Consider the following 230686-nt stretch of genomic DNA (forward strand, 5'->3'; position numbering starts at 1 on the left):
CAACAGGACAGCGCGGATAAGGCCGCTGATCACGGGTCAACGTGCAGTGGCAGACCGATTGCGGCGGGCTTCAGATGCAAAGCCACACCAGACTGAATATGAGCACCTTGTGGGCAGTCACTTCAGTAACGGCGGCGTAAGCGCAGTCGAAAAAACATTCTAGGGTTTCCACTCATATATCCTGGACACATAAAACTCTAGGTGCTTGCAGTCCTATAGCCATGGGCCCTGCATTCTGCAAAGCTTTGCGTTATGTATTTGCTTGCAAGCAAATGTTCGCTTCGACGCCTGGCGCAGCCATGCTTCACAATGTGGGCTTGTTCCCCTCACTACCTATACGCATTACATGAAACGCACCTGGTTGCTGTTTTCGCAGGTCGTCACCGTACTGGTGGCTATCTATTTTGTAGTGGCTACCCTACAGCCCACTTGGCTTCAGCGCGGAAATATCCGTAGCAGTGCCGGTGTTTCGCTGCTGCAGGCTCCATCCACTCCAGCGGGTGAAGTCGCTCCCGGCAGCTTTGCGCCTGCCGCGCGCAAAGCCTCGCCCGCCGTGGTCAGCATCAACACCAGCAAGGCGGTTCGCCACCCGCGCGCCAACGACCCCTGGTTCCAGTTCTTCTTTGGCGATCAGGGTCCGCAAGAGCAATCTGGTTTGGGTAGTGGCGTCATCATCAGTCAAGATGGCTACATCCTCACCAACAACCATGTGGTGGAAGGCGCCGACGATATCGAGGTCACGCTGACCGATAGCCGTCAGGCCAAGGCCAAGATCATTGGAACAGACCCCGAGACCGATCTGGCCATTCTCAAGATCGAGCTCGACAAGCTGCCCGTCATCGTACTGGGCAACTCCGATCAGGTCGCTGTGGGCGACCGCGTGCTGGCCATCGGCAACCCCTTCGGCGTGGGCCAGACAGTGACCAGCGGCATCATCAGCGCTCTGGGCCGCAGCCAGCTGGGCATCAATACCTTCGAGAACTTCATCCAGACCGACGCTGCCATCAACCCCGGCAACTCCGGCGGTGCGCTGGTGGATGCCAACGGCAATCTGCTGGGCATCAACACGGCCATCTACTCGCGCTCTGGCGGCAGCATGGGCATCGGGTTCGCGATTCCCGTCTCCACAGCCAAGATGGTGCTGGACGGCATCGTCAAGGACGGCAAGGTCACGCGCGGCTGGATCGGCGTGGAGCCCAACGAACTCTCACCCGAGCTGGCCGAGACCTTTGGCGTCAAGGCCGATGCCGGCGTCATCATCACCGGCGTGCTGCAGGCCGGCCCCGCCGCCCAGGCCGGCATGCGCCCCGGCGACGTGATCGTCAAGGTGGGCGAGACCGCGACCCGCAATGTCTCCGAGCTGCTGACGGCCGTGGCCTCGCTCAAGCCCGGCGAAGCCGCCAAGTTCGATGTGCGCCGCGGCGACAGCGAAGTCATGCTGGACATCACTCCGGGAGCCCGCCCAGCAGCCAGCACCTTGCAGCAGCAGAGTCGTCCCCGTCGTTGACGGGTACTGCCACCAAGCCCACCAGCCAGCGCCGGTCGCTGGCTTTTTTGATGGTGCGGCCTGTTGCAGGCTGCAGCGGGCCATCACATACCATCAAAAAATACGGCTCTAACGCTTGCAGGTAAAGCTCTGACAGCTATCAAAACAAAAGCCCTTGAATCGCTTCAAGGGCTTTGCAGGAGGTCGGGAACGAAGATCAGTGGCCGTCAGTGGATTTTTCCACCTCCGTGCCCGTGCCTTCCTCGGCATCGGGCGCACGCGATACCCGGCTGAACCAGCCGGCCCCCAGAATGCCGATCTCGTAGAGCAGGCACATGGGCAAGGCCAGGGCCAGCTGGGAAATCACATCGGGCGGCGTGATGACGGCCGCAATCACAAAGGCCAGCACCACGAAATAGCCGCGGAAGGCCTTGAGCTTTTCAATCTCCACCAGGCCAAAGCGCACCAGCAGCATCACCACAATGGGCACCTGGAAAGCCGCCGCAAAAGCGATGTAAAGCGACAGAATCGCTTCCACATACGAGGCGATGTCGGGTGTTGCCGCCACGCTGGCCGGCGTGAAATGCTGGATGAACTTGAACATATTGCCCAGCACAAAGAATTGTACGAAGGCAATGCCGGCATAGGCCAGCAAGCTGCCGAACAGGATCAGCGGCAGGGCGAACTTCTTCTCGTGGCTGTACAGGCCCGGTGCCACAAAGGCCCAGATCTGGTACATGATCCAGGGCAGCGCCAGCAGCACGGCCACCATCATCAGCACCTTGAGCGGCACAAAGAAGGGCGAGAAAACGCCCACCGCAATCAGCTTGGCGCCGGGCGGCATGTGCTCTTTGATGGGCAGGGCGATGAAGTCAATCAGGCCATCGGGGCCCGGCCAGAACATCAGCAGCCCGACGCCGATCAAAACGCCATACAGGCTGTAGAGCAGGCGGTCACGCAGCTCCATCAGGTGCTGGACAAACGGCTGCTCCGTGCCGGCGAGTTCGTCTTCTTTAGAGGGTTCGGACATGGTGCAAAACCGCGTCGGAGCCCGATCGGCTCCACACGCTTGAGAAACAACAACGCCCGCGGATCACGGGCAAAGAGCGACATGCGGGCAGCAGAGCCGACCCCCTTGGGCCGGCCATGGCCGACCTTGCGGCCGGCAGGCTGCTGAGCTGCATGTTCAATGGAACTTCTTGGGGCGAAAGCGCGCCACGCGTGCCGCACCCGACTGGACCTTGCTGCGTACCCCGGCACGGGCCTTGTACCACTGGGGCACGGCACCGCGCTTGACGCGCCAGTTCTTGCGCGGATGGCGATAGCTGGGCACCACGCTGCTGTGCGTATCCAGACCGGTGTAGCCACCTTCTGCGTCATAGGACCCGAAGGACGAAGCCGAAGTCATGTTCGAGTCGTCGCGCAGGTCCTTGGTCGCATCGCTCCAGTCCTTTTCAAGATCGGAGGCCTGATTGCGCATGCTGGACTCCACGTCCCGCGCGGCAGTCTCGACCGTGTCCTTCATCTTGCGCAGCTCATCGAGCTCCATGGAGCGGTTGACCTCGGCCTTGACGTCGGACACATAGCGCTGTGCCCTGCCAAGCAAGGTGCCCACCATGCGGGCCACGCGCGGCAGTTTCTCGGGACCGATGACCACCAGGGCCACGGCACCGATCAGCGCCATTTTGGACAGGCCAATATCAAACATCTAAATGTCAGTCCTGCCGCGATCAGCTCTTTTGCTTGGCTTCCACGTCGATGGTGGCCTTTTCGGCAGCCTGCTGGTTGGCCACTTGGCCGGTCGCAGCGTTGGCGTCGGCGTCAGTCGCGCCGTCCTTCATGCCGTCCTTGAAGCCCTTGACGGCGCCGCCCAGGTCGGAGCCGATGTTCTTGAGCTTCTTGGTGCCGAACACCAGAACCACGATGAGCAGCACGATCGCCCAGTGCCAGATAGAAAACGAGCCCATGAGAATCTCCTAGAAATTGCAAACCATTTTAGACGGGGCTTGTGACAGATACGAATCAATCACCCAAAAAGCCTGCAGCGCACAGCTCTATCGCCGCGTGCAGGCTCGCTGCGCCGCCGGATCAGCCCTTGAGCCAGGGGCGCGGGCCGCCCATGACGTGCAGGTGCAGATGGTGCACTTCCTGCCCGCCTTCGCTGCCGGTGTTGACCACGATGCGGAAACCGCCATCGGGATAAGGGTTGCAGCCCTGCTCCATCGCCAGCTTGGGAGCCAGCGCCATCATGCGACCCAGCAGGGGCACATCCTCGGCGCCGACCTGGGCCATGGAGGGGATGTGCTTCTTGGGAATCACCAGGAAGTGCACGGGCGCACCCGGGTGAATGTCATGGAAGGCGAACAGTTCCTCGTCTTCATAGACCTTGCGCGAAGGAATCTCCCCTTTGGCGATGCGGCAGAAAATGCAATGGGGGTCGTAATCGTGGTCGTGCATGGTCTCTTGTATCTCGACAGTTCAGTATTCCAGGCGCCCTGCCTTGCCCATGGCCCATGAAGCAGACAATGGCGTCATCCCCTGAAGGGGAAGGCGCAAAGCGCCTCAGGGGACTATCCTATATTCTCGTTGAATCGCAGCGTCTGTTTGACGCCAAGGTGCTCGCGATTGAGCTGCAGCCATTGCTGGCCGCGCACCCGGCCCAGCTCAAACAGCTTGTGCACCATGCCCATGTCTGCGCGCACCTTGCTCGAGGCGCCAAAAGGCTTGAGCACGGAGCCCCCGTCGATGCGGTGCATCAGCACATGCTTGTAGCGCTCGGGGTCCAGGCGCTTTTGCTCCAGCAGCTTGACCACGAACTCGATGGCCCTCAACTCGGCCAGCAAGCTGGCGTTGAAGGTGATTTCGTTCATGCGATCCATGATCTCGCGGGCCGTGTCGGGAGAGACATCGGACTCCTTGGGATTGATCTGCACCAGCAGGATATCTCTGCTCCTGGTCTCGTAGATCAGCGGATACAGGGCCGGATTGCCCGAGAACCCGCCGTCCCAGTAGCACTCCCCGTCAATCTCCACCGCCTTGAACAGCTGCGGCAGGCAGGCCGATGCCATGATGGCGTCTGCCGTCACCTGCTCGCCTTTGAAGATCTTGCCGGCACCCGTGCGCACATTGGTGGCGCAGATGAAGAGCTTGGGCACCACGCTGGGGTGCTCGGGATGCGCAAGCGTCTCGAAGTCCACCACCCGGGTGAGCAGCTGTCGCAGCGGGTTGATATTGAGCGGATTGGTCTGATAGGGCGACAGAAACTGGTTGAGCACGCCCATGAACTGCTTGCTGCCCGGCAACGGTGCGGCCCAGAACATCTTGCCCACGCTGCCCATGGTGCCCACGCCCTCCCACAGCTCGCGCAGAGACTGGCGCGCCAGCTGCCGTCCCAGGTAACGGGCATCGTCCACTTTCTTTTCCTGCGCGGCCGCCTGCGCGAAACCATGGGCCAGCGCCACGGCATTCATGGCACCGGCGCTGGTGCCACTGATGCCTTCGAAGATCAGTCCGTCATCGTCCAGCAATGCATCCAGCACGCCCCAGGTCAGCGCACCATGCGATCCCCCGCCCTGCAGGGCAAGGTTGAGGGTGTGGGAAGTCTCTGTAGCCATGGCACGATCCTGTGAGGGTTGATGAACCAAGCAAGGGGCTTGGGACTCACGCAAACAAAGAATGCACAGCGGGCATATCCATGGACAAAACACCATGCCCGATCCGAATCTGCGCAAGTCGTGGAGCTTATCCAGCACAGCGAGCATTGCACAGGCCCTGCACTCGTGTCAGCCTGCCACCCCGAATCTGTTGCAGCGCAGCACAACCGCTTGCAAAAACAAAAAAAGCCCCGGCCGTAAAGCGGGGGCTTAGGTGTCTGGCAAGTGCGGTTCAGGGCTGGATCGCGCGATTCTTGTTCATGGCGATCATGCCGCTGACGATGCGGTAGAGGAACCAGATGGAGATCAACACCCAGGCGGGGTTGAAGATCAAGAGGCCCAGCAGGAAGAACGGGAAAGTCACCGCATAGAGAACGATGGCCCAGAGCACGCTGCGCAACCGCCAGGAAAAATGGCTCTCCTGCCAGGTGCCGCGCGCATCATCGCGCTTGACCAGATCGATGACGACTGCAATCAGCAACAGCAGCACACTGACCTGCGCGCCCGGTAGCACGGCGGCCACGGCCACGACCAGGTGCAGCAGATAGCTGACCCAGCCCCAGGCCTTCAGGCCCTCGACCTCGGTAGAGCTGCTGCTATTTACATCGATAATGTCGCGATCGTCATTCATGCGCTTCCTCCTTATTGCTTGGCCGCCCCTTCCTGAGCAGCGCGTTCCTGGGCCTTGCGCAGGGCTTTTTCCTCCAGACCGCTGGTGCCCTCGCGGCGCTCCAGCTCGGCCACCACCTCTGCGGGTGTCAGTCCGTAGTGCGACAGCGCAATCATGGAGTGAAACCACAGATCTGCCACTTCATAGAGGATCTTGCCCTTGTCCGCGCCATGATCGACATCCTTGGCGGCCATGACGACTTCGGTGGCCTCTTCGCCGATCTTCTTCAGAAAGGCGTCAGGCCCCTTGTGCAGCAGGCGCGCGACATAGCTTTTTTCAGGGTCGCCACCATTGGCGACCTTGCGGCTTTCGATCACGGCGGCCAGACGGGCCAGTGCGCCCTCGACCGACGCGGTGTTTTGTTCAGACATGACTTTATTTGTAGATGGAAGCAGGATCTTTCAAGACCGGATCGACAGCAAGCCACTGTCCGTCCTTGAAAACGCTGTAAAAGCAGGAGTGGCGGCCGGTATGGCAGGCAATACCGGGATCATGCCCCTCTTGCGTGATCTTGAGCAAAACCACGTCGTTGTCGCAGTCGATGCGCATCTCGTGCACGGTCTGCACATGGCCGGACTCCTCGCCCTTGAACCACAGCTTGTTGCGCGAGCGGCTGAAGTAGACGGCACGCCCCAGCTCGGCGGTCTTTTCCAGTGCCTCGCGGTTCATCCAGGCAAACATGACCACGTCGCCGCTGCTTTGCTCCTGCGCAATCACGGGCACCAGACCCTGCGCATCCCATTTGACTTGATCGAGCCAGCTCATTGCAGACCTTTGCTTTGTATAGCTGCCAGCGCAGGCCGGCAGCCAACATCAACCATAAAACATATGGAAAGCCGCTTGTAGCCTGCGCAAGCCGCTCTCAAAACAACTTTAGAGACGCACGGGAATGCCGCGCGCGCGCATGCATTCCTTGGCCTGCTGCACGGTGTACTCGCCATAGTGGAAGATGCTGGCAGCCAGCACGGCATCGGCGCCGCCAATGGTCACGCCATCGGCCAGATCTTCGAGATTGCCGACACCGCCCGAGGCGATCACGGGCACGGCCACGGCATCGGCCACGGCACGCGTGAGCTTCAGATCGAAGCCGCTCTTGGTGCCATCCTTGTCCATGCTGGTCAGCAGGATCTCGCCGGCACCGCGCCTGGCCATCTCTTCGGCCCAGCGCACCACATCCAGCCCCACATTCTTGCGGCCGCCGTGGCTGTACACATCCCAGCCCGGCCCCATGGGCGTGCCGCCGGGGCCGATGCGCTGCTCGTCCTCGGGAGTTCGGCGCTTGGCGTCGATGGCCACCACGATGCATTGCGCGCCGTACTTGTCGCTGCAGGCATTGATGGTGTCCGGGTTGGCAATGGCGGCGGAGTTGAAGCTGGTCTTGTCGGCTCCGGCATTGAGCAGGCGGCGAACATCTTCCACGCTGCGCACGCCACCGCCCACGGTCAGCGGAATAAAGACCTGCGAAGCCACGGCCTCGATGATGGGCAGAATCAGGTCACGGCCATCGCTGGTGGCCGTGATGTCCAAAAAAGTCAGCTCGTCTGCACCCTGGGCGTTGTAGCGTGCGGCAATTTCCACCGGATCGCCCGCATCGCGCAGCTCCAGAAAATTGACGCCCTTGACCACGCGGCCGCCGGTCACGTCAAGGCAGGGAATGATGCGTTTGGCAAGCATGGACCAGTCTCGGAATATCTAGGAACAAGGAGGCCAAAGATACCACGGCCTCGCCGCTGCCTAGGGCATCTGCCAACGGCGCCCCCCTGCCGCTGCCATGGCATTGCCAGCTGGCTTGGGCGGCACGCCGCCCGGCCACAGCCATCGCATCGCGAGTCAAACCTGCTCGATTTGAAACGATTCAACTCAGCAGCAGCCCCAATCCATAAAGCGGCACAAAATCTCTGTGCTCCCAATTGAATAACAGTAAACACAGAGCCGGCCTCACGATTTATTGTTTTCAGCCGCAATCTCTTTCCTGCATCGATATTCCGGCTGCGATTAACTGGCGCAGATAGGACCATCGCCCACTCCTGACCAGGCATGCCACAAGCGATCCGAAAACAAAGGCACCGATATTCTCAATGAGAAGCCTTCACGCCTGCGAGAAGCCGCACTGCCGAGAGCGGCATATGACTGCGTGACAAGCAAAGCTATTGCGGGCTGGGCTTCGGCAAGCCGCCTGACGCTAGGGTTGACGGCAATGCAAAGCAGTCTCGACCGGCAAGCGAAATACCTTAAATATTGTGTATAAAACCCCAATTCAGCATCCAGATATTCATGGCGTAAAAAGATGTTTCTTTTTACGCTGCATTCTTGTTCGGATTGTTTTTGCTAGTGAAACTATGAAAAAAATAAATCAATAGTTTTTAATATTTCGACAGTGTTGTCCCCATAAATAATTGACCGGACCCGGAAACCCATCCCGTTCGATGAATGTATTCAGGCACAGGTGATCATCATGGATATGAGACGCCAATATTTCGGTACCGACGGAATCCGCGGGCGGGCTGGGTATTTCCCCATCACGCCGGACTTCGCTCTGCATCTCGCCCATGTCGTCGGACGAATGCTTCATCGCAACGAAGAGCGCCCGACGGTGCTGATTGGCAAGGACACGCGTATCTCGGGTCACATGCTCGAAAGCGCCTTGGTGTCGGGCTTCAATTCGTCTGGAGTGGATGTGGTGCTGCTTGGGACGCTGCCAACACCGGGAGTGGCCTATCTCACGCGGGCCTTGCGTGCCAGTCTGGGAGTGGTCATCAGCGCCAGCCACAACACCTTCGAGGACAACGGCATCAAATTCTTCAGTGCCAAAGGCACCAAACTGCCCTATGTCTGGGAGGTAGCAGTCGAGCAAATGCTGCTGGATGAGCCGCATTGGGTCCCGGCAATCGCACTCGGAAAAACCCAGCTCCTGGATGACGCCGCCGGCCGCTATATAGAGTTTTGCAAGAGCACTTGCGACCATGCGTTCACCTTGCGAGGGCTGAAGATCGTGGTCGATGCCGGCCATGGTGCGGCCTATCAGATAGCGCCCATGGTCTTGCATGAACTCGGTGCCGAAGTGGTGGCCATAGGCTGCGCTCCCGATGGCATGAACATCAACCAGGGGGCCGGAGCCGCACATCCCGAGCTCCTGGCCACGACTGTTTCCGGTTGCGGTGCGGATTTCGGCATCGCCCTGGATGGCGATGCGGATCGCCTGCTGGTCGTCGATGCCGCCGGCCGGCTCTATAACGGGGACGAGTTGCTGTACCTGATCGTCGCCGACCGCCTGGAGCATGACGAGAGCATTGCGGGCGCCGTCGGCACGCTGATGACGAATATGGCGGTGGAGCGGGCATTCGGGGTGCTGGATGTGGACTTCATGCGCACCAAGGTCGGCGACCGATACGTGCTTGAGGAGCTCAGCCGCAGGGGCTGGACCTTCGGCGGCGAGGGGTCGGGCCATCTGCTGATACTGGACCGGCACAGCACGGGCGACGGTCTGGTGAATGCGCTGCAGATATTGCAGGCCTGCGTGCGCACCGGCCGCACGCTATCGCAATGGCTGCTGCCGGTGCAGCTCTACCCTCAGGCATTGCTCAATGTGCACTGGTCGCCAGACCGGGATTGGCGCAGCAATGCCTTGCTGGCACGAGTGCAGGCACAGGTCGAGGCCGAGCTGGGCTCTACCGGGCGTGTGCTGGTGCGTCACAGCGGCACGGAGCCGCTGCTGCATGTGATGGTGGAGGCGCAGGATGGCGATCAGGCCAGCCGCTGTGCCGAGCGACTGGTCACGGCTGCCAGAGACGGTTAGCCCGCCGATGCGGCTGCGCCGCTCATGCAGCAGATAAAGCCGGCACCAATGGCGACCAGCACGAGGAGCTGGCTGACATACCCGAAGCAGAGCGTGAAAGATGATTTTGAGCAGGTACGAATGAAGAACGTCTGATACCAATTGACTCAAAGGGAGAACGCAATGAATCAGGACTCCGAGGCTCTTCACGCCAAGCCAGACATCGCGCAGTTGCTCATCGTGTCCGGGACCAGGCCCGAAATCATCAAGCTGGCCCCTGTCTATCACGCCCTACAGCAGACGCACTGGGCTCGCCCCATCTGGCTTCATACCGGCCAGCATGGCGACATGGCCGCGCAAATGCTGGATTGCTTTCATATCCAGCCCGATCATGTGCTGCAAAGGCAAGGAAGTTCACTGCTGGAATTCGCCACGGGCTGCCGGGTTCAGCTGGAGTCCGTGCTGACGGATACGAGCTGTGAGGCAGTGATCGTTCAAGGCGACACAGAGAGCGCGTTTCAGGGTGCATTGGCCGGCTTCTATCTCAAGGTACCTGTCGTCCATGTCGAAGCCGGCCTGCGCACCTACAACCTGCACCGACCTTTTCCGGAGGAAGGCCTGCGGCAAGGGCGCATCGCCAGCCTGCATCTGGCCCCCACCCCGAGGGCCCAGCAGGCGCTGGAGCGCGAAAACGTGGCCAAGGAAAAGATCGAGCTCACCGGCAACACCGTCGTCGATGCCCAGCTCTGGGCCAGCCAGCATCACCACATCCACCGCCGCATGCAGGGCCGAGGCCATATTCTAGTGACCATGCACAGGCGAGAGAACTGGGGCCCCGATGTGGACCATGTGTGCGAAGCGATTGCCGAGATCGCGCGCGAGTTTCCCCAGATGCCGGTGCTGTTCCCGGTTCACCTCAATCCGGTGGTCAAGGAGCCGGTACACCGGCTGCTGGGCGGACTTCCCAATGTCAAGCTGACGGAGCCTCTGGATTACCTGGCCATGCAGCAGGCCCTGGCCGATGCCTGGCTGGTGCTGACCGATTCCGGCGGACTGCAGGAAGAGGCGCCAACCTTCAAGGTACCGGTGCTGGTCTTGCGCGACGAGACCGAGCGTCCCGAGGTGCTGGAAGCCGGCTGCGCCGCTTTGGTCGGAGCCGACAGAAGCAGGATCGTTCAGTCCGTGCGCCACCTGATGCATGACGATGCTGCCTACCGGAGCATGCAGGCCAGCAGCAACCCCTTTGGTGACGGGACTGCAGCACAGCGCACCGAGAAAAGACTGCACCAGATGCTGAGGCCTGATCACGCAGGCCTGGCACAGAAAGCCGCTGAAAGGACGCGCCATGTCCTGGCTTGACCTGTTCACCGGATACCTCTATGTGCTCAAGAGCATCGCCATCGTCATTGCGGTGGTGATCTTCATCAGCGGACTGGACGATCTGTTCATCGACCTCTTTTACTGGGGGCGGCGCACCTGGCGTGCACTGACCGTGTATTCGCGCCACGAGCAGATGAATCACAAGGCCTTGCTCGGTGTGGACGAGAAGCCGCTGGCCATCATGGTGCCCGCATGGCAGGAGCATGGCGTGATCGGCAAGATGGCGCAGCTGGCGGCAACCACGCTGGACTATGAGAACTACCACATCTTCATCGGCACCTACCCCAACGACCCCCAGACCCACGCCGATGTGGAGCAGGTAAGAGCCCATTTCCCGAATGTGCACAGCGTGGTCTGCGCACGCCCCGGGCCGACCAGCAAGGCCGACTGTCTCAACAATGTGCTCGATGCCATCTTCCAGTTCGAGCAGCGCTCGGGCATAGAGTTTGCAGGCTTCATCCTGCATGACTCGGAAGACGTGCTGTCCAGGTTGGAGCTGAGACTGTTCAACTTTCTCGTGGATCGCAAGGATCTGATCCAGCTGCCGGTCTACCCCCTGGAGCGGCCGCTGCGCGAATTCACCGGCGGGCATTATCTGGACGAGTTTGCCGAGCTGCATGCCAAGGACATCGTGGTGCGCGAGGCCCTGGTGGGTCAGGTGCCCAGCGCCGGGGTCGGCACCTGCTTCAGCCGCCGCGCCATCACGGCGCTGCTGGAGATGGGCGATGGCGTAGCCTTCGATACCCAGAGCCTGACCGAGGACTACGACATCGGTTTCCGGCTCAAGCAGCTGGGCATGCGCGAGATCTTCGTGCGCTTTCCCGTGCATGACGCGGACCAGCCTACCGATCCCGACCAGCCACGCCGACACGGGCGCAGCGCGCGTGAAGCCAGCGTCATCTGCGTGCGGGAGTTCTTCCCCGATACGCTGAATGCGGCGGTGCGACAGAAGTCCCGCTGGATCACGGGCATCGTGATCCAGGGTTTCAAGACCCTGCGCTGGACCCAAAGCGGTGTGCTGAACTATTTTCTCTGGCGCGACCGCAAGGGTGCTCTCACCAATTTCGCCAGCTTTCTGGCCATGCTGCTGGCGATGCAGCTGATTGCCATCTGGCTCTACCAGCGCCTGGTACCGGACAGCTACCGGTTTCTCTCCATCTTCCAGGGCGACTGGTGGCTGTATGCGCTGCTGGCAGCGAACTTCGTGCTGATGCTCAACCGCATTGCCCAGCGCATGTTCTTCGTCACCAGCTACTACGGCATCGTCCAGGGATTGATGTCGCTTCCGCGCCTACTATGGGGCAATTTGGTGAACTTTCTGGCCAACTGGCGGGCCATCGCCCAGGCGCTGCAGGCCAAGGATATCCGGCGCATGGCCTGGGCCAAGACCGATCATGACTTCCCCATGCTGGGAGAGGGACCCAGACTGCGCCAGCCCCTGGGACAGATACTGATCGCACAAGGTGCCCTGACAGAGAGCCAGCTGCAGGAAGCGCTGCTGCGCCCCACTCCCGGCTTGCGCCTGGGCAGTGCGCTGGTGCACAAGGACCTGATCAGCACCGCACAGCTGGCCGCTGCAGTTGCCCAGCAGGCTGGCGTTTCATGGGAATTTCTGGGAGAGCGTCTGATCTCCGACGAGATCGCGGCACTGCTGCCGGCACATCTGGCACTGCATTACAGCGTGGTGCCGCTGCGCGAGGAGGGAAAAACACTGATCCTGGCCAGCGAGTCGGTCATAGACCCGGTCTCGCATGCAGCCCTGGAGCGCAAGCTGGAGAGGCCCGTGCGCTACCTCATTGCCCCCAAGGGAGAGGTCACGGTCGAGCTGCGGCGTCTGTATGCAAGACAGCATGGGGAGCCGGCTCGCGAACTGCTGGCCTGGGCCGTGGAGCGCAAACGCGTATCCGCCGAACAGGCGAAAGAGCTGTGGAAATTCTATGTGTCGCGGCAGCTGATGCTGGGCGAAGTGCTTCAGGCCCTGGGCCGCATCGACACAGCCGTGCTGAATGCCTTGCTGCTAAGACATGAGCAAAGCGATGACAGCCTGGGCCTGTTCCTGGTGAACCAGGGGGCGTTGACGCAGGCTACGCTGGATGAAGCACTGCGACTGCAGCAACAGCTGCAGGTCACCATGGCGCAACTTTTGCGCCGCCTTGATGCCGCCCCGATCGTGTCCGTTGCTTAGGTGCCAATATATGAAGCTTTCTCGTCCTATTCTGGTTCTTTCCCTGGCATGCGCCACCCCATACGATGGTCTGGCGCAGACGGTGGATCTAGGTCCGGATATCACTCCCAGACAGCGCTTTCAGGTCTATCCACGGATCGACAAGGCGTATGAGGCCATGGCGCGCGGCGATGGCCAGCGCGCCATCGCCGAGCTGCAGCAGGCTCAGCGTCTGGCACCGGACAACACCGAGATCGCCCTGCAATTGGCGGCAGCCCATCGCCGCTTTGGCCAACCCGCACAGGCCGAAGCTGTGCTGAAGGCTCAGCTTCAGCGCCACCCTGGCGATGCGCGTCTGGCCCAGGCTCTGCGCGATATGCATCAGGGAGCCGTTCCGGCCAGACAGCCCGAGTCTCAAGCCCTGCCCGCTCCTGCGGCCAAGGAGCCACCGAAGACGCCAGGCACAGCCGCGCCTTCAGCAGCGACAGCACCAGAGCCGACAAAGGCAGCCACCTCGACAGCGGACACCACGCCTCGCCCGCGCAAGAGCCCGGCAACACAGTCCATGCCTGCGGGTTACGCCAAGGCCAGCCAGGCCTATGCCGCCACCGAGCGGCGCGACTTCGCCACGGCCTTGCCTCTGGCAAGGCAGGCCGTAGCTGCGGCCCCCGGGCGTCTGGACTATCAGCGCCTGCTGGTCTACCTGCTCGTCGAGAACGGGCGCTTCGACGAGGCCGAAGCCCGGGCAACAAGGCTGGACAAGGTCAAGCAGCTGCAGTCGGACTCCGATTGGCAGATGCTGCGCACATCCATACGTCAGCGCCGAGCTCTGCGGCCCTTCGAGCAGGCCTTGCAGGCACGCGAGCAAGGCGACATGGTCAAGGCCCTCAGGTATGCAGAGACCAGCGTCCGAATAGCGCCGGATGCACTGGCTCCCCGGCTTCAGTGGCTGGGCTTGCTGCTTCAGGATGGACAGGCGGCCCAGGCGCAGCGTGTGGCAGAGCAAGGGCTGGCGCTGCAGCATGATCCTGCACTGCAGGTACTGCAGGGCGTGGCCCTGCATGTCCAAGGTCGCGGCATGTCCTCCGAACAGGCTTTCGACGCAGCGCTTGCCGCCCCCCACCTGTCGCGGTCGGAGCGGCAGAACTACGGCGTGATAGCCCTGGATGCAGCGCTGGCAGCCGGCCAGACAGAACGAGCCCAGCGGCTTGTGCAGGCGCTGGAGACGGACAGCAATGCCGACATCAGCAGCCGCCGAGAGCAGCTCAAAACCCTGCGCTCCTCAACCATGTCACGCAGCTACGAGCTGCCACTGCCCCTGGTCAACTGCTTCAGCGCCGGCGATGTGCCCGGCTGCGAAATCTGGCCCGGGCAGGAAGCGCCAGACCCGGCATACAAAGTCGCCCATGAGGCCTATCAAGCCTACAGCGATGGGCAATATGCTTTGGCGGCAGAAAAGGCCGGGGCGGCCGTGCAGCTCAACCCCGGACATCTACCCTACCGTCAGCTTCGCCTTCAGGCATTGCTGGCTGCAGGCCAAAAGACGCAGGCGCTTGAGGAGGTCGATCAAACACTGCAGCTACAGCCCGATGCAGCCGAAGTGCTGGCCTTGCGCAGTCGTCTGCGCCACGAGCAGGGCATAACCGAGGCCGCCAACGCCGACGCACGGACGGCATTGCAAATGGGCGGCCTGTCCCTGTCCAGCGAGGTGGATCTGCTGCTTCAGCTGGGGCGGCGAGACGAGGCTGCTGCACGCTTTGCCCAGGCTGTCTCGGAGCCTGAGCTGCAGCAAAGCGCCGACCCCAATCTGGCCTATCTGGCCATTCGCGTGGGGGACGATCGCAGTGCCTTGTCCATCTTCAACCGCGCACGGGACCAGAGCCGTCTGCCGGACACGGCGCTGCGCGATGGCGCCTACGCTGCCAGCAGGCTGGCCGAGAACGATCAGTCCATCGACTACTTCAAGCAGGCCATTGCCGCTGCGCATGAAGGCCGGCTCGCCATGACGTCGCAGCAGCAATATGAGACACGACGTGAAGTTGCCGACCGGGACCGCTCCTGGGGCATCAACACCTTGCTGGGCTATCGAGGCATTTCCCTGGGCGCGGCGGGCGCCCAGCCCGGCCTCTATGGCGACGTGGCCCAGCTCGTCAGCGAGGTGTACTGGCGCCCGCAGAAGTTCGGCGACGGCCGCTTCTGGGAGCTGTACGGCGGCGCTGCTCAAACGGTCTACAGCCGCCACGATGTGCCCACGGGCGGAGAGACCACCCAGGGTGCCGTCGGTATTCGTGCCAAGCCGCTGAGCGATCACAACCTCATACTCGCGGCCGAACGGCGCGTGCGCATCGGCTCGCTGTCCAGCAACGACTGGTTGCTGCGCATGGGATATTCGGGCGGCATGGGTACCGACCTGCGCGTGGATGTGCCCAGCTGGAACACGTTCAATATGTATGCCGAAGTAGGTCGCTTCATTCATCGCAAGCAGAACTACGCGACTTTCGAAGCCCAAGCAGGGCGCAGTTTCCGAATGGGGGGGGAGCGACTCAAGACTGGTGCTGTTTCCGCATGCAGTCCTGGGCGCTGATTACAACTCTGAACGCACAGCCTCGGGCAAGCAAAGCTCGGTGGGCGCTGGCGTTGGTGTGAGCATGCGTTTCTGGTTCCGCGAGGACCGTGACCATGCACCTCGCTCCTACCTCGACCTCTCCCTGCAGTATCGCGCCCGGCTTGCCGGGGACGAAAGAGGGAAAGGCGTGTTTCTACGTGCCGCCTTGGTATTTTGAGATGGCACGCCTCTAAGGCCCGACCCATCGCCATTTCTAGAGTTTGTGGAGATGGTGTTGTTTGCACTTTTTCTTTCTGCCCTCCAGAAAGGAGGCTCTCATGCACTCCCATGATCAAAGGCAGGCTACGCGCGCGCTGCTCGCGCTGGCACTGCTGACCTGGGCCAACTGGACCCTGGCCTCGAACGTCATGCCGCCGCCATTGCCGCCTGGGGCCTCCCAGATCCGCATGGACGCAGGCGCAGCCCCCGAAGAGCGCAAGCGCAACGAACGTGCGCATCACCACAAAGGACATTTCAAGAAGGATTTCACACGGGATGACACGCTGGATGAGCCGCCTATCAAACCCGGCAACCCCTCCCCCGGCAATCCGCCGAAAGGCAAGCCCAATCCGGGCAATCCATCCCGTGGCCAGCAGCAATAGACCTCACCGTGTACTGATCTCAGGAGAGTCTCATGAAAACCCTAGGACGCCTTCTTGGGGCATGGCTGCTAGCCATGCTCTTTGCGAGCCCTGGCGCTTTTGCGCAAACAGGTCCGCGCACACTGATCCTTTATGACGCGCCGCCCAATACGGCCTACACCAAGCTCGGCATGAGCTATGCCATCATGCTGCGCAATCTGCTCGGACATTTCGACAGCAAGGTCGATATGGTCGCGGTGCAGAACTACACGGCAGGCCAGCTCAGCGGCTACGACGCCACGTTCTATCTAGGCTCGTATTACGACAACCCGGTTCCTGCCGCCTTCATGACCGATGCCGCCAGCTCTGCCAAGACCATAGTCTGGTTCAAGTACAACATCTGGCAGTTTGCCTGGGATCCGGCCTACGGCTTCCAGTCCCGCTATGGCTTCAACCTGACAGCGCTTCGCGGACTCAATGCCGCACCAACCTCAAGCAACACCACACCGGGGTTCTTCGACACCATCACCTACAAAAACCTGCCCTTTGTCAAATACTATGCATACGACAGCAGCACTGGCGCCGTGAATGCGGATCCCGATGTGGGGCTGACGGCCATCACCGACACCACCAAGGCCCAGAACCTGGTTTCCATGTCCAATCCCAAGACCGGCGAGCAGGCGCCCTATGTAGTGAGGTCGGGCAACTTCTGGTATGTCGCGGATCTGCCGTTCAGCTATATCGGGCCACGCGATCGCTATCTCGTGCTGGCAGACATGCTGCATGACATGCTGGGGGTGAACCATGCCGAAAGCCACAAGGCCATGGTCCGCCTTGAAGATGTGAGCGCCTTGGTCAGTGTGACGGCAATGAAATCACTGACGGACTACCTCTACCAGCAACGGATCCCGTTTTCGATTGCGACCATTCCGTACTACAAAGATCCTCTTGGCGTGTACAACTCGGGAGTGCCGATGCAGGTGCCAATGTCACTGGCGACCAATCTGAAGAGAGCTCTCAACTATGCACTGGTGCGCGGCGGCGAAATCGTGATGCATGGCTACACGCACCAGTACAGCAATGTGCGCAACCGCTATACGGCAGTGAGTGGCGATGACTACGAGTTCTGGGACATTGTCAACAACAAGCCCGTGCCGGAAGACTCGACCACCTGGGCGTTGGGACGCTATCGAGCCGGTCTGCTGGAGTTGTCTCTCAATGGATATCGCGCTACAGCATGGGAAACCCCACACTACCAGGGCTCGGCGCTGGCATCCAAGGCCAGTACGCAGGTCTTCCCCAAGACTTATCAACGCGTGGTGTACTACACCGCAGACAAGCCCAATTTCACTGCATCGGTGGAGAAGGATTTTGCCGTGGGCCAGATCTTCCCCTACCCCATCCAGACCGACTACTACGGGCAGAAAGTGCTGCCGGAAAGCCTGGGGAACATCGAATACGACATCCACCTGATCGATCCGACCTCCTCCTTCAACTACACATGGCAGGACATTCTCACCAATGCCCAGTATGTGAAGACGGTGCGTGACGGCTATGCCTCGTTCTTCTTCCACCCGTTCTGGCTGGAGCCGCAGGTTGGAACCCCTGGCCTGGCGGACTTCAAGAGCCTTGTCAGCGGCATCTCCAATCTGGGCTTCACCTGGACGGTTCCGAGTCAGCTGCCATGAAAGAAAAGCGCTTTCTCCGAAAGGAGAAAGCGGCTCGATCCATAGATATGACGATGGAACAATGCACCAGACGCGAGGCGCTGGGCCTGGCCTGGGCGCTGAGCTGCAGCCTGCCCGAGGCACAGGCCAAGCCCAGCCTGCGTCTGCCCGGCATGGTCTGGCAGCCCAGTGCCGACACTCTACGGCCCCATGGATCATGGCAGCGTCTGGGCATCCGCCGCCTGCTGGTGCAATGGACGGCTGTGGACAATCTGAGCCTGGTGCCCGGCACTTACCTGCCCTCCATGAGCCGCAACCTCCCGGACTGGGAGCGCATCGCGGCCGAGCCCTGGGCGCAGGAGCTGATTCTCGGCCTGGCCGGCATGCATGACGAGGCCAAGGCCCGCGCCGGTCTCGCGGATCTGGCCATGCAGTCCTATGCCTTGAAAGCGGCTATCACGGCACTGCCACTGCGGGTTGCCGGCTGGTACTTCCCGGTCGAAGTCGATCCGACCTGGGCTGCGCCCAGTCTTCTCACCGAGGTTCTCAACAAACTGCCACGTCCGCTGTGGATCAGCGCCTATGACAATGCCAATATGGGTCCCCAGGCGCTGGTTGACTGGATCATGCGCTGGATACCCGAAGATGTGGGCGTGTTTTTCCAGGATGGAGTCGGCGTACACGCGCGCACTCCCAGCGTGGCACGCGAATACCTGCAGATGCTGACCGCCCATCTGGGCCAGGCGCGTGTTCGCGTGATTGCCGAGGCCTTCCGGCCTGCGCCGGGCGGCGGATTTCGCAGCGCCATGGCAGAAGAATTCCTGCCACAGTTGGCGGCCTACCAAGGCTGGACGGTCTTTGCCTTCGACGGCCCGCATTATCTGAACCCGCCTCTGGTCGATGCATTGGCGGATGCCCTGGGCACCAAATCCCGATGAGTCGCCGTCCGCCCTGCCTCTACAGCTGCGGCCCATGGAGCCGTCAACAGGGCTGGGCAGGCTGAAGGCCAACAGGTCTGCGCACAAGGACAGGCCCAGGCTCGGGGTGACATCACCCCGCCCCGTTCAAAGCCTCAAAAGCATTCGAAGGTTTGCGCCGCCTTCCAGCGCTGGTCGGGTCCAAGAGCCACAGGTGCATCAATGGCCGCAGCCTCCACGCACAGCATCTGCTGCCAGCTGTCGGCCTCCATGTCCTTGAGTGTGGCGCACAGAGCAGGGCCTGGATTCCAGACCACGGTTTCGCTCCAGGACGCATCCTGGGCAAGCTGCAGCCAGGGCCGGCCCGAGCTTTGCAGTTGCAGGGCTGCAGCCGCACGTGGATAGACGCGATCGGTCTCCGCACCGAAGCTGACGCAGCCTTGCTGCGTGACATGGGTATCCGGTTGAGCCGCAGCAGCATCCCAATAGCTCAAACCTTCGAGACCGTGCAAGCTGGCCTGCTCGACCTGCGCAACGCGAAGATAGCCGTGCAAGGCCGCGGTAAAAGACAGGTCCTGCCGGCCGCGGTTATGCACGGCCAGTTCCACACGCAACACGCCGGGCCTGAGCTCAATCGTGAGCACTGCCTCAAAGACATGCGGCCAGACGGCGCGCGATGCTTCGCTGTCCGTCAGGCGCAAGGAGATCTGCGCACCATCCTCGCCCGATGGCCTCGCAGCATCGGCCTGCCAGTGGCTGAGGCGCGCAAAGCCATGCTTGACCAAGGGTCCACGCTGATTGAACTGGGGAAAGCAGACCGGAATGCCGCCGCGAATGGCGCTCTGGCCGTCATGGGCTGCCCTGGGACTGAGGAACAGGCGTTCCTGCCCCAGGCCGACCCAGGACAGTACCTGGGCGCCCTGCAGGCAGATCAGCACCGAATCCCCCTGACCCAGCTTCAAGGCAATGGCAGGAAGCCCTTTCCAGTCAACGGCCTGGGCCTGAAAGGTCAAATCACTCACCCGTGAGCTCGTCCGCACGCTCCTGGCCGGCGGCGAAGTCCAGATCGCCGGTATAGATGGCGCGGCCGCAGATAACGCCTTCCACGCCTTCATCCTGCACCTTGCACAGCGCTTCGATGTCGGCCATGCCGGCCAGACCGCCCGAGGCGATGACCGGAATCTTCAGCGACTGGGCCAGCTTGACGGTGGCGTCGATGTTGATGCCGCTGAGCATGCCGTCACGACCGATGTCGGTGTAGATGATGGATTCCACGCCCCAGTCCTCGAAGCGTTTGGCGGTTTCGATCACATCCTGGCCGGTGAGCTTGCTCCAGCCGTCGATCGCCACCTTGCCGTCCTTGGCGTCCAGGCCCACGATGATGTGTCCGGGAAAGGCGCTGCAGGCATCCTGCAGGAAACCGGGGTTCTTCACGGCAGCGGTGCCGATGATCAGGTACTCGATGCCCAGATCGATGTAGCGCTCGATGGTGTCCAGATCACGGATGCCGCCGCCCAGCTGCACGGGAATCTCGCCATCGACCTCCTTGAGGATGCTCTTGATGGCCGACAGGTTCTTGGGCTGGCCCGCAAAGGCGCCGTTCAGGTCCACCAGGTGCAGGCGACGGGCGCCCGCATCCAGCCATTTGGCGGCCATGGCTGCGGGGTCTTCACCGAAAGTGGTGGACTGGTCCATATCACCCTGAATCAGGCGAACGCAGTGGCCGTCCTTGAGGTCGATAGCGGGGATGAGCAACATGATGGTGATCTGCTAGCAAGTTTGGCCGTCAGAAATGGCCGGTTGAAGAAACTCGGGTTGACAGTGAACAAGCCCTGCGATGCAGCGCGCACTGGATTGGGATGGGCTGCGAGGCGCAAACCACAGCCGGGCTGATCGCCCGGCGAGGATTTGCAACGCTGCAGACCGCCCAAGCCAGGGATGCGATGCGCGCAAAGACTTGTTCAATGTTGACCCTAGGGCTTCCAGCCCAGGAAGTTGCGGAACAGCGCCAGCCCCTGATCCGAGCTTTTCTCGGGGTGGAACTGGGTAGCGAAAATATTATCGCGTGCGACGGCACATGCAAAGAGGCCGCCGTAGTCGGTCTCGGCCGCGCAATGCGCGCTTTGTTGCACCAGCGCATAAAAGCTGTGCACAAAGTAGTAGAAGCTGCCGTCGGGAATTCCGGCCCACAGCGCATGGGGCTTGCCGCCCTGCTGCGTCTGCTGCACCTGGTTCCAGCCCATCTGCGGCACCTTGAAACGGCTGCCGTCGGCTTGCGTCCTGCCTTCGAGATCGAACTTGCGCACATTGCCGGGGATCAGCCCCAGGCCCGGCACATCGCCTTCGTCGCTGTGGTCGAGCAGCATCTGCATGCCCACGCAGACACCGAACAGAGGCTTGTTGACAGCCGCATCGAGCACGGCCTGCTGCAAGCCCGATTCGCGCAGCTCGCGCATGCAGTCAGGCATGGCCCCCTGACCGGGCAGGACCACGCGGTTGGCGGCATGGACCACATCGGGATCGGCCGTGACGACCACGTCCCAGCCGGTATCGGCTGCGGCCGTGCGCACCGCCTGCGAGACCGAACGCAGATTGCCCATGCCGTAATCGACCACGGCCACGGTGTTGTTCTTCAAACTCATAGCAGCTACCGCTTATGGAGATTGGTTTTTAAAGACAAACAGCTTTTAAATGCAGTGTAAACAGGCGCAAGTCGCTCCTGATTACAGAGCACCCTTGGTCGAGGGAATCACGCCCGCCATGCGCTCATCATGCTCCAGTGCAAAGCGCATGGCGCGCGCAAAGGCCTTGAAGATGGTTTCGCACTGGTGGTGGGCGTTGAAGCCCTTCAGGTTGTCGATGTGCAGGGTCACGCCGGCGTGGTTGACAAAGCCCTGGAAGAATTCGAAGACCAGCTGCGTGTCGAGCTGGCCGATGCTGCCGGCCGTGAACTTCACATCCATGTGCAGACCGGGACGGCCCGAGAAGTCGATGACGACGCGGCTCAGGGCTTCGTCCAGCGGCACATAGGCATGACCGTAGCGGCGAATGCCTTTCTTGTCGCCGATGGCCTTGGCGAAGGCCTGGCCCAAGGTGATGCCGATGTCTTCGACCGTGTGGTGGCCGTCGATGTGCAGATCGCCCGCGCATTCGATGTCCATGTCGATCAGGCCGTGGCGCGCGATCTGGTCCAGCATGTGGTCGAGAAAGCCGATACCGGAGTTCAGGCTGGCCTTGCCCGTGCCGTCGAGGTTGACGCGCACGGCGACGCGGGTCTCGGCCGTGTTGCGCTGCACTTCGGCAATGCGCGGCAGGTTCTGGGCGATGGAGGGGACGATATTGCTCATAGGCTTTCTTTCAGTGCCGCCAGCATCTGGGCGTTTTCTTCGCGGGTACCCACGGTCAGGCGCAGGCAGTTGTGCAGCAAGGGGTGCATGGCCGATACGTTCTTGACCAGCACGCCGCGCTGCTTCATCTCGATCTGGGCCTTGCCGGCGTCGCGCACGCGCAGCAGCACCATATTGGCTTCGGAGGGCCAGACTTTTTGCACGCCGTCCAGCAGGGCCAGGGCATCGATCAGCGGCTGGCGTTCGGCGCGGATGGCGGCGGCCTGTTCGGCATACAGGGACTCGTGCTGCAGCGCAAAAATCGCCGTCTCGCAGTTGAGCACGCTGATGTTGTAGGGCGGGCGCACCTTGTCGATCTCGTTGACGATGGCCGAAGGACCGATCAGATAGCCCAGGCGCGCACCGGCCAGACCGAACTTGGACAGCGTGCGCATCAGCAGCACATGGGCATTGCGCGCAGGATCGGCCTTCATTCGGGTGATCCAGCTGCGGCTGGCGAAGGGCTGGTAGGCCTCATCCATCACGACCAGACCGCCAACCTCGGCCACGGCGTCGATCACGGCCTGAACCTTGTCCTCGGCCCACAGCGTGGCGGTGGGATTGTTGGGATAGGCGATATAGGTGATGGCAGGCTGGTGCTCGGCAATGGCGGCCTGCATGGCCGGCACATCGAGGTCGAAATCGCTCGTCAGATTCACGCCCACGAAATCCAGGCCCTGCAGCTTGGCAGACAGCGGATACATCACAAAGCCCGGCATGGGCGCCAGCATCTTGGCGCGGGCATTGTTGCAAGGCTGGGCCGTGGCCAGCGCCAGCAGGGTGATGATCTCGTCCGAGCCATTGCCCAGCAGCGCCGATGTGCCGGCCGGAGCACCGGCGTAGTCGGCCAGCATCTGCTTGAGCACTTCCTGGCGCTCGCCGGGGTAGCGGTTGATTTCCAGGCCGCCCAGATGCTCGCCCAACTTTTTCTGCAGCTCGGGCGGCAGACGGTAGGGATTCTCCATCGTGTCCATCTTGAGCAGGCCTTGCGCGGGCTGCACATGGTAGCCCTGCATGGCGCGTACATCGGCGCGAATGCGTTGCAGGGCTTTGGTCTGGATGTCTTGAGCAGTCATGGGTTCACTCCTTCACACAAGGCTTGCGTTGGCCAATGCAGTCGATACCGATCGCTGCAATTCTGGCGCTCAAGCCTCAAGATTCTGCGTGGCAGCTTGCTCCAGCGGGTGCACCACGGTTACGCCGCCAAACTCCGCCCCATGGGGCAGATGCAGGCTCAGCATCTGGTTGCAGCCGCTGTGCTGGGCGCAGGCCACGGCCAGGCAGTCGCCAAAGTCCAGCGCATGGCGGGCCTGTACGGCCCAGGCCGTCTCCAGCGTGGCGGCATCGGTCTTCCAGGGCGTCCAGGTCTGGTAGCGGCGGATGGCTGCGCGGGCATCGCCCTGAGGCAGGGGCAGGACTGCGGTGGTGGCCTGGTCATAGAACTCCACCAGCGCCTGATTGCTGGTGCGGCCGCTACGGCTGCGCCACAGCAGATCCAGCCATTCCAGCGTGGCCGCATACAGCGCACCGCCAGCCGCATCTTCCGCAGCAATCAGCACCGAGGTATCGACAAATACGGGGTTCACCTGGCCACCTCGGTTTCGGCATTGCTGTGCGCTGCAGCCCTCTTGCTGCTGGCACTGCGCGCCAGGGATTTGGCAGACTGGCCGGCAGCTTGCCAGGTGCGCTCATCCGTGCGCCAGGCCAGATAGGCACGCTCGTAGGCATCCTCGCGCTGCATCAGCTCGGCCATGAAGTCACCCAGCATGCGCGAGACGCTGCTGCCGCGCCTGGCCGCTTCAATGCGCGCCCAGTCAAGCACGCTGTCTTCGACGGTGATGGTGACGTTCTTCATGCTCTGCATAGTACACGAATTTCGTGCAACACGAAATTCGTGTCAAATTTCAAATTGCCAGAATGGCCTGCAGGAATCCATACTGCGGAGCAAAAAACAGTTCGCCAGAAACTTGCCCCTCTGCAAGCGCAGACCCACCAACCGGGAGGAGAAATCATGAGCCAGCCATCCAAGACTGCATGGACCAGACGCCAGATGCTCGATCGCACCATCCGCGCCGGAGCCGGCCTGGGCATCGCGGCCGGCTCCGGGCTGGCTCTGGCGGGCTGCGGCGGAGACGATGCACCAGCAAAAGGCCTGAGCGCCGCGGAGGCTGCCCGGCGGCTGCCCGAGCTGGCCGCGACGCTGCGCCGCGTCAGCGGTGTTCCGGGCATGGCCTGGGCCGTGGTCCAGGGCGCGCAAACGCTTGCCGCCCAAGGCCTGGGGCTTTGCGAGACCGGCGGCAGTGCGACCGTGAATGCCGACACCGTGTTCCAGCTGGCCTCGGTCTCCAAATCCCTGGCTGCCACCGTGGTGGCGCACCAGGTCGGCCTGGGACGGGTCTCCTGGGACAGCCGCATGAAGGACTTGCTGCCCTGGTTTGCGCTGCGCAATCCGGGCAGCAGCGCGGTGCTGACCGTGGGCGATCTGTTTGCCCACCGCAGCGGCCTGCCCGACCATGCGGGCGACAAGCTCGAGGAGCTGGGCAACGGCCAGCAGGTGGTGCTGGAGCGGCTGCGCCTGCTGCCCGTCAAGCCGCTGCGCAGCGAATACGCCTACACCAATGCCGGGTTGACCGCCGCCGCCGTGGGCGTCGCAGGCGCTGCCAATACCGACTGGGCGAGTCTGTCACGCCAGACCCTGTATGCGCCTCTGGGCATGACGCGAACCACATCGGTCTATGCCGAATTCATGCAGCAGGCCAACCGTGCCAGCCCCCATGTACGCGCCGATGACGGCAGCTGGCAGCGCGGCACGCCGCGCAATGCCGACCCCCAGTCCCCGGCCGGCGGCGCCAGCTCCAGCGTCAACGACATGGCGCGCTGGCTGTCTCTGCTGCTGGCGCAGGGGCGCTGGCAGGGACAGCAGCTGGTCGCCCCTGCAGCCCTGCAAGCCGCCTGGCAGGCCCAGGCGCCGGGAGGACACTACGGCTTCGGCTTCAATGTCGCAGCAACCGATGGCGGGCTGAAGTTCCTCAGCCATTCGGGCGCCTTCATGCTGGGCGCGGCCACCTGCTTCATGCTCATTCCCTCGCTGGACGCTGCCGTCATCGTGCTCACCAACGGCATTCCCATCGGCGTTCCCGAAACCCTGTGCCGCCAGTTCGTGGACCTGATGGAAACCGGCCGCCTCACGCAGGACTGGTGGTCGCTGTACAGAGAAAAGATCGCTCCGCTGATGGCGCCCACGGGATCCCTGCTGGGCCAGCAGCCCCCGTCTGCGCCCCAGCCTCCGGGCGCGCTGCAGCGCTATGCGGGAAGCTATGACAACGCCTACCATGGCCCGGTGCAGGTCAGCCTCGTCGACAACCGACTGCAGCTGAGCATAGGCCCGCAAGCCCAGACCTATGTGCTGCAGCACTGGAGCGGCAGCCAGTTCTGCTTCATTCCTGGCAACGAAAGCGCGGCTCCGCACAGCATTTCGCTGGCGGTCTTCGAGGCAGGTGACGCAGCGCCGGCCCAAAGCCTCTGGCTGGAGTTCTATGACGACGACGGACTGGGCCAGTTCAGCAGGCGAATCTGACAGGCGCTGCGGCCGCAGGCGGCAGCGCCACAGCCCTCAGCGCCGGTACTGCGGCGGCGGGGCATATCTGCCGTCGGCGGGAAAAGCCGCAGGCTCGGCCGCGCCGCGGCGCTCTGGCGCAGGCTGGGCGGCATCGCGCCCCTGCAGCCGGACTTCGAACAGTGCCGCCCCGATCACGCCCACGTTGCGCGCGTCGCCAGCCGGGGTATTGCCGGCATAGGCGCGCTCCTTGCCTGCAAAACGAAAGGCCGCCACTTCACGCTGACTCTTGCGAAAACCCTCGATGCGCAGGGTCTCGCCGGGACGCAGCAGATAGCCGGCGCTGTGCACGCTGCCGGCCTGGCCGGTGAGCACATCCAGGCCGTCCACCGTGGCAACGACCTCATAGTGACGCTGGCTGCGGTTGCTGTAGACCAGCTCGTAACGCTCGCCCTGACGGCCGGCCAGCTGATAGTCCCGAGCTCCGCGCATGGTGTAGATGGGCAGCGGCCGGCCTTGCCCGTCCTGCACCACCCACTCCACATCGCCGTCGGCCAGCTGCACGCTGAGCTGCTGATCGATGCTGCGCCCCAGGGCGCGGCGGATGCTGGCCTCATCGGAGTAGCGCAGCTGTGCAACGGTGCGCGGGCGCTCGGGGTCCAGGCGCGCAGCTTCCACGGTCCGAGTGACCGACTCTCGCCCTTCCCCCCATTGCGTGCCCAGTGTGGACTCGACCCTGGGCGTGCGCGGCGCTGCCGATCCGCCCTCAGCGACCTGCAAGGCATCCTGCGCCGAAGGCGGTGCACCGCAGGCGGCCAGCCCCGCGACCAGCAGCAGTCCGCCCAGCAGCCGCCAGCCGCGTTGCGGCCAGGAACTCATGACCTGATTCATCTTCACGCTCCCTTGTTGTGATTGGCTATGGAATGCTGCGCTGCCACGCAGCCCGCCGAGTGTCACCGCAAACCCGCGCTTTCCTGCACCATGAAACATCTGGAGATCAATTGCCCCGAGACGGAGGGCATGTGGACCTGCCCGAAAATGAAAAAAGCCGTGGACGGGCCACGGCTGATGGGCAAGCACCGGCGGATTTACTTCAGGCGCATTTCGGCAGCCCTGGCATGGCCCTGCAGGCCTTCGCCATAGGCCAGCACGGCTGCGGTCTTGCCCAGAATCTGGGCACCGGCCTCGCTGACTTCGATGATGGAGCTGCGCTTCTGGAAGTCGTACACCCCCAGCGGCGAGGAAAAGCGCGCCGTGCCACTGGTCGGCAGCACGTGATTCGGGCCGGCGCAGTAGTCGCCCAGGCTCTCGGAGGTATAGGCGCCCAGGAAGATGGCACCGGCGTGCCTGAGCAAAGGCTCCCAGCGGTGCGGGTCGCGGCTGGAGACTTCCAGGTGCTCGGGCGCGATGCGATTGCTGATCGCGCAAGCCTCTTCCATGTCCTTGGTCAGAATCAGTGCACCGCGGTCGCTCAGGCTCTTGGCGATGATGGCCTTGCGCGGCATCTCGGGCAGCAGGCGGTCGATCGCGGCCTGGACGGCATCGATATAGGCTGCATCGGGACACAGCAGGATGGACTGGGCCAGCTCGTCGTGTTCGGCCTGGCTGAACAGATCCATGGCCACCCAGTCGGGCGGGGTCGTTCCGTCGGCCAGCACCAGGATTTCAGAAGGACCGGCAATCATGTCGATGCCCACGATGCCGAACACACGCTTCTTGGCGCTGGCCACATAGGCATTGCCGGGGCCGGTGATCTTGTCCACCTTGGGCACGGTGGCCGTTCCGTAGGCCAGGGCAGCCACGGCCTGGGCGCCACCGATGGTGAAGGCGCGGTGCACGCCCGCCACATAGGCAGCAGCCAGCACCAGCGGGTTCTTCTGACCCTGGGGCGTGGGCACGACCATGATGATGTCCTGCACACCGGCCACATGGGCGGGAATGGCGTTCATCAGCACGCTGGACGGATAGGCGGCCTTGCCGCCCGGCACGTAGATGCCCACGCGGTCCAGCGGCGTGACCTTCTGGCCCAGCAGCGTGCCGTCTTCGTCGCGGTAGCTCCAGCTCTCGCCATTGGCCTTTTTCTGCGCCTCGTGATAGCTGCGCACACGGCGTGCCGCCGACTCCAGCGCTTCGCGCTCGGCGGCTGGCAGGCTGTCGAAGGCGTCTTTCAGCTCCTGCTTGGTCAGCTCCAGCGCCGCCATGGACTCGGCCTGCAGGCCGTCAAAGCGTGCCGTGTATTCAAGCACGGCGGCGTCGCCGCGCTGCTGTACATCGGCCAGGATGTCGGCCACCCGCTGCTCGATGGCTGCATCCGTGTCCGCCGACCAATGCAGACGCTGCGCAAAATCATGCTCGAACTGGGCATCAGCGGTTGATAGACGGGCGGGGGCAGCTACGAATTCCATAGTATTTACCAGTAGGGAAAATCAGTTGTTCTTGGCGGCAACAGCCTGCGCAAACGCATCGATGATGTGGCGCAACGGAGCCTGCTTGAGCTTGAGCGAAGCCTGGTTGACGACCAGACGCGAGCTGATGTCCATGATGGGCTCGACCTCGACCAGATCGTTGGCCTTGAGCGTGTTGCCGGTGGACACCAGATCGACGATGGCATCGGCCATGCCGGTCAGCGGCGCCAGCTCCATGGAGCCGTAGAGCTTGACCATGTCCACGTGCACGCCCTTCTTGGCAAAGAAGTTGCGGGCAATCTCGGGGTACTTGGTGGCAATGCGCAGACGCGCGCCCTGCTTGACGGCCAGCTGATAGTCGAAGCCGTTGCGCACGGCCACGCTGACGCGGCACTTGGCAATCTGCAGGTCCAGCGGCTGGTACAGGCCCTGGCCGCCATGCTCGATCAGCGAGTCCAGGCCCGAGACGCCCAGGTCCGCGCCGCCATATTGCACGTACACGGGCACGTCCGAAGCACGCACCAGCACCACGCGCACATCGGGACGGTTGGTGTCGAAAATCAGCTTGCGCGACTTTTCCACATCCTCGGTCACCGCTATGCCCGCAGCGGCCAGCAGGGGCACGGTTTCTTCAAAAATGCGGCCCTTGGACAGGGCTATGGTCACAGGCGTTGCGGTGCTCATGCGGAAATTCTCTCGATATCGGCGCCCAGGGCGCGCAGCTTGTCTTCCATGCGGTCGTAGCCACGATCCAGGTGGTAGATGCGATCGACGATGGTCTCGCCCTCGGCCACCAGACCGGCAATCACCAGGCTGGCCGAAGCCCGCAAGTCGGTCGCCATCACGGTGGCTCCGGACAGGCGCTTGCCGCCTTCGATGGTCGCCACGCGGCCGTCGGTGGTGATGCGCGCGCCCAGGCGAACCATCTCGTTGACATGCATGAAGCGGTTCTCGAAGATGGTCTCGGTCACCATGCTGGTGCCTTCGGCCACCAGGTTCAGCGCCATGAACTGGGCCTGCATATCGGTGGGAAAGCCCGGATATTCGGTGGTGCGAAAGCCCTGGGCCTTGAGCTTGCCCGAGGAGGCCACCTTCAGGCCGCCATCCACGCAGTCAACGCTCACGCCCGCATCCTTGAGCTTGTCGATCACGGCGCCCAGATGGTCGGCACGCGCGTGGTGCAGCAAGGCTTCACCGCTGGTGGCCGCCACGGCGCAGAGGAAGGTGCCGGCCTCGATACGGTCGGCCACCACCTGATGCTCGCAGCCATGCAGCTTGTCCACGCCCTGAATCACGATGTGGCTGGTGCCGTGACCCGTGATCCTGGCCCCCATCTTGATCAGCATCTCGGCCAGATCGGTGATTTCGGGTTCCATGGCGGCGTTTTCCAGCACCGTCTCGCCTTCGGCCAGCGCCGCGGCCATCAGGAAGTTCTCGGTGCCGGTCACGGTCACCATGTCGGTGGTGATGCGTGCGCCCTTCAGACGCTTCCAGCCTTCGGGCAGGCTGGCATGCATATAGCCGTTTTCCACGGTGATGATGGCACCCATGGCCTGCAGGCCCTTGATGTGCTGATCCACGGGGCGCGAGCCGATCGCGCAGCCGCCGGGCAGCGACACCTTGGCGTGGCCGAAGCGGGCCAGCAGCGGACCCAGGGCCAGCACCGAGGCGCGCATGGTCTTGACCAGCTCGTAAGGCGCTTCGGGCACCAGGCTGTCGGGAGCCACAAAGCTCATGCCGCCGCGTTCGCCATGGGTTTCGGTCTGCACACCCATATTGGCCAGCAGCTTGCGCATGGTGGCCACATCGTGCAGACGTGGCACATTGTGCAGATGCACGGGCTCGGCCGTGAGCAGTGCGGCACACATTTCAGGCAGAGCGGCGTTTTTGGCACCGGAAATGATTACTTCGCCCTTGAGGGGACGACCACCGTGGATCTTGAGTTTGTCCATGGCTTCAAGCCTTGAATGTTTATATGTAAAAAATGCACTCAGCGCTTATGTAGCAAGTGCTGACAGCTATCAATCTTGCGTCTCGACCCGCATCAAGCCTGGGCAGCAGCCCATTCTGCCGGGGTGTAGGTCTTCATGGACAGGGCATGGACTTCATCGGTGGCCATGCGGTTGCCCAGCGTGGCATATACGAGGCGCTGGCGGCCCAGCAGACGCTGGCCTTCAAACTGTGCAGACACAATGGTGGCAAACCAATGTCGGCCATCGCCTTCCAGCGCAATATGCTCGCAGGGCAGGCCGGCGGCGATCAGGTCTTTGAGTTGGTCTGCAGTCATGGGGAACCTTTAAGCACAAAAGCTGGCGAAACCGGTCATTGTCTCGCAAGCAGCCCTGCGTCAATTCTAAAAATCAGTTACGAATCTTGTAGCCGATACGCAGCAGGTGCACGGCCAGCGCGCTCACGGCCAGCCAGGCAGCGCCCACGATGGCGAAGCTGAGCCATGGCGAGACATCGCTCTGGCCGAAGAAGCCGTAGCGGAAGCCGTCGATCATGTAGAAGAACGGGTTGACATGGCTGACCGCCTGCCAGAAGCCGGGCAGCGAGTGCACGGAATAGAACACGCCGGACAGAAAGGTCAGAGGCATGATCAAAAAGTTCTGGAAGGCCGCCATCTGGTCGAACTTCTCGGCCCAGAGGCCGGCGATCAGGCCCAGCGTGCCCATCAGGGCGCAGCCCAGAAAGCCGAACACCAGAATCCACAGCGGCGCGGCAAAGTCGGGCACGGCAAAGAACAAGGTAACCACAAACACGCCCAGGCCCACCAGCAGGCCGCGCAGAATCGCCGCGCCCACATAGGCGCTGAACCAGGCCCAGTGCGACAGCGGCGTGAGCAGCACGAACACCAGCGAGCCCATGATCTTGCTCTGCACCAGGCTGGACGAGCTGTTGGCAAACGCGTTTTGCAACATGCTCATCATCACCAGGCCAGGAATCAGAAACGCGGTGTAGGGGATGCGGTCGTAGACCATGACCCGGCCTTCGAGCACATGGCCGAAAACCAGCAGATACAGCACGGCCGTGAGCACCGGTGCGGCCACGGTCTGAAAGCTCACCTTCCAGAAGCGCAGCACTTCCTTCTTGAGCAGGGTCTGCCAGCCGTTCATTGGACACCTCCTGCAGGAGCCTGTGTCCTGGAGCCTTCATTCATGATGTGGATGAACACATCCTCCAGATCCGCGCGGCGGATTTCCACATCCTCGGGGGTCACACCCGCCTCGCGCAAAGCGGCCAGCAGTTGCTCCACATCGACTGCATGGGCTGCGGGAATCTGCACGATTCGACCGGTGACACGCGCTCTGTCGGCCACGGCCTTGGGCAGGGCGCTATCGGTCTTGAACTGCAACACATTGCTGGAAGCCGACTTGAGCAGCTCGCTCATGGGCGAGAGCTTGATGATCTCGCCACGCTTGAGCATGGCCACGCGGCTGCAAAGGGCCTCGGCCTCTTCGAGATAGTGAGTGGTCAGCAGCACCGTATGGCCCTGCTTGTTGAGTTTGGCAATGAAATGCCACAGCGTCTGGCGCAGCTCCACGTCGACGCCGGCCGTGGGCTCGTCCAGCACGATGATGGGCGGCTTGTGCACCAGGGCCTGAGCCACCAGCACGCGGCGCTTCATGCCGCCCGAGAGCTGGCGCATATTGTTGTGGGCCTTGTCCGTCAGGCCCAGGCTGTCGAGCAGCTCGTCGATCCAGTCGTCGTTGTTCTTGACGCCGAAATATCCGGACTGGAACTTCAAGGCCTCGCGCACATTGAAGAAGGGGTCGAACACCAGCTCCTGCGGCACGATGCCCAGCTTGCGGCGTGCATCGGCGTAGTTCGCCTGTACATCGCTGCCCTGCACCAGCACGCGCCCGCCCGTGGCTTGAGCCAGTCCGGCGAGGATGCTGATCATCGTGGTCTTGCCGGCGCCGTTGGGGCCGAGCAGACCGAAGAATTCACCTTCCTCGATATCCAGGCTCACCGATTTGAGGGCCTGAAAATCCCCCTTGGGGGTGCGGTAGGTCTTGGAGACGGATTGGAATGAGACTGCGGACATGGAGCCCATGATTCTAGGGCTTGCCCACAGCCTCTGCCTTGGCGGGGCTTAGCCGGACACAGTGATTCGTCAGCCTAGCCCTGCTGAGCGGTGGCGGCCGCATCGGGCACGGGAGCGGGCATCAGCAAGCCGTCCACGCCATACAGCGCGGCCATGGACTGCAGCCCCTTGGGCAGACCTTCGACAATGAGCTGCTTGCCCACCTCCTGGGCTGCGCGCCGGCAGGCCAGCAGCACGGCCAGAGCCGCCGAGTCAAAAACCTTGACGGCGCTGGCATCCAGCACCACCTGGGCATCCGCATGGCCCGTGACCAGCGGACGCAGACGCAGCAGACAGTCGCGCCCCTGACGATAGGTCAGCTCCTTGGGCAGTTGCAGAGGGTTGCTAGCTGAGCGGGCCATGACGTCTGAAGCGCTTTGCTTACTTGGTCGCCGTGGCCGGCATGGAGCTGCGCGAGGCCAGGGTCTTGATCAGGCCGTCAATGCCGTTGGCATTGATTTCCTGCGCAAACTGGTTGCGATAGGTTTCCACCAGCCACACACCGAGCACATTGAAGTTGTAGAGCTTCCAGCCCGTGGCCTGCTTTTCCAGACGGAAATCCAGTTGCACGGGGTCGCCACGGCCGTTGACCTGGGTACGCACCAGCACGTCGGTGTCGCCGGCTGCCATGCGCACAGGCTTGACGGTGATGGTCTGATCGCCGACCTGGGACAGGGCTCCCGCATAGGTGCGAATCAACAGGGCCTTGAACTCATCCTGCAGCTTCTGGCGCTGCTCGGGCGTGGCCTGACGCCAGGCCGGACCGACAGCAGCCGATGTCATGCGGCGAAAGTCCACATAGGGCATGACCTTCTCGTTGACCAGTGCATTGATCTTGCTGGAATCGCCGTTGCGCAGCGAGGCATCCTTCTTGATGGTCTCCAGCACATCGGCAGAGACGCGCTTGACCAGTGCATCGGGCGCTTCCTCAGCAGCCTGGGCTGCAGGCAGACCCAGATTCAGAGCGAGCACGGCACTTGCTGCCATGCCCCACATGCGACGAGTAATCTTCATTGCGTTTTTTCTCCTAGGCCCGCAAGTGTCACCGCACTCGCGCAGCCTGTGCATCATGTTTGTAACCAAGCTCTACCGGCTCACTGGCCTTCGGGGGGCAGCTTGCCGGCGTTGTCGTCATCATAGTTTTCGAGGCGACCATCGCCGCCGGACGCCGCGCCGCCAATGCGTGAGCGCAGATAGACATCACGCACCAGGCTGTATTTGTCGAGCGCAACAGAGTCCAGCACATCGCCGGCCTTGAGCAGATTGGCACGGTTGTTGACCATGCGCAGACCGAACAGGCTGTTGCGCCAGCGCACATCATCCATGGTGTTGGCAGGATAGCCGAAGGCATCGACCACCAGGCCGGCCGAATCCCGCACCGTGGAAGGACCCCAGAAAGGCAGCACCAGATACGGCCCCGTGGGCATGCCCCAGCGACCCAGAGTCTGGCCAAAGTCCTGCTTCTGGCGCTCGATGCCGGCCTCGCTGGCGATGTCGAACAGACCGCCTATGCCCAGCACCGTGTTCACGCTGAAGCGCACCATGGAGTTGTAGGCACCCTGGCCCTGACCCTGCAGCACATTGTTGACGAAGGACCAAGCATCGCCGAGGTTGTCGAAGAAGTTGGTCACGCCCTGGCGCGCCACGCGCGGCGTCACGTTCTGATAGGCCGTGGCCACGGGCTTGAAGATCGCCTCGTCCACGCCTTCGTTGAAGGAATAGATGCTGCGGTTCATGGACTCCAGCGGGTCGGCTGGGTTGGCAGGGCCTGTGGTTGTGGCGCAGCCGGACAGCAATGCGGCCACGGAAACGCTGGCTGCCAGCGCAACGCGCCTGAGCGCCTGGTTCTCGTCTGACGTCAATTTCGTCTGTGGGCTTGTTGTAGTCATCATTCTTTCGCTCCCCCGTTGGCTGCGGCACCACCGGAATCACCACCCTGCTCCGCCTTGCTGTAGAGAAACTGACCGATCAGATTCTCGAGCACCACGGCAGACTGGGTGGCCGTCACACGGTCGCCTGCCTTGAGGTTCTCTTCGCTGGCGCCCGCTTCAATACCAATGTACTGATCACCCAGCAGGCCGCTTGTCAGAATTTTCAGCGAGCTGTCCTTGGGGAAGGCGTAACGGGTTTCCATGCTCATGGCCACGTCGGCCTGGAAGGTCTGGTCGTTGAAGGCAATGGATTCGATACGGCCCACGACCACGCCGGCGCTCTTGACCGCCGCCTTGGGCTTGAGTCCGCCGATATTGTCAAAACGCGCCGTGATCGCATAGGTCTTCTGGAAATTCAGACTCAGCAGATTGGCCGACTGCAAGGCCAGGAACACCAGGGCCAGAGCACCGATCAGCACAAACAGGCCGACCCAGACATCACTTTTCTTTTGCTGCATGATTTTTTACCTCTATCTGCTGAGCAGCCTCAAATGCTGAACATGGTTGCGGTGAGCAGGAAGTCCAGGCCCAGAACCGCTAGCGAAGCCACGACCACGGTGCGGGTGGTGGCACGGGAAACTCCTTCAGGCGTGGGCTTGGCCGCATAGCCTTCGAGCAGGGCCACAAAGGTCACGGCCAGGCCGAAGACAAAGCTCTTGAGCACGCCATTGCCCAGATCGCTCCACCAGTCCACGCCCTGCTGCATCTGGCCCCAGAAAGCACCGCTGTCGACGCCGATCATCACCACGCCCACCAGCCAGCCGCCCAGCACACCCACGGCGCTGAAGACTGCAGCCAGCAAAGGCATGGTGATCAGCCCGGCCCAGAAGCGCGGCGCCAGAATGCGTTTGACGGGGTCCACCGCCATCATCTCCATTGCAGACAGCTGTTCACCGGCCTTCATCAGGCCGATTTCGGCCGTCAGGGCCGTGCCGGCACGACCCGCGAACAGCAGGGCCGTGACCACAGGCCCCAGCTCGCGCAGCAGGCTCAGGGCCACCATCATGCCCAGCGCCTCGGCCGAGCCATAGCGCTGCAGGATGTAATAGCCCTGCAGACCCAGCACAAAGCCCACGAACAGACCTGAGACGCCGATGATGGCCAGCGAATAATTGCCCAGAAAGTGAATCTGGTCGCCGATCAGGCGCGGGCGCCTGAGCGCCGGCCCCATCAAACCCAGCAGGCGCCACAGCAGGCGTGCGCCAATCCCCATGTTGACCAGCTGGCAGCGCACTGCCAGGCCAATGCGTGCGAGAAAGTTCATGCACGCCTCCTGCTGCCAAAGTCCTCGTCGGCGCTGACGCCCGGATAGTGAAACGGCACAGGCCCCGTGGGTCTGGCATGGATGAATTGCTGCACCAGCGGGTCGGTGCTGGCGCGCACCTCTTCGGGTGTGCCCTGGGCGGCAACGCTGCCGGCTCCCAGAATCACCACATGGTCGGCCACGCGGAAAGTTTCTTCCAGATCGTGGGAGACCAGAATCGAGGTCAGGCCCATGGCATCGTTGAGCTGGCGGATCAGCTGTGCCGAGGTACCCAGCGAAATAGGGTCCAGGCCCGCAAAAGGCTCGTCGTACATGATGAGCTCGGGGTCCAGCGCAATCGCGCGGGCCAGTGCCACGCGGCGAGCCATCCCGCCCGAGACCTGGGAAGGCATCAGATCGCGCGCGCCGCGCAGGCCCACGGCATGCAGCTTCATGAGCACGATGTCGCGAATCAGCTCTTCGGGCAGATCGGTGTGCTCGCGCAGCGGAAAGGCCACATTGTCGAACACGCTCATGTCGGTGAACAGCGCACCGAACTGAAACAGCATGCCCATGCGGCGACGCGCGGCGTAGAGCTGCTGCGCATCCATGGTGGTCACGTCCTGGCCGTCAAACAGCACCTGGCCCTGCTGGGCGTGGTTCTGCCCGCCGATCAGACGCAGCACCGTGGTCTTGCCACCGCCCGATGCGCCCATCAGCGCCGTGACCTTGCCGCGCGGCACTTGCAGGGACAGATCGCGCAGGATGACGCGGTCACCATAGCCAAAGGTGACATTGCGCAGTTCCACAAAGGGTGCGTTGGGTGACATGCGTGAATAGCCGCTCAAGAGAAAGCAAACTGGTATTGTGCCGACAAGCTCGGCAAAAAGCTCGGGTTAGCCCCAAGTAAACATACATTCGCGAATGTTTCTTGAAGGTCTGGCTTGAATTGCAGAGCATTCACTCCTTTTTCAGGAGCATTAAGTGCTTTCTGCTTATGCGCAAACTGCTGTTTTTGCGATATGAAACCGCATCAGCAGCTGCGACTTATTTACAACATATTCTGCAGAAACGCCTTGGTACGCTCGTGCTGAGGTGCCACAAAGAATGCTTCGGACGGGCCTTGCTCGACGATGTAGCCACCGTCCATGAAGATGACGCGGTTGGCCACCTCTCGCGCAAAACCCATCTCGTGGGTCACGACCAGCATGGTCATGTGCTCCTCGGCCAGTTCGCGCATGGTGCGCAGCACCTCGCCGGTCAGCTCGGGATCCAGCGCCGAGGTGGGCTCGTCGAACAACAGAATGTCCGGCTCCATGGCCAGCGCACGGGCAATCGCCACGCGCTGCTTCTGACCGCCGGAGAGATGGTTGGGGTAGGCATCGCGCTTGGCCGCCAGACCCACCTTGGCAAGCAGAGCCTCGGCCTTGGGAATGATGTCTTCGCGCTTCATGCCCTTGACGATGACGGGCGCCTCGATGATGTTTTCCAGCACCGTGAGATGGGGAAACAGATTGAAGGACTGAAACACCATGCCCATCTTGCGGCCGATCTTGCGGATTTCGGCATCGCTCACATACTGAGCCCTGGCCTCGCCCTCGGAGCGCGCCAACACCTCGCCTTCGATGCTGATGGTGCCGCGGTCAATCGTCTCCAGGTGGTTGAGGCAGCGCAAAAAGGTGCTCTTGCCCGAGCCGGACGGGCCGATCACGGCCACCACCTCGCCGCGCAGCAGCTCCAGAGAGACGCCGCGCAGCACTTCGTTGCTGCCAAAGGCCTTGTGGATGCCCTGGGCGGAAATCATCACATCAGGCGTCGTACTTGGCATATTTTTTCTCAAGATATTGGAAGCCCCAGGTCAGCACCAGGGTCATGATGAGATAGAAGGCCGCAGCTACGATGAAGGGCGTGAAGCTGAAGTCGCGCTGCACCACGCCGCGCGCCACGCGCAGCAGATCGTTGAGTGCCAGCACATAGATCAGCGAGGTGTCCTTGACCAGGGTGATGGTCTCGTTGCTGACGGGCGGCAGGATGCGGGCCCACATCTGGGGCAGCACGATGCGGCGCATGGTCTGGGCATAGGTCATGCCCAGCACCTTGGCGCCCTCGTACTGGCCGCGGTCCACGGACTTGATGCCGGCGCGGAAGATCTCCGCAAAGTAGGCCGCATAGTTCAGCGCAAACGCCACCACGGCGGCAGGAAAGTCGGGCAGGCGCACACCGATGTAGGGCACAAAGGGCAGCGCGAAGTACACGAACAGCAGCTGCAGCATCAGCGGCGTGCCACGCATCAGCCAGATATAGGCGCCCACGGCGCTGCTCAGCGGCTTGATGCTGGAGATGCGCATCAGCGCCAGCGCCAGACCCATGGGAATGGACAGCGCCAGCGTGATGAAAAACAGCTTGAGTGTGACAAGGGCACCAGCCGACATGGGCCCCAGGAGCGAGATTACATAGTCCATCAAATGGCCTTCAGTGTGGCGCTGCAGCTATCGAAAGCCCGCCACAGGCACGGGCGTGCGCAGGAGGAAGTGTTTGCACGCATTGTCGTCGCAAAAAAAACCGGCAATGCCAGGCATTGCCGGTGCAGTACGTCAAAAAGGGATTAGTGCTTGATGACGTCGGCGCCGAACCACTTCTGGGCGATTTCAGCAGCCTTGCCGTCCTTCTTCATTTCGGTCAGCACATCGTTGACCTTGTTGCGAGTGGCTTCGTCGTCCTTGCGGAAACCCACACCGTAGTCTTCGGTGCCGAAGTCCTCGGCCAGCACCACGTAGTTGTCGGGCTTCTTGTTGACGTAGTAGCGACCCACCACTTCATCCACCACCACCACGTCCAGACGGCCGGCTTCCAGGTCCATCATGGCAGCGATGTTGTCACCGAAAAGCTTGGTTTCCTTGAACTTGTCCGACAGTTCCTTGTCCTTGGTCAGGGCGGTCACGGCGCTGGAGCCTTCCTGGGCGCCCACGATCTTGCCGACCATGTCAGCCTTGCCCTTGATGGGAGAGCCGGCCTTCACGATGATGATCTGCTTGTTCACCATATAGGGGTCGGAGAACAGGATCTTTTCCTTGCGCTCTTCCAGAATGGTCAGGCCGTTCCACAGAGCGTCCACGCGCTTGCCCAGCAGCTCGGCTTCCTTGGCGTTCCAGTCGATGGGCTTGAACTCCACTTCGATATTCGCGCGCTTGGCGACTTCACGGGCCATGTCGATGTCGAAACCGACCAGCTCGTTCTTTTCGTCACGGAAACCCATGGGCGGGAAGTTGTCGTCCAGGCCCACCACCAGCTTGGCGGCGGCTGCTGCGGGAGCGGGCGCAGGAGCTGCAGCGGTGTTGCTTGCGGGCTCGTTCTTGCCACAGGCAGCCAAAATTGCAGTCAGGGCCACCGAGGCCAGCAGGGTACGTTTTTTCATGGCGTCAAAATTTGAAGTGGAAAAAGCGGAGGCAGGGGCTTTGTCTCCCGTCCGGGGCCACCGCAGCCGCCCCGAAGCCGGGCTGCCGCCAGCGCCGAATCCGCTATTGTCGCGCAGACGGGACAGAACGTCACTCGCCGGTCGCAAAACCATCACGACTTAGGCAAAACAGGTTCAGGCAAGACGGCTTCCTCAGGGGGCAGACCGTTGTTGCATTCTTGTTTGCACAAGTCCACACCATGTGCAAGCTTGCCAAACTCCAAACCATGTCACCACCGTCACCAGACACCAGCCAGCTCCCGCCTGCCTTGCAGCAGGCCTATCGCGATGCGCTCTACCGGGTCGATGCAGCCCAGGGCGCTGTCGCACAGACGCTACGCGTGGGCGAGCGCAATGACTGGCTCGGGCAACAACTGGGACGGCAGCTCGTCCAGGCCGCCTGCTATCTCACTGCCTGCAATCCCTTGGGACAGATCCTGGAACCTGCGGAGAACGCCCGCCGCATGCGCGCCCTGCGCCAGGAGCTGGACAGCGAGGGCTGGCAGTACCTGGGCGGCTCGGGCCAGGACCCGCTCGGCCATTGGCCTGCGGAGGACAGCGTGATGATCTGGGGCATGGATGCCGACACGGCCATGCAATGGGGCCGGCACTGGCAGCAGAATGCCGTGCTGTGGAGCGATGCCGACGCCCGCCCTCGGCTTCTGTGGCTACGCTGACTTTTTCTAATAGCAACATACGCTTTACAGCAATCAAAAACCCACTGAAATCTCTCTGAATTCCATTTAAGGAAAGCGCTTAAAGCTATCAAAAAAAAAAAGGCATTCCGGGGAATGCCTTTTGTTTGATGACCCGCCGTGAATGATCAGCGAGGCAGTTCGCTGGCGCCCATCAGGAACTCGTCCACGGCACGTGCGGCCTGGCGGCCTTCACGAATGGCCCACACGACCAGCGACTGGCCACGGCGGATGTCGCCGGCAGCGAACACCTTGGACACGCTGGTGGCATAGCCGCCGATGAAATCGGTGCTGGCCTTGGCGTTGCCGCGCGCATCCTTGTCAACGCCAAAGGCTTCGAGCACGGTGGCGACGGGGTTCACAAAGCCCATGGCCAGCAGCACCAGATCCGCAGGCCAGACCTTTTCCGTGCCGGGCACTTCGCTCAGCTTGCCATCCTTGAACTCGACCTGCACGGTGGTCAGGCTCTTGACCTTGCCCTTTTCGCCGCCGAATTCCTTGGTGGAGATGGCGAACTCGCGCACCACGCCTTCGTCGTGGCTGGACGAGGTACGCAGCTTGATCGGCCAGTAAGGCCAGACCAGGGGCTTGTTCTCCTGCTCGGGCGGCATGGGCATGACCTCGAACTGGGTCACGCTCTTGGCGCCGTGGCGGTTGGAGGTGCCCACGCAGTCGGAGCCGGTGTCGCCACCGCCGATGACGATGACATGCTTGCCGTCGGCACGGATCTGGCCCTTGAGCTTGTCGCCCGCGTTGACCTTGTTCTGCTGGGGCAGGAACTCCATCGCGAAGTGCACGCCTTCCAGATCTCGGCCGGGCACGGGCAGATCACGCGACTGCTCGGAGCCGCCAGTCAGCAGCACGGCATCGAACTCGGCGTTGAGCTGCTCGGGGCTGATGGTTTCCTTGGCCCAGTTGGTGACCTTGGAGTCCTTGCCCAAGCCGTCCTTGCCGGCAATCAGCACGCCGGTGCGGATCTTCAGGCCTTCGGCCACCATCTGCTCGACACGGCGATCGATCAGGCCCTTGTCCAGCTTGAAGTCGGGGATGCCGTAGCGCAGCAGGCCGCCCACGCGGTCGTTCTTCTCGAACAGGGTCACGTCGTGGCCGGCGCGCACCAGTTGCTGGGCTGCCGCCATGCCTGCAGGGCCGGCACCGACCACGGCCACCTTCTTGCCGGTCTTGTGCTTGGGCAGCAGGGGCTTGACCCAGCCTTCGCTCCAGGCACGGTCGATGATGGAGTGTTCGATGGACTTGATGCCGATGGCGTCGCCATTGATATTGGCCACGCAGGCAGCTTCGCAGGGTGCGGGGCAGATGCGGCCCGTGAACTCGGGGAAGTTGTTGGTGCTGTGCAGCGTGGTGATGGCGTTCTTCCAGTCACCCTGGTACACGAGGTCGTTGAAGTCCGGAATGATGTTGTTGACCGGGCAGCCGTTGTTGCAGAACGGCGTGCCGCAGTCCATGCAGCGTGCAGCCTGCACCTTGGCCTGATCGGTGGTCAGGCCGATGACGAATTCCTTGTAGTGCTTGAGACGTTCCGCAACGGGGGCATAGCCCTCTTCGATGCGTTCGTATTCCATGAAGCCGGTGGTCTTTCCCATGATCTTTAATCCTTGAAATCTGTGTTCGCTTGCAGTGCGGTGGCCGCCTGGCCGCCACCGCTTGGAGCCGTGTTTACTTGGCGGCTACTGCTTCTTTCTGAGGAGCTGCTGGCGCTTTCGCAGCTTGCTTTTCCTTCTGTTTGCGTTCAAAGATCTCGCCGAGTGCACGCTGGTACTCGGTCGGGAACACCTTGACAAACTTGGCACGCGCTGCGGCCCAGTTGTCCAGCAGATCACGGGCACGCTTGGAACCCGTCCAGCGGCTGTGAGCCTCCACCATATTGCGCAGTTGCTGATCGTCGCTCTGGCCGCGGTGCCAGATGCCGGGATCGACACGCGAGACAAACTCGTCGTGCGGCAGCACCTTCTCCAGCTTCACCGAAGCGGTGTTGCAACGCTCGGCAAACTTGCCGTCCTCGTCGTAGACATAGGCTACGCCGCCGCTCATGCCGGCCGCGAAGTTGCGGCCGGTCTTGCCCAGCACGACCACGGTACCGCCGGTCATGTATTCGCAGCCGTGGTCACCCACGCCTTCGACCACGGCCGTGGCGCCGGACAGACGCACGGCAAAGCGCTCGCCGGCCACGCCGCTGAAGAAGGCCTCACCGCTGGTGGCGCCGAACATCACGGTGTTGCCCACGATGGTGTTGGTGGTGGTGGAGCCACGGAACTCATGGCTGGGATGCACCACCACACGGCCGCCGGACAGGCCCTTGCCGGTGTAGTCGTTGGCTTCGCCGCTGAGGTTCAGCGTGATGCCGTTGCACAGGAAGGCACCGAAGGACTGGCCGCCCGTACCTTCGAAGTGGATGCGGATGGTGTCGTCTGGCAGGCCTTCGGCGTGATGCTTGGTCACCGCGCCAGAGAGCATGGCACCGACGGAGCGGTTGACGTTGCGCGCCACTTCCATGATGCGCACCTTCTCGCCGTTGTCGATGGCGGGCTTGCAGCGCTCGATGAGCTTGACGTCCAGCGCCTTGTCCAGCAGGTGATCCTGGCTTTCCACGTGATAGCGGGCCACGTCGGCAGGCACTTCGGGCTGGGCGAACAGACGGCTGAAGTCCAGGCCCTGAGCCTTCCAGTGCGCTATGCCCTTGCGGGTGTCGAGCAGGTCGGAACGGCCGATCAGGTCGTCGAACTTGGCGATACCCAGCTGGGCCATGATCTGGCGCACTTCTTCGGCGATGAAGAAGAAATAGTTCACCACATGCTCGGGTTTGCCGGTGAACTTGGCACGCAGCACGGGATCTTGCGTGGCCACGCCCACGGGGCAGGTGTTGAGGTGGCACTTGCGCATCATGATGCAGCCTTCCACCACCAGCGGAGCCGTGGCGAAGCCGAACTCGTCGGCACCCAGCAGAGCACCGATGACCACGTCGCGGCCGGTCTTCATCTGGCCGTCGGCCTGCACACGCACACGGCCGCGCAGACGGTTCAGCACCAGGGTCTGCTGGGTCTCGGCCAGGCCGATTTCCCAGGGGCCGCCCGCATGCTTGATGGAGGACCAGGGCGAGGCGCCGGTGCCGCCGTCGTGCCCTGCGATCACCAGGTGATCGCTCTTGCACTTGGTCACGCCTGCGGCAATCGTGCCCACACCGACTTCGGACACCAGCTTGGTGCTGATGCTGGCGTGCGGAGCCACGTTCTTCAGATCGTGGATCAGCTGCGCCAGGTCTTCGATCGAGTAGATGTCATGGTGTGGAGGAGGCGAGATCAGGCCCACACCGGGCACCGAGTGACGCAGTGCGCCGATGTAGTCGGAGACCTTGCCGCCGGGCAGCTGACCGCCTTCACCGGGCTTGGCGCCCTGAGCCATCTTGATCTGGATCTGGTCCGAAGAGGCCAGATATTCGGCAGTCACGCCGAAACGACCGGACGCGACCTGCTTGATCTTGGAGCGCAGCGAGTCGCCGGCCTGCAGTTCGATATCGGACTCGACCTTGTCCTTGCCGATGATGGAGGCCAGGGTTTCGCCCTTGCTGATGGGGATGCCCTTGAGCTCGTTGCGATAGCGCTTGGGATCTTCGCCGCCCTCGCCGGTGTTGCTCTTGCCGCCGATGCGGTTCATGGCCACGGCCAGCGTGGCATGGGCTTCGGTGGAGATGGAGCCCAGGGACATGGCACCCGTGGCAAAGCGCTTCACGATTTCCTTGGCCGACTCGACCTGGTCCACGGGAATCGCCTTGGCGGGATCGAACTTGAACTCGAACAGGCCGCGCAGCGTCATGTGGCGCTTGGTCTGGTCGTTGATCAGCTGGGCGTATTCCTTGTAGGTGCTGAAGTTGTTGGCACGTGTGGAGTGCTGCAGCTTGGCGATCACGTCAGGCGTCCACATATGCTCTTCGCCACGGGCGCGCCAGGCGTACTCGCCGCCGGCATCCAGCATGGTTTCGAGCACGGGGTCGTCGCTGAAGGCAGCTTCGTGGTTGCGGATGGTTTCCTCGGCGATCTCGAAGACGCCGATGCCTTCCACACGGCTGGCCGTGCCCGTGAAGTACTTGTCCACGGTCTCGCTGTTCAGGCCCACGGCTTCGAACAGCTGGGCGCCGCAGTAGGACATATAGGTGGACACGCCCATCTTGGACATGATCTTGGACAGGCCCTTGCCGATGGCCTTCACATAGTGATAGATGGCCTTGTCGGCAGTGATGGGCGCAGCTTCGCGGCTGAAGATGTCGACCAGGGTCTCCATCGCCAGATAGGGATGCACGGCTTCCGCACCGTAGCCGGCCAGCACGGCGAAGTGGTGCACTTCGCGGGCCGTGCCGGTTTCCACCACTAGACCGGCGGTGGTGCGCAGGCCTTCACGCACCAGATGCTGGTGGATGGCGGACAGAGCCAGCAGCGCAGGGATGGCCACTTGCGTGGCGCTCATGTTGCGGTCGCTGATGATCAGGATGTTGGCACCGCCCTTGATCTCGTCCACGGCGTGGGCGCACAGCGAGGCCAGCTTGGCTTCCACACCCTGCTTGCCCCAGGACAGCGGGTAGGTGATGTCGATCGTCGAGCTCTTGAACTTGCCGTTGGTGCGCTTCTCGATATCACGCAGCCTGGCCATGCCTTCGAAGTCGAGCACGGGCTGCTGCAGCTCCAGGCGCATGGGCGGGTTGACCTGGTTGATGTCCAGCAGGTTGGGCTTGGGGCCCACGAACGACACCAGCGACATCACGATCGCTTCGCGGATCGGGTCGATGGGGGGGGTTCGTCACCTGGGCGAACATCTGACGGAAGTAGTTGTACAGCGGCTTGTTCTTGTCGGACAGCACGGCCAGCGGGCTGTCGTTGCCCATGGAGCCAATGCCTTCCTCGCCCTTTTCGGCCATCGGGGTCAGCAGGAACTTGATGTCTTCCTGCGTGAAGCCGAAGGCTTGCTGGCGGTCCAGCAGGGACAGCTCGGTCTTGGCTGCGGGTGCCTTGAAGTCGGCGGGGATTTCCACCTCGTCGAGCTTGATGCGCAGGTTCTCGATCCACTGCTTGTAGGGCTTGGTGTTGACGACGTTGGCCTTGAGTTCTTCGTCTTCGATCATGCGACCCTGCTCCAGGTCGATCAGCAGCATCTTGCCGGGCTGCAGGCGCCACTTGCGCACGATCTTGCTATCGGGCACGGGCAGCACGCCGGCTTCGGAAGCCAGGATCACCATATCGTCGTCGGTGATGCAGTAGCGCGAGGGGCGCAGACCGTTACGGTCCAGCGTGGCGCCGATCTGGCGACCATCGGTAAACACGATGGAGGCGGGGCCGTCCCAGGGCTCGATCATCGCAGCGTGGTATTCATAGAAGGCGCGGCGACGCTCGTCCATGGCTTCGTGCTGCTCCCAGGGCTCGGGAATCATCATCATCACGGCCTGGCTGATGGGGTAGCCGGCCATGGTCAGCAGTTCCAGGCAGTTGTCGAAGGTGGCAGTGTCGGACTGGCCGGCAAAGCTGATGGGATAGAGCTTTTGCAGGTCTTCGCCCAGCACGGGAGAGGCCATCACGCCTTCGCGCGCCAGCATCCAGTTGTAGTTGCCGCGCACGGTGTTGATTTCACCGTTGTGGGCCACATAGCGGTAGGGGTGAGCCAGAGGCCACTCGGGGAAGGTGTTGGTGGAGAAACGCTGGTGCACCAGGCCGATGGCCGAGACGCAGCGCTCGTCGGCCAGATCACGGTAGTACACGCCCACCTGATCGGCCAGCAGCAGGCCCTTGTAGACCACGGTGCGGCTGCTCATGCTGGGAACGTAGTATTCCTTGCTGTGCTTGAGGCCCAGGTTCTGGATGGCGGCCGAGGCCGTCTTGCGGATCACGTACAGCTTGCGCTCCAGCGCGTCCTGCACGATGACGTCGGCGCCACGGCCGATGAAGACCTGGCGCAGGATGGGCTCCTTTTCCTGCACGGTGGGCGACATGGGCATGTCGCGGTTCACCGGCACATCGCGCCAGCCCAGCAGCACCTGGCCTTCGGCCTTGATGGCGCGCTCCATCTCCTGCTGGCAAGCCAGGCGCGAGGCATGTTCCTTGGGCAGGAAGATCATGCCCACGCCATATTCGCCGGCGGGGGGCAGTGCCACGCCCTGCTTGGCCATTTCTTCGCGGTAGAGCTGATCGGGGATCTGGATCAGGATACCGGCGCCGTCCCCCATCAGAGGGTCCGCACCCACTGCACCGCGATGGTCGATGTTCTCGAGGATCTTCAGTGCCCCCAGCACGATGTCATGGCGCTTCTGGCCCTTGATATGGGCCACAAAGCCCAGACCGCAGGCATCGTGTTCGTTGCTCTTGGAGTACAGACCGTGGTCCTGGAGATACTTGATCTCGGCAGCAGTCGTCATGGGGAATCCTCTTATATCAATCGCGGGGAACGCAAGATTACGACAGGACATGAAGTTATGCAATAAGTTTTAATTAGGGTCAGATTCCAATTAATTCCCAACTTTTTTTATTTGCATTTAATTAGGGACATATAAAAATAGAGTGAAGCAATCCAATAAAAACAAGGGGTTGGAAGAACCGCCTAGTCTTCGTGCACCGAAGCTGTGCGTGCTGCAGGCCTGCCGGCCTTCTGCCGCTTCACGCGTCGCTCGGTTTTCTGTTGCAAATTTTCAATGAAATCGGGCTCGCCCAAAGCCCAGCCACGCAGTGCGGCATGGCTGATCTGCGCCTGGGTATCGGCATCCAGACCCGCCTCCACGGCCCTGACATAAGCGGCATCTCTGGCAAACGGCGTGTTGCCCAGGGCCCAGAAAAGCGCATGCGGGCTGATGAGCGCATCGCTTTGCAGGCCTGCGTTGTGCGCATAGCTGGACCAGGGCCAGTCCACCGCGCGCTGCACCAGCCCGTCGCGCACGGGGTTGAGATCCATGGAGACCATGGTGGCCATCAGCCATTGCTCGGCCTGCAGCACGGTGCAGCGATAGCGCCCCTCCCACAGCGTACCGGTGCGTCCGTGGCGGTTGTTGAAGTAGCGCACATAGCTGCGCCCCACGGCCTGCATGAACTGGGGCACGCCCTGCTCCGTTCTGGGCGTCAGCAGCAGATGGAAGTGATTGGGCATGAGCACATAGGCATGCACATCGACCTCGAAGCGCCGCGCCATCTCGCGCATCAGATCCAGCATGACCAGGCGATCCTGCGCGTCCACAAAGATCTCGCCGCTGTTGTTGCCACGCTGGATGATGTGGTGCGGCATGTTTGCCAGCGTGAGACGGGGAAGACGGGCCATGGAGCGGACTTGAGCAGGGGCGACAGAGAAGGCGTTTCGGTCATTATGAAGCGTCACGCCAGGGCCGACGCGTCCTCAGGCGCCAGACATCACAGATGCATGCGACCCGAAGCACTCAGCAACTGACTGATGTGGCGCGTAGCGGCCAGCAACTGCGGCAGCAACCGCTCGCGCATCATCTGCTCGCTGGTGCGGTTGGCCTGACCACTGATGTTGAGCGCCGCCACGGTCTGGCCGCGCGCGTTGCGTATGGGGGCGGCAATCGAGATCAGGCCCTCCTCCAGCTCCTGGTTGAGCAGGGCCCAGCCCTGCTCGCGCACGCGGGCGATCTCGGCATACAGTTCATCGTCGCCGGTCAGCGTGTGGCGCGTGAAGGCGCGCTGCTCGCGCCGGGCCATCAGCGCCCGCAGCTCATCGGGGGGCAGAGCCGCCAGCAGCACCCGGCCCATGGATGTCCAGAAGGCAGGCAGTCGCGAGCCCACGCCCAGATTGGTACTCATGATCTTGTGCGTGTGCACGCGCAGAACATAGACCACGTCCAGGCCCTCGAGCACCGCGGCCGAGCATGACTCCTTGACCTCGTCCACCAGCGCCTCCATCGCAGGCTCGGCCAGATTCCACAGCGGCGTGGAGCTCAGATAGGCAAAGCCCAGATCCAGGATGCGCGGCGTGAGTGCGTAGTACTTGCCATCGCTGCGCACATAGCCCAGCGTCTGCAGCGTCAGCAGGATGCGCCTTGCACCGGCACGCGTCAGACCCGTGGCGGCAGCCACCTCGCTGAGCGTCTGCTCGGGCGCCCTGGCGCTGAACGAACGTATGACTTCCAGCCCCCTGGCAAAGGACTGCACATAGCTGTCACCGGGCTTGAGCGAGACCGCTTCGCCCTCGACCTGGGTTTTCCCTGATGTGGTTTTTACAGTCTCCATTTTCATCATCCTTTTCTACAATTCTTTTAGCGAACAAATGTTCTATATACGAACATTTTAGCGCCAATGGCGCAGATCTTTGTGTAGAAAAATTGGAGACACCCATGATCAACAAGATCGCCGACTCGGTCGCTCAGGCCCTGTCCGGCATTCAAGACGGCTCCACCGTGCTCATCGGCGGCTTCGGCACCTCGGGCATCCCCGGCGAGCTGATCGACGGCCTGATCGCCCAGGGTGCACGCGAGCTCACCGTGGTCAACAACAATGCCGGCAATGGCGACACCGGCCTGGCCGCCCTGCTCAAGACCGGCCAGGTGCGCAAGATCATCTGCAGCTTCCCGCGCCAGGTGGACAGCTGGGTCTTCGACGAGCTGTACCGCAGCGGCAAGATCGAGCTCGAACTGGTGGCCCAGGGCAATCTAGCCGAGCGCATGCGCGCTGCCGCCGCAGGCATAGGCGCTTTCTTCTGCCCCACGGCCTACGGCACCGAACTCGCAAAAGGCAAGGAAACGCGCGAGATCAACGGCAAGCACTATGTGCTGGAGTACCCCATCCATGGCGATGTGGCCTTGATCAAGGCAGAAAAAGGCGACCGCTGGGGCAATCTGACCTACCGCATGTCGGCGCGCAACTTCGGCCCCGTGATGGCTTCGGCCGCCAGGTTCACCGTGGCCACCGTGCATGAGATCGTGGAACTCGGCCAGCTTGACCCCGAAACCGTGGTCACCCCGGGCATTTATGTGAGCCAGGTGGTGAAGATCGAGCGCGTGGCCACCCAGGCCGGCGGCTTCAAGAAGGCGGCCTGAGCCCGCCAAGGTCCAGCAAGGAGATACAAGCGTGAGCTATCAAAAACGAAGCAAGGACGAACTGGCCCTGCGCGTGGCCCAGGACATTCATGACGGTGCCTATGTGAATCTGGGCATAGGCCAGCCCACCCTGGTGGCCAACCACATCCCCGCAGGACGCGAGATCGTGCTGCAAAGCGAGAACGGCATTCTGGGCATGGGCCCGGCACCGGCGGCCGGCTCCGAAGATTACGACCTGACCAATGCCGGCAAGCAGCCCGTGACCCTGCTGCCCGGCGGCAGCTATTTCCACCACGCCGACAGCTTCGCCATGATGCGCGGCGGTCACCTGGACATCTGCGTACTCGGAGCCTTCCAGGTTTCGGCCACGGGCGATCTGGCCAACTGGAGCACAGGCGAGCCCGGCGCCATCCCCGCCGTGGGCGGAGCCATGGACCTGGCCATTGGCGCCAAGCAGACCTGGGTGATGATGGATCTGCTCACCAAAAAGGGCGAGAGCAAGGTCGTGGTCCAGTGCAGCTACCCGCTGACCGGCCTGGGCTGTGTCAAACGCATCTATACCGATCTGTGCACCCTGGCATGCACCCCCGAGGGGCTGCGCCTGATCGACAAGGTCGAAGGCCTGGAGCACGCCGAACTCGAACGCATCGTGGGCCTGCCCATCGCGGCCTGAACGGCCCTCAGGCCAATCCGGCCTAGACCCCAAGCTCAATTTTTATAACGGAGACATGTCATGAGCAACCAGAACCAAGCCTTTATCTGCGACGCCATCCGCACCCCCTTCGGTCGCTACGGCGGCGCGCTGTCCAGCGTGCGCACCGATGATCTGGGCGCCCTGCCCATCAAGGCGCTGATGCAGCGCAACCCCAATGTGGACTGGACTGCCGTGGCCGATGTGCTCTATGGCTGTGCCAACCAGGCCGGCGAGGACAACCGCAACGTGGCGCGCATGTCGGCGCTGCTGGCCGGCCTGCCCATCGATGTGCCCGGCGCCACCATCAACCGCCTGTGCGGCTCGGGTCTGGACGCTGTCGGCACGGCCGCGCGTGCAATCAAGTCCGGCGAAGCCCGCCTGATGATCGCCGGCGGCGTGGAGAGCATGAGCCGCGCCCCCTTCGTCATGCCCAAGGCCGAGTCCGCCTTCAGCCGCAACAATGCCGTCTACGACACCACCATTGGCTGGCGCTTTGTCAACAAGCTGATGAAAGCACAGTACGGCGTGGACTCCATGCCCGAGACCGCCGAAAACGTGGCCGACGATTTCGGAATCGAACGCGAAGCCCAGGACCGCATGGCCCTGGCCAGCCAGGAAAAGGCCGCGGCTGCGATTGCTGCCGGCCATCTGGCGCGCGAGATCGTGCCCGTCTCCATCGCCCAGAAAAAGGGCGATCCCATCGTCGTGAGCCAGGATGAGCACCCCCGCGCCACCACCATCGAGGCCTTGGCCAGGCTCAAGGGCGTGGTACGCCCTGACGGCACGGTCACGGCCGGCAACGCCAGCGGCGTCAACGACGGTGCCTGCGCCCTGCTGCTGGCCAACGAGGAAGCCGCCAAGCAATACGGCCTGGTGCCGCGCGCCCGTGTGGTCGGCATGGCCGTGGCCGGCGTCGCGCCGCGCATCATGGGCTTCGGCCCCGCTCCCGCCGTGCGCAAGGTGCTGGCCCAGACAGGACTGACTCTTGAGCAGATGGATGTCATCGAGCTCAACGAAGCCTTTGCCGCACAAGGCCTGGCCGTGCTGCGCGACCTGGGCATTGCCGACGACGACCGCCGCGTCAACCAGTGGGGCGGCGCCATCGCCCTGGGCCATCCCCTGGGCGCATCGGGCGCCCGCCTGGCCACCACGGCCGTGAACCAGCTGCATGCCTTCGGCGGCCGCTATGCGCTGTGCACCATGTGCATCGGCGTGGGCCAGGGCATCGCCGTGGTGCTCGAACGCGTCTGATCCCGACTGCAGCAGGGACCGGCCAAGTCCGGCCTGCTGCCGCCCCCTGCCTCTTACACCCAAACAACGACCGCTGGCGTGCACCTTCTCTCGCAGGTGTGCCACCGCGGCAGCCCGCGCCCCGGCCACTGGCCGGCGGTGTCTTGCCTTTTTCCGGAGACCTCAATGTCCAATTCCCTTTCCCTGTCTCGCCGCCGCAGCCTGCAGACCCTGGCAGCAACCGCCCTGTTCGCTCTGGGCGCTGCTCCCGCCATGGCCCAGGCGTCCTATCCCAGCAAGCCCATCACCATGATCGTGCCCTTCTCGGCCGGCGGCACGACCGACATCCTGGCGCGTGTGGTGGGCCAGGCCCTGAGCACCGAACTGGGCCAGAGCATCATCATCGACAACCGCCCCGGCGCGGGCGGCAATATCGGCGGCCAGGCCGCGGCCCGCGCAGCCGGTGACGGCTACACCCTGTTCATGGGAACGGTGGGCACGCACGCCATCAACGAAGCCCTGTACAAAAAGATGCCCTTCGACCCGGTCAAGGACTTCGCTCCGCTGACCCGCGTCGCCAATGTGCCCAATCTGCTGGTGGCCCACCCCAGCCAGCCCTTCAAGACGGTCAAGGAAATGATGGCCTACGCCAAGGCCAATCCCGGCAAGCTGAATTTCGGCTCCTCGGGCTCGGGCAGCTCCATCCACCTGTCTGGCGAGCTGTTCAAGTCCATGACCCATCTGGACATGGTGCATGTGCCCTACAAGGGCAGCGCGCCGGCCATCACCGATCTGCTGGGCAACCAGATCGCCATCATGTTCGACAACATGCCCTCGGCCATCCAGCATGTGCGCTCGGGCAAGCTGCGCCCCATCGCCGTGACCACGGCCAAGCGCTCGCCCGAACTGCCCGATGTGCCCACCGTGGCCGAAGCCGGCGTGCCCGGCTATGAAGCCACTTCCTGGTTCGGTCTCTTCGTACCTGTCAAGACACCGGCCGACATCCAGCAAAAGCTGCATGCCGCCATTGCCAAGGTGCTCAAGGATCCCGCCGTGATCAAGAAGATCAACGACCAGGGCGGCGAAGTCGTGATCGACACCCAGGAAGGCTTTGCCAAGTTCATCGACGCCGAAGCCAAGAAGTGGGGCAAGGTCGTCAAGGACTCCGGCGCCAGCGTCTGATCCCACCCAGGTACCGGCCTGTCCCGACCCCAGCACTGCCGGCGCATGCCGGTGGCTGCTGTTGCCCTCCCGGGCCCGCGCCTGTCGCAACCGCCCCGTTTTCCGTTTGAAAGTTATTGCCATGTCTTCCCAGAGCGCCTCCCTTACTGACCGCCCTCGCGTGTTGATCACCGGTGGCGGAGCCGGCATCGGCGCTGCCGCTGCCGAGCGCTGCCGCGCCGACGGCTACGAGCCCATCATCATCGACCGCGTGGTCGATCACGTTCCCGGCGGCATACAGGCCGACCTCAGCGACGCCGAGGACACGGCCCGCGCCCTGCGTCAGGCTCTGGAAACCGGCCCCATCACGCGCCTGATCAACAACGTCGGCGTGGTCGTACCCAACGACGCCGCCTCGCAGACCCTGGCCGAGTTCGACCTGGCCGTCTCGCTGAACCTGCGCTGCGCCTTCCAGTGCATGCAGGCCCTGCTGCCCGGCATGAAGCAAGCGGGGTTCGGGCGCATCGTCAACATGTCCTCGCGCGCCGCGCTGGGCAAGGACTTGCGCACAGCCTACGCGGCCACCAAGGCCGGTCTGATCGGCATGACCCGCGTCTGGGCGCTGGAGCTGGGCCAATGGGGCATCACGGCCAACGCCATAGGCCCCGGCCCGATACGCACCGAGCTGTTCGACAAGGCCAATCCGCCCGACGCCCCGCGCACGCAGAAGATCATTGCTTCCGTACCCGTCAAGCGGGTGGGAACTCCCGAGGATGTGGCCCATGCCGTGTCTTACATGCTCGACGAGCGCAGCGGCTTTGTGACCGGACAGGTGCTCTATGTCTGCGGCGGCATGACCGTGGGCGTCGCCTCCGTGTAAGCGGCTCGATACGAGCTGCTGCCTGGGCAAGCCAAGTCCCCGAGCCGCAGATGCATCACCCTCGTCCGGCGCGCACCCTGCAAGCTTGCGGGATCTGGATGCTTTTTAATTTTGATAGCTTAAAGCGCCTTCTCCATAATGATTTCAATGTGTTTTATGCTTGAAACCATTTATGGAAAGGCGACCGAAGCTCTCAATAAGAGAGCCCTTCTGCTTGGCATCTCGACGCGCACAGGCCGCGCCTTTGCTGGCCTTCAGGTATAGCGCTTGGCGCGCAGATTGTTCTTCATCTGCTCCAGCGCCGGCTGAAGTGCCGGCCCGATGCGCAAAGCCACACAGGTCGCCAGCACGTCGATGATGAGCAGGTGCAGCAGCCGCGAGACCATGGGACTGTAGCGGTCGTAGCCTTCGGGGTGATCGGCAGCCAGATGCACCTGGCAAGCGGAGGCAAGAGGCGAGCCGCTGGCCGTGATGGCGATGGTGGTGGCCCCATTCTTGCGGGCGATATCTGCGGCGTCCATCAGATCTCGCGTGCGCCCGGAGTTCGAGATGATGACCACGCAGTCGCCCGGACCCAGCAAGGTCGCGCTCATGACCTGCATATGGCCATCGCTGGTGGCCAGACTGGTCACACCGAGGCGGAAAAACTTGTGCTGGGCATCCAGCGCCACGATGCCCGAGTTCCCGGCGCCGTAAAACTCGATGCGCTTGCCGGTCTGCCAGGTCGCGGCAATCGCCTGTGCAGCCTGCTCTATGGCCGCCGTGCTGGCCGCATTGCGGTACTGTAGAAAAGCGGCAACCGCGTTGTCCACCACCTTGACCATGACATCGCTGGTCTTGTCATCGCTGTCCACACTGCGATGGATGAAGGGCACGCCTTCGCTGACGCTGCCCGCGAGCTTGAGCTTGAAGTCCGCCAGGCCGTCATAGCCCATGCTGCGGCAAAAGCGCACCACCGTGGGTTTGCTGACATGTGCCCGCACTGCCAGCTCTCGCACCGGCAGATGCGCGAAGGCCCGCGGATCGGCCAGTACCAGGCGTGCAACACGCTGCTCTGCAGGCGCCAGGGACGGAAGGGAGGCAGTAATCCGATCAAGCATATTGGCGCAGATGAGGTGGAGGCAATGAATGAGTGCAGAAAAAAGCGAGCATAAGACCGAAGCGCCTCATGCCTCGCAAAATGGCAGCAAAACTTGAATATTTCCGCAAATAAATAGGCGAGCGCGCATATTCAGCAGGGTTTGCCTTGATGCATCCTCAAACGGAGTATCTGCAAGCTCATTCTCAATCAGGGATTCACGCTCTACACTTGCTGGTTAGTTTGAAACACAGCAAAGGATGGACATGAATCAGTTGGAGGCGCTCAAGCAATTCACGACCGTGGTCGCGGACACCGGTGATTTTCATCAACTGGCGCAGTTTCAACCGCAAGATGCCACCACCAATCCATCCCTGATTCTCAAAGCGGTTCAAAAGACCGAATATGCACCGCTGATGCGCGCCACCGTGGCGCAATTCAAAGACCGGGGGCTGGACGAAATCATGGACCGGACGCTGGTGCGCTTCGGCTGCGAGATTCTGAACACCATACCCGGTCGTGTTTCCACCGAAGTCGATGCCCGCCTGTCTTTCGATACCGTGGCCACGGTCACGCGCGCCGAGCGACTGGTCGAGCTGTATCAGGCTGCAGGCATCCACACCGAGCGTGTGCTCATCAAGATCGCCGCCACCTGGGAAGGGATTGAAGCGGCCCGCATTCTCGAGCAGCGCGGCATTCACACCAATCTGACGCTGCTGTTCTCCTTCTGCCAGGCCGTTGCCTGCGGCCAGGCCAAGGTCCAACTGATCTCGCCCTTTGTGGGCCGCATCTACGACTGGTACAAAAAGCAGGCCGGCGCGCAGTGGGATGAAGCCACCATGGCCGGCGCCAATGATCCGGGCGTGCGCTCCGTACAGAAGATCTACGACTATTACAAGCACTTCGATGTTTCCACCGAGGTCATGGGTGCAAGCTTTCGTAATACCGGCCAGATTCTGGCTCTGGCGGGCTGCGATCTGCTTACCATTGCACCTGAGCTGCTGGCCCAGCTCCGCGCACAGCAGGACGACGCCATGCCTTTGACTCGCGCCCTGGACCCGGACAAGGCCAGAGCCCAGCCGCAGGAACGCGTTCTGTATGACCAGGCCTCGTTTCGCTTTGCGCTGAACGAAGATGCCATGGCCACCGAAAAGCTGGCCGAGGGCATTCGCGCTTTCACCGCGGACACCCTGAAGCTGGAAGCATTGATGCAGCAAGCGGCTGCAGATTGACGGAAATTTCCTTTGACGCCTCTTTGTCACGAACTGCCTGCCTGGCAGGCTTTGCAAACCCATTACCGGTCGCAGATCCAGCATCTGGATTTGCGCCAGGCTTTTGCACAAGACCCGCAACGTCTTGACGCCCTGAGCATGCAGGCGCCGCATGTCTTCGCCGATCTGTCGAAGAACCTCTGGACTGGCGAGACCGAGGCCTTGCTGAGGCAGCTTGCAACCGAGAGCCAGCTCTCGAGCAAGCGAGACGCCATGCTGGCCGGCGCAGCCATCAATACCAGCGAGCAGCGCAGCGCGATGCACTGGCTGCTGCGCACTCCTGCAGACGGCGGGCAGCTCGCCCAGTCACCCGTGCTTCGGTCCTGGCCCCAGGACATGCATTCGGCGCTGCGTGAGGTTCACGACACACTGGATCGAATGCTCGCCCTGGCCGATCAGATCAGGGGCAGCCAACAGATCACCGATATCGTCAATATCGGCATCGGCGGCTCGCACCTGGGTCCGGAAGTCGTGGTCAATGCCCTTGAGGACTGGATAGACCAGGACAAGAACTTTCACTTTGTCTCCAATGTGGACGGCCACGAGCTGGGACATGTGCTGCGCCGGGTCAAACCGGAAAGCACGCTGTTTCTAATTGCCTCGAAATCCTTCACCACGGCCGAGACCATGCTGAATGCTCGCTCGGCCAGGCAGTGGTTTCTCGATCATGGCGGCAGCGAAGATCCGCAGGCCCCATGCTCGATCGACCGACACTTCGTGGCCCTCACCACCAATACACAGGCGGCTGCAGAGTTCGGCATACAGCGCACGCTGGGTTTCTGGGATTGGGTAGGCGGACGCTTTTCGCTGTGGTCCGCCATCGGCTTGCCTATCGCCATCGCCATAGGCTCGGCGCAATTCAGGGCGCTACTGGGCGGCGCGCACGCGATGGACGCCCACTTTTTCACAGCCCCTCTGGAGAGCAATCTCCCGGTGCGCCTGGGACTACTGGACATCTGGTATCGCAATTTCTGCCAGTTTTCCAGCCGCTGCATTGCACCTTACAGCCATGGACTGCGCCGCCTGACGGCCTATCTGCAGCAACTGGAGATGGAGAGCAATGGCAAAAGCATCAACAAGAATGGCGTTCGGCTCACAGCTCCCACGGCACCGGTGATCTGGGGCGAGCCCGGCACCAATGGGCAGCATGCTTTTTTCCAGATGCTGCACCAGGGGCAGGATCTCATACCGGTCGAATTCATTGCCCTGCGCGACGGGGGCAAATACCTGGGCGAGCACCATCAAAGCCTGGTAGTCAACGCGATTGCCCAGGCCCAGGCGCTGATGGTGGGGCGCTGCGGCGAAGGTCTGGAAAAAGACTGCCCCGGCAATCGCCCCAGCAGTTTCTTGATGCTTGAAAGACTGGATCCAGCCTCTCTGGGCGCCTTGATTGCGCTGTATGAACATCGCATTTTTGTCTCTGGCGCCATCTGGGACATCAACAGCTTCGACCAGTGGGGTGTGGAACTGGGCAAGAAGCTGGCAAAGCAGCTTCATGCCCGCCAGAACCACAATGACTGGGAAGGAGTGGACGCGTCAACGCAGGAGCTGATGAAGCGCCTGATGGAGAGTCACTGAGCATCACAAGCAGCGGGCCCGGCAGAGCTCATGCTTCAAGCCTGCTCAGTCCGCGCTGGTTTGCTGCAAATGGGGATAGCGCACGCCAGCCAGGCCTTCCAGTCCAAACTCGGCGAGCAGCTGACGCAGGCGTTGCGCCGCACTGCGCTTTTTCTGTCCCGTATAACGGGCCACAATCAATTCGTTTTTCATGCTGTGCTCCCAGCCCACCAGCTCGGTGACTGTGACCTGGTAGCCGCAAGCCTCCAGATACAGACAGCGCAGCACATTGGTAATCTGACTGCCCATCTCGCGAGTGTGGATCGGGTGACGCCACAACTCGGCCAGCGGAGTACGCGCCAGGCTCATGGCCTTGGTCTGGCGCAGACATGCAGCTACCTCGGCCTGGCAGCAAGGCACCAGCACCATGGCCTTGGCCTGCTTTTCCAGCCCGAAGGCGATCGCATCATCAGTCGCCGTATCGCAGGCGTGCAAGGCCGTGACCACGTCAAACTGCGAAGGCATGAAGTCTGCTCGCGTGGACTCGGCCACCGACATATTGAGAAACTCCATGCGCTCGAAGCCAAGTTCAGCCGCCAGCTTCTGAGATGCCTCGACCAAAGGCGCACGCGTCTCGATACCGAAAATCCGGCCCTGAGCCAAGGCCTTGAAATACAGGTCGTAAAGAATGAACCCCAGATAGGACTTGCCCGCACCATGGTCAGCCAATGTCACGGCATGCCCATCCTTGGACAGCTCGGCAAGCAAAGGTTCGATGAACTGATAGAGGTGATAGACCTGCTTGAGCTTGCGGCGCGAATCCTGATTGAGCTTTCCCTCGCGCGTGAGGATATGCAGGGCCTTGAGCAACTCAAGGCTCTGGCCGGGCTTGAGCCCCAGTTGCTCGGCGATATCAAGTGCCCCTGCTTTGGCGGGCTTTTGCAGGCTCTGCTTTTTATCGGTCTTGCCCATCACTTCTCTGCCTTCGTCTGACCATGGCCGGTCACGGGGCAGCGAGCCCCGACATCCAGGTCCAGCCAGCCTTCGATGCCGATCTTTTCCAGCGTTTCCATATTGCGCTCGTATATCGTTTCGGCTTCCGGAAACACCTCCACAGCCTTGTCGATACTGTCTTCGCGCAGCAAGTGCAATATGGGATAGGGAGCACGATTGGTGCAGTTGGTAACGTCGTCCACATCCGTGCCCTCAAACTGAAATTGAGGATGGAACGAGGCCACCTGCAAGATGCCGCCCAGATCCAGCTCCTCGATCATGGCATCCGCCACTTCAAGAAAGTCATTGAAGTCCAGAAAATCCTGCAGGGCATGGGGCAGTATCAGCAGTGTGGTGTCGCGTTTTTCTGCGTTGGCTTCGGCCAGGGCCTCAAGCTCGCGATGCAGAGCCTCGGCAACAGCCTCCGCATCGGTCGCATCGCTGACGGCGTAGTGGATCTGAGCCTTGACATGCACGCCTTTGGCGAAAGGGCATAGGTTGAGACCTATCACGGCCTTTTCCAGCCAGCGCACGGTATCCGCAATCACAAGCTCCGGCGGGAAAGCCTGATCGGCGATGGTTGAAGTTTCGGTCATGACAGGGCCCTCCAAAATGCAAACGGGGGCCATCGCCCCCAAAGAATGCGCACTGGGCGGGAAATATTCCGGCTCTAGATACACAGAACCGCTATTTTAGCGATCCGGCCTGTGCCATGCTCGCCACTGGCAGCAAGACCGTTGAGGAGCTTCCTTCAGGCCTCGCCCAGCAGCCTGAGCCCGGTGATGCGCTCATGCTCTCGCGCCGCATAACGATCCGTCATACCCGCAATAAAGTCTGCCACCACTCGCGCACGTTCATGCAGGGTAGTGACGATATGGGCACGCTGAACAAAGCGCGGCTTCATGCGTTCAGGCTCCACCATATAAGCAGCAAACAGCTCTTTCACAACTTGCTGGGCACTGTTCATGGTCTGCATGACTTGAGGATGCCGATAGAGCTGCCTGAACAAGAACTGCTTTAGCACCAGAGACTGCGCTTTCATCTCTTCGCTGAAACCGATCAGCGTCCGGCCGTGCTGACGAACCTCCTGCACCGAGCGCACAGCCGCCTGCTCAATACCGGCCTGTGAGTGATGGATGACGTCATAGACCTGGTCACTGAGCATGCGGCGAATGCTCTCATAGAGCAGCTTGCGCTGAGCATCCGGCAGAGCCAGATCGGGCCAATCCGCCAATGTCGAGGCGTAATAGCGGGCAAACAACGGCACGGCTTCACGCAGCTGGGCCATGGTGATCAAACCCGATCGAACGCCGTCGTCCACATCGTGGGCGTTATAGGCAATCGCATCCGCCAGATTGCATAGCTGCGCCTCCAGAGAAGGCTGAGTGCCATCCAGAAAACGCTGAGCCACGCCGCCGGGCTCACGTGCATTCAGCAATTGCGCATTGTTGGGCGAGCAATGCTTGAGAATTCCCTCGCGCGTTTCAAAAGTCAGGTTCAGACCGTCAAAGGCAGGATAACGCTCCTCCAACCTGTCCACTACACGCAGACTTTGCAGATTGTGCTCAAAACCGCCATGGGGCTTCATGCACTCATTGAGCGCGTCTTGCCCCGCATGTCCAAAAGGTGTGTGCCCCAGATCATGCGCCAGACAGATGGCTTCAACCAGGTCTTCATCCAGCCGCAAAGAACGCGCGATGGAGCGCCCCAGTTGTGCCACTTCCAGAGAATGCGTGAGCCGGGTTCGGAACAGATCGCCCTCATGGTTCACAAAGACCTGGGTCTTGTAAACCAGTCGCCTGAAGGCCGAGGAGTGAACAATGCGATCCCGATCGCGCTGAAAGTCGCTGCGCGTGGGAGCCGGGGGCTCAGCAAAGCGACGCCCGCGGCTTTGCTGGGGATGGCAGGCATAGGAAGCCAGAGCGGTCATGCAAATCGCCTCAACAACTCGATGCAATGACTCTAACAGCTATGGTCTCGCTTCCCCCAGGGTCTGCTCACATAGCGCCATCCATCAAGCGCAGCAACTCTCGATCACTTCACGCACCAGAGCGTCGGGTGCCGACCTCATCACCGCCTTGCCGGGACCATCGATCAGCACAAAGCGGATTTCACCGGCTTCGGATTTCTTGTCGACCCGCATCAGCTCCAGATAGCGACCAGCATTGTCCTGGACATCGATGACCGCTGCGCGCACCGGCAAGCCTGCTCGCTCAATCAGCTTGCGCAGACGCGAGACAAAGCTCGCCTCCACCAGGCCAAGACGTTGGGACAGCTCCGCCGCCATCACCATGCCTGCCGCCACACCTTCACCGTGCAGCCAGTTGCCGTAGCCCATGCCGGCCTCGATCGCATGACCGAAGGTATGACCAAAATTGAGAATCGCGCGCAGACCTGCTTCCTTCTCGTCCTGCCCCACGACCCAGGCCTTGATCTCCACACTTCGCTTGACGGCATGGACAAGCATGTCGCGATCGCGGCGCAGCAGGCCATCCATGTTCTGCTCAAGCCAGTCGAAGAACTGCATATCGGCAATAGGGCCGTATTTGATGATTTCCCCCAGACCTGCGCTCAACTCGCGCTCGGGCAGGGTATCCAGCGTAGCAAGATCGCAGAGCACCAGCTGCGGCTGGTAGAAGGCCCCAATCATGTTCTTGCCCAGCGGGTGGTTGATGGCAGTCTTGCCCCCCACCGAAGAATCGACCTGGGACAGCAGCGTGGTCGGCACCTGCACAAAAGGCACGCCACGCATATAGCTGGCGGCAGCAAAGCCCGTCATATCCCCCACAACACCGCCACCCAGTGCAAACAGCACCGTCTTGCGGTCACAACCATGCTGCAGCAGGGCATCAAAAATCAGGTTCAGAGTCTGCCAGTCTTTATGCGCTTCGCCATCGGGCAACACCACCTCGTGAACCTGAGCGTATTGGCCGCTCAAGGCCTGCTTGAGCGTAGACAGATAAAGCGGGGCCACGACATCATTCGTCACGACCAGAGCCGCCGCCGCCTTGGGCAATGCCTGCCAAGTGGAGCTCTGGGCCAGCAAGCCCTCTGCAATCACGATGGGATAGCTGCGCTCTCCCAGATCAATATGCACCGTTTCCACGTTCAACCTCTCTCAAAATACATAGCAGGAACCACACGCAGTGTATTGACCAACAAGCTTTTCAGCGCAATCCGGAATGCTGACCGAGTTCAATCTGCATGGCCACTCGCTGAGCCACCTGCGTGGCGGACAGGCCGCTGCCCGCCACCACAAAATCTGCAACCTCCTTGTAGAGCGGATCTCTGATGGCATGCAAATCCAGCAAGCGCTGCAAAGGATTGTCCACTTGCAGCAAGGGACGCTGAGTATCCCGCTGCAGGCGCTTGGCAATCTCATGCGGTGATGCACTCAGATAGACCACCTGTGCATGCTCGGCCAGCTCTTGCCGGTTTTCAGCCTTCAGCACGGCACCGCCACCTGTGGCAACCACCGTTTTCTCAGGTCGCGCCAGCAGCGCTGCCAGCACCTCTTGCTCTACATCCCTGAATCTGGACTCGCCTTCCTTGGCAAAAAAATCGCGAATCATGCAGCCGATATGCTCTTCGATGGCCACATCCACATCCACAAAAGGCATAGACCAACGCTTGGCCAAATAGCGTCCGATGGTGGATTTGCCGGAGCCTGGCAAACCCACAAGGGCAATATGAAATTTCTTTAGAACAGTCATCGCGTTACCGTCATCCGCCAATCTGGCCAGCCCATGATTCTCGCAGCCCGCAGATATTACAAATGAAAAGGCCCGCATCAACTCGTGCGGGCCCTATGTAAAAACTGATAACAGTTATTTGCTGGTGCTGCGCGCCTGGCTCAGCATCTTGGGAGTGATGAAAACCAGCATTTCACGCTTGCTCGAAGCCTTGGTGTTGCTACGGAACAAATGCCCCAACACAGGCAGATCTCCGAACAGCGGTACCTTGTTGAGCTGGTTGGTTTCCTCCAGTTCAAAGATACCGCCAATCACGACCGTGCCGCCATTCTCGACCAGCACCTGGGTCTTGACATGTTTGGTATCAATGGCGACGCCCTGAGTCGTGGTCTCACCGCGACTGTCCTTGTTCACATCCAGATCCAGAATGATGTCGCCTTCAGGGGTAATTTGCGGAGTCACTTCCAGCTTCAGCACGGCCTTCTTGAACGAGATGGTCGTGGCGCCATTCGGCGCAGTCACGGAGTATGGGTATTCCGTGCCTTGCTCGATCAATGCCTTGTTCTGGTCTGCCGTCACCAGACGGGGGTTGGAGATGATCTTGCCGTCGCCTTCTGCTTCCAAAGCGGACAGCTCCAGGGACAGGAAACGTGTCATCGAGCTATTGAAGACAGAGAATGCGACCTGACCCACAGTGTTGATTCCCGAAACACTGGCGGGCAAATTGACAAAATTGCCACTGGGGAACTTGGAGCTTGATCCCGAGCTGCTATCAGGCAGGAACTGAGACGATGTCATGGAGGCATTGCTGCCAACAGCCCCTCCGCCAAACTTCACACCCAGCGAACGGCCAAAGGTATCGCGTGCCTCCACAATGCGGGCCTCGATCATGACCTGGCGCACCGGCACATCCAGCGTTGCCAGCAAAGCCTTCATTTCTTCCAGCTTGGTCGGCGTATCCGTCACAAACAGCTGATTGGTGCGTGGCTCGGAAATGGCGGAGCCTCTCGACGACAGAAAGCGCGTGCTGGACCCTGTACCGCCTGCACCGCCGCCGCCTGTCGAAGTCGTGATCTGCTGCAGAATGTCCGCCGCCTTCGCATAGTTGAGCTGGAAGCCTTGCGTGCGCAAAGGCTCCAGCTTCTGGATTTCCATGGCCGCTTCGTAGTCACGCTTGGTCCGCGCGTCAATCTCGTCCTTGGGAGCGATCCAGAGCACGGAGCCGGACTTGCGCATGCCCAGCCCCTTGGCATCCATGATGATCTGAAGAGCCTGGTCCCATGGCACATCCTTCAGACGCAGAGTCAAGGCACCTGTCACCGTATCCGAGGTGACGATATTGAAGTTGGTGAAGTCCGCGATGACCTGCAGCAAAGAGCGCACTTCAATATTCTGGAAATTGAGCGACAGCTTTTCGCCGCTGTAGCCCGGGCCTTGCGTCAACTTGCTGGTGTCGACCTTTTTCTGACGCACTTCCACCACGAACTGATTGTCGCTCTGGTATGCGCTGTGCTCCCAATCACCCACAGGGTCAATGCGCATCCGAACACGATCGCCTTGCTGAGTGGTCGATATCGTTTGCACAGGCGTACCGAAATCTCCCACATCGAGCTTCTTGCGCAAATTTTCAGGCAGAGCTGTACGCAGGAAGTCCACCGTCAGGCCCTTGCCCTCCTGCCGCAGATCCACCCCCACCTGGCTGCTGCCAAGGCTGACTACAACCCGGCCGGAGCCATCGCTACCACGGCGAAAGTCGATACCGCGAATCGGAGCGGCATCAGAGGCTGCCGTCTTGTTCTCGAACACCGGTGCCATGACAGGAGTCGCAGCTGCAGCGGTTGTCGCGGCACCTGCGGGATCAAGCAAGATCAGCAAAGATTTGCCCTGGCGCTGCAAGCGATAGGTCGTAGCCGTCTTCAGATTCAATACCAGGCGTGAGCGACCCGATGCTTCCACCAGATTTGCCGAGCGCAGATTGCCCTGATTGAATTCAAGCAACGACTTGCCCGAGCCATTGCTCACACCCGGAAAATCCAGAGCGATACGCGCCGGAGACTGAACCACGAATCCGGTCGGGTCTGCAGCCAGCGGTTCGGACAGCTCGACACGGACGACCTCGGAGCCTGACTGCAAAGCGCCTGTAACAGCCTCAATACGGGCTTGCGCCCAAGCTGCCGAAGAAAGCAAAAGGCCGCTCAGGGTCAGACCCCAACGGGCCTTCGCCATAGTGCTGCGATTAATACCCATCATTTGCCGACCTCCTGCAACTCCAAAGTGCTTGTTCTTTCAATCCAGTCACCACCGCCATCCTGGACAATTTCTCTTAGCTGGATGGAGTTTTCCGTAATCTTGGTGATCTTTCCGTAGTTCTGCCCCAGATAGTTGCCGACACGTACCTGATAGAGCAGGCCGCCGACTTTGACCAAGGCCGTGGGCACGTTCTTTTTGTCGAGACTGCCCACCATGGTCATGGTGTCCAGCGGCTCGGCCTCCAGCGGCTCCTTGCGGCGACTCAGCTCTGGCGTGAGCAACGCCGTGCTGATGTTGGATTGCGCAGACTCCTTGCGCAGCACCTGGATCAGCTTGAGCGGATTAAAGGGATCCATGCCATCAGCCCCTGTATAGGCCTGGGGCTTGAAAGGCTTGGGCTCCTCCAGAGGAGTCACGCGAGGCTTGGCATTGGCACGCTCCTGGGCCATCCACTCACGCAGTTGCTCCTCCTCGGAGGAGGTGCAGCCCGCCAGCAAAGCACTGCTCATCAGGACCAGCCAGACAGGGCTCAAGAATGCTCTGCTCATTTCTTCCCCTTGGCCGCGTCACGCTGCGCCTTGACTTCGTCCGCATCCAGATATCGGAAGGTCCGTGCCGTGGCATCCATGGACAGCACATCCGTGTCCTTGCCGCCCGGGGCGATGGACAGATTGTTCAAGGTCACGATACGGGACAGGAAAGCGATATCCGAGGCAAAAGCACCGATGTCGTGATAGCGTCCCGTCACCTTCAGGGTGATTGGCAGCTCGGCGTAGTACTCCTTGGTCACCATGGCGCCAGGGCGGAATACTTCAAACTGCAGACTACGCCCCAAGCCGGCCTGGTTGATATCGGAAAGCAGAGCAGCCATCTCCGCCTTGCTGGGCAGTTGCTTTTCCAGCTGCGTCACATACTGCTGCACCTGCTCGCGCTGCTTCTTCAAGCCCTCCAGGCTCACCGCCTTGACCATTTTCTTGGAGTAGTCTTCGCGCAGAGTCACCTCGGTCGCACGCTCGGCGTCGAGCTCTGCCTCGTAATCCTTCAGAACGACGAACCACAGCAAGGCAGCGACAGCGACTGCAACGGCCACATACAGCAGTGCCTTGGGCAAGGCTGGCCAGACCGAGGGGTCATTGGGGTCCAGATTCCGGAATTGGCGCTGAATCCTCTCTTGCAGCGCAGCGAAATCGATGTCCAGAGATTTCTTCTTTTTTGCCATTACTGCGCCTTCACAGAAGAGCTTGCAGCAAGCAGATTTTTCTCCGCATCGCTGGCCCTGGTCAGATTGAAGCGCAATGTGAATGCAGCTGCACGGCGCTTATCCTTGGCAGTCACATCAACAGTCTTGGCCACAATTTCCATCAGCTCCGGCTTGGAGAACCAGGGCGAGCCATCCGTAAGATTGCGCAGCATCTCGGAAATACGTTCATTCGACTGTGCAGTTCCCTGCATGGTCACCGACAAGCCTTCTTGCTTGATGCTGCTGATGTAGACACCGTCCGGCAGTTGCTTGACTAGCTCATTGAGCATGTACACCGGCAGGTTGCGGTCGGACTGTAGATCCTCCACCGCCTTCTGCCGTGCACGCAGAGCGGTGATTTCGGCCTCGAGCCCCTCGATTTCCTTGATCTGTGTTTCCAGGACCTTGATTTCGGAGCGCAGCAGATTGTTCTTGTTCTGCTGGCCCTCGATCATCATCTGGAAGTACCAGTAAATCAGTGCTGCGATCAGCAGTCCACCCAGTGCGCCCAGCACCATATTGACCTGAAACGCCTCTTTACGGCGTTTCTTGGCCGCCTCGCGGTGCGGTAAAAGGTTAATCAGTATCACTCTTGAAACCTCCGCATGGCCAAACCGCAAGAGGTCAGATAGGACGGCGCTTCACGCGCCATCTTCTTCAGACGCACGCCGCTGCCAATTTCCATGCCTTCAAAGGGATTGGCAAGACTGCAGGCACATCCCGTCTGCTGGCTGACGGCATCCACCAGCCCCGGCAAGGACGACGATCCACCTGCCAGCAAAACATGATCGACGCGGTTATAGGGAGTACTCGTGAAAAAGAACTGCAACGCTCGCGCCACTTCCTGGGTCAGGCTTTGCACAAAGGGCTTGAGCACACCAGCCGCGTAGTCGTCCGGCAATTCGCCGCTGCGCTTCTTGGCCTCCGCCTCTTCCGGAGAAAAACCGTACTGGCGTGCAATCAACTGGGTAAGCTGTGCGCCGCCAAAGGCCTGATCACGCTCATACAGCACCTCGTCATTGCGAAGCACCTGCATGCTGGTGGTCATTGCTCCCACCTCGAACAGCGCCACAACGGCGTCACGCCCGGCATTGGGCAAACGCGACACCAGACGCGTTGCCGCCATTCGGGCAGCGTAGGGCTCGATATCGATCACCATGGGCTTGAGACCGGCTGCCTCGGCCAGGCCCTGGCGGTCCTGCACTTTTTCCTTGCGCGATGCAGCGATCAGCACATCCACATCGCCAGGCGACACCAGCGACGGACCTATGACACAGAAATCCAGGCTCACCTCATCGAGCGAGAACGGAATGTATTGATTGGCTTCGGACTCGACCTGAACTTCCATTTCCAGCTCGGTCAAGCCGGCTGGCAAGGTGATCTTCTTGGTAATCACCGCAGCGGCAGGCAGTGCCATGGCCACTTGCTTTGTACGCGTTCCGCTTTTCTTGACCAGGCGGCGCACAGCCTCCGCCACCTCATCAAATTTCTCAATATTGCCGTCGGTGATCCAGCCTTTTTCAAGAGGCTCAATCGCACAACGCTCCAGTTGCCACTCGCCGGATTTGCTTTTGGCCAGCTCGACCAGCTTCACGCTGGAGGAGCTGACATCAATGCCAAGCAAAGGTGCAGGCTGACGGCTGAATAAAGAACTCAGAGCAATCAACATGCCCCCCCAGGTTTGTAAGAATGGAAACAAAAGCCAGCAATACCCCGGAATCCTAGCAGCAAGCTATAGCAGCACATGCTTTGCTGCAGCGCTTTTCACCGTATTTCGTGGTCAAAAAAAAGACAAACTTGTGTAACGTCAAACCGCAAGAACCTCAGCCCTTGCGCATACTGGTGCTTACCCTGTGATTTAGGATTCAATCAAAGCGCGGCACCCACCCGGCCGCCACGATGCTTTTCCGGGCGGCATTTCTATAATGCCCTACCCCTTGCCAATACTGCGAAATGCCGCCATCAGAACATTCTGCTCACCAGGCACCTGCGCCTGGGTCTCAAACTCCCAAAAAACGCATGCACTGGCTGCCGCGTTCCATTTTCTGGCTGATCGGACTTGCCGTCGCCGCCGCCCTGGCCGTGTTGCTGGCCGTGGCCGTGGCGCTGGCCATGGCTTACCCCAATCTTCCAGACGTCTCCGAACTTGCAGACTACCGCCCCAAGCTACCGCTGCGGGTCTACTCCAGCGAAGGCGCTCTGCTGGGCGAATTTGGGGAGGAGCGTCGCACCCTGACGCCCATCAACGAGATCCCCAAGGTCATGACGGATGCCGTGCTGGCCATCGAAGACACCCGCTTCTTCGAGCATGGCGGCGTGGACTACAAGGGCATGCTGCGTGCTGCGCTGGCCAACCTGGGCAAGGTCAAGAGCCAGGGCGCCTCGACCATCACCATGCAGGTCGCACGCAATGTCTACCTCTCTTCCGAGAAGACCTATACCCGCAAGATCTACGAAATCCTGCTGACCTTCAAGCTTGAGCACTTGCTCACCAAGGAACAGATCCTCGAGATCTACATGAACCAGATTTTCCTTGGCAACCGTGCCTATGGCTTTGCAGCAGCCTGTGAAGCCTATTTCGGTCATCCGCTCAAGGACATCACGGTGGCCGAAGCCGCCATGCTGGCAGGCCTGCCCAAGGCTCCATCGGCCTACAACCCGATCAGCAACCCCAAGCGCGCCCGCATCCGCCAGCTCTACATCATCGAGCGCATGGAGGAAAACGGTTTCATCACTGCAGATCAGGCCAAGCAGGCCCGCGAAGAGCCGCTCAAGCTGCGTACTGCCGCCAGTTCGACCCGTGTACATGCAGAGTACGTGGCTGAAATGGCCCGTCAACTGATCTTTGCCCAATACGGCAGCGACGCCTATACCCGCGGCCTGAACGTCTACACCACCCTCAATGCCGGTGAACAAGAGGCTGCCTACAAGGCTTTGCGCGAAGGCATCATGAACTACGAACGCCGCCAGAAGTACCGCGGCCCCGAGAAGTTCATCACTCTGCCAGCCAACGCTCAGGAGCTGGAAGACGCCATCGACGATGCCCTGGCCAACCATCCCGACAACGGCGATGTGGTTGCGGCCGTGGTGCTGGAAGCCTCGCCGCGCAAGATTGTCGCGGCCCGTGCGGACGGTACCCATTTCGAGATCACGGGCGACAACCTCAAGCCCGCCGAATCCGGCCTCAGCCCCAAGGCACCGCCCAATATCAAGATCCGCCCCGGTGCCGTGATCCGCGCCATCAAGAACGCCAAGGGTGCCTGGGAAATCACCCAGCTACCCGAAGTCGAGGGTGCTTTTGTGGCCATGTCCACGCAAACCGGCGCCATCCGCGCGCTGATCGGTGGTTTCGACTTCGAAAAGAACAAGTTCAACCACGTGACCCAGGCCTGGCGCCAGCCCGGCTCCAGCTTCAAGCCCTTCATCTACTCGGCGGCGCTGGAGCACGGTTTCTCGCCCTCCACCATGATCAACGACGCACCGATCTTCTTCAGTGCAGCAACCACCGGTGGTCAGCCCTGGGAGCCCAAGAACTACGACGGCCGCTACGACGGCCCCATGACCATGCGTACGGGCTTGAACAAGTCCAAGAACATGATCTCCATCCGGTTGCTGCAGGCCATCGGTCCCAAGACTGGACAGGAATGGGCGACGCGCTTTGGCTTTGACGCCGCCAAGCAGCCCGCTTACCTGACCATGGCTTTGGGCGCCGGTTCCGTCACGCCGCTGCAGATGGCGGGAGCCTATTCGGTGTTTGCCAACGGCGGCCACCGCATCAACCCCTGGCTGATTGCCCGCGTGACAGACCACAAGGGTCGCATCCTCTCCGAGTTCACGCCGCCAGCGGTGAAGGAGCTGCCCCAGGCCATCCCCGAGCGCAATGCCTTCCTCACCGGTACCCTGCTCAATGATGTGGCACGCGTGGGCACGGCTGCACGTGCCCAGGCCACACTCAAGCGCCCCGACCTGTATGGCAAGACCGGCACCACCAATGACTCGGTGGACGCCTGGTTTGCCGGCTACCAGCCCAGCATTGCCGCAGTCTCCTGGATTGGCTACGACACTCCGCGCAACCTGGGTTCGCGCGAAACCGGTGGCGGCCTGAGCCTGCCCATCTGGATCAATTTCATGCAGCACGCACTCAAGGGTGTGCCGGTGGCCGAAGTGCAGACCCCGCCCGGCGTGGTCAATATGGGCGGCGACTGGTATTACGAAGAAAACGCCCGCAACGGCGGCGTCTCCAGCCTCGGTATGGAAGGCGCCTCCGATCCTGGCAACGCAGGCCCGGGTGCCACCCAGCCGCCTGCCGCAGAGGAGCGCAGCCGCATTCTGGACCTGTTCAGAAACTAAGCCCTCGCAAAGCAAAAAGCCTGCCTCTCGTCGAGGCAGGCTTTTTTTATTCCAGCGCCCTGAAGACTCAGGCCAGGGCCTTGAACTCCAGAGCCATGCCCGACTGCTCGCTTGCATATTGCGTCAGATTGGCAAAGAACTCGCCAGCACCCTTGGTGTCCAGCCAGACTTTCTTGTCCTCGTCAAAGCGATAGTGAAAGCCACCTGCCTTGGCCGCCAGCCAGATTTCATGCAGGGGTTTTTGCTGGTTGATGACAATCTGGCTGCGATTGGCAAACACCAAAGTCACCATGCCGCCCACACGCTGGGCATCAAGGTCGGCATCGGTTTCGTCATTGATGCGATCACAGCATTGCTCCACAGCCAGCAGAAGTTGGTCGGCGCGATCCAGATATTCAAGGTCAGTCATTACAATTTGCCCATGTTGAAAGCCAACCAAATTTTAGTCAGGAGCATTGCCCTTGCGGCTTGTGCGGCGTCCCTGGCAGCACTTTCCGCCTGCGGGCAAAAAGGCCCGCTCTATCTGCCTACAGATCCTGCGGCGCAGGGTCGCGCCACGCTGCCCGAAACGCTTGGCATTTCCCCCAAGCCTTCCAGCGCAGCAACACCCGCAACGAAAGCCACGCCGATAGAGGCTGACGAGATTCCCCAGATCGATGCCAAGCCCTGAGGCTTGATGCACATCAACATGGCGCCCGGACTTACTCTCTAGAGTGATGGCATCTTGTCCTTTGACAAACTGCCATGTCCATTGAGCTCTATCGCGACAAAAACCACGTCTGTCTGATGTTCACCGACCTCATCGAAGAGGACGGTCAGGCCATTCAGGCCAATCAGTTCCTGATCGTGGACAACGGCACGGGCGCCATCATTGATCCCGGTGGCAACCTGGCTTTCAACGAGCTGTTCATGGGCATGTCGCGGCATTTCCCGCCGCAAAAGCTCGCCTATCTGATTGCCTCGCATGCCGACCCGGACATCATCGCCTCGCTGGATCGCTGGATGAGCAGCACGCGCGCACAACTGGTCATCTCGCGCATCTGGGAGCGCTTTGCACCGCACTTCACCAAGGTGGGCAAGACGGAAAACCGCGTCATCGGCGTACCTGACTCGGGCGGACGCCTGCCTCTGGGCCATAGCGAGCTAGTGCTGCTGCCCGCGCATTTTCTCCATGCCGAGGGGAACTTTCACTTCTACGACCCCATCAGCAAGATTCTGTTCACGGGCGACCTCGGCGTTTCTCTGACCACCGGCGCAGAAGCGCAGAAGCCCGTCACCGACCTCGCTCCTCATATCTCGCGCATGGAAGGCTTTCACCGCCGCTACATGGTCTCCAACAAGATTCTGAGGCTATGGGTGCAGATGGCACGGCAGTTGCCCATAGACATGATCGTGCCCCAGCATGGCGCGCCCATCATGGGCAAACAGGCGATTGGCGACCTGCTCAACTGGCTCGAAGGCCTGCAATGCGGAATCGACCTGTTCGACCAGCGCGCTTACCAGCTGCCTTCAGCCGAGATCGACCCGATCTCGCGTCAGGTACGTCCGCCGCTGCGCGCCGTGGCCGGTTGATTGCTTCTGAGTGCACGCAGCACTCGCCAGCCAAGCAAGCTACCGAGAATGGCCGCATAGACGGCCACCTCGGCAAAATTGTTCTTTCCGGCGCGCATCCAGAAAAAATGCAGCAAAGCCAGAGGCACCGCCACATAGACGGCACGGTGCAGCCATTGCCAGCGCTTGCCGCCCAAAGCCCTGAGCATGAACTTTGGCGAAGTGACGGCCAGCACCAGCAGCAGCAGCCAGGTGCTGAAACCTACCAAGATGAACGGGCGCTTGGGAATATCGGCCACGATATCGCCCCAGTCCAGCCCCATGTCGAACCAGGCATAGCAAAGCAGGTGCAGACAGGCGTAGAAGAACACGTACAGGCCCAGCATGCGCCGGTAACGCACCAGCAGATTCCAGCCGCTGATCTGGCGCAGCGGCGTCACTGCCAGCACGATGCAGAGAAAACGCAGAGTCCAGTCGCCCGTGCTGCGCAGCAGGGCTTCGGCCGGATTGGCCCCCAGCCCGTCGGTGAACGCCGCATAGAACAGCCATGCGCAAGGCAGCAGGCATAGCGTGAAGACCAGTGGCTTGGCCCAGGGCCTGAGCAACCAGGCCTGCATCAGTAGAACTTCTTCAGGTCCATGCCCGCATACAGCGACGCCACCTGATCGCCATAGCCATTGAACAGCAAGGTCTTGCGGCGCTTGGCGAACAGCCCGCCCTCGCCGATGCGCCGCTCGGTGGCCTGGCTCCAGCGCGGATGATCAACCTCGGGATTCACATTCGAATAAAAGCCGTACTCGTTGCGTGCCGCCTTGTTCCAGGCGGTGCCTGGCTCCTTGTCGGTCAGACGGATCGCCACCAGCGACTTGGCGCTCTTGAAACCATATTTCCAGGGCACGACCAGACGCAGCGGCGCACCATTCTGGTTGGGCAGTACCTCGCCATACATGCCGAAGGCCAGCAGCGTCAGCGGGTGCATGGCCTCATCCAGCCGCAAGCCTTCGGTATAGGGCCAGTCCAGCACGCCGCTTCTGAGTCCGGGCATCTGGGCCTTGTCGGCCAGGGTGACGAATTCCACATACCTGGCGCCGGAGAGCGGCTGCACTTTCTTCAGCAACTCGGACAGCGAGTAGCCGACCCAGGGGATGACCATGGACCAGCCCTCCACGCAGCGCAGGCGGTAGATGCGCTCCTCCATGGGCGCGAGCTTGAGCAGGCTTTCGATATCCAGGGTCTGCGGCTTGTGCACCAGACCTTCTATGCGCACCGTCCAGGGCCGGGTCTTGAGCGTGTGCGCATTGCGTGCAGGCTCGTCCTTGTCCAGACCGAACTCGTAGTAGTTGTTGTAGCCCGTGGCGTCCTTGTAGGCCGTGGCGGCTTCCACCGTCATGGCCCCGGCAAGCTTGCTGGGCTGGCCCTTGAGAGGCGGCAGGCTGCCGCGTTCGGTCGCCGCCCATGCATCACGGCCGGCCCAGCCGGCCAAGGTGGCGCCCGCCGCCCCCATGGCCAGGGTCTGCAGAAAATCCCGGCGCTGCAGGTATTGGGTCTGAGGCGTGATCTCGCTGGCCAGTGGATGCTCGAAGCCTTGGTTACGGTGACGTATCAGCATAGGAGTGCTCCCAAACGACAATCAAGAGTAGTGCGATTTGGAAGCCCTCTGCGTCAGCAAAGTTCCCCCGAAGTGCGCAATAAAAAAGGAGCTGCTTGCGCTTGACGATCAATGGTTTCAGATTGTTTTCAACCTGAAATCCTTATTCAATCAGCGCAAGCAGCTCCTGTTTTTTGGAGTGCTTGTTACGCGGCCTACAGTTCGCCGTAGCTGTGCAGGCCCGACAGGAACATGTTCACGCCCAGGAAGGCAAAGGTGGTGACGGCCAGACCCGCCAGCGCCCACCAGGCGGACACCGTGCCGCGCAGGCCCTTCATCAGGCGCATGTGCAGCCAGGCTGCATAGTTGAGCCAGACGATCAGCGCCCAGGTTTCCTTGGGGTCCCAGCTCCAGTAACCGCCCCAGGCCTCGGCCGCCCACAGAGCGCCGAGCACGGTGGCGATGGTGAAAAAGGCAAAGCCCACGGCGATGGCCTTGTACATCACGTCATCCAGAATCTCGAACGAAGGCAGGCGGGCCGCAATGCGCTTGCGCGAGAGCAGGATGCCGGCCACGATCAGGGCCGAGATGCCGAAGTACACCATCCAGTAGCTGCCGCCGTTCTCGGTCGCGCCCTTGCGAAAGACGATGGGCTCGAAGCACAGCACCACGCCCAGCAGCCACAGCGGCGCAAGCTTGTACCACTTGGTCTCGGTGGCCTGCTGCTTGATCAGATAGGCAAACGCCACCATGGCCGACAGCGCGAACGTGCCGTAGCCTATGAAGTTGGCGGGCACATGCAGCTTCATCCACCAGCTCTTGAGAGCCGGCACCAGAGGCTGAATCTCATGGGCCTGGCGCACCAGCGTGTACCAGAGCAGAAAGCCCACGGCCGCGCTGACCACCAGCATCACAAAGCCGCCCAGGGCACGCGTGTCGTAATGCTGCTCGTAGTACAGATAGAAAATGGCCGTCATCCAGCAGAACATGACGAACACTTCGTAGAGATTGCTGACGGGGATATGGCCGATGTCCGGACCCAGCAGATAGCTCTCGTACCAGCGTACCATGGTGCCAATCAGCGCCATGGCCACGGCCAGCCACGCCAGGCGAGAGCCCAGCAGCGACATCACCGAGCGCTCGCCCTTGGCAAACACGCCTATCCAGTAGAAGACCGTGCTGATGAAGAACACCATGCTCATCCACAGGATGGCGGACTGGCTGGAGAGGAAGTACTTCAGGCCGAAGACGGTCTCCGACCGTGCCAGTTCGCCGCCATCTCCTCCCTGGTACAGACCGATGGCCATCAGCGAGAAGCCGGCCACGGTCAGCATCAGCACCGCCAGCGGGCGCCAGAACCAGCCCATCCAGATCATGGCCGGGATGGTCGCCAGCAAAATGCCCTTCTCATACACATCCATATAGGCGGCGTAGCGCTGCAGCGCATAGCCCAGGCCCACGGCCACCACGACCGCGAACAACCAGTCAAACCAGTTGCGGCGGGCGAAATAGCCTTCATTCAGAGTCAATGTCGTGGTTGCGGTGTTCATACAGAACCTCCGGGAGTCTTCTTTTGTAAGGGCTTGGCCCCGATCAGCTTGTCAGCCAGCATGACGAATTCGCGGTCGCCATCCATGGTCTTGCGGTTGGTGGACAAGGCCATGTTCGCATGGCTGCCACCATTCGCAGGGGTCAGCCAGATCCAGATGCGGCGGTCACGCACGTACAGCATGGCAAAAACGCCGAGGATCAGGAAGAGGCAACCCAGGTAAACAATGTTTTTACCGGGAGCTCGCGCCACCTGGAACACGCTGGCCTGAACCTGCTTGAAGTCCTGCAGCATGAAGACCACGGGCGCTGGGTAGAACTGCGCGTCGCTGAGCGAGAACACCGATTGCGTCATGAAGGCCTGGGTCTTCTCGTCGTTCTCGAAAGGCTTGAGCCCCGCCTGCTGGCGCACCTGCTGGGCCAGCTCGAACAGCACGCCGTTGAGAATCCGCACCAGCACCTCGCCGGCGCGCTCGCGCTCGGCCTCGGGCACATTGCTGTCCATGAAGTCCGATATCGCCTGCAAACCACCCAGCTGGCGGCCGTCAGGACCCTTGAGCTTGGCGTCCTGGCCGGCAAACAGCTCCAGCGCCTTGAGCGCGGACTGCGTCAGCGGCTCGGCCAGCTCGGGCTTGGAGACATCGACCGCACGCTGCACATAGGCGCGCGCCGCCTTCTCGGCCTGGGCCTTGTTCTGCATGGCCTGGCGCAGCTGCATGAAGGTGTTCATCGTGCCTTCAGGATCGGCAGGCACGCGCAGATAGCGCATCTGGTCGGCCTGATTCTCACGCACGCCAAGCAGGAAGACGGGCTGGCCCTCGCCCGTGTCCACGGGCAGCATATAGTTCTGGAACTCGCGCGCCTGACCCGAGGCATCGCGCAGCTTGTAGCCCACGCTGGGGCCGATATTGCGCAAATCCTTTTTGTCCGTGGTCTTGTGGGCAGCGCCCAGACGCTCGTCGATGGCCAGCTTCAGGTCGACCTTGCGCACATCGGTGCCGGCCTTGTCCTGGCCGCCGAAGTTCTCCACATTGATGGTGCGCAGCGCCGTGTACTCCAGAGTCACCTTGTCCTGCTGGCCATCGGCCAGCTTGCGCACGAACTCGGTGGAGTTGCCGATCACGCCCTCCACGTCGAAGGGCTGGGAGACGCCGTCCATGGGCACGGCATGCAGCTTGACGCTGGAGCCGCCGTCATCGAAGCTGCTCTGGTAGATCTCTATGCCCTTGTAGCTGGCCGGATGGTTCACTTCCACGCGCTTTTCCAGCTTCTCGCCGGTGGCGCGGTCATGAATCACTATATCGCTGGCAAACAGCTTGGGCATGCCGGTGGAGTAGTACTCCACGATGAATTTCTTGAGTTCCACCGAAAATGGCAGATCTTGCAGCAAGATGCCATCCGATTGATTCAGGATCGCAGTACCGGACTGCGTGCCTTCGGACACCATGAGGTTACCGCGAAAGGTCGGATTCTTGATCGACAGACGATGCTCGGGCGCCACGTCCGAGATCATGCCGCCGCCGGTATAAGGCGTTTTGCCGCCCAGCAGCATCTGGGCCCGCACGATGAGATCGCCGTCAAACAGCCCGCCAATGCAGATCAGCACGATCGCGCAATGCGCGGCGATATAGCCCAGCTTGTTGGCCGCACCGGCCTTGGCTGCCAGCATCCAGCCGGTACCGGGCCCGGCCGCCGTGTCGCGCTGCTGCATCTTGACCTTCCAGCCGCCAGACACCAGTTGCTGGCCGATGCGCTTGGCCGCCTCTTCGGTGCTGCCAGCCACATCCGCCTCGGCGCGATGATGGAAAGCCTTGAGGCTTTGCTCGCGGAGATTCTCCTTGTAGTTGCGGATGTCGGCCAGATATTTGGGAGCATGGCGGCTCACGCACAGCGAGGTGCTGATGACCAGGAAGGCCAGAATCAGCAGAAACCACCAGGCGCTGTAGACCGCATTGAGCTTCAGCGCCAGAAACAGCTGCGCCCAGAAGGGACCGAACTGGTTGACATAGTTGACCAGCGGTTCATGTTGCTTGAGCACCGTGCCGATGACCGATGCGATGCAGATCACCGTGAGCAGTGAAATCGCAAAGCGCATGGAGGCCAGCAACTCCAGAGTCGCGCGCACTGCCTGTGAGCGAGAGGAGTCACGATCGCGAAGTGGAAGGTCTGACATGAGGATGAGATAGAGCCGAACGCAAAAAGGCGGGCCATCTGCTGAACTAGCCGATGGGCCCGCCTGACTTGGGGGGTGCCAGATGCCTGAAAGTTCCCGGAGTCACCCGCGCATCTGGTGAAAAGGATTTTTAACGCAAGCCAGCTATATAGTCTGCCACGGCCTTGATTTCGCGATCATTAAGCTTGGCAGCAACCTGGGCCATGGGAATGCTATTGCTGCGCTTGCCGTCGCGGAAGTCCGTCAACGACTTCACGGTGTATTCCGCATGCTGACCCGACAGACGCGGGTACTGGGCCGGAATGCCGGAGCCGTTGGGGCTGTGGCAGCTCGCGCAGGCGGCAATCTGGCGATCCTGAATGCCGCCGCGATAAATGCGTTCACCCAGGGCGATGGAGTCCTTGTCCTTGGAGAAGCCGTTCTTGGGTGCCTGGGTATGCAGCCAGGCCGCAATGTTCTGCATGTCGCCATCGCTGAGCGTGGCGGCGAAGCCCTTCATCACCGGGTCATTGCGCTTGCCATCCTTGAACTCGCGCAGCTGCTTGACCAGATACTCGGGGTGCTGGCCTGCCAGCTTGGGCTGCAGGGGAATGGTGGAATTGCCGTCTGCGGCGTGACAGGCGGCGCAAACCGCCCCATAACTGGCTTGCCCTTTGGCAGCATCCGCCTTCACAGGTGTTTCTCCCGCCGAAAATGCGGGGAAGGCAGGTGCTGCGAAAATGGCAGCAGTCAGCAAAGAGGCAAGCAACTTCATATCAAGGGGCTGGGTCTATTGTTGAGAGCGCGAATCCGTCAAATTCTACAATGGGCCTCCCTGAAATAGTTACCGTCATGACCCATGCTTCCCCGGATACCACTGCCGGAAAAACACTTTCTTTGATCGACAGCAAGCTTGCGATGGGCTGGATGCACACCGCGCGCTTTTTCACGACTGCGGCCCAGCTCAACCAGCTGCCCAAAGTCGACGTTCCCGAGATTGCCTTCGTCGGTCGCTCCAACGCCGGCAAGTCCACCGCCATCAATACGCTGACCCAGCAAAAGCAGCTGGCTTTCGCTTCCAAGAAGCCTGGCCGCACCCAGCACATCAACCTGTTTGCGCTGGGCAAGCAGGGCGTGACCGATGCCGTGCTAGCCGACCTGCCCGGCTACGGCTACGCTGCCGTCTCGCGCACCGACAAGGAGCGCTGGCAGCGCGTCATGCTCAACTATCTGATGAGCCGCGAAAGCCTCTCTGCAGTGGTGCTGCTGTGCGACCCGCGCCTGGGCCTGACCGAACTCGACGAAGCCCTGCTGGATGCCATCCGTCCGCGCGTGGAGCAAGGTCTGAAGTTCCTCATCGTGCTGACCAAGGCCGACAAGCTGACCCGCGCCGAGCAGGCCAAGATCCTGTCCATCACCAAGCTCAATGCGGGCGGTGGCGAGGTGCGCCTGTTCTCCGCCCTCAAAAAGCAGGGCGTGGACGATGTGGCCCAGCTGCTGTGGCACTGGTGCCACCCCGAGGGGTTGCCCCAGGTGGCTCCCGTCACCCAAGCGACGCCCGCAGACGAGACACCTGCGCAAAATCAGCCATAGGCGCTTATCTTGCAAGCGCCAGAAGCTACAAAAAGGAGAGCTTCATGGTCATGACTTGCACGCATACCCTGTCCACAGGGGTTGAATTGGAATGCCGCACCAGCGGCGAGCCGGGTCAGCCCCTGTTGCTGTTTCTGCACGGTTTCCCCGAAGGCGCTTTCATCTGGGATGGGCTGCTTGAGCAATTCGGCAGCCGCTACCGCTGCGTGGCGCCCAATCTGCGCGGCTATGGCCGCTCCAGCCAGCCCACGTCCATCAGCGACTACCGTGCCAAATACCTGGTGGAGGATCTTGCCGCCTTGATTGCGCTGGAAAGCCCTGCCAAGCGCGCTGCCTGCGTGATTGCCCATGATTGGGGCGGTGCCGTGGCCTGGGGCCTGGCCAACCGCTATCCCCAGCAGCTTGAGCGGCTGCTCATACTCAACTCCCCGCATCCCGGCAGCTTCTTGCGGGAGCTGCAGTCCAATCCCGTGCAGCAGTCCGCCAGCCAGTACATGCATTTTCTGCGCCGGCCTGATGCCCCCGAGCTGCTGGCCGAAAACGGCTGGCAGCGCATGCTCGGATTCTTTCAGAACCCCGACGGCAGCATGCCCGCATGGCTGACGCCCGAGCGTCAGCAGCAATACCGCGAGCATTGGGATCTGGGCGTGCACGGCGCCTGCATGTTCTACGCGGCCAGCCCGCTGGTACCGCCCCGACCCGGCGGCAGCGCCGATGAGCTGCAGGACATTCGCGAGCTCAGCCTACCCGATGAAATGCTGCACATCCCTGTGCCGGTGCGCATTCTCTGGGGCAATAGCGACCTGGCACTGCAGCCCGCCTTGTTGCATGGGCTGGAGCAATGGGTGCCGCAGCTTGCGATAGAGCATCTGCAAGGCTGCAGTCACTGGGTGGTCCACGAGAGGCCGGAGGCCGTGCAGCGCGCTCTGGCGGAGTTTCTTTCAGCGCCAGCTCGCTCCTGAAAAGGAAGCCTCTGGCGCCCATGCCATCAGGCATGGAAACGATTTGGCGCCTATTTCCCGGAGTACAGCGATGGCTCGCCATCGGGGCGCGTCTTGAAGCGCTTGTGCACCCAGTAATACTGCGGAACCATGGTCATGATGGCGGCCTGCAGCTCGCGGTTCATGCGGGCGGTGTCGGCCACATGGTCGTCGGTCGGGAAGTTCTCCCAGGCCGGCGTCAGCTCGGCCACATAGCCTTCAGGCGTCATGCGGTTGTAGAGCGCCACCACCTTGGCCTTGCCCAGACGCGCAAAGCGCGAAAGCGAGGGAATCGTGGCCGTGTTTTCCACCGCAAAAAAGGGCACGAACACCGAATCGTTCTTGCCATAGTCCATATCGGGCAGCAGATACAGCAGCCCGCCCTTGCGCAGGCACTGGATGATGGGCTTGACGCCATCGGCACGATTGAGCATCTTCACATTGCCGAAGCGCTGACGGCCATTCATGAACCAGGCATCCAGGTCCGGATCGGGATTCGTGGCAAAGATGGAGGTGAACTCGCGCTCGGTATTGAGCGGCAGGGCCAGGCCACCGGCATCCATGCTGTAGAAATGCGGCGCGAAGACGATGGTAGGTGTATCGCCTTCCAGCTCATGCGTGGCTCCGACCAGCTTGACACGGCTGCGCACCAGTTCCTCCGATCCGAACCACAGCCAGCTTCTGTCGAGAAAAGTCTGGCAAAAGACCTCAAAAGACTCTTTCGCCCAGGCTTTGCGCTGCGCCTCAGGCACCTCGGGAAAGCACAGCTCGAAATTGCGCAGCGCGATGCGCCGGCGCTGGCCCGCCACCACAAACAGCACACGCCCCACAAACTTGCCCAGGCCACGCAGCACGGGCAGCGGCAGCTTGGCCAGCACATGCATGCAGCCGATAGCGATCTTGCTGGCGCTCATGCCTTCTCCCCCGAGAGTTGCTTGTCTTCACGCGGCTGCTTGTAGCGGCCATAGCCCCACAGGTATTGCTGCGGAGACTGGCGGATGGTGGTTTCCATGGCGTGATTGATCAGCGCCACGGTGGCTTCCAGCGATTGAGATTCGGGCACAGGCAATTCCTCTAGATACAGCGTGTAGCCCCGCCCCCAGGACTTGCGCTCGCACCGCGCCACGATGACCGTGGCCCCGGTTTGCAGCACCAGGCGTGCCGCCAATGTCATCGTATACGCATCACGGCCGAAAAAAGGCGACCAGATGCCCAGACCATTGGGCGGCACCTGATCGGGCAGCAGCCCCACGGCCGCACCCTGGCGCAGCGCCTTGATCATCTGACGCACACCCGCGAGAGTGGTGGGAACGGCCTGAACGCCAGGACGATTACGCGCGGTTTCCAGAATTTCGGCCAGCCAGCCCTGGCGTGCGGGGCGGTAGAGCACGGTGATTGCGCCATGCCGATCCGACCAGCGCCGCGCCGCGGCCTGCACGGACATCTCGAAGCAGCCCAGATGTGGCGTGAGAAACACAATGCCCTTGCCACGCGCATAGGCCTGCTCGGCCACGGCTCCATTGACGATATCGCAATCCGGCAACTGGCCCAGCCAGATGCGCGGCATCTCGAACACCATGCGACCCGCATGTCCCACCGCAGCCCTGACCTGCGCAAATGCATAGCCAGCCTGCGCCGCATTGGCTGCAAATCGGCGCCGATAGGTGGGAGATAGCGCCCAGGTCACCCACCCCATGGCCGCACCAAGGCCATGCAATAGCCATAAAGGCAGTGCAGCAAACAGTCGAAACAGGGAAGGCATTAGAATAGCGGGGTCGCTGAGTTAAAGAGCAACTTGCAGGGCGACGTAAAAACAAAACTGCTAAAGCGTTCGCCAGACTTCGAAGCTCGGGCAACGCAATTGCCCAAGCTACAAGGAGTTATATCAATGGCGAACAGCGATTTTCTGTTTACCTCGGAATCGGTTTCTGAAGGCCACCCCGACAAGGTCGCCGACCAGATCTCTGACGCGATTCTGGACGCTATTTTCACCCAAGACCCGCACAGCCGCGTGGCTGCCGAGACACTGACCAACACCGGTCTGGTGGTATTGGCCGGTGAAATCACCACTGGTGCGAATGTGGACTACATCCAGGTTGCACGCGACACCATCAAGCGCATCGGCTACGACAACACCGAATACGGCATCGACTACAAGGGTTGCTCGGTACTCGTCGCCTACGACAAGCAAAGCCAGGACATCGCCCAGGGCGTGGACAAGGCCAGCGATGACGAGCTGAACACCGGCGCTGGCGACCAGGGCCTGATGTTCGGCTATGCCTGCGACGAAACGCCCGAGCTGATGCCCGCGCCCATCTATTACGCACACCGCCTGATGGAACGCCAGGCCCAGTTGCGCAAGGATGGACGTCTGCCTTTCCTGCGCCCCGACGCCAAGAGCCAGGTGACCCTGCGCTATGTGGACGGCAAGCCCCACAGCATCGACACCGTGGTGCTGTCCACCCAGCACAGCCCCGATCAGTCGGAAACGGCAACCAAGATGAAGGCTTCGTTCACCGAAGCCATCATCGAAGAGATCATCAAGCCCGTGCTGCCCTCCGAGTGGCTGCAAGAGACCAAGTACCTGATCAACCCCACCGGTCGCTTCGTCGTGGGCGGCCCTCAGGGTGACTGCGGCCTGACCGGCCGCAAGATCATCGTGGACACCTACGGCGGTGCCTGCCCTCATGGCGGCGGCGCCTTCTCCGGCAAGGATCCAACCAAGGTGGACCGCTCGGCCGCCTACGCCGCCCGCTATGTGGCCAAGAACGTGGTGGCCGCCGGTCTGGCGCGCCAGTGCCAGGTGCAGGTCGCTTACGCCATCGGCGTGGCCCGCCCCATGAACATCACCGTGTACACCGAAGGCACGGGCGTGATTCCCGATGCGGAAATCGCCAAGCTGGTGGCGGCGCATTTCGACCTGCGTCCCAAGGGCATCATCCAGATGCTGGATCTGCTGCGCCCCATCTACAGCAAGACTGCAGCTTACGGTCACTTCGGCCGCGAAGAGCCCGAGTTCACCTGGGAACGCACCGACAAGGCGGCTTTGCTGCGCGCCGCTGCCGGTCTGAAGTGATTCGGACACCCGCAAAAACGGGCCTGAGGATATGAGGGCATGAGCCCTCAAGCCTCGTCAATAAGCCATCGCGAACCATCGCGGTGGCTTTTTTGTTGTCGGATCAAGCCGACAAGGATTTTCCCCAAATGAGCACCATGGGTCCGCGCCTGGCGACTTAGTCTCAAGGCATCGCTTCAGACAAAGGAGTTCCGATGCTCAAGTGGGCCATTATTTTTGCCATCATCTCCCTGGTGGCCGGTGTTTTCGGCTTCACCGGCGTAGCCGCAGGCGCAGCCGGCATAGCCAAGATCCTGTTCTTTATTTTCATTGCCGTTGCCGTGATCTTTGTGGTTCTGGCGCTGCTGGGCATAGGGGCTGTCAGCTAGCAGCCCTCCGCTGCACACTCGCCCAAATGCCTGCCTTGTGCAGGCATTTTTCATGCAGGCTGGCCTCAAAGCCCCCGGGCAGTCAGCGCCAGCGTCTGGCTGAAGCCGGGCTTGGCGCGGTAAAGCTGGGCGGGCCGGTGCGCCCCGCCACCTTGCATAGCCCCAGGCACTGCCTCCAGCCAGTCCATCTCATCCATCTTGCGCCTGAAGCTGACCTTGTTCAGCGGCTCACCCAGAATGTTTTCATAGACCTGCTGCAGCTGTGGCAGCGTGAAGGTTTCGCCGCACAGGTGAACGGGCAAGGAGGAATACAGGCTTTTGCTGCGAACGCGCTCCAAGGCAGCGTCCAGGATGGCACGGTGATCGAACGGCAGCTGCGGCAGAGCCGAGAGCGGCACCACGCTGAGGTCGGCGCGATCGGGCGGCAGGTTCTGCACAGGCAGCAGCGCGCAATAGGCGATTGCCACCGACCAGCCGCGCGGATCGCGCGCCGGGCCACTGAAAGTAGCCAGCTGCTCAAGATAAGCACCCTCTATGCCCACCTTGGTTCTGAGTACGCGCGCCGCACTGGCTTTGGCATCCGCATCCTCATCGGTATGAATAAAGCCGCCGGGCAAGGCCCACACCCCGGCAAAAGGCGCAGCCTGACGACGCAGCAGCACGGCATGCAGCTGCTGCTCCACCAGGGTCAGCAGCACCACATCCACACTGACCTGCACCGCTTCCCTGCGCTCATCGCTTTGATTCATTTTTTTACCAACTTAGTTTTTCTTGCCTGATTATTTCACAGCAATCTAAAAATACTTAGTTGCAAAAATATTTTAAGTGTTTTAGACTGCAGACATTGCATCTAGCATGAAAGCTGAACACCATGAGTCATCCACAAGCCCAGCTGCTCATCATTGACCCGCAAAACGACTTCTGCGACCTGCCTGCCGACTGGTGCCCCCACTCACCAGACACTCATCAGCTGATAGCACCCAGCCTTGCGGTGGCGGGCGCTCATGCCGATATGCAGCGCCTGAGCAGCTGGATGGCAGCCCAGGGAGACAAGCTGGGCCAGATCACCATCACTCTGGACTCGCACCAGGCTTATGACATTGCCCATCCCGCCTTCTGGCAGCAGCGCGATGGCCGTGCCGTCCTGCCATTCACCCCGATCACGGCAGCGCAGGTCCGTGCCGGCGACTATGCACCGCGCAACGCTGCCGAACGGGAACGCACGCTGCAATACCTGGATCAGCTGGAGGCCCAAGGCAGCTACACCCTGATGGTCTGGCCGCTGCACTGCGAGATCGGCAGCTGGGGCCATGGCGTGCATCCCAGCGTGCTCGCGGCCTGCCGCCAGTGGCAGGAGCTGCAGCACCGTGCCACCCGCAATGTCTTCAAGGGCATGAACCCCTGGACCGAGCACTACAGCGCCATTCGTGCCGAGGTTCCCGACCCGCAGGATGATGAGACCGGCTTGAACACCGCCTTTCTGACCCAGTTGCGCCAGAGCAGCACCCTGGTGATCGCTGGCGAGGCCAGCAGCCACTGCGTGCGCGCCACCACCGAGCACATCGTGGAGCACTGGGGCAGCAACGACTACTCGCGCATCGTGCTGCTGACGGACTGCATGAGCCCGGTCGCCGGATTCGAGGCAGCGCACCAGGACTTCCTGCAGCGCATGCGCGCAACCGGTGTACGCTGCGAAACCAGTGCCAGCTTTGGCTTATGAGACAAATCGGCCTCTAGCTCTCATGGATAAAGCACTAGCAGCTCATATTTTTGAAAAGAAGAACGGCATGAAGCCCATCATCACCAGCCTGCTGGACACCGACCTCTACAAATTCACGATGTGGCAGGCCATGCTGCACCGCCACCCCCAGACCGAGGCCGAGTACGAATTTGTCTGCCGCACGCCCACGGCCTTCCCGCTGGCCGAGCTGCTGCCCGAGGTGGAACGCGAGCTGGACGCCCTGTGCAGCCTGCGCTTTGACCAGGGCGAGCTGGACTATCTGGCCGGCCTGCGTTTCATGAAGAGCGACTTCATCGACTTTCTGCGCATCTTCCAGTTCCAGCGCGCCTTCATCCGCGCCTGGGCCGAAGGCGACCGGCTCCATATCGTGGCCAAGGGCCCGCAAGTCCATGTGATGGGCTTCGAGATCTATGTGCTGGCCATCGTCAACGAGCTGTACTTCCGCCGCTTCGATGCCGATGCCGCCCTTGTCGAAGGCCGCAAGCGCCTGCAGGTCAAGCTGGCCCAGCTCAAGCATCTGGCTGTCGAGGCCAGGCTGCGCAACCCCTTCGAGCTGTTCGACTTCGGCGTGCGCCGCCGCTTCTCGGGAGCCTGGCAACGCGAGGTGGTGCAGGCTTTTGCCCAGGAGACCGCGCAGTGGTTCAAGGGCACGTCCAACGTGCTGCTGGCTCGTGATCTGAACCTGGTGCCCATTGGCACCATGGCCCATGAGTATCTGCAGACCTATCAGGCCCTGGGCGTGCGCCTGCGCGACTTCCAGGTGGCCGCCCTCGAGGACTGGGTGCAGGAATACCGCGGCGACCTCGGTATCGCCCTGACCGATACCGTGGGCATGGACGCCTTTCTGGCCGACTTCGACATGTACTTTGCCAAGCTCTTCGACGGCCTGCGCCATGACTCCGGCGATCCCTTCGAGTGGGGCGAGAAGGCCATTGCCCACTATGAAAAGCTGCGCATTGCGCCGCAGAGCAAGCGCCTGGTGTTCTCGGACGGACTCGATCTGGACACGGCACTGGCGCTCTACCACCGCTTTGCCGATCGCATCCAGTGCGGCTTCGGCATAGGCACGCGATTGACCAATGACATGGGGCTGACCACGATCAATATCGTGATGAAGCTCACCCATGCCAACGGCCAGCCCGTGGCCAAGATTTCGGACTCGCCCGGCAAGACGCTGTGCAACGACGAGACCTATCTGGCCTACCTGCGCCAGGTCTTCAACATCCCTGAGCCTGCCAAGGCAGCCTGAATCTTCGGAGGCAATCATGCTGAAAGTCACCATCGCCCAGCTCAACTACATGGTGGGCGACATCAGCGGCAACATCCGCCGCATGAGAGAAGCCGCGACCAGGGCGGCGGCCGAACAGGCCGATCTGGTGGTGTTTTCCGAGCTGTCGCTGTGCGGCTACTACCCCGGCGACCTGCTGGACGAGCCCAGCTTTCTGCAAAGACTCGATGCAGGTCTGCAGGAGCTGCTGCAGGCCACACGCCAGTTTCCCGATCTGCACTGGGTCGTGGGCGCACCCACACGCCACAATGGCCCCGGCAAACCGCTGCACAACAGCCTGCTGGTGCTCAAGAACGGACAGATCCGCCTGCAGTACGACAAGCAACTGCTGCCCACCTACAACATCTTTGACGAGCGCCGCCACTTCGAGCCCGGGGCCGACACGGCCAAGGTGCTGCGCGTGGGCAACTGCCAGGTGGGCTTTCTGGTCTGCGAGGACGGCTGGAACGACCAGGGCGCCGACTACGCCACCAACCCCTTTGTACGCATGGGCGATGCGGCCCCCGACCTGGTCATCAGCATCAACGCCAGCCCCAGCCACCTGGGCAAGCGCGAGCAGCGCCATGAGGTCTTCACCCAGGCAGCGGCGCGCCACAAGCTGGCCATCCTCTACATCAACCAGATCGGCGGCCAGGACCAGATCGTGTTCGACGGCGCATCGTTTGCCGTCGAGCCCGAGGCGGGGCTGGTTTTTGAAGCCAGGCGCTTCGAAGAAGATGTCTGCACGCTGGAGCTGAATGCGCAGGGCCGGTTTCAGGCCTGTGACGGCACTGCCTTGCCTGCCGTGCCGACGCAAGGCCTGCCCACCATGGAGTTCTACCGCCAGCAGATCGTGCTGGGCCTGCGCGACTATGCGCGCCGCTGCGGCTTCAAGCAGGTGGTGGTGGGCAGCTCGGGCGGCATCGATTCGGCATTGACGCTGGCCCTGGCCGTCGACGCCCTGGGAGCGGACAACGTGGTTGGCATCACCATGCCGTCCAGCTACTCCTCGGCGGGCTCGGTCGACGACTCCGTGCTGCTGTGCCGCAATCTGGGCATCAGACTCTACGAGCATCCGATCAAGGAGCTGGTCACCACCTATGCACGCCAGTTCGAGGCCAGCTTTGGCGAACCGCTCAAGGGTCTGGCGCTGGAGAATCTGCAGGCCCGCGCACGCGGCACCACGCTGATGGAGTTCTCCAATGCCTTCGGTCATCTGCTGCTGACCACGGGCAACAAGTCCGAAGTCTCTGTGGGCTATTGCACCCTCTATGGCGACACCAACGGCGGTCTGGGTCTGCTCGGCGATCTGTACAAGACCGAGGTCTTCGAGCTGTCACGCCATATCAACCGCCATGCGGGCCGCGAGCTGATCCCGCAGGCCATCATCGACAAGCCGCCCTCGGCCGAACTGGCTCCCGGCCAGAAGGACGAGGACAGCCTGCCGCCCTATGCCGTGCTCGACGAGATTCTCAAATGGCATATCGAGGGCCAGCATCTGTCGAACAAGGAATATGCGCATGCAGCAGCCTTTGTGGCCAAGCTGCGCACCCAGGCCGGCGGGCCCGAGACCATTGCCCGCGTGCAGAAGCTGGTGTTCCGCAGCGAATACAAGCGCCGCCAGGCTCCGCCCATGCTCAGAGTACGCCCACGGGCCTTTGGCACGGGCCGGCAGATGCCGATTGCGGCACACTACGAATAGCAATGCCCGGCATCTGCTTGAGACAAGCTGGCAAAGCCTTGCAGCACCTTGGGTGTCGCCGAGCGCCTGGCAGCCTGTCTCGAATGCCGACTTTGGCCGTGCCGGGCCTGGTTAAACGTTTAAAAATGTGAGCTACTCTCGCTTACCCAGTAAGCGTTTAGCGCGTTTTCACCAATATTTGCCCTTGCGGGCGCCGATTTCTGTACGGGTTTCGCTCTCATGCCTCAAGCCAGTCCCAACACCTCCAGCAAGCGTGTCATCGCCGCAGCACCCGAGATCCTGCCCACCTCCGTGCCTCTGCATACCGCCGTGCTGATCGGCCGCTTTCAGCCACTGCACAACGGCCATATGGCCTTGCTGCATGCCGCACTGGAGCGGGCTCGCCAGGTCGTGGTGGTACTGGGCAGCGCCTGGCAGGCACCCAATCCCAAAAACCCGTTCAGCTGGCAGGAGCGCGCGCAGATGTTGCGCAATGCGCTATCGAAAGAGGATGCCGAGCGCGTGCGCTGCGTTCCCGTGCGCGACTACTACAACGAGCCGCTGTGGGTGCATGCCGTGCGCGAAGCCGTGCAGGCCCATGTACCCGAGGGCGCGAGCGTGGCCCTGGTCGGGCATTTCAAGGACTCCAGCAGCAGCTATCTGGCCCGCTTTCCGGGCTGGGAGCTGATCAGCCTGCCGCGCCTGGGCCAGTTTGACGCCACGCCGCTGCGCGAAATCCTCTTTGGCGAAGGCGGCGCCTCGCCCGAGACCATGGATGCTGCTCTGGCCAGGCTTTCCTCCCAGATGCCCGAGAGCACGCTGGACTTTCTGCGCCGCTGGGCCCAGACACCGCTGTATCTGCGCCTGCAAAAAGAATGGCATATGCTGCAGGACTACAAGCGGGCCTGGGCCAAGGCGCCTTATGCACCGGTGTTCGTCACCGTGGATGCGCTGCTGCGCTGCCGTGCCAAGGGCCAGGACCAGGTGCTGCTGATCCAGCGCGGCCATGCGCCGGGCCAGGGCCTCTGGGCGCTGCCCGGCGGCTTTCTGGAGCAACGTGACAGCCTCTGGCAATCCTGCATGCGCGAGCTGCGTGAAGAGACTTGCTCCTCCATCAGCGAGGCCGATCTGCTGGCGGCCCTGCAGGCCGTGCAGGTCTTCGATCACCCGGACCGCAGCCTGCGCGGGCGTACCATCACCCATGTGCACTATCTGGATCTGGGCGTGCAGCCCAGCCTGCCCCCGGTACAGGGCGCGGACGACGCCGCCCTGGCCCGCTGGGTGCCGATTGCCGATCTGCCTCGCATGGAGGCCGAGTTCTTCGAGGACCATTTCCAGATCCTGTGCCAGTTCCTGCCCGTGACTCTGGCTCAGAGCGAGCCCGAGCTCGAGGTCGCCTGATAGAAAACCATAGCTGAAAGCGATTGACCATCAAGCGCTTGAGCTACTTTTCCCCGTTATTCCATGAGCCAGCTCCATATCCGCCCCGCCACCGAGCAAGACATCGACCTGATCCTGCACTTCGTACGTGAACTCGCCATCTATGAAAAGGCCGAGCATGAGGTCAAGGCCACGCCCGACCATGTGCGTCGCACGCTGTTCTGCGCCAACCCTTCTGTCTTTGGACTGATCTGCGAGATCGAGGGCAAGGCCGTGGGCTTTGCCGTGTATTTCTTCAACTATTCCACCTGGCAGGGCCAGCATGGCCTGTATCTGGAAGATCTGTACATCACTCCCGACGCCCGCGGCCACGGCGCCGGCAAGGCCCTGCTCCAGCATCTGGCCCGGATCGCCATGGAGAAGGACTGCGGCCGCTTTGAATGGAGTTGCCTGGACTGGAACACGCCCTCCATCAAGTTCTATGACAGCCTGGGCGCTCTGCCACAGACCGAGTGGATCCGCTATCGCATGACGGGCTCGGCCCTGCAGGCCATGGCCACGGGTGACAAACAGGCTTGAGCCCCAGACCGGATCATCCAGAGTGATGTGTGCAGCCCTTCGAAGTGATGTGCGCCCCTTTGCAGATTGAGTGTACGCAACATCAACAATGCGGCGCGTTCGCGCTTGCGCCAAAATGAATGGTTTTGCAAAACAATAACAAAGGCGGCAATCAGTGCTGACCTTTCACACTATCTCTGGAATCCAGAATGCCAAGCTATCAAGAACTCATCGCTCAGAAAAATGCGCTGGACAAGCGCATCGAAGAAGCGCGCAGCACCGAAGCCAAGGAAGCCCTGGCCACCGTCAAGCAACTGATCGCCACCTTCGGCTTTACCTCTCAGCAGGTTTTCCCCTGGAAGCCTGAAGAAAAGAAAAAGGTCGAAGCCAGGTACTACGACCCCGAAAGTGGTGCGACCTGGACCGGCCGCGGCAAGCCCCCGAAGTGGATCGAAGGCAAGGATCGCGGCCAGTACGAGATCAAGACCACGCCTACCGTGGACTTCAGCGCGCCGCGCGACGAAAAAAACCCGTTCCCGGTTCAGTAAGCGCCCCTGCCCGTTCAGCCCCCAGCAGCCTGCTCCGCCGGCAGCGGTGCCTTGAGCATGCGCACCAGGGCCGTCACGTTCAGGCATTGGATGAGCAGATCTCCGTCATTGGCACGGATCAAGCGGTCCACAAGCTGATCTGCCGCACCCGCCATTGCAGGAGCCAGTCGCAACTGCCCGCTCTCGAAGCGCACCACGCCTTCGAGATCACTGACCAGCACGCCCAGCTTGAGCCCCTGGAGCTCCAGCACGATCACCTGGCTTTGCGCCGTCCTGATGACAGGTTTGCCAAAGAGCAGGGCTCCCAGATCGAAGACCCATACATAGCCGGCCACGACTCCCTGGCTGCGCCGCGCCAGCGTGCCTACGCAATGCGGCAAGCGACCGGCAGAAACAGGAGCGATGGCCGAGGCACTCTGGGCCTCGAGCACGCAGGCAGCATCCACGGCGAGCACGCTGCGCCCCACAAAAAAGGTCGCCATCTCCATGCCGGCTGCACTGCCCTGGCTGGCCGCCGCCAGGCTTTGCACCCTGGTGTTGCGGCGAGAGACGGCCGCCAGCGCATCGTCCTGCACGGCACCAAACGCCTGCACGGACAAGGCCAGTACCTCTTCGCGATAGCCATCGCTGCGCTTGAACTCCCGGTAACCGCTGCCCGCCGTGATCGCCACCACACAATACCGGCCCTGATACACCATGGCACGGGCCATGCTCTGTCCAGGTGCCAGGGCCAGCATCTGTGGCGGCAGATCCAGCTGCATGCCCGGCTGCAGCTGCACATCCGAGGAGGACATGACCAGGCCCGAGCGGTTCAGGTAAGCCACCTGTCTGCTGGTTGCGCCTCCTGCCTGCACGCCGGTCACGCCTTCCAGCATGGCCTTGAATTCACGCTGTGCATGGAACACCAGGCCAATCCCGCCCAGCACCACGCCATCGGCATTGCGTATGGCCGCGTGATAGACATAGGTCGCGCCGTCATCCTCGTGCTGCACACAGGGGCGCCATGGCGAGACGTGATAGGCCTGGGTCCCGCCCAGCGCCAGAACCTGGTGCAGGCTGTCCATCTCTATATAAGTGCCCAGCAGCCCACGGACCGCGGCATCCGGGCGGCCTCGCTGGCTGACGGCCACGACCCTGCCGCGAACGTCATAGACCATGATTTGCTGGTAGACCGTATACAGGTCGTGAATGGCGGTGAGCAGCGCACAGGCCTCGCTCACCTGATCCGGGGCCGTCTCGCCCAGGGCCTGGTCCTCGAGCAATTCGGACAGCTGCGGCGTCAAGGCCCACCAGCGGCAGTCGTTGGCACGCTCGTAGAGATTGCGATCGAGCAGATCCACCAGCAGACTGGTCAACAGGCTGTTGTCTCTCAGTGCGGTATTGAGCACCGTGCCGTAGAGCGCATCGATGGACTGGGAGAAGACCTCGTTGGTCCTTGCCCCGGTCTCGCCAATCTGCTCCAGCACGGCCTGCAGCCGCGTGTTGTCCATCTGCTTGCCTGCCGTCATGACGCGGCCGTTCCAGACCACACGACGTATGGTGTCCGCTGCGCTGCGTATGGCGTGCAGGGGTGGGCAGAAGCGATGTGCATGTGCCAGCAGGCCCTGGGCCACCGCGGCATCCAGCCCATCCAGACCCGCTTGCGATTGAAGACCGAAGGCCAGCTCCAGCGGCGTCATGATCTGCGCCCGCCAGCCCTGGGGGCCCATATAGCCTTGATAGCCTACCGAGGCCGCCGATTGCACCAGATAGGTGCGTCCGCCATGTACATACAGCGAATCCGCACCATCACGGTGAGGCCGCACGTTCGCACCCACGCCAATCCAGTGCGGATCGCTGCTGGCCAGCACCAGTCCCCGATCATCGAGCAACAGGGCGATGCTGGTCTGCGCCTCTGGTGCGCCACTGCCGTCGACCTGGTCGCGACCGCTCCAGATGCCTTGCATCTCGCCATCAAAGTCAAAACACAGGCACAGCACGCCAATAGGCTGGCGGTTGCCGGCGTGCAGCATGCGATGCGCATAGATCAACGCGCTGCCGTGCCCCGGCAGCAGGTCGGTGGCGCCGAAACTCTGCACAAAGCCCTGGCTTTGCAGAGCGCGGGCAATCAATGCATCCCGGCATGACTGATCTGCGGCCTGACTCCTCTCGCGCGCACTCGCTCGCACCTGGCCTTCGGCATCCAGCAGCAGAATGTCCGCGTAGACCGTGTACTTGCTGCGGTAGGCACGCAGACGCTGGGTGATGGCCGCCTCGTCGCCATCCGCTGCGGCCATGAACTGGCACAGCATGGCGTCGGTCGCCAGAAACCCCACGTCGGCCGTGCGCTCGTAGAGATTACGCACCAGGGTATCGATCAGATGCTGTGCCTGACTGGCCAGCCCCGCCGTCACCCCCGTCACAGCCTGCATCACCATGGACTGCACCAGGTCCTGCTCCAGGCGCTCGAAGCCGCCGCGCGTGGCGGCCATCATGGGCAGCAAGGCCTGCGCCTCCTGTGGGCAGTTCATCTTGGCGGAGGACTCTATGAGCCGCCACATCAGATTCAGCTCCCTGAGCGAACTCTCGCAGCGCCCGACCTGGCGCATATGGGGAATGAAGACATCTGTCTGCAACAGATCCTGGGCGCGCTGCGCCGGGGCAGTCATGGTTTCTAGAGGCATGTTTTGGCAGAGCAAAAGCCAGGCCTATTTGTAAAAACACGTTACACATGACTAAGAACAAACCCTGTTTTCTCGCAGATTTGTCCTGCGACCGACGGGGGAGAGGTCTTGAAAGCTCAGGAATTTGCCTTATTATTAGCACTCGATGGGGTTGAGTGCTAACAGCTTGACCCTAGATATTCCGAATGTCGGCCAGGATGGCTGGCAAGTCTTGTTTCAACTTTGTTGATGTATTTAGGAGTTGGTATGAACCTGCGTCCCCTGCACGATCGCGTGATCGTCAAGCGCCTCGAAAACGAAACCAAGACAGCCTCGGGCATCGTGCTCCCTGATGCTGCCACCGAGAAGCCTGACCAGGGCGAAGTGCTGGCTGTGGGTCCCGGCAAGCGCAATGACAAGGGCGAGCTGATCGCTCTGAACGTGAAGGTCGGCGACCGCGTTCTGTTCGGCAAGTACTCTGGCCAAACCGTGAAGATCCACGGCGACGAGCTGCTGGTCATGAAGGAAGACGACCTGTTCGCAGTCGTCGAGAAGTAATCCTTCCCGAACACATTCTCCTCTTCATGGCTGTCGGCGACTGATTGACAAGCGCTGGCAGCCCAATTGAACCTCATTCTTTAGGAGCCAAAAATGGCAGCAAAAGACGTAGTTTTCGGCGGTGAAGCACGTGCACGCATGGTTGAAGGCGTGAACATCCTGGCTAACGCAGTCAAGGTTACCCTGGGCCCCAAGGGTCGCAACGTGGTTCTGGAGCGCTCCTTCGGCGCCCCCACCGTGACCAAGGACGGCGTGTCCGTGGCCAAGGAAATCGAACTCAAGGACAAGCTGCAGAACATGGGCGCCCAGCTCGTGAAGGAAGTGGCCTCCAAGACCAACGACATCGCTGGTGACGGCACGACCACCGCTACCGTGCTGGCCCAAGCCATCGTGCGCGAAGGCTCCAAGTACGTGGCCGCCGGCCTGAACCCCATGGACCTGAAGCGCGGCATCGACAAGGCTGTCGCCGCCCTGGTGGAAGAGCTGAAGAAGCAATCCAAGGCCACCACCACTTCCAAGGAAATCGCTCAAGTGGGCACGATCTCCGCCAACTCCGACTCCGACGTGGGCGAAATCATCGCTCAAGCCATGGACAAGGTCGGCAAGGAAGGCGTGATCACCGTTGAAGAAGGCAAGAGCCTGGCCAACGAACTGGATGTCGTCGAAGGCATGCAATTCGACCGCGGCTACCTGTCGCCCTACTTCATCAACAACCCCGAAAAGCAAGCCGCGATTCTGGACAACCCCTTCGTGCTGCTGTTCGACAAGAAGATCAGCAACATCCGCGACCTGCTGCCCACGCTGGAAGCTGTGGCCAAGGCCGGCCGTCCCCTGCTGATCATTGCCGAAGACGTCGAAGGCGAAGCCCTGGCGACTCTGGTGGTGAACACCATCCGCGGCATCCTGAAGGTTGTGGCTGTGAAGGCTCCCGGCTTCGGCGACCGTCGCAAGGCCATGCTGGAAGACATCGCCATCCTGACTGGCGGCAAGGTCATCGCTGAAGAAGTGGGCCTGTCGCTGGACAAGGTGACTCTGGAAGATCTGGGCCAGGCTGCTCGCGTCGAAATCGGCAAGGAAAACACCACCATCATCGACGGTGCTGGCGCTGCTGACGAAATCGAAGCCCGCGTGAAGCAAATCCGCATCCAGATCGAAGAAGCCACTTCCGACTACGACCGTGAAAAGCTGCAAGAGCGCGTGGCCAAGCTGGCCGGCGGTGTTGCCGTGATCAAGGTTGGCGCTGCCACCGAAGTCGAAATGAAGGAAAAGAAGGCCCGCGTGGAAGACGCCCTGCACGCTACCCGCGCTGCTGTGGAAGAAGGCATCGTGGCCGGCGGTGGCGTGGCCCTGCTGCGCGCCAAGCAAGCCGTTGGCGCCCTGGCTACCGGCAATGCCGAACAGGACGCCGGCATCAAGCTGGTTCTGAAGGCCATTGAAGCACCTCTGCGCGAAATCGTGGCCAACGCCGGTGGCGAGCCCTCGGTGGTTGTGAACGCCGTGCTGAACGGTTCCGGCAACTACGGCTTCAACGCTGCCAACGACACCTACGGCGACATGCTGGAAATGGGTATCCTGGATCCCACCAAGGTGACTCGCACTGCTCTGCAGAACGCCGCTTCCGTGGCTTCCCTGCTGCTGACCACCGAGTGCATGATCGCCGAAGCCCCCAAGGCTGACGCAGCTCCTGCCATGCCCGACATGGGCGGCATGGGCGGCATGGGCGGCATGGGCATGTAATTGCTCTGCTGCTGACCGGGTGGTTTGCTCCACCTGGTTTGCCCACAACAAAAAGGCCGCATTTGCGGCCTTTTTCTTTTGCGCCGAGCTTCACGAGCTGCTCCGAGCATAAAAAAGCCAGCCGATATCGGGCTGGCTTTTTTATGCAGAGATTCGCCTTAGAAACGATGACGCAGACCGATGGTGATACCGGTACGCTTTTTCGCACCATTGGAGTCGAGCATCACGCCCGCACCGCCCTTGGTCTTGGTGTGATCCACCGCGAAATAGGCGTCCGTGCGCTTGGAGAAGGCATAGTCAGCCACGGCAACGATAAAGTCGGCCTTGCCATTGAAGGCGCCAGTCGCCGATCCCGATTGCTTGGCATGGTAGTAATGCAGACCTGCATTGAGCTGCGGCGTGACCTGGTAGCCAAAGCCAACCTTGAACATCTCACGCTTGTTAGCAAAATTTCCGGGCGCATTACCCGCGATAAAGCCACCATTGGAAGAGCCAGTCCAATATGCATTGAGCAGGCCGGCGTCAAAAATGGCACCAGCCCCCGCAGCACCGAGACTATCCTTGACCTTGTTCTGGCCGTAACCAGCCATCAGATACAGAGGCCCGGTGCGATAGGAGCCGCCCAGTGTCCAGGCATCCACATCGGTGCCGGCCGGCAAGGTGGAGCGCTGGAAAGCACCACCCACAGAAATTCCGTCGGCAGAATAGCGCAGATAGCCGCCTGCGGTTTTCAATGCCAGACCACCTGGCGTCATATCAATACTGCCGCCCTTCTTGGCAAAGGTATTTCCTTCGTCAAAAGAATACTGCAGCCCTGCACGAACCGGCCCGAACTCGGCAACGTACTTGAGCATATTGTTTGCACGCGCGCCCAGAGACATGCCGATTTCAGGCTTGTAGGCATCCATATAAGGGGAATATGGGAACGATGCATAGGTAGAGGTCACCAGATCAAACAGCACGTTGTATTGGCGCCCCATGGTTACCTGACCAAAGCTGGTGCTGCGCAAGCCCACCCAGGACTGCGCAAAGTAAGGCTGAGCGGTGCTGGGCGTGCCCGAATCCGTCCAGAAACGATTTTCCAGGTTGGCAATCGCCGACAAGCCACCACCCAGATCTTCCTTGATATTGATACCCCAGCGGCTCTCCGACATGCCGCCACCGATCATTTTGGTCAGACCGCTTTTATTCGGCCCCTCATTAGTCGTGTGACGAATCGCTGCATCCACAATGCCATACAGTTGCACGCTGCTTTGTGCATAAGCCATTGTTCCCAGAGAACCCAGCACAGCCAAAGCCAATGTTTTTTTCACAAATGAAGATGTCATTGTGTTGCCTCTCTCTTAATTCACTAACAGTTGGTGGAAATTTCATTCTAGAAATGCTTTCTCCGGCAACGAGAGCTTTGGCACAAGCACAACACAGGCCTTTCCCTCTGGGGACAAACCTCTCAGCAAACACCCTTTCAGGTTTAACCCCAGAAATAAAAAAGGCCTGTCTTTCGACAGGCCTTTTAGCTTTTAAGCAATTACTGGCTTATGCCAGCAATTGATTAGAAAGCGTGGCGAATACCCACTTGCACGCCAGCTTGGTTGCGGCCGGAACCGTCAGCCTTCAGGCCCACGGTGTCGCTCACACCCTTGGCAGCCAGGGCCATTGCAGAACCGTCTTGGTTCTTCAGGTAAGCCACAGTGCCGTACAGGGCAGTGCGCTTGGACAGGTTGTGCACATAGCCCAGGGACAGCTGGTGAGCCTTGGCAGGACCTTCTTGGTCGTAGTAGGCGTATTGAGCCTTCACTTCGCCCACGCCACCCACGGGAGCGGACACGCCCAGCAGGTAGTTACGGAACTTGGCGCTGGAGCCAGCATCGGGCTTGTACTTGATTTGCTGGATGTTACCCACAACCTTGGCCACGCCAAAGTTGTAAGAAGCGCCGATGGACATTTCGTCACGATCGCCAGCAGTACCCTTCAGGTTGCCGTAGGCAGCGGTCACGCTCAGGGGACCGTTGTCATAGCCAACGTTACCACCAGCGTAGCGGCCAGCCTTGGTACCTGCAACAGTCTTCTCGTCGAAAGCGTAGCTGATGTTGCCGGTGAAGCCGTTGAAGTTAGGCGAAGAGTAGGACACCATGTTGTTGGCACGGATGGTGTTTGTGTCGCCAGAAGCGGCGAAACCACCAAGAGTAGACCAACGGCTGTAGCCCATGTTTTGGCCGATACCGGTAGCACCGAACAGGTCATACTTCAGACCGGCACGGAAAGTGGGAGTGGTTTCACGACCCAGGCGAACTTCACCGAAGTTGCCGGACAGACGCACTGTGGATTCGCGCTTGAAGTCGAAGCCGTTAGCGTTGCCGGTGTCGCCGAAGATTTCGCCTTCCAGCCAGAAGCCAGCCTTCAGACCGCCACCCAGGTCTTCGGTACCGCGCAGGCCCAGACGGCTGGTCGCGTTACCGCTGCTGTGCACGCCGTACTTGGCGTCGTTGCCCACAGCGTTGTCCACGTAGGAAACGCCAGTGTCAACGATACCGAACAGAGTCACGGAAGATTGAGCCATTGCGGCGCCGGAAGCGGCCAGCACTGCCAGGGCGATCAGAGATTTTTTCATTACGAGTTACTCCAAGGTTTAGAAGGGCGCCGGTTCTATGGGAGAGAGACTTGAGCCTCGAGCTCCACCGGTTTCCCGCGCCAACCTCCTGGTGGGGAAGTTGGGTCTATTGCACCAGACCACCGAGCCCAGCGCAAAGGAATTCACCCAAAACTGCTCGATTCGGCGCGTTTTCGTTGCACCACCGCAACAAACACCAAGCCGCACTAGCGGGCACACCCTTAGGGGTTTCGGCCTAGGATTGCCCCAGCGCAAGTTGCGGATGAGCCACTCTGGTGTACCTTATGTGCATTGACGCCAGACAGGCGCCGCACTGAGTTCTTTTTAGCCATGGACAAGTTTCTGACCGCTGCCGATGCAGCTCTTCGCACTTTGTTTGCCGACCCGGTGGCCGCAGAGCGCTCGCCTGCCGCAGGGATCGCCGAAGCCGACCTGAGCGATGAACAGCGCAGGCTCTCCGCAGCCTTGATGCGCGTCAATCATGTGGGCGAGGTCTGTGCGCAGGCCCTGTACAACGCCCAGGCCATGGTGACCAAGGACATGGAGTTGCGCGAGCATCTGCTGCATGCCGCTCGCGAGGAAATGGACCACCTGGCCTGGACCCGCGAGCGCCTGCATGCCCTGGGTGACAGACCCTCGTTGCTGAACCCGCTGTGGTTTGCTGGCGCTTTTGCCATTGGCACGATTGCTGCCAAATTCAGCGATGCCGCCAGCCTGGGTTTTGTGGTCGAAACAGAAAACCAGGTCTCCGCCCACCTGGCAACCCATCTGGGCCGCCTGCCCGAGGAGGACGAGGCTTCGCGTGCCGTGGTCGAGCGCATGAAGGATGACGAAGAGCGTCATGCTGCAGCAGCGATCGACGAAGGAGCGATGCAACTGCCCCCGATTGCCCAGGGGCTGATGCGTGTGGCAGCCAAAGTCATGACGATTACGGCGCATCGCATCTGATCAGCGCCTGTTCAACAAAAACGGGCCGTTGAGGCCCGTTTTTCGATCGAACGTCCAGTTCAGGCTTCGACGATGTCGAAACCCGTCGTGATTTCTGCCGTCTTTCCCAGCATGATGGTGGCCGAGCAGTATTTGTCGTGGCTCATGGCGATGGCACGTTCGACGGCACCGGCCGGCAGGTTCTTGCCGCTGACCGTGAACTGCATGTGGATCTTGGTGAACACCTTGGGGTCGGTCTCTGCGCGCTCGGAAGTCAGCTGCACGCTGCAGCCCTTCACATCGTGGCGACCGCGCTTGAGGATGAGCACCACGTCGTAGGCCGTGCAGCCGCCGGCGCCGGCCAGCAGCATCTCCATGGGGCGTGGTGCCTGGTTGCGACCGCCGTTGGCCGGGTTCTTCTCGTCCGGTGCGCCGTCCATATTGACCACATGGCCGCTGCCGGTCTCTGCCACAAAGCCCATGCCCGAGCGCGTTCCGGTGGCCGCGCCTGTCCAACTAACCGTGCATTCCATTGTTTTTCCTCTCAAAACTGTTGCAATTTTGCATCAAATACATAAAAACCCGAATCTTTTGATGCACAGAAAACACAAGCCTCATACAATACAACCCAAGCGTTACCTGTGAGGTCAAACCCGCAGGCAAACTGCAGATTGCTGGTTAATACCGATCTGTATCGCACCCTTTGTCTCCTCCACCTCCTCTAATGGTGGATTCAGCCCCTAGCTCCTGAGCTAGGGGCTTTTTTTTTCGTGCCTGCTCATCCTGCTTCTCAGAGCAGCAGCATGCACCTCTTGAGCGAGTACTGCAGCGCAGCAAGCAAGGGCCTATCATGATCGGCTTCCATGCACCCGGCAGGCTGATTGCCCTGGCTCTGGTGCTCTGCTTTCGATTTGCACCATGACTCAAGCCCTGACCCCTGCCGATTATCTGACTCGCATCCTCAATGCACGCGTCTATGACGTTGCCGTGGAGTCGGACCTGGACATTGCCAAGAACCTCAGCCGCCGCCTGCACAACAAAGTGCTTCTGAAGCGCGAGGACCAGCAGCCCGTGTTCAGCTTCAAGTTGCGCGGCGCCTATAACAAGATGGCCAATCTGACGGCCGAGCAGCTGCAAAAGGGCGTGATCTGCGCCAGCGCGGGCAACCATGCCCAGGGTACGGCGATGAGCGCCAAGAAGCTGGGCTGCCGCGCCGTGATCGTGATGCCCACCACCACGCCCCAGGTGAAGATCGATGCCGTGATCGCCCTGGGCGGCGAGGCGGTGCTGGCCGGAGAAAGTTACTCCGATGCCTACAAACACGCCGTCAAGCTGCAAAAGTCCGAGGGTCTGACCTTTGTCCACCCCTTTGACGACCCCGATGTGATTGCCGGCCAGGGCACCATCGCCATGGAGCTGCTGCGCCAGCTGCAAAAACTGGGCAGCCAGCGCCTGGACGCCATCTTCGTGCCCATCGGCGGCGGCGGCCTGATTGCCGGCATTGCCAACTACATCAAGGCCGTGCGCCCCGAGGTGAAGGTGATCGGCGTGCACACCAAGGACTCGAACGCCATGATGCAGTCCGTGCAGGCGGGCGAGCGCGTGGAACTGGCCGATGTGGGCCTGTTCGCCGACGGCACCGCCGTGAAGCTGGTGGGAGCGGAAACCTTCCGCGTCACCCAGGGCCTGGTGGATGACTATGTGACCGTGGACACCGATGCCGTCTGCGCCGCCATCAAGGACATCTTCACCGACACCCGCTCCATCGTCGAGCCCTCGGGCGCCCTGGGCGTGGCGGCCATCAAGCAGTACGTGGCCAGGCACAAGACCAAGGGCGAGACCTACGCCGCCATACTGAGCGGAGCCAATATGAACTTCGACCGCCTGCGCTTTGTGGCCGAGCGCGCCGAGGTCGGCGAGGAGCGCGAAGCCCTGTTCGCCGTCACCATCCCCGAAGAGCGCGGCAGCTTCAAGCATTTTTGCGAGGTGGTGGGCAAGCTGCCCGGCGGCCCGCGCAACGTGACCGAGTTCAACTACCGCATCAGCCACGACAGCAAGGCCCATGTGTTCGTGGGTCTGACCACGCCGACCCGGGGCGAGTCCGAGAAGATCTGCAAGAACTTCCAGAAGAACGGCTTTGAGGCGCTGGACCTGACCTTTGACGAGATGGCCAAGGAACATCTGCGCCATATGGTGGGCGGCCACTCGCCACTGGCACAGGACGAGCGCCTGCTGCGCTTTGTCTTCCCCGAGCGCCCCGGCGCGCTGTTCAAGTTCCTGAGCCTGATGGCGCCGACCTGGAATATCTCCCTGTTCCACTACCGCAACCAGGGCGCCGACTACGGCCGCATCCTGGTCGGCATGCAGGTGCCTGCCAGGGACCACAAGAAGTTCGACAGCTTCCTCAAGAACCTCGGCTATCCCTGGGTGGAGGAAACCAGCAATCCTGCTTATCAGTTGTTCCTGAAGTAAAAATAAAAAAGGAGCTGCAACCACCCTCCCTGCAATGCTTTCAGATAGAAAAGACTCTGAAACATAGGAATACCAAGCGGGACCAGCTCCTTTTTTGTTCGCAACATCATGCAAGCCCTGCGCCACTATCTGCTGGCCGTCCAGTTCTTCAGCCGCATCCCCGTGGCTGGACGTCTGGCCGCCTGGGTGGGCTGGAGCCCCGAAATGCAGCGTGCCAGCGCCGCGCATCTGCCGGGCGTGGGCTGGCTGGTGGGCCTGTGGGCCGCGCTGCTGCTAGCAGCCCTGCTCTGGCTGCTGCCGGCAAGCCCCTGGTCGCCGCTGGCGGCTGCTCTCATCAGCACCGCCGGCACCTTGTGGCTGACCGGCGGTTTTCATGAGGACGGCCTGGCCGACGTCGCCGACGGGCTGGGCGGCCTGGTCCCGCCCGAGCGCGCACTGGAGATCATGAAGGACTCGCGCATCGGCGCCTATGGCGTGATGGCACTGCTCATGGCCCTGCTCACCAAGGTCGTGCTGATCGCCCTGCTGCTGTCCGTCATGCAGCCGTTCTGGGGACCGGTGCCGGTGCTCATCCTCGTGTGCTGCATTCATGTGCTGTCGCGCTTTGCGCCGCTGGTGCTGATGCGCAGCCTGCCCCACGTCGGCCTGGCCACGAGCAGCAAGACCCTGCATATCGCGGGCAGGCAGCTGGGCTGGCAAGGACTGCTTACAGGCAGCCTCTGGTGCCTGCCGGCACTGGGCCTGCTGGGCTGGCTCGGCGTCTGGAGCTTTGTGCCCAGCCTGCTGGCGGCCATGCTGCTCACCACCTGGCTGCTGCAGCGCTGGTTGTTGCAGCGCCTTGGCGGCATGACGGGTGACTGCCTGGGTGCCTGCCAGCAGCTCAATGAACTGGCTCTGCTACTGGCCAGTTGCATCTATCTGCGCCAACTGCTATAGAACATCCATGAAGACTCTATGGCTGGCGCGCCACGCACGCCCCTTGATCGATACAGAGCGCTGTTACGGCCGCCTCGATATCGCCGCCGATGCACAAGCCACCCGGCAAGCCGCTCAGGCCCTGCAGCAATCTCTGCAGCCCCTGCATGGCAGGCTGCAGATCCGGCACTCGCCGCTACAAAGATGCAGGCAGTTGGCGTTGGATCTGCAGGTACTGGAGCCGGATTTCATCTCCACCCCCGACGGCAGACTGCTGGAGATGGACTTCGGGCATTGGGAAGGCCTGCGCTGGAACGACATCGGCGAAGCTGCCATCGGTGCCTGGGCGCAGGATCTGGCGCGGCACGCACCTGGCGAGGGCGAATCACTGGCACAGATGCTGCAGCGCGTCCACGAGGCACTGCAGGACGCGCTCAGCAGCGACAGCGAGCATATGGTGTGGATCTGCCATGCCGGTGTGGCACGCTGTGCGCAGTGGCTGCTGCAACATGGCCGCCGGCTGCCGCAAAGCCATGAATGGACCTTGCCGGCGCCCGCCTATGGACAGTGGCTGCAGCTCGAACTCAGTTGAAGCTGGCCATGGGCGGCCTGGGCAATTGCAGCACCGTGCTGGCCGGCCCGTTGGCAGGGCCCAGTCGCGCTTCGCGCGCCGCCAGCGATTGCAGAATCACGCCATCCTCCACGGCCTCGCCCACACGCACGGCCTTGCTGCCCTTGCCTTCCACTGCGATCACTGCGGCACCGCCACCTGTTTCGTGCCCTGCCAGCACCCCCAGCAGGGCATAGCGGCTGGCCACTGGCGCGGCCACGGCGGCAACAGGCGCGGCAACCGCCCCCAAAGCCTTGGCCATGGCCTGGGCATTGGCCTGTACCGGATGAGCAGGTACAACTGAAGGTAACTGCTCACTGCCACTGCCGACGAACCGGAGTGTCCAGAACACCACCACCGCAGCGGCAATCGCCCACAGCAGCAGGGTCGTGAGTTTGACCGGCATGGAAAGGCCCTGACCGGTATTGAAAGATTGCAGTCGCATTCGACGATTATGATGGTGCAATACTGCATTTTTCCTACAGTTTCCAATGAGCACCAACTGCCGTCATCCGATGTCTGCTATTCGCCACGCCGCATCGCGCGGCTTTACCCTGATCGAATTGATGGTGGTGCTGGTCATCATTGGCGTGCTGGCAGCTCTTATCGTGCCCAATGTGCTGGACCGCGCCGACGATGCCCGCGTGACCGCAGCCAAGACCGATATCGCCAATATCAACCAGGCGCTCAAGCTCTACCGCCTCGACAACCAGCGCTATCCAACGGCCGAACAGGGCCTGCAGGCGCTGGTGGTCAAACCCACCACAGGCCCCGCTCCGCAGAACTGGAAGCCCTACCTGGAAAAGCTGCCCAATGACCCCTGGGGCAATCCTTATCAATACCTGAACCCAGGCGTGAAGGGCCCCATTGACATCATGTCCCTGGGCGCTGACGGCAAGGCCGGCGGCGAAGGCAAGGATGCGGATATTGGCTCCTGGCAATAGCAATGAGCCCCCACGCTCCCTCACTGCGTGTGGTCGCTGCCCCCCGAGGGGGCCCTGACCGGCTGGCGCCGGGGTTTGCCTTGGGGTGGCCCGGCGGCAACCCCGAACGCATCAAATGCCTGTAGAACGGGTGCGCTCTGTCACAGGGACAGCCAGCAAGGGCCGCCCCGCAGCACAGGCTGTCGTCCCCCGGGGGGGGAAGGCGCGCAGCGCTTCAGGGGGGATTCACACTCTTGGAGTTGCTGGTGGTGATTTCCATCATGGCACTGGCGACGGCGGGTGTGAGCCTGGCCATACGCGACAGCGGCGAGCAACAGCTCGAGCGCGAAGCCCAGCGTCTGGCCACGCTGCTGGAGTCGGCACGCGCCCAGGCCCGTACCAATGGCGCCCTGGTGGTCTGGCGCCCGCTGCCGCAGGGCTTCCGGTTTGAAGGCCTGCCACCCAACGTCAAGATGCCCACTCAATGGCTGCAGACTCCTGTGCTGGTGCAGCCCAATACACCCGTGGTGCTGGGGCCGGAGCCGCTGATTCCAAGACAGAGCATTACCTTGTCGCTGCCCGGCAGCAACTCGGCACCACTGCGGCTGGCCACCGACGGGCTGCGCCCGTTCAGCATTCAAAGCCTGCAGGTGACGCCATGAAGCCCGTCCTGCTGCAGCGCGGATTCACGCTGATCGAGGTACTGGTCGCGGTCGGCATTGTCGGCGTCACCCTGCTGGCTGGACTTCAGGCCAGCAGCGCCCTGACGCGCAACGCCCAACGCCAGTCCGACGTCATCCTGGCCCAGCTCTGCGCGCAGAACGAACTGGTGCGACTGCGCCTGTTCAATCAGATGCCTGCCGTCGGCGACACCACCATCCAGTGCCAGCAGGCCGGCAGACAGATGCAGGTACAGCTCAGCGTGCGCCCCACGCCCAACCCCAGTTTCAGGCGCGTGGATGCCCAGGTGTTTTCCGAGGCTGCTGCGGTGCTGCGCGTCTCCACCATCGTCGGTCGCTACTGAATCATGAGCAGCATGCGCAACAGAAACCAAGGTTTCACGCTGATCGAGCTGCTGGTCGCCCTGGCCGCCATGGCCCTGCTGGCCATCATGAGCTGGCGCGGCATCGACGGCATGCTGAGGGCTCAGGAAGTGACACGCGAGCAAGGTGAGCAACACGCCGTCATGCAGACCGTGCTGGCCCAGTGGAATGCCGACCTCAACGCGCTGATGCCGCTGCAGGGCCGCCAGGTGCTGGACTGGGACGGCCAGGTGCTGCGCCTGACGCGCAAGACCAGTGCAGCCGTCGACAACGGGGCGCTCATCGTGGCCTGGAGCCGTCGCAATGTCGATGGCCGCTTCCAATGGGTGCGCTGGCAATCGCTGCCCGCGCGCACGGTCAGCGAATGGAACGATGCCTGGAACCAGGCGGCCCAATGGGGCCGCAATCCTTCCAGCGACCAGATGCGCCGCGAGACCGTGCTGATCCCGCTTGATCTGTGGCGCGTCTACTACTACCGCAGCAACGCCTGGACCAATCCGCAGTCCAGCGATCAGGGCAGCGATGACGGCAGCAGCGTCGGCAGCGACGGCAACCCCGTGCTGCCCGTCGTGCCCGACGGCATACGCATAGAACTGACACTGCCCCCAGGCCGCGCGCTCAATGGAGTGATGACGGTGGACTGGGTCAACCCGCTGCGCTCGAACTCCAGATCATGAAATCCCCCCCTGAGCCGCTGCGCGCCTTCCCCTCAAGGGGGCAACCCCATCGCTGCGAGGCTGCCCATGCTCGGGGTTTCCGGCTTGGGACGCGCCAGTTTCAGGCGCACGCGCCAGCGCGGTGCAGCACTGCTGGCGGCCATGCTGACGGTGGTGCTGGTTGCCACCCTGGCCTCGGCCGCGCTCTGGCAGCAATGGCGCGATGTGGAAATCGAGACCGCCGAACGTAATCGCGTGCAGGCCAACTGGTTGCTGCTGGGCGCGCTGGACTGGTCGCGCGTGGTGCTGCAGGAGGACTCGCGCGCCAACCGCAGCAACCCGGTCGATCATCTGGGCGAGCCCTGGGCGGTGCCGCTGAAGGAGGCTCGCCTGTCCACATTTCTGGCAGCCAAGAACAATGTCAGCCAGGTCGATGACGGTCTTGCCGACATGCAGGACGCTTTTCTCTCGGGCGAGATCGTGGATCTGCAGTCGCGCCTGAATCTGCGCAATCTGCTCAGCGGGGCCGATTCGAGCGTGAAGGAGGAGAACCTCAAGCCTTTTCTGCGCCTGTTCGAGCGCCTGGGTCTGCCCGGCAGCTCCGTCATGCAGATCGCCACGGCCTTGCAGCAGGCCCTGCGCGGCAAGAGCCAGGCTGCGCCGCTGATGCCGCGCACCGTCGGGCAACTGGGCTGGCTGGGCGTCGATCCGCGCATCATCGCGCGCATCGAGCCCTATGTCTCGCTGTTGCCCGAGCGCACCATGGTCAATCTCAATACGGCCAGCGCCGAGGTCATCTGGGCCAGCACCGAGGACCTGGACTGGGCCCGCGCCAACCAGTTGGTGCAGTTGCGCGACGCCTCGCCTTTCAAGTCCCTGAATGCAGCGGCTGCGGCCATAGGCCTGAGCGGCGTCTTCAACAGTGCCATGCACTCCGTGACCACCAGCTATTTCGAAGCCCGCGGTCGCCTGCGCCTCGGGGACAACGTCTTGAGCCAGCGTTCACTGATTCAGCGCAAGGACATGAGCGTGACTACCCTGTGGCAGGAGCATGCCGACTGGGGTATGCCCGCGGTTGCCAGACCCTGACACCCTGATGTCACACTGCCCCCATAGAATGCTGCATCTTCCCTCATGAGCACATTGCTAATACAGCTGTCGGCGAAGCACGCCAACTCCGCCACGGAATATCTTTACGTCCTCAGCGACGATGGCCAAAGCATTCAGCGCAGCGGCCAGGCTGCGGCGTCCCTGCTGCCGGCTGCGGGCCGCACGGCCCAGATCACCGCCGTCATCCCCGCAGCTCAGTTGTCCTGGCATGCCGTCACCCTGCCTTTGGGGCTAAATGTGCAAAGCCGGCGCCAGCAGCGTCTGCGCGCCGTGCTTGAGGGTTTGCTGGAAGAAAAGCTGCTCGATGAGCCGTCCGCCATGCACCTGGCACTGGACACTGGCTCGGCGGCGGGTCAGACCTGCTGGGTGGCTGCCTGCGACAAGGGCTGGCTGCAATCCCATCTGCAGGCCCTGGAGCAGCATGGTCATGCCGCCAGCCGCCTGGTGCCCGAACAATGGCCCAGCAGCATGGCCCAGCTGCTTCTGTCGGGCGACAGCACCCTGCCCCAGCTGAGTGCCACCGGACTGGATGCACAGGCCTGCCTCGTCGTCCTGCCCCTGCATGCCGATGCCGGCCTGTTGCAGCCACTGCTGGCTCGCCTGCCCGAGGATCTGCCGGTGCTGGCCGAACCCCATCTGGCACACAGCGCGGAGACACTGCAGCGCCCGGTCAGCATCTTCACCGCCGCCCAGCGGCTGCTGCAAAGCCATGGCTACGCCGGCGACCTGGCCCAGTTCGATCTGGACCTGGGCGGCAGCACCCGCGCCAAGCGCCGCCTGCTCGATGCCTGGCATGGTTTTGCCAAGGCCCCGCAATGGCGTGCTGCGCGCTGGGCAGCAGGCATTGCCGTCGTCGCCCAGCTGGCCGGACTCAACGCCTGGGCCTTCAGGGAAAACCGTGCCATCGAACTGCGCCAGCAGCAGGCCAAGCAGGTACTTCAGACCACCTTCCCTCACGTGCCCGTCATCATCGATGCTCCGGTACAGATGCAACGCGAACTGGATCTGCTGCGCAGCAACTCCGGCGCACTGTCCGCCGGCGACCTTGAAGCCCTGCTGGCCGCTAGCGCTGGCATTCAGGGCGTGCAGAATGCCAAGAGCCTGCAATACCAGGACAAGCAGCTGCGTATCTCGGGTCTGGACCTGAGTCCCGAAGCACTGGGCGACGCACAGCAAAGCCTGCAGGCCAATGGCTATATGCTGCAACGCGAAGGAACAGATCTGGTGCTCAGTGCAAAGGCTAGGCCATGAAGCAGAAGAACGCTTTGAAAACCGCATTGGCTCCGCTGCGCCAGCGCTGGAGCGCCCTGGCCCAGCGCGAACAGAATCTGTTGCTGATCGCCGCCAGTGTCGTGCTGCTGGCCCTGCTCTGGTGGGTGGCGCTGGCACCGGCACTGCACAGCCTGCGCACGGCCCCCGCACGCCATGCGGCAGCGGAGCGCGAGCTGCAGAACATGCTGCAGATGCAGGCCCAGGCCGAGCTGCTGCGCCAGCAGCCGCAGGGCAATAGCGTCGATGCGCGCACGCAGCTGGAGCAGTCGCTCAAGACCGAACTCGGCAACAGCGCACAGTTGCAGTGGCTGGGCAACCGTGCCCAGGTCAGCCTGAGCAATGCCGCCGCCCCCGCCCTGGCCCGCTGGCTGGCACAGGTGCGTGACAACAGCCATGCCTCGGTGGCCGAGATGAAGCTCAACCGCAATCTCGGAGAAAGCGTCGACGGCGCTGCCGTTACACGCTGGAGCGGCAATCTGCTGCTCGATTTGCCCGACAACGCAGGTGTACAGAATTAGCCGCGACCATGAGCCTGAGCACCTCACGCACCACCAGCAAAGCCTCGCGCAGACCGCGTGAGCCGGGCGATCCGCGTTCGCCGCGCCGCTGGGCCGTGGGCGGTGCCTTGCTGGGTGCTCTGCTGACGGTGCTGGTCCAGGCTCCGGCGGCCTGGCTGGCCGCAGGCGTGCAATCGATCACAGCCGACCAGGTACAGTTGCAGGAGCCGCGCGGCACGCTCTGGCGCGGCTCGGCCAGGCTGGTGCTCACGGGCGGCAAGGACAGCCAGGACCAGAGCAGCCTGCCCACGCGCCTGAACTGGACACTGCGGCCCGGCCTGAGCGGCGCCAGCATCAGCCTGCAAAGCGACTGCTGCACCAGTACCCCGATGCTGGCGCAGCTGCAGCCGGGCTGGAACGCCATGACGGTGCGCCTCAAGGACAGCGTGCTGCAACTGCCCGCCGACATGCTGGCCGGCCTGGGCACGCCCTGGAACACCGTGGCCCTGCAGGGCCAGTTGCGCCTGTCCACCGTCGGGCTGACGCTGCAATATCGCGCCGGCCGGGCCACCAGCCAGGGCCTGACGCGGCTCGAAGCCCTGGCCGTATCGTCCAGACTGTCGTCGCTCAAGCCCCTGGGCAGCTACCGCCTCGATATACAGGGCGGAGACAATGCCCAGCTGAATCTGACCACGCTGGGCGGCGACCTGCAGCTCAGCGGTCAGGGCCAATGGGTGGGCTCGCGCCTGCATTTCAGTGGCGAAGCCTCTGCCAGCCCCGAGCGCGAAGCCGCTCTGTCAAATTTGCTCAATATCTTGGGGCGCCGCCAGGGTGCGCGCTCCATCATCACCTTTGGTTGACACATGACTCAGCATTCACGCACCGCCTGGCAAAACACACTGCATTCGATAGCTGTTGCCTCGCTTGCCGTCTGCATTTCAGCACCAATTCATGCTCAAACCCAGAGCGGACAAGCGAATGCCACTCCCAGTTTGCGACCTGGCGAGCCGGTCACGCTGAACTTCACCAATGCCGATATCGAGGCCGTGTCGCGCGCCATGGCAGCCATCACCAATCGCAACGTGGTGGTGGATCCGCGCGTCAAGGGCCAGATCACGCTGCTGACCGACAAGGCCGTCTCGCCTGCCACTGCCTATCAGCAGTACCTGGCGGCACTGCGCATGCAGGGCTTCACGGTGACGGAGTCGGCAGGTCTGTTCAAGGTGATTCCCGAAGCCGATGCCAAGCTGCAGTCCAGCGAGGTCTCCGTCGGCCAGGGCGGACGCGGCAGTCAGGCTGGCGGCGGACAGATCGTCACGCAGATCTTCAAGCTCAACTACGAGAACGCCAACAATCTGGTGCCCGTGCTGCGGCCGCTGATCAGCCCCAACAACACCATCAACGTCAACCCCGGCAACAACTCGCTGATCATCACCGACTACGCGGACAACCTGCAGCGCATCTCGCGCATCATCGCCAGCACCGATGTATCCAACGCCACCGATGTGGAAGTCATCTCGCTGCGCCATGCCGTGGCCGCCGACATGGTGGCCCTGGTCAATCGCCTCATGGAAGGCGGCTCTGCCACCGCAGGCGGCGTGATCCAGGCCGGAGCCGGCGCGGCAGCAGGCCAGGCGGACACCAGCTTCCGCACCTCCATACTGGCCGAGCCGCGCAGCAACTCGGTGCTGATCCGAGCGGCCAACCCGGCCAAGCTGTCGCTGATCCGCTCGCTGATCGCGCGTCTGGACCAGCCGGCCATGACGGGCAACGGTGATGACGGCAACATCCATGTGGTGTATCTCAAGAACGCCGACGCGGTGTCCCTGGCCGCCACGCTGCGTGCCGCCATCAACGCCCAGACCAGCGCCAGCACCGCCCTGGGCGGCCAGCCGGGCATGACGGCAGCCGCCGGCTCGACCACGAATGCAGCAAGCTCCCAGCCCGTCATTTCACGCGGCACGGACGGCAGCGCCACCGTAGGCCTGGGCGGCGGCAACAGCGGCCCCAGCTCGCGCTTCGGCACGGCCCAGCAACCCTCCACGGGCGGCATGATCCAGGCCGACCCCACGACCAACTCGCTGATCATCACCGCCCCCGGCCCGCTGTACCGTCAGTTGCGCACCGTCATCGACAAGCTCGACGGCCGCCGCGCCCAGGTGCTGATCGAAGCACTGATTGTCGAAGTCTCCGCCGACAAGGCGGCCCAGCTCGGCGTGCAATGGAGTTCGGTGATCCGCAACAACGGCCGCGTGCTGGGCGTGCTCGGCAACGGCACTTCCATCAGCGGCATCTCGAACATCTTCGGCCTGTCGGGTGCCGTGGGCAATCTGGTCAACGGCACGCCCCTCACCGACAGCCAGGCATCGGCGATCGGCGGCATGAAGGGCATGAACCTGGGCTTCACCCAGAACGTCAACGGCAACACCAGCCTGGGCGCCCTGGTCAACCTGATGCAGGGCGACGGCGACACCAACATTCTCTCCACGCCCAATCTGATGACGCTGGACAACGAGGAGGCCAGCATCATGGTGGGCGAGAACGTGCCCTTTCCCACAGGCTCCTATACCAACACCGCCGGCACCTCGGGCTCGGTCAATCCCTTCACCACCTATGAGCGCAAGGACGTGGGTACGCTGCTCAAGATTCGTCCGCAGATCAACGAGAACGGCACCATCAAGATGGCCGTCTACCAGGAGAACTCGGCAGTCAAGCAGGGCACCGCCAACGCCCAGTCCGGTGCCACCACCACCAAACGCTCCATCGAGTCGAATGTGCTGGTCGAGGACGGAGCCATCGTGGTGCTGGGCGGCCTGATTGCCGACGAATACAGCCAGAGCCAGGAGCGCGTGCCGCTGCTGGGCGACATTCCCTTGCTGGGCAATCTGTTCCGCAACACCAGCCGCGAGCGCAAGAAAACCAATCTGATGGTGTTTCTGCGCCCCACGGTGTTGCGTGACGCCAACTCCACCAGCCAGCTTTCGCAGGACCGCTATGAGTCCATTCGCGGCATGCAGCAAACCGTGCAGCCCGACCCCAATCTGCTGATGCGCAATGTCAATGCCGCGCCCTTGCTGCCCGCATCCAGCGGTGCTGCACCGGCGAGCGTGCCCAATGTGGCCATCGTTCCCGGGGCCAAGCCCGAGATCGTGGACTTCACGCGCCCGGGCCAGCCCACGGTGAACGGCCAGCCAGTGACCGTGACGCCTGCGACGCCCGCCACCCTGCCTCCGGGCACTCTGTAAGCGAAGGCCACGCATGCGCTACCCCCTGCCCTATGGCTTTGCCCGCAGCAGCCAGCTGCTGATCGAGGATGACGGCCAGGAGCCCGTGCTCTGGCATGGCCCTCAGCCCGACTGGTCGGCCATCTCCGAAGTGCAGCGCAAGCATGCAGTGCAACGCTGGCAGTTGCTGGACAGCGGCGCGCTGGCCCACCGCATCAGCGCGGCCTATGCGCAAAGCGACTCCAGCGCAGCCATGGTGGTCAGCGAGGTCGAGTCCGATGCCGATCTGACACGCATGATGCAGGACCTGCCAGCCGTGGAGGACTTGCTGGAAACCGCCGATGACGCCCCCATCATCCGCATGCTCAACGCCCTGCTCACGCAGGCGGCGCGCGACGGTGCTTCGGACATCCATATCGAGCCCTACGAGCGCCATTCCAGCGTGCGCTTTCGCGTGGACGGCGATCTGCGCGAAGTGGTGCAGCCCAATCGCGCCCTGCACGCCGCCCTGATCAGCCGCCTGAAGATCATGGCCGATCTGGACATTGCCGAGAAACGTCTGCCCCAGGACGGGCGCATCAGCCTGCGCCTGGGCACGCGAGCCATTGACGTGCGCGTCTCCACCCTGCCCAGCGCCCACGGCGAGCGTGCCGTGCTGCGCCTGCTGGACAAGAGCGAGAGCAAGCTCAGCCTGGAAGCCGTGGGCATGGGCGGCGAGACGCTCAGGCGCTTTACCCATCTCACGGCGCAGCCGCACGGCATCGTGCTGGTCACCGGCCCCACGGGCTCGGGCAAGACCACCACGCTCTACGCCGCGCTGCAGCGCATGGATGCCAGCCACAGCAACATCATGACGGTGGAAGACCCCATCGAATATGAGCTGGCCGGCGTGGGCCAGACCCAGGTCAACGCCAAGATCGAGCTGACCTTTGCCAAGGCCTTGCGCGCCCTGCTGCGCCAGGACCCGGACGTGATCATGATCGGCGAAATCCGCGACTTCGAAACCGCGCAGATCGCCATCCAGGCTTCGCTCACCGGCCACTTGGTACTGGCCACGCTGCACACCAACGACGCACCCAGCGCCGTCACCCGCCTGATCGACATGGGGGTCGAGCCCTTTTTGCTGTCCTCATCGCTGCTGGGGGTGCTGGCGCAGCGCCTGGTACGCAAGGTCGACCAAAGCGAGCCCAGCGGCTACCGGGGCCGCACCGGCATCTTCGAGCTGCTGGCGGTGGACGATGCGATTCGCGCCCAGATCCATCGCGGTGCCAGCGAGGCCGAGATCCGCGAGACTGCCATGGCTGCAGGCATGCAGTTGATGCGCGAGGATGGCGAACGCCTGATTCGCGAAGGCATCACTACCCAGGCCGAGGTGATGCGCGTCACGCGCGACTGAGGGTCCGAGACTCACTCGCGCCAGCGCAGCATGGCAGGCCCCGTGAGCAGCACGCGCACGAAATCAGCCTGCCGCCCCACACCGACCTTGACCGCTGCCGATTTGAATTGCGAACGCGCGGTATGGATGGACAGGCCCTGTCTCTCGGCGAACTCCTGCAGGGTCCAGCCATTGATCAGCGCCTGGGCCAGTTGAGCCTCTGCCAGCGTGAGCCGATAGAGATTGCGCAGCAAATCCTGCAGCGAAGGAATGCTCAGCGCCGGATCGCTGATAAGCAGCATGGCGGCACTGCGCTCGCCATAGGGGCTGCTGTGTACGGGCAAGGGCGACACCATGACCTGCAACTGCTGTCCGGCCAGCCCTGTGAAGCGGCTGGCCCGCCCGTGGTGCAGCGCCTTGCCCAGTCCCGTGGCAACACAGTCCCGCATGGCTTTCTGCAGCCAGCGCTGGTCTGCGGCATTGGTGGCCTGCAGGCTCTCGTCGGCCGCGCGATACATCAGCTGGCTTTGCTCCATCAGGCGCAAGGCCCGGCTGCTGGCATGCATCACGGCCGCACGCTCGTCCAGAAGAACCACGCCTACCGGCAGATCCTCCAGTACGGCCAGCGATGCATTCAGCAATGCCTGGGTACGGTACAGGCGTCGGTGAATTGCAAATGCGCTCTGCAGATGCGGCATGAGCTGCTGCACAAGGCCCAGCTCTTCGGCGCTGTAGGCACCCACGGCATGCGGCCTGACAACGGTGATGTTGAAAGATCGGTCATGCTGATTGTCGACCACGGCCGCGCAGGAATAGAACAGGTCCTGAGGCCGCAACCAGTCGCCATACCACTCGGTACCCGGCAGGCTGCGGTCGGGAAACAGGGTGGAGGAATTCACCACCGTGCCCGGTCTATGCAGACTCTGGTCCTGCAGCCAGACATTGCACTGACAGTAGTGGGCGGCAAAGCTTTCCAGTTCAGCGGCGGCAAAGCCCTGGCTGGCGCCGAAAGTGCCAAACCCCCCCGTCCAGATCCACCGTCCGCTGCGCGAAATCGTTGGCCCAGATCACGCTGGCCGGTGAACGCAGGGCCGCGCCGAACAAGGCCAGAAAGCCCTGCCAGCGCGCCGGCTCCAGTGCCGACTCGTAGATGGCCGCAATCAATGCGGGCAACCGTTCCTGCAACATCAAAGGCAGATGCGCTACCGCCATAGAGCCCCCTTCCAAGGCTCGCCACAGCAAGCACCTCATGGAGCTTCGCCGGGGATTCATTTCATTTACTCACACTTTGAAATAGCTGCAAACCCTTCACTCATTCTGGTGATGTTTTCGCGACAACAAGTGCTTACAAACAACGACAGCCACTCTCTCAACCAAAGGCTGCCATGTCACAAACATCCACCACCACACTCTTCATCCGCCGCTCGGTATCCCTGGGCACCCTGGTCCTGATTGCCTCCATTGCCGGCTGCGGTGGCGGCAGCGACAGCGCCTCTCCCGCTCCGTCGCCCGCCCCGGCTCCGGCCACAAGATCGATCTCCACCACCGTGATCGACGGCGCCTTGCAGAACGTCAAGGTCTGCTTGGACAGAAACGACAACGGCAGCTGCGACACAGGGGAGCCCAGTGCCGTCACCAATGCCTCTGGCCAGGCCAGCCTGGAAGTGCCCGAGGCCGATGTGGGCAAGTTCCCGATTCTGGCCCTGGTCACCAAGGACTCCGTCGATGCCGACACCGGCGCCGTTCCCGTGGCCTTCATGCTGCGAGCGCCCGCCGATCAACCTGGCGTCGTCAGCCCGCTGAGCACCTTGGTCCATGCGCACAGCCAGGCCACGGGCAGCAGCACCAGCGATGCGGCAGCAGCCATCCAGAGCCAGCTGGGCCTGGGCACTTCGGCGCTGGCGGATTTCACCCAGGACGGCAGCGACGCCGGAAAGCTGGCCGCAACCATGGCGCGCCTGATCGTGGTGACCACCCAGACCCAGCTCAGCAACACGGCGGGCGCCACAGGCGTCGACGGCGCACCGCTGACTTCGGTGCAGCTCAATGCCGCCGTCAACAGCGTGCTGCTGCAGCAGTTGCAGACCCTGGCCACGGCCGTGCTGGACAACCCCGCCCTCAGCGACACCAGCAGCTCCATGAAGGACAAGCAATCCGCCATGGAGACCGCCGCCCAGCAGGTGGCAAGCGCCTCGGGCGTCACGGCCGGCAATGTGGGCCTGATCGCAGCCATGCAGTCGCAATCCAGCAGCCCCGAGGCCGGCGGCCCCGCGGCTAGCACTCAGCTGCGCTGGCTCAGCTTTACCGACACCAGCAACTACTACATCCGGGCTTTCGAAGCCACGGCCGAGCAGAACACGCCAGACGCCAACGGCAAACGCTATTTCACGGAATTCCGCGAGCGCGTGGTCGGCGGCCAGGAGCAGCCCTGGACCCGGCCGCAGGTCTATTGGACCGGCAGCGAATGGTTTGCCTGTCCCATCGATTTCGTGCAGCAGGTCACCAGCCTTGCCAGCGGCGAGAGCGAATCCCTGTACTGCAAGAGCCTGGCCAGCAGAGCCAGGCAAAGCGTGCGCAATATCACCGGCCTGAAGATGCGCGACATCGTCACCGAGATCCGCTCCGCGCCGTGGCAGGACGCGGCCGACGGCAGCTTTGCCAGCTGGGCCCCAGGCCCGATCAGGTTCCCGCCGAAACGACCTTCCCCAGCGGCTCCACGCTCAGCTATCGCACCGTCACCGATCTGGGCGGCAGCGACTACTACCTGAGCAACAACGCCAACCGCGCCACCATTGCTCGTGCCGACGCCCCCAACAACCCTGACACCAGCACCTGGCGCAGCGCCACGCTTGCGGAATTCATCGCGTGGAACGCCGGCGACTTCGCGCCCAATGTCTCGGCCGCCGATGTGCACGGCAACAACTCGCGCGTGCTGGTCGGCCGCCGCGACTATCTCAAGCCCGATGGCAGCGCGGCCTACAAGCGCTATATGGTGGGTTTCGAGAACGGCGGCGAGCAGCGCGCGCGCTTTTATGAATGCGAGGGCGATATGAGCACCCTGCCCAACAACCGGACCCTGTTCATCAACGGAGTGTCCACCTGCAAGACGATCCTGGTCAGCAACTACAGCATCGCCACCCAGGCAGATGCCAAGGTGCTGCGCTTCACGCAGGAGCCCACCCAGCTCAACGTCAGCAACTTCCAGAACTACCGCCTGTTCGTCGAACGGGGCGGCATCACCTATGTCGGCTATCGGGACAAGCAGATGGTCAGCAATCAGCAGCGGCTCAATGGCACTGCAGCCGATGCGCTGCTTGCCGCCCTCGGCCTGAACTGACTCCCCGCCTCGCTGCACAGCCCACCTCACGGTGGGCTTTTTTCATGCATGGCCTCAGCCAGCAGCGGTCATTGAGCTTTGCCAGAATCGTTGCCATGCTTGAAAACCTTCGCACTTTCGTCCAGCCCTATGGCGGCGATCTGTTTCTGCTGCTGATCGCCCTGGCTGTCATCAGCCTCGCTGTGCTGTTCAACCTCAAGGCCCGCCTGCCCGTGGACCAGTTGCGCCGCGTGATCCGCATGGCGGCGCTGGTGGCCTTGCTGGGCTCGGTATTCGCCATGCAAGCCGGCAGCACCTATTACGCAATGGCCGCCGTGCTGCTGATCTGGGGTGTGCTGGTTGGCATTGTTTTTGGACGTGAAGTAGGCCGCAAGCGCTGACTCACAAAGCGCCATAAGCTATCAAAATCATATAGATAAAACGCCATGAAATCCCTGAACAACGTCAAGCTGTCCATGCTGGACCTGGTCGCCGTGCGCGAAGGCGCAACGGTGGCCGATGCTCTGCAGATTGCCGTGCGCACCGCGCAGCAGGCTGAAAAGCTGGGCTTCACCCGCTACTGGCTGGCCGAGCACCACAATATGCCGGGCATTGCGAGTTCGGCCACGGCCGTGCTGATCGGCCACATCGCAGGTGCCACGCAGAAGATTCGTGTGGGCTCGGGCGGCATCATGCTGCCCAACCATGCACCGCTGGTGGTCGCCGAGGCCTTCGGCACGCTGGCCGAGCTCTACCCGGGCCGCATCGACCTGGGTCTGGGCCGCGCGCCGGGCACCGACGCAGCGACCATGCGCGCCCTGCGCCGCGACCGCGTGGAGACCGAGGAGGATTTCCCACGCGACGTGCAGGAGCTGCAGCGCCTGCTGGGCGATCAGCAGGATGGAGCACGCATCATCGCCATGCCGGGCGCGGGCACCCACGTGCCCATCTGGCTGCTGGGCTCCAGCCTGTTCTCTGCCCAGCTGGCTGCACACATGGGCCTGCCCTACGCCTTTGCCTCGCACTTTGCGCCACGCATGCTGCACCAGGCCCTGGCCCTGTACCGCCAGATGTTCAAGCCCAGTGCCACACTGGCCAAGCCTTACGCGATTGTCGGCGTGCCCGTGATTGCAGCCCCCAGCGATGAAGAGGCGCGGTTTCTGGCCAGCAGCACCTATCAGCGCGTGCTCGGCATTCTGACCGGAAACCGCACCCGCCTCATGCCCCCGATACCGGACTTCTGGGAGCAGCTGGATGGGCGCGCCCAGGCGGCGATTGCCGATTTTCTGGCCGTGGGCGTCATCGGCGGCCCGGATACCGTGCGCCAGGGACTGCAGAATCTGGCCGACGAGACCCAGGCCGATGAATTCATGATCGTCAGCGATGTCTATGACGCCGAGCTGCGCCTGCGCAGCCTGGAGATCACGGCTGGCGCCATGAACTCCGCCTGAGCGGTCCTGGCAGCTCCCTCCTCTCACGCTGCGCGGTAGGAGGGATTGCAGAGAGAACGACAAACCAGCGTCCCGGCATGAGAGCGTGCCAAACTCCTGCGTCGTTCACCTCCGAGATTTCTTTCATGAGCCGCTCCGCCCGTCTGCTGCAATTGCTGGATACGCTGCGCCGCGCCCGTCAGCCGCAGACCGGGCCCGAACTGGCCCAGGCACTGGGCATCAGCCTGCGCACGCTGTACCGCGACATCGCCACCTTGCGCACCCAGGGCGCCGACATCCTGGGCGACCCCGGCATAGGTTTCGAGATGCGGCCCGGCTTTCTGCTGCCGCCGCTGATGTTCAACGCCGACGAGCTGGAGGCCCTGCTGCTGGGCGCGCGCTGGGCCAGCCTGCAGGCTGATCCGCAACTGGCCCAGGCCGCCACCGCCGCCATGGACCGCATACGCACAGCACTGCCGCTGGAGCTGCGCATTGCCGTCGACACCAGCGGCCTGCTGGTTCCCAATATGCAGACAGATCCGCCGGCCGAGCCCTGGCAGGCCGCGCTGCGCCGCGCCATCCGTGCCGAACACAAGGTCGTGCTGCACTACCGCGACCAGCATGGCGTGCCGAGCCAGCGCCGCATCTGGCCGTTTGCCATGGCCTACTTCGAGCGCAGCCGCGTGGTCTCGGCCTGGTGCGAGTTGCGCCAGGCCTTTCGTCACTTTCGCGCCGACCGCGTGGACGCGCTGGAGGATCTGGGCGAACGCTATCCGCAGCGGCGCCAGGCACTGATACAGCGCTGGCTGGACGAAACCGGCTACACGCTGGATTGAGCGGCGCTGCTGACAGAAACTGTCAGCCCCCGCTCCTACATTGGCTGCATGGCGTTTTTGCCATGTCACAACAGCCCGTCAAGGAGAGCCGCAATGTCCACATCTCACCAGCCCAAGCTGCGCTTTTTCAGCAACCCCAGATCACGCGCCCGCATGGTGCGCTGGATGCTGGAGGAATGCGGTGCCGACTATGAAACCGTTGAGCTGGAATTCGGACCCGAGATGAAGTCGCCCGAGTACCTGTCCATCAACTCCATGGGCAAGGTACCGGCGCTGCAGCATGGCGATGCCGTGGTCACCGAGACCGGAGCCATCCTCGCCTATCTGGCCGAGCTTTTCCCCGAGAAACAACTGGCCCCGGTGATGGGCAGCCCGGAACGGGCCAGCTACTTTCGCTGGCTGTTCTTTGTCGCCGGGCCTGTGGAGGCCGTCACAACCGCCCGCAACGAAGGCTGGCTGCAATCGCAAACTCATCAGCAGGCCATGAGCGCAGGCTTTGGCCGCTTTGACGATGTGCTGAACACCTTGCTGCATGCGGTGGCCGGAAAACGCTATGTCTGCGGCGACCACTTCACGGCCGCCGATCTGTATCTGGCCAGCTATATCGGATGGAGCATGATGGACGGCAGCTTGCCCAAGCGGCCCGAATTCGAGGCCTATGCCACGCCGCTGCTGCAGCGTGCGGCCTCGGTGCGCGCCGACGAGATCGACGGCGATATGCAAGCCGCAGCCATGGCGCCAGTCGTTTAAGGTTTTCGCCCTTAGCGGCTGCCAGTCAAGCGCAGGGCAATCAAAACCTATAACAAACCGCTGCAAACCACTCAGCGCGCCAAGTAACCGCCGTCGACCGGGTAATAAGCGCCCGTCACAAACGACGCACGGTCGCTGGCCAGCCAGGCCACCAGCTCGGCGATCTCCTCGGGCTGGCCCAGGCGTCCCATGGGGTGGGCCGCCACCAGCGCCGCATGCGTAGCCGGGTCCTGCTCCAGACCGCTGATCATGGGAGTGTGGATAAAGCCCGGCCCCACGGCATTGACGCGCACGCCCCTGGCCGAATATTCGAGCGCTGCCGCCTTGGTCAGACCCAGCACGCCATGCTTGGCCGCTGTATAGGCCGCAGAGTTGGCAAAGCCCACGGCACCGAGGATGGACGCCATATTGATGATGGAGCCGCCGCCGCCCTGCAGCATGGCGGCGATCTGGTATTTGCAGGCATAGAAGACGCCCGAGAGATTGACGCGCAGCACCTGCTCCCAGGCATCCAGTGGATAGTCGGCCGTGGGCGCACTGACACCGCCGATGCCGGCGTTGTTGCAGGCCACGTCCAGGCGGCCGAAGTGGCGCATGGTCAAGGCCACCAGCGCTTCATGATCCGCCGCGCTGCCGGCGTCGGCGCGCAGATACAGTGCCTCGGCGCCCAGCTCGCGCACCAGGGCTGCGGTCTCCTGGCCCTGCTCCTCGTTGAGGTCGGCCAGCACCACCCGCGCGCCTTCCCTGGCCCATGTCAGTGCCACACAGCGGCCTATGCCGGATGCAGCCCCCGTCACCAATGCAACCTTGTCCTTGAGCATCGAAACCTCGCATTCTTGAATCGGCAGACCATTGTGCCGAGCCCGGCCGCGGCAGTCATGACCTGCGTCAAGCCGGGCTCGCTCTCTCAAACGCCGAAGTGCTGACATCATTAGTCGCTACTATCTGCATTAACCCCTCACCCGTCAGATCGATTCGCGCATGCCCGCCTTTACCTTTGAAGCCCTGGATGCCCAGGGCCAGACCCGCAAGGGCACCCTGGAAGCCGACAACGCCCGTGCCGCGCGCAGCCAGCTGCGCAGCCAGGCCCTGGTGCCGCTGCAGGTCGAGCCCGTCGCCGCTGGCAAGGGCCAAGGCCGCACCGGCGCTTCCGGATGGTTCACGCGCCCGGTCTTCAACTCCACCAGCCTCGCGGTATGGACCCGCCAGCTCTCGGGCCTGGTCAGCTCCGGCCTGCCCATAGAACGCGCACTGGCCGCGCTGTCCGAGGAAGCCGAGGACGAACGCCAGCATCAGCTGGTCGCAGCGCTGAGGGCCGAGGTCAATGCCGGCTCCAGCTTTGCCAGGGCGCTGGAACAGCATCCACGCGAGTTTTCCGATATCTTTTGCGCCGTGATCGGCGCCGGCGAATCCAGCGGCAGCCTGGGTCCGGTGCTGGAAAACCTGGCCGACGACCTGGAGGCGCGCCAGGCATTGCAGTCCAAGCTCATCGGCGCCTCGCTGTATCCGGCCATCGTGACGCTGGTGGCCATCGTCATCGTGATCTTTCTGGTCAGCTATGTGGTGCCGCAGGTGGCCGGCGTGTTTGCCGGCACCAAGCGTGCGCTGCCGTTTCTCACCGTGGTCATGCTCGGCATCAGCGACTTTGTGCGCCACTACGGCTGGTTCATGCTGGCCGTGCTGCTGCTGGCTGCCGTGGGCTTTCGGCTGGCGCTCAGGAACGAGGCATTCCGCGAGCGCTTCGATGCCCAATGGCTGCGTCTGCCGCTCATAGGCCGGCTCTCGCGCAGCTATAACGCGGCGCGCTTTGCCGGCACCCTGGCCATGTTGGCCGGAGCGGGCGTGCCCATTCTCAAGGCCTTGCAGGCCGCGGCCGAGACGCTGAACAACCGCGCCCTGCGCGCCGATGCCATGGATGCGCTGGTGTTGGTGCGCGAAGGCGCGCCACTGGCCTCGGCCCTGGCTCAGAAGAAGCGCTTTCCGGGCCTGGTCGCCATGTTCGCCCGGTTGGGCGAGCAGACGGGCCAGCTGCCGCTGATGCTGCAGCGTGCCGCCACCCAGCTGTCCACCGAGGTCCAGCGCCGCGCCATGCACCTGGCCACGATCCTCGAGCCGCTGCTCATCGTCGTCATGGGACTGGTGGTCATGCTCATCGTGCTGGCCGTGCTCATGCCCATCATCCAGCTCAACCAGTTCGTCAAATAGGCCGGCCGCGTCCGCAGCGGTGCGGAAGCGCCCACTCCAGCTTGGCGCAATTCTTGCTTTCTTTTAGTGCATTGCGGGTATTTCCCTCAATTTCGCACCAATAAATAGCAAATTTCAGCTGGAGCGTTTTCATGCAAGCACTAAAACAGGGCGCGGATGCCCTGTTCATTCTGATGGGCGCCGTCATGGTCCTGGCCATGCACGCCGGTTTCGCCTTCCTGGAACTGGGCACCGTGCGCCGCAAGAACCAGGTCAATGCCCTGGTCAAGATCCTGGTCGACTTCTCGGTCTCCACCGTGGTCTATTTCGCTCTCGGCTATGGCGTGGCCTACGGCACGCACTTTTTCGTGGGCGCCGAGCAGCTCGCTGCGCTCAACGGCTACGGCCTGGTCAAGTTCTTCTTTCTGCTGACCTTTGCCGCCGCCATTCCCGCCATCATCTCGGGCGGCATCGCCGAGCGCGCCAAGTTCTGGCCCCAGCTGATCGCCACGGCCATGATCGTGGGCCTGATCTATCCCTTCTTCGAGGGCATTGCCTGGAACCAGCATTTCGGCGTCCAGGCCTGGATCAAGGCGCTGACCGGTGCCGAGTTCCATGACTTTGCCGGCAGCGTGGTGGTCCACGCCGTGGGCGGCTGGATCGCCCTGGGAGCCGTGCTGCTGCTGGGCCCGCGCCGCAATCGCTACCGCCAGGGCGGAGCGATTGCGGCCACACCGCCCTCCAGCATTCCCTTTCTGGCGCTGGGCGCCTGGATTCTGATCGTGGGCTGGTTCGGCTTCAATGTGATGAGTGCCCAGAGTCTGGACAAGATCTCCGGTCTGGTCGCAGTGAACTCGCTGATGGCCATGGTGGGCGGCACGCTGGCCGCCCTGGCCGTGGGCAAAAACGACCCGGGTTTTGTGCACAACGGCCCGCTGGCCGGCCTGGTTGCCGTCTGTGCGGGCTCGGATCTGATGCATCCTCTGGGGGCACTGGTCGTGGGGGCTGCCGCCGGCGCCATCTTTGTCTTCATGTTCACGCTAACGCAGAACAAATGGAAGATCGACGATGTGCTGGGCGTGTGGCCGCTGCACGGTCTGTGCGGCGCCTGGGGCGGCATTGCGGCCGGCATCTTCGGCACGCAGGCACTGGGCGGGCTTGGCGGCGTGCATCCGCTGGCCCAGCTCATAGGCACGCTGATGGGCGTGGCCTGGGCAGCGCTCGGCGGCCTGCTGGTCTATGGCCTGCTCAAGAAAACCATGGGGCTGCGCCTGAGCCAGGAGCAGGAGTTCGACGGTGCCGATCTGTCCATACACCATATCAGTGCCACGCCCGAGCGCGAAGCCAACTGGTGAGGGCGCGGCGGCCTGCGTATCATCGAAGCCTGTCTGCACATCCGCCCAAAGCCGTACCGCCATGGCCATGACCCTGAACGACAAGCTCGTCGTCGCCATCTCCTCGCGAGCCCTGTTCGATTTCGAGGAGGAAAACCGCCTCTTCGAGGACAGCGACCCGGCGAGCTATCTGCGCTTGCAGCGCGAGCGGCTGAACGTGCCTGCCGCGCCCGGCGTGGCCTTCTCGCTGGTCAAGAAGCTGCTGGCCTTCAACACCGAGGCACAGCAGCATGTGGAAGTGGTGCTGCTCTCGCGCAACGACCCCGTCAGCGGCATGCGCGTCTTCCGCTCGGCCCAGGCCCACGGCCTGCACTCCATACAGCGCGGCGTATTCACCCAGGGGCGCGACCCCTTCGGCTATCTGCGTCCGCTGGGAGCCCAGCTGTTTCTCTCGGCGAATGCCGATGACGTGACCCAGGCACTGCAGCTGGGCTACCCGGCCGCCCATGTGTTCACCGACTCCATGCGCGCCAGCAGCAGCCATCCGCGCGAAGTGCGCATCGCTTTCGACGGCGATGCCGTGCTGTTTTCCGACGAGGCCGAGCGCATCTTCCAGGCCCAGGGCCTGGAGGCTTTCCAGCAGCATGAGCTGGAGAAAGCCGCCCAGCCGCTGCCTGAGGGCCCTTTCAAGCCGCTGCTGGCCGCCCTGCACCGCCTGCAGCAGGCCGATGTGGCCGGCATGCGCGTGCGCACGGCCCTGGTCACGGCGCGCAGCGCCCCGGCCCATGAGCGTGCGCTCAATACGCTGATGGACTGGAAGATCGATGTCGATGAAGCCATGTTCCTCGGCGGACTGGCCAAGGGCGGGTTTCTGCGCGAGTTCGAGCCCGATTTCTTCTTCGACGACCAGACCGGCCATGTGCGCAATGCAGCCGGGCATGTTCCCTCGGGCCATGTGCGCAGCGGCATTGCCCACGACAAGGCGGCGCTGCCTACGTAAAGCTTGGCAAAGTCCGGCAAGCGAATGCAAAACTTTGAAAGTGCGGCGGGACGGTGCTTGAGAATGCCGTCATGGCCCTCATCTGTACCGCTATGTCAAAAGCCAAGAACCACCCCATCGTCGCGCGCAGCAGCTCGGTCATGAAGACCGCCATGGGCGTGCTGCTGACCAGCGCCGTGCTGCTGCTGCCCACGGTGCGCGCCGAGGAAACTGCCAGCGACAAGGTGGCAGAAAGACAGGGAACCCAGCTCTCCAAGGGCGAGATCAAGGCCCAGCAGCAGTTCAAGATGCTGGACTTCAATCAGGATGGCAAGCTCAGCCGCAAGGAAGTGGCCATCATCCCCAAGCTGGCCGCCGCCTTTGACGAAACCGACACCAACAAGGACGGCTTTGTCACCTATGAGGAAGTGCGCGCCTTTGCCGTCAAATACCGGGCAGCGCGTGAAAAGGCCAAGGCCGCGGAAGCCGTGGCAGCTGCACCAGCCAAGGACGATGCTCACAAATCAGAAGCTGACAGCGCTGATCCTGAAAGCAAATAAGATATAAAAATAGCTGAAGCGCTTGAATATCAAGCGCAATCAGCTCTCAAAAAAAGCAATCACTTACTTGGCGTTGCCGCTGCGCTTTATCCTGGGCTCGGAATAAGTCAGCGGCTCATTGCGCGCCTGCTGCTTGCTCTGCAGCAGATCTTCCGACTTGCTGGTTTCCTGCGCCTGCTCCACCGCCTGGGCGCTGGCGCGCCACATGGACTGGATGAACTCGATCAGTTGCTTGGAGATCGGCTCCTTGGGCGGCTCCTCGACCTCCTCCTTTTGCTTGACCTCCTCGGCCAGCGTCCAGTCGCGGTTCTCGGTATCGGGAGCCGAGGGCTTCTCGGGCTCACGCACCGTGCGGCCCTCGCCGATCTTGTCCACCGACTCCGTCGCATTCACCGCATTCACGGGGCGCACCGGCGCGGCGCCAGAGGCGCCTGTGGAATACAAATCCGCACCCTGGGTACGCCAGGGCGTCTGTGTCCGGTCTAGAGGTGGAATTTGCATGGCTTGGCCCTCGGCAGTAAAAAGGTGCAGGCGGAAAATCAGCTATCTCGCCCTGTTATCGGCCACGCTTGAGAAAACTGTAGGATTATTTTCAATCCTATTTTGATAGCTATTAGCCTATATATATCAAGCGCCACTGCGCAATTTGATACAAAAAAGGGCCTCGCGATTATGCGAGGCCCTTGAAATAGTCGCGCTGCGCGGCTTACAGAAAGCGCTCCAGCAGCTTGCGCGAATGCCGGTCCAGCTTGCTGCTGTCGGGAATCCGATATTGCACGCCATCCTGGCCCGTGATCTGCAGTCGGGTGCGCCCGGCCAGCTTGCGAATGTCTTCCTCGGCCTTGAGCACCATCTGCGTCAGGCCGCGATCCGTCTGCAGCTCCCAGGTGCTGGGGGTGGAAAAACTCGAGACCTTGAGAATGCGCTCTATGGTCGGCACGAACTCCCGCACTGCCAGGTCCTGCTCGATCAGCTGACGATGCTCGGGCTGCAGGTCGGCCATGCGGGCCACCCACAGCGCTTCCTTGCCATCGGCGGCGATCAGCGACAGCCCTTCGGCAGGCGCGGCAATCGGAAATGCACGCACGGGAACGACGGCTTCGTAGACCAGACCGTTGCCCAGGGTCAGCACCAGACGGCCATGGGCGTTGCGCTCCAGCTGCATACCGCTCAGATTGGATTGGGGAGCTTCGATCATTGTGTTTCCTTGGTCTGCAGCTTGAGGCCGGCCGCTTGCGCATCCTCTTCGGCACGGCGTGCCTGGGCGTCGTAGAGACGGAAGTAATGGCCCTTGAGATCCATCAGCTCGTCGTGCGGGCCGACTTCGACGATTTCGCCACGATCCATGACCACCAGACGGTCGGCCTTGCGCAAGGTGGACAGGCGGTGGGCAATGGCGATCGTGGTGCGCCCCTGGACCAGATTGTCCAGCGCCTTCTGGATCTCCTTTTCGGTCTCGGTATCCACGGCCGAGGTGGCTTCGTCGAGGATAAGGATGCGCGGATCGATCAGCAGCGCACGCGCGATGGAGATACGCTGGCGCTCGCCACCCGACAGGCCCTGGCCGCGCTCGCCGACCAGGGAGTCATAGCCGTGGGGCAGGCGCAGGATGAACTCGTGGGCATGGGCGGCACGCGCCGCGGCCACGATTTCCTCGCGCGTGGCATCGGGCTTGCCGTAGGCGATGTTCTCGGCAATCGTACCGAAGAACAGGAAGGGCTCCTGCAGCACCAGGCCGATATTGCTGCGGTAGTCGGACACGGACATGCGGCGCACGTCCACGCCGTCGAGCTGGATGGAGCCCTCGGAGACGTCGTAGAAACGGCAGATCAGATTGACCAGGGTGCTCTTGCCCGAGCCGCTGTGGCCGACCAGTCCGATCATCTCGCCGGGCTTGATCTCCAGGTTCAGATGCTTGATGACGGCACGGCTGCCGTAGCGAAAGCCCACATCCTCCATGGTGATGGCACCCTTGGCCTTGCCGGGCAGCTTCACGGGGTTGCTGGGCTCGGGCACATTGCTGACATGGTCGAGGATGTCGAAGATGCGCTTGGCACCGGCAGCAGCCTTCTGCGTGACCGAGACAATGCGGCTCATCGAATCCAGGCGGGTATAGAAACGGCCGATATAGGCGATGAAGGCGGTCAGCACACCGACCGTGATGGAGCCGCCGGCCACCAGATAGATGCCGAAGCCCCAGACCACCAGAATGCCGACCTCGGTCAGCAGCGTCACCGTGGGGGTGAACAGCGACCAGGTCTTGTTGACCTTGTCGTTGGCCTGGAGATTGATCAGATTGGCGTCGGCAAAGCGGTCGGCTTCACGCTTTTCCTGTGCGAAGGCCTTGACCACGCGGATGCCGGGAATGGTGTCGGCCAGCACATTGGTCACCTCGGACCAGACGCGGTCTATCTTCTCGAAGCCCGTGCGCAGGCGGTCGCGCACGGTGTGGATCATCCAGGCGATGAAGGGCAGCGGCACCAGCGTGACCAGCGCCAGCCAGGGGTTGATGGAGAACAGGATGGCCGATGTCATCACGATCATCAGCACATCGGTTGCAAAATCAAGTGCGTTGAGCGACAGAAACAGATTGATGCGATCGGTTTCGGCACCGATACGCGCCATCAGATCCCCCGTGCGCTTGCTGCCGTAGTAATCCACCGACAGGTTCAGCAAGTGGTTGTAGGTGGTGGTGCGCAGATTGGAGCCTATGCGCTCGGACACCTTGGCCAGCACGAAAGTACGTGCCCAGCCCAATGCCCAGGCAAGCAGCGCCGACAGCAGCAGCATGCCCAGATAGAAGAAAACCAGATCCCGGTCGATTTTTTCACCGTTCTGGAACGGAATCAGTATCTTGTCCATCAGCGGGATGGTCAGATAAGGAGCCACCAATTGGGCCGCCGTCGTGGCCAGGGTCAGCAAGAAGCCCAGCAGCAGCTGGCCCTGATAAGGTTTGGCAAAACGCCACAGGCGCAGCAGCACCCAGGTGGAGGTCTGGGGCGCCTGCTGGCGTGCGCAGGCCGGGCATTCCTCGGTATCGGGCGGCAGCACCGAGTGGCAGACCGGGCAATGCGGGACATCCTCATCGCTGACCGCGCTATAGGCCTCCTGACGGGCGATGCGCTCGCGCTGGCGGTCGAACTGCTGCATCAGCTGCAGCATGGAGGTCTGATGCTTCAGCGTGATCAGCCACTGTGCAAGACGCGCGCTCCTGTCATGCAGTTCCAGGTTGCCCACACCGCCATGATCCTGCAGGCGCAGGCTTTGATCTACCGCCAGGGCCCATTCACGCCACTGCTGGGTCTTGGGATCGCAGGCCAGCAGACGCTCCTGGGTCAGGGCCAGAAGGCCGCTGCCGAACTGCAAATCCGCACTCAGGTCAACCGGGACGACGGCTAATACGTTTTCATGTTCAGCGAGTCTTGCTCGCAGCTCGCCCCCCAGGGGGCCGGCAAAGACTGCCGAGGCGTCCACAGTATGGTGATGTTGCATGTTGAGTTATTTTTCTCCGCCGATGGCGGCTCCAAGAGTCATGCGGGCAACCGCATCGGCATGGTGAATATGGCTGCGCCTGACGTCCGATATATCCTGGTTAACGCGCGAACCTGCATTTAGGCTGACAAGCTTCACAATGCAGATTCTGGGCGCACAATGCCAACCTATCAGGGGCAGGAGTTTAAGAAAACCTGCTCTCCTCATTCCTATCCGCTGATCAACATGGCGAAATTCAACGACATCCAACTCTTGCGCACAACTTTCCTGCGTGGCCCCAGTGTCTGGACCTACCGCCCGGTACTGGAGGTCTGGCTGGATCTGGGAGAGCTGGAAGACTATCCGTCCAACAAGATCCCCGGCCTCAACGAGCGCCTGACCAGCTGGCTGCCCGATCTGATCGAGCACACCTGCGGCGTCGGCGAGCGCGGCGGCTTCATCCAGCGCCTGGAAGGCGGCACCTGGATGGGTCATGTGATGGAGCATGTCATCATCGAGCTGCTGAACCTGGCCGGCATGCCCGCAGAATTCGGTCAGACCCGCGAAATTTCCAGGCGCGGCGTGTACCGCATGGTGTTCCGCTGCCCCGAAGAGGCCGTGGCCCGCGTGGCTCTGGAATATGGGCACAAGCTGCTGATGGCGGCCATCAATGACGAGCCGTTCGACCTCAAGCCCGCCGTGCATGCCATCAAGACGGCCATCAACGACCGCTACCTGGGCCCCTCGACCGGCTGCATCGTCGATGCCGCCAGCGAGCGCCGCATTCCCCATATCCGCCTCAACGACGGCAACCTGGTGCAGCTCGGTTATGGCGCGGCACAGCGCCGCATCTGGACCGCAGAGTCCGACCAGACCAGCGCCATCGCCGAAGGCATTGCCCAGGACAAGGACTTCACCAAGCGCCTGCTGGCCGCCTGCGGCGTGCCCGTGCCCGAAGGCCAGATCGTGGCATCGCCCGAAGAAGCCTGGGAAGTGGCGCAGGACATCGGCTTTCCCGTGACCGTCAAGCCCTCGGACGGCAACCATGCCCGTGGCGTGACCCTGGAGCTGTCCAAGGAAGCAGACATCAAGGCCGCGTTTGCACTGGCCCAGCCCGAAGGCTCGGACGTGATCGTCGAAAAATTCATCGACGGCGTGGAGCACCGCCTGCTGGTCGTGGGCGGCAAGGTGGTGGCAGCGACCAAGGGCGAGACGGTTTCCGTCTACGGCAATGGCAATGCCACGCTGCGTGAGCTGGTGGAAGTGCTGAACCAGGACCCACGCCGCGGCCCCGAGCAGGAATACCCGCTGGACTGGATCAATCTGGAAGCCGGTGCCGTCAAGCTGGAACTCAATCGCCAGCATGTGACGCCCGACAGCGTGATTCCCCAGGGTCAGGGCGTGCTGCTGCAGCGCAACGGCAATATGGCCATTGACTGCCTGGACGACGTGCACCCCGACGTGGCTTACTACGCCGTGCTGGCCGCCAAGATCGTCGGCCTGGACATTGCCGGCATGGACATGATCCTCAAGGATGTCTCCAAGCCCATGCAAGGCCAGGGAGCAATTCTGGAAGTCAACGCCGGCCCCGGCCTGTTGATGCACCTCAAGCCCACCAGCGGCGCACCGCGCCCCGTGGGCATGGCGATTGCCGACCATCTCTTCCCCCGCGAAGACGGTGCCGGCGCCGGTCGCATCCCCGTGGTCGGCATTGTGGGCACACGCAACAACGCCTTCATTTCGCGCCTGGTCGGCTGGCTGCTGCAGCTGTCGGGCAAGCTGACCGGCGTGGCCAGCAGCGAAGGCATGTTCCTCGCCAATCGCCATACGCAAAAGACCAATACCGCCAACTGGGCCGGAGCCCATCGTCTGCTGACCAACCGTCTGGCCGAAGCCGCCGTCATCCAGACCACGGCCCGTTCCATTCTGGAAGAAGGCCTGGCCTATGACCGCTGCCTGGTCGGCGTGGTCACCGACATGGACGGCTACGAGCAACTGGCCGATCACGATGTGCTGGAGCCCGGCCAGATGCGCCGCGTGATGCGCACCCAGATCGACGTGGTACTGGACGAAGGCGCGGGCGTGCTCAACGCCGACCTGCCCGAAGTGGCCGATCTGGCCGAGCTCTGCGACGGCGAAGTCATTCTGTACGCCACCGGCGCCGACAATGAATTTGTCGCCGCCCACCGCGCCAACACCGAAGCCCGTCATGAAGGCGGCCGCGCCGTCTTCCTCAAGGGCAACAACGTGGTGCTGGCCACCGGCACGCAGGAACGTGTGCTGGGCACGCTGGAAGCGCTGTCCCTGGCCGGCGGCAAGCGCCCCGACACCAGCGCGCTGCTGGCTGCGATTGCCTCCGCCTGGGCGCTGGACATCACACCCGAGCTGATCGGCGCCGGCATCAAGACCTTTGAATACCAGGCTTGATTGCCCCATAAAACGCTTCAACAGATATAGCTGCTGACGCTTTCCTCACAAGCGTCAGACCAAGAAAAAGCTTGAAATTCAGCTGAAAGAAACACTATGCAGATCACTCGCAACCGAGCCTTGCGCGGCCCCAACCTCTGGACCCGCAGCACAGCCATCGAAGCCATCGTGCACTGCGAAGACAGCGAGCTGCTGTACACCGCCATGCCCGGCTTTGAAGAAAAGCTGCGCGCGCGTTTCCCCACCATCGGTACGCTGCAGCCGCATGGCGCAGACCAGCGCCTGTCGCTGGCCCATGTGCTGGAGGTTGCCGCCCTGTCGCTGCAGGCCCAGGCTGGCTGCCCCGTCACCTTCAGCCGCACCCACGAGACCGTGGAGCACGGCACCTTCCAGGTGGTGGTCGAGTACACCGAAGAATCCGTGGGCAAGCTGGCCATGGAGCGTGCCGAAGCCCTGATTCAGGCGGCATTGAACGACACGCCCTTTGACGCCGACGCCACGATTGCCGAGCTGCGCGAGCTGGACGAGGACGACCGCATCGGCCCCTCGACCGGCGCCATCGTCGATGCCGCCGTGGCACGCGGCATTCCCTTCCGTCGCCTGACCACCGGTTCGCTGGTGCAGCTGGGCTGGGGTTCGCGTGCGCGCCGCTTCCAGGCCGCCGAGATCGACTCCACCAGTGCCGTGGCCGAATCCATTGCGCAGGACAAGGATCTGACCAAGCGCCTGCTGCATGCAGCCGGCGTGCCCGTGCCCATGGGCCGTCCCGTCACCGACGTGGAAGACGCCTGGGCCGTGGCCCAGGAAGTGGGTCTGCCCGTGGTGGTCAAACCCCAGGACGGCAACCAGGGCAAGGGCGTGGTGGTGAACATCACCACCCGCGAAGGCCTGGAGGCCGCTTACAAGACCGCCAGCGAATTTGGCGACGAGATCCTCGTCGAGCGCTTTTTGCCCGGCCATGACTTCCGCATGCTGGTCGTCGGCGGCCAGCTGGTCGCTGCCGCCCGCCGCGAGCCTCCCCAGGTGCTGGGCGACGGCCAGCACACCATCCGCGAGCTGGTGAACATCGTCAACCAGGACCCGCGCCGCGGCTCCGGCCACGGCACGGCACTGACCAAGGTGCGGCTGGACGATATCGCCATCGCCCGCATCGCCAGCGAAGGCCTGACGCCTGACAGCGTGCCCGCCCAGGGCCAGCGCGTGGTGCTGCGCAACAACGCCAATCTGTCCACCGGCGGCAGCGCTACCGATGTGACCGATGATGTGCATCCCGAAATCGCCGCGCGCGCCATCGAGGCCGCACAGACCATAGGCCTGCATATCTGCGGCGTGGACGTGGTCTGCGAAACCATGCTCAAGCCTCTGGAAGAGCAAAGTGGCGGCATCGTGGAAGTCAACGCCGCCCCCGGCCTGCGCATGCACCTGGCGCCCTCCTTCGGCCGTCCCCGCAATGTGGGCGTGCCCATGGTGGACGAGCTGTTCGCGCCCGGCGACGACGGCCGCATCCCCCTGGTCGCCGTCACCGGCACCAACGGCAAGACCACGACCACGCGCGTGATCGCTCACCTGTTCACCTCGCATGGCTGGCGCACTGCCATGACCAACACCGATGGCGTGTACGTCAACGGCCGCCAGATCGACAGCGGCGACTGCTCGGGCCCCAAGAGTGCGCGCAACGCCCTGGCCCACCCCGAGACCGATGCGGCCGTGCTGGAATGCGCACGCGGCGGCATCTTGCGTGAAGGCCTGGGCTTTGACCGCTGCCAGGTCGCCGTGGTCACCAATGTGGGCGAAGGCGACCACCTGGGCCTGAACTTCATCACCACCAAGGAAGATGTCAGCGTTCTCAAGCGCGTCATCGTGCAGAACGTGGCTTCCACGGGCTATGCCGTGCTCAATGCCGCCGATCCACTGGTCGCGGCCATGGCCCATGTCTGCCCCGGCAAGGTCATCTTCTTTGCCGCCGACCGCCACCACCCCGTCATGGCCACGCACCGTGCCCAGGGCAGCCGCGTGGTCTATGTCGATGGCGACGCCATCGTGGCCGCAGAAGGTTCCTGGCGCGAGAGCATCGCGCTGCGCGACATTCCGCTGACCCGTAACGGCACCATCACCTTCCAGGTGGAAAACGTCATGGCCTCCATCGGCGCCGCATGGGCCGCAGGCCTGCCCTGGCAGACCATCCGTCGCGGTCTGGCAGGCTTCCTCAATGACAGCGACAACGCCCCTGCCCGCTTCAATGTGATGGATTACAAGGGCGCCACCATCATTGCCGACTACGGCCACAACCCCGACGCCATCCGCGCGCTGTCGCAGGCCGTGGAAGCCATGCCCGCCAAACGCCGCAGCGTGGTGATCTCGGGCGCCGGCGATCGCCGCGACCAGGACATCACCGAACAGACCCAGATCCTGGGCAAGGTGTTCGATGATGTGGTGCTCTATCAAGATGCCTGCCAGCGTGGCCGCGTGGATGGAGAAGTGCTGGCCCTGCTGAAAAAGGGCCTGGAAGGCGCTCCGCGCACCAGCTACAGCACAGAGATCCATGGCGAGTTCCTTGCCATCGACCATGCCCTGGCGCGCCTGCAGCCCGGCGACCTGTGCCTGGTGCTGGTGGATCAGGTGGAAGAAGCTCTGGAGCATCTGCGCAAGCATGTGAATGGACAGTGACCCCCTGAGGCGCTGACGCGCCTTCCCCCTGAGGGGGACGACGGCCTCGCCGCGAGGCGGCGCGGCCGGCCAGGCTCTTGCTTGCCATCTCTCGCTTGAGCGAGTGCCTATATTCCAGCCCAGGAGCCGTGCATGAACCCTCGGCACCTCCATACCGACCCGGCCTTGCGCCGGGTTCTGTATTTGAAGTCACAGCACTTTGCACCTGCGGCAGGGCTTGCGCGGCGGTTTTCACGCATGCTCTGAGGCGGCGGACGACGTATGATGCGGACGCATATCAGCACCGCCCACCCATGACCTTGCAACAGCTTCGCCGCATTGCCACCTGCCTGCTGGGCCGGTGCGTGCTGGCATGGATGGCACTGTCCATGGGGGTGGCGGCAGCCGCGCCGCTGATCCAGTCTCAGGGGTTTGAGCTGATCTGCACCAGCACCGGCGCGGTCAAGCTGATCGTCAAGGGCGAAGACGGCGGCAGTGCCCTGGGTGCGGGCCACCTCGATTGCCCCATGTGCCTGCCCCATGCAGCACCGCCTCCGCCCGCGCTGCAGCTGCCGCCGCCTACCGAGTCGCCGCTGTGGCATGCGCTGCAGCCCGTGGAGCGGGCGCGCATTGCCTCACTCACCGCAGCCCCCCTGCCTGCGCGCGGGCCGCCCCCCGCTTACCTTTGAACCATTTCGGGCTCTAGCGCAGTTCCGATCTGCGCCGGCCGCTATCAGATTCATAGGGACGACCACGTCCCAAGGTAAGCATTCATGAAACAGATTTTTCTGCCGCTGGTGGTCAGTGGTATCGCATGGCCGTGCCTGGCCCAGACCTCGACCGATTCCGCCGACCTGCCTGAGCGCTCCAAGACCCTGGGCGTGGTCACCGTCAACGGCGGCCAGCCCAGCTCGCTGCCCACGCAGATTCCGACCACCATCGAAGGCATCACGCGCGAGGAGATAGAGACCCGCATCAATGCCACCGACAGCGAGGACGCGCTCAAATATCTGCCCAGCCTGCTGGTGCGCAAGCGCTATATCGGCGACTACAACCACGCCATCCTCTCCACGCGGGCCTCGGGCACGGGCAATAGCGCGCGCTCGGCCGTCTATGCCGACGGCATTCTGCTGTCCAACTATCTGGGCAATGGCATTGCCAACGGCAGCAACTATGCGCCGCGCTGGGGCCTGGTGACGCCCGAGGAGATCGAACGCGTCGATGTCATGTACGGCCCGTTCTCGGCCGCCTACCCCGGCAATTCCGCCGGCGCCGTGGTGGACTATGTGACGCGCATGCCCGACAAGCTCGAAGCCCATGTGGCCGCCGGCTATGCCCACCAGAGTGCCGACGTGCTGGGCAGCAGCGGCCATTACCGCAGCTGGAATACCAGCGCCTCCATCGGCAGCAGAAGCGGCGACTGGTCGTACTGGATCAATCTGAGCCGCAGCGACAGCCAGGGCCAGCCCATGACCTTCCCCACCGTGCTGCAGTCCGCCGGCGTGGCGGGCGGTGCCGGCACGCCCGTGACCGGGGCGATTGCCGGGCTCAACACCACCAACCAGCCCTGGTACATCCTGGGCGCGGGCACGCAGTACCGCACCCGGCAGGATCACGCCAAGATCAAGCTGGCCTATGACATCACGCCCACGCTGCGCGCCAGCTACACGCTGGGCTGGTGGCAAAACAGCGCCAGAGGCAGCTCCGAGACCTATCTGCGCGGGCCCGACGGCCAGCCGGTCTATAGCGGCAACATCAATATCGACGGCAAGACCTACAAGCTGGCCGACACCGCCTTCGGCCTGAGCCAGGACCAGCAGACACACACCATGCATGGCGTCTCGCTCAAAAGCCATACCCAGGGCGAGTTCGACTGGGAGCTCAGCGCCAGCCTCTATGACTACGGCAAGGATCAGCAGCGTGTTCCCACCGTGGCCCAGCCGGCTGCCAGTCTGGGCGGCAAGGGCACGCTGCAGGATCAGGACGGCACGGGCTGGAACACGCTGGCCGCCAAGGGCACATGGCGGCCGCAGGGAATGAAAGGCGCACATATCGTGGACTTCGGCCTGGGCCGCGATGCCTACAAGCTCAACATCAGCAAATACAACGTGCTGGGCGACTGGCAGTCCGGCCCGGCCAACGAGCAGGCTGTCGTCAGCCAGGTCGGCGGCAGAGCCGAGACCCACTATGCCTGGGCACAGGACAGCTGGCAGCTGGCCAGGGACTGGAAGGCCGTGCTGGGTCTGCGCTGGGAGGACTGGACGGCCAGCCAGGGCCGCACCGCCACGGCCAGCAGCCAGTTGAGTTACGCCCAGCGCAGCGAATCGCATTTCTCGCCCAAGGCCGCGCTGGCCTACCAGCTGGCCCGCAACACCACGCTCAAGGCCTCGCTGGGCCGTGCCGTGCGCTTTCCCACCGTGGGCGAGCTGTATGGCGCGACTTCGGGCGGCGCGCTGTCCTTCATCAATGACCCGAATCTGAAACCCGAAAAATCCTGGACGGGCGAGCTGACGGCCGAGCAAGACCTGGGTAACGGCCTGCTGCGCGCAACCTGGTTCCACGAGCGCACGCGCGATGCGCTCTACAGCCAGCTGATTCCCGGCACCACCATCTCTGCGGTGCAGAACGTGGATCAGGTTCGTACCTCGGGGCTGGAGCTGGCTTACTCGGCGCAGTCGGTGTGGATTCGGGGGCTGGACCTGGGCGGCAGCCTGACCTGGGCCAATTCGCGCATCACGGCCAATGCCGCCAATCCGGCCAGCGTCGGCAAATGGCAGCCGCGCGTGCCACGCTGGCGCGCCACGGCCTGGGCCACCTACAAGCCCGATGAACGCTGGGCCCTGACGGTGGCCGCGCGCTACAGCGGACGCCAGTACTCGAATCTCGACAACAGCGATGTACATGCCGACACCTATATGGGTGCCAGCCAGTATTTCAGCGTCGATCTGCGGGCCCGCTATCAGATCGACAGGCAGCTATCGGCAGCCTTCGGCATAGACAACGCCAACAATGCCAGGTACTGGAACTTCCATCCCTATCCGCAGAGAAGCTTTAGCGCCTCCCTGCGCTGGGATCTTTAAGCGGCCATAAGCCCGTGGGTCTTGCGCATTCTGAAAGTGCCCAGGCAGGCCAGCAGCGCCAGGGCCAGGCCCAGGGCGCAGGCACCCTGCCAGCCATTGATGCGCCAGGCGAGAGTCCCCAGCGCCGAGCCCGCCGCCGCGCCCGTGAAATAGCCCGTCATGTAGACGGCATTCATGCGGCCGCGCGCCGCGGGCAGGAGCTGGGCCACCGTGGCCTGGTTGGTGATGTTCAGGCATTGCAGGCCCAGATCGATCACCACCATGCCCAGCACGAACCAGCCCAGATGCGCTCCGCCCACCCATAGCAACGGCCAGGACAGCAGCAGGGCCAGCGCCCCGATGGCGCAGCTCACGCGGCCCAGGCCCTTGTCCACCAGACGCCCGGCCTGCGTGGCCACCAAGGCACCGGCCGCGCCAGCCAGACCGATCAAGCCTATCTGCCCGTCATCCAGGCCCAGGGGACCGCTGGAGAGCTGCAGCGCCATGGTCGAGAACAGCACGCTGACCGAGGCGAACGCAAGCGCGCTGACCAGGGTACGCTGGCGCAGACCCGGCTGACTGCGCAGCAGATGCCACATGCTTCTCAGCACCTGTGGATAACTGACAGGACTGGGGTTGCGCGATGCCGGCAGCGCCTTCCACAGCCACAGCGCGACCACGGCCATCACCAGCGCAGCGCCCTGGTAGACGGCCTGCCAGCCCCAGGCCTCCGAGACCATGCCGGCCACGCTGCGCGCCAGCAAGATGCCCAGCAGCAGACCGCTCATGACCCAACCCACGGCCCGCCCGCTTTGCCCCGGCTGGGCCAGGGCCGCCGCCATGGGCACCAGCACCTGGGCTGCAACCGAGAACAGACCGGCCATCAGCGTGCCCAGCAGAAACAGATCGAACTGGTCCGCCAGGCCGCATAGCGCCTGCCCCAGGGCAGCCAGCAACATCAGGCTCACGGCCAGGCCGCGGCGCTGCAGCTTGTCGCCCAGCGGGGCCAGCAGCAAAAGACCTGCCGCATAGGCCACCTGGGCCAGCGTCACGCTGGTCGCGGCCGCCGACTCGCTGACCGAGAAATGACCGGCAATCGAGTGCAGCAGCGGCTGGTTGAAATAATTGCCGCCCGCGCACAGGCCGCAGGCCAGTGCCATCAGCAACAGGGAGGAAGCGCTCAGACCGGGCGCGGAAACGTTAACCGACATAGATAACAGCCACATCCGGTGGATGCGGCGCTTGCATGGAGCCACCGCCCTGGGGGCCGTCGCAGATCAAAGAGGGAGTTAGCAAGTCCGGCATGCGCTGTGTCATGCCTGTGGCAGCGTCTCAGCTGCCGGTGCCCGCCAGCAGGCAGGGACAAACCGTGATGCAATACAGAAAGCTCTGCAGCAGCCGGTATTGTCCTAAGGCCGGCTGCCAATCCCTTGCCCGGGACACAATGCCCTGTCAAAAGACAAGGGTTAACCCTTAATTCACCGTATGCGCACCACCATGAAATTGCTCTCCGCCGCTCTGGCCATTGCGACCGCCACCGTAGGAACCATGGCCTTTGTCGGCATGAGCCATGCCGAGCAGATCGGCGCCGTGGATACCGTCTTCAAGTGGATTGGTCCGGATCACAAGATCGTGGTCGATGCCTATGACGACCCCAAGGTGCCGGGCGTGACCTGCTATGTCTCGCGCGCCAAGACCGGCGGCATCAAGGGCGGCCTGGGCCTGGCCGAGGATCGCTCGGAAGCGTCTATCTCCTGCCAGGCCACGGGCAATATCCAGTTCCCCGCGCCGCTCAGGCAGCAGGAAGAAGTGTTTACCGAGCGCACCTCGCTGCTGTTCAAGCGCCTTCGTGTGGTGCGCATGGTGGATGCCAAGCGCAACGCCCTGATCTATATGACCTACTCGGACCGGGTGATCGAGGGCTCTCCGCAGAACAGCGTCACCGCCGTGGCCGTGCCCCAGGGCACGGCTATCCCGTTGAAATAGAAATCAGAGCAGGCTGCGCTTGTGCAGCCTGCGTTTGAGGTAGTTTTGACTGAGACCCAGCCCGGCGACTTACTGACTGAAAGTCAGGCCGCCCGCGTCCAGCGCCGGCGGGCGCAGCAAATCCTCGTTCACGCCCATGGCCTGGCTGGCGCGCTCCACGGCCTGCCAGAGTCCGGCAGGCATCTGCAAAATGGCCTCGGGGGACTGCGCATCGTCGATCCAGTGGCTGATCTGCAGATGCTGTTCATGGGTGAGCAGGTCCAGGTGCAGCATTTCATCGATGGTTTTCATGGTGTTCCTCCCTGCTTGTGAAAGCCGGCGCTGCGCAACCCGCGCCCGACTTGTCTATCCAATATAGGGGCAAAAACCGGCGCCGCAAGCAAAATCATTGTCAAGAAAACCATAGCTGCCTGCGACTGTCATTCAAGCGCTACAGCGTGTTTGGCGCTTGGGCTGTGGACGGCTCGCCGGCCTTGCAGGCATCGACAAAGGCCTGCAGCGCGGGCGAGCGGCGCTTTCCGGCGCGCTGCACCAGAGAGAAGTTGCGCCACATGCGCGGCAAGGTGGTGGGCAGAATCTCCAGCGCACGAGCCTGCAGCTGTGACTGCACCAGCACGCGCGACAGACAGCTGATGCCCAGCCCCTGCTCGACACAACGTGCAATGGCCTCGGAGCTGCCCAGCGTGGCAGCCGCAGGCAACTGGTGCAGATGCGGCAGCAGCGCATGCTCGACCATCTCGCGCGTGCCAGAACCCGCCTCGCGCAGCAACCATGCCGCCTTGCGCAGCGCTGCCACGCCCAGCGGCTTGCTGCGCGCCTGCTCGGCCAGCGGGTCCTGTGGCGATGCCACGATGACCAGTTCGTCGCGCAGCCAGGGCTCGACCTCCAGCCCCTGCCAGTGGCTGCTGCCCTCGATCAGGCCCATGTCGACCTCCATGGCCAGCACGGCTTCTCCCACTTCCTGGGTGTTGGCAATCTGCAGGTCCACGCGCACCAGCGGATGCGAGCGTGCCAGCCGCGCCAACACCTCGGGCAGCGCATAGGTGCCGATGGTGGTGCTGGCCGCCACGCGCAGGCGCACCGGCATATTGGCCGCACGCGCGGAAAACGTCTGCTCTATGCCTCTTGCCTGCTCCAGCACGCTCAGGGCCTGGGGCAGCAGCGCGCGACCCGCATCGTTGAGTACCAGGCGCTTGCCCACGCGCTCGAACAGCTGCACGCCCAGGCCTTGCTCCAGCTGCTGCAGCGCGGCACTGGTGGCGGACTGCGAAAGCGCTACGGCCTCTGCGGCAGCCACCGTGGTCCCGCTTTGAGCCACGGCACAAAAGATCTCGAATTGACGCAAGGTGAGATGCAGCATGAGGATGATTCGTAGATTCGTATCGATGACAACAGGCTCGCCAGCAGCCCCTGCCTACCCGCAGAAAACGGGCAGCCCGGCCTCGCCAGCACCGGCTCATCCAGTCAATGATTGAGTCAAATTGCAGGCGCCAGAAAGCCCAATCTACCTGCTTTATAGGTTGATCTTACAAAAACTATTAGTTATACAAATATAACAAAGAAATCTAAAGTGACCTCCATGCCGGCAATCAGACCTGTTGTCTTGCCTGCTGCGAAAGGTCACGATGAACACTACAACACTGAAAAACTCCGCACCCTCGCAAGGCTGGATGCACAAAACCGGCGGAATGGTTCCCGGCCTGCTGCTGGCAGGCGCCATCGCTGCCGTGGCCACCTGGGCCGCGCAGTTTCCGGCCATCAAGAACAACGGCCTGAGCGCGCTGACGCTGGCCATCATCATCGGTCTGCTGATCGGCAACACCATCTATCCTGCCATCGCCAGCCAGTGTGCCAGCGGCATCGCCTTCACCAAGGCCCGTCTGCTGCGCACCGGCATCGTGCTCTATGGTCTGCGCCTGACCTTCCAGGACATCGGCCAGGTCGGCATGGCCGGCGTGGTGATCGATGCGCTGGTGCTGTCCAGCACCTTTTTGCTGGCACAGTGGATAGGCCAGAAGCTGCTGGGCATGGACAAGCGCACCACCATGCTGGTGGGGGCAGGCGCCTCCATCTGCGGCGCTGCCGCCGTGCTGGCCACCGAACCCGTGGTCAAGGGCCGTGCCGAGGACGTGGCCGTGGCCGTGGCCACCGTGGTGGTGTTCGGCACCATAGGCACTTTCCTCTACCCGGCGCTGTTCCACTGGAATGCCGAGTACGGCTGGATAGACACCAGCATGCAGCAGTACGGCGTTTTCGTCGGCTCCACTGTGCATGAGGTGGCCCAGGTCGTGGCCGCCGGCGAAGCCATAGGCAGCCAGGCCGCCGATACGGCCGTGATCGCCAAGATGGTGCGCGTGATGATGCTGGCTCCCTTCCTGCTGGTGCTGTCCATGTGGCTGACACGCAGCGAACGGGCCCTGGGCGTGAACGACGGCCAGCCCGGCAACCGGATCACCATCCCCTGGTTTGCCGTGGGCTTCGTGGCCATGGCCGGCGTCAACTCCCTGGGCGTGCTTCCCAAGGAAGCGGTCAGCGTCGGCATTCAACTCGACAACGCGCTGCTGGCATTGGCCATGGCCGCTCTGGGCCTGACCACCCATATCCGCGCCGTGCGTGCTGCCGGCACCCGGCCGCTGATTCTGGCCCTGGCTCTGTTCGCCTGGCTGCTGGTCGCCGGCCTGGTACTGAACCTCTGGATTCCCACACTGTTTTGATAGCGGCTTGTGCCTGACCGGATTAGAACTAGAACATCTACAGGTCTGAAACCCTTTGAAAGAGAGCGCTCGTCGCTCTCTTTTTTTTATGCTGCACGATATCAAGGGAATACCCTATATATCAATGCAGACTCAATTAGTTTGAATTGCAAATTAATTGCAAAAGCATCAAAATTTCATCCATGTCTTTTGCCGATGCTCCCTCCCGCGACCGCCTGGGCTTTCTCATGGTCACCCTGACCCGCCAATGGCGGCGTTTTGTCGAAGAACAGCTGGCCGCCAGCGGCCTGACCGACGCCACCTGGACGCCGCTGCTGCACCTGCGCGCCTGGGGCGACGGCGTGACGCAAAAGGAACTGGCCGAGCGCGTGGGCCTGGACGGCTCCAGCCTGGTGCGCCTGCTGGACATTCTCGAAGGCAAGGGCTGGGTGGAGCGCCGCGCCGATGCGGCCGACCGCCGCAGCAAGCGCATCTTTCTCACAGCCGAAGGCAATAGCGCCGTGGACAGCATCCGCGCCACCATGCTGGAGGCCGAGCTCAGTCTGCTGCAAGACCTGCAGGACTCCGAGGTCGAGGCCATGCTGGATGGCGTCAACAAGATTCGCGCCCGTATCGAGCAGATGCACGAGCAGCACTCGGCCCAGGCCCAGGCCCAGGCCCAGGCCCAACCCGGCACCGAGGAGCGCGCATGAGCGTGGCTGCCTACGACCGCATGCTGGAGAGCGCCACGCGATGGGGCTTTGACAGCGCCCGCCTGCGCCAGCATCTGCGCACGGCTTTTGCAGCCTGTATTGCCGTGTTCGCCGCCTGGGCCCTGGGGCTGGAACATCCGCAATGGGCGGGCATGACAGTCTGGGCCGCTTCCCAGCCGCTGCGCGGTCAATTGTTGGAGAAAAGCTTTTTCCGTACCACGGGCACGCTGGTCGGCACGGCCGCCGGCGTGGTGCTGGTGCTGGTGGCCAATGGCGATCTGCTCTGGCTGGTCACGGGGCTGGCGGTGTGGATAGGCATATGCGCGGGCCTGGGCAATCTGCAGCGCAGCTTTGCCTCCTACGGCACCATGCTGGCCGGCTATTCGGCCTCCATGGTGGCCCTGCTGGACAACGGCAACCCCGCCCATGTCTACGCACTGGGCTGGGATCGTTTGTTCACCGCACTGACCGGCGTGGCTGCCGCCCTCGTCGTGGGCTGGCTGTTCACGCCCGTGGGAGCTGAAGTCCCCGGCGACGGCAGGGTACGACGACTCTGCGCGCGTCTGCTGCGCGATATCGCCGATGCGGCACAGGCCACGGCTAGCGGGCATAGCGCCCTCAGCCCCAGGGACCTGGCCGAGCGACTGGCCGTGATGGCTGCCATCGAAGAAGGGCTTGACCCGCATGCAGCGGGCTCGCAGCGTTCACGCCGCGCCGTGCGGGCGCTGCGTCGCCTGATCAATACCCAGATCTCGGCCCTGCTCTGGCTGCGCGACAGCACGGGCAAGACCATCACTCCCGAGTTCTCGCCCGACCACGCCCAGGCCATGACGGCCGCACTGGAGCAGGCTGCCATGCTGCTCGAAACCCAGCCCGCACCGCTGGCCGCCATCGACGCCATTGCCACGGCCCGCAACGCCGCCGCAGGCTGGGGTCATGCCGAGGAAATCCTGGGCAATATCGGCCTGGCCCTGCAGGCCCACTTTGTGGCTGCCAGCGACCTGACTCTGCCGGCCCACCATCGCGCACGCCAGTTGCCCGTGGTCCTGCACAGCGACTGGGTGGGCGCACGCCGGGCCATGCTGCGGGCCTTCAGCTCCATTTTTCTGGTCGGCCTGATCTGGGTCGTCACGGGCTGGCATGGCGGCGCCTATATGCTGCTGGGCCTGTCGGTGATGATCACCGTGTTCTCCTCGTTCGAGAACCCGGCCTTCACCATGCGCTTTGTGATTCTGGGCCAGGCCATGGGCGCGGGCGTAGCGCTGGCCTGCCAGTGGTTTGCCTGGCCGTTTGCCAACAGCCAGTTGCAGATGGTGCTGATGATGCTGCCCTTCATCTTCCTTGGCGCCCTGCTGCTCAGCCACCGCCGCACCACGCTGTACGGCTTTGACTGCAATATGGTGATCCTGCTGGCGCTGTCGCCGCATTTCCCCTATCAGCTCGATGTGGGCCACTCGCTGTCCATGGCTTTTGCCATCGTCACCGGCCCTCTGGCCGGCTGGGCCGCCTATCGCTTCATCCTGCCCGTCACCGCGCAAGGCAGGCTCAACGGCCTGCGCGCCATGATGGTTCATGAGCTGCAGGACATGGCCTGTGCCCCGGTGCACGCCCGCGACGTGCGCGTCTGGCGCGCCCGCCTCTACCACCGCCTGCTGCGCCTGGTGCGCGCCTCCGAAAAAGTCAGCGCCCCTGCCGTGCAGGATGCTGCCGACTGCGGTCTGGCCGCGCTGCGTGTGGGCAAGGCCGTGCTGATCCTGCACCAGCTGCAAGCGGATGTACTCCTGTCCGAAAGCAGCTTGCGCGGTGTGCGCAGCGCGCTGCAGAGACTGCAGCAACTGCCCAGCGCTCCCGCCAGGGCCGTGCCGCTGCTGCAAGCCCTGGCCCGGCGCATACAGCAGCGCCTGCCCGAGCAGGCGCTGCAACTGCGGCTGGCCGCCCAGGACATCCGCGAGCATCCGGCCTTCTTTGCCTCCAGCGCCGCGTTGCGCTGAGCGCTTCAGCGGCCGCCCGATAGATGGGCGGCAATCGCCGCTTCGCTGACACCATAGAGTTCAGCCAGCGCTGCGGGCGTGGCCAAGGCGCGCGGCTCGCCCACGCCCAGCAGCCGACCATGGCCCAGCAAAGCGATCCGGCTGGCCACGCGCAAGCCGTGCTCTGGCTGGTGGGTGGACAACAGCATGGCCATGCCCTGTGCGCTCAGCGCCTCGATCTGCTCCAGCACGCGGATCTGGTTGCCGAAGTCCAGGCTGGCCGTGGGCTCGTCCATGACCAGCAGCGCCGGCTCCTGCGCCAGCGCGCGTGCAATCAGCACCAGTTGCCGCTCGCCGCCACTGAGCTCGGTGTAGCGGCGCGCGGCCAGATGGGAGATCTGCAGCCGCTCCATGCAGGCCAGTGCCATGGCCCGGTCCGCTCCGGACGGCCTGGCCAGCAGGGGCAGGCGCGCGGCGCGTCCCATGAGCACCATGTCCAGCGCCTCGAAGGCAAATACCCCGGCCTGGGCCTGGGGCACATAGCCGACGCGGCGCGCGAACTCCGCGCGCGGCCAGTGCTGTACCGGCTGGCCCTCCACCAGCACCCGGCCCGCCAGCGGCGGCAGCAGGCCCAGCACCGTGCGAAACAGCGTGGTCTTGCCGCAGCCGTTGGGGCCGAGCAGACACAGCACCTCGCCCGTAGCAATCGACAGATCCACGGATTCGCTGACCACGCTGCGGCCATGGCCGGTGCTCAGACCCTGCAAGTCCAGCACCGTCATCAGGTATCTCCTTCGCGGCGGCCCGTGCGGGCCAGCAGATAGAGAAAAAACGGTGCACCGACCAGGGCCGTCAGAATGCCCAGCGGCAGCTCGATGCGCGCCATGCTGCGGGCCAGCGTATCGGCCGCCACGACAAAGCCCGCGCCCAGCAGGGCCGAGGCCGGCAGCAGGCGCACGAAATCGGGGCCGACCAGCAGGCGTGCCACATGCGGCACCACCAGCCCGACCCAACCGATGATGCCGGCCAGCGACACGGCCGCCGCCGTCCCCAGCGTGGCGCAAACCACCAGCACCAGGCGCAGCCGCCCGACCGGCACGCCCAGAGCCCGTGCCTCCTCATCGGGCAGGGCCAGCAGATTGATACGCCAGCGCAGCAGCAGCAAAGGCAGCAGGGCCGCCAGCATCACGGGCGCCGTGGCGGCCACTTCCTGCAGCGTCACGGCCGACAGGCCGCCCATGAGCCAGAAGGTGATGGACGGCAGCTGGGTGTTCGGGTCGGCCAGGGTCTTGATCAGGGCAATGCCGGCACCCAGCAGGGCTCCCAGTGCAATACCGGCCAGTACCAACACCAGCACCGGATCGTGCCTGCGTACGCAGGCGCTGATAGCCACTACGACGGCCACTGCGACCAGTCCGCCGCCAAAGGCCAGCCACTGCACGGCAAACATCGACAGGCCCAGATAGATGGCGACGACGGCCCCCAGGCCGGCACCGGCCGAAACGCCCAGGATGTCAGGCGAGACCAGCGGGTTGCGAAACATGCCCTGGTAGGCCGCACCGGCTGCAGCCAGCATCGCACCGACCGCCACGCCGGCTGCGATGCGCGGCAGCCTGATGTTCCAGAGCACGGTTTCGGCCGCTGGCGGCAGCGGCGAAGCCGCCCCCGTGGCCCGCGCCCACAATGCTTCGACCAGTTGTGCCGGCTCGAGCGCAAACTGGCCCGAGCCCAACGCCCACAGCAGCACCAGAGCCAGCAAGAGCAGGGCCAAAAGCCAGCCCCAGGCTGTGCTGCTGCAAACATGGCCGCGTTGATGGCTGCGGCTTGCAATGCTCCTCAAAATAGAGCTGCTACCAATTACCCTGTCTGAGCTAGAGCCAAATAACTTCATAAAACCAAAGACACTCAGCGCGCGGCTTCCAGCAGCGCTTGCAACTGCGCCGACGACAGCTGGACGCCATAGAACAGCGCATAGAACTCGCGCACCGCCTGCTCCAGGGGCTTGGCGCCCTGCCGCGCGAGCCGGCCCGGATGCAGTTTCTCGAGCAGCCAGCGCACGCCGATCAGCCGGTTCACACTGGGCGGGCCGTCCAGCCAGCCAAAAGGCAGCACGGGCGCACAGTGCACTCTGCCGCTGCGCACGGCGCTGATGCCGCGCCACAAGGGGTCCTGGCGCACGCGCTCGGCAAAGCCTGCCTCCTGGGTCAGTATGACTTCGGGGTCCCAGGCCAGGATCTGCTCCATGGAGACGCGCGTGAGTCCGCCCCTGCCTGCCTGGGCCGCCACATTGCGGCCGCCCGCATACTCGATCACCTCGACATTGATGGAATCGGCCAGCCCGGTTTCCAGGCCGTTGGCGCCCCGCCCCAGATAGACGCGCGGCCGGGCCTGCTCCCCCAGCCCTGCGGTCACGGCGCGCACCAGTCTGGCCACTTCGTCGGCATGTCGGGCCAGGGTCTCGCCACGCCCGGCTGCACCCAGCAAAGCTCCCACCTCGCGCAGCTGGCGCGCATGGTCGCCCAGGCTGCCCTGCACCAGCACGCAGGCCAGGCCCGTCTGGCGGGCCAGACGTTCGGTGGCAGAGACATGGGTGGCGTCGGAGGTCCCGGAGTCCAGCACCAGATCGGGTTGCAGCGCCAGCAGCTTTTCAAGCGACAGCGTGCTGCCGCGCCCTGACAGGCGCCCCAGATAGGGTAAGGCCTGCAGCGGCGATCCCAGATGGGCGCGCGCCGCATCGCCAAGCTCCATGGGCCAGCCCAGCAGTTGCTGCGGCGCCAGCGCGGCCAGCAGCACGCCGGCCGGCGGACCTGAAGCGAAAACGCGACCCGGCCGTGCCGGCAGCGAGCCAAAGCGGGCTGCGATGACCGAGCCGCCATCCTGGGCCCAGGCCCCGGGGGCCAGCGTCGCAGCACCGGCCTGCAGCCATTGGCGCCGCGTCAGCATGACCGGTCTCCCTGGTCTTCGCGCTGCAGCTGCTGACGGCACCAGTGCAGCAGTGCCTGTTCGTCAACCGGCAGGCGCACGAAGGCGCCACCGGTAAAGCTCTGCCAGCCAGCCTCGTGGCGGGCCGCCACGGCCGTGACCACGGGAATGCCGGCCTCGACAAAAGCGGCGATCTCCTGGACAAAACCGCCGCCAGCGGCTTCGAGCTGGCCGAAGCAGTTGACGACGGCCAGCTCCACACCATCGGCCAGTGCCTGGCGCAGCACCACGCTGGCCCGGGCCAGGGCCTGCGGATTGAGGCTGCAGGCCTGCGAGGCAGCGCCCAGGTCCTCGGTCATCTCGAACTGCTGGCCGCTGCGCAGATCCAAGAGACGCATGCACTTGTTGCCATTGGCATAGCGGCTCTGGCGATGCACCAGCCCGCCCACCTGCCGGCCCGACTGTTGCAGCCGCCGCGCCACGCCTTCGAGCAAGTCCTCGATATCGTGCCGCTCATCGGGGTAAATCAATGCCGCCAGCGGCGGCGTCATAGCGGTGCTCATGCTGCTCCTTCGCTCAAGTCTGTCCATCGGCACCGGCGCTCATGCCGGCGGGCACGCTGTCGCGCCCAAACACCCAAGGGCCGCCCGTGCCGCTGGCGGCTTCGAGTACATGCTGGCCGGCCGCCGACAACAGGTACTCGGCCAGCAGGCCCGCCGCCCGGCGCTGCTCCGGCGTGGCTGGATGGCGCGGGCCGGGCGTGAGCAGCACATAGGGTCTGCGCATCAGCGGATCGCCATGCAGCAGCAGCTCTATGCCGGGAGCGCCCATCTTGCCGAAAGCCAGGGGAATATGGCCGACCACGGCATAGGCCTGCTCGCGCGCCGCCAGCTCCAGCACGGCCTGTGGTCGCGGGCCGGTGTCGGCGCGCAGCCAGCGCGCATCGGGTCGTATGCCGCCGCGCCGCCACAGACGCTGCACCACGGTATAGCTGCCGGGGTCGCGCAGCGCGATGAAGGGCGAGCCGGTCTCGGCAATGCGCCGCAGCGCCTGCGTGCCGTCAGCGACCGAACGCACGCCTGCGGGGTCATGAGCGGGTCCGGCAATCACATGCTGGTTCCAACCCCAGATGCGCGCGGCGGAAGCCATGCCGCTGGCCTCCAGTGCCATGGCTTCGTCGCTGGCGTGGATCAGCAGCATCTGCGCCTCGCCGCGCGCGAAGGCGGGCACCACGCCCTCCTTCGGCGCGGCCGCTACGGTGGTGACCGGCATGGCCAGGGCCTGGCTGGCCTGCTCGGCCACGCGCGGCCACACGCCGCACAGCACGAGTCCGCCCACGGCCGCCACCTGTATGCCGGTGCCCGAAGCGGGTTGTGCCCTCACCGCCAGGGCCGGGCCACCGGCCATGCCCAGGGCAGCCAGACTGCGCAGCCAGTCACGCCTTGCCAGCGATGTCCGAAGCAGGTTTTGCATGACCGTCAGAACCGGTAGCCCAGGTTCACATACCAGCTGCGCCCCGGCATGGGCAGGCCGTCGGCCAGCTGATACCACTTGTCGCCCAGATTGGCCACGCCGAAGTCCAGCGTGGTGTCCGGACGCGGCAGATAGCGCGCGCGCAGATTGGCCACGCCGTAGCCGGCCATCTGATAGACCTGGGCCTGGCCGCTGGCCGACAGCGGCACCTTGCGGCCCTGTTCTGCCTCCAGCTCGGCGCGCAGCTGCCACTGGGCCTGCGGATTCCATTGCAGGGCCGCTGTCAGGCGCTGGCGCGGCGTGTCCGTCAAGGTGATGCTGCGGTCGCTGAGGTTGGTGCGGCTCAGATAGGTGTAGCCCGCATGCAGAGTCCATTGGGCCGACAGTTGCTGCGCCAGCGACACCTCAAAACCGGCATTGCGCGTGCGTCCCACGTTCTGCGCCTGGTTGCAGGTCTTGCCGCCGCAGGCCGTGGAGTCAACGACCATGGTCTGGATCTGATCGCGCACCCGGCTGTAGAACAGCGCCGCCTGGCCCTTGCCGCCCTGCCAGGGCTTGCCGCTCAGGCCCAACTCCAGATGGTTGGCCACCTCGGGCTTGAGGTCGGGGTTGGCCAGGGCCGTGCCCATGCGCGCCGAATAGCGGTCCTTGATGGTCGCAAAACGGGTCTTGTGCGAGGCAATCAGATAGACCTCGTCGCCCTGAGCCGTGAGCGCATAGCTCAGGCGTGCCAGGCCGTTGGTGGCGCTGGTCGAGCCCGTGGGCCACTGGTAGACCTGCTTGGCGTCGCGCTGGTCATGGCTCAGGCCCAGCGTCAGGCGCCAGCGCTCGGCCAGGGCGATGTGATCCTCGAGCACCAGCGAGGTGGTCACATCGCGGTAGTGCTTCTGCGGGTCCTTGCCCGAGGCCGCGTCGGTGTGCTCGTCCTGCTTGTAGTGGAAGGCCGCATGCAGCTCGTGGCCGGAGAAGGCGTAGTTGACCCACTCCACGCTGGCCCCCTTGCTCACATCCTTGTAGCTGCTGGTCGGATCGTGGGCCGTGTAGCTGGCGTCCTTGTACATGTCGAGACCGTTTTTGTAGGTGTCGTTGTAGAGACGCGTCTTGAGCACATTGCTGCCGTTCAGACGGGTGGTGCTCAGGAAATACAGGCTGTCCTTGTCCCAGTAGGGCCAGCGCCAGTAGCGCACGGCGTTCTTCTGCGTGGACTGGCCGGTGTAGACGGGATTGCCCTTCTCGCCTTCCTGGCGCACATAGCCGATGGCGTATTCGTCCGTGGCATTGGGCGTGAGTCCCAGCTTGAAGGACAGGCGCTTGTCGGTGCGGTCCGCGTTCTCGCGCTTGCTGCCGGTATCAGTGGGCTGCTTCTTGTAATCCCTGAAGCCCCGGGGCAGAGGAAAGCTGTCGGCATCCAGGTAGGAGGCACCCAGCTGGTAGTACCAACTGCCCTGGTTACCTCCCAGGTTGAAGCTCGCCCTGCGCTCGCCGCCGCTGCCCACACCCAGGCGCACATCGCCTTCGAAGGGCTTGACCGGTTTGCGCGTGACCAGATTCACGGCACCGCCCAGCGTATTGGGGCCGTACAGCAGCGAGGCGCCGGCCTTGGCCACATTGATCTCGGCCAGGTCGAAGGTGGTGAAGCGGCCCAGGTCCACATAGCCGTCATAGGGCACGTACAGCGGCACGCCATCCACAAAGATGGGCACCTGGCGCGAGTCGAAGCCGCGCAGGCTGATCATTTCCTCGTTGCGGTTGTTGCGCGACAGGCTCACGCCGGGGAGATTGCGCACGGCATCGGCCACGGTGCTGGCGTTGCTGCGCTCCATCTCGGCACTGCCCACGCGCTGCATATCGCCGGCCCCGAGTTCCTCGGCCTCGCGCCGCGCGCTGACTTCCACCGTCCCCAGCGTGAAAGTCTGGCTGGCGGCTTCGGCTGCGCCCGCAGCTGCCACCTGGGCCCAGGCCGTGCCCATGGGCACGATGGCCAGCGCGCCCCACAACCAGCTGCGGCGAAGAACAAAACTTGGAGGATGGATCTGGGAAACCGTGGAGTGCAATGGCATGGCGCGGGCTGGAATTTGTTGTCGAATGTAAAAAACCGTCGATTCTAGCCACCGCTATTCATTTATGGAATAACGATCGACAAACAGTCCCCATACGCCCCACGGCATACACATCCCATGAAAAAAGGCCACCCGAGGGTGGCCTTGCATCAAATGCCTTGCAGATTCATACGCAGCTGATCGCCACGGCCTTGGCCACCAGATAGGCCTCCAGCGCCTCCGGGCCGCCTTCGGAGCCATAGCCCGAATCCTTGATGCCGCCAAAGGGCAGCTCGGCAGACGGCAGTGCCGGCTGGTTGATCCACAGCATGCCGGCTTCCACGTCCTGCGACAGCTGGTGCGTCGTCTTGAGCGAGCGCGTGAAGGCATAGGCGGCCAGGCCATAGGACAGGCGATTGGCCTCTTGAATGGCGTCTTCGATCTTGTCGAAGCCGCGAATCGCCGCCACGGGGCCGAAGGGCTCCTGATTGAAGATATCGGCCGTCAAAGGCACGTCGGCCAGCACCGTGGGCGCAAAGAAGTTGCCGGCAGAGCCAAAGGATGCGCCGCCCGTCATCAGCTTGGCACCGCTTTGCTCGGCGTTCTGGATCAGCTGGGTCAGCGCCGTCACGCGGCGCGGATTGGCCAGCGGGCCCATCTGCGTGCCCTGCTCCAGGCCGTTGCCGACCTTCAATGCCTCGGCATGGGCCACCATGGCACGCGTGAACTCCTCGCGCACGCTGTTGTGCACCAGAAAGCGCGTGGGCGAGATGCAGACCTGGCCCGCGTTGCGGAACTTGGCCGCACCCGCGGCCTTGACGGCCAGTTGCACATCGGCATCCTCGGCCACGATCACGGGGGCATGGCCGCCGAGCTCCATGGTGGAGCGCTTCATGTGCTGGCCGGCCAGCGCCGCCAGCTGCTTGCCCACGGCCGTGGAGCCCGTGAAGGTCACCTTGCGGATTACGGGGTGAGCAATCAGATATTCGGAAATCTGTGCGGGGTTGCCATAGACCAGGCCCACAACACCGGCAGGAATGCCGGCATCGACAAAGCACTTGAGCAGGGCTGCGGGCGAGGCCGGGGTTTCCTCGGGCGCTTTGACCAGGAAGGAGCAGCCCGAAGCCAGGGCCGCGCCGATCTTGCGCACGATCTGGTTGACGGGGAAGTTCCAGGGCGTGAAGGCGGCGACCGGGCCCACGGGGTCCTTGATCACCAGCTGCTGCTGCTCGGGGCGACGCGAAGGCACGATGCGGCCATAGACACGCAGGGCCTCGTCGGCAAACCATTCGATGATGCCGGCGCCGGCAATGATTTCCACCTTGGCCTCGGCCAGCGGCTTGCCCTGCTCCTGCGTCAGCAGCGCGGCGATCTCGTCGGCACGCTCCTTGAGCAGGGCTGCGGCACGGCGCATGATGGCGCCGCGCTCATGGGCAGACACCTTGCGCCAGACCTGAAAGCCCTTGTCTGCCGCCGCCAGGGCGCGGTCCAGGTCGGCAATATCGGCATGGGCCACACGGCCAATCACCTCGCCGCTTGCAGGGTTGCGCACATCAATTTTCTTGCCGCTGGCAGCGTCCTGCCACTGTCCGTCGATCAAAAGCTGGGTATCGGGATATGCAGTGCTCATCGCATGACTCATAGGTGTCGGCCGCCGCTATCCCCCTGCAGACTGACGAGGCCGGGTGTGACAAATTTTCAGGGGTTACCGGACAAATTCTAGTCATGCGGGCTCGGCACTCAGACAAAAGGGAGACAGCTGTCAGCAATCGGCCTCATGCGCCCACGGCCCGGCGCAGCTGCGCCTGCTCCAGCAGCCCGCCCAAGCCCTCGGCGGACGATGCGGCCTGCCTGACCACCTCGCCCACCACGAACACGCAGGGACTGCCCAGTCCGCTGCATGCCAGCGCCTGCGTCATCTGCCCCAGATCGGTCAGTATTTGCTGCTGTGCGGGCAGGCTGGCGCTCTGGACCAGGGCCACCGGAGTAGATGCCGGCAGTCCGCCGGCCAGCAGCTGCTGCTGGATGAGGGCGGCAGTGGCAACGCCCATGTAGATCACCAGCGTCAGCCCCAGCATGCGGGCCGTGCCGGCCAGCAACTGCCAGTCGTGACCGGCACTGCCTGGCTTGGCATGACCGGTGATGAACACCACACCATGGGCATGGTCGCGATGGGTCAGCGGCACGCCGAGGCTGGTGGCCGCGGCCAGCCCGGCAGTGATGCCGTTGACCACTTCGACGGCTATGCCCGCCATGCGCAAATGCTCGATCTCCTCGCCGCCACGGCCAAAGATGAAGGGGTCGCCGCCCTTGAGGCGCACCACCAGCTCACCCTGGCGGACCGCCATGATCATGAGCTTTTCGATGAATTCCTGCGAGGTGCTCTCGCGCCCGCCACGCTTGCCCACATGAACGATGCGGGCGCTAGCGCTGGCAAGCTTCACGATGTCGGCAGACACCAGATCGTCTGCCAGCAGCAGCGTGGCGGACTGAATCAGTCTCAGTGCCTTGAGCGTGAGCAGCTCCGGATCACCGGGGCCGGCACCGACCAGGTAGCAGCGGCCCACGGGCGGCAGGGAAGTGGCATGGCTGTTTGTCATGGCTGGCCTTTCATATGCATTGCCGGACATCGGAATCTAGGCGGCAACCGGCAAGGCTGCCGACTGCGGCGCAGGCGTCGCATGTACCAGTTGTTTGATCCTGGGAATGCAGGAGCCGCAGCGCGTGCCGCAACCCAGAGAAGTCTTGAGCTGCGCGAGCCGCTCGTCGGCGGAGCCCTCGCAGGTGGTCAGCGCCGAGTTGATGCTGGCCTCATCCACATTCATGCAGGCACAGATCTGCGGCGACCGGGCCGGCATGGCGGCGGGCGGCCTGCCCCCCGAGGACAGCAATAGGCGCCCATAGCTTTGCACCGATTGCTCGTCGCGCAGTACCGGCCCCAGCCAGCGGCCGGCGCTGGCGTCGCCGCAGAGCAAAAAGGCATCAAGCCTTGGCTCCTCCGTCTGCCGGCCTATCGCCATGGCGCGGCTGCATTGGCGACGCGCATCGGCATAGCGCATGGCCTGCGGGCCATCGAGCTGCAGCAGACCATGCAGCCGCGCCAGCACCTCGGCGCCGGGCTGGGCATAGGCCGCTGCGCGAAACTGCACGCCGGTGCGGCCCTGATCCGCTTTTTCCAGCGGCACGGCGCGCCCGAACAACACGCAGCTGGCGAAGTCGAACTCGGCCATCAATTCGGTCAAAGCCTGGCGAACCGACTGCACCTGCTGTTCATCCAGCCATGCCATGCCCAGACAAGTCCAGGGCAGCTCGGCCTTGAGCAGCTTGACGGCCACATGCTTGAGCTCGGGCTGCTTCGAGCGCGGGCAGCGCTCGGGCGTGGTCAGGGCATTGACGCCCGCAAGCCGCTGCCCCTTGGAGCCCATGCCGCTCAGATACATGCTGCCCCAGTGCATGGGCAGATAGAGCTGCGCGGGCTGCAGCCCCGGATCTACCTGCACAGGCAGCACGATGGCGCCATAGCGGTTGGAGACATGGACCAGATCGCCATCCTGCAGCTGCAGGCGCTGCATGTCCTGAGGGCCGACCTGCAGCTGCGGTTCGCTGACATGGGCAAACAGGCGCCCCAGCTGGCCGGTGCGCGTCATGCCATGCCATTGATCGCGCAGGCGACCGGTGTTGAGACTGAACGGATGCCTTGCATCGCGCGGCACGGCCGGCGCCTGCCAGGGCTGGGCATCAAAGCGTGCGCGCCCGTCATCGGTTGCAAAGACTGCGTCGCCATACAGACGCTGACGGCCCTGGCTGGCGCCTTGGGGCATGGGCCATTGCTGGGGTCCCTTGACTTCCAGCACCGCCCAGCTCAGACCCGTGATATCCAGATCGCGCCCGCGTGTGGACTCGCGGTGCTCGTTCCAGATGGCTTCGGCACCCACGTCCGCATTCACAGTGTCATAGGGAAACAAGCTTGGCAGCGAGGGCCGCAGATGCTGCTCCAGGCGCCGCGCCAGCTGCACGCCTATCTGCCAGTCATGGCGTGCCGCCCCCGGCGCGACCACGGCAGCGCGCACCCGCGAGATGCGCCGCTCGCTGTTCGTGACCGTGCCCAGCTTCTCGCCCCAGGTGGAGGCAGGCAGCAACCAGTCGGCATAGGCCGTGGTCTCGGTTGCGGCAAAAGCCTCCTGCACCACCACCAGCTCGGCACGCTCCAGCGCCCTGCGCACCATGGCCTGTTCGGGCATGCTCTGCGCGGGATTGGTGCAGGCAATCCACAAGGCCTTGATCTGCCCGTCGGCAGCGGCCTCGAACATCTCCAGCGCAGACTTGCCTGGCCGCTGCGGAATCGACTCCACACCCCATAGCCGCGCCACTTCGGCCCTGTGCCCTGCGTTGGAAAGATCACGATGCGCGCTCAGCAGATTGGACAGCCCGCCCACCTCGCGCCCGCCCATGGCATTGGGCTGGCCCGTCAGCGACAGGGGCCCGGCGCCAGGCCTGCCGATCTGGCCCGTTGCCAGATGCAGATTGATCAGCGCGGCGTTGTTCGCCGTGCCGCTGCGGCTTTGGTTCAGACCCTGGCAGTACAGGCTGAGCGTGGGACGACGCGCTTCCGCCGACTCCTCGGCACCGCCCAGCGCCATCCAGCGCGCCGCCCGGTACAGGTCCGCCACGGGCAGGCCGCAGATGGCAGCGACCTTCTCGGGCGTGGCTTCGCGCACCAGTTCCTTGAGCGCTGCAAAGCCGCTGGTGTGCTGCGCGATGAAGGTGCTGTCCGTCCAGCCCTCCCAAAGCATGATGTGCAGCAGACCGTGAAACAGCATCACATCGCTGCCCGGCTGCAACGGCAGATAAAGATCGGCCAGTTCGGCGGTCTCGGTACGGCGCGGATCGGCCACGATGATCCTGAGTTGCGGATTGCGCGCCCTGGCCTCCTCCACACGCCGGCACAGAATGGGATGCGCCCAGGCCATATTGCTGCCCGTGATGAACATGCAGCCGGCCAGGTCTATGTCCTCATAGCAGGCCGGTGGTGCATCGGCGCCCAGCGTGGCCTTGTAGCCGGCCACGGCGCTACTCATGCACAGGCGCGAATTGGTGTCGAGATTATTGGTGCCCAGCAGGCCTTTGACCAGCTTGTTGAAGACGTAGTAGTCCTCGGTCAGCAGCTGGCCACTGAGGTAGAAACCCAGCGCGTCGGGACCATGGGCTGCATGAATCTGGGCGATGCGCCCGGCCAGTTCGTCCAGTGCCAGATCCCAGCTGACCGCCTGCGGTACGGCTGTACGCTCCAGCCGGCGCATGGGCTGCAGCAAACGTGCCTGCTGGGCATAGGCGGGCGCGGCCGTCAGATGCAGGGTGCTGCCCTTGGTGCACAGACGGCCCAAGTTGGCAGGATGCTCGGGATCGCCGCGCACGCCGGTAATCTGCAGGCCATCGGACTCGATGACCACGCCGCAGCCGACACCGCAATAGGGACAGGTGGACTTGGTTTCTTTCATGGCGTCACCAGAGAGAGGCGGCGGCGTTCAGATTCACTCCTACGCGGACCGCCGAAGTCGAGTTCGCAGCCCACACGGCAACAAGGGCAGCTGGATTGGGTCTCACACATGGCAGACTTTCAGTGAAATCATGCTGTAACGCTTTCTGAACAAGCGCATGCAGCTATTTATTTCATATCAACAGAGACACTAGGCCGTGGCGCAGCCGGATTTGCCCGCGCAATGCGCAGGACCGGCATGCGGGCGGGTCTGCTCCAGGGCTCGGCTGGCCAGCTCGTCGGCGCGCAGCTGCACCTCGCCGTCCTGCACACGCACGCTGAAATAGGGCGTGCAGCCCTCATCGGGCGCCGCCGCCTCGCCGGTGCTGAGCGCAATCGTCCAGTTGTGCAGCGGGCAGGCCACGCTGCGGCCGAACACAATGCCTTGCGACAGCGGGCCGCCCTTGTGCGGGCAGCGGTCCAGCAGCGCAAACACCTCATCGTCGGCATTGCGAAACACGGCCACATCCAGCCCTTGTGCACGCGCCACGCGGCGTGCTCCCAGCACGGGGATGTCATCGATCGTGCAGATAGAAATCCATTCGCTCATTTCTGGCTCCTCGGTGCTTGTGATCAGACGCTGGCGCTTTCGGTTTGCGCAGCCATCAATGGCTGGAACTGCCGCGTATCCACGGATGCCTTGTCGGCTTCGAACCAGGGGTCGGGCTCGCCGTCCAGTGCAAACTGCAGCTGCTCCCACAGCGCCTTGCGGCCCTCGGCATCGTCGAGAATGCGGCGCTTGACATAGTCCAGACCCACGCGATTGATGTAGTGCACCGTGCGCTCCAGATACCAGCCTTCCAGGCGATACAGCTGCATGAAGGCGCCCGTGTACTCCATCACCTCTTCGGCGGTCTTGAGCTTGGTGAAGAAATGCGCGACCTCGGTCTTGATGCCGCCGTTGCCGCCCACATACATCTCCCAGCCCGAATCCACACCGATGATTCCCACATCCTTGATGCCGGACTCCGCGCAGTTGCGCGGGCAGCCGCTGACGGCGAACTTCACCTTGTGCGGTGCGTACATGCGCCACATGGCGCGCTCCAGGTCCTTGCCCATCTGGGTGCTGTCCTGCGTGCCCATGCGGCACCATTCGCTGCCCACACAGGTCTTGACCGTGCGCAATGCCTTGGCATAGGCATGGCCGCAGGGCATGCCTATATCGTTCCAGACGGCCTGCAGATCCTCCTTCTTCACGCCCAGCAGATCGATGCGCTGACCGCCCGTGACCTTCACGGTGGGGATCTGGTACTTGTCCACCACATCGGCAATGCGGCGCAACTCGGAGGCCGTGGTCTCGCCGCCCCACATGCGCGGAATCACGCTGTAGGTTCCGTCCTTCTGGATATTCGCGTGGCTGCGTTCGTTGATGAAGCGGCTTTGCGGGTCGTCCCTGGCCTCCTTGGGCCAGGTGCTTACAAGATAGTAGTTGACGGCCGGACGGCAGGAGGCACAGCCATTGGGCGTGCGCCACTCCATGAAGCGGAACACCGCATCGGTGCTGAGCAGCTTGTGCTCGCGGATCGCGTCGCGCACAGCCTGGTGCCCGTGGTCGGTGCAGCCGCACATGGCCTTGGTCTTGGGGGCCGCCGAGTAGTCGCCACCGGCCGTGAACATGATGATCTGCTCCACCAGGCCCGTGCAGGAGCCGCAGCTGGCACTGGCCTTGGTGTGCTTGCGCACATCGTCGAGCGTGAACAGGCCCTTGTCCTTGATGGCCTTGCAGATCGCTCCCTTGGTCACGCCGTTGCAGCCGCAGACCTCGTCGCCGTCGGCCATGGCCGCGGCCTTGCTCTGCCCCTGGTGGCCGGTGTCGCCGAGATTGGATTCGCCGAACATCAGCTTGTCGCGGATATCGGCCACGCTGCGCCCTTCGCGCAGCAGCTTGAAGTACCAGCTGCCGTCCACCGTGTCGCCGTACAGGCAGGCACCGACCAGCTTGTCATCCTTGATGACCAGCTTTTTGTAGACCCCCGCATAGGGGTCGCTCATGAGGATTTCCTCGGTATCGCCGCCGCCCTGGAAATCGCCTGCAGAGAACAGATCGATGCCCGTGACCTTGAGCTTGGTCGAGGTCAGCGAACCCAGATAGCGACCGATGCCGAACTCCGCCAGATGGTTGGCCAGTACCTTGCCCTGCTCGAACAAGGGCGCCACCAGTCCGTAGGCAATGCCTCGGTGTGCCGCGCATTCGCCCACCGCATAGATGCGCGGATCGGTCACGGTCTGCAGCGTATCGCTGACCACGATGCCGCGACTCACATGCAGGTGCATGGACTCGGCCAGTTCGGTGCTGGGGCGAATGCCCACGGCCATCACCACCAGTTCGGCCGGGATCTCGCTGCCGTCCTTGAAACGCACGGCACGCACGCGGCCACTGCGCCCACCGTCTTCGTCGCCCAGCAGCTCCTGTGTCTGTGCCTGCATGCGGAACTGCATGCCGCGCTCAGCCAGCGATTTCTGCAGCATGCGGCCCGCCTGATCGTCGAGCTGGCGCTCCATCAGCCAGTCGCCGACATGCACCACGGTGACCTGCATGCCGCGCTTCATGAGGCCGTTGGCCGCTTCCAGTCCCAGCAGGCCACCGCCGATCACCACCGCATGCTTGAGCGTCTTGGCCGCCTCGATCATGGCCTCGGTATCGGCGATGTCGCGGTAGGCCAGCACGCCCTCCAGGTCCTTGCCGGGGATGGGCAGGATGAAGGGCCTGGAGCCCGTCGCCATGATCAGGCGGTCGTACTCGGCGCTGGCGGTCTCGCCCTGGGCATTGACTGCATGTACCGTGCGCCGTGCCCGGTCAACGGCCGTCACGGTATAGCCGGCGTGCAGCAAGATATGGTGGTCCTGGTACCAGGACCAGTCGTTGAGCACGATATCGCCGAGCGTCTGCTCGCCGGCGAGCACGGGCGACAGCAGAATGCGGTTGTAGTTGGGATGCGGCTCGGCGCCGAAGACCGTGATGTCGTACAGATCGGGGGCAATGGCCAGCAGCTCTTCCAGCGCGCGCACGCCTGCCATTCCGTTACCAATCATGACCAGTTTGGATTTTTTCATCTGAGTCCCCGTGGGCATTTGCAAAGCCAAAAAAAAGACGTCTGCGCGCTTCATGACTTGCATGAACGCGTAGACGTCTTTGTCTGTGGGTTCTGGTCCAGCCTTGCACCATCCCCCGGTGACCCACCTTGGCCACGCTGAACAACACGCAATTGCTGTGCCAGCTTTTCTCAGCCTGCAGAGACTATTTCATCCTGCGGCATGCACTGCTTTTGTGCATGGCCGCTTTATTGCTGTGCAAAACAAACATGGCGCCCCAAGGCGCCATGCAGCTTGAAATCAAAAAGGCTCAGGCCGCCTTCTCCACATGGCCCTGACGCGTGTAGAGAAAGTCGATCACGGCCTTGCGATAGCTTTGGTAATGCGCATCCTCGGCCAACTCCACCCGGCTGCGCGGGCGTGGCAGCTCTACATGCAGCACCTCGCCAATCGTGGCAGCGGGACCGTTGGTCATCATCACGATCTTGTCGGACAGCAGTACGGCCTCATCCACATCGTGCGTGACCATGACCACGGTGCTCTGGGTGCGTTCCACGATCTCCAGCAGCTCGTCCTGCAGCTTGGCACGCGTCAGGGCGTCGAGAGCGCCGAAGGGCTCGTCCATGAGCAGCACCTGGGGCTCCATGGACAGGGCGCGGGCAATGCCCACGCGCTGCTTCATGCCGCCCGAGATTTCGCCAGGGCGCTTTTGCGCCGCATGGCTGAGGCCCACCATGGCCAGCGCCGCATCGGTGCGCTGCGCCAGCTGTGCCTTGCTTTCGCGCTTGCCGAAGACACGCTCCACGGCCAGGTGCACATTGCCCCAGCAGCTCAGCCAGGGCAGCAGCGAATGATTCTGGAAGACCACCGCACGCTCGGGGCCGGGGCCCTTGATTTCCTTGTTGGCGCACAGCAATGCACCGCCCGAGGGAATGGTCAGGCCGGCAATCAGATTGAGCAGCGTCGACTTGCCGCAGCCCGAATGCCCGATGAGACTGACGAACTCGCCCTTGGCAATGTTCAGATTGATGTCGCGCAGTGCGGGAAACAGGCCCTTGGCGGTCTTGAAGGTCTGCTCCACCCCGTGGATCTCGATGTACTTGGTGCTGAGAGATGTATGCATGAGGTACTCCTTGCTTTGTTCCGAGACCACCGTGGCGCCGGCTTTGCCGGGCCACCGGTGGTGCCCCCTTGAGGGGGTGACGCGCCCGAGGGCGCGGCTCAGGGGTGGGTTAAGTCTTGACCTCTTCAAACGTAAAGGCCGAAGCCAGCTTGACCAGGGCCCACTCCAGCACCAGGCCCACGATGCCGATCACGAAGATGGCGATGATGATGTTCTTGACGTTGAGGTTGTTCCATTCGTCCCAGACCCAGAAGCCTATGCCCACGCCGCCCGTCAGCATCTCGGCGGCCACGATCACCAGCCAGGCCGTGCCCACGGCCAGGCGCACGCCGGTCAGCATATAGGGCAGCACCGCAGGAAACAGAATGGTGGTGGCGATCTTCCACTCCGACAGATTGAGCACGCGCGCCACATTCATATAGTCCTGGGGCACGCGCTGCACGCCCACGGCGGTGTTGATGACCATGGGCCAGATCGAGCAGATGAAGATGGTCCAGATGGCTGCCGGATTGGCGCCCTTGAACACCAGCAGGCCGATCGGCAGCCAGGCCAGCGGCGAAACCGGACGCAGCAGGCTGATCAAGGGGTTGAACATGCGCGACAGAAAGCTGAAGCGTCCGATCGCGAAGCCCAAAGGGATGCCGACCAGTGCCGCCAGACCGAAACCCAGGGCCACGCGCTGCAGCGAGGACAGCACATTCCAGCCCACGCCCTGGTCATTGGGTCCGTTGCGGTAGAAGGGATCGCTGAACACCTGCAGGGCCTGTTCCCAGGTCTCGGCCGGGGTCGGAATGCTCTTGCCGGTGCTGCTCGAGACCAGCGACCACAGGCCGACCAGCAGTGCCAGCCCCAGCACCGGAGGCAGGGCCTGACCAAATAGCTGTTCAGCCCATTGGCGTAGGCGGCTGGGTACCACCGCAACCGGAGCCGTGACTATCGCTTTGGGTTTGATATCTTTTTGCACTTCAGCCTTTACAAGTTCTGAGCCAGCAGCTATCTCTTTTGAAGTTTCGAGCAGCGCATCGTTGGCCGCCTGGGCTGCCAGTTGCGGATCGTGCGGGGGGTCGAGTTCAAGCGGTGAGTGAAGTACGGCACTGACCATGATGGTTCTCCGTTAAGGTGGCGGCCTCAGGCCTTGATCTTGAAGCTGTCGGCGTACTGGGCAGGGTTCTTGCCGTCCCACACCACGCCGTCGATCAGCTTGCTGGTGCGCAGTACATCCTTGGGCACGCTGACCTTGAGCTGGCTTGCCGCCTGCTGGTAGAGGTCGATGCGATTGATCTGCTTGGCCACGGCCAGATAGTCGGGATGGGCCTTGAGCAGACCCCAGCGCTTGTGCTGGGTAAGAAACCACATGCCGTCCGACAGATAGGGGAAGTTCACGGCACCATCGTTGAAGAACCTCATGTGGTTGGGGTCGTCCCAGGTCTTGCCCAGTCCGTTCTGGTAGCGGCCCAGAATGCGCTGATTGATGGCGTCCACACTGGTATTGATGTACGACTTCTGGGCCACGGTCTCGGCCATCTTCGTCTTGTTCTGCAGGCTGGCATCGATCCAGCGGCTGGCCTCGAGAATCGCCATCATCACGGCGCGGCAGGTGTTTGGATTCTTCTGCGCGAACTCGCCCGTGGTGCCCAGCACTTTCTCGGGGTGATCCTTCCAGATGTCCTGCGTGGTATTGGCCGTAATGCCGATGCCGTCCATGATGGCGCGATGGTTCCAGGGCTCGCCCACGCAGAAGCCATCCATATTGCCCACGCGCATATTGGCCACCATCTGGGGCGGCGGCACGGTGATCAGCTTGGCCTCGGATAACGGGTTGATGCCCGCAGCCGCCAGCCAGTAATGCATCCACATGGCATGGGTGCCTGTGGGGAAAGTGCCGGCGAAGGTGTATTCGCGTTTTTCCCTGGCCATGACCTTGGCCAGGCTGGCTCCGTCGACCGCGCCCTTGTCGGCAAGAGCCTTGGACAGCGTTATCGCCTGGCCGTTGTTGTTCAGGCTCATGAGCACAGCCATGTCCTTCCTGGGGCCGCCTACGCCCAGGTGCAGACCGTAGACCAGGCCGTAGAGCACATGGGCAAAGTCCAGCTCGCCGTTGACCAGCTTGTCGCGCACGCCGGCCCAGCTTGCCTCCTTGCTGGGGACGATCTTCACGCCGTATTTCTGATCGAAGCCCAGCACAGAGGCCATGACCACGCTGGCGCAATCGGTCAGCGGTATGAAGCCGATCTTGACCTCTTTCTTCTCCGGCGCGTCGGAGCCTGCGGCCCAGGCGCCATGGTGGCCCAGCATGCCATAGAGGGCGGCAGCGCCGGCCACGCGCAGAAACTCACGCCGGCCACCGGCAGATACGGGCTCGGGCGCAGGAGCAGTAGTCGAAGGAAGGCGCTGGCTCATGAGAAAACTCCATCAAGAATCGTGGTGAAGGCGATCCGGAAAACAAAAAGGCGCCCTTCCCTCCTCGGGTGTGAGGAGAAAAGGACGCCGTTGTCCCAGGTCACTCGTAATAACGCTTTAAGCGCGACCGCCTTTGGTCTGCTTGACATCAACAGTCATGCACAAACCATGCCAGACCTTGATCAGAGGCGGAGCATGCTTTGCGCCTCCGGTTTTGGCCCATATTTGGTGCAGCGCAACAAACACCGAGCTGCCAAGCGCTATGAATTGGTGCTGCCCGGCAACAGGTCCACCGTGGCCAGAATCGCCTCGGCCACATCCAGCATGCGCCGGTTCTGGTTCATGGCCGTCTGCCGGATCAACTTGTAGGCCTCGCCCTCGCTGAGCTGGCGGTAGTTCATCAGCACGCCCTTGGCCCGCTCTATGGTCTTGCGCTCCTTGAGCGTGGCACGTGCCTTGTCGATTTCGGTCTGCATGTCCTGCAGGCGCATGGATTGCTCCTGCACCAGCAAGACAATGCTTTTCTCGAGCTGCAACCCGTATGCGCCCTCCGCAGGCAAGGAGGCAGTTGACTGCGCGCCCCCCAGAAAGGCCGCAGCCGCTTCGGCGCGAGTCCCGGGCTGCGGCTGCATCTCCAGCAGCGCCAGTTGCTGGCAGAGCGCTGTACGGGCCTGCTCCAGCTTGCGCAGACATTGGGCCTGCAGCTCTTCGGCCAGGAATGCCTCAATCTGGTGCATGGCATCGAGCCGGCTGGAACAGGCTTCGAACCATGGCGAGCTCAGGCTGCAGTCCAGCGCCATGCCGTCCCCAGCCGTGCAGCCCAGGCGCCGCAGCCGCTCGATCACCGTCATATCGGGACAGGCCCCGCATTGCTGCTGCCAGCGCTCCATCCCCGAGGGAGTGGCGAAGTCTGCAAACACCTGAAAGCAGCGCTCCTGCGATTCGATCAGATGCAGCCAATGGCGCTGACGCTCCGTCCTGCCTACCCCTGTGGTAAACGCCGCGACCCCCGTGGCACGCTCCTGGCCCGCCAGTTCCTTGCCCTGCATAAAATGAAACAGCGCCACCAGCGATTTCGCGATATCGGGATCGCAAGCGCTGTCCGCCGCCTCGAACACCACGGTCAGGCAGGCCGCAATCATGCGGATCAGCGCCTGCGTGCAGTCCTCGGCACTCAGCTGCAGCGCATCGCGCCGGCGGCGCAGCAACGGCAGGGCTTCAAAGCCTTGCAGCGCATTGGCGATCGCATTGAACAGGCGAGCGCCATGCGCACCTGGCGCCCGCGCGCCCAGCTCTTCAAGCGCGAGGCAGACTCGCTCCATGACCTGGTCCACATGAAGGCCGTGGTCGAGCAGGCTCTGCTGCGCCTGTGCGCCGCCGCTGACCAGAAAGATATTCGATAGACCGCGCTCTTTTTGCAGCGCATGGACGAGCTCGGACATGCTCGCCACCAGGCTGCTGGCGCGGCTGATCTGCTCCAGCTCGGCAATCTCGCTTTGCCTTGCAGCCACCAGATAGTGCAGAGGCGTTTTCATGGGGTAGTGCTTGTCGTCATGTTGATGCCATGGACGACCAGCACATTTCATGCCATCTCAGGCAAGGCGACGCTGCCGCCTCTCCCAGAGCCGGTCCACCATGGCACCCGCACCGATTCCCACGACATAGGCCAGCAGATCCAGGGGATCGAAGCCATTGCCCAGCACCAGGTAGGCCAGCTTGTTGGCGCGCAGGGCCTGCATCCAGGGGGCCTGATAGAGCTGCAGCAACTCGACGGCAAAGGCGATGACCAGGGTCCAGGCCATGAGCTTGCCGCGCGTGATGGCCGGCCGCAGCCAGGCCACGCACAGCAGCACCACCCAGGCCCAGAGCGCATCGCCCGGATAGTTGCCCAGCACGGCGGGAAAGGGCATGTAGCCCCGGCGCGATGCCAGCCCGATGGCGATGACCGCCACAATGAGCAGGGTCAACCCCATCCGTGAGCGACGAAAGGGCCCGGCAGCGGCCAGATGTATCAACAAGCTGTCGTCCCCTTTAGTCGATATGCGCGCCGGAGTCCTTGACCACCTGCTTCCAGTACGCCAGCTCGGCCGGCAGCATGGCCTTGAAGCTTTGCGGCGTGGACTCCACGCGCTCGGCGCCCAGAGTCTTGAGGCGCTCGGCCATCTCGGGCCTGGCCAGCACGGTCTTCACGGTCTGATAAAGCGTGTCCACCACCGGCTGCGGCGTACCGGCCGGTGCAAACAAGCCATACCAGCTGGTCACGGCCAGCCCCTTGCCCAGCACGGGGATCTCGGGCGCCAGCGATGTCGGCCTGTCGGACGCCACGCCCAGCACGCGCAGCTTGCCGCTGCTGACAAAAGGCATCACACCGGGAAAGCTGCCAAAGGTCACCGGCAACTGGCCGGCCACCACATCGGTGGCGGCAGCCGACGCCCCCTTGTAAGGCACATGCAGCAGGCTCACGTTCTTCTGCTTTTTCAGCATCTCGCCCAACAGATGGTTGAGCGTGCCATTGCCGGCAGAAGCGTATTCCACCTTGCCCGGATGCGCCTTGGCATAGGCCACCAGTTCGTCCAGATTCTTGGCCGGGAAGTTCGGATTTACCACCAGCAGATAAGGCGCGACGGCCAGCTGCATCACGGGAGTGAAATCCTTGATGGGATCGAACGGCACCCTGGAATAAAGCGCCGGATTGATGGTGTAGGCGCTTTGCGCCGTCACCAGAAAGGTGTAGCCGTCGGCCGCGCTGCGCGCCACCTGGCCCGTACCCAGATTGCCGTTGGCACCGGCGCGGTTTTCCACGATGACGGGCTGGCCCAGCGAATTCTCCAGCCCCTGCGCCACGGCACGCGCAATCACATCGTTGGCACCGCCAGGTGCCTGTGGCACGACAAAGGTAATCGGCTTGGCAGGCCAGTTGCTGCCCTGCGCCAGTGCTTGCGTCAGAGGAGCCGCCACCACGGCAGCCACCGCAGCCAGCAGCAGCGGGCGGCGTCGGGTTCCGGATATAAAAACAGCGTTTCGCGCCATCTCGGTGCGCGCAGCTTCTTCAAACTTCATGGCAATCACTTTCTGTGGTGGTGGACATGGATGCTGCCAGCCCTCCATGCCGGCCTGTCGTCCCATGCAACAGGCCATTCTTGTATCGCTCGCCGGACGGCCTGGACAGCGCTCACTGTTCGGCCATCGCGTTTGGCAGTGGCAGCCTCCTGCAAATGCCGTGACCAAAAGCCTGGCCGCAGCGGCACGGCCTCTTCACAGCAGCACCAGCCCCGGCGGCAGACTATCGCCCAGACTGCGCCTGTGATCCTCTGCCTCCATCTGCACCACCTGCTCGACCATGGCCATCCAGCGCTCGGGAGCGCCGCTGCTTCGCATCTTCTCCAGCACCTGCGCCCTGACGGCATCGGGCAGATCGCGCGCGCGGTCACCCGTCATGCGGGCCATCTGCACGGCGGCAAACATAGCGGTTTCGTTCTTGCGCCAGTCCTGAGCCAGCGTGGCGTTCAGGAACTCCAGCGCCGCGTCGGGCGGCATCACCAGATGGGCGTTGGCGGCCAGCGATTGGCGTGCCGCCAGGCGGCCTATGGCCCACCAGGTCTGCACGGTTTCATCCTCGCGCCTGAGACGCTGCAGCATCCACTGCCCCATTTCCTGGCGGTACTGCCAGGGCACTGCCTCCATGGCCGCGAACAGGCGCAGCATGTCGTCATAGCTGCCATGGCTGGATTTGCCGCGCGTATTCTGCTGCACGGCTTTTTGCATCTGACCGGCCACGTCTTCGAGCAGCTCCATCTGCCGGGCCTCGTTCAGACCCGCAGCCACGCGGCGCCAGAACACCCACCACTCCGTCCAGTTGGCAGCCTCTTTGGCATGACCCAGGCCCTGGCCATACAGGGCCCAAACCTGGTCTATGCGCCAGCCATCGAGCTGCGCCCCCACGCCTGGGCGCAGACACCAGCCTGCAAGGTTGAACCAGACGCGCTCATGGTCGGCCGTGCGGCGGCGGCGCCTGGAACGGGCCAGCAGTGCATCGAACAAGGCACGCAGCAGGTCCAACTCCCAGCCCTCGCGCGGGCCGAGGACTCTCTCGAGCGACTGGCGCAGCTGGCGCACTTCCCGGGCCGTCACCTCCTGCGCCTGCGTGCCGAAGATACGGTCCAACAGTGCCACGGCTTCGGGCAGCCTGGCTGCCAAAGAGTCAGACTGTTTTTGGCCTTCAGCGCTTTGCCCACCCGCACTGCCAGCTTTGGGCTCCGAAGCCGAAGCACCGCGTACAGCAAAGGGCAGCAGCCAGGACTGGCCCGCATCCTGCACGGCCACGCAGCGCACTTCCAGCGTGCCGACCTCGCTCATGCAGGCTTGCAGTTGCACCTCGATCTGGGCCGCAGAGCGGCCTTCGGGCGCTGGCAGAACGGTGGCCAGTGGCGGCAGCTCCACCCAGCCATCGCCGGTCAAGGGTGCAATCTGGCCGGCCTGCACGGGCGCGTGGCTCTGGCTATTGGCCAGCAAATTGAAGCGCACGGCCTGGCCCAGCTTGAGCGCAAAACGCCGGCCAGAGAGCACCATGCGCACACCCTCTTCCGTGCCACGCGGCAGCAGGCACAGGCCTTGCGGAGCCTCACCCCTCTTGCCCGGCAGCAGCAGCCAGTAGCTGCGTGCCGAACCGCCGCCAATGCGCGGCACCATGGGCTTGATCGCTGCCGACGCCTGCCCGGCCCGTGCTGCTGGCTGATTGGGCGCAGCAATCTGTGCCACCGACAGCTCTGCCTGATGGCGGGCCAGCCCGTAGGCTGCCGCACCGCGCGCCACGGCCCAGTCGGGGTGCGGGTTGTGCAGCACGCGCACCGGGCTGCCGCGCCAGCGGCCAAGCAATTGCGTCAGACGCTGAACCATGACATGGGCATGGAACACGCCGCCGTTGAGCAACACGGTATCGGGCAGACCTTCACTTGCATGCTGGGCGAGAAAATGCGCCAGATGACGACTGATCGCCGCATCGGCCGGATAGGGCAGACCAAAGCCGCGCAGCGCGCCCTGCCGCCTGGCGGGCATATCGCTGATCTGCACGACCGGCAAAAAGCCATCGACCACCGACTGCAGCACCTGCTCACGGGTCAGCGTGACGCTTTGAGTCGCCGCCATCAGCTTGCTGCCGCCCCCGAGCAAGGTGATGCCGATCTGCTCTGGCGCGTTCTGCGCCAGCAACTGCTCCTTGGCCATGCGGCAGCGCTGGACCAGCTGGGCAAAGCGCTGGGCAGGGAGCTTCTGACCTTCGCCAGCAAATGCAGATTCGAGTTGGTGAGCCAGCGCCAAATCCATGTTGTCGCCGCCCAGCATCAGGTGCTCGCCGACGGCCGTACGCGTCAGCGTGGGCAGGCTGCCGTCAGCCGATGCACCCACGCGGATCAGCGTCAGATCGGTAGTTCCCCCGCCCACATCCACCACCAGCACCAGCCGGCTGTCCGCCAGTTGCGCGGCCAGCTCATCGCCCTGCAGCACCAGCCAGTCGTGAAACGCGGCCTTGGGCTCCTCCAGCAATTGCACGCGCGGCAGACCGGCCAGCTGTGCAGCCTCCAGCGTCAGCGCGCGTGCGCCTTCATCAAACGAGGCAGGTACGGTCAGCACCACGGCCTGCTGATGCAACGGCGCCTCGGGATAGGCTCTGTCCCAGGCCGTTCTGACATGGGCTAGATAGGAGCTTGACGCGACCAGTGGGGAGACCTTGACTACATCGTCACCCGCGCCCCAGGGCAGTATGGGCGCCGTGCGATCCACGCCGGTGTGCGAGAGCCAGCTTTTGGCACTGGCCACCAGCCGCCCCGGCACGGCAGCCCCCAGATCTCGCGCCCAGCGGCCGATGACGGCAGGCGCAGCTTCATCCGCGCCCTGCGGCGGCCAGGGCTGCTGCCAGGCCTCGCCCAGCTCGCCCTTTGCCGCCTGGTAACGTACCGAAGGCAGCAGAGACTGAGCCACGACCTCGCCTGCCGTGCTGCGCTGCGGAATATCGAGCAGCGCGATATCGCTTGTCGCAGCGTCCAGCGCAACGCTTGCCACGACCGTGTGACTGGTGCCCAGGTCGATGCCGACGGCGTAGGTGGGGCGAGATGAATGCATGGGCTGAGGCGGAGACACGTAAAAATCTGTCGCCGATCGTAACAAGAGCCGGATGCCCGAACCGCCTGCCGGGATGAGCTGCTGCCGCGACAACAACTGTCCAAAGCAGTGCACGGTGGCTGGCACGGGATTTGCCTTGTAACAAGCGCGCAGATTCGCGCAAGTTTCATAGCAAAGATCGAAGGCTAGTCGCTACATGCCAGTCAAAACAACAACTGTGTCTCGTGTCCTCCTCGCCGCTCTGGCCACCGCCGGAGCTTCCGTCGCGCTCGCACAAAGCAGCGTGCAGATCTATGGCCGCCTCAATACCTCGGTCGAGCATCAGAAGGTCGGAAACAGCAGCCTGACCGGGCTCTTCAACAACAACTCGCGCTTTGGCTTTGTGGGCAGCGAAGACCTGGGCGGCGGCCTCAAGGCCGGCTTCCAGCTCGAATCCGGCTTCGAATCCGATACCGGCGCCGGTACCGGCAGCACCGGCGCCCTGGCCTTTCAGCGCCAGAGCGAAGTCAACCTCTCGGGCAGTCTGGGCAAGCTGCGCCTGGGCCGTTTTGGTGCCGCCACCTATTTCGGCATTGCCGACTATGGTGCACTGGATGAGCCCAACCACGACACCGGCTCCATCGCCGATGCGCTCTACGACTACGTGATGCGCAACACCAACAAGATCGCCTACCGCAGCCCTGTGATGGCCGGGCTGACCTTGGAAGCTCAGGCATCGCTACACGAAAAGACGACAGGCGCCGTGCAGAAGAACGGCTATGACCTCTATGCAAACTGGGAACGCGGCCCGTTGGCCCTGGGCGCGGGCTTTACCCAGCTGGGTGACGACAAGCAGTTTGCCCTGCGCGGCCACTACATCTGGAATGCGCTGCAGGTCGGTGCCTACTACCAGCGCTCGGACAACGGCTCGGGTTCACTGTGCAGCAATGGCGGTGCCGGTTGCGGCAGCCGCGATGCCGCCCGCGTGACTGCGGTCTACCGGTCCGGCGCTTCGGAGCTTGCCCTGGGCTACGGCTGGGCGAGCCGATGGAGCCATGTGCCCGGCAGCAGCGCACGCCAGTGGATTCTTGGCTACAACCACCACCTGAGCAAACGCACCAAACTCTACGCGGCCTACACGCACATAGACAACGGATCCGGCGTGGCCTATGGCTATAACTTCAAGGGTGGCGTGGGCTACGGGCAGGATGCCAGCAGCCTGAGCGTGGGTCTGCGCCACGCGTTCTGACCTGCTTGAGTGGCGGGCGCGTGCCATGTTGCTGGTGGGCATGGTACGCGCCCTGCTTCTCGAAAGAAGAGCTTCATGATCTTGCTCCTGGCGTGATTGGGCCTGAACCTTTTTGTGACATGCCTTTGTCACGGAAAGAGGGCGGGTCTCGGCCAAAAGCGCAGCCGCAAACGAGAGAACAAAAGAGAGAACAAAAAAGCCCGCCAACCAATCGGCCAGCGGGCTTTCGCAGTCAAGCAATTCAACAGCCTTACTCGGCGGCCTCCGCAGAGGTCTCCGCGCGCACATCGAACTCCACCTTCCAGCGCTCGCTTCCGCCCACAGGCACGGCATTGAGCTCCAGGGTGCCGATATCGGTCACGCGCGCCGCCAGGGTCACGGGCACCACCTCGCCGGCCGCACGGCCGGCGGCGGGCAGATTCAGCTCGATCTCCTGCAGCTCCACCAGCTCTTCGGGCGGCCAGAAGTCCAGCATGGTGCCGACCTGATCGGTGCGGCGCACGGACGAGCCAAAGAAGCGCAGACGCACAGGCTCGCCCACGACCAGGCCGAACTCCTCGTCAGGCAGAGCGACTTCCGTGCCCTCCTCCATGCCGAACGGTGCCAGGCACAGGGCGGACAGGGGCGGCTCCATGCCAGGGATGGCGGGCATATTGCTCTCCACACCCACGTAATAGGACTGGGCCGTTCCACCGCGAATGCGCACGCCGCGGCCGCTGGTGGCGATATGGCCGTAATAGGCTGCACCGCGGGCCACGGCCAGATCAAGGTTGGCACCGTCCAGCAGGCGCGCAGGCTCGCAGGCCTCGTCGTCCAGCCAGCCGTTGATGACCTCCAGGATGCGCTGCTCGATCTGGGGCGCCTTGAGCACGCCGCCGTTGAACAGAATGGCCGTGGGATGCAAAAAGGTGGAGCCGTCGATCTGATCGCCGTCCAGGCCCTCGATCTCGGCCAGCGCATGAACCTGGCGGCTCAGAAAGGCCGCCAGATGGCGCGTGACGGCGGCATCTTGCGCATAGGGCAGGCCCAGTTGCGTGAGCGCGCCGCGCGCACGGGTCTTGGGCTTGTCGCTGACGGCCACCTTGGGGAAAAAGCCCTCGACCAGCATGGCCAGCACTTCGTCGCGTGTCACTTCGGTACGGATGCTGCCGCCGATGAGCTTGCTGCCCCGGCTGGGTACGACCACGGGCACGGCTTGCAGGCTTGCGTCAGCCAGCAATTGCTCCTTGGCTGCGCGGCAGCCATGGGCCAGCGCACGGGTTTGCCAGGCATCGAGCTGCTTGCCTTCGGCCGCCAGCTTGCGTGCAACGCCATAGGCCAGGGCCAGGTCCATGTTGTCGCCGCCCAGCAAAATGTGTTCGCCCACGGCAATGCGCTGCAGCTCCAGATTGCCATCGCGCTCCAGCACGGCGATCAGCGAGAGGTCGGTGGTGCCGCCACCCACGTCCACGACGAGGATGATGTCGCCATGCTTGACCTGCTTGCGCCACTGGCCGCCACTGGCCTGGATCCAGCTGTAAAGCGCGGCCTGAGGTTCTTCGAGCAGTGTCAGCCTGGCAAAGCCCGCAGCCTTGCAGGCCTCGGCCGTCAACTCGCGCGCGGCGGGGTCGAACGATGCCGGGATGGTGACGGTGATGTCCTGCTGGGCAAACGGGGCCTCGGGGTGGGCCTGCTCCCAGGCGCGGCGCAAATGCTCGAGATAGCGGGTTGAAGCGGTCAGCGGTGAAATGCGGCTGACTTCCTCGGGGGCATCGGCCGGAAGAATGCCGGCGCGGCGATCGACGCCAGGGTGGCAGAGCCAGCTCTTGGCGCTGCTGACCAGACGGATGGGCGTGGCCGCGCCGCGGCTGCGGGCAAATTCGCCGGTGATGAAGTTGCAGGGCGCACCGGGCAAGCTGCGCTCGGCTTCGGTCAGCTCGCTGTCGTGCGGCAGATAGAGAAAGGACGGCAGCAGGGGCCTGGCCTCGACACTGCCGGGAGCCGTGAGCTGGGGAATGTCCAACACGCCCTGCACCACCTTCTCGCCATCGCTGGCGCTCTTGTTCACATAGGACAGCGCGCAATGCGTGGTGCCCAGATCGATGCCGATACTGAACTGAGTGCCGGCAGATGGAGCATCGACTTGGCCAGCAGCGCTTTGCGGCTGAGCGGTGGCAGCCACGGAATCAGGAGCGTCCGCAGCTTGACTGGCCGCACCCGATGCGGCGATGGAGGCAAACATATTCATGGCTCACAGCTCCACTTCGGCTTGGGCGATGACCTTGGCGGCCTGAATGTCGGTGAGCTGGGGCAGCTTGACCTGCGTCACCAGCCAGCCGCGATGGGACAGCGTGCCGGTAAACGGAGGCTGGCCGACCACATTGCCCGTCAGTCGCACGGCAGCAGCGTCAAAACCGGCCTGCAAAGTGATGCGCGAGCCTTCGGCTTCGCTGCAAACGGGGGAGAGCGTGAAATGCTCGCGCAGCACCTTGCGGCAGCCTTCATGCACCACGCGCGCAGCCGCGCCGATCTCGGCATCGGTATAGGGCGCGACGTCTTCCTGGATGAAGTCCACAAAACGGGCCTCGCGCTGCATCAGGCCCAGCAGTTGCAGGGCGGCGCTATCGGTGGCGACGCGCTTTTCCACTTCGACGGTTTTTTCGATCAGCTTCTCGACCGGAACCTCGACGGTCTTTTCCACGATTTTTTCGACCGGCACTTCGACGCGAACCTCGACGATCTTCTCGACCGGCACTTCCACGCGTACTTCCCTGGGGGCGACGTCGGCGGCAAAAGCCTCACCGGCGCGCACACGGGTCACGTCGGCGGCCAGGCGACCGTTACCGAGAATGGCAAAGAAACTGCCGATCGCGATGGCGATGCGGCTCAGTAATGAGGGGGGGGGTATTGGCAGTCATGGAGTCTGTCTCAAAACAGGTTCACGCATGCAGAGTCATTCTGTGGCGCCCTTGCGGGCTGCGCTGCGCGAACCGAAAACGGAGCCGGACCAGGCGGCAGCGACACGGCCGGCCCTGGCGGCACAAGGCTGGACGCGCCGCAAGCGATGCGCGCGGGCCTGTGCAACAGGCGCAGATATTACCCAAAAAGCCCGGTCAGCCGTCCCGCTATGGCTTTGCCGCGCCGGCTGCCGCACCTAGACACGCGCTGCCGGGTCATACGCCGCAAGCATGACCTTCTTCCGTTTCATCGTTATGAAACCGCTGCCATTTGCCGGATAGTTGATGCAGGATCTTGACAAACAGGCCGCCCCGGCAACGGGTCTTGCCGATTCATGGGCTGCAGGCAATGCGCGGCACCATGGACGACCGCACAACAATTGCATTGCGTTTTCGATACGCCCACTTCCCGAGGAGACTTCCCCCATGCGCCTGATGACCGCGAACATAACGCTGGCATGTACCGCCCTTGTAGCCGCCATGGCCGCCTCCGGCGTCCAGGCCCAGACCGCCTCCGGCAGCACGCTGGAAAAGCTGCAAAAGACCGGCAAGGTGGTCATAGGCGTGCGCGAAAGCTCGGCCCCCATGGCCTATGCCATAGGTGCCAACCACCGCTTCACCGGCTACCACGTGGAGTTGTGCGAAAAGGTACTGGCCCAGATCGCGCCCAGTGCCAAGATCGAATACATGGCCATCACCGCGCAGAACACCATGCCACTGGTACAGAACGGCACGGTGGATCTGGGCTGCGGCCCCACGACCAACAACCTCAGCCGCCAGAAGCAGGTCTCGTTTGCCGTCACCACCTATGTCAGCCAGGTGCGCATGGCCGTGCGCGCAGACTCGCCTGTGACCTCGTTCAAGCAGCTGGACGGCAAGACCGTGGCAGCTTCGGCAGGCACCACCGCCGTGCAGTTGCTGCGCAAGTACAGCCATGACAACAATGTGAAGCTGCCGACCCAGCTGGGCAAGGACCATTTCGAGAGCTTTCTGATGCTGGAGTCCGGCCGCGCTGACGCTTTTGTGCTTGACGACAATCTGCTGGCCGGCGTGATCGCCAACTCCAAGGATCCCAAGGGCTACAAGATCGTGGGCGAGGCGCTGGGATCGGAGCCCATCGCGCTGCTGATGCGCAAGGACGATCCCGGCTTCAAGAAGGCCGTGGACGATGCCCTGGTGCGCATGATGAAGTCCGGCGAAGTGGCAAAGGTCTACGACAAATGGTTTATGCAGCCCATTCCGCCCAAGGAAATGCCGCTGAACCTGCCCATGAGCGAGACGCTCAAGCAGCTGCTGCAAGCGCCCAATGACAAGCCGCTGGAAGCCTATAACAGCTGAAACGACCGCAAGCCTGCGCCTGAAGTCATGCTTTATTGATAGCTGGTTGCGCTTGTTGAACAACAAGTTCAGGCATATTCATTGCTGAACTCATTGAAGGAGCTGCGCTAGCAGCTCCTTTTTTCATTACAGCGGCGCAGAAGAAGCAAACTCCTGCGCGACCTGCTTGAGCCAGCCCTGGAAGGCCTGCAACGGCGGATAGGCAGAGCGGCTGGTCGGCCAGGCCAGGTAGTAGCGCTCGGCGCTTTGCACCTCGGGCAGCTGCGGCAGAGCCTGGACCAGATCACCGGCCTGCAGCTCGCGCAGGATCAGAAACTTGGGCAGCAGCGCCACGCCCACGCCGGCAATCGCGGCCTGCGCCGCCGTGGCGAACTGATCGAACAGCATGCCCTGCATATCGCCGCCCTGGCAGCCCTGGCTGCCGAACCAGCGCTGCCAGGCGTCGGGGCGCGACGCCAGATGCAGCAGCGGCGCGTGCAGCAGGTCCTGGGGCCGGGCAAAGCCATGGCGGGCCGCCACATCGGGGCTGCAGGCCGGCACCACGGTCTCGCTCATGAGGAACTCCAGCTCCGCGCCCGGCCAGTTCGGCAGACCGAAATGAATGGCGGCATCCACGGCTTCGAGCTGGAAATCGAACTGCGACAGCCGCGTGGTCAGATTGATGGTGATGCCCGGATGGGCGCTGAAGAACTGCGGCAGCCGCGGCGCCAGCCAGCGCGTGCCGAAGGTCGGCAGGATGGCCAGGTTCAGGCTGCCGCCCTGCGGATTGGTGCGAAAGCCCAGCGTGGCATTGGAGATGCGCGCCAGGGCAGCGCGTATCTCCTGCGCATAGGCCTGGCCCGCAGCACTCAGGCGCACGGTCTGGCGCTCGCGCACGAACAGCTCGGTGCCCAGCCGCTCCTCCAGCGCGCGGATCTGGCGGCTGACGGCGCTTTGCGTGAGATGCAGCTCGGCGGCCGCCGCGGTAAAGCTCTGATGCCGCGCCGAGGCCTCGAAGGCGCAGAGCAAGGACATGGGGGGCAGAAAGCGACGGGATAGCTGCATGGCGGAAAGTGCTTGGGGATGAGGGGGCTCAGGCTCATTCCGTCCGGGTATGACCTGCAGGCCGGATTATCGTTTGACCAAAGTCATGACGGCGCAGAACATGCTGCATATTCCTGCGGCCCCGCCAGCGGCGCGGCCATTCCACGAACCCCTGCCCTTCTGTTTTGTCATGAGCGCCACGCCCCACGCCTCTTCCACCGCAGCCCGCTTTGTCAGCGTCGACGAGATCCGCACGCGCTTCTCGCGTGCCATGTCCGAGATGTACCGCAAGGAAGTGCCGCAGTACGGCACCCTGATCGACCTGGTGGCCGATGTCAACGCCGTGGCGCTGCAGGCCGACCCCGAGCTGCGCCAGCGCATGAACAGCAGCGGCGAGCTCGAGCGCCTGGATGTGGAGCGCCATGGCGCCATCCGCGTGGGAACGGCCGAGGAACTGGCCACGCTGCGCCGCCTGTTCGCCGTGATGGGCATGGAGCCCGTGGGCTATTACGACCTCTCGGTGGCCGGCGTTCCCGTGCACTCCACGGCCTTTCGCCCCGTGCACGACGAGGCACTGCTGGCCAACCCGTTTCGTGTCTTCACCTCGCTGCTGCGCCTGGAGCTGATTGCCGATGCAGCGCTGCGCGCGCAGGCCGCCGAGATCCTCGAGCGCCGCAGCATCTTCACGCCACGCGCCCTGGAGCTCATTGCCCAGGCCGAGCGTGACGGAGGCCTGGACAGCAGCGACGCCGACGCCTTTGTGCAGCAGGCCCTGGAGACCTTCCGCTGGCACAGCGACGCCACTGTGGATGCTGCCACCTACAAGGCCCTGCAGCAAGCCCACCGCCTGGTGGCCGATGTGGTGTGCTTCAAGGGCCCGCACATCAACCATCTGACGCCACGCACGCTGGACATAGACATGGCCCAGGCCGATATGCCCACGCGCGGCATGGATGCCAAGGACGTGGTCGAAGGCCCGCCGCAGCGCGCCTGCCCCATCCTGCTGCGCCAGACCAGCTTCAAGGCACTCAAGGAGGCCGTGCGCTTTACCGATGCGGACGCCGCGGACAGTTCCGGCGCCCATACCGCGCGCTTTGGCGAGATCGAGCAGCGCGGTGTCGCGCTGACACGCAAGGGCCGCGCCCTCTACGACGAGCTGCTGGGCCTGGTGCGCGGCATAGACAGCGCGGGCAGCGCCGCGCCCGACTATGCACACCGCCTGCAACAGGTCTTCACGCAGTTTCCCGACACGCACGAACAATTGCGCCGCCAGGGTCTGGCCTTCTACCGCTACCGCCTGACCGAGCAGGCTCAGGCCTCGCTTGCCCAAAGCCCTGCCGGTGCAGACCTGGAAGCACTGATCGACCGGGGTCTGGTGCAGGCCGAGCCGATTACCTATGAAGATTTTCTGCCCGTGAGCGCGGCCGGTATCTTCCAGTCCAACCTCGGCGGCGAGGAGCAAAAGCAATACCAGGCCCATGCCGCGCAGCAGGTCTTCGAGAACGCGCTGGGCGCGCGCGTGCATGACGAGATCGCCCTGTACGAGGCCTCCGAGCAGCAATCCAGGGCTCAGGTTCTCGCAATGCTGTCGGGAGCTGTGGCATGAGTCGGGACAGCGCACTGGCTCCCTTTGCCGCGGTGTTTGCCGAGCCTGCGGGGTCTCCGATACGCGAGCTGTTTCCCTACCTCTCGCGCCCCGGCATGATCTCGCTGGCCGGCGGCTATCCATCGCCCAGCCTCTTCGATGCCGAGGGCCTGGCCCAGGCTGCACAGCAGTCCATGGCCCAGGGCCCCGGCGCGCTGCAGTATGGCGCCACCGAAGGCCTGAGCGAGCTGCGCGAGGCCCTGGCGCAGCAGGCGCGCGAGCGCGGCATGCATGCGACGGCCGCCGACATACTCGTGACCACCGGATCGCAGCAGGCCTTTGACCTGCTGGTGCGCGTGCTCGTCGAGCCCGGCGACACGGTGCTGGTCGAGGTGCCGGCCTATCCCGCCACGCTGCAGGCCCTGCGTCTGGCCCAGGCGCGCATCCTGCCCGTTCCCATGGACGAGCAAGGCCTGCAGACAGAAGCCCTGGCCGATCTGCTGGCCGCACTGCCCGCCGGCCAGCGTCCCAAGCTGCTCTACACCGTGCCGAACTTCTCCAACCCGCGCGGCACGCTGCTGGCGGCCGAGCGCCGCGAGGCTCTGGTGCAACTGGCCAGGCAGCACGGCTTCTGGGTGGTCGAGGACGATCCCTATGGCGAGCTGCGCTTCGACGAGCCCGGCGGCATCCACCAAGCCATGCCGGGCACCGTGCGCGCCGCGGGCGAGCGGCTGGCCGAGCCCGGCTCCAACCCCGTCATCTATCTGTCCAGCCTGTCCAAGACCGTGGCCCCCGCGCTGCGCGTGGGCTGGATGCTGGCCGACGCACCGCTGCTGCGCCGCTGCACGGTGGCCAAGCAGACGGCCGATCTGTGCACCTCGCCGCTGACGCAGTCGGTCGCCGCCTGCTATCTGGCCAGCGGCCGCTACCCGGCTACCGTACAGCGCGCACGCCAGGAATACCAGCGCCGCATGCAGGCCCTGGTCCAGGGCCTGAACGCTGCACCGGACAGCGGCATACGCTGCTCGCGCCCCGCGGGCGGCATGTTCGTCTGGGCCGAGCTGGACCGCTACATCGACCCGCAAAAGCTCTTCGACGCCGCCGTGGCCCTGGGCGTGATCTATGTGCCTGGCAAGGCCTTCTATCCGGCCGATCCCGACCTGCACACGCTGCGCATGTCGTTTGCCGCGCCCGAGGTGCCGCAGATCGCGCAGGCCGTGGAGCGCTTGTGCCAGGCCGCCGCGCAAAGCCGCTGAGATAAAGCACCCTCTGTGCCGCTTCGCGTCTTCCCCCTCTCTGGCTTCGCCGGAGGGGGACGGCACCGACGCTGCGGGGCGGCCCTTGCGCGGCGCCCGGCCATGCACAGCGTCATGAAACAACGGACAAGCAGGGGATCATCTGCACCGGCCCGGGCCGCGCGGCATAATCGGGGCTCAGACATCTTCTTAGCCATGGCCTGCCTGCACCTGTCCACCGCTGCCCGCCTGCGCCGCTCTGCCCTTGCTGCAGAGCTGCCCGCGCGTGCCTGCGTGCTGCGTGCGCTGCACACACGCCGCCATGGCATTCCCACCGCATTCGTGAGCCTGAGCGGTGTCACGGCCATGCTTTCCGCCGCCGTGCGGATGGCTTGAAGCACACAGCTCACATCCTCCGCACGGCCTTCCCAAACAGCATTTCCCTGGTGCATGGGAGAGGTACGTCCACGTCTAAGGCGTCCGCACTGTCACGCGCACCGCATCTTGCTCAAAGGACGATCCGGAGGTCAGCCATGGACATGGAACTCACTCAAAATTTCTTGCGCGGCAAAAACCCATGTGCCATGGGCTACCGCTGGTTTGTGCGCAACAACCTGGCCGGCGGCGACTACCAGGCGGCCATGGACACCCAGGTAGCCGCAGGCCGCGTGGAAGATGCACGCTGGCTGCTGGAGAACTTCGGCTCCACCAACAGCGTGCTGGAGCTCGAGCATCTGGAGGCCGACCACTTCGTCTATGCCGGCACGCTGATCGTGCACGGCGATGTGCGCGTCCCCGGCCAGCTGCTGGTGGGTCGCAGCCTGGAGGCGGGCGGCGGCATACGCGCGGGCAAGCTGGAAGCGGGCGAAGAGATTCAATGCGGCGGCGCCATCTTTGCCGGTGAATTGCTCCAGGCCGGCGGCAGCATCAAGGCGGCCTGGAGCGTGGAGGTGCAAGGCGAGGTGCGCGCCGAAGACCTGCGCTGCGGCTGGGAGCTGCGCGGCGGCGGCCATGTAAAGCTCAAAGGCAATGCCCATATCGGCCAGGAGGTGCAGGTGCAAGGCGATATGCACTGCGGCAAGGGCCTGAAAGCAGGCGGCGCCATCGAGGTGCAGGGCCTGCTCGATGTAGGCCATGGCATTGCCGGCAATGACGGCATTCTGTGCGGCAACCATATTCAGGCCGGCTGGGGCATCAAGGCACAGGGCGATATCCGCGCGACCTGCAGCATCCGCAGCGGCGAGACCCTGCAGGCCGATGGCGAGATCGCGGCCGGCCCGGGCTACGGCGTGTTTGCCGGCATGAATGTGCAGATGCAGGCCTGGCCCGACTGCGCCTGGGTGCGCGCGCTCAAAAAGCCCGAGGCGCTGATCAGCGGCTTCTGGGAAGGCCGGCCGGCCTTCGCCTAGACGCTGGTCGGGTTAAGGTGCAAGCAGGCAAAATAGCTTTTTTGACCCAAGGCCAGCGCCCGGCGCCCGCCTGTTGATAAAAGAGAGTCTGCCCCGTGTTTACCGGCATCATTCAGGCCGTGGCAAAGATTGCCGCGCTGCGCGACCAGGACGGCCTGCGCACCTTCATCATGGAGTTTCCCGAAGGCTTCTGCCAGGATCTGGCCATTGGCGCCAGTGTCTCGCACGACGGCGTCTGCCTGACGGTGACCGAAAACCTCTCGCCCACCAGCGCCAGCTTTGATGTGATGCTGCAAAGCCTGAACATCACCACGCTGGGCAGCTACAAGGCCGGCGACACGCTCAATGTGGAGCGCGCCGCCAGGGATGGCGCCGAGATTGGCGGCCACCCTCTGTCGGGCCATGTGGACTTCACGGCGCCACTGCTGGAGCTGATGCAGACCGAGACCAATCACAAGATCCGCTTCGGCATTCCCGAGGCCTTTCGCCCCTATGTGTTTGCCAAGGGCTATATCGCCGTCAACGGCGCCAGCCTGACGGTGGCCGAGGTGAATCGCAAGGAGGGCTGGTTCGAGGTCTGGCTGATTCCCGAAACCCTGCGCATGACGGTGTTCGGCGACAAGAAGGTCGGCGATCTGGTCAATATCGAGATCGAGCGCAGCACCCAGGTGGTGGTCGATACCGTGCGCGAGACCGTGGAAGCCAGCCTGGGCCGGCTCAAACCCGTGCTCGAAGCCCTGCTGCAGGAAAAAGGTCTGAGCCTGGACGATTTTGTGGATGTGCCGCAACTGCCCAAGCAATAGCCCCGGGTCAGAGGCAAGCGTCAGAACATCTTCCGGCGCCCACCCCATGCCCTCTTTTCAGAGAGCCGGTTTGAAGCGCTTGAGCCGCAGCGCGTTGGAGAGCACGAATACGCTGGACAGTGCCATGGCTCCGGCCGCAAACACCGGTGACAGCAACATGCCGTTGAACGGATAGAGCAGACCTGCCGCCACCGGTATCAGCGCCACGTTGTAGGCAAAGGCCCAGAACAGGTTCTCGCCAATGTTCTTCATGGTGGCCTTGGACAGCGCGATCGCATTCGGCACGCCCGAGAGGTCGCCCGACATCAACACCACATCGGCCGCCTCGATGGCGATATCGGTGCCCGTGCCTATGGCAATGCCCACATCGGCCTCGGCCAGGGCCGGTGCGTCGTTGATGCCGTCGCCCACATAGGCCAGCGTGCCATGTTCGGCCTTGAGGCGCTTCACGCTCTCGACCTTGCCGCCTGGCAGGACCTCTGCCACCACCTCGTCAATGCCCAGTTGCCTGGCGATCGCCTCGGCCGTGTGGCGGTTGTCGCCGGTAATCATGGCCACCTTCAGGCCCAGCGCGTGCAAGGCATCGATCGCGGGCTTGGTGCTGGGCTTGATGGGATCGGCCACAGCAATCATGGCTGCCACCTTGCCGCCGATGGCGGCATACAGCGGCGTCTTGCCTTCGCTGCCCAGGCGCTTGGCTTCGGCCGCAAAGCCGTCAACGCTCAGACCGAGTTCGCGCATGAACCGGTCTGCACCGATCTCCACCTGATCGCCCAGCACCACGGCACGCACGCCGAAACCGGTCACCGATGCGAAGTCGCTGATGGCCGGAACCTCCAGCCCCTCAGCCTTGGCTGCATCGACAATGGCGCGCGCAATCGGGTGCTCGCTGCGGTCTTCCACGGCAGCCACCTGCGCCAGCACGGCAGCGCGCTCAAAACCATCGGCCAGCACCAGGTCGGTGAGTTCGGGACGGCCACGGGTCAGCGTGCCGGTCTTGTCCACCGCCACCACTCTGGCATCCTTGAGCTGCTGCAGTGCCTCGCCCTTGCGCAGCAACACGCCCATTTGTGCGGCACGGCCGGTGCCCACCATGATGGAAGTCGGCGTGGCCAGCCCCATGGCGCAGGGGCAGGCGATGATGAGCACGGCCACGGCATTGACCAGGGCAAAGCTCAGCGCGGGATCGGGACCCCAGATCAGCCAGATCACAAAAGTCAGCAGGGCTGCCGCCATGACGGCCGGCACAAACCACATGGTGATCTTGTCCACCAGGGCCTGTATCGGCAGCTTGCTGCCCTGGGCCTGCTCCACCATGCGGATGATCTGCGCCAGCAGCGTATCGGCGCCCACCTTGGTGGCCCTGAATGCCAGCGCACCGTTCTGATTGACGGTGCCGCCCACCACTTCGGCGCCCTCGGCCTTCTCGACCGGCACGGGCTCGCCGCTGATCATGGATTCGTCAACAAAGCTGCGGCCTTCGATGACCTCGCCATCGACGGGAATGCGCTCGCCCGGACGCACTTCGATCAGATCGCCGGCACGCACCTGGGCGATATCGATTTCCTGCACCAGGCCTTCGCGACGCACGCGCGCGGTCTTGGCCTGCAACTGCACCAGGCGGCGAATGGCCTCCGAGGTATTGCCCTTGGCACGCGCCTCCAGAAAGCGGCCCAGCAGGATCAGCGCGACGATGACGGCCGCGGCTTCGAAGTACACATTCACCGTGCCTGCGGGCAGCCATTGCGGCACAAAGGTCGCGACTACCGAATAAGCGAATGCCGCCGAGGTGCCCACCGCGACCAGCGAATTCATATCGGGCGCAGCACGCAGCAGGGCGGGCACGCCTTTCTCGAAAAAGCGCCGACCCGGCCCGAACAGTACCACGGCCGTCAGCACGAACTGGATGTACCAGCTGTTCTGCGTGCCGATGCTGCCCGCAATCCAGTGATGGAAGGCCGGCACCATGTGACCGCCCATTTCCAGCACAAACACAGGCAGTGCGAACACGGTCGCAAAGATCAGCGAGCGCTTGAGCGACTCGCGCTCCTGCGCCTGGCGCTGGGCTGTGGCGTCCTCGCCAGTGGCGGCAACGTCGTGCAGCACGGGTTGCGCTCCATAGCCGGCCTTTTCGATCGCCGCAATCAAGCTGCTCACATCCACGCTGCCCTGCAGTTGCACGCTGGCACGCTCGGTCGCAAGATTCACCACGGCGTTCTGGACACCGGGCACTTTCTTGAGCGCACGCTCCACACGGCCCACACAGGACGCACAGGTCATGCCGCCCACCTGCAAGTCCACGCTTTGCGCAGGTACCGCATAGCCTGCTTTTTCAATCGCCGCCACGGCTTGCGGCAGGATGGCCGCAGCCTGCGCCGGATCGGCCACGGTGAGGCTGGCTTTCTCCGTGGCCAGATTGACCACGGCCTCCTGCACACCGGGCACTTTCTTGAGCGCCCGCTCCACCCGGCCCACGCAGGAAGCGCAGGTCATTCCTTCCACAGACAGCTCAAAGGCTCCGCTTTTGGTCAGTGCATTCATCGCGTTCTCCATTCACGTTGAAGGCAACTGTAGAGATTGACATCATGTAAAGGTCAAGCCCCCGGCAAAAACCTCTGCAGCAAGGGTGCAAACATGCGGCGGTTCAATCTGTGATTTCGGGCAGTCCGAAGTGCTGCAGCAGATACGCCTCGGCCTGCGCAAGCATGGCCTGCAGGCCTTGCCGTGTGGAACTTGCCATGTGCGGCGTCAGCACCGTATTGGGCAGATTCATCAAGGCTTCGGGCACTTGCGGCTCATGCACGAACACATCGAGCGCCGCAGCCGCAATCGTGCGTTCCTGCAACGCCTGCCGAAGCGCCTGTTCATCCACGATGGAACCACGCCCCACATTCACCAGCACGCCCTGCGGGCCCAGGGCCTGAAGCACGCGGGCATCGATCAGCCCTCGGGTTGCAGGACCACCGCTGGCGCAGACCACGAGAAAATCCACATCTGCGGCCAGCTCCAGCACACTGTCACACCAGCGGTACGGCACATCGTTCTTGGGAGCGCGCCCCGTATAGGCAATCGACATATCAAAGGCCTGCGAGCGCCTAGCCACAGCACGGCCGATGCGCCCCAGGCCGACGATGCCCATGCGCTGCCCCGAAAAACGCAAGGTGGGTGGATACCGTCCCCGCAGCCAGCGACCGTGTCGCACAAACTCATGGGCCTGCACAATCTCGCGCGTGGCAGCCAGCAGCAAAGCCAGCGCGTGATCGGCGATATCTTCGGCAGAGATAGCTGGCGTGTTGCGCACCTTGATGCCCATCTGCTCTGCTGCGTCGAGATCGATGCCGTCCATGCCCACGCCAATGACCACGATCAGCTCCAGTGCAGGCCACTGCAGCAACTGCTCGCTGCCGATGACGGACTGCGCATTGCACAGCATGGCGCGCACCTGGCCGGACAGCGAGCTGCTGCGGAAGCTATCAAGCGCAGCCGCGTCAAGCAGCTCGAACTGCAGCTGCAGTCTTTCGCGCATGGCTGGCGTCAGCGCCGTGTGCAGCAGCAGCCGGGGACGCTGCGGGAGCGGTGATTCATGAATGGACATAAGAGAGCTTTCGGCAGATCGATGCAGTCCTGGCTTCCCGCTCTCAGCGGGCGGGAAGCCAGAGCGGGCTTAGTCCAGCACGCGGGGATCTCGGCGGATTTCCTCGCGGCACATGGCCTCCCAGAGGAAGGGAAAGCCGTTGAGATCGGTGCGCGCTCCGGTCGCCTCGATCACGGCATCGCTCAAGGGGGTGCCGCCGCCGAGCGCCTGCACCCGCCAGGCCAGGCGGCAGCGCCACTCCAGCGTGATGGCACGCAGATGCGCCTGTCGAATGCTCTCGCCCACCACCAGCGCACCATGATTGGCCAGCAGCGCCCATTTGCTCTGGCCCAATGCGTTGGCCACGGCATTGCCCAGCTCGCGCTGCTCCACCGTACCCCGGTATTCGTCATAGACCACGGGGTCGGTATCGACCAGGGCCGAGGTCTGGTCATACACCGGCGGCACCTTGCCCGTGGCCGACCAGACCGAGCTCCATTCGGGATGGTTGTGGATGACCACGCGCACATCGTGGCGCTTTTCATGCACGTCCATGTGCAGCCGGATGGCCGGAGTGATGTTCCAGTCGCCCTCGATCACCTGGCCTTGCGCATCCAGCCTCAGGATGTCCGAGGCCGTCAGCTCGCTCCAGGTCAGCTCCCAGGGATTGGCAAGATAGCTGCCGTCATCCAGGCGCAGCGTGATGTGGCCCGCGATATGGTCGTTATAGCCTTCGCGCGAGAGCACGCGGCACAGCAGCGCAAGCTGCTGGCGATCACCGAGCGCTGGCAGCAGCGGCTTGCGGCCCGGACGCGGCGCATATCTGGACAGCAGCTCCCGGTTCAGTCCGTCGTGACGCATGCTGCCTCCTGTTCGTTGTGCTTCCGGGCGGCAACGCCCTGGCGTGCAAACACCGACGCACGGTGCATGCGACGCTGGTGCGGCGCATAGTCCATGATGGCGTTGTGCACCACGCTGCGGTTGTCCCAGATCACCATATCGCCCAGCGCCCAGCGGTGCTTGAACAGGAACTCCACCTGCATGCAGTGCGCATGCAGATAGGCCAGGATGGCACGGCTTTCAGCCTGTGGCAGACCATCTATATGCGTGACATAGGTGGGGCTGACGTAGAGCGCCTTGCGCCCCGTGAGCGGATGCACTCGCACCATGGGGTGCAACTGGCGACGGTTTTGCGCGACCACTTCCACATAGCGCTCATGCGTGCAGATGCCATGCTGCAGCGCCGCCGTCATGGGGCTGTTCATGTCATGCCAGGCACTCAGACCATCGAGGTACTGCTTCATCTGCGGCGACAGCGCATCGTAGGCACTGGTCATGCTGATCCAGCAGGTATCGCCTCCCGTGGGCGGCAGGATGCGCGCATGGGTCATGGTGACGATGGGCGGACTGGGCAGAAAGCTCTCGTCGTGGTGCCACATATCGGCGCGGTCGCCGAGCTTGGAGTCTATGACTGTGATCTGCTCATAGCCCTGGCCCAGATTGGGATAGAAGGTATGGACTTCGGCCTCGCCAAAATGCCGGGCAATCGCCAGATGCTGGTCGGGCGTCATATCGGGCACATGCAGCACCAGTGCTTCATGTCTGAGCAGGGCGGCTTCCAACTCCTGCAAGGTTTGCGCAGACAACGGGTCTGCCAGGTCCAGCTGCGGCACTTCGGCACCGATGCGCGGGCCGAGAATCCGAACCGAGATGGGGGATGACATGGGCTTTCTCCTCTATGCAATGTCTTGCCCGAGTGCAGTGCTTCTGTCTCCTTCACAGCGTCTGCCTCAGGCTCTGTCGGGCCGCTCCTTAGCGCTAGGATGGTGAGCTGCCTGGTACAAAGTCTAGGCAGAGGAGGTGCGTTTTTCCACTCGCATTCCAGCCCCATCAAAGACGTCGCAAGTCATTGATGGAAAAAGAAAAAATCAGCGCCAACAGATAAACCGAAGACAGGACTTGCATTTCATGGAAGCGCCCGCCACCCCACGCCCCAAGGACCAGTTGCCGCAACCGCGCAAACAGCCTGTGCAGGCACGCTCCAGAGCGCTGGTCGATGCCATTGCCGAAGCCTGTTTGCGTCTTCTCGAAAAAGAGGGCGAGGACGCTCTCACGGTCAATCGCATTGCAGAAGTATCGGGTGCTGCCGTGGGCTCCATCTACCAATATTTTCCCAACAAGGAATCCATGATTGCGGCAGTGTATGAACGCCTGCTCGATCAGGAATCCGAGCAGCTTTTCCAGATGCGCGAGCAGTTGCAGGGCCTGTCGCTCGAAGCCATATTGCGCCAGGTCTTTGCGAACATGATCCGGGTCGAGCAGCGGCTGCATCAGCTCAGCCATGCTTTCCACACGCGCTATCGCACGGCCTTGCATCTGGGCCTGTGGCATGCACCGCAGGCCAGCCGGGAGGAATTCATCAACACCACCTGGCTGCCACTGCTGCAGATGCATGGCTCGCAGGTACAGACCGACAACCTGCCACTGGCTGCCTATCTGCTGGGCCAGGGCCTGCGCGAGATCATTCACAGTGCCGTGCACGATGTGCCGCAGCAGGCCCGCTCACCCGAGTTTCTCGACGCACTGGTGGCCATGGCCATGAGCTGCGTGAAGCGAGGCTAGAAAAACAAAGCGCGACACAGAGGTCGCGCTTCGAACGGGGCTGGCTATGCCTATCGGATATGCGCGATCACGGCACCCAAGGTCTGTGCAGAGCCTGCCTGTGCGGCCAATGTGACACGACCGCTCTTGTGGGCCGAGACCTGCATTTCCATTTTCATGGCTTCCATCACGGCGATCACATCGCCTTCCTTGACCTCGTCGCCATCGGCGACCTTCCAGGCATGCAGATTGCCGGCAATCGGCGAGATGACCGCCTCAGGGTCCACGCTTTGCTGCGTGACGGACTGAGACACGCCAGTCGTCGGCGCGGACAGACCTTGCAGCAGCATGGCGGGCAGGCCCAGTTGCACGCGGCGGCCGTCGATCTCGATGGCGGTGCGCAGCAGGCTGGTATCGGCCACAGGTTCGGCGCGGGCAGCCGCTGCCAGCGGCTCGGCAAACTCGGTCTCGATCCAGCGGGTGTGGACATTGAAACCAGCAGTCCCCACAAAGTCGGCCTGATTCAGCACGGCCTTGTGGAAAGGCAGCACCGAAGCCACGCCCTCGATGCGGAACTCGGCCAGCGCACGTCGGGCGCGGGCCAGGGCCTGCTCACGCGTGGCCCCGGTGACGATGAGCTTGGCCATCATGGAGTCGAACGTGCCGGGGATCACCGAACCGGTTTCGACGCCCGAATCGAGTCGCACGCCCGGCCCCGAAGGAGGGGCAAAGCGCGTGATCAGACCCGGTGTGGGCAGAAAGCCGCGTCCCACATCTTCGGCATTGATGCGGAACTCGATGGAATGGGCCCGTGGTGCAGGAGTCTGCGTGAAAGACAGCGGCAAGCCGTCGGCCACGCGCAGCTGTTCCTGCACCAGATCGATGCCCGTGGTTTCCTCGGTCACGGTGTGCTCGACCTGCAAGCGGGTATTGACCTCGAGGAAGGAGATGGCGCCATTGCCGCTGAGCAGAAATTCCACGGTTCCGGCGCTGATATAGCCTGCCTGCGCACAGATGGCTCTGGCTGCGCTGTGAATGCGTTCACGCTGCGCCTCGGTGATGAAGGGTGCGGGCGCTTCTTCCACCAGCTTCTGGTTGCGGCGCTGCAGCGAACAGTCGCGCGTGCCCAGCACCACCACATTGCCATGCGTGTCGGCAATCACCTGCGCTTCGATATGGCGCGGCTTGTCGAGAAACTGCTCCACAAAGCATTCACCACGGCCGAAAGCCGTCACGGCCTCGCGCACGGCAGAGGCATACAGCTCGGCCACTTCGTCCATGCGCCAGGCGATCTTCATGCCACGGCCACCGCCACCAAAAGCAGCCTTGATGATGATGGGCAGGCCATGCTGCTGGGCAAAGGCCAGCACTTCGTCGGCATCCTTGACGGGATCCGGCGTGCCAGCCACCAGCGGCGCTCCGACCTGCAGCGCAATCTTGCGCGCCTCGACCTTGTCGCCCAGCTTGGCAATGGTGTCGGGACGCGGACCGATCCAGATCAGACCCGCATCCAGCACGGCCTGGGCAAAGGCTTCGCTCTCGGACAGAAAGCCATAGCCGGGATGGACGGCGTCGGCGCCCGAGCGCCTGGCGATCGCAATCAGCTTGGCGATGTTCAGATAGGTGTCGGCGGGCTTGTCGCCGTCGAGGCCGTAGGCTTCATCGGCGCGGCGCACATGCAGAGCATCGATATCGGCATCGGCATAGACGGCGACGGACTTCACGCCATAGTCGGCGCAGGCTCGCGCGATGCGCACGGCGATCTCGCCACGGTTGGCAATCAGAACTTTGTTAATCATGGTTGCCACCTCAGGAAGCACAAGACAAGGATGCGAGACCGCCGCTGCCTGCTGCGCAGGCCCGGCAACCTGGTGAAACCGCTGCTGCGCAGCAGTTTTCGCCACGGTTGGCAATCAGAACTTTGGTAATCATGGAAGGTCCTCACAAAGGGGGTGTGAGTTCTTCAAAAGAACGAACAGGGTTAAAACGAATCCAGGCACCTACGGGAATCTGCCCCGCAAGGTCCAGATGATGGGGTGCTACGCAACCGATCACGGGATAGCCACCGGTCAAGGGGTGGTCGGCCAGAAACAGTACGGGCTGGCCGCTAGCGGGGACCTGGATGGCCCCCAGCGGCGTGCCTTCGCTGGGCAGCTCGCTGGTCACGGCGCGCGTCAACGCCTGCTCGCCGGCAAGGCGCAAGCCCACGCGATTGGACTGGGGCGTGACCAGCCAGCGCTGGGCGGCCAGCAAGGCCACGGCCTCGGGCGTGAACCAGTCGGTGCGCGGACCCAGCTCCACATCCAGCACCACCTCGCCGTCTGGGGCCGGCAGGTCCTGCACAGGCAGGGCCAGCTCGGCCACCACGGCATGGGCTGCCGGCTGCACCGCCAGCAACTGGCCACTGTGCAGAGCAGGCGGGCCGACATGGGCCAGGGTGTCCGTCGAAGCGCTGCCCAGCACGGGCGCCACCTCATAGCCGCCGCGCACCGCCACATAGCAGCGGGCACCGGCGACGGGTTGGGCAAGGCTCAGCGTGTCGCCATCGGCCAGCGCAATCGCGGCATGGCGTGGCGCAGACCAGCGGCGTCCATCGACCGTGGTGATGCAAAGAGGCGCCTCTGCACCGGTCACGGCCACCACGGTTTCGCCCACGCTTTGCAGGGACAAGCCGCCGCCTACCGTCTCCAGCACCGGCAATTGGCTGGCATTGCCGACCAGCCGGTTGGCCGTCTTGAACGCGGCCTGATCCATGGCTCCGGAGGCCGAAACACCCTGCCCGGCCTGGCCGTGGCGCCCCCTGTCCTGGAACAGCGTGAGCAGACCCGTGGCGCGCACACGCAAGGCGCAGCCATTGAAACTCGTAGCTGCTTGCGCCTGTTTGCTCTTGATCTCAGATACTTTTCCATCTGAAATCGAATCAGAGAAATCGCCAGAAGCTACTTTTTGAGTAGCAGCATCGACAAACTGCACGCGGTAGCCGGGCTGCAGCAAGGCCGGCAGATCGCGCGCCAGATCCCACATGGCAGCATCGGTGACGCCAATGATCTGCCAGCCGCCGGGGCTGGCCTGTGGATAGACCGCGCTGAAGCTGCCGGCCAGCGCCACCGCACCGGCCGGAACCTTGGTTCGCGGCGTGGCACGGCGTGGCACGTTGAAGATGGGATCCCCGCCGCTCAGATAGGCAAAGCCCGGCGCAAAGCCGGTGAAGGCCACCGACCATTCGCTGCCGGTGTGGCGGCTAACCACTTCCTCGGCTGTGATGCCCAGTATCTGCGCAACCTCGGCCAGATCTTCGCCGTCATAGCGCACGGGAATCTGCACCAGCACATCCGAGCGCTGCACGCTGCCGCTGAGATCGCAGTCGGCAATGCGTCTTACCAGTTGCGCCGCGCCGATGATATGAGGCGCGAACTGGACAAGAATGGTGCGCGCGGCAGGCACCAGCTCCTGCACGCCCTCTATGGGCTGGGTCTGCAAGGCACCCAGCAGCACCAGCGTCTGCTGCAGGTCGGCCAGCTCCACCAGAATGGCCTGGCGGTTGACGGGCAAAAAGCGCATGGAACTCATGGTGCTGTTTCCACAAAAGAGGTGATCTGCACGCCCTCCTGCTCGAAACGCTGGCGGATGTTGCGCGCAATGGCCACAGCACCGGGACTGTCGCCGTGCACACAGATGGAGTCGGCCTCCACGCGCACCAGGCTGCCGTCCACGGCCTCGATCACGCCCTCACGCACCAGGGTCAGCATGCGCTGGGCGATCAGGTTTTCGTCGTGCAGCACGGCTCCGGGCTCGCGGCGCGAGACCAGGGCGCCGTCGGGCGTATATCCGCGATCGGCAAAGGCCTCGGCCACCACACAGAGGCCCGCATCGCGGGCCCAGGCTATCAGGGGCGCACCTGCCAGAGCCATCAGCACCAGCTTGGGATTGATGGCCTTGATGGCATTGATCACATCCATGGCCTGGCGCTTGTCCTGGGCAATGGTGTTGTAGAGCGCGCCGTGCGGCTTGACATATTGGACGCTGGTGCCGGCCGCCTGCGCCAGGCCTTGCAGAGCGCCGATCTGGTAGATCACGTCGGCCACCAGATCGCCGCTGGCCACATCCATGTTGCGACGCCCGAAACCCGACAGGTCGCGGTAGGCCACATGCGCACCTACGACCACGCCGCGCGCCTTGGCAGCCCTGAGCGTGGTCAGCATCCCGGCCGGGTCGCCGGCATGAAAGCCGCAGGCCACATTGGCGCTGCTGACGATGTCCAGCATGGCCGCATCGTCGCCCATGCGCCAGGCGCCAAAGCTCTCGCCCAGATCGCTGTTCAAATCCATTTTCATCATTCGTCTCCCGGTCGACATCAATGCAGCTGACCTGCGTGTTCCAGCAAATCCTGCTGCACCGTCATGGCCGTATGAATGGCTGTACGTATGCCCTGGATCTGTGTGTCCAGCGCCATGCTGGCCATGCCTGGCTGGCGCGCCGCCTGCTGCGGCAGCGCAGGTATGTGAATAAAGCCGCCGCGCACGCCGGGGCCCGCACGGCGAGACAGCCTGTGCATCAGGGCATAGAACACATGGTTGCAGACAAAAGTGCCCGCCGTGTTCGATACCGAAGCCGGAATGCCCACATCGCGCAGATGGCGCACCATGGCCTTGATGGGCAGGGTCGAGAAGTAGGCCGCGGGCGCGTCGCGCACCACGGACTGATCGACGGGCTGATGGCCCGCGTTGTCCGGAATGCGGGCATCGTCGATATTGATGGCCACGCGCTCGGGCGTGATTTCGCTGCGCCCGCCGGCCAGTCCGAGGCTGATGATCAACGTGGGCTGCAGCCTGGCCAGCGCCTCGTCGAGCGCAACCATGGCCGCGCCGAACACGCAGGGCAGTTGCACGGCATGCACCACGCCATCAGCAATCAGCTCGCCGTCCAGCGCGCGCGCCACTTCCCACGAGGGGTTGACGCTGTCTTTGTCGAAGGGCTCGAAGCCGGTCAGCAGGATTCGGTGGGCAGCCTCAGTCATGGCAACTCTCTCTTAACGGAACATCAGGAAGTTGAGCAGGAACACATTGACGATCAGCAGCGTGATGGCCGTGGGAACCTGCGCACGGATGACGGCATTTTTGTCAATTTCCAGCAGTGCTGCGGGCACCAGGTTGAAGTTGGCCGCCATGGGTGTGAGCAAGGTGCCGCAGTAGCCCGACAACATGCCGACCGCAGCCATCACGGCCGGGTCACCATGGTAGACGCCAACCAGCACGGGCACGCCCACACCGCCCGTCATCACCGGAAAGGCCGCAAAGCCATTGCCCATGATGACCGTGAACAGCGCCATGCCGATCACGTACACGGCCACGGCCACAAAGCGCACATCCATGTTGATGTAGGTGGTGGTCACATAGGCCACTGCCTTGCCCACGCCGGCATCCGAGAACACCAGACCCAGCATGCCCAGCATCTGCGGCAGCACCAGGGCCCAGCCCAGTGCGTCGATCAGGCGGTGCGACTCGCGCAGGCCCTGCACCGGGGTCTCGCGTGTCATCTTGCAGGCCAGCACCAGCGCGATCACGCAGCCTATGCCCAGACTGACCAGCGTGCTGTTCTTGGGGTCGATCAGGGGAGTGCCGCCAAAGACCAGATGCTTGGCCGACAGCGTGCCCACCATGGTGATCAGCGGGATGGCCAGCGCCGGCACGAACAGCTTGTTGCCCAGGCGCTTGGCGCTTTCCAGGTACTGCGCATCGGTGCGCGGCTGGTGCTTGCCGCCCATCACGCCGCCGAAGCCGGCAATCAGGGCCATGACGACCGCGACCGCTCCCACCCATACGGGCGGCAGCAGATCACCGACGAGGAACACCAGCGCATACAGCGCCCAGAACAGGCCAGCCGAGAAACGGCGCGGGTTGCTGCCATCGCGCAGCGTCATCAAGGCCGTCACCGCCAGCACCAGGCCGACGAGGTAGTACAGGTATTGAATGGTGATGGTCATGCCGACTCTCCCTGGGCAACTTTCTTTTCCGCAGCAATTTCACGCGCCAGCTGCTTGTCCAGGCGATGCAGGCGGAAGGCATGGATGGCAAATGCCGAGATGGCCGTGGGAATGCCCCACAGCGCGACATGAATCGGCTCGACCTCGATGCCGGCCTCCTTGAGGAAGGTGGTCATCAGCACGATCGCGCCGAAGGCCACAAAGATGTCTTCACCAAAGAACAGGCCCACGTTGTCCGTGGCAGCCGACATGGCGCGCAGCTTCTCGCGCACCTTGCCCGACAGCTTGCCGTAGCGGTTTTCCGTCGCGCCTTCGGCCATGGGAGCCAGCAGCGGACGCACCATCTGGGGATGCCCGCCAAGGCTGGTCAGGCCGATGGCTGCCGTGAGCTGACGCGCTGCCAGGTAGACGATCAGCAGACGGCCGGCTGTGGCCGACTTGATGGAGCTGATCCAGTTCTGCGCATGCTGACGCAGGCCATGGCGCTCCAGCAGGCCGATCACGGCCAGCGGCAGCAAGATGATGAGCGGCAGATTGCGGGTCTTGATGAAGCCGGTCCCGATGGCGGCCAGAACCTTGTCCAGCGGAAAGCCCGCCGCAAAGGCTGTGCCGATGGCGGTCACGATGACCACCAGCATGGGATTAAAGCGCAGCGCGAAGCCGGCAATGATGATGAGCACGCCGATCAGCGGCCACAGGTTTACGTCTACAGGCATGGAAGCCTCCGGAAATCACGCCCTGATCCGCTGCGCGGCGGGCTCTACCAAAGACGGGAACGCTATCGGCAACCCCGCCCAGCTCTTTTGAGGAAGGCCGGGCAGCTCTGCTTCAGACCTGCTTCATTCCTCATATTGTTGAACAATCCATTTAGATTGATTCCACAAATGAAATTGTTTGCAGAACAAATAGACTTTGTAATAGAGCAAACCCTAGGTTGCACCACTCTTTGGGACTTCTCTGAGTCAACAGAACGATGGCTACACTCTGGCGACAGCCAAAAGGGAACGCCATGAAAGTCGCAGCAGAGGTCCAGAACCTGACCGAACGCATCGCCGAAGAAATACGCAGCCAGCTGGTCAAGGGCGTGCTGAGCCCGGGCCAGCGACTGTCCGAAGCGGCACTCAGCGAAGCGCTGGATATTTCGCGCAACACCTTGCGCGAGGTGTTCCGCATGCTGACCAAGGAAGGTCTGCTGGTGCACGAGCCCAACAAGGGCGTATCGGTGGCCGTGCCCAGCATGGCGTCCATCATCGACATCTATCGCGTGCGGCGCATGATCGAGTGTCAGGCCCTTGCACAGGCTTACCCCATGCACCCGGCGCTGACGCGGATGCGCGAGGCCGTGGAAAGCGGCCAGCGGCACAGCGAGGCCGAGGACTGGTCCGAGGTGGGCACAGCCAATATGGCGTTTCACAAAGCCATCGTGGCCCTGGCCGACAGCGAACGCCTCAACGAGATGTTCTCGCATCTGCTGGCGGAGCTGCGCCTGGCCTTCGGCCTGCTGCGCGACCCGCATTTTCTGCATGCACCTTATGTGAGCATGAACCTGAAGATTCTGCAGATCTTCGAAGCCGGCAGGCCCGCGGAGGCGGCACAGGAGCTCAGTGCCTATCTGGTGCATTCCGAACGCATCATTCTGGCCGCCTATGCCCGGCGTCTGGCAGAGGCGGGGATCAAGGCCCCTTGAGGGATATTGTTCAACAAAATGCCATTTTCAATAGAGGCAAAGCAATAAAACACCCTACGTTTCTTTGAAACTCGTTGAAATCCCTCATAGATGTTTGTTGAGACAAATGCTACTTTTGGCACAACTCTTGCCTGAGTTCATTCGTCTGCATCTCTTATCCGAGGAGTTCTCATGAAGCGTCGCATTTTCTGCGCCACCGCAACCTTGCTCGCCGGCATCGGCATTGCCGGTCATGCCATGGCACAAACCAAGTGGGATTTCGCCACCGCATACGGGCCTGGAAACTTTCACTCCAAGAACAACGAACTGTTTGTGAAGGATGTGGATGCTGCCACGGGTGGCAAGCTCAAGATCACGCCGCACTTTGGTGCGTCGCTGTTCAAGATGCCCGAAATCAAGCGTGCCGTGCAGACCGGCAATGCACAGATGGGCGAATTCTTTCTGGTGAGCTTTCAGAATGAGTCGCAGATCTTCGGCGCCGACGGACTCCCGTTCCTGGTGAGCAACTATGACGAGGCCTACAAGCTCTATCAGGCTCAGAAACCCGCGCTGCAAAAGCTGCTGGACAAGCAGGGACAGGTGCTGCTGTATTCCGTGGCCTGGCCTCCCCAGGGGATCTACACCAAAAAGCCCGTCAACTCCGCGGCCGATCTCAAGGGCATGAAGTGGCGCGTGTACTCCCCCACTACCGCCCGTATTGGCGAACTGATTGGCGCACAGCCCGTGACCGTGCAGGAGGCCGAGCTGTCCCAGGCTCTGGCGACCGGCGTGGTGGATGGCCTGATCACCTCCAGCGCAACCGGTGCCGACAACAAGCTGTTTGAAAGCCTGAAGTACTACTACAACGTGCAGGCCTGGATTCCCAAGAATGCCGTGACCGTGAGCAAGAAGGCCTTTGGCGCGCTGGACAAGAGCACGCAGGAGGCCGTGCTCAAGGCCGCTGCCGCTGCCGAGCAGCGCGGCTGGAAAGAGTCCAGGGAAGTGGATGCACGCTCGATTGCCGCCCTCAAGCAAGGCGGCATGCAGGTCGAGCAGCCCTCCGCCCAGCTCAAGGCAGACCTGGGCAAGATCGGGGCGACCGTGATCAAGGAATGGACGGACAAGGCCGGCGCTGACGGCCAGGCCATTCTCGACGGCTACAAGGCTGGCAAGTAAGGCGCAGATTGCATCGGCTCGCCCGACCCCGGCATCCGGGGCGGGCGGCCGATGACCTCATCCTCTCAGGAAGACAAGCATGCGCAAGTTACTCAACGGCCTCTATGACGGCAGTGCCTGGCTTGCCGGCATCGCCATGATCGGCGTGCTGGCGATGGTGCTGCTGACCATCACCAGCCGACTCTTTGGCTTCAGCGCCCCGGGCACCGATGCCTACGCAGGCTATGCCATGGCGGGCGCTGGCTTCATGGCCCTGGCCAGCACCTTGAAGAAAGGTGAACATATCCGCGTCACCCTGCTGTTGGGTGCGCTCAAGGGCAGGGCCTACAAGGCGCTGGAACTGACCGCCCTTGGCATCGCCACCATTCTTTCGGCCTTTCTGGCTTTCTATTCCACGCGCTTGGTCTGGCAATCCTGGGAAATCGAAGACATCTCCGTGGGCATAGACGCCACACCGCTGTGGATTCCCCAGATCTTCATGGCTCTGGGCACGATTGTTTTCTTCATCGCGTTCTGCGACGAACTGGTGCTGGAGCTGCTGGGCAAACGCAAGGCGGTAGAGAAGGAGGGAACCCCTCATGAATGAAATCACCGCAAGCATTGCACTGATCGTGGTGCTGCTGGCCCTGCTTGGCGGCGGTGTCTGGGTCGGACTGACGCTGGCAGGCGTTGCCTGGTTCGGCATGGAATTCTTCACCGCGCGCGCTGCGGGTGATGCCATGGCCATGACCATCTGGGGTTCTGCCAGCAGCTGGACCTTGACGGCCTTGCCCCTGTTTGTCTGGATGGGCGAGATTCTCTACCGCACCAATCTGTCCGAGAGCATGTTTCGAGGTCTGGCGCCCTGGGTCAATGCGCTGCCGGGCCGCCTGCTGCACACCAATGTCATTGGCTGCACGATTTTTGCGGCAGTGTCCGGCTCCTCGGCCGCCACCTGCGCCACCGTGGGCAAGATGAATGTGCCCGAGCTGCGCAAACGCGGCTATCCCGAGAACATGGTGATCGGCTCGCTGGGCGGCCCCGCCACACTGGGTCTGCTGATCCCGCCCTCCATCATCTTGATCGTCTACGGCGTATCGGCCGAGCTGTCGATCTCCAAGCTCTTCATGGCAGGCGTGCTGCCAGGCATCATGCTGGCCCTGATGTTCAGCGGCTGGATCGTGGTCTGGGCCCTGATGAACCCGGACAAGGTGCCCAAGGCCGACAGCACCATGAGCTTCAAGCAGAAAGTCTACGAGTCGCGCCACCTGATCCCCGTCGTGCTGCTGATCTCGGGCGTGATTGCCAGCATTTACAGCGGCATTGCCACGGCGACCGAAGCCGCCGGCATAGGCGTGATGGGAGCGCTGATTCTGTCGGCCCTGCAAGGTGCACTGAGCTGGAAGAACTTCAAGGAATCGCTGTTCGGAGCCACCCGGCTGTACTGCATGATTGCGCTGATCCTCGCCGGTGCAGCCTTCATGACCTTGTCCATGGGCTATATCGGACTGCCACGCCAGCTGGCTGAATACGTGGGCAGCCTGAACCTGTCGCCCGCCATGCTGATTGCGGTACTGGGCCTGTTCTACATTCTCATCGGCTGCTTTCTGGACGGCATCTCCACCATTGTGCTGACCTCCGGCGTGGTTCTGCCCATCATCCAGGCCGCAGGCATAGACCCCCTGTGGTTCGGCATCTTCCTCGTGATCACGGTGGAGACCGCTCAGATCACGCCACCGGTGGGCTTCAACCTGTTCGTGCTGCAGGGCATGACGGGCAAGCAGATCACCTATCTGGCCCGCGTCTGCGCACCCTACTTCCTGCTGATGGTGCTGGCACTGGTCATACTGTGGTTCTTCCCGCAGATCGTGACCGTGCTGCCCAATAATATGTAAGCAAAATCGCTCTACTCGAACGCCCCGCAAGGGGCGTTTTTCATAGGCGAGCCAAGATGGCCGCATGCATGCCAGGACATGCGGGCTTCAACGCCGGGATGTTGATGCCGCATCCATCTGACAGGGTGTTACGAAAAATGCTCACTACGCTGTTAGATTAGTTGGGTTAGCCATCCAGACACATCGCAATGAAAGAAAAAATCAACTTCATTGAGAGGGAGCGCCTCTACCGACATGAACTCAAACGCCGCCGCGTGAAGTTTCTGCCCATGCAGGTACTGCGCCGGGTCTTCAAAGCGGCAGGAGTCTAGCCAGCGCTGAAGCCAGCCATCCACCTGTCATGCCAAAAACGAAAAAGCGCTCCATGGGAGCGCTTTTTCGTGGCACGAAGCAACCGACTTATTCCACCGTGACCGACTTGGCCAGGTTTCGCGGCTTGTCCACATCGGTGCCGCGTGCCACCGCCGTGTGATAGGCCAGCAGCTGCAGCGGCACCACGTGCAGAATGGGGCTCAGGGCACCATAGTTCTCGGGCATGCGAATCACATGCATGCCTTCGCTGCTTTCGATATTGGTCTTGGCATCGGCCAGCACATAGAGAACACCGCCGCGCGCACGCACTTCCTGCATATTGCTCTTGAGCTTTTCCAGCAGTTCGTCGTTGGGCGCCACGGTGACCACAGGCATCTGGCTGTCCACCAGTGCCAGCGGGCCATGCTTGAGCTCGCCGGCAGGATAGGCTTCGGCGTGGATATAGCTGATTTCCTTGAGCTTGAGCGCGCCTTCCAGAGCGATGGGGTAGTGAATGCCGCGACCCAGGAACAGCGCGTTTTCCTTCTTCGCAAAGTCTTCGGCCCAGCTGATGATCTGCGGCTCCAGCGCCAGCACGGATTGCAGGGCCACGGGAAGGTGGCGCATGGCCGTCAGATACTGCTGCTCCTTCTCTTCCGTCAGACGTCCCTTGGACTGGGCCAGCGCCAGCGTCAGCAGGAACAGACCTGCAAGCTGCGTCGTGAAGGCCTTGGTCGATGCCACGCCGATTTCCACGCCGGCGCGCGTGATATAGGCCAGCTCGCACTCGCGCACCATGGCGCTGGTGGCCACATTGCAGATGGTCAGGCTGTGCTTCATGCCCAGGCTCTGGGCATGGCGCAGGGCCGCCAATGTATCGGCCGTCTCGCCCGACTGGCTGATGGTCACGATCAGTGTCTTGGGATCGGGCACGCTGGTGCGGTAACGGTACTCGCTGGCCACCTCCACATTGCAGGGGATGCCGGCAATCGCCTCTATCCAGTACTTGGCCGTGCAGCCGCTGTAATAGCTGGTGCCGCAGGCAAGGATCAGGACCCGGTCGATCTCCTTGAATACTCGCCAGGCCGCCGCGCCGGTCTTGCCTTCCGAAGTGACCCCGTCAAACAGCTCGGGGGCAATGTTCTTCAGGCCTTCCAGCGTATCGCCCAAAGCGCGCGGCTGCTCGAAGATTTCCTTTTGCATGTAGTGGCGATAAGGGCCCAGTTCGGCTGCGCCGCTGTGCGCCATCACGGTCCTGACCGGGCGTTGCTGCTCTGTCAGGCGCTCGCCGCTCTTGCTGATGACCCAGTAGCGTCCTGGCTGCAGATCGATCAGATCGCCCTCTTCCAGGTACACGATCTGGTCGGTCACACCCGCCAGCGCCATTGCATCGCTGGCCAGGAAATGTTCCGCGCCGTCCTTGCCCACACCCAGAATCAGCGGCGAGCCGGCACGAGCGCCACCACACGGCGGGGTTCATCCCGGTGCATCACGCCGATCGCATAGGCGCCATGCAGGCGAGCCGTCGCGGCTTGCACGGCTTCGAAAAGATCGCCGTTGTAGAGGCTGTCCACCAGGTGAGCAATGACCTCGGTGTCGGTCTGGCTGGCAAATACATAGCCCTTGGCCTGCAGCTCGGTACGCAGGGCTTCGTAGTTCTCGATGATGCCGTTGTGCACCAGGGCCACGCGGGCCGGCGCATCGGCATCGGCCACGGGCGAGATGCCGGGACCATGGCTGAAGTGGGGGTGGGCATTGCGTACGGCAGGCTCGCCGTGAGTGGCCCAGCGGGTATGGGCAATGCCGGTGAAACCTTCCACATGCTCGGTCTTGACCTGCTCCATCAACTCGGCCACGCGGGCTGTAGAGCGTGCACGCTGCAAGCCCAGGCTCAAGCCGCTGGCATCCGCTGCCTGTACAGCCACACCACAGGAGTCATAGCCGCGATACTCCAGCCGCTGCAGACCCTGGACCAGAACCGGAACGATATTGCGATGAGACACCGCAGCAACAATGCCACACATAGAGGTACACCTTAGGTTGTTTGAGCGAGCATGCTAACGGTTGCAATAAAAAATTTTCAATCAATAAAAACAACAAAATGATTGAAAATTTCATCGAATCGGAATATTGATTATTTATTCAATAAAATTTAAATAAATGAATGAAAATTCCATCAATCTGGATGACACCGACTTGCAACTGCTGCAGCAATTGCAGCTGGATTCCAGCCTGAGCAACCAGGCCCTGGCCCGGCATCTCGAGCTGTCTGCCCCTACCTGCCTACGCCGGGTCAAACGCCTGCAGGAGCTGGGTCTGATCGAGAAACAAGTCGCCATCCTGAGCAGCGAACACATCGCCCGCCTCACCGGTCATGGCCTGCAGGCCATTGTGGAAGTCTCGCTGGACCGGCAGGACAGCAGCTCACTGCTGCAATTCGAGCACAAAGCCGTGGCTGAACCCGGCGTGCAGCAATGCTGGCGCGTCTCTCCCGGCCCCGACTTCATCCTCGTCATTGCCACCATCGATATGCCTGCCTACCTGGCATTGAGCCAGAAGCTGTTCACGCAGGATGCCAATGTGCGCAATGTCAAAGCCTTCTTCAGCATCAAGCGCGCCAAATTCAGTACCGAACTGCCCTTGCCCGTCTCCAATCATTAGGGACTTGCACGCCTTTATTTTTGAACCGTCATGTGTGGTGCGGATGCCGCGCAAGTCCCTCAATATTTGATACAAATTGTATTAATTAGATTATTCTCGCATCCTTGACTTAAGCCAATTCCACCAGATGCCCTTGCATCGAGATATTCACCGCCGGACCTACCCTCTGCGCGCCTCTTATATGGCACTGGGCGGAGCGGTGGTGGCTGCGAGCCTGTCATATCTCCCGACCAATCTCGCCTGGTGGGCATTCACGACGGTCAGTGCGCTGGTATGGCCGCATATTGCTTTCTTGCATTCAAGCCGGCAACAGGATCAGTTCCATGCCGAGTATTTCAATTCTCTGATAGATGCGCTGATCGTCGGCTGCTGGATTTCTCTGATGCACTGGAGCCTGCTGCCCAGCATCTGCATTCTGGCCATAGGCGTGGCCGATCGCTTCTATACCGGTTTGAAGCGCCGCTGGCTGCCCTCCCTGATCGCGCTGCTGTGCGGCATGCTTTTCATGAGCATCGCCATAACGCCCACCCCGCAATGGGCCGCACCACTGGCGGTACAGCTCAGCCTGCTGCCGCTGATCATCCTGCACAGCGCCTATGCAAGCTGGTCCAACAGCCGAATGCTCAAGACTCTGGCCAGGCAGAACCTGCAGCTCAAGTTGCTGGGGCGCATTGATCCTCTGACCACGGTATACAGCCGCGATTACTGGTGGAAAAAAGCCCGTGCCGCGCTGCATCAGCACCGCACCGCCAAGGAGCAGACCTGCCTGCTGGTGATTGACATTGACCGTTTCAAAAGCGTGAATGATCTGTACGGCCATATTGTGGGCGACGATGTTTTGAAAATGATCGGGCTGGCGATTAGAAACAGCCTGCGCAGCAACGATATTGCTGGGCGCTACGGCGGCGATGAATTCACCGTGCTTTGCAAGCACACCACGGCCAAGGAGGCATATTCGGTCGCCATGCGTATTTGCGAGAAAATTGCTCAGATACGCATTCGCGAATATCCACAGCTGCACATCAGTGCGAGTATCGGCGTTGCGGCAGCCGATGAAGGTTTTGGCTCGGTGACCGAGTGGATAAAAGCGGCCGACAGTGCGCTTTACAGTGCCAAGAGCGGCGGGCGCGACCAGGTGATGGATGCCACGCAGCAACCCGAGCGGCAGCACAGTCCCTCGACCATGCCCATGCGACCGGAATCCACGCGAATCAGCCCGGCGAGCGCCGAGCAGGAAAGCCTGGACCGCGACGTGGTCTGACCACTCAGGGCAGGCAGGTGGGCCAATGCATCTGCAACTGGCATCCCGCATTGAGCTGGGCCTGGATTTCCGCCTCGCCGCCATGGCGGCGGCAGATATCGCGCACCAGCGCCAGGCCGATGCCGAGGCCCTCGAACTCGGCCTCGCGATGCATGCGCTGAAAGACGCCAAACAGCTTGCCTGACCGCGCCTGCTCGAAGCCGGCGCCGTTGTCGGCCACGGTGATGAAGCAGCCCCCCTGCCCGTCACGCTGCACATCGACCTGAATGCGCGCCAGCGGCACGGCCCGCGTGAACTTGACGGCATTGGCGAGAGCTGCGTCCAAAGCCTGCTCCAGCAGACGCGGATCTGCCTGCAACATGGGGGCGACAGCGGGCAGACACCACTCTATGCGTCGGCCTTGCGCGCCTGCCTGCAGACGCTGGCGCAGACTGCCCAGCAAGGCCAGCAAGTCCACAGGCTGCGGCTGCAGCACATGGCTCTGAGCCCGATTCAGCTGCAGCAAGCCGTCGAACATGGCCGCCATGCGCTGGGCGGACTGATCCATGGTCTGGAGGAAGCTGCGCGCTTCCTCCAGGTCTTCGGCACCGGGGCTGGCGGACTGCAGCAGCTCGGCAACCAGCGGATTGAAAGCCAGCAGATGGCGCAGCGGCGCCCGCAAATCATGCGAGACGGCATGCATCCACTCCTGCTGGGCCGTGCGCAAGGCGGCCAGTTCGGCCTCGCGCCTGGCCAGCAGCGCCAGCGCTTCGTCCAGGGACTGAGGCGCCATGCTCTCCAAAGCTTGCTGCGCTTGTTCCATCAGGCTTTGGGCAGCTTTTCAGGGCGCTTCCAGTTGCGGATGCTGACCTGCCTGCCACGTCCTACCGTCAAGGCACCAGCCTCGGTGTTCTTGGTCACGGTGGAGCCACCGCCCACGGTGCCGCCGGCGGCAATCGTCACCGGAGCCACCAGCACGCAGTTGCTGCCGATATGCACATCGGCCTCGATCACGGTACGGTGCTTGTTCACGCCGTCATAGTTGGCAGTGATGCTGCCTGCGCCGTAGTTCACGCGCTCACCCACCGTGGCATCGCCCAGATAGGCCAGGTGATTGGCCTTGGCGCCGTCGGCCAGGCTGGAGTTCTTCACTTCCACGAAGTTGCCGATATGCACTTCGCGGCCCAGCCTGGCGCCGGGGCGCAGGCGGGCAAACGGGCCGACCAGCGCGCCCTGGCCCACTTCCACGCCGGCCTTCTCGCCATCAATGTGCGTGAAGGGGTGGATCACGGCATCGTCGGCAATGCTCACATTGCTGAGATGGCAGTTGGCCCCGATCCGGGCACCAGCGCCAATCGTCACCTTGCCGGCAAAGATGCAGTTCACGTCGATTTCCACATCCTGGCCGCAGCTCAGGCTGGCCTTGGCGCCGCGCGCATCGTCACGCAAGTCGAAGCGCGCAGGATCGGCCATGCGCACGCCCTGCTCCATCAGCTCGCGCGCCTGGCGCAGCTGGTGGGCGCGCTCCAGCTCTGCCAGTTGCAGCGGGCTGTTGACGCCTGCCACCTGCAGCGCATCGGCAATGCGGTGGCCCACCACGGGCACGCCGTCGGCCACGGCCATGGCGACGATATCGGTCAGGTAGTACTCGCCCTGGGCATTGTTGTTGTCGAGCTTGGCAAGCCAGGCCGTCAGATGCCTGGCGGGCACGGCCATGATGCCGCTGTAGATCTCGGTGATGGCGCGTTCGGCCTCGCTGGCGTCCTTTTGCTCGACGATGCGCTGCACCGTGCCGGCATCGTTGCGCACGATGCGGCCATAGCCCGTGGGATCGGCCATGGTCACGGTGAGCAGCGCCATCTTGTCGCTGCCGGCGGCATCGAGCAGACCCTGCAGCGTGTCGGCCCGGGTCAGCGGCACATCACCCGACAGCACCACGACCAGGCCATCGTCCTTGAGCGCAGGCACGGCCTGCTGCACGGCATGGCCGGTTCCCAGCTGGGGCTCCTGGCGCACAAACTTCAGGTCCATTGCACCATTGGCGCCATCTGCGCCATTGGCAGCGGCGATGGCCGCTTCCACTTCCGCAGCACCATGGCCCGTCACCACCACGGCCGAGCGCGCCTTGAGCTGCGCAGCAGTATCCAGCACATGCTGCAACAGGGCGCGTCCGGCCAGCTTTTGCAGCACCTTGGGATGGCGGCTTTTCATGCGGGTGCCTTTGCCGGCAGCCATGACGACGATGTCCAGAGGTGCAGTCATATTGATTTGTGGAATGAAAACCGCCTGATTATCGACCCATAGCCGTGCTCGGCAACTGCAAGCGCAGGCAACAGTCGCCGCAAACACCTTATGCTTGCCCTGCCATGCCTCATGCAACCACCAGCCCCACTCCGCTGCTTCGCACCCGCGCCGTCGGCGCCGGCCATCTGCGCGCCTTTCTGGCCGTGGCCCGACACCTGAACTTTCGTGCCGCGGCGGACGAGCTGGCACTGACCCAGTCTGCCGTCAGCCGCCAGATCCAGTCGCTGGAAGACGAGGTGGGCATCCCGCTGTTCCTGCGCCATTCGCGAGCCGTGGAACTCACGGGTGCCGGCGCCCAGCTGCTGCATGCCGTTCAGCCTGCACTGGAGTCGATCGACGCCACCGTGCGCCAGATCCGCCAGACCGTGGGCCGCAAGAGCGTGGCCATCACCACCTGGGCCAGCTTTGCTGCCATGTGGCTGATTCCGCGTCTGGAGGCTTTCCAGCGCGCCTATCCCGATATCGACATTCGCATAGACACGGGCGACGCCGTGGTGGATCTGGAGACCACCGATGTGGACCTGGCCATACGCTACAGCGCCGGCGTCGCCGATGCCGCGGCGAAGGCTTTGTTCGGCGAAGAGCTGGTGCTGGTCGCAAGCCCAGCACTGCTCAGGAGCGGCCCCGCCGTGCACAGCCCCGCCGATGCGGCCCGCTACACCTTGATTGAAACCGGCGACGTGCACCGCATGCCCCAGCTGGAGTGGCTGAGCTGGCAACGCTGGTTTGCCGCCAACGGCTGCGACCAGCTGCAGCCGCCGCGCTGGCTGTACTTCAACTACGCCCACCAGATCGTGCAGGCCGCGCTGGCGGGCCAGGGTCTGGCCATCGCGCGCCTGCCGCTGGTAGCCGATGCGCTGGCGGCCGGCACCCTGATCGAGGTATTGCCCGAACATCGCCTGGCCTCGCCGCTGTCGTACTGGCTGCTGCAAGGCCCGCGCAGCAGCGAGCGGCCCGAAGTGCAGGCCTTCTGTCAGTGGCTGATGGAACAAGCCCGCCAGACGCGCGACGCCATGCAAGGCGCGAGCGAGCCGACCCAATAAAAAAGAGAGCTACTCACGCATGACCTGCATCGGTTTCAAATACAAAGTGATTTGAAACGCAGATGTATCAAGCGTAAAAAGCTCTCATTTTTACTGTCACCTCTTTAGGCCGCGCCACAGCGGCAAAGGCCTTGCCCTGTGGCGCCAAGCGCAAAGAGGCGAACGGGGCGAATGGGGCGAAGCGCCCCAGGGCGCTCAGCTCAGCGTGACACGCGCAAACTTGCGCTTGCCCACCTGCAGCACAAAGGTGCCGGCATCCAGCTTCAGTGCGCGGTCGCTGATGACGTTGCCGTCAACGCGCACGCCGCCGCCATCGATCAGGCGGTTGGCTTCGCCGGTCGATGCAGCCAGATTGGCCTGCTTGACCAGCGCACCAATGCCCAGCGGAGCGCCGGACAGGCTGATTTCAGGGATGTCATCGGGAATGCCGCCCTTGGAGCGGTTGATGAAATCCTGCTCGGCCGCATCGGCGGCTTCGGCGCTGTGGAAGCGCGCGGTGATCTCCTTGGCCAGCGCCACCTTGGCATGCTTGGGATTGCCGCCGGCCTCGATCTCGGCCTTGAGCGCGGCAATCTCGGCCAGGCTCTTGAAGGACAGCAGGGTGTACCAGTCCCACATCAGCTCGTCCGAGATCGACAGCACCTTGGCGAACATGGTGTTGGCGTCCTCGGTGATGCCGATGTAGTTGTTCTTGGACTTGGACATCTTGTGCACGCCATCCAGGCCCACCAGCAGCGGCATGGTGAGCACGCACTGCTGCTCCTGACCGTACTCGGCCTGCAGATGCCTGCCCATCATCAGATTGAACTTCTGATCGGTGCCGCCCAGCTCCAGATCGGACTTGAGCGCCACCGAGTCATAGCCCTGTAGCAGCGGGTAGAGAAACTCGTGCAGGCTGATGGAGCTGCCGTCGGTGAAGCGCGTATGGAAGTCGTTGCGCTCCATCATGCGCGCCACCGTGTACTTGGCCGACAGCTGGATCATGCCGCGCGCGCCCAGCTGGTCGCACCATTCGCTGTTGTAGCGTACCTCGGTCCTGGCCGGGTCCAGCACCTTGGCGGCCTGGGTGTAATAGGTCTCGGCATTGACCTTGATCTGCTCGGCCGTCAGCGGCGGACGCGTGGAGTTGCGGCCCGAAGGGTCGCCGATCAGCGTCGTGAAGTCGCCGATCAGGAAGATCACCTGATGGCCCAGATCCTGCAGCTGGCGCATCTTGTTGAGCACCACGGTATGGCCCAGGTGAATGTCGGGGGCTGTCGGGTCCAGACCCAGCTTGATGCGCAGGGGCACGCCGGTGGCTTCGGACCTGGCCAGTTTCTGGACCCACTCGTCCTTGGGCAGCAGCTCATCGACTCCACGCAGAGTGACTTCCAGCGCCTGGTTCACTCTGTCGGTCACGGGAAAACTTGTAACAGCAGATTGATTCATAAGGGTTTTTCGGCAGGCGAAGTAGGACGCGGCCGATATACTTGGAGGTTTGGTGTTACGGTCAATTCTAGACTGCTCCCTCATAAAGACCTCTTTGGATGGACTTATGGCACGGTAGAGCTGCTGGAGACGTGTCAGTCGTAACAAATACCAACTCCACCGACACGCTTTCCCAAGGATTTGATGTTTTGATGACTGGCTTGAAAAATGCCGGCGGTGCTCTGCTTGCGCGGCTGACATCGGCTCTGCAAAAACACCCCAAGCGCGCCACGGCGGCGCTGGCGACTGTTTTGCTGACCGGTGGCAGCGGCGCCTTCGCTGTGGCCAGCCTGGGCCCCGACCCCGCCGACCTCCCCGTACGTACACTGACCGAACCCGTCACCTCCCTGGCCGCTGGCCAGGATCTGGCCGATCTGACGGATCTGCAGTCCTTCTCCCTCTACCGTTCCGAATACACCCGCAGCAACGACACCACAGAGTCGCTGCTGCAGCGCCTTGGCATTGCCGACCCGCAGGCCGCAGCCTTCATGCGCAGCAACGAAGCCGTGCGCCAGAACGTGCTGGGCCGCGCCGGCCGCCTGGTGTCCGCAGAGACAACGCCCGACCAGCAGCTGAGCCAGCTGACCGTGCGCTGGGCTCCCAGCGAAGATGGCAGCTTTCAGCGCCTGACGGTGGAACGCGTGGACGGCAAGCTGCAGTCCAAGATCGAGACCGGCAAGCTCACGGCCAGCCCCCGCCTCGCGGGTGGCGTGATTCGCTCCTCCTTCTTTGCCGCCACGGATGCCTCCGACATTCCCGACAGTGTCTCCATGCAGATGGCCGACATTTTCCAGGGCGAGCTGGACTTCCGCCGCGGCCTGCGCAAGGGCGACCGCTTTGCCGTGGTCTATGAATCGCTGGAAGCCGATGGCGAGCCGCTGCGCGCCGGCCGCGTGCTGAGCACCGAGTTCTACAACAATGGCAAGTCGCATCAGGCCATGTGGTTCCAGGAAGCAGGCAAGAAAGGCGCCTACTACACGCTGGACGGCAAGAGCCTGCGCCAGGCCTATCTGAACTACCCCGTGGAGTTCTCGCGCATCAGCAGCGGTTTTTCCATGCGCGTCCACCCCATCCAGAAAACCTGGCGCGCCCATCTGGGCACCGACTTCGCGGCCCCCACGGGCACCAAGGTGCGCTCCGTGGGCGACGGCATCGTGTCCTTTGCCGGCGTACAAAACGGTTACGGCAATGTGATCTTTGTCGATCACGCCAACCAGCACACCACCGTGTATGCCCACCTGAGCCGCATCGACGTCAAGCACGGTCAACGCGTGGACCAGGGCGACATCATCGGCGCCGTGGGCTCCACGGGCTGGGCCACCGGCCCTCACCTGCACTTCGAGTTCCGCGACAAGGGCGAGCAGCGCGACCCGCTGACCATTGCCCAGATCACCGACGCCGCCCAGCCTATCTCCAAGGCGCCCGCCCGGCCTTCGAGCAGCAGGCAGCGCAGATGCGCATCGAACTTAACGCCGGCACGCAGTCGTTCGCCTTGGCCAGCACACGCTGATCCATCGCTGCGACACAACCTGAGGGCTGCAAATTGCAGCCCTTTTTCATTTCCGCATCAGGATCGTTTGCAGCGACCGCCAGGAAAGCCGCAAACGCTACAGCTAAGATAGTAAACCGCACGCCAACCCTCTGATCTACCATGTCCAATGCCATTGAACAAGCCGCTCAAAGCAACCTCTATATCGGCCTGATGTCCGGTACATCGCTGGACGGCGTCGACGGGGTTCTCGTGGACTTCAGCCAGGGCACGCGAGTGCTGCAACATGCCAGCTGCGGCTTCGACGCGGCATTGCGCGCCGAGTTGCTGGCCCTCAACACCGCTGGTGGCCAGGACGAGCTGCATCGCGCCGCCCTGGCCGCCAACGCACTGGTGCGCCACTATGCTCAGGTGGTGGAGCAACTGCTGACTGCAGCCGGCGTCCGGGCCGGGCAGATCGCAGCCATAGGCGCCCATGGCCAGACCGTGCGCCACCGTCCGCAAATGTTCGATGGCACGGGCTATACGCTGCAGCTCAACAACCCCGCCCTGCTGGCCGAGCTGACCGGCATCAGCGTCGTCGCGGACCTGCGCAGCCGCGATGTGGCGGCAGGCGGCCAGGGCGCGCCGCTGGTACCGGCCTTTCACCAAAGCGTGTTCGGCAGGCCCGCTGAAACCGCGCTGGTGCTCAATATCGGCGGCATTGCCAATCTCAGCGTGCTGGGTGCCGACGGCTCGGTGCTGGGCTTCGACACCGGCACCGGCAATGCGCTGATGGACGGCTGGTGCCTGCGCCATACCGGCAGGAGCTATGACGAGAGCGGCCGGTGGGCCGCCAGCGGCAAGGTCCTGCCCGAGCTGCTGGCCGCCATGCTGGGCGACCCCTATCTGGCCCAGCAGCCGCCCAAGAGCACGGGGCGCGATCTGTTTCACGCCGAGTGGCTGGAGCGGCATCTGCAGCAGCATGCGGCCCAGGCCGCCGCAGTCGATGTACAGGCGACCCTGGCCGAATTCACGGCCGCCAGCTGCGCCCATGCCGTGCAGCGTTTCGGCAGGGGCGGCACCGAACTGCTGGTCTGCGGCGGCGGCGCACTGAACACCTATCTGATGCAGCGTCTTGCCGCCCTGCTGCCGGGCGTGAAGGTGAGCTCCACGGCAGAGTGCGGCCTGCCCCCGCTCGAAGTGGAAGCAGCCGCCTTTGCCTGGCTGGCACGTCAATGCCTGCTGGGCCTGCCCGGCAATCTGGCCAGCGTGACAGGCGCCAGCGGCCCGCGCATTCTGGGCGCCATCCACCCCGCTTGACAGCGCGGTCGCCGGCCCGCCTGCAGGCTCAGGCCGCTACTGCGGCATCTGCCTGCAGCCTGTGCTGCACGGCCGGCAGATCGGGCAAGCCGAAATGACCGCGCAGCGTGCTGCTCTCGTAGTCGCTGCGGAACAGTCCACGCTTGCGCAAGATGGGCACGACCTCGCTGGCAAACAGCTCCAGCTGCTGCGTGATCACCGGTGGCATCACATTGAAGCCATCGGCAGCGCCCGTGCGGAACCAGTCTTCGATCGTGTCCGCCACCTGCTCGGGCGTGCCGGCAATCGCCAGATGCCCGCGCGCGCCTGCCAGTCGCTTGAGCAGCTGACGCAGCGTGAGTCCGTCACGCAGCGTGGTCTCCACATAGCCCATGGCGCGACTCCTGGAAGCTTCCACCAGCGCGGGGTCGGGAAAATCGTCGCGGGTCAAGCGGCGGTCCAGCGGCAGACTGCTGAAGTCATGGCCGCCAAACCGTGCCGACAGGCGTCCCAGTCCCACTTCGATGCTGGTCAGGCTGTCGAGTTCCTCCCACACCTGACGGGCTTCGTACTCCGTGGAGCCAATCGCGGCACTGATGCCCGGCAGAATCACAATGTCTTCGGCCCTGCGTCCCAGGGCCTTCGCCTGTCCCTTGATATCGGCATAAAAGCCTTGCGCCGACTCCTTGCTGCCATGCGCCGTGAAAATGGCCTCGGCCCATTGCGCGGCAAAGGCCCGACCGGTTTCGGACTGCCCGGCCTGCACCAGTACCGGACGGCCCTGGGGGCTGCCCGGCACATTCAGCGGTCCACGCGTACGGATATGCGTGCCCGCATAGTTGACGGGGCGCACCTGGCCTATGTCCAGGAACTGGCCCGATTCGGCATCGTCCACCACTGCCCCGCCCGGAAAGCTGCGCCATAGCGCATCCACTGCGGCCACGAACTCGTCGGCGATGCGGTAGCGCTCGGCATGCTCCACGTTCTCTTGCAGCCCGTAGTTTTCGCCGGCCCTGGGCAGCCAGGAGGTCACGATATTCCAGCCTGCCCGGCCCTTGGACAGGTGGTCTAGCGTGGCGAACTGCCGCGCCAGCGTATAGGGCAGGCTGTAGGTGGTGGAAGCCGTGCCGATCAGCCCGATACGCTCGGTATGCTGCGCCAGTGCAGCCAGCAGCAGCAGCGGCTCGAGCTGGCCTGAAGAAGCCATCTGCCCGTTGTCGGGTCCAACCAGCCCGTCGGCCAGAAATACGGCATCGAACTTGGCGGCCTCGGCGATGCGGGCCGCATCCACATAGAGCTCCAGATCGGTCAGCGCCTTGCGATTGGCTCCGGGGTGACGCCAGGCACCTTCGTGGTGGCCTCGTGTCATCAGAAACAGGTTCAGGTGTAGTTGTCGTGTCATGGCAGGGCTTCTTTCAGGAAAATTCGGCTTCCACACCCAGGCTGCGCAGCAAGGTCGTGCGCAGCTGCATGAAAGCGGGGTGATCCGGTCGCCGCGGATGGGCCAGATCCAGCGCATGGTCTTCGGCGATCTTTCCGTCCCTGAGCACCAGAATCCGGTCTGCCAGCAGCAGAGACTCGTCCACATCGTGGGTCACCAGAATCACCGTCGGACGTATGCGCTCCACCATGCGCCGCAGCAGGCCCTGCATGCGCAGGCGGGTCAGCGCATCCAGGGCGCCAAAAGGCTCGTCGGCCAGCAGCACATGCGGCTCGCGCAACAAGGAGCGAGCCAGTGCCGCTCTTTGTTTCTGCCCGCCGGACAAGGTGGCAGGCCAGGCTGCGGCCTTGTCTTCCAGGCCAACCTCGCGCAGCAACTGCACTGCGGCGGAACGGGCCGTCTGCGCGTCCAGGCCCAGCGTCAGGTTGTCCAGCACCGTCAGCCAGGGCAGCAGGCGCGAGTCCTGGAACAGCACGGACACATTGCCATGCGCAAGCGCCATCCCCGAACTCTGCGCCTCTGCGTCCAGACCGGCCAATGCACGCAACAGCGTGGTCTTGCCGGAGCCCGACTCCCCCAGCAGCGCCACGAACTGCCCCGGCGCAATATCAAGATGGATGTCATCGAGCACCCGTCTGCCATGAAAACTGCGGCTGAAGCCATGCAGTTGCACGGCACCGGTCAATGATGGATTGCTCATGATCCCAGCGACCTCCGATAGGACAGCACACGTGCCTCCAGGCGCCGCACTGCGGCATCGGAGAACAGACCCAGCAAGGCGTAGATCAGGATTCCCACCACGATCACATCGGTCTGCCCCCAATCGCGCGCACGGTTCATCAGATAGCCGATACCGGTCTGCGTGTTGATCAGCTCCAGCACCACCAGCGCCGTCCAGCACAGCGAGACCGCCATGCGCAGGCCGACAAAAAAGCCCGGCAAGGCTCCCGGCAGGGCCACCTTGCGAATGAACTCGGCACGCGACAGTCCCAGCGTCTGAGCCAGCTCCACATGACCGATGTCTATGCTGCGCAGCGCTGCATGGGTGTTGATATAGATGGGAATCAGCACGGCGGTGAAGATGAGGAAGACCTTCATCGCCTCGCCTATGCCCAGCCAGATGATGGCGAGAGGAATCAGCGCCAGCGTGGGAACGGCCCGCTTGATCTGCACCAGACCATCGATCAGGGCCTCGCCGCTGCGGCTCAGTCCGGCGACCAGCGCCAGCAGCACGCCCACCACAATGCCCAGAAACAGTCCCGTGTAGGCTCGCCCGGCCGAAGCCATCAGATGCGGCAGCAGGCTTCCATCAAGGGCCATTTCATAGCCGGTGCCCAATGCCTGCGACGGTGCGGTCAGCGTCTCGGGCGAGAGGTAACCCAGGCGCGATGCGGTCTCCCACAACAGCAGCAGCAGGGCCGGCCCGGCCAGCAGCATGCCCGGCGACAGGCGGGCCGGCACCAGTGCTGGGGCCTTGCGGTCCGGCGCGGCAAGCGGCGCTCCGGTCTGAGACTGCCAGCCGGCCACGCGCGCGTCCAGAGGAATCGGAGTCATCACGGCAACTCCTCAGCGATTGGCGACGATCACGCCGTCATAGCTCGCCACAAAGGAGTCCCTGGCATCCAGGCGCCGGGGCAAACTGCCAGCGCTGTGCAGGATGTCGATGAGCTTCTGATGATGAGGCTGGGCCTGTGCGGCGGTCTGGAACTCGAGCGGAGCCTGCGCCGCCTGTATGGCCGCAGCGCTCTCGGCATCGAGACGCTGGAAATTGCGCAGGTAATGCTGCTCCCATTCCTTGCGATGGACATTGCTCCAGCGCCCCGCGCGCACGAAGGAGGCCAGGAACTCGCGGATGGCTTCTGCCTTCTGCGGATCGGCCAGCACATCCGGGCGGGCATAGATATAGGAGGTGGAAGGCAGCAGCTGACGCTCCAGGGGGTCGGGCACCACACGCGCACCGATCTGCCTGGACAGCCGCGTGACATGCGGCTCGGCAATGGTGGCGACATCCACGGCCCGGGCACGCAGGGCATCGTTAAGTTCGGCCACGCGCAGATGCACCAGCGTGACATCCTTGAGCGTCAGGCCCGCCCGGTTCAGGGCCTCGATGAGGAAAACCTGGCGACCCGAGCCTTCGACATAGCTCACGCGCTTGCCACGCAGATCGCTCAGGCGCTCCACCCCGGCACCGGCATGCTGGAGCAAACGATATTCAGCCCTGGCTCGGGTGAAGGTCGCGATGATGGGCAGGTTCACGCCTGCGGCCCGCGCCTGTATGGGAGGCGTATCTCCCACATAAGCCATGTCCAGTGCCCCGGCGCGGATGGCCTCGAAGATGGCCGGACCGCCGGCAAAATTGGGCAGCTCCAGCTGAAAGCCGGTCTTCTTGCGTTCGCCGCTGGCATCCAGCAGATGGCGAATCAGCTCGCTCTGGTCAGCGACAACCAGCCTGGTCTTGGCGTCTGCCGCAGCATGCGCAGCACCGGTGATGCCGGCTGCCGCCATTGCCAGCCATGAAGGCCCGGCCAGCAGAAATCGACGCTTGTCCACTTTCTTCTCCCATGTATGCAATGGGACAGATGCTAGGGAGCAGTCGACAGATCAAAAAATATTGATTTCAAATTTGGAAACAACCAACTCATCCGAGCGCCGGTGTCGGTCCAGCGGACGCACATGGATTTCGCTGTGCTGTCAGGCACTTAAGGCGGCAGGCGCCCATCGAGGCCAGGCGCACGAACGCACAACAAGCTTTGATTCGGCAATATGCTCATGAAATCAATGTTGTTGAGGCCCGGGGAAATGACTGACCATCCGGGCGTCTGCCTATCAAGGCACAGGCCATCGGCAGGCCTGACCCTCACAATGCAAAAAGCAGCCCGCCCCACCAGTAGCCGGACTGCTTTTCGCATCTTGGATGTCCTGTCCGGCTGGCTCCTTCGAGCCATGCCGGGTTCGATCAGCGCCTGAAGATCAGTGGCCGCCGACGTAGATGAACTTGAACAGGAACAGGGCAGCAATCACCCACATGATCCAGTGCACCTCCTTGACCTTGCCTGTGCACAGCTTGAGTACGGCATAGGTGATGAAGCCGAAGGCCAGACCGTTGGCGATGGAGTAGGTGAAAGGCATCATCAGCGCGGTGACGACTGCCGGTATGGCTTCGGTGGTTTCATCCCACTGCACTTCCGTCAGATCACGCAGCATCAGGCAGGCCACGAACAGCAGAGCAGGCGCAGTGGCATAGCCAGGCACGACACCGGCCAGCGGTGCGATGAACAGGCAGGCCAGGAAGAGCATGGCAACCGTGAGAGCCGTCAGACCGGTACGGCCGCCGGCCTGCACACCGGCAGCGCTCTCCACATAGGCGGTGGTGCTGGAAGTACCCAGGATGGAGCCCACAAAGATCGCGCCTGAATCGGCCAGCAGCGAGCGGTTGAAACGCCCCATGCGCTCGGGCACCAGCAGACCGGCGCGACGCGCCACGCCCATCAGCGTGCCGGTGGCATCGAACAGCTCCACCAGGAAGAACACCAGCACCACGTTGAGGAAGCCCGTGGTCAGCGCCGTCTTGATGTCGAGCTTCATGAAAGTGGGCTCGATGGAAGGAGGTGCCGAGAAGATGCCATGGAAGGTGTTGCCGCCGAAGAAGAACGAGGCCACTGTCACGGCCAGGATGCCGATCAGCAAGGCGCCCGGCACCTTGAGGCGGTCCAGCACCACGATCAGCAAAAAGCCCAGCAGCGCCATGATGACCTCGGGCTTGTGCAGATCGCCCAACGTCACATAGGTATTCTGGTCAGCGGCAACCACACCGGCGGTCTTGAGCGCGATCAGCGCCAGGAAAAGACCCAGACCCACGGTGATGGAAACGCGTATGGACTGCGGTATGCCCTTGATGATGAGCTCACGCAAGCCCAGCATGGTACAGATCAGGAACAGACATCCCGAGACGAAAACCGCCCCCAGAGCAGCCTCCCACGTATAGCCCATCTTGAGCACCACCACGTAGGCAAAATAGGCGTTCAGCCCCATGCCCGGCGCCAGCGCAATCGGGTAGTTGGCATACAGCGCCATGATGGTCGACCCCAGCGCTGCAATCAAGCAGGTGGCGACAAAGACCGAGCCCTTGGGCATGCCCGCATCCCCCAGAATGGAGGGGTTGACGAACATGATGTAGGCCATTGAAAGAAAGGTCGTCAGCCCTGCGACCAGTTCCGTGCGCACATTGGTGTTGTGCTCCCTGAGTTTGAATATCCGCTCTGTCCAGTTCATTGCATAGTCTCCGTGTTGTTTTGCATGCGAGGCGCAACGCGAGGAACGCGCCCGGTCCTGCGCCGCCAAATGAGCGGCGCAGCACATGGCCTTGCCCCGCGGCAAACAGCCATGACTCAGAATGGCTGCCGCCCCGCAAGGCGACAACACCTGTGAGGAAAAACTAGCCAGTGTGCCCTTGAACGGCTTCCACTGCGCGCAGGATGGCTTCTGACGTGGCAGGCGCCTGCAGTGGAGGGTTCATCCGGTGCTCGCCGGCGGCCGACACTGCATCGCGAATCGCGAAGAACACCGAGAACGGCAGCAGCAGCGGGGGCTCGCCCACGGCCTTGCTGCGGTGGATGGAGTCTTCATAGTTATCGCCCTCGAACAGGCGCACATTGAAGACCGGCGGGCAGTCATTGGCCGTAGGAATCTTGTAGGTGCTGGGCGCGTGGGTCGTGAGCTTTCCGGTTTGCGGATGCCAGACCAGCTCCTCGGTGGTCAGCCAGCCCATGCCCTGGATGAAGGCGCCCTCCACCTGGCCCACATCGACGGCCGGGTTCAGCGAGCGGCCCACGTCATGCAGCACATCGGCGCGCAACAGCTTCCATTCGCCCGTCAGCGTATCGATGACCACTTCGCTGACGGCCGCGCCATAGGCAAAGTAGAAGAAGGGGTGGCCCTTCATGCGCTTGCCATCCCAGTGCAGGCCGGGCGTGGCATAAAAGCCATCCGACCACAGCTGCACACGCTGCAGATAGGCGGCGCGCACCAGCTCGGCAAACGGCACATTCTGGCCATTGACCTGCACCGCATTGTTGGCAAAGCGCACGTCATGGGCATCGCCGCCATGCAGGCGTGCGGCGCATTCGGCCAGACGCTCGCGCAGCTGGCGTGCGGCATCCTGTGCGGCCTTGCCGTTGAGGTCGGCTCCCGTCGAGGCCGCCGTGGCCGAGGTGTTGGCCACCTTGCTGGTATCGGTGGCCGTCACACGCACATTCTCGAATGCCACGCCCAGCTCATGTGCCACCACCTGCGCCACCTTGGTGTTCAGGCCCTGGCCCATTTCAGTGCCGCCATGGTTCACGAGAATCGAGCCATCGGTATAGATATGGACCAGCGCGCCGGCCTGGTTGAAGTGGGCCACATTGAAGGAGATACCGAACTTCAGAGGTGTCAGCGCCAGGCCGCGCTTGAGCACGGCACTGCCGGCGTTGAAGGCATTCACGGCCGCACGGCGCGCACGATAGTCGCTGGACTCCTCCAGCTCGGCCACCAGCTCGTGAATCACGTTGTCGGTCACGACCTGCTCGTAAGGCGTGATGTTGCGCTCGCCCTTGCCGTAGAAGTTGACGCGCCGCACATCGAGCGGATCGCGCCCCAGGCTGCGCGCCACCGTATCCAGAATGTTCTCGATGGCAATCGCGCCCTGAGGTCCGCCAAAGCCACGGAAAGCCGTATTGCTCTGGGTGTTGGTCTTGCCCATATAGCCATGCATGAGCACATCGGGCAGCCAGTAGGTATTGTCGAAATGGCAGAGCGCACGCGTCATCACCGGCGCCGACAGATCGGCAGAGTGACCGGCGCGCGAGACCATGGAGATCTCGGCGCCCAGCACGCGGCCTTCATCGTCATAACCCACTTCGTACTCATACCAGAAGCAGTGACGGCGACCGGTGATCATGAAGTCGTCGTCGCGGTCCAGGCGCAGCTTGACCGGTTTCTGCAGCCTGGTTGCCGCCACGGCCGCCACGCAGGCGAACAGCGCCGACTGCGACTCCTTGCCGCCGAAGCCGCCACCCATGCGCCGGCATTCCACATGCACGCTGTGCGAAGCCACGCCCAGAGCATGAGCCACCAGATGCTGCATTTCGCTGGGATGCTGGGTGGAGCAATGAATATGCACAGCTCCGTCTTCCTTGGGCGTGGCGTAGCTGATCTGTCCTTCCAGATAGAACTGCTCCTGCCCGCCCACATCGAAGGAACCCTTGAGGCGGTGCGGCGCAGCATCCATGGCGGCGCGCGCGCCGCCTTCCCGCGTGCTGCGCTCCAGGTGCATGGGCGGCATCACGTACTGGCCCAGCTCATGGGCTTTGCGCGGTGTCAGCACGGGCGGCAGCTCGCTGATGGTGGCCGCAGCCTTGGCCAGGGCGGCCGCACGTCTTGCCGCATCGCGCGAGCGGGCAATCACGGCGAACAAGGGTTGGCCTACGTAGCGGATTTCGCCATCACACAGAATCGGGTCGTCATGAATGATGGAGCCGCAGTCGTTGACACCGGGGATGTCGGCAGCCGTGATCACCTCCACCACTTCGGGCATGGCGCGCACGGCCTCCAGCGCCAGCGCCGTCAGACGGCCGTGGGCCACGGGCGAGAGCCCCAGCGCGCAGTGCAGCGTGCCTTCCAGCTCGGGCAGGTCGTCGATATAGGCGGCCTCGCCGGCCACATGCAGGTGTGCGGACTCGTGCTTGCGGCTGACGCCCACGCGCGCGCCCTGATCATGGGCCTTGGCTTCGGTCACTTCGTCAATGCGATAGGCCTGATTCTTGCGGTAATCGGCAAAGGCTTCCGCCACCAGTTCATTCGTCAATTCAAGGGGGTTGTTCATTTCAGACTCCTTGCTCCACGGCGGCGGGAACGACGTGGGGCATCACGCTCCAGACACTGGTCGCATCAGTGCCCTGCGGCTGATCGGCGCGCGTTTCCAGCCACAGACGCTGGATCAGGTTCTGCGCCACCTTGAGGCGGTAATCGGCGCTGGCGCGCATATCGCTCATGGGCTTGAAATCCTGGGCCAGCGCGACCTGCGCGGCCTTCACGTTTTCAAGGCTCCAGGGCTTGCCCAGCAGGGCCGCTTCGGCTGCCGCCGCTCTTTTGACCGTGGCGGCCATGCCGCCAAAAGCCAGCCTGATGGATTGCACGATCTCGCCGTCGAGCTCGATGGCAAAGCCGGCGCACAGGGCCGAGATATCGCAGTCGAAGCGCTTGCTGATCTTGTAGCCGCGCACCTGGCGCTGCATGGCCGCCAGCGGCACCGCCAGGGCCTGCACGAACTCGCCAGGCTCCAGCTGGTTCTTCATATAGTCCAGATAGAAATCCGTCAGAGGCATGCGGCGCACGCGCTCGCCCTTGCGCAGCTCGATCTGCGCATCCAGTGCCATCAGCACCGGCGGCGAATCGCCGATAGGCGAACCATTGGCCACATTGCCGCCCATGGTTCCCGCATGGCGGATGGGCGTGGAGGCAAAGCGCAGCCAGACATCGGTCAGGCTGGGCCAGCGCTGCACCAGCGCACTCCAGGCCGATTCCAGCGAAGCCCCGGCGCCGATGTACAGCTCGCCGCCCTCGGCATCGGGCCGCACCTCGATGCGCTTCATCTCGGCCACGTCGCCGACATAAATCATGTCGCCCAGGTCGCGGAACTGCTTGTTGACCCAGAGTCCCACATCGGTGGAGCCTGCCACGATGCGGGCCTTGGGCTTGGCCTCGCACAGACCGGCCAGATCCGCCAGCGTGCGTGGAGCATGGAAGAAGTCGGTGCGCAGGCCCTGGGGCGCCGCATAGTTCAGACCCGCGTTGCCGGCCTGCAGGCCTTGCAGCGCAGCCACCACGGGCGCTGTATCCAGACGCACGGCAGGCAGATCGAACATGCGCTGACCGGCATCGAGAATCGGGCGGTAGCCCGTGCAGCGGCACAGATTGCCCGAGAGTTCATCGGCCAGTTGCTGACGCGTGGGCTCGCTGCCCTGCTGCTGATGATGCTCATAGGCCGACCACAGCGTCATCACGATGCCGGGCGTGCAGAAGCCGCATTGCGAACCATGGCACTCCACCATGGCCTGCTGTACCGGATGCAAGCTTTGCGGGCCTGCGGGCTTGCCGGCGCAGGCAGAATTGCCCGCGCACTGGCTCTTGAGGTCTTCCACCGTGAACAAGGCCTTGCCATGCAGGCTGGGCAGGAACTGAATGCAGGCATTGACGGTCTGCAGGCGCAGGCCGTTGACGGCCTCGGTATCGCCGGCTTCGGCCAGCTCGCCGATGACTACCGTGCAGGCACCGCAGTCGCCTTCGTTGCAGCCTTCCTTGGTGCCGGTGCAATGGGCATCCTCGCGCAGCCATTGAAGCACGGAGCGTGTGGGGTGCGGGCCTTGCACTTCCACCACCTCGCCGCGGTGGAAGAAGCGTATCGGTTGAGAGTTCTGACTGGTGCTCATGATCGTGGGACAGGGTGAGATTGAATGCCTGCATGCAAGATGCATTCCAAACGCAGCATTCGTCAAGATCGAAGGCTACGCCTGCATGGGCAGCTTCTCATACAGACGCGCTCATAGGGGCTATGTAGCGCGTCATATATCCGTGACCAAAATCAAGGGTGAACCCGTACAAAATCCGGTTCCCTACGGGTAAGTCCCAGGAAGTGGGAGCCGAGTCGCGCTCCCCTATCAATAGCTAATAGCGCCTTTTAATCAATGACTTCAAATTGAAAACAATCTGAAATCTTTTATTGGCAAGCGCTATAAGCTTTCAAATTTTCAGGCGTCGCCGCCATCCGGAGCCGGGCGCACAGGCTCGTCGGCATCGAGCTGGCTGAACACCAGCGTCGCCGCCAGCGTCATCAGAGCCACCGTCACAAAGGTGGCGCGAATGGCCTGCATGCGCTCGTCGCTGTGCGCCGGCCACATATCGCTGAAGCCTGTCAGAAGGGCTCCGGCCAGTGCCACGCCCATGCTCATGGCCAGCATCTGCACCATGGACAGCAGGCTGTTGCCGCTGCTCGCAGACTCGCCCTCCATGTCCTTGAGCGTGACCGAATTCATGGCCGAGAACTGCATGGAGTTGAAGCCGCCGAAGATGAACAACTGCACCAGCAACAGCCAGACCGGCGTTCCCGGCACCACCAGCCCGAAGGAGGCCAACATCACCGCCAGCATCACCGAATTGACCTGCAGCACGCGTTTGTAGCCAAAGCGCTGCACCGTGCGCACGGCAATGCGCTTGACCAGCATGCTGCCGGTGACGGTGGCCAGCATCATCAGGCCCGCGTTCATGGGCGACATCTTGAGGCCGACCTGCAGCATCAGCGGAATCAGAAACGGCGCGGCGCCGCTGCCGAAACGCGTGAACAGATTGCCCAGCAGGCCCACGCGCAGCGAGCGCACCTTGAACAGGCCCGGCGCAAACAGCGGCTCATCCACGCGCAGCGCATGCATCCAGTAACTGGCCAGGCTGGCCAGGCCGAACACCATGAGCACCACCACCAGCGCCATGCCCAGCCCCATGCCGGACAGGCCGTCCAGCGCAATAGAGATGGCCACCATGCCGAAGGCCAGCATGGCATAGCCCTTGCCGTCAAAGCGGTGCACGGCCACGGGCGCACTGCGCGGGAACCAGCGCCAGGTGGCCCACAGTCCGATAAGGCCCACGGGCACATTGATCCAGAAGATCCAGTGCCAGCTGGCGTACTCCACCATCCAGCCACCCAGGGTAGGCCCCAGCAGCGGGCCGACCTGGCCCGGAATGGCGATGAAGCTCATGGCGCGAATGAACTCGCCACGCGGATAGGTGCGCAGCACGGCCAGCCGCCCCACGGGCAGCATCATGGCGCCCCCCACGCCCTGCACCACGCGTGCCGCGATCAGAAACGGCAGGCTGGGCGAGAGCGCGCACAGCACCGAACCCAGCACAAACAGGCCTATCGCCCAGCCGTAGACGCGCCGCGTGCCAAAGCGGTCGGCCACCCAGCCCGTGGCCGGAATCAGCATGGCCGTGGTCAGCGCATAGGCCACGATGACGGACTGCATCTTCATCGGGCTCTCGCCCAGTTCGGTCGCCATGGCCGGCAACGCCGTGTTGAGGATGGTCGCGTCCAGCGACTGCATGAAAAAGCCTATGGCCACCAGCCACAGCAGTCTTTCTTTATGGGGGGCACTATGGTGCGCGGCGGGCATCTCACCCATGGGCAGCTCCGGAACAAGGCGACACGGCAATAAAAAAGCCGCTGACTCGCAGCGGCTTAAGCAATATGCGGGCGCCAGACCAGAGCGGCCGGCGCGCAGACAATCATCTCACTCAGACCGAGAAGCTGGAGCCGCAGCCGCAGGTGGTCGAGGCATTGGGGTTCTTGATCACGAACTGAGCGCCTTGCAGGTCTTCCTTGTAGTCGATCTCGGCACCCACCAGGTATTGATAGCTCATGGAGTCGATCAGCAGCGAGACACCGTTCTTTGTCATGGTGGTGTCGTCGTCGTTGGTGATCTCGTCGAAGGTGAAACCGTACTGGAAACCGGAGCAGCCACCACCTTGCACAAAAACGCGCAGCTTCAGATCGGGATTGCCTTCTTCGGCAATCAGGTCGGCCACCTTGGCAGCAGCGCTGTCGGTGAAGACGATGGGGGAAGGCATTTCGGTGGTCGTGGTTTCAGCAACGGCGCTCATGGCATTACTCCGTAGTTTCTTGATTGCCTGAAATGGTACAGCAAGGGGCTCGGGAATACCGGCCGTATCTCTTTGTCGCCAGTGCAAGTGGGGGCTTTGCGCAAGCGCTGGACAAGGCTGCGGCCGCCCATGAAAAAACCGCCAGGAATTTGCATTCGAGGCGGCTTTTCTTGAAAAGACTCCGCAGAGTCTTTCCTGCAGGGGAAACGGATTAACGCTTCGAGAACTGCTTGGCGCGGCGTGCGGAGTGCAGACCGACCTTCTTACGTTCGACTTCACGAGCGTCGCGAGTCACGAAGCCGGCTTGGCTCAGTGCAGGCTTCAGAGCTGCGTCATAGTCGATCAGGGCACGGGTGATGCCGTGACGGGTTGCACCGGCTTGACCGGATTCGCCGCCGCCATGGACGTTCACTTGAATGTCGAAAGTCTCCAGGTTCTCAGTCAGAACCAGGGGTTGCTTTGCGATCATGATGGAGGTTTCGCGACCGAAGTACTGCTGAATGTCCTTGCCATTCACAGTAATCTTGCCGGAGCCCTTCTTCAGAAACACGCGAGCGACGCTGGACTTGCGACGGCCTGTGCCATTGTTCCAATCACCAATCATCTAGGTCTCCTTAGATTTCCAGAGCCTTAGGCTGCTGTGCGGTATGGGGGTGCTCAGCACCGCCGTAAACCTTCAGCTTCTTGATCATGGCGTAGCCCAGAGGACCCTTGGGCAGCATGCCCTTGACGGCCTTCTCGAGAGCACGGCCAGGGAACTTGGCTTGCAGGTCGCGGAAGTTGGTGGCAGTGATGCCACCGGGGAAACCGGAGTGACGGTAGTACACCTTGTCCAGGTTCTTGGTACCAGTGACCTTGAGCTTGGAGGCGTTGATGATGACGATGTAGTCACCGGTGTCAACGTGAGGTGTGTAAATGGCCTTGTGCTTGCCGCGCAGACGGAGTGCCACTTCGCTGGCGACACGTCCGAGCACCTTATCGGTGGCGTCAATCACAAACCACTCGTGTTGCACCTCAGCGGGCTTTGCGCTGAATGTAGACATGAGTTTTCTCTTTCAAGAAGGTTTGGCGGTCCCTTTTCCGCGGTCGGTGCTTCTTCTTGAAAAAGACAGGTCTTTTAAAGGAAGCCTCTTAGGCGGGGTTACTCGGACCAATTTAAACTTGGCCCAAGCCTTCGCCGCGGGAACCATAAAATCGCTGCGAAGCCCGCCATTATACAAAAACGCCAGAATCTGCGTGTTTTCGTGCAGCAGCCTGTTGTGAAACAGCCCCTAGTGCCTGTTTCTCCCTCTGCACCCAGGCGCCGACAGCCTTTAAAGACCACAGGGTAAAAAGTGCTGTTCCCCTCTTGCCCTGCTGGTTACCATCCATTTCTATGTTCAGTTACCGCCACGCCTTCCATGCAGGCAATCACGCCGATGTGCTCAAGCACACCGTTCTGATTGCCACCGTGCAATACCTCACGCAAAAAGAGGCTGCGCTGACGGTGCTCGACACCCACGGCGGCGCCGGCCTGTACCGCCTGGACGGCGACTACGCCAGCAAGAGCGGCGAGGCCGAGGAAGGCGTGCTGCGCCTGGCTGCCGCCAAGGAGGCCGAACTGGCCCCTGTGCTGCAGGACTATCTGCAGATGGTGCGTCGCTTCAACCAGGGCAATGCCATCCGCAACTATCCCGGCTCGCCCTTCATCACCCAGGCGCTGCTGCGCGGTCATGACCGTCTCAAGGCCTTTGAGCTGCACCCCACGGACATGCGCTCTCTGACCGGCAACATGGCCCAGCTGGAGGTCAGGCGCCAGGTCGCCATCCTGCATGAGGATGGCTTTGAAGGCGTGAAGAAATTCCTGCCTCCGCCATCGCGCCGCGCCTTGCTGCTCTGCGATCCGAGCTACGAATTGAAGACCGACTACGGCCGTGTGCTGGACATGGCGGCGGACGGTCTCAAGCGCTTTCCCACAGGCACTTACGCCGTCTGGTACCCCATCATCCCGCGCCCCGAAGCCCATGATCTGCCCAAGCGGCTCAAGACCATGGCCACCAAGGCTGGCAAGAGCTGGCTGCATGCAACGCTCACGGTCAAGAGCAACAAAACCTCCGAACGCGGCGGCCTGCCCGCCAGCGGCATGTTTCTGATCAACCCGCCGTTCAATCTCAGGGATCAACTCAAGCCCGCCATGCCGCAGCTGGTCAAACTGCTGGGTCAGGACAGCAATGCAGGCTTTACGCTGGAGTCTGGCGGCTGATTGGCGGCTGTAGGCCGGCCCTTGCCGGCCCTCTGCAGTCCGGGCGCGCCAGCTTCACTGGCCGCACCCCTTCAACAGCAACAATGGTTCAGCGCTTGCGCTTGGCGGTCTGGGAGACCTTGCGCGCGGGCTGATTCGCGGATGCCGCGCGCGTCTTGGAGGCGGCAGCGCCCTGCGCCACACTGGGATGGCGCTTCTTGCCCGAAGCATTGAGCGTGGCCGGGCATTCGTCCTCATCGGCGTCCAGCTGCCACAGCTCCACGGGCTTGATGCCCAGGCCCAGCATGCCCAGCTCCTGGGCCGCGGCCTTGCTCAGGTCGATGATGCGACCTGGCGCGAAGGGGCCGCGGTCATTGATACGCACCACCACGCTCTTGCCGGTCACGGAGCTGCGCACGCAAACGCGCGTTCCGAAAGGCAGGGTCTTGTGCGCTGCCGTCATGTCCATGCTGTCAAAGCGCTCGCCGCTGGCCGTCTTGCGGCCGTGGAACTGCCCGCCATACCAAGAGGCCAGGCCCTCCTGGTCGCTTTCTCGCGGAGGGCTCAGCTCGTACTTGCTGCTGTCTTCGGGCAGGTCTGCCTTGTCGGCATCCGCAGGCTTGTTGGCCTTGACACCCAGGCCTTTGTCGCGATAGTTGCTGCGCGCATAGGCGTCGGGCAGCAGGGGGGCGGAGACCGTGGGCTGCGCGCCCTTTTTTCGGGGCTGGCTCTGAACGACGGGGGGCTGTTCCTCGGGCTTTTCCTGCAGCGGAGCACAGCCGGCCATGGTCGCGGTGACGACGGCAAGACCTATCCACTGACAACAACGCAAGCGCCAAAATTTCGGTTGCACGGGCGCAATCTCCTTGAAAGCTCAAGTGAGAGCCGCCCAAGACCGGCCGCCTCGCGGCCGGCAAGCTTTTGGCTTACAGACCCAAACGGTCGCAGATCTCCAGAGTGGCGACGCTCTGGTTCATCGTATAGAAGTGCAGCCCGGGAGCACCCTGGCTGCGCAACTGCTCGCATAGATGAGTCACGACATCCAGACCGAACGCACGAATGGAAGCGGTGTCATCTCCGAACGCCTGCAGACGCAGACGAATCCAGCGCGGAATCTCGGCACCACATGCATCCGAGAAGCGCATCAGCTGTGTAGAGCTGGTAATCGGCATGATTCCTGGCACGACCGGCACGTCGAGCCCCAGAGCCCTCACCTCATCGACAAAGCGCATGTATGCGTCGGCATTGTAGAAGTATTGCGTGATGGCAGAATCTGCACCAGCGCGCACTTTAGCAACAAATGCGTCCAGATCGCTGCGAGGGGACTTTGCTTGGGGGTGAGTTTCAGGATAGGCGGCGACTTCGATGTGAAACCAGTCGCCGAACTCCTGGCGCACGAAAGCCACCAGATCACTGGCGTACTGGAACTCGCCGCCCAGGCCGTAGCCGCTGGGCAGGTCGCCGCGCAAGGCGACGATGCGCTTGACGCCCATGGCCTTGAGCTCGTTCAGCTCGGCGCGCACTTTCTCATGCGTGGCGCCGATGCAGGAGAAGTGCGAGGCCGCGCCCACACCTTCGTTCTGGATGTCGCGCACCATGGTGAAGGTGCCGACCTGGGTGGAGCCGCCCGCGCCATAGGTCACGGAGCAGAACTCGGGCTTGCGCGCATACAGGGCCTGGCGCACGCCCACATGCTTGGCAGCGCCCTCGGGCGTCTTGGTGGGGAAAAACTCGAAGCTGACGGGAAAGCTCATGGCGGTCTATGTCTCTGAATCCTGGGTCATGGGCGGGCTCCGAAGGCTCGGCACCCGCCACGCTCTTGTGCTCAGCGCGGCTTGCGCTTTCTACTCAACGCTTGTTGCGCTTTTTGCTCAGCGCTCGTTTCGCTTTTTCTGCTTGCTGCGGGCCGGGCCGGGCTGGCCGAAGCTGGCCACCTCGGGGTCTTCATACAGCTCCTGCTTGGCGCGCTGGGCCTTGATGTCGGCACGCGAAGGGCGCTTGGCGGCTGCCTTGACGGCCGGCCTGGCTGCAGCCGCTTCGTCTGCAACGACGGGGGCCGGAGCCTTGACTTCAGCGCCCTGCTGGGCCCAGACAAAGAATTCGTGATTGCCATCGCCGCCCTCTATGGGCGAGTCCAGCCACTGCTTGACGCTCAGCCCCAGATCGCCGAGGCAGTCGCGAATGCGCTTTTCGACCTCGGCGTACAAGGCCGTGTCGCGCACGATGCCGCCCTTGCCGATCTGGCCGGGCTGCAACTCGAACTGCGGCTTGACCAGCATCAGCAGCTGGCCATGAGGCTTGAGCAGCTGCACCACGGCAGGCAGCACCAGGGTCAGCGAGATAAAGGACAGATCGCCGGTCACGAAATCAAAGGCCGGGCTGATGTCGATATTTTCGGTACCGGGCTTGCGACGCAACTCCACCGGAGCCAGACCTTCGGCCCGGGCCTTGGCCTTGGCGGCGCGCTCGGCTTTGAAGCTCTCGACATCCTGTTCCTTGGCGTCGTCGCTGTCGTCATAGTCCTCATCGACCTGACCGCCGTTGCGCATCCAGGCATAGGGAGCGACGGGCTGGGTGTCGTTGTCCTCTTCTTCCTCGATGACTTCGCACAGCGCCTCGTCGCAGGCCTTCTCCAGCAGCTCGGGCGTCAGCGCGCGGGCGTTGAAGCCCTCGACGCAGACCACGCGTTCGTCATTTTTCAGGCGCTCGTGCAACTGGCCGTGGCCCACGTCGATGCCGATGACCTGGGTCGCACCGGCCTGCAGCAGGCAATCGGTGAAGCCGCCCGTGCTCTGGCCCACATCCAGACAGCGCAAGCCCTTGACGCTCAGGCCGGTCGCGGCCAGCGCGCCCTCGAGCTTGAGCCCGCCGCGCGAGATGTATTTGGCCTCGGCGGCGTCCAGCAGCTGCAGCTCGGCACCGGCAGGAATGTCATCGCCGTTCTTGGCCACTTTCTTCCATGGCGCCAGCGGCGTCAGGCGCCACTCCACACCCGAGGCGATCAGGCGCTGGGCCTGGGAACGGGTGGCAGCATGACCTGCTTCAACCAAAAAAAACATCTGCGCGCATAGCGTCGCTTCCTTTGAAATAAACCGGCGCCAGGCGCTGCACAAAGGTGCAGCGGGCAAAAGAAATCTTTTGAGATAGCAGCCTACGCTTGATACATCTTGATTTCAGATAAATATTCACCTGAAATCTATGTATGACGTGCGCAAGCAGCTATTAAATTTAAACCACGACAGCCGCTCACTAATACTGGCAGAGCCTAGCAAAGTGACAGCGAGCAAGCGCCGCCGCGCAGCAAAGCTGTCGTCCCCCTCCCCTAGCGCGCAGCGCGTAGAGAGAGGGGGAAGGCGCGGGGCCGCCCAGGCAAAGCGCCTCAGGGGGGTGCTATTAATAACGATAAGTTTCAGGCTTGTAAGGGCCTTGCTTGCTCACGCCGATATAAGCGGCCTGCTCGTCGCTCAGTTCGGTCAGCATGGCGCCGACCTTCTTCAGGTGCAGGCGGGCGACCTTTTCGTCCAGGATCTTGGGCAGCACATAGACCTTGCCCACTTCGTAGGCGTCGGGGCGGGTGAACAGCTCGATCTGCGCCAGGGTCTGGTTGGCAAAGGAGTTGGACATCACAAAGCTGGGGTGGCCGGTGGCGCAGCCCAGGTTCACCAGACGGCCCTTGGCCAGCAGGGTGATCTTCTTGCCGTCGGGGAACTCGATCTGGTCGACCTGGGGCTTCACTTCTTCCCACTTGTACTTCTCGATCGAAGCCACATCGATTTCGTTGTCGAAGTGACCGATGTTGCAGACGATGGCCTGATCCTTCATGGCAACCATGTGCTCGTGGCGGATGATGTCCTTGTTGCCGGTGGTGGTCACGAAGATATCGGCCTTGTCGGCAGCGTATTCCATGGTCACGACCTTGTAGCCTTCCATGGCGGCCTGCAGGGCGTTGATGGGGTCGATCTCGGTCACCCAGACCTGGGCCGACAGCGCGCGCAAAGCCTGGGCGGAGCCCTTGCCCACGTCGCCATAGCCGGCCACGCAAGCCACCTTGCCGGCGATCATCACGTCGGTAGCGCGCTTGATGCCGTCCACCAGCGATTCGCGGCAGCCGTACAGATTGTCGAACTTGGACTTGGTCACCGAGTCGTTGACGTTGATGGCGCGGAACAGCAGCGTGCCCTTGGCCGACATTTCGTTGAGGCGGTGCACGCCGGTGGTGGTCTCTTCGGTCACGCCCATGATCTGGGCCGACTTGCGGCTGTACCAGGTGGAGTCCACGGCCAGCTTGGCCTTGATGGCGGCGAAGACGATGCGCTCTTCTTCCGAACCGGGGTTGGCCAGCACGGACAGATCCTTCTCGGCGCGCTTGCCCAGGTGCATGAGCATGGTGGCGTCGCCGCCGTCGTCCAGGATCATGTTGGGGCCTTCGCCTTCGGTACCGGCGGCACCGAATTCAAAGATGGAGTGGGTGTAGTTCCAGTAGTCTTCCAGCGACTCGCCCTTGATGGCATAGACAGGCACGCCGGTTTCGGCGATGGCGGCAGCTGCGTGATCCTGGGTCGAGAAGATGTTGCACGAAGCCCAGCGCACTTGTGCACCCAGAGCCGTCAGCGTCTCGATCAGCACGGCGGTCTGGATGGTCATGTGCAGCGAGCCCGTGATGCGCGCGCCCTTCAGGGGCTGGGCAGCGGCGAACTCCTCGCGCACGGCCATCAGACCGGGCATTTCGGTTTCGGCGATCCTGATTTCCTTGCGGCCCCAGGCAGCCAGGGAAATATCGGTAATGGCCGAATCAGCGGGGTTGAAGCGCACGGCAGCGTTCATGGTTTTCTCCAAATCTTGAATGAAAAACCACGTTCTGCAGCAGAGGGGGAATAAACCGGCTCACCGCACAGAAAGCGTGGGCGAGCGTCGTTGCGGGATGAAATCCGAGCCTCACGCCCCGCGCAGACCAGCTCATGGCTGGCTGGGGAACGCTGCAACGCTCCTCGGATGGACGGCGATTATAAAGGAATCAGCCTTCCAGGCCCACCAAGCGATAACCGACTTGCAACTCGGTTACCAGATGCCGGGGCTGGGCCGGATCGAGCTCTATCTTCTGGCGCAGGTTGGCCATGTGCACGCGCAGATAGTGGGGGCGGTCCAGATATTCAGCGCCCCAGACCTGCAGCAGCAACTGGCGGTGGGTCAGCACCTTGCCATGGCCGGCAATCAGGGCCGCCAGCAGGCGGAACTCTATGGGCGTCAGGTGCACGGCCACTCCGTCGCGCCTGACATCGTGCGCCGCCAGATCCACCACCACCGCGCCGAAACGCGCACAGCTACCGGGCTTGTCTGACGCCGACGCCTGCTGGCGGCGACGCAGCATCACGCGCAGCCTGGCCAGCAGCTCGGGCACGCCAAAGGGCTTGGTCAGATAGTCATCGGCCCCAGCGTCCAGCGCCGCCACCTTGTCCTCTTCCCGCTCGCGCGCGGACAGAATCAGAATCGGCAGCTGGCTCCAGCCGCGCAGCTCGGTAATCACGGTCTTGCCATCGGCATCGGGCAGCCCCAGGTCCAGCACCACGGCGTCGGGCTGGCGGCTGGCGGCCTCGATCAGGCCGCGCCTGGCGGTTTCTGACTCGAACACCTGCCAGCCTTCGTCCTCCAGTGCCAGGCGCACAAAGCGGCGGATGCTGGCGTCGTCTTCAATCAGCAAAATGCGGGGTGCGGCGCTTGTCATGTTCGGATTTGCATGTGATGCACGGGATTGTCGGCTCATTCGTCCATGGCCGGCTGCTCGGGCACGGGCAGCGAGATGCTGAAAACGGTGCCCGGCCCGGGGTCTGCCGCCGCTACCCGCAAACTGCCGCCATGGGCTTGCACAATCCGCTGAGCCAGCGCCAGGCCGAGCCCCATGCCGAACACGGCACTCTCCGCCTGCCCACGCGTGAACGGCTCGAACAGTTGCTCGGGGGACAGATGCACGGGCAGGCCCGGCCCCGCGTCCTGCACGCTCAGCACACAGTTGCCGTCGGCCACGCTCGCTGCCACGGTGATCGTCGTGCCTTCGGGCGTGTACTTGATGGCGTTGTCCAGCAGATTGACCAGCACACGCTCCATCAGCACGGCATCGAGCTGCAGCAAGGGCAGATCGGCCGGCAGCGAGGTCTGCAGCACATGAGCGGCCAGTCGCTCGCGCATCTGCGCCAGCGCGCTGCCCACCAGTTCGTCCACCGGCAGCCATTCACGCTTGAGCTGCACGCCGCCTTGCTGCAGGCGCGCCATGGCCAGCAGGTTGTCCACCAGTTGCTGCAGCGCCTGTGCCTGATTGCGAATCTGCACCAGCATGTGATGCGCCGGCCCCTGCGGCGCATGTGGCAAGGCCGCCTGGGCCGCGCCCAGGATGCCCGTCAGCGGCGTGCGCAGATCATGCGAGACGGCCGAGAGCAAGGTGTTGCGCATGCGCTCGCCTTCCATGGCGATCTGGGTCTGCTGCGCCACCTCCACAAAATGCACACGCTCCAATGCCAGGGCGATCTGGCTGGCACAGGCTTCAAGCAGACGGCGCTCCTCGGGCACTCGCAATCGTTGCGGCGCACGCAGCTGCAGCACCAGCACGCCACGCGAACGCACGGGCGCCATCAGCGGCACATAAAGTGCCGGCGCAGCTGCCAGGGTATCGGTTCCATGGCCGGCCATCTGGCCATGCTCCATGCTCCAGCGACCCACGCTGGTGTCGATCTGAGCTTCGCTGCCAGGCGCCAGCTGCAGGCGCTCATCGGCATCGGGCACCAGCAGCCCGGTCTGGGCATCGAAAACGCCTGAAATCGTGGTCAGCGCGATCTGCGTGACCTGCTCCTGCGTCAGCGCACCCGACAGGTCACGCGCCAGCCTGGCCAGCGCGCCGGCCCGCCTTTCGCGCTCTGCGGCCACGCGCGCCTCGTGGCGCAGCCGCGCCGTGAGCTGGCCGCAGACCAGGGCCACACCCAGCATCAGGCTGAAGGTGAACAGGTATTGCGTATCGTTGACGCTGAAGGAGTTGCGCGGCGGCACAAAGTAGAAATCGAACAGCAGCACTGACAGCAGGGCCGCCCATGCTCCGGGGCCGCGTCCCCAGCGCACGGCGGACAGCACCACCACCAGCAGGAAAAGCATGACGACATTGGCAGGGTCGAACACTCGCAGCAGCAGCTCAGCCACCGCTGTCGCGGCCAGGCAAGCCAGGGTCACGCCCGCATAGCCCTTCCACGGAATGGTTTTTTCACGCGCCGCCGGCAATCGCAAGGTGCTCTCGTTCTTGCTTTGCTTGACGGACAGCAGCAGCACGTCCAGGCCGGGATCCAGCGCAGCGATCTGTTCGGACAGGCTGGAGGCACGCCAGCGCAGCCATCGGCTCAAAGGTTCGTGCACACGCGCCAGCACCAGATGACTGGCATTGCGCTCACGCGCAAAGTCCACCAGAGCCTGGGCCACATGGGCACCGGGGATGGTGGCCGTTTCCGCGCCCAGACGCGCCGCCAGCGCCAGGGTCTTGAGCACGGCCTCCTGCGCTGCCCGAGGCCTATGCTGGCGCTCCGGCGCATCCACATAGACCACCACCCAGTCGGCCTCCAGCCGCCTGGCCAGGCGTGCCACCTGGCGCACCAGGGCATCATCACCGGCGCGGCCGCCCACGCCTACCAGCAAGCGCTCGCGCGTGGGCCAGACATCGCCGATGGAGCGCTCGCGGCGGTAGTCGCGCATGTCCTCATCGACACGATCGGCCGTGCGGCGCAGGGCCAGCTCGCGCAGCGCCAGCAAATTGCCCTGGCGAAAGAAATTGCGCGAGGCCCGCTCGGCCTGCTCCAGCGGATAGACCTTGCCCGACTTGAGGCGCTTGAGCAGCTCCTCGGGCGGGATGTCGACCACGATGACCTCGTCGGCATCGTCAAAGATATGGTCGGGCACGGTCTCATGGACCTGTATGCCCACAATGCCGCCCACCACATCGTTGAGGCTTTCCAGGTGCTGAACGTTGAGCGTGGTCCACACCTCGATACCCGCCTCCAGAAGCTCCTGCACATCCTGCCAGCGCTTGGGGTGGCGTGAGCCGCTCACATTGCTGTGCGCCAGCTCGTCGAGCAGCAGCACCTCCGGGCGGCGCGCCAGAGCTGCATCGAGGTCGAACTCGTCCAGCTGCCTGCCCTGGTAGACCAGCGTGCGCCGCGGCAGCAGCTCCAGGTCGTGCAGCTGCTGCTCGGTCTCGGCGCGGCCATGCGTCTCCACCAGCCCCACCAGAACCTTGCGTCCTGCCTGCCGCTCGCGCTGCGCAGCCGCCAGCATGGAATAGGTCTTGCCCACTCCGGCATTGGAGCCAAAGTAGATGCGCAGCTTGCCGAGATGGGCGCGCTGCCGATCTGCCTGCAGTTGAGCGACCAGCGCGTCGGGGTCGGGGCGCTGCGCGGCGGATGAGGGTGTGGATGAAGGCATCAGGCGATCAGCGTATCACTCAAGTCCGGTCAGAACCCGGCACTCAGGCCCAGCAGCCAGCCGCTGCGCGCCAGATCACGCCATTGGCCACGACTGTTGACGGCGCTGTAGTAGCGGGCATCGGCCGAGGTACCCGCGTACGCAAGCGATGCAGTCCACGCCCCCCAGGCCCTGGATAGCGAGATGCGCCAGTCGGCATAGGAAACATCGCTGTAATTGCGCACCCAGGTATAGCCGCCATGCAGGCCCAAGGTGGCGAGATCGCCCAGCGGATGCTGATAGTTCAGATCCAGATACTGGCTGCCGCGACTGCTGCCCGCTGGTTGCAGCGCAGTGGCGAACGCCGAGTCGGCGGTACTCTTGCCCAGGCCGAAATAAGGCGTCAGTGCCACAGACCATTTGATGCTCAGACCACCATGGGTCGCCCCCAGATAGAGCTCGGTGGTGTCAAAGCGTTTGCTGCTGCCATCACTTGCGCCCAGGCGTGCGCCGGGATAGCGGTACTGCAAAAGCCCGGCATCCAGCAACCAGTCAGGCACGAGCTCGCCGCGCCAGCCACCATAGATATCGTGCTCCAGTCCCTGGCCCCGGCCATAGCTGTTGGTTGAGACATTGGACAGCGACGTGCCCAGATAAAAGCCCTTGGGCAAGGCCAGTTCCACTGCGCCCTGCACGGCCGCACCTTGCCAGGTCTGCGAGATGCCGCGAAAGCGGTAGTCACTGATCAGGCCCAGCGAGCCGGTCAGGGAAGACCTGCTGTCGGCATGCGCAGGAGCTGAGCTTTCAGAAGCAGATTGCGCTTTTGTTTCCTCGGCAGCAGAGGGCTTTGCACAGCTCAAGGCAATCATCAGCAACGCAGAGCCGATGGCCCAGGAGCGAGAGGCGTGAAATGGTTTTTGGGGATGGAAGAGACGCATGATGGTGAAGCAAACAGATCAGACTTGCCGCGCCCGCAGGGAACGCGGACAAGCCAGAGAAACGAGAAAGCA

Annotated in this window: 203 protein-coding genes, 4 pseudogenes and 1 riboswitch; of the genes and pseudogenes, 84 read left to right on the forward strand and 123 right to left on the reverse strand. The window is 63.1% G+C overall.

Annotated features, from left to right (window positions below; all coding sequences use genetic code 11):
- The first annotated feature begins 346 nt into the window (after positions 1-346).
- Positions 347-1507, forward strand: coding sequence for a Do family serine endopeptidase (locus V8Z78_RS04615; protein ID WP_039049604.1), 1161 nt, complete (start codon positions 347-349; stop codon positions 1505-1507).
- 196 nt (positions 1508-1703) lie between these two features.
- Here the strand turns inward: V8Z78_RS04615 and tatC are convergent, their stop codons facing one another.
- From tatC to hisF, 9 genes are all read right to left on the reverse strand, one after another.
- Positions 1704-2516: a twin-arginine translocase subunit TatC gene (gene tatC, locus V8Z78_RS04620; protein WP_034361342.1), complete on the reverse strand. Its 813-nt coding sequence runs from the start codon at positions 2514-2516 to the stop codon at positions 1704-1706.
- A 156-nt stretch (positions 2517-2672) separates the two neighbouring features.
- Positions 2673-3194: a Sec-independent protein translocase protein TatB gene (gene tatB, locus V8Z78_RS04625; RefSeq protein WP_003062149.1), complete on the reverse strand. Its 522-nt coding sequence runs from the start codon at positions 3192-3194 to the stop codon at positions 2673-2675.
- A 22-nt stretch (positions 3195-3216) separates the two neighbouring features.
- Positions 3217-3453 carry a Sec-independent protein translocase subunit TatA gene (gene tatA, locus V8Z78_RS04630; RefSeq protein WP_003058595.1) on the reverse strand — a complete coding sequence of 79 codons (237 nt, stop codon included), beginning with the start codon at positions 3451-3453 and terminating at the stop codon, positions 3217-3219.
- A gap of 121 nt (positions 3454-3574) precedes the next feature.
- On the reverse strand, positions 3575-3943 hold the full coding sequence (locus V8Z78_RS04635; RefSeq protein WP_003062146.1) for a histidine triad nucleotide-binding protein: 369 nt from the start codon (positions 3941-3943) through the stop codon (positions 3575-3577).
- Between the two features lie 113 nt (positions 3944-4056).
- Positions 4057-5100 (reverse strand): patatin-like phospholipase family protein, encoded by a 1044-nt coding sequence (locus V8Z78_RS04640; RefSeq protein ID WP_003062143.1) that lies wholly within the window; start codon positions 5098-5100, stop codon positions 4057-4059.
- 271 nt (positions 5101-5371) lie between these two features.
- On the reverse strand, positions 5372-5770 hold the full coding sequence (locus tag V8Z78_RS04645) for a DUF4870 family protein (RefSeq protein WP_003062140.1): 399 nt from the start codon (positions 5768-5770) through the stop codon (positions 5372-5374).
- 11 nt (positions 5771-5781) lie between these two features.
- Positions 5782-6180: a phosphoribosyl-ATP diphosphatase gene (locus tag V8Z78_RS04650; protein WP_003062137.1), complete on the reverse strand. Its 399-nt coding sequence runs from the start codon at positions 6178-6180 to the stop codon at positions 5782-5784.
- Between the two features lie 4 nt (positions 6181-6184).
- Entirely contained in the window at positions 6185-6616 is a 432-nt protein-coding gene (gene hisI / locus V8Z78_RS04655; RefSeq protein ID WP_255432032.1) for a phosphoribosyl-AMP cyclohydrolase, read from the reverse strand.
- Between the two features lie 66 nt (positions 6617-6682).
- Complete coding sequence (hisF, locus tag V8Z78_RS04660) at positions 6683-7483, reverse strand: imidazole glycerol phosphate synthase subunit HisF (protein WP_003058607.1); 801 nt, start codon at positions 7481-7483, stop codon at positions 6683-6685.
- 787 nt (positions 7484-8270) lie between these two features.
- On the opposite strand from hisF, the gene glmM reads away from it, so the two are divergent.
- The 8 genes from glmM (at position 8271) to V8Z78_RS04700 (ending at position 18919) form a co-directional block, all read left to right on the forward strand.
- Positions 8271-9605 carry a phosphoglucosamine mutase gene (gene glmM, locus V8Z78_RS04665; RefSeq protein ID WP_003062134.1) on the forward strand — a complete coding sequence of 445 codons (1335 nt, stop codon included), beginning with the start codon at positions 8271-8273 and terminating at the stop codon, positions 9603-9605.
- Between the two features lie 162 nt (positions 9606-9767).
- Positions 9768-10943, forward strand: a complete 1176-nt coding sequence (gene wecB, locus V8Z78_RS04670; protein ID WP_349730999.1) for a non-hydrolyzing UDP-N-acetylglucosamine 2-epimerase — start codon at positions 9768-9770, stop codon at positions 10941-10943.
- Positions 10930-13149 carry a cyclic di-3',5'-guanylate-activated glycosyltransferase NfrB gene (gene nfrB, locus V8Z78_RS04675; protein WP_046461074.1) on the forward strand — a complete coding sequence of 740 codons (2220 nt, stop codon included), beginning with the start codon at positions 10930-10932 and terminating at the stop codon, positions 13147-13149. Before wecB ends, nfrB begins: the two co-directional genes overlap by 14 nt.
- Positions 13150-13159: 10 nt before the next feature.
- Positions 13160-15712: an NfrA family protein gene (locus tag V8Z78_RS04680; RefSeq protein WP_349731000.1), complete on the forward strand. Its 2553-nt coding sequence runs from the start codon at positions 13160-13162 to the stop codon at positions 15710-15712.
- A complete protein-coding gene (locus V8Z78_RS04685) occupies positions 15681-15911 on the forward strand; it encodes an NfrA family protein (protein WP_349731001.1) in 231 nt (76 codons plus the stop codon). Before V8Z78_RS04680 ends, V8Z78_RS04685 begins: the two co-directional genes overlap by 32 nt.
- A 100-nt stretch (positions 15912-16011) precedes the next feature.
- Positions 16012-16335 (forward strand): hypothetical protein, encoded by a 324-nt coding sequence (locus tag V8Z78_RS04690; protein ID WP_034361340.1) that lies wholly within the window; start codon positions 16012-16014, stop codon positions 16333-16335.
- 32 nt (positions 16336-16367) lie between these two features.
- Positions 16368-18002, forward strand: a complete 1635-nt coding sequence (locus V8Z78_RS04695) for a DUF2334 domain-containing protein (protein ID WP_003062120.1) — start codon at positions 16368-16370, stop codon at positions 18000-18002.
- Positions 18003-18049: 47 nt separating this feature from the next.
- Positions 18050-18919 (forward strand): alpha-amylase family protein, encoded by an 870-nt coding sequence (locus V8Z78_RS04700; RefSeq protein WP_003062118.1) that lies wholly within the window; start codon positions 18050-18052, stop codon positions 18917-18919.
- 134 nt (positions 18920-19053) lie between these two features.
- Here the strand turns inward: V8Z78_RS04700 and V8Z78_RS04705 are convergent, their stop codons facing one another.
- The 7 genes from V8Z78_RS04705 to V8Z78_RS04735 all read right to left on the reverse strand — a co-directional run bounded on the left by V8Z78_RS04705 (position 19054) and on the right by V8Z78_RS04735 (position 24139).
- Positions 19054-19920, reverse strand: coding sequence for a D-hexose-6-phosphate mutarotase (locus V8Z78_RS04705; RefSeq protein WP_003062115.1), 867 nt, complete (start codon positions 19918-19920; stop codon positions 19054-19056).
- Positions 19913-20656, reverse strand: coding sequence for a 1-(5-phosphoribosyl)-5-[(5-phosphoribosylamino)methylideneamino]imidazole-4-carboxamide isomerase (gene hisA, locus V8Z78_RS04710; RefSeq protein ID WP_003058631.1), 744 nt, complete (start codon positions 20654-20656; stop codon positions 19913-19915). The genes V8Z78_RS04705 and hisA overlap by 8 nt, the downstream gene beginning before the upstream one ends.
- Positions 20657-20871: 215 nt before the next feature.
- On the reverse strand, positions 20872-21540 hold the full coding sequence (gene hisH / locus V8Z78_RS04715) for an imidazole glycerol phosphate synthase subunit HisH (protein ID WP_046461070.1): 669 nt from the start codon (positions 21538-21540) through the stop codon (positions 20872-20874).
- A gap of 81 nt (positions 21541-21621) precedes the next feature.
- Positions 21622-22245 (reverse strand): imidazoleglycerol-phosphate dehydratase HisB, encoded by a 624-nt coding sequence (hisB, locus tag V8Z78_RS04720; RefSeq protein WP_003058637.1) that lies wholly within the window; start codon positions 22243-22245, stop codon positions 21622-21624.
- Entirely contained in the window at positions 22242-23360 is a 1119-nt protein-coding gene (hisC, locus tag V8Z78_RS04725) for a histidinol-phosphate transaminase (RefSeq protein WP_349731002.1), read from the reverse strand. Before hisC ends, hisB begins: the two co-directional genes overlap by 4 nt.
- Before the next feature lie 69 nt (positions 23361-23429).
- A complete protein-coding gene (locus V8Z78_RS04730; protein WP_034361336.1) occupies positions 23430-23870 on the reverse strand; it encodes a PIN domain-containing protein in 441 nt (146 codons plus the stop codon).
- A complete protein-coding gene (locus V8Z78_RS04735; protein ID WP_012837072.1) occupies positions 23867-24139 on the reverse strand; it encodes a hypothetical protein in 273 nt (90 codons plus the stop codon). Before V8Z78_RS04735 ends, V8Z78_RS04730 begins: the two co-directional genes overlap by 4 nt.
- A gap of 156 nt (positions 24140-24295) precedes the next feature.
- Between V8Z78_RS04735 and V8Z78_RS04740 the strand changes: the two genes are divergently transcribed.
- Positions 24296-25861, forward strand: coding sequence for a serine hydrolase (locus tag V8Z78_RS04740; protein WP_179625537.1), 1566 nt, complete (start codon positions 24296-24298; stop codon positions 25859-25861).
- Between the two features lie 36 nt (positions 25862-25897).
- Here the strand turns inward: V8Z78_RS04740 and V8Z78_RS04745 are convergent, their stop codons facing one another.
- The 16 genes from V8Z78_RS04745 to V8Z78_RS04820 all read right to left on the reverse strand — a co-directional run bounded on the left by V8Z78_RS04745 (position 25898) and on the right by V8Z78_RS04820 (position 38921).
- Positions 25898-26830: a hypothetical protein gene (locus tag V8Z78_RS04745; RefSeq protein WP_046461068.1), complete on the reverse strand. Its 933-nt coding sequence runs from the start codon at positions 26828-26830 to the stop codon at positions 25898-25900.
- A gap of 98 nt (positions 26831-26928) precedes the next feature.
- The gene (gene hisD, locus V8Z78_RS04750) at positions 26929-28245 is read right to left on the reverse strand and encodes a histidinol dehydrogenase (RefSeq protein ID WP_349731003.1); all 1317 of its coding nucleotides are present in this window, start codon (positions 28243-28245) and stop codon (positions 26929-26931) included.
- Between the two features lie 21 nt (positions 28246-28266).
- Complete coding sequence (hisG, locus tag V8Z78_RS04755; protein WP_003062096.1) at positions 28267-28929, reverse strand: ATP phosphoribosyltransferase; 663 nt, start codon at positions 28927-28929, stop codon at positions 28267-28269.
- A complete protein-coding gene (gene murA / locus V8Z78_RS04760; protein WP_003062092.1) occupies positions 28926-30197 on the reverse strand; it encodes a UDP-N-acetylglucosamine 1-carboxyvinyltransferase in 1272 nt (423 codons plus the stop codon). The genes hisG and murA overlap by 4 nt, the downstream gene beginning before the upstream one ends.
- A 92-nt stretch (positions 30198-30289) precedes the next feature.
- Positions 30290-30532: a BolA family protein gene (locus V8Z78_RS04765; RefSeq protein ID WP_003062090.1), complete on the reverse strand. Its 243-nt coding sequence runs from the start codon at positions 30530-30532 to the stop codon at positions 30290-30292.
- 73 nt (positions 30533-30605) lie between these two features.
- Entirely contained in the window at positions 30606-31361 is a 756-nt protein-coding gene (locus tag V8Z78_RS04770; RefSeq protein WP_003058656.1) for an ABC transporter permease, read from the reverse strand.
- Positions 31358-32293: an ABC transporter ATP-binding protein gene (locus V8Z78_RS04775; protein ID WP_034348309.1), complete on the reverse strand. Its 936-nt coding sequence runs from the start codon at positions 32291-32293 to the stop codon at positions 31358-31360. The genes V8Z78_RS04770 and V8Z78_RS04775 overlap by 4 nt, the downstream gene beginning before the upstream one ends.
- A gap of 74 nt (positions 32294-32367) precedes the next feature.
- Entirely contained in the window at positions 32368-32694 is a 327-nt protein-coding gene (locus tag V8Z78_RS04780; RefSeq protein WP_003062083.1) for an STAS domain-containing protein, read from the reverse strand.
- Positions 32695-32713: 19 nt separating this feature from the next.
- Positions 32714-33346, reverse strand: a complete 633-nt coding sequence (locus V8Z78_RS04785) for an MlaC/ttg2D family ABC transporter substrate-binding protein (protein WP_280007530.1) — start codon at positions 33344-33346, stop codon at positions 32714-32716.
- A gap of 80 nt (positions 33347-33426) precedes the next feature.
- Positions 33427-34224, reverse strand: a complete 798-nt coding sequence (locus V8Z78_RS04790) for an MlaA family lipoprotein (protein ID WP_012837064.1) — start codon at positions 34222-34224, stop codon at positions 33427-33429.
- On the reverse strand, positions 34221-34721 hold the full coding sequence (gene mlaD, locus V8Z78_RS04795; RefSeq protein WP_003062074.1) for an outer membrane lipid asymmetry maintenance protein MlaD: 501 nt from the start codon (positions 34719-34721) through the stop codon (positions 34221-34223). The genes V8Z78_RS04790 and mlaD overlap by 4 nt, the downstream gene beginning before the upstream one ends.
- Positions 34722-34750: 29 nt before the next feature.
- On the reverse strand, positions 34751-35527 hold the full coding sequence (gene mlaE, locus V8Z78_RS04800) for a lipid asymmetry maintenance ABC transporter permease subunit MlaE (RefSeq protein ID WP_003062071.1): 777 nt from the start codon (positions 35525-35527) through the stop codon (positions 34751-34753).
- A complete protein-coding gene (locus tag V8Z78_RS04805; protein WP_012837063.1) occupies positions 35524-36336 on the reverse strand; it encodes an ABC transporter ATP-binding protein in 813 nt (270 codons plus the stop codon). Before V8Z78_RS04805 ends, mlaE begins: the two co-directional genes overlap by 4 nt.
- A gap of 221 nt (positions 36337-36557) precedes the next feature.
- Entirely contained in the window at positions 36558-37334 is a 777-nt protein-coding gene (locus V8Z78_RS04810; protein ID WP_003062063.1) for an amino acid ABC transporter ATP-binding protein, read from the reverse strand.
- Complete coding sequence (locus tag V8Z78_RS04815) at positions 37315-37968, reverse strand: amino acid ABC transporter permease (RefSeq protein ID WP_003058677.1); 654 nt, start codon at positions 37966-37968, stop codon at positions 37315-37317. Before V8Z78_RS04815 ends, V8Z78_RS04810 begins: the two co-directional genes overlap by 20 nt.
- 143 nt (positions 37969-38111) lie before the next feature.
- On the reverse strand, positions 38112-38921 hold the full coding sequence (locus V8Z78_RS04820; protein WP_003062059.1) for an amino acid ABC transporter substrate-binding protein: 810 nt from the start codon (positions 38919-38921) through the stop codon (positions 38112-38114).
- Positions 38922-39187: 266 nt separating this feature from the next.
- Here V8Z78_RS04820 and V8Z78_RS04825 point away from each other — a divergent pair, with 266 nt between their 5' ends.
- Positions 39188-39637: a DUF3293 domain-containing protein gene (locus V8Z78_RS04825; protein WP_034361381.1), complete on the forward strand. Its 450-nt coding sequence runs from the start codon at positions 39188-39190 to the stop codon at positions 39635-39637.
- A 146-nt stretch (positions 39638-39783) separates the two neighbouring features.
- Here the strand turns inward: V8Z78_RS04825 and V8Z78_RS04830 are convergent, their stop codons facing one another.
- From V8Z78_RS04830 to V8Z78_RS04845, 4 genes and pseudogenes are all read right to left on the reverse strand, one after another.
- Positions 39784-41259: a glutamate synthase subunit beta gene (locus V8Z78_RS04830; RefSeq protein ID WP_003062054.1), complete on the reverse strand. Its 1476-nt coding sequence runs from the start codon at positions 41257-41259 to the stop codon at positions 39784-39786.
- A 73-nt stretch (positions 41260-41332) separates the two neighbouring features.
- Positions 41333-46070: pseudogene (locus V8Z78_RS04835) on the reverse strand (glutamate synthase-related protein).
- Positions 46071-46252: 182 nt separating this feature from the next.
- On the reverse strand, positions 46253-46960 hold the full coding sequence (locus V8Z78_RS04840; RefSeq protein WP_003062049.1) for a transposase: 708 nt from the start codon (positions 46958-46960) through the stop codon (positions 46253-46255).
- A gap of 89 nt (positions 46961-47049) precedes the next feature.
- On the reverse strand, positions 47050-47886 hold the full coding sequence (locus V8Z78_RS04845) for an IclR family transcriptional regulator (RefSeq protein ID WP_039049589.1): 837 nt from the start codon (positions 47884-47886) through the stop codon (positions 47050-47052).
- Positions 47887-47990: 104 nt separating this feature from the next.
- Between V8Z78_RS04845 and V8Z78_RS04850 the strand changes: the two genes are divergently transcribed.
- From V8Z78_RS04850 to V8Z78_RS04870, 5 genes are all read left to right on the forward strand, one after another.
- Complete coding sequence (locus tag V8Z78_RS04850) at positions 47991-48692, forward strand: 3-oxoacid CoA-transferase subunit A (RefSeq protein WP_003062042.1); 702 nt, start codon at positions 47991-47993, stop codon at positions 48690-48692.
- A 31-nt stretch (positions 48693-48723) separates the two neighbouring features.
- A complete protein-coding gene (locus tag V8Z78_RS04855) occupies positions 48724-49365 on the forward strand; it encodes a 3-oxoacid CoA-transferase subunit B (protein WP_057091542.1) in 642 nt (213 codons plus the stop codon).
- Positions 49366-49425: 60 nt separating this feature from the next.
- A complete protein-coding gene (gene pcaF, locus V8Z78_RS04860; RefSeq protein ID WP_057091541.1) occupies positions 49426-50637 on the forward strand; it encodes a 3-oxoadipyl-CoA thiolase in 1212 nt (403 codons plus the stop codon).
- A gap of 165 nt (positions 50638-50802) precedes the next feature.
- On the forward strand, positions 50803-51798 hold the full coding sequence (locus V8Z78_RS04865; protein ID WP_057091540.1) for a Bug family tripartite tricarboxylate transporter substrate binding protein: 996 nt from the start codon (positions 50803-50805) through the stop codon (positions 51796-51798).
- 121 nt (positions 51799-51919) lie between these two features.
- Complete coding sequence (locus V8Z78_RS04870; protein WP_034357427.1) at positions 51920-52657, forward strand: SDR family oxidoreductase; 738 nt, start codon at positions 51920-51922, stop codon at positions 52655-52657.
- Positions 52658-52911: 254 nt separating this feature from the next.
- Here the strand turns inward: V8Z78_RS04870 and V8Z78_RS04875 are convergent, their stop codons facing one another.
- The gene (locus V8Z78_RS04875; RefSeq protein ID WP_003058703.1) at positions 52912-53757 is read right to left on the reverse strand and encodes an SIS domain-containing protein; all 846 of its coding nucleotides are present in this window, start codon (positions 53755-53757) and stop codon (positions 52912-52914) included.
- A 244-nt stretch (positions 53758-54001) separates the two neighbouring features.
- Between V8Z78_RS04875 and tal the strand changes: the two genes are divergently transcribed.
- Positions 54002-54967, forward strand: a complete 966-nt coding sequence (gene tal / locus V8Z78_RS04880) for a transaldolase (protein ID WP_349731004.1) — start codon at positions 54002-54004, stop codon at positions 54965-54967.
- A 12-nt stretch (positions 54968-54979) separates the two neighbouring features.
- Positions 54980-56584, forward strand: coding sequence for a glucose-6-phosphate isomerase (gene pgi / locus V8Z78_RS04885; RefSeq protein ID WP_349731005.1), 1605 nt, complete (start codon positions 54980-54982; stop codon positions 56582-56584).
- Between the two features lie 45 nt (positions 56585-56629).
- Here the strand turns inward: pgi and V8Z78_RS04890 are convergent, their stop codons facing one another.
- The 10 genes from V8Z78_RS04890 to V8Z78_RS04935 form a co-directional block, all read right to left on the reverse strand.
- Complete coding sequence (locus tag V8Z78_RS04890) at positions 56630-57535, reverse strand: class I SAM-dependent methyltransferase (protein WP_314351701.1); 906 nt, start codon at positions 57533-57535, stop codon at positions 56630-56632.
- Complete coding sequence (locus V8Z78_RS04895) at positions 57535-58152, reverse strand: DUF1415 domain-containing protein (RefSeq protein WP_003062011.1); 618 nt, start codon at positions 58150-58152, stop codon at positions 57535-57537. The genes V8Z78_RS04890 and V8Z78_RS04895 overlap by 1 nt, the downstream gene beginning before the upstream one ends.
- 155 nt (positions 58153-58307) lie before the next feature.
- Complete coding sequence (locus V8Z78_RS04900) at positions 58308-59486, reverse strand: deoxyguanosinetriphosphate triphosphohydrolase (protein ID WP_057091536.1); 1179 nt, start codon at positions 59484-59486, stop codon at positions 58308-58310.
- Positions 59487-59570: 84 nt separating this feature from the next.
- Entirely contained in the window at positions 59571-60668 is a 1098-nt protein-coding gene (gene aroB, locus V8Z78_RS04905) for a 3-dehydroquinate synthase (protein WP_046461057.1), read from the reverse strand.
- A gap of 55 nt (positions 60669-60723) precedes the next feature.
- Entirely contained in the window at positions 60724-61269 is a 546-nt protein-coding gene (locus V8Z78_RS04910) for a shikimate kinase (RefSeq protein ID WP_349731006.1), read from the reverse strand.
- Between the two features lie 114 nt (positions 61270-61383).
- On the reverse strand, positions 61384-63498 hold the full coding sequence (locus V8Z78_RS04915; RefSeq protein ID WP_349731007.1) for a type IV pilus secretin PilQ: 2115 nt from the start codon (positions 63496-63498) through the stop codon (positions 61384-61386).
- On the reverse strand, positions 63495-64046 hold the full coding sequence (locus V8Z78_RS04920) for a pilus assembly protein PilP (protein WP_034357416.1): 552 nt from the start codon (positions 64044-64046) through the stop codon (positions 63495-63497). The genes V8Z78_RS04915 and V8Z78_RS04920 overlap by 4 nt, the downstream gene beginning before the upstream one ends.
- A complete protein-coding gene (locus tag V8Z78_RS04925; RefSeq protein WP_003061994.1) occupies positions 64043-64717 on the reverse strand; it encodes a type IV pilus inner membrane component PilO in 675 nt (224 codons plus the stop codon). Before V8Z78_RS04925 ends, V8Z78_RS04920 begins: the two co-directional genes overlap by 4 nt.
- Positions 64717-65328: a PilN domain-containing protein gene (locus tag V8Z78_RS04930; RefSeq protein WP_012837038.1), complete on the reverse strand. Its 612-nt coding sequence runs from the start codon at positions 65326-65328 to the stop codon at positions 64717-64719. The genes V8Z78_RS04925 and V8Z78_RS04930 overlap by 1 nt, the downstream gene beginning before the upstream one ends.
- Positions 65325-66407 carry a pilus assembly protein PilM gene (locus tag V8Z78_RS04935; RefSeq protein WP_012837037.1) on the reverse strand — a complete coding sequence of 361 codons (1083 nt, stop codon included), beginning with the start codon at positions 66405-66407 and terminating at the stop codon, positions 65325-65327. Before V8Z78_RS04935 ends, V8Z78_RS04930 begins: the two co-directional genes overlap by 4 nt.
- A 350-nt stretch (positions 66408-66757) precedes the next feature.
- Between V8Z78_RS04935 and V8Z78_RS04940 the strand changes: the two genes are divergently transcribed.
- The gene (locus V8Z78_RS04940; RefSeq protein ID WP_280032022.1) at positions 66758-69088 is read left to right on the forward strand and encodes a penicillin-binding protein 1A; all 2331 of its coding nucleotides are present in this window, start codon (positions 66758-66760) and stop codon (positions 69086-69088) included.
- Between the two features lie 67 nt (positions 69089-69155).
- On the opposite strand, the gene cyaY is transcribed toward V8Z78_RS04940, so the two are convergent.
- Positions 69156-69497 (reverse strand): iron donor protein CyaY, encoded by a 342-nt coding sequence (cyaY, locus tag V8Z78_RS04945; protein WP_003061987.1) that lies wholly within the window; start codon positions 69495-69497, stop codon positions 69156-69158.
- Positions 69498-69509: 12 nt separating this feature from the next.
- On the opposite strand from cyaY, the gene lptM reads away from it, so the two are divergent.
- Both lptM and V8Z78_RS04955 read left to right on the forward strand, forming a co-directional pair.
- On the forward strand, positions 69510-69758 hold the full coding sequence (lptM, locus tag V8Z78_RS04950; RefSeq protein WP_279090798.1) for an LPS translocon maturation chaperone LptM: 249 nt from the start codon (positions 69510-69512) through the stop codon (positions 69756-69758).
- A 74-nt stretch (positions 69759-69832) separates the two neighbouring features.
- A complete protein-coding gene (locus V8Z78_RS04955) occupies positions 69833-70660 on the forward strand; it encodes an oxygen-binding di-iron domain-containing protein (protein ID WP_279090796.1) in 828 nt (275 codons plus the stop codon).
- Here V8Z78_RS04955 and msrQ read toward each other — a convergent pair.
- The 5 genes from msrQ to V8Z78_RS04980 all read right to left on the reverse strand — a co-directional run bounded on the left by msrQ (position 70624) and on the right by V8Z78_RS04980 (position 76702).
- Positions 70624-71256: a protein-methionine-sulfoxide reductase heme-binding subunit MsrQ gene (gene msrQ, locus V8Z78_RS04960; RefSeq protein WP_279090794.1), complete on the reverse strand. Its 633-nt coding sequence runs from the start codon at positions 71254-71256 to the stop codon at positions 70624-70626. The genes V8Z78_RS04955 and msrQ overlap by 37 nt on opposite strands.
- Positions 71256-72248 (reverse strand): protein-methionine-sulfoxide reductase catalytic subunit MsrP, encoded by a 993-nt coding sequence (gene msrP, locus V8Z78_RS04965; RefSeq protein ID WP_279090791.1) that lies wholly within the window; start codon positions 72246-72248, stop codon positions 71256-71258. Before msrP ends, msrQ begins: the two co-directional genes overlap by 1 nt.
- 194 nt (positions 72249-72442) lie before the next feature.
- Positions 72443-73777, reverse strand: coding sequence for a c-type cytochrome biogenesis protein CcsB (gene ccsB, locus V8Z78_RS04970; RefSeq protein ID WP_349731008.1), 1335 nt, complete (start codon positions 73775-73777; stop codon positions 72443-72445).
- The gene (locus tag V8Z78_RS04975) at positions 73774-75948 is read right to left on the reverse strand and encodes a cytochrome c biogenesis protein ResB (RefSeq protein ID WP_349731009.1); all 2175 of its coding nucleotides are present in this window, start codon (positions 75946-75948) and stop codon (positions 73774-73776) included. Before V8Z78_RS04975 ends, ccsB begins: the two co-directional genes overlap by 4 nt.
- A gap of 130 nt (positions 75949-76078) precedes the next feature.
- Entirely contained in the window at positions 76079-76702 is a 624-nt protein-coding gene (locus V8Z78_RS04980) for a c-type cytochrome (protein ID WP_003061979.1), read from the reverse strand.
- Positions 76703-76779: 77 nt separating this feature from the next.
- Between V8Z78_RS04980 and yihA the strand changes: the two genes are divergently transcribed.
- Both yihA and V8Z78_RS04990 read left to right on the forward strand, forming a co-directional pair.
- Positions 76780-77520 carry a ribosome biogenesis GTP-binding protein YihA/YsxC gene (gene yihA, locus V8Z78_RS04985; protein ID WP_349731010.1) on the forward strand — a complete coding sequence of 247 codons (741 nt, stop codon included), beginning with the start codon at positions 76780-76782 and terminating at the stop codon, positions 77518-77520.
- 44 nt (positions 77521-77564) lie between these two features.
- A complete protein-coding gene (locus tag V8Z78_RS04990; RefSeq protein ID WP_349731011.1) occupies positions 77565-78482 on the forward strand; it encodes an alpha/beta fold hydrolase in 918 nt (305 codons plus the stop codon).
- Positions 78483-78532: 50 nt separating this feature from the next.
- On the opposite strand, the gene V8Z78_RS04995 is transcribed toward V8Z78_RS04990, so the two are convergent.
- Positions 78533-79414 (reverse strand): lysophospholipid acyltransferase family protein, encoded by an 882-nt coding sequence (locus V8Z78_RS04995; protein WP_349731012.1) that lies wholly within the window; start codon positions 79412-79414, stop codon positions 78533-78535.
- Positions 79411-80262 carry a lysophospholipid acyltransferase family protein gene (locus V8Z78_RS05000; RefSeq protein WP_034357391.1) on the reverse strand — a complete coding sequence of 284 codons (852 nt, stop codon included), beginning with the start codon at positions 80260-80262 and terminating at the stop codon, positions 79411-79413. The genes V8Z78_RS04995 and V8Z78_RS05000 overlap by 4 nt, the downstream gene beginning before the upstream one ends.
- A gap of 126 nt (positions 80263-80388) precedes the next feature.
- Here V8Z78_RS05000 and metK point away from each other — a divergent pair, with 126 nt between their 5' ends.
- Complete coding sequence (gene metK, locus V8Z78_RS05005; protein WP_039049572.1) at positions 80389-81576, forward strand: methionine adenosyltransferase; 1188 nt, start codon at positions 80389-80391, stop codon at positions 81574-81576.
- A gap of 194 nt (positions 81577-81770) precedes the next feature.
- Positions 81771-81944: a DUF1328 domain-containing protein gene (locus V8Z78_RS05010; protein ID WP_003058756.1), complete on the forward strand. Its 174-nt coding sequence runs from the start codon at positions 81771-81773 to the stop codon at positions 81942-81944.
- A 65-nt stretch (positions 81945-82009) separates the two neighbouring features.
- Here V8Z78_RS05010 and V8Z78_RS05015 read toward each other — a convergent pair whose 3' ends face one another.
- Positions 82010-82693 carry an NUDIX hydrolase gene (locus tag V8Z78_RS05015; protein WP_179625528.1) on the reverse strand — a complete coding sequence of 228 codons (684 nt, stop codon included), beginning with the start codon at positions 82691-82693 and terminating at the stop codon, positions 82010-82012.
- A gap of 122 nt (positions 82694-82815) precedes the next feature.
- On the opposite strand from V8Z78_RS05015, the gene V8Z78_RS05020 reads away from it, so the two are divergent.
- The 6 genes from V8Z78_RS05020 (at position 82816) to V8Z78_RS05045 (ending at position 89119) form a co-directional block, all read left to right on the forward strand.
- Positions 82816-83664 (forward strand): cysteine hydrolase family protein, encoded by an 849-nt coding sequence (locus tag V8Z78_RS05020; RefSeq protein ID WP_349731013.1) that lies wholly within the window; start codon positions 82816-82818, stop codon positions 83662-83664.
- Between the two features lie 67 nt (positions 83665-83731).
- Complete coding sequence (pncB, locus tag V8Z78_RS05025; protein ID WP_179625526.1) at positions 83732-84934, forward strand: nicotinate phosphoribosyltransferase; 1203 nt, start codon at positions 83732-83734, stop codon at positions 84932-84934.
- A 16-nt stretch (positions 84935-84950) separates the two neighbouring features.
- Positions 84951-86654, forward strand: coding sequence for an NAD+ synthase (locus tag V8Z78_RS05030; RefSeq protein WP_179625525.1), 1704 nt, complete (start codon positions 84951-84953; stop codon positions 86652-86654).
- 219 nt (positions 86655-86873) lie between these two features.
- Positions 86874-88034, forward strand: coding sequence for a bifunctional nicotinamide-nucleotide adenylyltransferase/Nudix hydroxylase (locus tag V8Z78_RS05035; RefSeq protein WP_349731014.1), 1161 nt, complete (start codon positions 86874-86876; stop codon positions 88032-88034).
- Between the two features lie 63 nt (positions 88035-88097).
- Complete coding sequence (locus tag V8Z78_RS05040) at positions 88098-88592, forward strand: GNAT family N-acetyltransferase (protein ID WP_012837021.1); 495 nt, start codon at positions 88098-88100, stop codon at positions 88590-88592.
- A gap of 188 nt (positions 88593-88780) precedes the next feature.
- Positions 88781-89119, forward strand: coding sequence for an H-NS histone family protein (locus V8Z78_RS05045; RefSeq protein ID WP_012837020.1), 339 nt, complete (start codon positions 88781-88783; stop codon positions 89117-89119).
- A 14-nt stretch (positions 89120-89133) separates the two neighbouring features.
- Here V8Z78_RS05045 and V8Z78_RS05050 read toward each other — a convergent pair whose 3' ends face one another.
- Entirely contained in the window at positions 89134-91782 is a 2649-nt protein-coding gene (locus V8Z78_RS05050) for a chemotaxis protein CheW (protein ID WP_349731015.1), read from the reverse strand.
- Positions 91783-92028: 246 nt separating this feature from the next.
- Between V8Z78_RS05050 and groES the strand changes: the two genes are divergently transcribed.
- Positions 92029-92319 (forward strand): co-chaperone GroES, encoded by a 291-nt coding sequence (gene groES / locus V8Z78_RS05055; RefSeq protein WP_003058782.1) that lies wholly within the window; start codon positions 92029-92031, stop codon positions 92317-92319.
- A 93-nt stretch (positions 92320-92412) separates the two neighbouring features.
- Complete coding sequence (groL, locus tag V8Z78_RS05060; protein ID WP_003061955.1) at positions 92413-94056, forward strand: chaperonin GroEL; 1644 nt, start codon at positions 92413-92415, stop codon at positions 94054-94056.
- 158 nt (positions 94057-94214) lie between these two features.
- Here the strand turns inward: groL and V8Z78_RS05065 are convergent, their stop codons facing one another.
- Positions 94215-95384, reverse strand: coding sequence for a porin (locus V8Z78_RS05065; RefSeq protein ID WP_046461045.1), 1170 nt, complete (start codon positions 95382-95384; stop codon positions 94215-94217).
- On the opposite strand from V8Z78_RS05065, the gene V8Z78_RS05070 reads away from it, so the two are divergent.
- On the forward strand, positions 95357-95608 hold the full coding sequence (locus tag V8Z78_RS05070) for a hypothetical protein (RefSeq protein WP_171832473.1): 252 nt from the start codon (positions 95357-95359) through the stop codon (positions 95606-95608). The genes V8Z78_RS05065 and V8Z78_RS05070 overlap by 28 nt on opposite strands.
- Here the strand turns inward: V8Z78_RS05070 and V8Z78_RS05075 are convergent, their stop codons facing one another.
- The gene (locus V8Z78_RS05075; protein ID WP_046461044.1) at positions 95609-96667 is read right to left on the reverse strand and encodes a porin; all 1059 of its coding nucleotides are present in this window, start codon (positions 96665-96667) and stop codon (positions 95609-95611) included.
- Positions 96668-96997: 330 nt separating this feature from the next.
- On the opposite strand from V8Z78_RS05075, the gene coq7 reads away from it, so the two are divergent.
- Positions 96998-97615 carry a 2-polyprenyl-3-methyl-6-methoxy-1,4-benzoquinone monooxygenase gene (gene coq7 / locus V8Z78_RS05080; protein ID WP_349731016.1) on the forward strand — a complete coding sequence of 206 codons (618 nt, stop codon included), beginning with the start codon at positions 96998-97000 and terminating at the stop codon, positions 97613-97615.
- A 59-nt stretch (positions 97616-97674) separates the two neighbouring features.
- Here the strand turns inward: coq7 and V8Z78_RS05085 are convergent, their stop codons facing one another.
- On the reverse strand, positions 97675-98127 hold the full coding sequence (locus tag V8Z78_RS05085) for an OsmC family protein (protein ID WP_012837016.1): 453 nt from the start codon (positions 98125-98127) through the stop codon (positions 97675-97677).
- Between the two features lie 385 nt (positions 98128-98512).
- On the opposite strand from V8Z78_RS05085, the gene ilvA reads away from it, so the two are divergent.
- The 3 genes from ilvA (at position 98513) to V8Z78_RS05100 (ending at position 101573) form a co-directional block, all read left to right on the forward strand.
- Positions 98513-100066 carry a threonine ammonia-lyase, biosynthetic gene (gene ilvA / locus V8Z78_RS05090; protein ID WP_046461042.1) on the forward strand — a complete coding sequence of 518 codons (1554 nt, stop codon included), beginning with the start codon at positions 98513-98515 and terminating at the stop codon, positions 100064-100066.
- 108 nt (positions 100067-100174) lie between these two features.
- Positions 100175-101002, forward strand: coding sequence for an adenosylcobinamide-GDP ribazoletransferase (locus tag V8Z78_RS05095; protein WP_179625521.1), 828 nt, complete (start codon positions 100175-100177; stop codon positions 101000-101002).
- A gap of 7 nt (positions 101003-101009) precedes the next feature.
- Positions 101010-101573, forward strand: a complete 564-nt coding sequence (locus tag V8Z78_RS05100) for a histidine phosphatase family protein (protein ID WP_046461040.1) — start codon at positions 101010-101012, stop codon at positions 101571-101573.
- Here the strand turns inward: V8Z78_RS05100 and V8Z78_RS05105 are convergent.
- On the reverse strand, positions 101566-102036 hold the full coding sequence (locus V8Z78_RS05105; RefSeq protein WP_349731017.1) for a type II secretion system protein N: 471 nt from the start codon (positions 102034-102036) through the stop codon (positions 101566-101568). The two genes, V8Z78_RS05100 and V8Z78_RS05105, sit on opposite strands and share 8 nt — an antisense overlap.
- 70 nt (positions 102037-102106) lie before the next feature.
- On the opposite strand from V8Z78_RS05105, the gene gspG reads away from it, so the two are divergent.
- From gspG to V8Z78_RS05155, 10 genes are all read left to right on the forward strand, one after another.
- Entirely contained in the window at positions 102107-102535 is a 429-nt protein-coding gene (gspG, locus tag V8Z78_RS05110; RefSeq protein WP_080554087.1) for a type II secretion system major pseudopilin GspG, read from the forward strand.
- A 179-nt stretch (positions 102536-102714) separates the two neighbouring features.
- Positions 102715-103176 carry a prepilin-type N-terminal cleavage/methylation domain-containing protein gene (locus V8Z78_RS05115; RefSeq protein ID WP_349731067.1) on the forward strand — a complete coding sequence of 154 codons (462 nt, stop codon included), beginning with the start codon at positions 102715-102717 and terminating at the stop codon, positions 103174-103176.
- Positions 103173-103538, forward strand: coding sequence for a type II secretion system minor pseudopilin GspI (gspI, locus tag V8Z78_RS05120; RefSeq protein ID WP_039049562.1), 366 nt, complete (start codon positions 103173-103175; stop codon positions 103536-103538). Before V8Z78_RS05115 ends, gspI begins: the two co-directional genes overlap by 4 nt.
- A gap of 3 nt (positions 103539-103541) precedes the next feature.
- Entirely contained in the window at positions 103542-104234 is a 693-nt protein-coding gene (locus V8Z78_RS05125; RefSeq protein WP_080944425.1) for a PulJ/GspJ family protein, read from the forward strand.
- 66 nt (positions 104235-104300) lie between these two features.
- A complete protein-coding gene (gspK, locus tag V8Z78_RS05130) occupies positions 104301-105302 on the forward strand; it encodes a type II secretion system minor pseudopilin GspK (protein ID WP_046461039.1) in 1002 nt (333 codons plus the stop codon).
- Between the two features lie 45 nt (positions 105303-105347).
- A complete protein-coding gene (gspL, locus tag V8Z78_RS05135) occupies positions 105348-106574 on the forward strand; it encodes a type II secretion system protein GspL (protein WP_046461038.1) in 1227 nt (408 codons plus the stop codon).
- Positions 106571-107113, forward strand: coding sequence for a type II secretion system protein M (locus tag V8Z78_RS05140; RefSeq protein WP_054074446.1), 543 nt, complete (start codon positions 106571-106573; stop codon positions 107111-107113). The genes gspL and V8Z78_RS05140 overlap by 4 nt, the downstream gene beginning before the upstream one ends.
- An 8-nt stretch (positions 107114-107121) precedes the next feature.
- A complete protein-coding gene (gene gspN / locus V8Z78_RS05145) occupies positions 107122-107952 on the forward strand; it encodes a type II secretion system protein N (protein ID WP_349731018.1) in 831 nt (276 codons plus the stop codon).
- A 3-nt stretch (positions 107953-107955) separates the two neighbouring features.
- Positions 107956-110337 (forward strand): type II secretion system secretin GspD, encoded by a 2382-nt coding sequence (gene gspD, locus V8Z78_RS05150; RefSeq protein WP_349731019.1) that lies wholly within the window; start codon positions 107956-107958, stop codon positions 110335-110337.
- Positions 110338-110350: 13 nt separating this feature from the next.
- Entirely contained in the window at positions 110351-111712 is a 1362-nt protein-coding gene (locus V8Z78_RS05155; RefSeq protein ID WP_003061919.1) for a GspE/PulE family protein, read from the forward strand.
- Positions 111713-111723: 11 nt separating this feature from the next.
- Here the strand turns inward: V8Z78_RS05155 and V8Z78_RS05160 are convergent, their stop codons facing one another.
- Both V8Z78_RS05160 and V8Z78_RS05165 read right to left on the reverse strand, forming a co-directional pair.
- Positions 111724-112590, reverse strand: coding sequence for a helix-turn-helix transcriptional regulator (locus V8Z78_RS05160; protein WP_349731020.1), 867 nt, complete (start codon positions 112588-112590; stop codon positions 111724-111726).
- A gap of 79 nt (positions 112591-112669) precedes the next feature.
- The gene (locus V8Z78_RS05165) at positions 112670-112903 is read right to left on the reverse strand and encodes a hypothetical protein (RefSeq protein WP_349731021.1); all 234 of its coding nucleotides are present in this window, start codon (positions 112901-112903) and stop codon (positions 112670-112672) included.
- A 173-nt stretch (positions 112904-113076) separates the two neighbouring features.
- Between V8Z78_RS05165 and V8Z78_RS05170 the strand changes: the two genes are divergently transcribed.
- The 5 genes from V8Z78_RS05170 to V8Z78_RS05190 all read left to right on the forward strand — a co-directional run bounded on the left by V8Z78_RS05170 (position 113077) and on the right by V8Z78_RS05190 (position 118023).
- Positions 113077-114459 (forward strand): hypothetical protein, encoded by a 1383-nt coding sequence (locus V8Z78_RS05170; protein WP_349731022.1) that lies wholly within the window; start codon positions 113077-113079, stop codon positions 114457-114459.
- Positions 114460-115123: 664 nt separating this feature from the next.
- On the forward strand, positions 115124-115408 hold the full coding sequence (locus V8Z78_RS05175; RefSeq protein WP_349731023.1) for a hypothetical protein: 285 nt from the start codon (positions 115124-115126) through the stop codon (positions 115406-115408).
- Positions 115409-115453: 45 nt separating this feature from the next.
- Entirely contained in the window at positions 115454-116458 is a 1005-nt protein-coding gene (locus tag V8Z78_RS05180) for an LLM class flavin-dependent oxidoreductase (RefSeq protein WP_349731024.1), read from the forward strand.
- A gap of 125 nt (positions 116459-116583) precedes the next feature.
- On the forward strand, positions 116584-117273 hold the full coding sequence (locus V8Z78_RS05185) for a helix-turn-helix transcriptional regulator (protein ID WP_046461032.1): 690 nt from the start codon (positions 116584-116586) through the stop codon (positions 117271-117273).
- A 93-nt stretch (positions 117274-117366) separates the two neighbouring features.
- Positions 117367-118023: a glutathione S-transferase family protein gene (locus V8Z78_RS05190; RefSeq protein ID WP_046461031.1), complete on the forward strand. Its 657-nt coding sequence runs from the start codon at positions 117367-117369 to the stop codon at positions 118021-118023.
- Between the two features lie 71 nt (positions 118024-118094).
- On the opposite strand, the gene V8Z78_RS05195 is transcribed toward V8Z78_RS05190, so the two are convergent.
- The gene (locus V8Z78_RS05195; protein WP_349731025.1) at positions 118095-118844 is read right to left on the reverse strand and encodes an SDR family NAD(P)-dependent oxidoreductase; all 750 of its coding nucleotides are present in this window, start codon (positions 118842-118844) and stop codon (positions 118095-118097) included.
- A gap of 160 nt (positions 118845-119004) precedes the next feature.
- Here V8Z78_RS05195 and gspF point away from each other — a divergent pair, with 160 nt between their 5' ends.
- The 4 genes from gspF (at position 119005) to V8Z78_RS05215 (ending at position 123080) form a co-directional block, all read left to right on the forward strand.
- On the forward strand, positions 119005-120228 hold the full coding sequence (gspF, locus tag V8Z78_RS05200; RefSeq protein WP_045838483.1) for a type II secretion system inner membrane protein GspF: 1224 nt from the start codon (positions 119005-119007) through the stop codon (positions 120226-120228).
- A gap of 131 nt (positions 120229-120359) precedes the next feature.
- Positions 120360-121562, forward strand: coding sequence for an ammonium transporter (locus tag V8Z78_RS05205; protein ID WP_003058831.1), 1203 nt, complete (start codon positions 120360-120362; stop codon positions 121560-121562).
- 61 nt (positions 121563-121623) lie between these two features.
- Positions 121624-122541: a 5'-nucleotidase gene (locus tag V8Z78_RS05210; RefSeq protein WP_046461030.1), complete on the forward strand. Its 918-nt coding sequence runs from the start codon at positions 121624-121626 to the stop codon at positions 122539-122541.
- 71 nt (positions 122542-122612) lie between these two features.
- A complete protein-coding gene (locus V8Z78_RS05215) occupies positions 122613-123080 on the forward strand; it encodes an EF-hand domain-containing protein (RefSeq protein WP_349731026.1) in 468 nt (155 codons plus the stop codon).
- A 63-nt stretch (positions 123081-123143) separates the two neighbouring features.
- Here the strand turns inward: V8Z78_RS05215 and V8Z78_RS05220 are convergent, their stop codons facing one another.
- The 3 genes from V8Z78_RS05220 to V8Z78_RS05230 form a co-directional block, all read right to left on the reverse strand.
- The gene (locus tag V8Z78_RS05220) at positions 123144-123581 is read right to left on the reverse strand and encodes a hypothetical protein (protein WP_034361309.1); all 438 of its coding nucleotides are present in this window, start codon (positions 123579-123581) and stop codon (positions 123144-123146) included.
- 205 nt (positions 123582-123786) lie between these two features.
- On the reverse strand, positions 123787-124278 hold the full coding sequence (locus V8Z78_RS05225) for a cyanophycin metabolism-associated DUF1854 family protein (RefSeq protein WP_003061886.1): 492 nt from the start codon (positions 124276-124278) through the stop codon (positions 123787-123789).
- Complete coding sequence (locus V8Z78_RS05230) at positions 124275-126572, reverse strand: cyanophycin metabolism-associated ABC transporter (RefSeq protein ID WP_034361307.1); 2298 nt, start codon at positions 126570-126572, stop codon at positions 124275-124277. The genes V8Z78_RS05225 and V8Z78_RS05230 overlap by 4 nt, the downstream gene beginning before the upstream one ends.
- 225 nt (positions 126573-126797) lie before the next feature.
- On the opposite strand from V8Z78_RS05230, the gene V8Z78_RS05235 reads away from it, so the two are divergent.
- The 4 genes from V8Z78_RS05235 (at position 126798) to V8Z78_RS05250 (ending at position 134704) form a co-directional block, all read left to right on the forward strand.
- A complete protein-coding gene (locus V8Z78_RS05235) occupies positions 126798-128978 on the forward strand; it encodes a cyanophycin synthetase (protein WP_034409253.1) in 2181 nt (726 codons plus the stop codon).
- Positions 128979-129074: 96 nt separating this feature from the next.
- The gene (gene cphA, locus V8Z78_RS05240) at positions 129075-131645 is read left to right on the forward strand and encodes a cyanophycin synthetase (protein ID WP_003061870.1); all 2571 of its coding nucleotides are present in this window, start codon (positions 129075-129077) and stop codon (positions 131643-131645) included.
- Between the two features lie 293 nt (positions 131646-131938).
- Positions 131939-132313 carry a DUF2946 family protein gene (locus V8Z78_RS05245; protein WP_003061869.1) on the forward strand — a complete coding sequence of 125 codons (375 nt, stop codon included), beginning with the start codon at positions 131939-131941 and terminating at the stop codon, positions 132311-132313.
- Positions 132314-132397: 84 nt separating this feature from the next.
- On the forward strand, positions 132398-134704 hold the full coding sequence (locus tag V8Z78_RS05250) for a TonB-dependent receptor (protein WP_349731027.1): 2307 nt from the start codon (positions 132398-132400) through the stop codon (positions 134702-134704).
- Here V8Z78_RS05250 and V8Z78_RS05255 read toward each other — a convergent pair.
- Positions 134701-135894: an MFS transporter gene (locus tag V8Z78_RS05255; protein ID WP_046461026.1), complete on the reverse strand. Its 1194-nt coding sequence runs from the start codon at positions 135892-135894 to the stop codon at positions 134701-134703. The genes V8Z78_RS05250 and V8Z78_RS05255 overlap by 4 nt on opposite strands.
- A 274-nt stretch (positions 135895-136168) precedes the next feature.
- Here V8Z78_RS05255 and V8Z78_RS05260 point away from each other — a divergent pair, with 274 nt between their 5' ends.
- Complete coding sequence (locus tag V8Z78_RS05260) at positions 136169-136669, forward strand: CreA family protein (RefSeq protein WP_229228052.1); 501 nt, start codon at positions 136169-136171, stop codon at positions 136667-136669.
- 69 nt (positions 136670-136738) lie between these two features.
- On the opposite strand, the gene V8Z78_RS05265 is transcribed toward V8Z78_RS05260, so the two are convergent.
- Positions 136739-136960, reverse strand: coding sequence for a hypothetical protein (locus tag V8Z78_RS05265; protein WP_003058848.1), 222 nt, complete (start codon positions 136958-136960; stop codon positions 136739-136741).
- A gap of 139 nt (positions 136961-137099) precedes the next feature.
- Positions 137100-138029: a LysR family transcriptional regulator gene (locus V8Z78_RS05270; protein WP_314351737.1), complete on the reverse strand. Its 930-nt coding sequence runs from the start codon at positions 138027-138029 to the stop codon at positions 137100-137102.
- 265 nt (positions 138030-138294) lie between these two features.
- Here V8Z78_RS05270 and V8Z78_RS05275 point away from each other — a divergent pair, with 265 nt between their 5' ends.
- From V8Z78_RS05275 to V8Z78_RS05285, 3 genes are all read left to right on the forward strand, one after another.
- Positions 138295-139383, forward strand: coding sequence for a YeiH family protein (locus V8Z78_RS05275; RefSeq protein ID WP_314351738.1), 1089 nt, complete (start codon positions 138295-138297; stop codon positions 139381-139383).
- 182 nt (positions 139384-139565) lie between these two features.
- Positions 139566-140075, forward strand: a complete 510-nt coding sequence (locus V8Z78_RS05280) for a MarR family winged helix-turn-helix transcriptional regulator (RefSeq protein WP_349731028.1) — start codon at positions 139566-139568, stop codon at positions 140073-140075.
- Positions 140072-142066 carry an FUSC family protein gene (locus tag V8Z78_RS05285; RefSeq protein WP_314351740.1) on the forward strand — a complete coding sequence of 665 codons (1995 nt, stop codon included), beginning with the start codon at positions 140072-140074 and terminating at the stop codon, positions 142064-142066. Before V8Z78_RS05280 ends, V8Z78_RS05285 begins: the two co-directional genes overlap by 4 nt.
- A gap of 5 nt (positions 142067-142071) precedes the next feature.
- Here V8Z78_RS05285 and V8Z78_RS05290 read toward each other — a convergent pair whose 3' ends face one another.
- The 11 genes from V8Z78_RS05290 to nirB all read right to left on the reverse strand — a co-directional run bounded on the left by V8Z78_RS05290 (position 142072) and on the right by nirB (position 157069).
- Positions 142072-142827: an ABC transporter ATP-binding protein gene (locus tag V8Z78_RS05290; protein ID WP_314351742.1), complete on the reverse strand. Its 756-nt coding sequence runs from the start codon at positions 142825-142827 to the stop codon at positions 142072-142074.
- Positions 142827-143885 (reverse strand): FecCD family ABC transporter permease, encoded by a 1059-nt coding sequence (locus tag V8Z78_RS05295; protein WP_280031410.1) that lies wholly within the window; start codon positions 143883-143885, stop codon positions 142827-142829. Before V8Z78_RS05295 ends, V8Z78_RS05290 begins: the two co-directional genes overlap by 1 nt.
- Positions 143886-143950: 65 nt before the next feature.
- Complete coding sequence (locus V8Z78_RS05300) at positions 143951-144988, reverse strand: iron ABC transporter substrate-binding protein (protein WP_349731029.1); 1038 nt, start codon at positions 144986-144988, stop codon at positions 143951-143953.
- Positions 144982-145530: a DUF2478 domain-containing protein gene (locus tag V8Z78_RS05305; RefSeq protein WP_046461021.1), complete on the reverse strand. Its 549-nt coding sequence runs from the start codon at positions 145528-145530 to the stop codon at positions 144982-144984. The genes V8Z78_RS05300 and V8Z78_RS05305 overlap by 7 nt, the downstream gene beginning before the upstream one ends.
- Positions 145531-145543: 13 nt before the next feature.
- Entirely contained in the window at positions 145544-146440 is an 897-nt protein-coding gene (locus V8Z78_RS05310) for a substrate-binding domain-containing protein (RefSeq protein WP_349731030.1), read from the reverse strand.
- A 5-nt stretch (positions 146441-146445) separates the two neighbouring features.
- Entirely contained in the window at positions 146446-148500 is a 2055-nt protein-coding gene (locus V8Z78_RS05315; protein ID WP_502878834.1) for a TonB-dependent receptor plug domain-containing protein, read from the reverse strand.
- Positions 148501-148666: 166 nt separating this feature from the next.
- Positions 148667-150109: an NAD-dependent succinate-semialdehyde dehydrogenase gene (locus tag V8Z78_RS05320; RefSeq protein WP_003061837.1), complete on the reverse strand. Its 1443-nt coding sequence runs from the start codon at positions 150107-150109 to the stop codon at positions 148667-148669.
- Positions 150110-150254: 145 nt separating this feature from the next.
- Positions 150255-151079: a uroporphyrinogen-III C-methyltransferase gene (gene cobA, locus V8Z78_RS05325; RefSeq protein WP_057091504.1), complete on the reverse strand. Its 825-nt coding sequence runs from the start codon at positions 151077-151079 to the stop codon at positions 150255-150257.
- A 36-nt stretch (positions 151080-151115) separates the two neighbouring features.
- Positions 151116-153977: a nitrate reductase gene (locus V8Z78_RS05330; protein WP_349731031.1), complete on the reverse strand. Its 2862-nt coding sequence runs from the start codon at positions 153975-153977 to the stop codon at positions 151116-151118.
- A 189-nt stretch (positions 153978-154166) separates the two neighbouring features.
- Positions 154167-154565 carry a nitrite reductase small subunit NirD gene (gene nirD / locus V8Z78_RS05335; protein ID WP_349731032.1) on the reverse strand — a complete coding sequence of 133 codons (399 nt, stop codon included), beginning with the start codon at positions 154563-154565 and terminating at the stop codon, positions 154167-154169.
- 23 nt (positions 154566-154588) lie between these two features.
- On the reverse strand, positions 154589-157069 hold the full coding sequence (gene nirB, locus V8Z78_RS05340; protein ID WP_349731033.1) for a nitrite reductase large subunit NirB: 2481 nt from the start codon (positions 157067-157069) through the stop codon (positions 154589-154591).
- A gap of 128 nt (positions 157070-157197) precedes the next feature.
- Between nirB and V8Z78_RS05345 the strand changes: the two genes are divergently transcribed.
- Positions 157198-157386, forward strand: a complete 189-nt coding sequence (locus tag V8Z78_RS05345; protein ID WP_046461016.1) for a hypothetical protein — start codon at positions 157198-157200, stop codon at positions 157384-157386.
- On the opposite strand, the gene V8Z78_RS05350 is transcribed toward V8Z78_RS05345, so the two are convergent.
- The 7 genes from V8Z78_RS05350 to V8Z78_RS05380 all read right to left on the reverse strand — a co-directional run bounded on the left by V8Z78_RS05350 (position 157359) and on the right by V8Z78_RS05380 (position 166688).
- Complete coding sequence (locus V8Z78_RS05350; RefSeq protein ID WP_046461015.1) at positions 157359-158171, reverse strand: ABC transporter ATP-binding protein; 813 nt, start codon at positions 158169-158171, stop codon at positions 157359-157361. The two genes, V8Z78_RS05345 and V8Z78_RS05350, sit on opposite strands and share 28 nt — an antisense overlap.
- Before the next feature lie 109 nt (positions 158172-158280).
- Entirely contained in the window at positions 158281-159273 is a 993-nt protein-coding gene (gene ntrB, locus V8Z78_RS05355; protein WP_046461014.1) for a nitrate ABC transporter permease, read from the reverse strand.
- A gap of 26 nt (positions 159274-159299) precedes the next feature.
- A complete protein-coding gene (locus tag V8Z78_RS05360) occupies positions 159300-160571 on the reverse strand; it encodes a CmpA/NrtA family ABC transporter substrate-binding protein (RefSeq protein ID WP_080944420.1) in 1272 nt (423 codons plus the stop codon).
- Positions 160572-160831: 260 nt separating this feature from the next.
- Entirely contained in the window at positions 160832-162106 is a 1275-nt protein-coding gene (locus V8Z78_RS05365; RefSeq protein WP_046461013.1) for a nitrate regulatory protein, read from the reverse strand.
- A gap of 57 nt (positions 162107-162163) precedes the next feature.
- Complete coding sequence (locus V8Z78_RS05370; protein WP_046461012.1) at positions 162164-162544, reverse strand: ribosomal maturation YjgA family protein; 381 nt, start codon at positions 162542-162544, stop codon at positions 162164-162166.
- A gap of 58 nt (positions 162545-162602) precedes the next feature.
- Positions 162603-163631, reverse strand: coding sequence for a Bug family tripartite tricarboxylate transporter substrate binding protein (locus tag V8Z78_RS05375; protein WP_046461118.1), 1029 nt, complete (start codon positions 163629-163631; stop codon positions 162603-162605).
- A 195-nt stretch (positions 163632-163826) separates the two neighbouring features.
- Positions 163827-166688: an Hsp70 family protein gene (locus tag V8Z78_RS05380; RefSeq protein ID WP_046461011.1), complete on the reverse strand. Its 2862-nt coding sequence runs from the start codon at positions 166686-166688 to the stop codon at positions 163827-163829.
- A gap of 196 nt (positions 166689-166884) precedes the next feature.
- Here V8Z78_RS05380 and V8Z78_RS05385 point away from each other — a divergent pair, with 196 nt between their 5' ends.
- Entirely contained in the window at positions 166885-167916 is a 1032-nt protein-coding gene (locus V8Z78_RS05385) for a porin (RefSeq protein ID WP_046461010.1), read from the forward strand.
- Between the two features lie 250 nt (positions 167917-168166).
- Here the strand turns inward: V8Z78_RS05385 and V8Z78_RS05390 are convergent, their stop codons facing one another.
- Positions 168167-170143: an Hsp70 family protein gene (locus V8Z78_RS05390; protein WP_349731034.1), complete on the reverse strand. Its 1977-nt coding sequence runs from the start codon at positions 170141-170143 to the stop codon at positions 168167-168169.
- A gap of 3 nt (positions 170144-170146) precedes the next feature.
- Entirely contained in the window at positions 170147-170809 is a 663-nt protein-coding gene (locus tag V8Z78_RS05395) for a DUF2760 domain-containing protein (RefSeq protein ID WP_349731069.1), read from the reverse strand.
- Between the two features lie 469 nt (positions 170810-171278).
- On the opposite strand from V8Z78_RS05395, the gene V8Z78_RS05400 reads away from it, so the two are divergent.
- Positions 171279-172190: a transporter substrate-binding domain-containing protein gene (locus tag V8Z78_RS05400; protein ID WP_349731035.1), complete on the forward strand. Its 912-nt coding sequence runs from the start codon at positions 171279-171281 to the stop codon at positions 172188-172190.
- A 126-nt stretch (positions 172191-172316) separates the two neighbouring features.
- Here V8Z78_RS05400 and V8Z78_RS05405 read toward each other — a convergent pair whose 3' ends face one another.
- Positions 172317-173234 (reverse strand): LysR substrate-binding domain-containing protein, encoded by a 918-nt coding sequence (locus V8Z78_RS05405; RefSeq protein ID WP_046461117.1) that lies wholly within the window; start codon positions 173232-173234, stop codon positions 172317-172319.
- 169 nt (positions 173235-173403) lie between these two features.
- Between V8Z78_RS05405 and hglS the strand changes: the two genes are divergently transcribed.
- The 5 genes from hglS (at position 173404) to V8Z78_RS05430 (ending at position 178245) form a co-directional block, all read left to right on the forward strand.
- Complete coding sequence (gene hglS, locus V8Z78_RS05410) at positions 173404-174819, forward strand: 2-oxoadipate dioxygenase/decarboxylase HglS (protein ID WP_349731070.1); 1416 nt, start codon at positions 173404-173406, stop codon at positions 174817-174819.
- Complete coding sequence (locus tag V8Z78_RS05415) at positions 174816-176054, forward strand: aminotransferase-like domain-containing protein (RefSeq protein WP_003061802.1); 1239 nt, start codon at positions 174816-174818, stop codon at positions 176052-176054. The genes hglS and V8Z78_RS05415 overlap by 4 nt, the downstream gene beginning before the upstream one ends.
- A 195-nt stretch (positions 176055-176249) precedes the next feature.
- Positions 176250-176429 carry a hypothetical protein gene (locus tag V8Z78_RS05420; RefSeq protein WP_012836954.1) on the forward strand — a complete coding sequence of 60 codons (180 nt, stop codon included), beginning with the start codon at positions 176250-176252 and terminating at the stop codon, positions 176427-176429.
- A gap of 143 nt (positions 176430-176572) precedes the next feature.
- Positions 176573-177442, forward strand: a complete 870-nt coding sequence (locus V8Z78_RS05425) for a hypothetical protein (protein WP_349731036.1) — start codon at positions 176573-176575, stop codon at positions 177440-177442.
- Between the two features lie 95 nt (positions 177443-177537).
- A complete protein-coding gene (locus V8Z78_RS05430) occupies positions 177538-178245 on the forward strand; it encodes a riboflavin synthase (protein ID WP_003061796.1) in 708 nt (235 codons plus the stop codon).
- A gap of 57 nt (positions 178246-178302) precedes the next feature.
- On the opposite strand, the gene V8Z78_RS05435 is transcribed toward V8Z78_RS05430, so the two are convergent.
- From V8Z78_RS05435 to V8Z78_RS05450, 4 genes are all read right to left on the reverse strand, one after another.
- Positions 178303-180786, reverse strand: a complete 2484-nt coding sequence (locus V8Z78_RS05435; RefSeq protein ID WP_349731037.1) for a heavy metal translocating P-type ATPase — start codon at positions 180784-180786, stop codon at positions 178303-178305.
- Positions 180787-180889: 103 nt separating this feature from the next.
- Entirely contained in the window at positions 180890-181840 is a 951-nt protein-coding gene (locus tag V8Z78_RS05440) for a 2-hydroxyacid dehydrogenase (RefSeq protein ID WP_349731038.1), read from the reverse strand.
- A gap of 69 nt (positions 181841-181909) precedes the next feature.
- Positions 181910-182680 (reverse strand): class II aldolase/adducin family protein, encoded by a 771-nt coding sequence (locus V8Z78_RS05445; protein WP_034361290.1) that lies wholly within the window; start codon positions 182678-182680, stop codon positions 181910-181912.
- Positions 182662-183543, reverse strand: a complete 882-nt coding sequence (locus V8Z78_RS05450; protein ID WP_279087470.1) for a TauD/TfdA dioxygenase family protein — start codon at positions 183541-183543, stop codon at positions 182662-182664. Before V8Z78_RS05450 ends, V8Z78_RS05445 begins: the two co-directional genes overlap by 19 nt.
- 244 nt (positions 183544-183787) lie before the next feature.
- On the opposite strand from V8Z78_RS05450, the gene V8Z78_RS05455 reads away from it, so the two are divergent.
- Positions 183788-184441 carry a TetR/AcrR family transcriptional regulator gene (locus V8Z78_RS05455; RefSeq protein WP_003061787.1) on the forward strand — a complete coding sequence of 218 codons (654 nt, stop codon included), beginning with the start codon at positions 183788-183790 and terminating at the stop codon, positions 184439-184441.
- Between the two features lie 50 nt (positions 184442-184491).
- Here V8Z78_RS05455 and V8Z78_RS05460 read toward each other — a convergent pair whose 3' ends face one another.
- The 6 genes from V8Z78_RS05460 to V8Z78_RS05485 form a co-directional block, all read right to left on the reverse strand.
- Positions 184492-186216 carry an acetyl/propionyl/methylcrotonyl-CoA carboxylase subunit alpha gene (locus tag V8Z78_RS05460; protein WP_349731072.1) on the reverse strand — a complete coding sequence of 575 codons (1725 nt, stop codon included), beginning with the start codon at positions 186214-186216 and terminating at the stop codon, positions 184492-184494.
- 145 nt (positions 186217-186361) lie between these two features.
- A complete protein-coding gene (locus V8Z78_RS05465) occupies positions 186362-187981 on the reverse strand; it encodes a 5-oxoprolinase subunit B/C family protein (RefSeq protein ID WP_349731073.1) in 1620 nt (539 codons plus the stop codon).
- Positions 187982-187986: 5 nt separating this feature from the next.
- Positions 187987-188754, reverse strand: coding sequence for a LamB/YcsF family protein (locus V8Z78_RS05470; protein ID WP_003061781.1), 768 nt, complete (start codon positions 188752-188754; stop codon positions 187987-187989).
- 20 nt (positions 188755-188774) lie between these two features.
- Positions 188775-189437, reverse strand: a complete 663-nt coding sequence (gene pcp / locus V8Z78_RS05475) for a pyroglutamyl-peptidase I (RefSeq protein WP_003061779.1) — start codon at positions 189435-189437, stop codon at positions 188775-188777.
- A gap of 12 nt (positions 189438-189449) precedes the next feature.
- Complete coding sequence (locus V8Z78_RS05480; protein ID WP_003074320.1) at positions 189450-190403, reverse strand: DUF979 domain-containing protein; 954 nt, start codon at positions 190401-190403, stop codon at positions 189450-189452.
- Complete coding sequence (locus tag V8Z78_RS05485; protein ID WP_034364184.1) at positions 190400-191119, reverse strand: DUF969 domain-containing protein; 720 nt, start codon at positions 191117-191119, stop codon at positions 190400-190402. Before V8Z78_RS05485 ends, V8Z78_RS05480 begins: the two co-directional genes overlap by 4 nt.
- 293 nt (positions 191120-191412) lie before the next feature.
- Between V8Z78_RS05485 and V8Z78_RS05490 the strand changes: the two genes are divergently transcribed.
- The 4 genes from V8Z78_RS05490 (at position 191413) to V8Z78_RS05505 (ending at position 195119) form a co-directional block, all read left to right on the forward strand.
- Positions 191413-192090 carry a GntR family transcriptional regulator gene (locus V8Z78_RS05490; RefSeq protein WP_012836944.1) on the forward strand — a complete coding sequence of 226 codons (678 nt, stop codon included), beginning with the start codon at positions 191413-191415 and terminating at the stop codon, positions 192088-192090.
- Between the two features lie 171 nt (positions 192091-192261).
- The gene (locus V8Z78_RS05495; protein WP_012836943.1) at positions 192262-193245 is read left to right on the forward strand and encodes a TRAP transporter substrate-binding protein; all 984 of its coding nucleotides are present in this window, start codon (positions 192262-192264) and stop codon (positions 193243-193245) included.
- A 79-nt stretch (positions 193246-193324) separates the two neighbouring features.
- Positions 193325-193831 carry a TRAP transporter small permease gene (locus tag V8Z78_RS05500; RefSeq protein ID WP_012836942.1) on the forward strand — a complete coding sequence of 169 codons (507 nt, stop codon included), beginning with the start codon at positions 193325-193327 and terminating at the stop codon, positions 193829-193831.
- Positions 193824-195119: a TRAP transporter large permease gene (locus V8Z78_RS05505; RefSeq protein ID WP_012836941.1), complete on the forward strand. Its 1296-nt coding sequence runs from the start codon at positions 193824-193826 to the stop codon at positions 195117-195119. Before V8Z78_RS05500 ends, V8Z78_RS05505 begins: the two co-directional genes overlap by 8 nt.
- Before the next feature lie 399 nt (positions 195120-195518).
- Here V8Z78_RS05505 and glmS read toward each other — a convergent pair.
- Positions 195519-197434: pseudogene (gene glmS / locus V8Z78_RS05510) on the reverse strand (glutamine--fructose-6-phosphate transaminase (isomerizing)).
- Between the two features lie 136 nt (positions 197435-197570).
- On the opposite strand from glmS, the gene V8Z78_RS05515 reads away from it, so the two are divergent.
- Both V8Z78_RS05515 and V8Z78_RS05520 read left to right on the forward strand, forming a co-directional pair.
- Positions 197571-198071, forward strand: coding sequence for an Lrp/AsnC family transcriptional regulator (locus V8Z78_RS05515; RefSeq protein ID WP_003061762.1), 501 nt, complete (start codon positions 197571-197573; stop codon positions 198069-198071).
- A gap of 127 nt (positions 198072-198198) precedes the next feature.
- Entirely contained in the window at positions 198199-199332 is a 1134-nt protein-coding gene (locus tag V8Z78_RS05520) for a sensor domain-containing diguanylate cyclase (RefSeq protein WP_349731039.1), read from the forward strand.
- Between the two features lie 4 nt (positions 199333-199336).
- Here the strand turns inward: V8Z78_RS05520 and V8Z78_RS05525 are convergent, their stop codons facing one another.
- The gene (locus tag V8Z78_RS05525) at positions 199337-200104 is read right to left on the reverse strand and encodes a sensor histidine kinase (RefSeq protein WP_223305650.1); all 768 of its coding nucleotides are present in this window, start codon (positions 200102-200104) and stop codon (positions 199337-199339) included.
- Between the two features lie 29 nt (positions 200105-200133).
- Positions 200134-201573 (reverse strand): bifunctional UDP-N-acetylglucosamine diphosphorylase/glucosamine-1-phosphate N-acetyltransferase GlmU, encoded by a 1440-nt coding sequence (gene glmU, locus V8Z78_RS05530; RefSeq protein WP_349731040.1) that lies wholly within the window; start codon positions 201571-201573, stop codon positions 200134-200136.
- A gap of 104 nt (positions 201574-201677) precedes the next feature.
- On the opposite strand from glmU, the gene V8Z78_RS05535 reads away from it, so the two are divergent.
- Entirely contained in the window at positions 201678-202658 is a 981-nt protein-coding gene (locus tag V8Z78_RS05535; protein WP_349731041.1) for a LysR substrate-binding domain-containing protein, read from the forward strand.
- A 195-nt stretch (positions 202659-202853) separates the two neighbouring features.
- Here the strand turns inward: V8Z78_RS05535 and tyrS are convergent, their stop codons facing one another.
- Positions 202854-204086, reverse strand: coding sequence for a tyrosine--tRNA ligase (gene tyrS, locus V8Z78_RS05540; protein WP_003061750.1), 1233 nt, complete (start codon positions 204084-204086; stop codon positions 202854-202856).
- Positions 204087-204277: 191 nt separating this feature from the next.
- Here tyrS and V8Z78_RS05545 point away from each other — a divergent pair.
- Positions 204278-205635: pseudogene (locus tag V8Z78_RS05545) on the forward strand (M23 family metallopeptidase).
- A gap of 141 nt (positions 205636-205776) precedes the next feature.
- Positions 205777-206916, forward strand: a complete 1140-nt coding sequence (locus V8Z78_RS05550) for an anhydro-N-acetylmuramic acid kinase (protein ID WP_349731042.1) — start codon at positions 205777-205779, stop codon at positions 206914-206916.
- Positions 206917-206944: 28 nt separating this feature from the next.
- Here V8Z78_RS05550 and V8Z78_RS05555 read toward each other — a convergent pair whose 3' ends face one another.
- From V8Z78_RS05555 to rplM, 11 genes are all read right to left on the reverse strand, one after another.
- Positions 206945-208297, reverse strand: coding sequence for an LLM class flavin-dependent oxidoreductase (locus tag V8Z78_RS05555; RefSeq protein ID WP_349731043.1), 1353 nt, complete (start codon positions 208295-208297; stop codon positions 206945-206947).
- Positions 208298-208310: 13 nt separating this feature from the next.
- The gene (locus tag V8Z78_RS05560) at positions 208311-209036 is read right to left on the reverse strand and encodes an ABC transporter ATP-binding protein (protein WP_349731044.1); all 726 of its coding nucleotides are present in this window, start codon (positions 209034-209036) and stop codon (positions 208311-208313) included.
- The gene (locus V8Z78_RS05565; protein ID WP_349731045.1) at positions 209033-209890 is read right to left on the reverse strand and encodes an ABC transporter permease; all 858 of its coding nucleotides are present in this window, start codon (positions 209888-209890) and stop codon (positions 209033-209035) included. The genes V8Z78_RS05560 and V8Z78_RS05565 overlap by 4 nt, the downstream gene beginning before the upstream one ends.
- Positions 209891-209902: 12 nt before the next feature.
- On the reverse strand, positions 209903-210886 hold the full coding sequence (locus V8Z78_RS05570) for an ABC transporter substrate-binding protein (protein WP_349731046.1): 984 nt from the start codon (positions 210884-210886) through the stop codon (positions 209903-209905).
- Positions 210887-211306: 420 nt separating this feature from the next.
- Positions 211307-212608 carry an NCS2 family permease gene (locus tag V8Z78_RS05575; RefSeq protein ID WP_003061737.1) on the reverse strand — a complete coding sequence of 434 codons (1302 nt, stop codon included), beginning with the start codon at positions 212606-212608 and terminating at the stop codon, positions 211307-211309.
- Positions 212609-212771: 163 nt separating this feature from the next.
- Positions 212772-215198, reverse strand: coding sequence for a xanthine dehydrogenase molybdopterin binding subunit (gene xdhB, locus V8Z78_RS05580; protein ID WP_003061735.1), 2427 nt, complete (start codon positions 215196-215198; stop codon positions 212772-212774).
- Position 215199: 1 nt separating this feature from the next.
- Positions 215200-216804, reverse strand: a complete 1605-nt coding sequence (xdhA, locus tag V8Z78_RS05585; RefSeq protein WP_349731047.1) for a xanthine dehydrogenase small subunit — start codon at positions 216802-216804, stop codon at positions 215200-215202.
- Positions 216805-217122: 318 nt separating this feature from the next.
- Positions 217123-218577 (reverse strand): multidrug transporter subunit MdtD, encoded by a 1455-nt coding sequence (gene mdtD, locus V8Z78_RS05590; protein ID WP_280039931.1) that lies wholly within the window; start codon positions 218575-218577, stop codon positions 217123-217125.
- Positions 218578-218659: 82 nt separating this feature from the next.
- Positions 218660-219025 (reverse strand): iron-sulfur cluster insertion protein ErpA, encoded by a 366-nt coding sequence (erpA, locus tag V8Z78_RS05595; RefSeq protein WP_003059000.1) that lies wholly within the window; start codon positions 219023-219025, stop codon positions 218660-218662.
- A gap of 211 nt (positions 219026-219236) precedes the next feature.
- Positions 219237-219629: a 30S ribosomal protein S9 gene (gene rpsI, locus V8Z78_RS05600; protein WP_003059002.1), complete on the reverse strand. Its 393-nt coding sequence runs from the start codon at positions 219627-219629 to the stop codon at positions 219237-219239.
- A gap of 10 nt (positions 219630-219639) precedes the next feature.
- Positions 219640-220068, reverse strand: a complete 429-nt coding sequence (gene rplM / locus V8Z78_RS05605; RefSeq protein ID WP_003059004.1) for a 50S ribosomal protein L13 — start codon at positions 220066-220068, stop codon at positions 219640-219642.
- A 332-nt stretch (positions 220069-220400) separates the two neighbouring features.
- On the opposite strand from rplM, the gene V8Z78_RS05610 reads away from it, so the two are divergent.
- On the forward strand, positions 220401-221267 hold the full coding sequence (locus V8Z78_RS05610; protein ID WP_003061727.1) for a 23S rRNA (adenine(2030)-N(6))-methyltransferase RlmJ: 867 nt from the start codon (positions 220401-220403) through the stop codon (positions 221265-221267).
- Positions 221268-221355: 88 nt separating this feature from the next.
- Here the strand turns inward: V8Z78_RS05610 and V8Z78_RS05615 are convergent, their stop codons facing one another.
- The 7 genes and pseudogenes from V8Z78_RS05615 to V8Z78_RS05645 form a co-directional block, all read right to left on the reverse strand.
- A complete protein-coding gene (locus tag V8Z78_RS05615) occupies positions 221356-222033 on the reverse strand; it encodes a septal ring lytic transglycosylase RlpA family protein (protein WP_349731074.1) in 678 nt (225 codons plus the stop codon).
- Positions 222034-222172: 139 nt separating this feature from the next.
- Entirely contained in the window at positions 222173-223000 is an 828-nt protein-coding gene (metF, locus tag V8Z78_RS05620) for a methylenetetrahydrofolate reductase [NAD(P)H] (protein ID WP_349731048.1), read from the reverse strand.
- Between the two features lie 117 nt (positions 223001-223117).
- A pseudogene (locus V8Z78_RS05625) lies at positions 223118-224315 on the reverse strand (TlyA family RNA methyltransferase).
- A 324-nt stretch (positions 224316-224639) separates the two neighbouring features.
- Positions 224640-226070 carry an adenosylhomocysteinase gene (ahcY, locus tag V8Z78_RS05630; RefSeq protein ID WP_046460987.1) on the reverse strand — a complete coding sequence of 477 codons (1431 nt, stop codon included), beginning with the start codon at positions 226068-226070 and terminating at the stop codon, positions 224640-224642.
- A gap of 75 nt (positions 226071-226145) precedes the next feature.
- A riboswitch (S-adenosyl-L-homocysteine riboswitch) is annotated at positions 226146-226242 on the reverse strand.
- 18 nt (positions 226243-226260) lie between these two features.
- Positions 226261-226968, reverse strand: coding sequence for a response regulator (locus tag V8Z78_RS05635; RefSeq protein WP_279087510.1), 708 nt, complete (start codon positions 226966-226968; stop codon positions 226261-226263).
- A gap of 35 nt (positions 226969-227003) precedes the next feature.
- Entirely contained in the window at positions 227004-229697 is a 2694-nt protein-coding gene (locus V8Z78_RS05640; RefSeq protein ID WP_046460985.1) for a DUF4118 domain-containing protein, read from the reverse strand.
- Between the two features lie 29 nt (positions 229698-229726).
- Entirely contained in the window at positions 229727-230614 is an 888-nt protein-coding gene (locus V8Z78_RS05645) for a TorF family putative porin (protein WP_349731049.1), read from the reverse strand.
- Between the last annotated feature and the right edge of the window lie 72 nt (positions 230615-230686).

The sequence above is a fragment of the Comamonas sp. wu1-DMT genome (assembly GCF_040187805.1).
Classification (GTDB): Bacteria; Pseudomonadota; Gammaproteobacteria; order Burkholderiales; family Burkholderiaceae_C; genus Comamonas; species Comamonas thiooxydans.

Excerpts from the sequence above, each read along its gene's own strand:
- erpA (WP_003059000.1), bottom strand. The coding sequence starts at position 219,025 with ATGAGCGCCGTTGCTGAAACCACGACCACCGAAATGCCTTCCCCCATC.
- V8Z78_RS04850 (WP_003062042.1), top strand. The coding sequence starts at position 47,991 with ATGATCAACAAGATCGCCGACTCGGTCGCTCAGGCCCTGTCCGGCATT.
- V8Z78_RS04935 (WP_012837037.1), bottom strand. The coding sequence starts at position 66,407 with ATGTTGATTGCTCTGAGTTCTTTATTCAGCCGTCAGCCTGCACCTTTG.
- V8Z78_RS05455 (WP_003061787.1), top strand. The coding sequence starts at position 183,788 with ATGGAAGCGCCCGCCACCCCACGCCCCAAGGACCAGTTGCCGCAACCG.
- V8Z78_RS04695 (WP_003062120.1), top strand. The coding sequence starts at position 16,368 with ATGAAAACCCTAGGACGCCTTCTTGGGGCATGGCTGCTAGCCATGCTC.
- V8Z78_RS04890 (WP_314351701.1), bottom strand. The coding sequence starts at position 57,535 with ATGGGCAAGACCGATAAAAAGCAGAGCCTGCAAAAGCCCGCCAAAGCA.
- V8Z78_RS05105 (WP_349731017.1), bottom strand. The coding sequence starts at position 102,036 with ATGCGACTGCAATCTTTCAATACCGGTCAGGGCCTTTCCATGCCGGTC.
- metF (WP_349731048.1), bottom strand. The coding sequence starts at position 223,000 with ATGAGCTTTCCCGTCAGCTTCGAGTTTTTCCCCACCAAGACGCCCGAG.
- V8Z78_RS05045 (WP_012837020.1), top strand. The coding sequence starts at position 88,781 with ATGCCAAGCTATCAAGAACTCATCGCTCAGAAAAATGCGCTGGACAAG.
- xdhA (WP_349731047.1), bottom strand. The coding sequence starts at position 216,804 with ATGAGCACCAGTCAGAACTCTCAACCGATACGCTTCTTCCACCGCGGC.
- V8Z78_RS05140 (WP_054074446.1), top strand. The coding sequence starts at position 106,571 with ATGAAGCAGAAGAACGCTTTGAAAACCGCATTGGCTCCGCTGCGCCAG.
- V8Z78_RS05285 (WP_314351740.1), top strand. The coding sequence starts at position 140,072 with ATGAGCGTGGCTGCCTACGACCGCATGCTGGAGAGCGCCACGCGATGG.
- V8Z78_RS05505 (WP_012836941.1), top strand. The coding sequence starts at position 193,824 with ATGAATGAAATCACCGCAAGCATTGCACTGATCGTGGTGCTGCTGGCC.
- V8Z78_RS04825 (WP_034361381.1), top strand. The coding sequence starts at position 39,188 with ATGTCACCACCGTCACCAGACACCAGCCAGCTCCCGCCTGCCTTGCAG.
- V8Z78_RS04820 (WP_003062059.1), bottom strand. The coding sequence starts at position 38,921 with ATGAAAAAACGTACCCTGCTGGCCTCGGTGGCCCTGACTGCAATTTTG.
- V8Z78_RS05245 (WP_003061869.1), top strand. The coding sequence starts at position 131,939 with ATGACCTTGCAACAGCTTCGCCGCATTGCCACCTGCCTGCTGGGCCGG.
- V8Z78_RS05375 (WP_046461118.1), bottom strand. The coding sequence starts at position 163,631 with ATGAAGTTTGAAGAAGCTGCGCGCACCGAGATGGCGCGAAACGCTGTT.
- V8Z78_RS05320 (WP_003061837.1), bottom strand. The coding sequence starts at position 150,109 with ATGAGCACTGCATATCCCGATACCCAGCTTTTGATCGACGGACAGTGG.
- V8Z78_RS05465 (WP_349731073.1), bottom strand. The coding sequence starts at position 187,981 with ATGCGCTTTTTGCCCGTCAACCGCCAGGCCATTCTGGTGGAGCTGGCC.
- V8Z78_RS04805 (WP_012837063.1), bottom strand. The coding sequence starts at position 36,336 with ATGTCACCCAACGCACCCTTTGTGGAACTGCGCAATGTCACCTTTGGC.
- V8Z78_RS04900 (WP_057091536.1), bottom strand. The coding sequence starts at position 59,486 with ATGACCGCTCTGGCTTCCTATGCCTGCCATCCCCAGCAAAGCCGCGGG.
- cobA (WP_057091504.1), bottom strand. The coding sequence starts at position 151,079 with ATGACAAACAGCCATGCCACTTCCCTGCCGCCCGTGGGCCGCTGCTAC.
- nirB (WP_349731033.1), bottom strand. The coding sequence starts at position 157,069 with ATGAAAAAATCCAAACTGGTCATGATTGGTAACGGAATGGCAGGCGTG.
- V8Z78_RS04810 (WP_003062063.1), bottom strand. The coding sequence starts at position 37,334 with ATGCCAAGTACGACGCCTGATGTGATGATTTCCGCCCAGGGCATCCAC.
- pcaF (WP_057091541.1), top strand. The coding sequence starts at position 49,426 with ATGAGCAACCAGAACCAAGCCTTTATCTGCGACGCCATCCGCACCCCC.
- V8Z78_RS04815 (WP_003058677.1), bottom strand. The coding sequence starts at position 37,968 with ATGGACTATGTAATCTCGCTCCTGGGGCCCATGTCGGCTGGTGCCCTT.
- V8Z78_RS05050 (WP_349731015.1), bottom strand. The coding sequence starts at position 91,782 with ATGCCTCTAGAAACCATGACTGCCCCGGCGCAGCGCGCCCAGGATCTG.
- V8Z78_RS05030 (WP_179625525.1), top strand. The coding sequence starts at position 84,951 with ATGCTGAAAGTCACCATCGCCCAGCTCAACTACATGGTGGGCGACATC.
- V8Z78_RS05220 (WP_034361309.1), bottom strand. The coding sequence starts at position 123,581 with ATGCAAATTCCACCTCTAGACCGGACACAGACGCCCTGGCGTACCCAG.
- murA (WP_003062092.1), bottom strand. The coding sequence starts at position 30,197 with ATGGACAAACTCAAGATCCACGGTGGTCGTCCCCTCAAGGGCGAAGTA.
- gspK (WP_046461039.1), top strand. The coding sequence starts at position 104,301 with ATGCTCGGGGTTTCCGGCTTGGGACGCGCCAGTTTCAGGCGCACGCGC.
- pcp (WP_003061779.1), bottom strand. The coding sequence starts at position 189,437 with ATGACTGAGGCTGCCCACCGAATCCTGCTGACCGGCTTCGAGCCCTTC.
- V8Z78_RS05085 (WP_012837016.1), bottom strand. The coding sequence starts at position 98,127 with ATGGAATGCACGGTTAGTTGGACAGGCGCGGCCACCGGAACGCGCTCG.
- V8Z78_RS05195 (WP_349731025.1), bottom strand. The coding sequence starts at position 118,844 with ATGCTCAAGGACAAGGTTGCATTGGTGACGGGGGCTGCATCCGGCATA.
- V8Z78_RS04645 (WP_003062140.1), bottom strand. The coding sequence starts at position 5,770 with ATGAATGACGATCGCGACATTATCGATGTAAATAGCAGCAGCTCTACC.
- V8Z78_RS05185 (WP_046461032.1), top strand. The coding sequence starts at position 116,584 with ATGAGCCGCTCCGCCCGTCTGCTGCAATTGCTGGATACGCTGCGCCGC.
- V8Z78_RS05560 (WP_349731044.1), bottom strand. The coding sequence starts at position 209,036 with ATGAGCAATCCATCATTGACCGGTGCCGTGCAACTGCATGGCTTCAGC.
- V8Z78_RS05480 (WP_003074320.1), bottom strand. The coding sequence starts at position 190,403 with ATGACCATCACCATTCAATACCTGTACTACCTCGTCGGCCTGGTGCTG.
- V8Z78_RS05615 (WP_349731074.1), bottom strand. The coding sequence starts at position 222,033 with ATGGCCGGCTGTGCTCCGCTGCAGGAAAAGCCCGAGGAACAGCCCCCC.
- V8Z78_RS04990 (WP_349731011.1), top strand. The coding sequence starts at position 77,565 with ATGGTCATGACTTGCACGCATACCCTGTCCACAGGGGTTGAATTGGAA.
- coq7 (WP_349731016.1), top strand. The coding sequence starts at position 96,998 with ATGGACAAGTTTCTGACCGCTGCCGATGCAGCTCTTCGCACTTTGTTT.
- gspD (WP_349731019.1), top strand. The coding sequence starts at position 107,956 with ATGACTCAGCATTCACGCACCGCCTGGCAAAACACACTGCATTCGATA.
- hisB (WP_003058637.1), bottom strand. The coding sequence starts at position 22,245 with ATGAGCAATATCGTCCCCTCCATCGCCCAGAACCTGCCGCGCATTGCC.
- V8Z78_RS05300 (WP_349731029.1), bottom strand. The coding sequence starts at position 144,988 with ATGCTGACGCGGCGCCAATGGCTGCAGGCCGGTGCTGCGACGCTGGCC.
- V8Z78_RS04650 (WP_003062137.1), bottom strand. The coding sequence starts at position 6,180 with ATGTCTGAACAAAACACCGCGTCGGTCGAGGGCGCACTGGCCCGTCTG.
- V8Z78_RS04640 (WP_003062143.1), bottom strand. The coding sequence starts at position 5,100 with ATGGCTACAGAGACTTCCCACACCCTCAACCTTGCCCTGCAGGGCGGG.
- tal (WP_349731004.1), top strand. The coding sequence starts at position 54,002 with ATGAATCAGTTGGAGGCGCTCAAGCAATTCACGACCGTGGTCGCGGAC.
- hisG (WP_003062096.1), bottom strand. The coding sequence starts at position 28,929 with ATGAGCACCGCAACGCCTGTGACCATAGCCCTGTCCAAGGGCCGCATT.
- V8Z78_RS05330 (WP_349731031.1), bottom strand. The coding sequence starts at position 153,977 with ATGAAAGAAACCAAGTCCACCTGTCCCTATTGCGGTGTCGGCTGCGGC.
- V8Z78_RS04845 (WP_039049589.1), bottom strand. The coding sequence starts at position 47,886 with ATGGAGACTGTAAAAACCACATCAGGGAAAACCCAGGTCGAGGGCGAA.
- V8Z78_RS04925 (WP_003061994.1), bottom strand. The coding sequence starts at position 64,717 with ATGGCAAAAAAGAAGAAATCTCTGGACATCGATTTCGCTGCGCTGCAA.
- V8Z78_RS05305 (WP_046461021.1), bottom strand. The coding sequence starts at position 145,530 with ATGAGCACCGCTATGACGCCGCCGCTGGCGGCATTGATTTACCCCGAT.
- V8Z78_RS04980 (WP_003061979.1), bottom strand. The coding sequence starts at position 76,702 with ATGAAGTTGCTTGCCTCTTTGCTGACTGCTGCCATTTTCGCAGCACCT.
- V8Z78_RS04615 (WP_039049604.1), top strand. The coding sequence starts at position 347 with ATGAAACGCACCTGGTTGCTGTTTTCGCAGGTCGTCACCGTACTGGTG.
- V8Z78_RS05180 (WP_349731024.1), top strand. The coding sequence starts at position 115,454 with ATGAAATCCCTGAACAACGTCAAGCTGTCCATGCTGGACCTGGTCGCC.
- hisD (WP_349731003.1), bottom strand. The coding sequence starts at position 28,245 with ATGGAATTCGTAGCTGCCCCCGCCCGTCTATCAACCGCTGATGCCCAG.
- glmU (WP_349731040.1), bottom strand. The coding sequence starts at position 201,573 with ATGACTGCACCTCTGGACATCGTCGTCATGGCTGCCGGCAAAGGCACC.
- pncB (WP_179625526.1), top strand. The coding sequence starts at position 83,732 with ATGAAGCCCATCATCACCAGCCTGCTGGACACCGACCTCTACAAATTC.
- V8Z78_RS05250 (WP_349731027.1), top strand. The coding sequence starts at position 132,398 with ATGAAACAGATTTTTCTGCCGCTGGTGGTCAGTGGTATCGCATGGCCG.
- V8Z78_RS04700 (WP_003062118.1), top strand. The coding sequence starts at position 18,050 with ATGACGATGGAACAATGCACCAGACGCGAGGCGCTGGGCCTGGCCTGG.
- V8Z78_RS05100 (WP_046461040.1), top strand. The coding sequence starts at position 101,010 with ATGAAGACTCTATGGCTGGCGCGCCACGCACGCCCCTTGATCGATACA.
- V8Z78_RS04790 (WP_012837064.1), bottom strand. The coding sequence starts at position 34,224 with ATGATGACTACAACAAGCCCACAGACGAAATTGACGTCAGACGAGAAC.
- V8Z78_RS04745 (WP_046461068.1), bottom strand. The coding sequence starts at position 26,830 with ATGTTTCATGGTGCAGGAAAGCGCGGGTTTGCGGTGACACTCGGCGGG.
- V8Z78_RS05520 (WP_349731039.1), top strand. The coding sequence starts at position 198,199 with ATGCCCTTGCATCGAGATATTCACCGCCGGACCTACCCTCTGCGCGCC.
- V8Z78_RS05400 (WP_349731035.1), top strand. The coding sequence starts at position 171,279 with ATGCGCCTGATGACCGCGAACATAACGCTGGCATGTACCGCCCTTGTA.
- tatC (WP_034361342.1), bottom strand. The coding sequence starts at position 2,516 with ATGTCCGAACCCTCTAAAGAAGACGAACTCGCCGGCACGGAGCAGCCG.
- V8Z78_RS05555 (WP_349731043.1), bottom strand. The coding sequence starts at position 208,297 with ATGACACGACAACTACACCTGAACCTGTTTCTGATGACACGAGGCCAC.
- V8Z78_RS04865 (WP_057091540.1), top strand. The coding sequence starts at position 50,803 with ATGTCCAATTCCCTTTCCCTGTCTCGCCGCCGCAGCCTGCAGACCCTG.
- V8Z78_RS05380 (WP_046461011.1), bottom strand. The coding sequence starts at position 166,688 with ATGCATTCATCTCGCCCCACCTACGCCGTCGGCATCGACCTGGGCACC.
- msrQ (WP_279090794.1), bottom strand. The coding sequence starts at position 71,256 with ATGCAGGCCTGGTTGCTCAGGCCCTGGGCCAAGCCACTGGTCTTCACG.
- V8Z78_RS05415 (WP_003061802.1), top strand. The coding sequence starts at position 174,816 with ATGAGTCGGGACAGCGCACTGGCTCCCTTTGCCGCGGTGTTTGCCGAG.
- V8Z78_RS05190 (WP_046461031.1), top strand. The coding sequence starts at position 117,367 with ATGTCCACATCTCACCAGCCCAAGCTGCGCTTTTTCAGCAACCCCAGA.
- hisF (WP_003058607.1), bottom strand. The coding sequence starts at position 7,483 with ATGCTTGCCAAACGCATCATTCCCTGCCTTGACGTGACCGGCGGCCGC.
- V8Z78_RS05535 (WP_349731041.1), top strand. The coding sequence starts at position 201,678 with ATGCCTCATGCAACCACCAGCCCCACTCCGCTGCTTCGCACCCGCGCC.
- V8Z78_RS05450 (WP_279087470.1), bottom strand. The coding sequence starts at position 183,543 with ATGTCATCCCCCATCTCGGTTCGGATTCTCGGCCCGCGCATCGGTGCC.
- V8Z78_RS05565 (WP_349731045.1), bottom strand. The coding sequence starts at position 209,890 with ATGACTCCGATTCCTCTGGACGCGCGCGTGGCCGGCTGGCAGTCTCAG.
- groES (WP_003058782.1), top strand. The coding sequence starts at position 92,029 with ATGAACCTGCGTCCCCTGCACGATCGCGTGATCGTCAAGCGCCTCGAA.
- V8Z78_RS05020 (WP_349731013.1), top strand. The coding sequence starts at position 82,816 with ATGAGTCATCCACAAGCCCAGCTGCTCATCATTGACCCGCAAAACGAC.
- V8Z78_RS05210 (WP_046461030.1), top strand. The coding sequence starts at position 121,624 with ATGGCCATGACCCTGAACGACAAGCTCGTCGTCGCCATCTCCTCGCGA.
- yihA (WP_349731010.1), top strand. The coding sequence starts at position 76,780 with ATGACCCATGCTTCCCCGGATACCACTGCCGGAAAAACACTTTCTTTG.
- V8Z78_RS05040 (WP_012837021.1), top strand. The coding sequence starts at position 88,098 with ATGAGCCAGCTCCATATCCGCCCCGCCACCGAGCAAGACATCGACCTG.
- V8Z78_RS05215 (WP_349731026.1), top strand. The coding sequence starts at position 122,613 with ATGGCCCTCATCTGTACCGCTATGTCAAAAGCCAAGAACCACCCCATC.
- ccsB (WP_349731008.1), bottom strand. The coding sequence starts at position 73,777 with ATGAACACCGCAACCACGACATTGACTCTGAATGAAGGCTATTTCGCC.
- cphA (WP_003061870.1), top strand. The coding sequence starts at position 129,075 with ATGCAGATCACTCGCAACCGAGCCTTGCGCGGCCCCAACCTCTGGACC.
- V8Z78_RS05280 (WP_349731028.1), top strand. The coding sequence starts at position 139,566 with ATGTCTTTTGCCGATGCTCCCTCCCGCGACCGCCTGGGCTTTCTCATG.
- hisH (WP_046461070.1), bottom strand. The coding sequence starts at position 21,540 with ATGAGTTTGAAGAACAACACCGTGGCCGTGGTCGATTACGGCATGGGC.
- V8Z78_RS05155 (WP_003061919.1), top strand. The coding sequence starts at position 110,351 with ATGCGCTACCCCCTGCCCTATGGCTTTGCCCGCAGCAGCCAGCTGCTG.
- V8Z78_RS05635 (WP_279087510.1), bottom strand. The coding sequence starts at position 226,968 with ATGACAAGCGCCGCACCCCGCATTTTGCTGATTGAAGACGACGCCAGC.
- V8Z78_RS04680 (WP_349731000.1), top strand. The coding sequence starts at position 13,160 with ATGAAGCTTTCTCGTCCTATTCTGGTTCTTTCCCTGGCATGCGCCACC.
- V8Z78_RS05645 (WP_349731049.1), bottom strand. The coding sequence starts at position 230,614 with ATGCGTCTCTTCCATCCCCAAAAACCATTTCACGCCTCTCGCTCCTGG.
- V8Z78_RS05445 (WP_034361290.1), bottom strand. The coding sequence starts at position 182,680 with ATGCGTCACGACGGACTGAACCGGGAGCTGCTGTCCAGATATGCGCCG.
- V8Z78_RS05230 (WP_034361307.1), bottom strand. The coding sequence starts at position 126,572 with ATGCAACATCACCATACTGTGGACGCCTCGGCAGTCTTTGCCGGCCCC.
- V8Z78_RS05470 (WP_003061781.1), bottom strand. The coding sequence starts at position 188,754 with ATGAAAATGGATTTGAACAGCGATCTGGGCGAGAGCTTTGGCGCCTGG.
- V8Z78_RS04765 (WP_003062090.1), bottom strand. The coding sequence starts at position 30,532 with ATGACTGCAGACCAACTCAAAGACCTGATCGCCGCCGGCCTGCCCTGC.
- V8Z78_RS04955 (WP_279090796.1), top strand. The coding sequence starts at position 69,833 with ATGTCCATTGAGCTCTATCGCGACAAAAACCACGTCTGTCTGATGTTC.
- V8Z78_RS05010 (WP_003058756.1), top strand. The coding sequence starts at position 81,771 with ATGCTCAAGTGGGCCATTATTTTTGCCATCATCTCCCTGGTGGCCGGT.
- V8Z78_RS04875 (WP_003058703.1), bottom strand. The coding sequence starts at position 53,757 with ATGCTTGATCGGATTACTGCCTCCCTTCCGTCCCTGGCGCCTGCAGAG.
- V8Z78_RS04920 (WP_034357416.1), bottom strand. The coding sequence starts at position 64,046 with ATGAGCAGAGCATTCTTGAGCCCTGTCTGGCTGGTCCTGATGAGCAGT.
- V8Z78_RS05550 (WP_349731042.1), top strand. The coding sequence starts at position 205,777 with ATGTCCAATGCCATTGAACAAGCCGCTCAAAGCAACCTCTATATCGGC.
- V8Z78_RS04735 (WP_012837072.1), bottom strand. The coding sequence starts at position 24,139 with ATGAAGAACGTCACCATCACCGTCGAAGACAGCGTGCTTGACTGGGCG.
- V8Z78_RS05095 (WP_179625521.1), top strand. The coding sequence starts at position 100,175 with ATGCAAGCCCTGCGCCACTATCTGCTGGCCGTCCAGTTCTTCAGCCGC.
- wecB (WP_349730999.1), top strand. The coding sequence starts at position 9,768 with ATGAATCAGGACTCCGAGGCTCTTCACGCCAAGCCAGACATCGCGCAG.
- hisC (WP_349731002.1), bottom strand. The coding sequence starts at position 23,360 with ATGACTGCTCAAGACATCCAGACCAAAGCCCTGCAACGCATTCGCGCC.
- V8Z78_RS05425 (WP_349731036.1), top strand. The coding sequence starts at position 176,573 with ATGGAACTCACTCAAAATTTCTTGCGCGGCAAAAACCCATGTGCCATG.
- V8Z78_RS04915 (WP_349731007.1), bottom strand. The coding sequence starts at position 63,498 with ATGATGGGTATTAATCGCAGCACTATGGCGAAGGCCCGTTGGGGTCTG.
- V8Z78_RS05065 (WP_046461045.1), bottom strand. The coding sequence starts at position 95,384 with ATGACATCTTCATTTGTGAAAAAAACATTGGCTTTGGCTGTGCTGGGT.
- V8Z78_RS05270 (WP_314351737.1), bottom strand. The coding sequence starts at position 138,029 with ATGCTGCATCTCACCTTGCGTCAATTCGAGATCTTTTGTGCCGTGGCT.
- V8Z78_RS05360 (WP_080944420.1), bottom strand. The coding sequence starts at position 160,571 with ATGAGCCAGCGCCTTCCTTCGACTACTGCTCCTGCGCCCGAGCCCGTA.
- V8Z78_RS05035 (WP_349731014.1), top strand. The coding sequence starts at position 86,874 with ATGCCTCAAGCCAGTCCCAACACCTCCAGCAAGCGTGTCATCGCCGCA.
- V8Z78_RS04780 (WP_003062083.1), bottom strand. The coding sequence starts at position 32,694 with ATGGCCCGCTCAGCTAGCAACCCTCTGCAACTGCCCAAGGAGCTGACC.
- ilvA (WP_046461042.1), top strand. The coding sequence starts at position 98,513 with ATGACTCAAGCCCTGACCCCTGCCGATTATCTGACTCGCATCCTCAAT.
- ntrB (WP_046461014.1), bottom strand. The coding sequence starts at position 159,273 with ATGGTCAGTGCCGTACTTCACTCACCGCTTGAACTCGACCCCCCGCAC.
- metK (WP_039049572.1), top strand. The coding sequence starts at position 80,389 with ATGGCGAACAGCGATTTTCTGTTTACCTCGGAATCGGTTTCTGAAGGC.
- V8Z78_RS05365 (WP_046461013.1), bottom strand. The coding sequence starts at position 162,106 with ATGAAAACGCCTCTGCACTATCTGGTGGCTGCAAGGCAAAGCGAGATT.
- V8Z78_RS04895 (WP_003062011.1), bottom strand. The coding sequence starts at position 58,152 with ATGACCGAAACTTCAACCATCGCCGATCAGGCTTTCCCGCCGGAGCTT.
- gspG (WP_080554087.1), top strand. The coding sequence starts at position 102,107 with ATGTCTGCTATTCGCCACGCCGCATCGCGCGGCTTTACCCTGATCGAA.
- hglS (WP_349731070.1), top strand. The coding sequence starts at position 173,404 with ATGAGCGCCACGCCCCACGCCTCTTCCACCGCAGCCCGCTTTGTCAGC.
- V8Z78_RS05640 (WP_046460985.1), bottom strand. The coding sequence starts at position 229,697 with ATGCCTTCATCCACACCCTCATCCGCCGCGCAGCGCCCCGACCCCGAC.
- V8Z78_RS04635 (WP_003062146.1), bottom strand. The coding sequence starts at position 3,943 with ATGCACGACCACGATTACGACCCCCATTGCATTTTCTGCCGCATCGCC.
- V8Z78_RS05495 (WP_012836943.1), top strand. The coding sequence starts at position 192,262 with ATGAAGCGTCGCATTTTCTGCGCCACCGCAACCTTGCTCGCCGGCATC.
- tatB (WP_003062149.1), bottom strand. The coding sequence starts at position 3,194 with ATGTTTGATATTGGCCTGTCCAAAATGGCGCTGATCGGTGCCGTGGCC.
- V8Z78_RS05310 (WP_349731030.1), bottom strand. The coding sequence starts at position 146,440 with ATGCAAAACCTGCTTCGGACATCGCTGGCAAGGCGTGACTGGCTGCGC.
- msrP (WP_279090791.1), bottom strand. The coding sequence starts at position 72,248 with ATGCTGATACGTCACCGTAACCAAGGCTTCGAGCATCCACTGGCCAGC.
- V8Z78_RS04830 (WP_003062054.1), bottom strand. The coding sequence starts at position 41,259 with ATGGGAAAGACCACCGGCTTCATGGAATACGAACGCATCGAAGAGGGC.
- V8Z78_RS04785 (WP_280007530.1), bottom strand. The coding sequence starts at position 33,346 with ATGAAGATTACTCGTCGCATGTGGGGCATGGCAGCAAGTGCCGTGCTC.
- V8Z78_RS05225 (WP_003061886.1), bottom strand. The coding sequence starts at position 124,278 with ATGATCGAAGCTCCCCAATCCAATCTGAGCGGTATGCAGCTGGAGCGC.
- glmM (WP_003062134.1), top strand. The coding sequence starts at position 8,271 with ATGAGACGCCAATATTTCGGTACCGACGGAATCCGCGGGCGGGCTGGG.
- V8Z78_RS05315 (WP_502878834.1), bottom strand. The coding sequence starts at position 148,500 with ATGCCATTGCACTCCACGGTTTCCCAGATCCATCCTCCAAGTTTTGTT.
- nirD (WP_349731032.1), bottom strand. The coding sequence starts at position 154,565 with ATGAGCGAATGGATTTCTATCTGCACGATCGATGACATCCCCGTGCTG.
- V8Z78_RS05235 (WP_034409253.1), top strand. The coding sequence starts at position 126,798 with ATGGCGAAATTCAACGACATCCAACTCTTGCGCACAACTTTCCTGCGT.
- gspI (WP_039049562.1), top strand. The coding sequence starts at position 103,173 with ATGAAGCCCGTCCTGCTGCAGCGCGGATTCACGCTGATCGAGGTACTG.
- V8Z78_RS05175 (WP_349731023.1), top strand. The coding sequence starts at position 115,124 with ATGCTTGAAAACCTTCGCACTTTCGTCCAGCCCTATGGCGGCGATCTG.
- groL (WP_003061955.1), top strand. The coding sequence starts at position 92,413 with ATGGCAGCAAAAGACGTAGTTTTCGGCGGTGAAGCACGTGCACGCATG.
- nfrB (WP_046461074.1), top strand. The coding sequence starts at position 10,930 with ATGTCCTGGCTTGACCTGTTCACCGGATACCTCTATGTGCTCAAGAGC.
- V8Z78_RS05420 (WP_012836954.1), top strand. The coding sequence starts at position 176,250 with ATGGCCTGCCTGCACCTGTCCACCGCTGCCCGCCTGCGCCGCTCTGCC.
- lptM (WP_279090798.1), top strand. The coding sequence starts at position 69,510 with ATGTTGAAAGCCAACCAAATTTTAGTCAGGAGCATTGCCCTTGCGGCT.
- V8Z78_RS05255 (WP_046461026.1), bottom strand. The coding sequence starts at position 135,894 with ATGTCGGTTAACGTTTCCGCGCCCGGTCTGAGCGCTTCCTCCCTGTTG.
- V8Z78_RS04870 (WP_034357427.1), top strand. The coding sequence starts at position 51,920 with ATGTCTTCCCAGAGCGCCTCCCTTACTGACCGCCCTCGCGTGTTGATC.
- V8Z78_RS05515 (WP_003061762.1), top strand. The coding sequence starts at position 197,571 with ATGAATGAAAATTCCATCAATCTGGATGACACCGACTTGCAACTGCTG.
- tyrS (WP_003061750.1), bottom strand. The coding sequence starts at position 204,086 with ATGAATCAATCTGCTGTTACAAGTTTTCCCGTGACCGACAGAGTGAAC.
- rplM (WP_003059004.1), bottom strand. The coding sequence starts at position 220,068 with ATGTCTACATTCAGCGCAAAGCCCGCTGAGGTGCAACACGAGTGGTTT.
- V8Z78_RS05170 (WP_349731022.1), top strand. The coding sequence starts at position 113,077 with ATGTCACAAACATCCACCACCACACTCTTCATCCGCCGCTCGGTATCC.
- V8Z78_RS05485 (WP_034364184.1), bottom strand. The coding sequence starts at position 191,119 with ATGCCTGTAGACGTAAACCTGTGGCCGCTGATCGGCGTGCTCATCATC.
- V8Z78_RS05370 (WP_046461012.1), bottom strand. The coding sequence starts at position 162,544 with ATGGGGTTGACCCTGCTCATTGTGGCGGTCATCGCCATCGGGCTGGCA.
- tatA (WP_003058595.1), bottom strand. The coding sequence starts at position 3,453 with ATGGGCTCGTTTTCTATCTGGCACTGGGCGATCGTGCTGCTCATCGTG.
- mlaE (WP_003062071.1), bottom strand. The coding sequence starts at position 35,527 with ATGAACTTTCTCGCACGCATTGGCCTGGCAGTGCGCTGCCAGCTGGTC.
- V8Z78_RS04910 (WP_349731006.1), bottom strand. The coding sequence starts at position 61,269 with ATGACTGTTCTAAAGAAATTTCATATTGCCCTTGTGGGTTTGCCAGGC.
- ahcY (WP_046460987.1), bottom strand. The coding sequence starts at position 226,070 with ATGAACGCTGCCGTGCGCTTCAACCCCGCTGATTCGGCCATTACCGAT.
- V8Z78_RS05440 (WP_349731038.1), bottom strand. The coding sequence starts at position 181,840 with ATGTCCATTCATGAATCACCGCTCCCGCAGCGTCCCCGGCTGCTGCTG.
- V8Z78_RS05610 (WP_003061727.1), top strand. The coding sequence starts at position 220,401 with ATGTTCAGTTACCGCCACGCCTTCCATGCAGGCAATCACGCCGATGTG.
- V8Z78_RS05525 (WP_223305650.1), bottom strand. The coding sequence starts at position 200,104 with ATGGCGCCTCAGTCCCTGGACGAAGCGCTGGCGCTGCTGGCCAGGCGC.
- hisA (WP_003058631.1), bottom strand. The coding sequence starts at position 20,656 with ATGTTGCTCATCCCCGCTATCGACCTCAAGGACGGCCACTGCGTTCGC.
- rpsI (WP_003059002.1), bottom strand. The coding sequence starts at position 219,629 with ATGATTGGTGATTGGAACAATGGCACAGGCCGTCGCAAGTCCAGCGTC.
- V8Z78_RS05385 (WP_046461010.1), top strand. The coding sequence starts at position 166,885 with ATGCCAGTCAAAACAACAACTGTGTCTCGTGTCCTCCTCGCCGCTCTG.
- V8Z78_RS05500 (WP_012836942.1), top strand. The coding sequence starts at position 193,325 with ATGCGCAAGTTACTCAACGGCCTCTATGACGGCAGTGCCTGGCTTGCC.
- V8Z78_RS05265 (WP_003058848.1), bottom strand. The coding sequence starts at position 136,960 with ATGAAAACCATCGATGAAATGCTGCACCTGGACCTGCTCACCCATGAA.
- V8Z78_RS05165 (WP_349731021.1), bottom strand. The coding sequence starts at position 112,903 with ATGGCGGTAGCGCATCTGCCTTTGATGTTGCAGGAACGGTTGCCCGCA.
- V8Z78_RS05070 (WP_171832473.1), top strand. The coding sequence starts at position 95,357 with ATGTTTTTTTCACAAATGAAGATGTCATTGTGTTGCCTCTCTCTTAAT.
- V8Z78_RS05000 (WP_034357391.1), bottom strand. The coding sequence starts at position 80,262 with ATGCCTTCCCTGTTTCGACTGTTTGCTGCACTGCCTTTATGGCTATTG.
- V8Z78_RS04770 (WP_003058656.1), bottom strand. The coding sequence starts at position 31,361 with ATGAACGGCTGGCAGACCCTGCTCAAGAAGGAAGTGCTGCGCTTCTGG.
- cyaY (WP_003061987.1), bottom strand. The coding sequence starts at position 69,497 with ATGACTGACCTTGAATATCTGGATCGCGCCGACCAACTTCTGCTGGCT.
- V8Z78_RS05290 (WP_314351742.1), bottom strand. The coding sequence starts at position 142,827 with ATGACGGTGCTGGACTTGCAGGGTCTGAGCACCGGCCATGGCCGCAGC.
- V8Z78_RS05260 (WP_229228052.1), top strand. The coding sequence starts at position 136,169 with ATGCGCACCACCATGAAATTGCTCTCCGCCGCTCTGGCCATTGCGACC.
- V8Z78_RS05275 (WP_314351738.1), top strand. The coding sequence starts at position 138,295 with ATGAACACTACAACACTGAAAAACTCCGCACCCTCGCAAGGCTGGATG.
- gspN (WP_349731018.1), top strand. The coding sequence starts at position 107,122 with ATGAGCCTGAGCACCTCACGCACCACCAGCAAAGCCTCGCGCAGACCG.
- V8Z78_RS04690 (WP_034361340.1), top strand. The coding sequence starts at position 16,012 with ATGCACTCCCATGATCAAAGGCAGGCTACGCGCGCGCTGCTCGCGCTG.
- V8Z78_RS04775 (WP_034348309.1), bottom strand. The coding sequence starts at position 32,293 with ATGTCCGCAGTCTCATTCCAATCCGTCTCCAAGACCTACCGCACCCCC.
- V8Z78_RS04840 (WP_003062049.1), bottom strand. The coding sequence starts at position 46,960 with ATGGCCCGTCTTCCCCGTCTCACGCTGGCAAACATGCCGCACCACATC.
- V8Z78_RS05435 (WP_349731037.1), bottom strand. The coding sequence starts at position 180,786 with ATGAATGCACTGACCAAAAGCGGAGCCTTTGAGCTGTCTGTGGAAGGA.
- V8Z78_RS05125 (WP_080944425.1), top strand. The coding sequence starts at position 103,542 with ATGAGCAGCATGCGCAACAGAAACCAAGGTTTCACGCTGATCGAGCTG.
- V8Z78_RS05075 (WP_046461044.1), bottom strand. The coding sequence starts at position 96,667 with ATGAAAAAATCTCTGATCGCCCTGGCAGTGCTGGCCGCTTCCGGCGCC.
- V8Z78_RS04975 (WP_349731009.1), bottom strand. The coding sequence starts at position 75,948 with ATGTCAGACCTTCCACTTCGCGATCGTGACTCCTCTCGCTCACAGGCA.
- V8Z78_RS05015 (WP_179625528.1), bottom strand. The coding sequence starts at position 82,693 with ATGAATCAAAGCGATGAGCGCAGGGAAGCGGTGCAGGTCAGTGTGGAT.
- gspL (WP_046461038.1), top strand. The coding sequence starts at position 105,348 with ATGAGCACATTGCTAATACAGCTGTCGGCGAAGCACGCCAACTCCGCC.
- V8Z78_RS04740 (WP_179625537.1), top strand. The coding sequence starts at position 24,296 with ATGAGCCAGCCATCCAAGACTGCATGGACCAGACGCCAGATGCTCGAT.
- V8Z78_RS05575 (WP_003061737.1), bottom strand. The coding sequence starts at position 212,608 with ATGAACTGGACAGAGCGGATATTCAAACTCAGGGAGCACAACACCAAT.
- V8Z78_RS04940 (WP_280032022.1), top strand. The coding sequence starts at position 66,758 with ATGCACTGGCTGCCGCGTTCCATTTTCTGGCTGATCGGACTTGCCGTC.
- V8Z78_RS05490 (WP_012836944.1), top strand. The coding sequence starts at position 191,413 with ATGAAAGTCGCAGCAGAGGTCCAGAACCTGACCGAACGCATCGCCGAA.
- mlaD (WP_003062074.1), bottom strand. The coding sequence starts at position 34,721 with ATGCAGCAAAAGAAAAGTGATGTCTGGGTCGGCCTGTTTGTGCTGATC.
- V8Z78_RS04995 (WP_349731012.1), bottom strand. The coding sequence starts at position 79,414 with ATGAGCGCCAGCAAGATCGCTATCGGCTGCATGCATGTGCTGGCCAAG.
- V8Z78_RS05350 (WP_046461015.1), bottom strand. The coding sequence starts at position 158,171 with ATGCATACATCTCTCAGCACCAAGTACATCGAGATCCACGGGGTGGAG.
- V8Z78_RS05405 (WP_046461117.1), bottom strand. The coding sequence starts at position 173,234 with ATGCAGCTATCCCGTCGCTTTCTGCCCCCCATGTCCTTGCTCTGCGCC.
- V8Z78_RS05205 (WP_003058831.1), top strand. The coding sequence starts at position 120,360 with ATGCAAGCACTAAAACAGGGCGCGGATGCCCTGTTCATTCTGATGGGC.
- xdhB (WP_003061735.1), bottom strand. The coding sequence starts at position 215,198 with ATGAACAACCCCCTTGAATTGACGAATGAACTGGTGGCGGAAGCCTTT.
- V8Z78_RS05390 (WP_349731034.1), bottom strand. The coding sequence starts at position 170,143 with ATGAATATGTTTGCCTCCATCGCCGCATCGGGTGCGGCCAGTCAAGCT.
- gspF (WP_045838483.1), top strand. The coding sequence starts at position 119,005 with ATGCCCGCCTTTACCTTTGAAGCCCTGGATGCCCAGGGCCAGACCCGC.